The organism is Paenibacillus sp. J31R122, from assembly GCF_056269185.1.
In genome coordinates this window covers 115344-346029 of the sequence record NZ_JBWDNM010000005.1, presented here as the reverse complement: position 1 = coordinate 346029, position 230686 = coordinate 115344, and the positions used below count along the sequence as shown (strand labels likewise).

Annotated in this window: 195 protein-coding genes and 3 pseudogenes (2 of these 198 only partly in view); 86 read left to right on the top strand and 112 right to left on the bottom strand. The window is 43.6% G+C overall.

Going from position 1 to position 230686, the window contains the following annotated elements:
• The 4 genes from kdpB to AC0YN7_RS11250 form a co-directional block, all read left to right on the top strand.
• Nucleotides 1–856 carry the end of a potassium-transporting ATPase subunit KdpB gene (kdpB, locus tag AC0YN7_RS11265; protein WP_475810078.1) on the top strand. It extends 1175 nt beyond the left edge of the window, so only the last 856 of its 2031 coding nucleotides appear in the window; its start codon lies off the left edge, out of view; its stop codon occupies nt 854–856.
• Nucleotides 857–884: 28 nt separating this feature from the next.
• Nucleotides 885–1490, top strand: coding sequence for a potassium-transporting ATPase subunit KdpC (gene kdpC, locus AC0YN7_RS11260; protein ID WP_475810077.1), 606 nt, complete (start codon nt 885–887; stop codon nt 1488–1490).
• 74 nt (nt 1491–1564) lie between these two features.
• Nucleotides 1565–3907, top strand: a complete 2343-nt coding sequence (locus AC0YN7_RS11255; protein ID WP_475810076.1) for a histidine kinase — start codon at nt 1565–1567, stop codon at nt 3905–3907.
• A gap of 38 nt (nt 3908–3945) precedes the next feature.
• A complete protein-coding gene (locus tag AC0YN7_RS11250; protein ID WP_475810075.1) occupies nt 3946–4344 on the top strand; it encodes a ribosomal maturation YjgA family protein in 399 nt (132 codons plus the stop codon).
• A 95-nt stretch (nt 4345–4439) separates the two neighbouring features.
• Here the strand turns inward: AC0YN7_RS11250 and tnpB are convergent, their stop codons facing one another.
• From tnpB to AC0YN7_RS11225, 5 genes and pseudogenes are all read right to left on the bottom strand, one after another.
• On the bottom strand, nt 4440–5639 hold the full coding sequence (gene tnpB, locus AC0YN7_RS11245) for an IS200/IS605 family element RNA-guided endonuclease TnpB (protein ID WP_475810132.1): 1200 nt from the start codon (nt 5637–5639) through the stop codon (nt 4440–4442).
• Nucleotides 5640–5800: 161 nt separating this feature from the next.
• Nucleotides 5801–5917: pseudogene (locus AC0YN7_RS11240) on the bottom strand (GTP-binding protein); the annotation flags it as partial.
• A 96-nt stretch (nt 5918–6013) separates the two neighbouring features.
• Nucleotides 6014–6547: a YceI family protein gene (locus AC0YN7_RS11235; RefSeq protein ID WP_475810074.1), complete on the bottom strand. Its 534-nt coding sequence runs from the start codon at nt 6545–6547 to the stop codon at nt 6014–6016.
• 221 nt (nt 6548–6768) lie between these two features.
• Complete coding sequence (locus tag AC0YN7_RS11230; RefSeq protein WP_475810073.1) at nt 6769–8220, bottom strand: MATE family efflux transporter; 1452 nt, start codon at nt 8218–8220, stop codon at nt 6769–6771.
• Between the two features lie 151 nt (nt 8221–8371).
• Nucleotides 8372–8569, bottom strand: a complete 198-nt coding sequence (locus AC0YN7_RS11225; protein WP_475810072.1) for a hypothetical protein — start codon at nt 8567–8569, stop codon at nt 8372–8374.
• Nucleotides 8570–8837: 268 nt separating this feature from the next.
• On the opposite strand from AC0YN7_RS11225, the gene AC0YN7_RS11220 reads away from it, so the two are divergent.
• The 6 genes from AC0YN7_RS11220 (at nt 8838) to AC0YN7_RS11195 (ending at nt 15681) form a co-directional block, all read left to right on the top strand.
• A complete protein-coding gene (locus AC0YN7_RS11220) occupies nt 8838–9341 on the top strand; it encodes a hypothetical protein (RefSeq protein WP_475810071.1) in 504 nt (167 codons plus the stop codon).
• A gap of 191 nt (nt 9342–9532) precedes the next feature.
• A complete protein-coding gene (locus AC0YN7_RS11215) occupies nt 9533–10036 on the top strand; it encodes a hypothetical protein (protein ID WP_475810070.1) in 504 nt (167 codons plus the stop codon).
• A gap of 193 nt (nt 10037–10229) precedes the next feature.
• Nucleotides 10230–12509: an ATP-binding protein gene (locus AC0YN7_RS11210; RefSeq protein WP_475810069.1), complete on the top strand. Its 2280-nt coding sequence runs from the start codon at nt 10230–10232 to the stop codon at nt 12507–12509.
• A 215-nt stretch (nt 12510–12724) separates the two neighbouring features.
• Complete coding sequence (locus tag AC0YN7_RS11205; protein WP_475810068.1) at nt 12725–14092, top strand: TrkH family potassium uptake protein; 1368 nt, start codon at nt 12725–12727, stop codon at nt 14090–14092.
• Between the two features lie 45 nt (nt 14093–14137).
• Nucleotides 14138–14845 (top strand): futalosine hydrolase, encoded by a 708-nt coding sequence (locus AC0YN7_RS11200; RefSeq protein WP_475810067.1) that lies wholly within the window; start codon nt 14138–14140, stop codon nt 14843–14845.
• On the top strand, nt 14842–15681 hold the full coding sequence (locus AC0YN7_RS11195; protein ID WP_475810066.1) for a 1,4-dihydroxy-6-naphthoate synthase: 840 nt from the start codon (nt 14842–14844) through the stop codon (nt 15679–15681). The genes AC0YN7_RS11200 and AC0YN7_RS11195 overlap by 4 nt, the downstream gene beginning before the upstream one ends.
• A gap of 52 nt (nt 15682–15733) precedes the next feature.
• Here AC0YN7_RS11195 and hxlB read toward each other — a convergent pair whose 3' ends face one another.
• The 3 genes from hxlB to AC0YN7_RS11180 all read right to left on the bottom strand — a co-directional run bounded on the left by hxlB (nt 15734) and on the right by AC0YN7_RS11180 (nt 17400).
• Nucleotides 15734–16291, bottom strand: a complete 558-nt coding sequence (hxlB, locus tag AC0YN7_RS11190; RefSeq protein ID WP_475810065.1) for a 6-phospho-3-hexuloisomerase — start codon at nt 16289–16291, stop codon at nt 15734–15736.
• Nucleotides 16292–16299: 8 nt separating this feature from the next.
• The gene (gene hxlA, locus AC0YN7_RS11185) at nt 16300–16932 is read right to left on the bottom strand and encodes a 3-hexulose-6-phosphate synthase (RefSeq protein ID WP_475810064.1); all 633 of its coding nucleotides are present in this window, start codon (nt 16930–16932) and stop codon (nt 16300–16302) included.
• A gap of 135 nt (nt 16933–17067) precedes the next feature.
• Nucleotides 17068–17400, bottom strand: a complete 333-nt coding sequence (locus tag AC0YN7_RS11180) for a winged helix-turn-helix transcriptional regulator (protein WP_475810063.1) — start codon at nt 17398–17400, stop codon at nt 17068–17070.
• Nucleotides 17401–17581: 181 nt separating this feature from the next.
• On the opposite strand from AC0YN7_RS11180, the gene AC0YN7_RS11175 reads away from it, so the two are divergent.
• The 7 genes from AC0YN7_RS11175 (at nt 17582) to AC0YN7_RS11145 (ending at nt 24813) form a co-directional block, all read left to right on the top strand.
• A complete protein-coding gene (locus AC0YN7_RS11175; protein WP_475810062.1) occupies nt 17582–18301 on the top strand; it encodes a 3-ketoacyl-ACP reductase in 720 nt (239 codons plus the stop codon).
• 197 nt (nt 18302–18498) lie between these two features.
• Nucleotides 18499–19176, top strand: coding sequence for a response regulator transcription factor (locus AC0YN7_RS11170; RefSeq protein ID WP_475810061.1), 678 nt, complete (start codon nt 18499–18501; stop codon nt 19174–19176).
• Nucleotides 19173–20585 carry a HAMP domain-containing sensor histidine kinase gene (locus AC0YN7_RS11165; protein WP_475810060.1) on the top strand — a complete coding sequence of 471 codons (1413 nt, stop codon included), beginning with the start codon at nt 19173–19175 and terminating at the stop codon, nt 20583–20585. The genes AC0YN7_RS11170 and AC0YN7_RS11165 overlap by 4 nt, the downstream gene beginning before the upstream one ends.
• A gap of 119 nt (nt 20586–20704) precedes the next feature.
• Nucleotides 20705–21826 carry a Fe(3+) ABC transporter substrate-binding protein gene (locus AC0YN7_RS11160; protein ID WP_475810059.1) on the top strand — a complete coding sequence of 374 codons (1122 nt, stop codon included), beginning with the start codon at nt 20705–20707 and terminating at the stop codon, nt 21824–21826.
• A 2-nt stretch (nt 21827–21828) separates the two neighbouring features.
• Nucleotides 21829–23481, top strand: a complete 1653-nt coding sequence (locus AC0YN7_RS11155; RefSeq protein ID WP_475810058.1) for an ABC transporter permease — start codon at nt 21829–21831, stop codon at nt 23479–23481.
• The gene (locus AC0YN7_RS11150; RefSeq protein WP_475810057.1) at nt 23478–24128 is read left to right on the top strand and encodes an ABC transporter ATP-binding protein; all 651 of its coding nucleotides are present in this window, start codon (nt 23478–23480) and stop codon (nt 24126–24128) included. Before AC0YN7_RS11155 ends, AC0YN7_RS11150 begins: the two co-directional genes overlap by 4 nt.
• A 112-nt stretch (nt 24129–24240) precedes the next feature.
• Complete coding sequence (locus tag AC0YN7_RS11145) at nt 24241–24813, top strand: beta-class carbonic anhydrase (protein WP_475810056.1); 573 nt, start codon at nt 24241–24243, stop codon at nt 24811–24813.
• A 103-nt stretch (nt 24814–24916) separates the two neighbouring features.
• Here AC0YN7_RS11145 and AC0YN7_RS11140 read toward each other — a convergent pair whose 3' ends face one another.
• From AC0YN7_RS11140 to AC0YN7_RS11130, 3 genes are all read right to left on the bottom strand, one after another.
• Complete coding sequence (locus AC0YN7_RS11140) at nt 24917–25402, bottom strand: GyrI-like domain-containing protein (protein WP_475810055.1); 486 nt, start codon at nt 25400–25402, stop codon at nt 24917–24919.
• A gap of 167 nt (nt 25403–25569) precedes the next feature.
• Entirely contained in the window at nt 25570–26505 is a 936-nt protein-coding gene (locus AC0YN7_RS11135) for a helix-turn-helix transcriptional regulator (protein ID WP_475810054.1), read from the bottom strand.
• A gap of 7 nt (nt 26506–26512) precedes the next feature.
• Nucleotides 26513–27418 carry an NAD(P)/FAD-dependent oxidoreductase gene (locus AC0YN7_RS11130; RefSeq protein WP_475810053.1) on the bottom strand — a complete coding sequence of 302 codons (906 nt, stop codon included), beginning with the start codon at nt 27416–27418 and terminating at the stop codon, nt 26513–26515.
• Nucleotides 27419–27584: 166 nt separating this feature from the next.
• Between AC0YN7_RS11130 and AC0YN7_RS11125 the strand changes: the two genes are divergently transcribed.
• Complete coding sequence (locus AC0YN7_RS11125) at nt 27585–28544, top strand: MraY family glycosyltransferase (RefSeq protein ID WP_475810131.1); 960 nt, start codon at nt 27585–27587, stop codon at nt 28542–28544.
• 111 nt (nt 28545–28655) lie between these two features.
• Here the strand turns inward: AC0YN7_RS11125 and AC0YN7_RS11120 are convergent, their stop codons facing one another.
• The 5 genes from AC0YN7_RS11120 to AC0YN7_RS11100 form a co-directional block, all read right to left on the bottom strand.
• On the bottom strand, nt 28656–29267 hold the full coding sequence (locus tag AC0YN7_RS11120; RefSeq protein ID WP_475810052.1) for a flavin reductase family protein: 612 nt from the start codon (nt 29265–29267) through the stop codon (nt 28656–28658).
• A gap of 118 nt (nt 29268–29385) precedes the next feature.
• A complete protein-coding gene (locus AC0YN7_RS11115) occupies nt 29386–29991 on the bottom strand; it encodes an alpha/beta hydrolase (RefSeq protein WP_475810051.1) in 606 nt (201 codons plus the stop codon).
• Nucleotides 29991–30938 carry a VOC family protein gene (locus AC0YN7_RS11110; protein ID WP_475810050.1) on the bottom strand — a complete coding sequence of 316 codons (948 nt, stop codon included), beginning with the start codon at nt 30936–30938 and terminating at the stop codon, nt 29991–29993. Before AC0YN7_RS11110 ends, AC0YN7_RS11115 begins: the two co-directional genes overlap by 1 nt.
• Before the next feature lie 25 nt (nt 30939–30963).
• Nucleotides 30964–31365, bottom strand: a complete 402-nt coding sequence (locus AC0YN7_RS11105; RefSeq protein ID WP_475810049.1) for a DoxX family protein — start codon at nt 31363–31365, stop codon at nt 30964–30966.
• Nucleotides 31366–31498: 133 nt separating this feature from the next.
• Nucleotides 31499–31945 carry a MarR family winged helix-turn-helix transcriptional regulator gene (locus AC0YN7_RS11100; protein WP_475810048.1) on the bottom strand — a complete coding sequence of 149 codons (447 nt, stop codon included), beginning with the start codon at nt 31943–31945 and terminating at the stop codon, nt 31499–31501.
• A gap of 300 nt (nt 31946–32245) precedes the next feature.
• On the opposite strand from AC0YN7_RS11100, the gene AC0YN7_RS11095 reads away from it, so the two are divergent.
• Nucleotides 32246–33241: a DUF1835 domain-containing protein gene (locus tag AC0YN7_RS11095; protein ID WP_475810047.1), complete on the top strand. Its 996-nt coding sequence runs from the start codon at nt 32246–32248 to the stop codon at nt 33239–33241.
• A gap of 55 nt (nt 33242–33296) precedes the next feature.
• Here the strand turns inward: AC0YN7_RS11095 and AC0YN7_RS11090 are convergent, their stop codons facing one another.
• The 5 genes from AC0YN7_RS11090 to AC0YN7_RS11070 form a co-directional block, all read right to left on the bottom strand.
• Nucleotides 33297–34388 (bottom strand): MBL fold metallo-hydrolase, encoded by a 1092-nt coding sequence (locus AC0YN7_RS11090; protein ID WP_475810046.1) that lies wholly within the window; start codon nt 34386–34388, stop codon nt 33297–33299.
• A gap of 52 nt (nt 34389–34440) precedes the next feature.
• Nucleotides 34441–34692, bottom strand: a complete 252-nt coding sequence (locus AC0YN7_RS11085) for a GlsB/YeaQ/YmgE family stress response membrane protein (RefSeq protein ID WP_475810045.1) — start codon at nt 34690–34692, stop codon at nt 34441–34443.
• Between the two features lie 117 nt (nt 34693–34809).
• Nucleotides 34810–35634, bottom strand: coding sequence for a GNAT family N-acetyltransferase (locus AC0YN7_RS11080; protein WP_475810044.1), 825 nt, complete (start codon nt 35632–35634; stop codon nt 34810–34812).
• 39 nt (nt 35635–35673) lie between these two features.
• Nucleotides 35674–37122: a M56 family metallopeptidase gene (locus tag AC0YN7_RS11075; RefSeq protein ID WP_475810043.1), complete on the bottom strand. Its 1449-nt coding sequence runs from the start codon at nt 37120–37122 to the stop codon at nt 35674–35676.
• Nucleotides 37119–37478 (bottom strand): BlaI/MecI/CopY family transcriptional regulator, encoded by a 360-nt coding sequence (locus AC0YN7_RS11070; protein ID WP_475810042.1) that lies wholly within the window; start codon nt 37476–37478, stop codon nt 37119–37121. Before AC0YN7_RS11070 ends, AC0YN7_RS11075 begins: the two co-directional genes overlap by 4 nt.
• 220 nt (nt 37479–37698) lie before the next feature.
• Here AC0YN7_RS11070 and AC0YN7_RS11065 point away from each other — a divergent pair, with 220 nt between their 5' ends.
• From AC0YN7_RS11065 to AC0YN7_RS11045, 5 genes are all read left to right on the top strand, one after another.
• Nucleotides 37699–37938, top strand: a complete 240-nt coding sequence (locus AC0YN7_RS11065; protein ID WP_475810041.1) for a ribbon-helix-helix protein, CopG family — start codon at nt 37699–37701, stop codon at nt 37936–37938.
• 23 nt (nt 37939–37961) lie between these two features.
• Nucleotides 37962–39098: a DNA polymerase III subunit beta gene (gene dnaN, locus AC0YN7_RS11060; RefSeq protein ID WP_475810040.1), complete on the top strand. Its 1137-nt coding sequence runs from the start codon at nt 37962–37964 to the stop codon at nt 39096–39098.
• Between the two features lie 90 nt (nt 39099–39188).
• On the top strand, nt 39189–40142 hold the full coding sequence (locus AC0YN7_RS11055; RefSeq protein ID WP_475810039.1) for a TRM11 family SAM-dependent methyltransferase: 954 nt from the start codon (nt 39189–39191) through the stop codon (nt 40140–40142).
• A gap of 27 nt (nt 40143–40169) precedes the next feature.
• Nucleotides 40170–40856: a class I SAM-dependent methyltransferase gene (locus tag AC0YN7_RS11050; protein ID WP_475810038.1), complete on the top strand. Its 687-nt coding sequence runs from the start codon at nt 40170–40172 to the stop codon at nt 40854–40856.
• A 79-nt stretch (nt 40857–40935) separates the two neighbouring features.
• On the top strand, nt 40936–41097 hold the full coding sequence (locus AC0YN7_RS11045) for a hypothetical protein (RefSeq protein WP_475810037.1): 162 nt from the start codon (nt 40936–40938) through the stop codon (nt 41095–41097).
• Nucleotides 41098–41646: 549 nt separating this feature from the next.
• Here AC0YN7_RS11045 and AC0YN7_RS11040 read toward each other — a convergent pair.
• On the bottom strand, nt 41647–42207 hold the full coding sequence (locus AC0YN7_RS11040; protein WP_475810036.1) for a class I SAM-dependent methyltransferase: 561 nt from the start codon (nt 42205–42207) through the stop codon (nt 41647–41649).
• A 90-nt stretch (nt 42208–42297) separates the two neighbouring features.
• On the bottom strand, nt 42298–43743 hold the full coding sequence (locus AC0YN7_RS11035) for a DEAD/DEAH box helicase (RefSeq protein WP_475810035.1): 1446 nt from the start codon (nt 43741–43743) through the stop codon (nt 42298–42300).
• 253 nt (nt 43744–43996) lie between these two features.
• Between AC0YN7_RS11035 and AC0YN7_RS11030 the strand changes: the two genes are divergently transcribed.
• The 3 genes from AC0YN7_RS11030 to AC0YN7_RS11020 all read left to right on the top strand — a co-directional run bounded on the left by AC0YN7_RS11030 (nt 43997) and on the right by AC0YN7_RS11020 (nt 49366).
• On the top strand, nt 43997–46231 hold the full coding sequence (locus AC0YN7_RS11030) for a GDYXXLXY domain-containing protein (RefSeq protein WP_475810034.1): 2235 nt from the start codon (nt 43997–43999) through the stop codon (nt 46229–46231).
• Between the two features lie 337 nt (nt 46232–46568).
• Nucleotides 46569–47966 carry a YheC/YheD family endospore coat-associated protein gene (locus tag AC0YN7_RS11025; RefSeq protein WP_475810033.1) on the top strand — a complete coding sequence of 466 codons (1398 nt, stop codon included), beginning with the start codon at nt 46569–46571 and terminating at the stop codon, nt 47964–47966.
• A complete protein-coding gene (locus AC0YN7_RS11020) occupies nt 47963–49366 on the top strand; it encodes a YheC/YheD family endospore coat-associated protein (protein WP_475810032.1) in 1404 nt (467 codons plus the stop codon). The genes AC0YN7_RS11025 and AC0YN7_RS11020 overlap by 4 nt, the downstream gene beginning before the upstream one ends.
• Before the next feature lie 121 nt (nt 49367–49487).
• On the opposite strand, the gene AC0YN7_RS11015 is transcribed toward AC0YN7_RS11020, so the two are convergent.
• Together AC0YN7_RS11015 and AC0YN7_RS11010 are read right to left on the bottom strand one after the other, a co-directional pair.
• Nucleotides 49488–49949: a hypothetical protein gene (locus AC0YN7_RS11015; RefSeq protein ID WP_475810031.1), complete on the bottom strand. Its 462-nt coding sequence runs from the start codon at nt 49947–49949 to the stop codon at nt 49488–49490.
• A 78-nt stretch (nt 49950–50027) separates the two neighbouring features.
• Nucleotides 50028–50351 (bottom strand): MGMT family protein, encoded by a 324-nt coding sequence (locus tag AC0YN7_RS11010; RefSeq protein ID WP_475810030.1) that lies wholly within the window; start codon nt 50349–50351, stop codon nt 50028–50030.
• A 141-nt stretch (nt 50352–50492) separates the two neighbouring features.
• On the opposite strand from AC0YN7_RS11010, the gene AC0YN7_RS11005 reads away from it, so the two are divergent.
• Nucleotides 50493–51536 carry a glycosyltransferase family 2 protein gene (locus AC0YN7_RS11005; RefSeq protein WP_475810029.1) on the top strand — a complete coding sequence of 348 codons (1044 nt, stop codon included), beginning with the start codon at nt 50493–50495 and terminating at the stop codon, nt 51534–51536.
• 133 nt (nt 51537–51669) lie between these two features.
• Here AC0YN7_RS11005 and AC0YN7_RS11000 read toward each other — a convergent pair whose 3' ends face one another.
• The 3 genes from AC0YN7_RS11000 to AC0YN7_RS10990 form a co-directional block, all read right to left on the bottom strand.
• Entirely contained in the window at nt 51670–52329 is a 660-nt protein-coding gene (locus AC0YN7_RS11000) for a glycosyltransferase (RefSeq protein ID WP_475810028.1), read from the bottom strand.
• 366 nt (nt 52330–52695) lie between these two features.
• The gene (locus AC0YN7_RS10995) at nt 52696–53091 is read right to left on the bottom strand and encodes a hypothetical protein (protein ID WP_475810027.1); all 396 of its coding nucleotides are present in this window, start codon (nt 53089–53091) and stop codon (nt 52696–52698) included.
• Nucleotides 53092–53132: 41 nt separating this feature from the next.
• Entirely contained in the window at nt 53133–54329 is a 1197-nt protein-coding gene (locus AC0YN7_RS10990; RefSeq protein ID WP_475810026.1) for a ParM/StbA family protein, read from the bottom strand.
• 524 nt (nt 54330–54853) lie between these two features.
• Between AC0YN7_RS10990 and AC0YN7_RS10985 the strand changes: the two genes are divergently transcribed.
• Nucleotides 54854–55282 (top strand): helical membrane plugin domain-containing protein, encoded by a 429-nt coding sequence (locus AC0YN7_RS10985; RefSeq protein WP_475810025.1) that lies wholly within the window; start codon nt 54854–54856, stop codon nt 55280–55282.
• 28 nt (nt 55283–55310) lie between these two features.
• Nucleotides 55311–56492 carry an NAD(P)/FAD-dependent oxidoreductase gene (locus tag AC0YN7_RS10980; protein WP_475810024.1) on the top strand — a complete coding sequence of 394 codons (1182 nt, stop codon included), beginning with the start codon at nt 55311–55313 and terminating at the stop codon, nt 56490–56492.
• A gap of 103 nt (nt 56493–56595) precedes the next feature.
• Here the strand turns inward: AC0YN7_RS10980 and greA are convergent, their stop codons facing one another.
• The 3 genes from greA to AC0YN7_RS10965 all read right to left on the bottom strand — a co-directional run bounded on the left by greA (nt 56596) and on the right by AC0YN7_RS10965 (nt 59964).
• Nucleotides 56596–57075, bottom strand: a complete 480-nt coding sequence (gene greA, locus AC0YN7_RS10975) for a transcription elongation factor GreA (RefSeq protein ID WP_475810023.1) — start codon at nt 57073–57075, stop codon at nt 56596–56598.
• Nucleotides 57076–57280: 205 nt separating this feature from the next.
• Nucleotides 57281–58840: a glycine betaine ABC transporter substrate-binding protein gene (locus tag AC0YN7_RS10970; protein ID WP_475810022.1), complete on the bottom strand. Its 1560-nt coding sequence runs from the start codon at nt 58838–58840 to the stop codon at nt 57281–57283.
• 14 nt (nt 58841–58854) lie between these two features.
• The gene (locus tag AC0YN7_RS10965; protein WP_475810021.1) at nt 58855–59964 is read right to left on the bottom strand and encodes an ABC transporter ATP-binding protein; all 1110 of its coding nucleotides are present in this window, start codon (nt 59962–59964) and stop codon (nt 58855–58857) included.
• A 209-nt stretch (nt 59965–60173) separates the two neighbouring features.
• On the opposite strand from AC0YN7_RS10965, the gene AC0YN7_RS10960 reads away from it, so the two are divergent.
• Nucleotides 60174–61274 carry a PRK06851 family protein gene (locus AC0YN7_RS10960; RefSeq protein WP_475810020.1) on the top strand — a complete coding sequence of 367 codons (1101 nt, stop codon included), beginning with the start codon at nt 60174–60176 and terminating at the stop codon, nt 61272–61274.
• A 235-nt stretch (nt 61275–61509) separates the two neighbouring features.
• Here AC0YN7_RS10960 and rlmN read toward each other — a convergent pair whose 3' ends face one another.
• Nucleotides 61510–62577: a dual-specificity RNA methyltransferase RlmN gene (gene rlmN, locus AC0YN7_RS10955; RefSeq protein ID WP_475810019.1), complete on the bottom strand. Its 1068-nt coding sequence runs from the start codon at nt 62575–62577 to the stop codon at nt 61510–61512.
• Nucleotides 62578–62781: 204 nt separating this feature from the next.
• On the opposite strand from rlmN, the gene AC0YN7_RS10950 reads away from it, so the two are divergent.
• Nucleotides 62782–63144, top strand: a complete 363-nt coding sequence (locus AC0YN7_RS10950) for a winged helix-turn-helix transcriptional regulator (protein ID WP_475810018.1) — start codon at nt 62782–62784, stop codon at nt 63142–63144.
• A 15-nt stretch (nt 63145–63159) separates the two neighbouring features.
• Nucleotides 63160–64086 (top strand): DsbA family protein, encoded by a 927-nt coding sequence (locus tag AC0YN7_RS10945; protein WP_475810017.1) that lies wholly within the window; start codon nt 63160–63162, stop codon nt 64084–64086.
• 406 nt (nt 64087–64492) lie between these two features.
• Here the strand turns inward: AC0YN7_RS10945 and AC0YN7_RS10940 are convergent, their stop codons facing one another.
• Complete coding sequence (locus AC0YN7_RS10940) at nt 64493–64849, bottom strand: nucleotide excision repair endonuclease (protein ID WP_475810016.1); 357 nt, start codon at nt 64847–64849, stop codon at nt 64493–64495.
• 162 nt (nt 64850–65011) lie between these two features.
• Between AC0YN7_RS10940 and AC0YN7_RS10935 the strand changes: the two genes are divergently transcribed.
• Nucleotides 65012–65194 (top strand): DUF2524 domain-containing protein, encoded by a 183-nt coding sequence (locus AC0YN7_RS10935; protein ID WP_475810015.1) that lies wholly within the window; start codon nt 65012–65014, stop codon nt 65192–65194.
• A 125-nt stretch (nt 65195–65319) separates the two neighbouring features.
• Here the strand turns inward: AC0YN7_RS10935 and ade are convergent, their stop codons facing one another.
• Nucleotides 65320–67104 carry an adenine deaminase gene (ade, locus tag AC0YN7_RS10930; RefSeq protein WP_475810014.1) on the bottom strand — a complete coding sequence of 595 codons (1785 nt, stop codon included), beginning with the start codon at nt 67102–67104 and terminating at the stop codon, nt 65320–65322.
• 274 nt (nt 67105–67378) lie between these two features.
• Here ade and AC0YN7_RS10925 point away from each other — a divergent pair, with 274 nt between their 5' ends.
• Nucleotides 67379–68248 (top strand): ROK family protein, encoded by an 870-nt coding sequence (locus AC0YN7_RS10925; protein ID WP_475810013.1) that lies wholly within the window; start codon nt 67379–67381, stop codon nt 68246–68248.
• Between the two features lie 111 nt (nt 68249–68359).
• Here AC0YN7_RS10925 and AC0YN7_RS10920 read toward each other — a convergent pair whose 3' ends face one another.
• On the bottom strand, nt 68360–69223 hold the full coding sequence (locus AC0YN7_RS10920; RefSeq protein ID WP_475810012.1) for a LysR family transcriptional regulator: 864 nt from the start codon (nt 69221–69223) through the stop codon (nt 68360–68362).
• 134 nt (nt 69224–69357) lie between these two features.
• Here AC0YN7_RS10920 and AC0YN7_RS10915 point away from each other — a divergent pair, with 134 nt between their 5' ends.
• Nucleotides 69358–70344 carry a DMT family transporter gene (locus tag AC0YN7_RS10915; protein ID WP_475810011.1) on the top strand — a complete coding sequence of 329 codons (987 nt, stop codon included), beginning with the start codon at nt 69358–69360 and terminating at the stop codon, nt 70342–70344.
• An 89-nt stretch (nt 70345–70433) separates the two neighbouring features.
• Here AC0YN7_RS10915 and AC0YN7_RS10910 read toward each other — a convergent pair whose 3' ends face one another.
• Complete coding sequence (locus tag AC0YN7_RS10910) at nt 70434–71186, bottom strand: SDR family NAD(P)-dependent oxidoreductase (protein WP_475810010.1); 753 nt, start codon at nt 71184–71186, stop codon at nt 70434–70436.
• 231 nt (nt 71187–71417) lie between these two features.
• On the opposite strand from AC0YN7_RS10910, the gene AC0YN7_RS10905 reads away from it, so the two are divergent.
• Nucleotides 71418–72059 carry a TetR/AcrR family transcriptional regulator gene (locus AC0YN7_RS10905; protein WP_475810009.1) on the top strand — a complete coding sequence of 214 codons (642 nt, stop codon included), beginning with the start codon at nt 71418–71420 and terminating at the stop codon, nt 72057–72059.
• Between the two features lie 209 nt (nt 72060–72268).
• On the opposite strand, the gene AC0YN7_RS10900 is transcribed toward AC0YN7_RS10905, so the two are convergent.
• A complete protein-coding gene (locus AC0YN7_RS10900) occupies nt 72269–73324 on the bottom strand; it encodes a TlpA family protein disulfide reductase (RefSeq protein WP_475810008.1) in 1056 nt (351 codons plus the stop codon).
• A gap of 173 nt (nt 73325–73497) precedes the next feature.
• On the opposite strand from AC0YN7_RS10900, the gene AC0YN7_RS10895 reads away from it, so the two are divergent.
• The gene (locus AC0YN7_RS10895; protein WP_475810007.1) at nt 73498–73662 is read left to right on the top strand and encodes a hypothetical protein; all 165 of its coding nucleotides are present in this window, start codon (nt 73498–73500) and stop codon (nt 73660–73662) included.
• Between the two features lie 15 nt (nt 73663–73677).
• On the opposite strand, the gene AC0YN7_RS10890 is transcribed toward AC0YN7_RS10895, so the two are convergent.
• Entirely contained in the window at nt 73678–74571 is an 894-nt protein-coding gene (locus AC0YN7_RS10890; RefSeq protein WP_475810130.1) for a helix-turn-helix domain-containing protein, read from the bottom strand.
• A gap of 142 nt (nt 74572–74713) precedes the next feature.
• Between AC0YN7_RS10890 and AC0YN7_RS10885 the strand changes: the two genes are divergently transcribed.
• The 5 genes from AC0YN7_RS10885 to AC0YN7_RS10865 all read left to right on the top strand — a co-directional run bounded on the left by AC0YN7_RS10885 (nt 74714) and on the right by AC0YN7_RS10865 (nt 88294).
• The gene (locus tag AC0YN7_RS10885; protein WP_475810006.1) at nt 74714–77608 is read left to right on the top strand and encodes a family 78 glycoside hydrolase catalytic domain; all 2895 of its coding nucleotides are present in this window, start codon (nt 74714–74716) and stop codon (nt 77606–77608) included.
• Between the two features lie 237 nt (nt 77609–77845).
• Nucleotides 77846–81964 (top strand): choice-of-anchor I family protein, encoded by a 4119-nt coding sequence (locus AC0YN7_RS10880; RefSeq protein WP_475810005.1) that lies wholly within the window; start codon nt 77846–77848, stop codon nt 81962–81964.
• 280 nt (nt 81965–82244) lie between these two features.
• Nucleotides 82245–83444, top strand: a complete 1200-nt coding sequence (locus tag AC0YN7_RS10875; RefSeq protein ID WP_475810004.1) for an MFS transporter — start codon at nt 82245–82247, stop codon at nt 83442–83444.
• 680 nt (nt 83445–84124) lie between these two features.
• Entirely contained in the window at nt 84125–84961 is an 837-nt protein-coding gene (locus AC0YN7_RS10870; RefSeq protein ID WP_475810003.1) for a YitT family protein, read from the top strand.
• A gap of 744 nt (nt 84962–85705) precedes the next feature.
• The gene (locus AC0YN7_RS10865; protein WP_475810002.1) at nt 85706–88294 is read left to right on the top strand and encodes a DUF4855 domain-containing protein; all 2589 of its coding nucleotides are present in this window, start codon (nt 85706–85708) and stop codon (nt 88292–88294) included.
• Nucleotides 88295–88455: 161 nt separating this feature from the next.
• Here AC0YN7_RS10865 and AC0YN7_RS10860 read toward each other — a convergent pair whose 3' ends face one another.
• From AC0YN7_RS10860 to AC0YN7_RS10825, 8 genes are all read right to left on the bottom strand, one after another.
• A complete protein-coding gene (locus AC0YN7_RS10860; RefSeq protein ID WP_475810001.1) occupies nt 88456–89730 on the bottom strand; it encodes a Gfo/Idh/MocA family protein in 1275 nt (424 codons plus the stop codon).
• A gap of 92 nt (nt 89731–89822) precedes the next feature.
• The gene (locus AC0YN7_RS10855; RefSeq protein WP_475810000.1) at nt 89823–91505 is read right to left on the bottom strand and encodes a response regulator; all 1683 of its coding nucleotides are present in this window, start codon (nt 91503–91505) and stop codon (nt 89823–89825) included.
• Nucleotides 91506–91518: 13 nt separating this feature from the next.
• Nucleotides 91519–93252, bottom strand: a complete 1734-nt coding sequence (locus AC0YN7_RS10850) for a sensor histidine kinase (RefSeq protein WP_475809999.1) — start codon at nt 93250–93252, stop codon at nt 91519–91521.
• A 35-nt stretch (nt 93253–93287) separates the two neighbouring features.
• Nucleotides 93288–94172: a carbohydrate ABC transporter permease gene (locus AC0YN7_RS10845; protein WP_475809998.1), complete on the bottom strand. Its 885-nt coding sequence runs from the start codon at nt 94170–94172 to the stop codon at nt 93288–93290.
• A gap of 33 nt (nt 94173–94205) precedes the next feature.
• Nucleotides 94206–95111 (bottom strand): ABC transporter permease, encoded by a 906-nt coding sequence (locus AC0YN7_RS10840; protein ID WP_475809997.1) that lies wholly within the window; start codon nt 95109–95111, stop codon nt 94206–94208.
• Between the two features lie 96 nt (nt 95112–95207).
• On the bottom strand, nt 95208–96878 hold the full coding sequence (locus tag AC0YN7_RS10835) for an extracellular solute-binding protein (RefSeq protein ID WP_475809996.1): 1671 nt from the start codon (nt 96876–96878) through the stop codon (nt 95208–95210).
• Nucleotides 96879–97151: 273 nt separating this feature from the next.
• Complete coding sequence (locus tag AC0YN7_RS10830) at nt 97152–98291, bottom strand: glycerate kinase (protein ID WP_475809995.1); 1140 nt, start codon at nt 98289–98291, stop codon at nt 97152–97154.
• 45 nt (nt 98292–98336) lie between these two features.
• On the bottom strand, nt 98337–98723 hold the full coding sequence (locus AC0YN7_RS10825) for a winged helix-turn-helix transcriptional regulator (protein ID WP_475810129.1): 387 nt from the start codon (nt 98721–98723) through the stop codon (nt 98337–98339).
• A gap of 167 nt (nt 98724–98890) precedes the next feature.
• On the opposite strand from AC0YN7_RS10825, the gene AC0YN7_RS10820 reads away from it, so the two are divergent.
• The 3 genes from AC0YN7_RS10820 (at nt 98891) to AC0YN7_RS10810 (ending at nt 102284) form a co-directional block, all read left to right on the top strand.
• The gene (locus tag AC0YN7_RS10820) at nt 98891–100096 is read left to right on the top strand and encodes an MFS transporter (protein ID WP_475809994.1); all 1206 of its coding nucleotides are present in this window, start codon (nt 98891–98893) and stop codon (nt 100094–100096) included.
• A gap of 67 nt (nt 100097–100163) precedes the next feature.
• Nucleotides 100164–101009: an aldo/keto reductase gene (locus AC0YN7_RS10815; RefSeq protein ID WP_475809993.1), complete on the top strand. Its 846-nt coding sequence runs from the start codon at nt 100164–100166 to the stop codon at nt 101007–101009.
• A 213-nt stretch (nt 101010–101222) separates the two neighbouring features.
• Nucleotides 101223–102284, top strand: coding sequence for an endonuclease/exonuclease/phosphatase family protein (locus AC0YN7_RS10810; RefSeq protein WP_475809992.1), 1062 nt, complete (start codon nt 101223–101225; stop codon nt 102282–102284).
• Here AC0YN7_RS10810 and AC0YN7_RS10805 read toward each other — a convergent pair.
• Nucleotides 102276–103082, bottom strand: a complete 807-nt coding sequence (locus AC0YN7_RS10805) for a helix-turn-helix domain-containing protein (RefSeq protein ID WP_475809991.1) — start codon at nt 103080–103082, stop codon at nt 102276–102278. The two genes, AC0YN7_RS10810 and AC0YN7_RS10805, sit on opposite strands and share 9 nt — an antisense overlap.
• Before the next feature lie 165 nt (nt 103083–103247).
• On the opposite strand from AC0YN7_RS10805, the gene AC0YN7_RS10800 reads away from it, so the two are divergent.
• Entirely contained in the window at nt 103248–104405 is a 1158-nt protein-coding gene (locus AC0YN7_RS10800) for an MFS transporter (RefSeq protein ID WP_475810128.1), read from the top strand.
• 151 nt (nt 104406–104556) lie between these two features.
• Here the strand turns inward: AC0YN7_RS10800 and AC0YN7_RS10795 are convergent, their stop codons facing one another.
• Together AC0YN7_RS10795 and AC0YN7_RS10790 are read right to left on the bottom strand one after the other, a co-directional pair.
• Nucleotides 104557–105447: a LysR substrate-binding domain-containing protein gene (locus tag AC0YN7_RS10795; RefSeq protein ID WP_475809990.1), complete on the bottom strand. Its 891-nt coding sequence runs from the start codon at nt 105445–105447 to the stop codon at nt 104557–104559.
• 38 nt (nt 105448–105485) lie between these two features.
• Complete coding sequence (locus AC0YN7_RS10790) at nt 105486–106493, bottom strand: YeiH family protein (protein WP_475809989.1); 1008 nt, start codon at nt 106491–106493, stop codon at nt 105486–105488.
• A 317-nt stretch (nt 106494–106810) separates the two neighbouring features.
• Here AC0YN7_RS10790 and AC0YN7_RS10785 point away from each other — a divergent pair, with 317 nt between their 5' ends.
• On the top strand, nt 106811–108382 hold the full coding sequence (locus tag AC0YN7_RS10785; protein ID WP_475809988.1) for a glutamate synthase-related protein: 1572 nt from the start codon (nt 106811–106813) through the stop codon (nt 108380–108382).
• A gap of 276 nt (nt 108383–108658) precedes the next feature.
• On the opposite strand, the gene AC0YN7_RS10780 is transcribed toward AC0YN7_RS10785, so the two are convergent.
• Complete coding sequence (locus AC0YN7_RS10780; protein ID WP_475809987.1) at nt 108659–111676, bottom strand: alpha-mannosidase; 3018 nt, start codon at nt 111674–111676, stop codon at nt 108659–108661.
• A gap of 119 nt (nt 111677–111795) precedes the next feature.
• On the opposite strand from AC0YN7_RS10780, the gene AC0YN7_RS10775 reads away from it, so the two are divergent.
• A complete protein-coding gene (locus AC0YN7_RS10775; RefSeq protein WP_475809986.1) occupies nt 111796–112131 on the top strand; it encodes a hypothetical protein in 336 nt (111 codons plus the stop codon).
• 315 nt (nt 112132–112446) lie between these two features.
• Nucleotides 112447–113625, top strand: a complete 1179-nt coding sequence (locus AC0YN7_RS10770; RefSeq protein ID WP_475809985.1) for a GntR family transcriptional regulator — start codon at nt 112447–112449, stop codon at nt 113623–113625.
• Between the two features lie 177 nt (nt 113626–113802).
• On the opposite strand, the gene AC0YN7_RS10765 is transcribed toward AC0YN7_RS10770, so the two are convergent.
• Nucleotides 113803–115152, bottom strand: coding sequence for an aminotransferase-like domain-containing protein (locus tag AC0YN7_RS10765; RefSeq protein WP_475809984.1), 1350 nt, complete (start codon nt 115150–115152; stop codon nt 113803–113805).
• 109 nt (nt 115153–115261) lie between these two features.
• On the opposite strand from AC0YN7_RS10765, the gene AC0YN7_RS10760 reads away from it, so the two are divergent.
• Nucleotides 115262–116179, top strand: a complete 918-nt coding sequence (locus AC0YN7_RS10760; protein WP_475809983.1) for a DMT family transporter — start codon at nt 115262–115264, stop codon at nt 116177–116179.
• Between the two features lie 116 nt (nt 116180–116295).
• On the opposite strand, the gene AC0YN7_RS10755 is transcribed toward AC0YN7_RS10760, so the two are convergent.
• A complete protein-coding gene (locus AC0YN7_RS10755; RefSeq protein ID WP_475809982.1) occupies nt 116296–116883 on the bottom strand; it encodes an NAD(P)H-dependent oxidoreductase in 588 nt (195 codons plus the stop codon).
• 119 nt (nt 116884–117002) lie between these two features.
• Between AC0YN7_RS10755 and AC0YN7_RS10750 the strand changes: the two genes are divergently transcribed.
• Together AC0YN7_RS10750 and AC0YN7_RS10745 are read left to right on the top strand one after the other, a co-directional pair.
• Nucleotides 117003–117446: a MarR family winged helix-turn-helix transcriptional regulator gene (locus AC0YN7_RS10750; RefSeq protein WP_475809981.1), complete on the top strand. Its 444-nt coding sequence runs from the start codon at nt 117003–117005 to the stop codon at nt 117444–117446.
• 30 nt (nt 117447–117476) lie between these two features.
• Nucleotides 117477–118226, top strand: coding sequence for a class I SAM-dependent methyltransferase (locus tag AC0YN7_RS10745; protein WP_475809980.1), 750 nt, complete (start codon nt 117477–117479; stop codon nt 118224–118226).
• A 172-nt stretch (nt 118227–118398) separates the two neighbouring features.
• On the opposite strand, the gene AC0YN7_RS10740 is transcribed toward AC0YN7_RS10745, so the two are convergent.
• The 9 genes from AC0YN7_RS10740 to AC0YN7_RS10700 form a co-directional block, all read right to left on the bottom strand.
• Nucleotides 118399–119661 (bottom strand): ABC transporter substrate-binding protein, encoded by a 1263-nt coding sequence (locus AC0YN7_RS10740; RefSeq protein WP_475809979.1) that lies wholly within the window; start codon nt 119659–119661, stop codon nt 118399–118401.
• 109 nt (nt 119662–119770) lie between these two features.
• Nucleotides 119771–121417, bottom strand: a complete 1647-nt coding sequence (locus AC0YN7_RS10735; protein WP_475809978.1) for a response regulator — start codon at nt 121415–121417, stop codon at nt 119771–119773.
• 13 nt (nt 121418–121430) lie between these two features.
• Nucleotides 121431–123185 carry a sensor histidine kinase gene (locus tag AC0YN7_RS10730; RefSeq protein ID WP_475809977.1) on the bottom strand — a complete coding sequence of 585 codons (1755 nt, stop codon included), beginning with the start codon at nt 123183–123185 and terminating at the stop codon, nt 121431–121433.
• A gap of 95 nt (nt 123186–123280) precedes the next feature.
• Complete coding sequence (gene pgmB, locus AC0YN7_RS10725) at nt 123281–123958, bottom strand: beta-phosphoglucomutase (protein WP_475809976.1); 678 nt, start codon at nt 123956–123958, stop codon at nt 123281–123283.
• The gene (locus AC0YN7_RS10720) at nt 123942–126314 is read right to left on the bottom strand and encodes a glycoside hydrolase family 65 protein (protein WP_475809975.1); all 2373 of its coding nucleotides are present in this window, start codon (nt 126312–126314) and stop codon (nt 123942–123944) included. Before AC0YN7_RS10720 ends, pgmB begins: the two co-directional genes overlap by 17 nt.
• 32 nt (nt 126315–126346) lie before the next feature.
• Nucleotides 126347–127162 (bottom strand): carbohydrate ABC transporter permease, encoded by an 816-nt coding sequence (locus tag AC0YN7_RS10715; RefSeq protein WP_475809974.1) that lies wholly within the window; start codon nt 127160–127162, stop codon nt 126347–126349.
• Nucleotides 127163–128104: a carbohydrate ABC transporter permease gene (locus tag AC0YN7_RS10710; protein ID WP_475809973.1), complete on the bottom strand. Its 942-nt coding sequence runs from the start codon at nt 128102–128104 to the stop codon at nt 127163–127165.
• A 276-nt stretch (nt 128105–128380) separates the two neighbouring features.
• Nucleotides 128381–132691: an S-layer homology domain-containing protein gene (locus tag AC0YN7_RS10705; RefSeq protein ID WP_475809972.1), complete on the bottom strand. Its 4311-nt coding sequence runs from the start codon at nt 132689–132691 to the stop codon at nt 128381–128383.
• Between the two features lie 107 nt (nt 132692–132798).
• Nucleotides 132799–133392 (bottom strand): TetR/AcrR family transcriptional regulator, encoded by a 594-nt coding sequence (locus tag AC0YN7_RS10700; RefSeq protein WP_475809971.1) that lies wholly within the window; start codon nt 133390–133392, stop codon nt 132799–132801.
• A gap of 159 nt (nt 133393–133551) precedes the next feature.
• On the opposite strand from AC0YN7_RS10700, the gene AC0YN7_RS10695 reads away from it, so the two are divergent.
• Nucleotides 133552–134439 (top strand): ABC transporter ATP-binding protein, encoded by an 888-nt coding sequence (locus AC0YN7_RS10695; RefSeq protein ID WP_475809970.1) that lies wholly within the window; start codon nt 133552–133554, stop codon nt 134437–134439.
• Entirely contained in the window at nt 134436–135245 is an 810-nt protein-coding gene (locus AC0YN7_RS10690; protein ID WP_475809969.1) for an ABC transporter permease subunit, read from the top strand. The genes AC0YN7_RS10695 and AC0YN7_RS10690 overlap by 4 nt, the downstream gene beginning before the upstream one ends.
• Before the next feature lie 102 nt (nt 135246–135347).
• Here the strand turns inward: AC0YN7_RS10690 and AC0YN7_RS10685 are convergent, their stop codons facing one another.
• From AC0YN7_RS10685 to AC0YN7_RS10675, 3 genes are all read right to left on the bottom strand, one after another.
• Nucleotides 135348–136025: a YdeI/OmpD-associated family protein gene (locus AC0YN7_RS10685; RefSeq protein ID WP_475809968.1), complete on the bottom strand. Its 678-nt coding sequence runs from the start codon at nt 136023–136025 to the stop codon at nt 135348–135350.
• A 93-nt stretch (nt 136026–136118) separates the two neighbouring features.
• Nucleotides 136119–136460: a zinc ribbon domain-containing protein YjdM gene (locus AC0YN7_RS10680; RefSeq protein ID WP_475809967.1), complete on the bottom strand. Its 342-nt coding sequence runs from the start codon at nt 136458–136460 to the stop codon at nt 136119–136121.
• Between the two features lie 108 nt (nt 136461–136568).
• Nucleotides 136569–138413: an LTA synthase family protein gene (locus AC0YN7_RS10675; protein ID WP_475809966.1), complete on the bottom strand. Its 1845-nt coding sequence runs from the start codon at nt 138411–138413 to the stop codon at nt 136569–136571.
• Nucleotides 138414–138647: 234 nt separating this feature from the next.
• On the opposite strand from AC0YN7_RS10675, the gene AC0YN7_RS10670 reads away from it, so the two are divergent.
• The 7 genes from AC0YN7_RS10670 (at nt 138648) to pepT (ending at nt 144083) form a co-directional block, all read left to right on the top strand.
• A complete protein-coding gene (locus AC0YN7_RS10670; RefSeq protein WP_475809965.1) occupies nt 138648–139682 on the top strand; it encodes an ABC transporter permease in 1035 nt (344 codons plus the stop codon).
• A gap of 1 nt (nt 139683) precedes the next feature.
• Nucleotides 139684–140358 carry an ABC transporter ATP-binding protein gene (locus tag AC0YN7_RS10665; RefSeq protein WP_475809964.1) on the top strand — a complete coding sequence of 225 codons (675 nt, stop codon included), beginning with the start codon at nt 139684–139686 and terminating at the stop codon, nt 140356–140358.
• 435 nt (nt 140359–140793) lie between these two features.
• Nucleotides 140794–141348: an NADPH-dependent FMN reductase gene (locus tag AC0YN7_RS10660; RefSeq protein WP_475809963.1), complete on the top strand. Its 555-nt coding sequence runs from the start codon at nt 140794–140796 to the stop codon at nt 141346–141348.
• 113 nt (nt 141349–141461) lie between these two features.
• On the top strand, nt 141462–141806 hold the full coding sequence (locus tag AC0YN7_RS10655) for a DUF4234 domain-containing protein (RefSeq protein ID WP_475809962.1): 345 nt from the start codon (nt 141462–141464) through the stop codon (nt 141804–141806).
• On the top strand, nt 141763–142191 hold the full coding sequence (locus AC0YN7_RS10650; protein ID WP_475809961.1) for a DUF2752 domain-containing protein: 429 nt from the start codon (nt 141763–141765) through the stop codon (nt 142189–142191). The genes AC0YN7_RS10655 and AC0YN7_RS10650 overlap by 44 nt, the downstream gene beginning before the upstream one ends.
• Nucleotides 142192–142269: 78 nt before the next feature.
• On the top strand, nt 142270–142446 hold the full coding sequence (locus tag AC0YN7_RS10645; RefSeq protein ID WP_475810127.1) for a MepB family protein: 177 nt from the start codon (nt 142270–142272) through the stop codon (nt 142444–142446).
• Between the two features lie 404 nt (nt 142447–142850).
• Nucleotides 142851–144083: a peptidase T gene (gene pepT / locus AC0YN7_RS10640; protein ID WP_475809960.1), complete on the top strand. Its 1233-nt coding sequence runs from the start codon at nt 142851–142853 to the stop codon at nt 144081–144083.
• 64 nt (nt 144084–144147) lie between these two features.
• On the opposite strand, the gene AC0YN7_RS10635 is transcribed toward pepT, so the two are convergent.
• On the bottom strand, nt 144148–145197 hold the full coding sequence (locus tag AC0YN7_RS10635; protein WP_475809959.1) for an NAD(P)/FAD-dependent oxidoreductase: 1050 nt from the start codon (nt 145195–145197) through the stop codon (nt 144148–144150).
• Nucleotides 145198–145295: 98 nt separating this feature from the next.
• On the opposite strand from AC0YN7_RS10635, the pseudogene AC0YN7_RS10630 reads away from it, so the two are divergent.
• The 3 genes and pseudogenes from AC0YN7_RS10630 to AC0YN7_RS10620 form a co-directional block, all read left to right on the top strand.
• Nucleotides 145296–145526 (top strand): annotated as a pseudogene (locus tag AC0YN7_RS10630) (ATP-binding cassette domain-containing protein); the annotation flags it as partial.
• 52 nt (nt 145527–145578) lie between these two features.
• Nucleotides 145579–146088, top strand: coding sequence for an ABC transporter permease (locus AC0YN7_RS10625; RefSeq protein ID WP_475809958.1), 510 nt, complete (start codon nt 145579–145581; stop codon nt 146086–146088).
• A 287-nt stretch (nt 146089–146375) separates the two neighbouring features.
• Nucleotides 146376–150569 (top strand): family 10 glycosylhydrolase, encoded by a 4194-nt coding sequence (locus AC0YN7_RS10620; RefSeq protein ID WP_475809957.1) that lies wholly within the window; start codon nt 146376–146378, stop codon nt 150567–150569.
• Between the two features lie 98 nt (nt 150570–150667).
• On the opposite strand, the gene AC0YN7_RS10615 is transcribed toward AC0YN7_RS10620, so the two are convergent.
• Both AC0YN7_RS10615 and AC0YN7_RS10610 read right to left on the bottom strand, forming a co-directional pair.
• Nucleotides 150668–151096: an SRPBCC family protein gene (locus AC0YN7_RS10615; RefSeq protein ID WP_475810126.1), complete on the bottom strand. Its 429-nt coding sequence runs from the start codon at nt 151094–151096 to the stop codon at nt 150668–150670.
• 150 nt (nt 151097–151246) lie between these two features.
• The gene (locus AC0YN7_RS10610; RefSeq protein WP_475809956.1) at nt 151247–152104 is read right to left on the bottom strand and encodes a class II fructose-bisphosphate aldolase; all 858 of its coding nucleotides are present in this window, start codon (nt 152102–152104) and stop codon (nt 151247–151249) included.
• A gap of 366 nt (nt 152105–152470) precedes the next feature.
• Here AC0YN7_RS10610 and AC0YN7_RS10605 point away from each other — a divergent pair, with 366 nt between their 5' ends.
• Complete coding sequence (locus AC0YN7_RS10605; RefSeq protein WP_475809955.1) at nt 152471–153199, top strand: glycosyltransferase family 2 protein; 729 nt, start codon at nt 152471–152473, stop codon at nt 153197–153199.
• Between the two features lie 198 nt (nt 153200–153397).
• On the opposite strand, the gene AC0YN7_RS10600 is transcribed toward AC0YN7_RS10605, so the two are convergent.
• From AC0YN7_RS10600 to AC0YN7_RS10585, 4 genes are all read right to left on the bottom strand, one after another.
• A complete protein-coding gene (locus AC0YN7_RS10600; protein WP_475809954.1) occupies nt 153398–154003 on the bottom strand; it encodes a DUF2238 domain-containing protein in 606 nt (201 codons plus the stop codon).
• Nucleotides 154004–154217: 214 nt separating this feature from the next.
• Nucleotides 154218–156284: a serine hydrolase domain-containing protein gene (locus AC0YN7_RS10595; protein ID WP_475809953.1), complete on the bottom strand. Its 2067-nt coding sequence runs from the start codon at nt 156282–156284 to the stop codon at nt 154218–154220.
• A 122-nt stretch (nt 156285–156406) separates the two neighbouring features.
• Nucleotides 156407–157696, bottom strand: a complete 1290-nt coding sequence (locus AC0YN7_RS10590; RefSeq protein ID WP_475809952.1) for a GHKL domain-containing protein — start codon at nt 157694–157696, stop codon at nt 156407–156409.
• 1 nt (nt 157697) lies between these two features.
• Nucleotides 157698–158438, bottom strand: a complete 741-nt coding sequence (locus tag AC0YN7_RS10585) for a LytR/AlgR family response regulator transcription factor (protein ID WP_475809951.1) — start codon at nt 158436–158438, stop codon at nt 157698–157700.
• Between the two features lie 235 nt (nt 158439–158673).
• On the opposite strand from AC0YN7_RS10585, the gene AC0YN7_RS10580 reads away from it, so the two are divergent.
• The gene (locus AC0YN7_RS10580; protein WP_475809950.1) at nt 158674–159489 is read left to right on the top strand and encodes a DUF6597 domain-containing transcriptional factor; all 816 of its coding nucleotides are present in this window, start codon (nt 158674–158676) and stop codon (nt 159487–159489) included.
• 5 nt (nt 159490–159494) lie between these two features.
• Here AC0YN7_RS10580 and AC0YN7_RS10575 read toward each other — a convergent pair whose 3' ends face one another.
• A complete protein-coding gene (locus AC0YN7_RS10575; RefSeq protein WP_475809949.1) occupies nt 159495–159884 on the bottom strand; it encodes a VOC family protein in 390 nt (129 codons plus the stop codon).
• 318 nt (nt 159885–160202) lie between these two features.
• On the opposite strand from AC0YN7_RS10575, the gene AC0YN7_RS10570 reads away from it, so the two are divergent.
• Both AC0YN7_RS10570 and AC0YN7_RS10565 read left to right on the top strand, forming a co-directional pair.
• On the top strand, nt 160203–160979 hold the full coding sequence (locus tag AC0YN7_RS10570; RefSeq protein WP_475809948.1) for an AIM24 family protein: 777 nt from the start codon (nt 160203–160205) through the stop codon (nt 160977–160979).
• Nucleotides 160980–161047: 68 nt separating this feature from the next.
• A complete protein-coding gene (locus tag AC0YN7_RS10565) occupies nt 161048–162142 on the top strand; it encodes a winged helix DNA-binding domain-containing protein (RefSeq protein ID WP_475809947.1) in 1095 nt (364 codons plus the stop codon).
• Between the two features lie 90 nt (nt 162143–162232).
• On the opposite strand, the gene AC0YN7_RS10560 is transcribed toward AC0YN7_RS10565, so the two are convergent.
• The 11 genes from AC0YN7_RS10560 to AC0YN7_RS10510 all read right to left on the bottom strand — a co-directional run bounded on the left by AC0YN7_RS10560 (nt 162233) and on the right by AC0YN7_RS10510 (nt 181389).
• Nucleotides 162233–163675 (bottom strand): alanine/glycine:cation symporter family protein, encoded by a 1443-nt coding sequence (locus tag AC0YN7_RS10560; protein ID WP_475809946.1) that lies wholly within the window; start codon nt 163673–163675, stop codon nt 162233–162235.
• 120 nt (nt 163676–163795) lie between these two features.
• Nucleotides 163796–164836, bottom strand: a complete 1041-nt coding sequence (locus AC0YN7_RS10555; RefSeq protein WP_475809945.1) for a glycoside hydrolase family 18 protein — start codon at nt 164834–164836, stop codon at nt 163796–163798.
• A 16-nt stretch (nt 164837–164852) separates the two neighbouring features.
• A complete protein-coding gene (locus AC0YN7_RS10550) occupies nt 164853–166241 on the bottom strand; it encodes an alpha-L-fucosidase (protein WP_475809944.1) in 1389 nt (462 codons plus the stop codon).
• 143 nt (nt 166242–166384) lie between these two features.
• Nucleotides 166385–168817 (bottom strand): glycoside hydrolase family 38 N-terminal domain-containing protein, encoded by a 2433-nt coding sequence (locus AC0YN7_RS10545; RefSeq protein ID WP_475809943.1) that lies wholly within the window; start codon nt 168815–168817, stop codon nt 166385–166387.
• Nucleotides 168807–171149: a glycoside hydrolase family 3 N-terminal domain-containing protein gene (locus AC0YN7_RS10540; RefSeq protein ID WP_475809942.1), complete on the bottom strand. Its 2343-nt coding sequence runs from the start codon at nt 171147–171149 to the stop codon at nt 168807–168809. Before AC0YN7_RS10540 ends, AC0YN7_RS10545 begins: the two co-directional genes overlap by 11 nt.
• Before the next feature lie 71 nt (nt 171150–171220).
• On the bottom strand, nt 171221–172105 hold the full coding sequence (locus tag AC0YN7_RS10535) for a carbohydrate ABC transporter permease (RefSeq protein ID WP_475809941.1): 885 nt from the start codon (nt 172103–172105) through the stop codon (nt 171221–171223).
• 18 nt (nt 172106–172123) lie between these two features.
• A complete protein-coding gene (locus tag AC0YN7_RS10530) occupies nt 172124–173017 on the bottom strand; it encodes an ABC transporter permease (protein ID WP_475809940.1) in 894 nt (297 codons plus the stop codon).
• 82 nt (nt 173018–173099) lie between these two features.
• Entirely contained in the window at nt 173100–174782 is a 1683-nt protein-coding gene (locus AC0YN7_RS10525) for an extracellular solute-binding protein (RefSeq protein WP_475809939.1), read from the bottom strand.
• Nucleotides 174783–174889: 107 nt separating this feature from the next.
• Nucleotides 174890–176548: a response regulator transcription factor gene (locus AC0YN7_RS10520; RefSeq protein ID WP_475809938.1), complete on the bottom strand. Its 1659-nt coding sequence runs from the start codon at nt 176546–176548 to the stop codon at nt 174890–174892.
• Entirely contained in the window at nt 176541–178301 is a 1761-nt protein-coding gene (locus tag AC0YN7_RS10515) for a sensor histidine kinase (protein ID WP_475809937.1), read from the bottom strand. Before AC0YN7_RS10515 ends, AC0YN7_RS10520 begins: the two co-directional genes overlap by 8 nt.
• Nucleotides 178302–178602: 301 nt before the next feature.
• On the bottom strand, nt 178603–181389 hold the full coding sequence (locus AC0YN7_RS10510; RefSeq protein ID WP_475809936.1) for a glycoside hydrolase family 3 C-terminal domain-containing protein: 2787 nt from the start codon (nt 181387–181389) through the stop codon (nt 178603–178605).
• Nucleotides 181390–181664: 275 nt separating this feature from the next.
• On the opposite strand from AC0YN7_RS10510, the gene AC0YN7_RS10505 reads away from it, so the two are divergent.
• The 4 genes from AC0YN7_RS10505 to AC0YN7_RS10490 all read left to right on the top strand — a co-directional run bounded on the left by AC0YN7_RS10505 (nt 181665) and on the right by AC0YN7_RS10490 (nt 183952).
• Complete coding sequence (locus AC0YN7_RS10505; RefSeq protein WP_475809935.1) at nt 181665–182165, top strand: DUF1036 domain-containing protein; 501 nt, start codon at nt 181665–181667, stop codon at nt 182163–182165.
• 266 nt (nt 182166–182431) lie between these two features.
• Nucleotides 182432–183136 carry a hypothetical protein gene (locus AC0YN7_RS10500; RefSeq protein ID WP_475809934.1) on the top strand — a complete coding sequence of 235 codons (705 nt, stop codon included), beginning with the start codon at nt 182432–182434 and terminating at the stop codon, nt 183134–183136.
• Nucleotides 183129–183701 carry an RNA polymerase sigma factor gene (locus AC0YN7_RS10495; RefSeq protein WP_475809933.1) on the top strand — a complete coding sequence of 191 codons (573 nt, stop codon included), beginning with the start codon at nt 183129–183131 and terminating at the stop codon, nt 183699–183701. The genes AC0YN7_RS10500 and AC0YN7_RS10495 overlap by 8 nt, the downstream gene beginning before the upstream one ends.
• A complete protein-coding gene (locus AC0YN7_RS10490; RefSeq protein WP_475809932.1) occupies nt 183698–183952 on the top strand; it encodes a hypothetical protein in 255 nt (84 codons plus the stop codon). Before AC0YN7_RS10495 ends, AC0YN7_RS10490 begins: the two co-directional genes overlap by 4 nt.
• Nucleotides 183953–184040: 88 nt before the next feature.
• Here the strand turns inward: AC0YN7_RS10490 and murQ are convergent, their stop codons facing one another.
• The 5 genes from murQ to AC0YN7_RS10465 form a co-directional block, all read right to left on the bottom strand.
• Nucleotides 184041–185012, bottom strand: coding sequence for an N-acetylmuramic acid 6-phosphate etherase (gene murQ / locus AC0YN7_RS10485; protein WP_475809931.1), 972 nt, complete (start codon nt 185010–185012; stop codon nt 184041–184043).
• Between the two features lie 106 nt (nt 185013–185118).
• Nucleotides 185119–185991 carry a carbohydrate ABC transporter permease gene (locus AC0YN7_RS10480; RefSeq protein WP_475809930.1) on the bottom strand — a complete coding sequence of 291 codons (873 nt, stop codon included), beginning with the start codon at nt 185989–185991 and terminating at the stop codon, nt 185119–185121.
• A gap of 21 nt (nt 185992–186012) precedes the next feature.
• Nucleotides 186013–186972, bottom strand: coding sequence for an ABC transporter permease (locus AC0YN7_RS10475; protein ID WP_475809929.1), 960 nt, complete (start codon nt 186970–186972; stop codon nt 186013–186015).
• Nucleotides 186973–187126: 154 nt separating this feature from the next.
• Nucleotides 187127–188722: an extracellular solute-binding protein gene (locus AC0YN7_RS10470; protein ID WP_475809928.1), complete on the bottom strand. Its 1596-nt coding sequence runs from the start codon at nt 188720–188722 to the stop codon at nt 187127–187129.
• A 327-nt stretch (nt 188723–189049) separates the two neighbouring features.
• Entirely contained in the window at nt 189050–189928 is an 879-nt protein-coding gene (locus AC0YN7_RS10465; protein ID WP_475809927.1) for a helix-turn-helix transcriptional regulator, read from the bottom strand.
• A gap of 86 nt (nt 189929–190014) precedes the next feature.
• Between AC0YN7_RS10465 and AC0YN7_RS10460 the strand changes: the two genes are divergently transcribed.
• Entirely contained in the window at nt 190015–191580 is a 1566-nt protein-coding gene (locus AC0YN7_RS10460; protein ID WP_475809926.1) for a HEAT repeat domain-containing protein, read from the top strand.
• A 166-nt stretch (nt 191581–191746) separates the two neighbouring features.
• Here AC0YN7_RS10460 and AC0YN7_RS10455 read toward each other — a convergent pair whose 3' ends face one another.
• Nucleotides 191747–191893 carry a hypothetical protein gene (locus AC0YN7_RS10455; protein ID WP_475809925.1) on the bottom strand — a complete coding sequence of 49 codons (147 nt, stop codon included), beginning with the start codon at nt 191891–191893 and terminating at the stop codon, nt 191747–191749.
• A gap of 179 nt (nt 191894–192072) precedes the next feature.
• On the opposite strand from AC0YN7_RS10455, the gene AC0YN7_RS10450 reads away from it, so the two are divergent.
• Together AC0YN7_RS10450 and AC0YN7_RS10445 are read left to right on the top strand one after the other, a co-directional pair.
• Nucleotides 192073–192534 (top strand): hypothetical protein, encoded by a 462-nt coding sequence (locus AC0YN7_RS10450; RefSeq protein ID WP_475809924.1) that lies wholly within the window; start codon nt 192073–192075, stop codon nt 192532–192534.
• Nucleotides 192535–192616: 82 nt separating this feature from the next.
• On the top strand, nt 192617–194002 hold the full coding sequence (locus AC0YN7_RS10445; RefSeq protein WP_475809923.1) for an SMI1/KNR4 family protein: 1386 nt from the start codon (nt 192617–192619) through the stop codon (nt 194000–194002).
• 759 nt (nt 194003–194761) lie between these two features.
• On the opposite strand, the gene AC0YN7_RS10440 is transcribed toward AC0YN7_RS10445, so the two are convergent.
• Nucleotides 194762–196630, bottom strand: a complete 1869-nt coding sequence (locus tag AC0YN7_RS10440) for a leucine-rich repeat domain-containing protein (protein ID WP_475809922.1) — start codon at nt 196628–196630, stop codon at nt 194762–194764.
• A 432-nt stretch (nt 196631–197062) separates the two neighbouring features.
• Between AC0YN7_RS10440 and AC0YN7_RS10435 the strand changes: the two genes are divergently transcribed.
• The gene (locus tag AC0YN7_RS10435) at nt 197063–198625 is read left to right on the top strand and encodes an MFS transporter (protein ID WP_475809921.1); all 1563 of its coding nucleotides are present in this window, start codon (nt 197063–197065) and stop codon (nt 198623–198625) included.
• 78 nt (nt 198626–198703) lie between these two features.
• Here the strand turns inward: AC0YN7_RS10435 and AC0YN7_RS10430 are convergent, their stop codons facing one another.
• The 5 genes from AC0YN7_RS10430 to pnuC form a co-directional block, all read right to left on the bottom strand.
• A complete protein-coding gene (locus AC0YN7_RS10430; RefSeq protein WP_475809920.1) occupies nt 198704–199501 on the bottom strand; it encodes a TetR/AcrR family transcriptional regulator in 798 nt (265 codons plus the stop codon).
• 163 nt (nt 199502–199664) lie between these two features.
• Nucleotides 199665–200216 (bottom strand): NADAR family protein, encoded by a 552-nt coding sequence (locus tag AC0YN7_RS10425; protein ID WP_475809919.1) that lies wholly within the window; start codon nt 200214–200216, stop codon nt 199665–199667.
• A 2-nt stretch (nt 200217–200218) separates the two neighbouring features.
• Entirely contained in the window at nt 200219–201106 is an 888-nt protein-coding gene (locus AC0YN7_RS10420; RefSeq protein WP_475809918.1) for an NUDIX hydrolase, read from the bottom strand.
• A 27-nt stretch (nt 201107–201133) separates the two neighbouring features.
• Complete coding sequence (locus AC0YN7_RS10415; RefSeq protein ID WP_475809917.1) at nt 201134–202144, bottom strand: AAA family ATPase; 1011 nt, start codon at nt 202142–202144, stop codon at nt 201134–201136.
• Nucleotides 202141–202818 (bottom strand): nicotinamide riboside transporter PnuC, encoded by a 678-nt coding sequence (gene pnuC / locus AC0YN7_RS10410; RefSeq protein WP_475809916.1) that lies wholly within the window; start codon nt 202816–202818, stop codon nt 202141–202143. Before pnuC ends, AC0YN7_RS10415 begins: the two co-directional genes overlap by 4 nt.
• 373 nt (nt 202819–203191) lie before the next feature.
• Between pnuC and AC0YN7_RS10405 the strand changes: the two genes are divergently transcribed.
• The 4 genes from AC0YN7_RS10405 to AC0YN7_RS10390 are packed head-to-tail and all read left to right on the top strand — an operon-like array spanning nt 203192 to nt 207418.
• Entirely contained in the window at nt 203192–204058 is an 867-nt protein-coding gene (locus AC0YN7_RS10405; RefSeq protein WP_475809915.1) for a carbohydrate ABC transporter permease, read from the top strand.
• A gap of 14 nt (nt 204059–204072) precedes the next feature.
• On the top strand, nt 204073–204930 hold the full coding sequence (locus tag AC0YN7_RS10400) for a carbohydrate ABC transporter permease (protein ID WP_475809914.1): 858 nt from the start codon (nt 204073–204075) through the stop codon (nt 204928–204930).
• 10 nt (nt 204931–204940) lie between these two features.
• Entirely contained in the window at nt 204941–206059 is a 1119-nt protein-coding gene (locus tag AC0YN7_RS10395) for an efflux RND transporter periplasmic adaptor subunit (protein ID WP_475809913.1), read from the top strand.
• Between the two features lie 9 nt (nt 206060–206068).
• The gene (locus tag AC0YN7_RS10390; RefSeq protein ID WP_475809912.1) at nt 206069–207418 is read left to right on the top strand and encodes an ABC transporter substrate-binding protein; all 1350 of its coding nucleotides are present in this window, start codon (nt 206069–206071) and stop codon (nt 207416–207418) included.
• A gap of 421 nt (nt 207419–207839) precedes the next feature.
• Here the strand turns inward: AC0YN7_RS10390 and AC0YN7_RS10385 are convergent, their stop codons facing one another.
• From AC0YN7_RS10385 to AC0YN7_RS10355, 7 genes are all read right to left on the bottom strand, one after another.
• On the bottom strand, nt 207840–208418 hold the full coding sequence (locus AC0YN7_RS10385; RefSeq protein ID WP_475809911.1) for a TMEM175 family protein: 579 nt from the start codon (nt 208416–208418) through the stop codon (nt 207840–207842).
• Nucleotides 208419–208860: 442 nt separating this feature from the next.
• Nucleotides 208861–209301: an SRPBCC family protein gene (locus AC0YN7_RS10380; RefSeq protein ID WP_475809910.1), complete on the bottom strand. Its 441-nt coding sequence runs from the start codon at nt 209299–209301 to the stop codon at nt 208861–208863.
• Nucleotides 209298–209747, bottom strand: coding sequence for an SRPBCC family protein (locus AC0YN7_RS10375; RefSeq protein WP_475809909.1), 450 nt, complete (start codon nt 209745–209747; stop codon nt 209298–209300). The genes AC0YN7_RS10380 and AC0YN7_RS10375 overlap by 4 nt, the downstream gene beginning before the upstream one ends.
• Nucleotides 209744–210250 (bottom strand): MerR family transcriptional regulator, encoded by a 507-nt coding sequence (locus tag AC0YN7_RS10370; protein ID WP_475809908.1) that lies wholly within the window; start codon nt 210248–210250, stop codon nt 209744–209746. Before AC0YN7_RS10370 ends, AC0YN7_RS10375 begins: the two co-directional genes overlap by 4 nt.
• 239 nt (nt 210251–210489) lie before the next feature.
• Complete coding sequence (locus AC0YN7_RS10365; RefSeq protein ID WP_475809907.1) at nt 210490–210954, bottom strand: phage tail protein; 465 nt, start codon at nt 210952–210954, stop codon at nt 210490–210492.
• Between the two features lie 718 nt (nt 210955–211672).
• The gene (locus tag AC0YN7_RS10360; RefSeq protein ID WP_475809906.1) at nt 211673–212155 is read right to left on the bottom strand and encodes a hypothetical protein; all 483 of its coding nucleotides are present in this window, start codon (nt 212153–212155) and stop codon (nt 211673–211675) included.
• Nucleotides 212156–212439: 284 nt separating this feature from the next.
• Nucleotides 212440–212637: a hypothetical protein gene (locus AC0YN7_RS10355; RefSeq protein ID WP_475809905.1), complete on the bottom strand. Its 198-nt coding sequence runs from the start codon at nt 212635–212637 to the stop codon at nt 212440–212442.
• Nucleotides 212638–212878: 241 nt separating this feature from the next.
• On the opposite strand from AC0YN7_RS10355, the gene AC0YN7_RS10350 reads away from it, so the two are divergent.
• Nucleotides 212879–214573 (top strand): M3 family oligoendopeptidase, encoded by a 1695-nt coding sequence (locus AC0YN7_RS10350; RefSeq protein ID WP_475809904.1) that lies wholly within the window; start codon nt 212879–212881, stop codon nt 214571–214573.
• Between the two features lie 179 nt (nt 214574–214752).
• On the opposite strand, the gene AC0YN7_RS10345 is transcribed toward AC0YN7_RS10350, so the two are convergent.
• Complete coding sequence (locus AC0YN7_RS10345; protein WP_475809903.1) at nt 214753–215289, bottom strand: hypothetical protein; 537 nt, start codon at nt 215287–215289, stop codon at nt 214753–214755.
• Nucleotides 215290–216180: 891 nt separating this feature from the next.
• Here AC0YN7_RS10345 and AC0YN7_RS10340 point away from each other — a divergent pair.
• The 4 genes from AC0YN7_RS10340 to AC0YN7_RS10325 all read left to right on the top strand — a co-directional run bounded on the left by AC0YN7_RS10340 (nt 216181) and on the right by AC0YN7_RS10325 (nt 217747).
• The gene (locus tag AC0YN7_RS10340; protein ID WP_475809902.1) at nt 216181–216372 is read left to right on the top strand and encodes a hypothetical protein; all 192 of its coding nucleotides are present in this window, start codon (nt 216181–216183) and stop codon (nt 216370–216372) included.
• Nucleotides 216373–216723: 351 nt separating this feature from the next.
• Nucleotides 216724–216927, top strand: coding sequence for a hypothetical protein (locus AC0YN7_RS10335; protein WP_475809901.1), 204 nt, complete (start codon nt 216724–216726; stop codon nt 216925–216927).
• Between the two features lie 237 nt (nt 216928–217164).
• The gene (locus tag AC0YN7_RS10330; protein WP_475809900.1) at nt 217165–217449 is read left to right on the top strand and encodes a hypothetical protein; all 285 of its coding nucleotides are present in this window, start codon (nt 217165–217167) and stop codon (nt 217447–217449) included.
• Nucleotides 217430–217747, top strand: a complete 318-nt coding sequence (locus AC0YN7_RS10325) for a hypothetical protein (protein WP_475809899.1) — start codon at nt 217430–217432, stop codon at nt 217745–217747. Before AC0YN7_RS10330 ends, AC0YN7_RS10325 begins: the two co-directional genes overlap by 20 nt.
• A gap of 431 nt (nt 217748–218178) precedes the next feature.
• Here AC0YN7_RS10325 and AC0YN7_RS10320 read toward each other — a convergent pair whose 3' ends face one another.
• From AC0YN7_RS10320 to AC0YN7_RS10280, 9 genes and pseudogenes are all read right to left on the bottom strand, one after another.
• A complete protein-coding gene (locus tag AC0YN7_RS10320; RefSeq protein ID WP_475809898.1) occupies nt 218179–218406 on the bottom strand; it encodes a hypothetical protein in 228 nt (75 codons plus the stop codon).
• A 172-nt stretch (nt 218407–218578) separates the two neighbouring features.
• Nucleotides 218579–218932 carry a hypothetical protein gene (locus tag AC0YN7_RS10315; RefSeq protein WP_475809897.1) on the bottom strand — a complete coding sequence of 118 codons (354 nt, stop codon included), beginning with the start codon at nt 218930–218932 and terminating at the stop codon, nt 218579–218581.
• A 650-nt stretch (nt 218933–219582) separates the two neighbouring features.
• A complete protein-coding gene (locus AC0YN7_RS10310) occupies nt 219583–220059 on the bottom strand; it encodes a hypothetical protein (RefSeq protein WP_475809896.1) in 477 nt (158 codons plus the stop codon).
• 582 nt (nt 220060–220641) lie between these two features.
• Nucleotides 220642–221310, bottom strand: a pseudogene (locus AC0YN7_RS10305) (DUF2625 family protein).
• Nucleotides 221311–221937: 627 nt separating this feature from the next.
• A complete protein-coding gene (locus AC0YN7_RS10300; RefSeq protein ID WP_475809895.1) occupies nt 221938–223158 on the bottom strand; it encodes a hypothetical protein in 1221 nt (406 codons plus the stop codon).
• Between the two features lie 214 nt (nt 223159–223372).
• Nucleotides 223373–224755, bottom strand: a complete 1383-nt coding sequence (locus AC0YN7_RS10295; protein ID WP_475809894.1) for a glycosyltransferase family 2 protein — start codon at nt 224753–224755, stop codon at nt 223373–223375.
• An 86-nt stretch (nt 224756–224841) separates the two neighbouring features.
• A complete protein-coding gene (locus AC0YN7_RS10290) occupies nt 224842–225654 on the bottom strand; it encodes a HEAT repeat domain-containing protein (RefSeq protein WP_475809893.1) in 813 nt (270 codons plus the stop codon).
• A 264-nt stretch (nt 225655–225918) separates the two neighbouring features.
• On the bottom strand, nt 225919–229020 hold the full coding sequence (locus AC0YN7_RS10285) for a hypothetical protein (protein WP_475809892.1): 3102 nt from the start codon (nt 229018–229020) through the stop codon (nt 225919–225921).
• 16 nt (nt 229021–229036) lie between these two features.
• Nucleotides 229037–230686 carry the 3' portion of a family 2 glycosyl transferase gene (locus tag AC0YN7_RS10280; RefSeq protein WP_475809891.1) on the bottom strand. 546 nt of this gene lie beyond the right edge of the window, so 1650 of the gene's 2196 nt are visible here — the last part of the coding sequence; its start codon lies beyond the right edge, outside the window — the gene reads right to left on this strand; its stop codon occupies nt 229037–229039.

The window sequence follows — 230686 nt, the reverse complement described above, 5'->3', positions numbered from 1 at the left end:
CGCTGTCGATGCGGTGAAAAAATGGGTGGTATCGCAAGGCGGCACCGTTCCCGCGGATTTGAGCTCCAAAAGTGACGCCATCGCATCAGTAGGTGGTACGCCGCTTGCAGTTGCGGTAGATAATCAAATTTTCGGATTGATTTATTTAAAGGATACTGTGAAGCCAGGTATGAAAGAACGTTTCGAACAGCTCCGTAAAATGGGTATCAAGACGATCATGTGTACAGGAGATAATCCGCTGACGGCAGCGACGATCGCTCGTGAAGCAGGAGTCGACGAGTTCATCGCGGAGAGCACGCCAGAGGATAAAATTGCCGTCATTCGCAGGGAACAGGCCGAAGGAAAACTAGTCGCAATGACTGGCGATGGCACAAACGACGCTCCAGCACTTGCGCAAGCTGATGTAGGTATTGCGATGAACAGCGGTACTGTAGCGGCTAAGGAAGCCGCCAACATGATTGATTTGGACTCCGATCCTTCCAAAATAATTGAAGTAGTCGCGATCGGCAAGCAGCTGCTTATGACACGCGGCGCCCTGACAACCTTCAGTATCGCAAATGACGTGGCAAAGTATTTTGCTATCATACCGGCTATGTTTATGCTCGCAATTCCGCAGATGGAAGCCCTCAACCTCATGAAGCTCGGTTCACCGTATTCGGCTATTTTGTCTGCGCTGATTTTCAACGCAATTATTATCCCTCTTCTTATCCCGCTGGCGATGAGAGGCGTCAAATACAAACCGATGAGCTCCACAAAGCTCCTGCAGCGCAATCTGCTACTTTATGGACTTGGCGGTGTCGTTGTTCCGTTCATTGGGATCAAACTGATTGACCTTATCGTTCATATTTGGATTTAGCACGAAATAATGAAAGGGATGAAATAAAATGAGTAAAGCAGCAAATAACGGGTCGGAAACGGCCCACTTGTCCTTTGGCGTTGTAATTCGAATCAGCCTCGTATTTTTCGTCTTGTGTGGCATTATTTATCCGTTAGTTAGTACGGGTGTCGCCCAACTGGTGATGCCTGCTAACGCAAATGGCAGTATAATCAAAAATAGCGAAGGTGTAATTATAGGATCAGAGCTCATCGGACAGAAGTTTACTGATCCGAGTTATTTCCAAGGCAGGATTTCCAGCATCGATTATAAAGCGGAAGCTTCTGGCACGAACAACTATGGGCCTTCTAATCCAGATCTGTTGAAGCGGACGCAGGATTCCATCACTGAATGGAAGTCGAATAACCCAGATGTTCCGGTAAGTAAGCTACCAATCGCCCTCATCACCAACTCGGGCTCGGGGCTTGATCCCCATATCACTCCTGAATCGGCGTACGTGCAGGTGCCGCGCATTAGCAAGCTGCTCGGCATCTCCGAAGACGAGCTGAATAAGCTGGTGGATACACATACGGAAGGCCGCGATCTTGGAGTGTTCGGCGAGCCGCGTGTGAATGTACTACAGTTGAACTTAGCGTTGAAAGAATGGACAAAATAATGTAGGGCCATAAAGTCAGGAGAGGCACACCCTTTCCAGACTTTTTCTTTCGCTCAGGGTAGGAGGAGCTTCCAATGGAGAGCTTTAAACGCAAGTCGCCTGAAGAAATTTTATTGTCTATTTCGAAGCTGCACAGCGGTCGGTTGAAGGTCTATATCGGGGCGATTAGCGGCTCCGGGAAAACCTATCACATGCTTCGGGAAGGCTGCGCGCTTCATGCGCAGGGAATCGATGTCGTAATCTGCGCGGTGTCCACGATGCAGCGTCCCGAGACGGTGGAGCAGGTTGGAAGCCTCGAACGGGTTCCGAGCATTCATTGGTATAAGAACGGTAAGGAGAAAAAGGATTTAAATCTGGATGCCCTCATTGCGCGGAATCCTGAGGTTGTGCTGGTTGATGATCTAGCCCATCACAACCGTAACGGCGCCCAGTTCGCTACGCGGCTGGAGGATATTCGTCATCTGCTCAGCTATGGAATCAGTATCATTACTACCGTTAACGTATACGAGCTGGATGGCGCGAAAGATCTGGTGAAAAAGCTAGTAGGCATTGAGGCTGAAAATACCGTCCCTTCGGACACTCTTGAAGGAGCGGACGAAGTCGTGCTCATTGACGTCACGCCTGAAACGCTGTTGAATCGGGCGGCTGAAGGATATGTGCGTGACGGTAATTTCTTCAAACGGGGCAATCTCGCTGTGCTCCGAGAGCTTTCGCTGCGTTTGGTTGCGGAGGGCGTTAATGATTCCCTAGAAAAACACAGAGAGCAACTGGGCCTGGTCGGCCCCTCGGGCGCGTCTGAACGGATTTTAGTCTCTGCCCAATATCATTGGAACGGTTCAATCTACGTGCGCAGAGGACAGCAAATGGCGAAACGCCTGAACGGTGATTTGCTTGTGTCCACATTCATTAGTCCGAGAACGGAGTTAAGTAGGGAAGCAGCCACTCTTAAGCACTCGATTATGAAGCTGGTTGAAAAGGTTGGAGGAGAGTTTAAAGAGCTTCCCTTGCCGTCTCGCAGAACTCTGCCTGATGTCCTTGTTCAATTTGCTTTGGATAATAATGTGACGAGAATCGTGATTGGACATTCTAAACAAACCCGTTGGCAAGAGTTTTGGCAGGGTTCTATTGTACAAGACATTTTGAACAAAACGAGAAATATCGACATCTTCGTCGTTGCCGACCGTGCCGATCATGAAGGGGAACGGATTCTGCCAGCAAGGCTATCCAAGCCGGACGATAAAACCGAGCCATTCCGGCGTTTAAGTCCGCAACAATTAGAGCGGAAAATCCAACAAATTAAACGCGGTCAATTTAAAATATATGTCGGCGCAGCTCCCGGGGTTGGAAAAACTTACACCATGCTGCGTGATGGGAACGATTTGCAAAAGAAAGGAGTGAACGTAATGATCGGCCTGCTTGAGACGCATGGCCGATCAGAGACGTTGGCTCAGGTCGGAGCGCTGGACACGATTCCGCGAAAAGTGATCGACTACCGCGGCACACGATTGGAAGAAATGGATACCGAAGAAATAATAAGGCGTTGTCCCGATGTCGTGCTTGTCGATGAACTGGCGCACACCAACATTCCAGAGAGCAAGAACAAAAAGCGGTACGAGGTTGTTCTAGAAATTTTGGCCGCGGGCATATCCGTCATTTCCACTATGAACGTACAGCACGTGGAAAGCTTGAATGATGCGGTAGAGCAAATTACCGGTGTGCGGGTGCGGGAGACTGTGCCGGATTATATTTTACGGCTAGCTGACGAGGTTCAATTAATCGACGTTACCCCGCAATCGCTCCAGCAGCGGATGAAATCAGGGAAAATTTACGCTATGGACAAAATCGATCAATCGCTCGGAAACTTTTTTAAAACCGGTAATTTGATTGCGCTTCGGGAGCTGGCGTTGCGTGAAATCGCTGATGATGTAGACGAACGGCTGGAAGCGTGGGCGAACAAAAACTCGCTTCGTGGTCCATGGCGCAGAAAAGAAGTCATTTATGTTTGCGTGGACAGCTCGCAGCATGCGGAAAGATTGATTCGCAGAGGCTTCCGAACCGCGTACAGACTTAAGGCCCCTTGGTATGTTGTATTTGTACAGCTCAGTACGGCAGAGACAGCAGAAACATCACAGCGTCTAGATGTGATTCGCAAATTGACTGATCGTCTCGGCGGATCATTCGAAGTGCTGAACACCGACCGAAGGAAACAGATTCCTGAGGTTTTAATAAGGAAGGCCAATGAATATAAAGCGACCCAGATTATCATCGGGCAAACTAAGTATTCGTTCTGGAAAAATGTATGCAGGAGCTCCATTGTAAGAAAGCTTCTTCGATTGGCAAGGCATATGGATTTGCATGTTATTGCGGATTACGGCCTCACGAATCAGGCAACGCAGGAATACTCCGGAAAAGGTTGAACTATACAAAGCAGGAAGCTGCCTTGAGGAGGATGAATGTGAGAGCCAGACTTATTTATTTGATCGCAGCTGTAGCCGTTATTATTCTCGGCATGAGTACGAGAGTATTTGCTGAGGTGTTGCCCACGTTCGTTGCCGACAACTTCGGAGATGCATTATGGGCGAGTATGATATATTTTGGAGTTCGAGTGCTGCTCGCCCATAAGAAGTTATATTGGTCAGTTGGAATCAGTCTGCTATTTTGCTTTGCCATAGAATGCAGCCAGATCTATCAAGCAGACTGGATTAACGCTATTCGAAATACCGTATTAGGCGGTTTGGTGCTGGGCCATGGCTTTTTATTCGTCGATTTAATCCGATATAGCTTTGGCGTGTTGTGTTCTTATTTAATAGATAGGTTTATCAATCATCTCGCGAATCGAATATCCCAATCATAGCGCTACAAGCCTGTAAGTGCCTTGCGTACAGTTGAACTACTCGTCACTAAAGTAACGAGATTCCTAAGAACTTCACCCTAACGGGCAAATGTGGATTAGGCTATCCCCGTAGTCCCTACGGTTAGAAGCCTTATGGCTTCGTTTTTTAAATTCATACTTGCGTTTAGATCTCGATCATGACGGCTTCCGCAACTTGGGCAAGTCCATTCACGCAACGCGAGATTCTTTACGTCTTTGTTTTTTGCTCCACAGCAGGAGCAGAGCTGGCTGCTCGCAAAGTTTCGTTCGACAGCTACGACTTGTTTGCCATACCAGCTTGCTTTATATGCTAGCATCCTGCGGAACTCCGACCAGGATACTTCACTAATGGCTTTGGCAAGGTTTGCGTTTTTTAAAAGGTTTTTTACAGCTAAATCTTCAATTCCGATGATGTCGTGGTTTTTGACGATCTCGGTAGAGATTTTATGCAAATAATCGTTTCGTGCATGGGCAATTCGCTCATGGATTCGAGCAACCCGAATACGTTGCTTGTGCCAATTGGCTGATCCTTTTATTCTTTTGGAGAGAATGTGCTGGGCTTTTGCTAATTTGCTTTCCAATTGGCGGAACCATTTCGGATTATCATAGCTGGTTCTATCACTAACAACGGCAAAATCTTTCAAGCCTACATCTACACCGCAAGCGGAATTTGTTTTAGGAAACGCCTCTACCTCTGTTTCTGCGAGTAGCGAAATGAACGTTTTACCGCTCGGTTTACAGCGAATCGTTGCGTTTATTATTCGTCCTTCGACTTCACGGCTTTTAGCAAAGCGAACCCGTCCCAATTTGGGCAGTTTGATGTGATTGCCCGACACGGCAATGTTTCCATTGGTTTGCTTCGTCGTGTACGACTGTACTGGATTCTTTTTACTTTTAAACCGAGGTTCATCATTTTGCTTTTTGTAAAAACGTGTATACGAATCACTTAGCTTTTCAACCGACTTTTGCAGCGCAATACTGTCTACTTCCTTTAAGAAAGGGTAATGTCTTTTTAGTTCTCGCACGGCTTTAATAGCGTTATATTTATTAAAGAATTGACCTTTCCATTCATTTGAAGGCAGTTGACCACTTTGCCTCATGTCTTCTACGATATGCCAATAGGCATCTTGTTCTTGTTGTTTGGCCAGAAAGAAATTAAATACAAAACGTGTACAGCCCAACGTTTTATTAATGAGCGTAATTTGTTCTTGGTTTGGATAGATGCGAAATTTATAGGCTTTATGAATGAGGTTTCTTTTGGCAAGATCTGACGGAATCGTGTTTTCCTTAAGAATATCGCGACTAGGAATCAATCCCATCACCTCCTTTGGAAATAGATACCTTGATTATAGAACATATGTGCCCATTTGAAAACAAAAAACGGATTCATCTCATCACTGAAGTAACGAGTGTTCTCCGTTTAATTATAAAATGTATCCTACAGAAAATCGACATGCACAGGTGTATCCACGAGATTGACCGTAACCCCCTGCCATGTGAACCTAGTAGCTGCCGCCCGCACCAAAATACCGCGTGCCCGCTCTACTTCTAACCAATCCGTCTGCGCCGCTTACAAGAATCCAAGACAAACAAAAAAACGGTTCATCAGGCATCGGCCCAATAAACCGTTTCTTGAAAAAGCTAATGATCGTTAAGCTTGGTGCGACGCTTCGATTTCAATTGAAATTTTCACTTCATCGCCGATCAATACGCCGCCTGTTTCAAGCGCTGCATTATAAGTTAAGCCGTAATCACTGCGTTTGAGGCTTCCGAGTGCGCTGAATCCGACCTTACCATTGCCCCAAGGATCTTTTCCCGCGCCCTCAAACGTTGCGGCAAACTTCTCAGAGCGAGTTACGCCATGCAGAGTCACATCTCCGACAATGGAATATTCACCGTCATCTGTTTTATTTATTGAAGTAGCAGTGAACGTAAGAACGGGGAACTTCTCAATCTCAAAAAAGTCTGCGGAGCGCAGATGCGCGTCACGGTCATTATTGCGGGTGTCAACACTGCTTAGATCAATGCTGAAAGCAATTTCAGCCGAAGTCATATCATGAGCATCAGCAAAGATGTTTGCCTCAAATTTCTCGAATCTGCCTTTTACCTTTGCAATCATCATATGCTTTACCGTAAAGTCGATGCTGCTGTGCGCTGTATCAACCGTCCACTGTGATTTAGCCATTTTTAATTCCTCCAAATTAGTATTTGTTTTTAGTTTGCAACTTACTAACTTTTTATAATGTACTAACTTAAATAATGTATATGTGTATATTATTGTACGGTCCCAATTTTGTCAATCACATTTATTACAAATTTTAGATAGAAGATTACATTAGAAAAAAAGACCACCCAGAACCTTTACGTTATACGTATGGTTCAGGTGGTCTCTTTATTCGCTAGTGACTATATTGCAGCTGTCCCTTGCTTCTTATGGTCGTGCTTAACTAGAGCATGCCTCTCCCAAGCTCGACTCTTCCATCTAAAATACATGATTACCGCGCGCATCCATTCATCCGCCGCAATCGCGAGCCAAATGCCAGCCAGCCCTAAATCTAACGTAAAGATTAGGAAATAACCGAGCGGAAGGCTCATCGCAACCATCGAGCCCATCCCGATCCAGAGCGGAAATTTCGCATCTCCCGCCGCGCGCAACGAATTGATGATCACAATGTTGATCGTCCGACCGGTTTCCAGCACAATACTGAGCAGCAGCACATTGACTCCAAGACGAATGATTTCCTCGTCATCTGTGAACATTCGCATCAAAGGCTCACGGAACGCAATGACAAGCAGAACAGCAAACAAGGTTACCCCGCTGGCCCAGCGCACACTTTTCCATACACGATGATACGCCTCTGTTTGTTCATTAGCGCCAATCAGTCTTCCGACTATGATTGCTGTTCCCATACCAATCGCGAATGCAAACAAGTACGTAAACATGGATATATTATTTGCATAGTTTTTCGCCGCAAGTGAAGCTGCTCCAAGAAACGTCGCATAATATAAGAAGACGATTTGGCAAGCCTGATACATAACCTGCTCTAGCGCTGACGGAACGCCAATTTTCAATATTTTACCGATGTACTCCTTCGATAGCGAGATATAATAGCGAAGCTCCAACTTAACAGCCATGATACGGTAAAGTATCCAGAAAAATACGATCAATGCAAGCCCGCGGCTTATGACCGATGAGATCGCCGCCCCTTGCACACCCATCTCCGGAAATCCGAAATGACCGAATATTAACGCATAATTTCCAATAATATGAATGACGTTCATCCCTAGCGATACAAGCATCGCTTCCTTCGTGAAGCCATGAACACGAATGATGGCAGATACCGAGTTAATAATCGCCTGCAGGAAGATCATCCCGCCTACAATGGCCAAATAACTTTTGGCGTACTCTAAAATGTCGCCGTGCAGGTTAAGTGTCTGCAACAGCTGTCCGCCAAATAAAACAAAAGATAGACTTATCACTAGCCCTACCAATAAATTAAGCGTAATCGCTAACGCTGATATTTTCGCAGCTTCCACAAATCTTCGAGAGCCGATATATTGCGCTACGACAATGGAGGCACCATTGCCGATAACTTCTAATAGTAGAATAGCAATATGCAAATATTGGTTTGCCGCCCCGACGCCTGAAACCGCATTATCCGAAATGGCGCTTAACATAAGCGTGTCGGCAATCCCCATCAGCATAAATAGAAAGATTTCTAAAAATATAGGCCAGGTTAAGAAAAAGAGATTAATTCTCTTTTGTTCCCCCTCTCCTTGCCCTTGCCCTTGTTCTTTATGAGCCGCTACCAAGATGTCACCTTCTTCTTTAAAATAAAGCACAAGGTATCGTAGCATATCAGGGCTATTAATGCACGTAATAGAGAGCTATTTACAATAAACAAATAGTGGCAGGCTAGCATTTCATACCAAAAAGACTGTGCCTCTGTCGTCTGTACGACCTCGGAACAGCCTTTTTATCTTTTTTATAAAAAAATGATAGATATCATTATTCCGTTTCTTCTTCAGACGCTTCCTCAGCTTCTGCTTCTTCTTCTTCTTCCACAGATGCAGCTGCTTCTTCAACCTCTGCTTCTTCTTCCATTTCAGCCTCAACAGCCTCTACTGCTTCTTCAGCTGGAGCTTCTTCTGAAATCAGTTCTGCGGTTTCTTCCGCACCTTCTTGAACAACTTCTTCTTGGCTCATATGATTCACCTCCTACTTCTTAATACCTTAATTGTAGCGCTTTCATAGAAGTTAACAAGAGGTGTAAAATGTCGTATCATAGGAACTATTTCCGCTATTTGTAACGTTCGATCAGGTTCGACGAAAACTGCGTCCTGCTTGCTTTTTCAAGCTGTAAAACTGGACTTTAGTCTAGTTCGTTTCTTTACCTCCAGCAGGACGACAACTTTTTTTATTCTATGCTATGCTGAGAGCAACTACTAAAAGATGTAAGGAGTGTAAGCTACCAATGAACATTAGAACAATTAGCGGGGCCGTCCTGCTGCTGCTTGGAGCTTTTCTATTTTTGAACCAAGGAGGGACATTGGGTCCCGGAAAAATATTTGGCTACTTCTGGCCCTCCCTATTCGTCATCCCGCTCGGACTGTTCTTCCACTGGCTTTACTTTACTATGATAGGCCGTAAAGGAATTGGTCTCTTAATACCGGGAGGCATATTGTTCACCGCCGGTGTCGTCTGCCAGATTGCTATGCTGTTTAACAGCTGGAGCTATATGTGGCCGGGCTTCATACTAGCCGTCGCAATCGGATTGTTCGAGTTCTACTGGTTTGGCAATCGTAACAAATGGCTGCTTATACCGATTAACATCTTAACTGTTCTATCCCTGCTTTTCTTCGCCGTGTTCTCGATTGGCTCTTTCTACAACAAGTTCGTGCTCAGCCAGCCTATCATTGCCATCCTATTCGTTCTAGCAGGCGCCGCGATGCTGTTAATGAAGAAAAAGGATATGTAAATCTACAACAGGCAGCATAGTGCTTCTTACATACATGGTATGAGCCCCTCACTCTATGGTATAATCACAAGCACAAAACTTAAGCTTATGTGCTCATGCTTACGAGGATGGTTTTGCATTCGCAAAACCTAAGCTCATGCTTACGAAGATGGTTTTGCATTCGCAAAACCTTTAGGAGGAAACAACAAACAATGCTATCTTTTGAACAGAAGCTTGCTATAATCGAGTCCTTTCCTGATTTGCAACGGAAGGACGTTTCTCTGGGACGAATTAACTTTCATTACGAGGAAAGTGCTCATGAGAAAAAAACGGTCGTTTACCATTTGCATCCGAATGGGAACGGCTATGTATTCGCAGGACTCGTACACGGAGTTGAGACTGATGATAAAGGCCTAGTAAACATTCGTGATTTCGAAGCCGATGAGCTGCGCTCACTAATCGAGAAGTCACTGAGCTCCCTAGCAATCGCACCTCCTGAGAAACCGCTATCGGCTAAGCAGATCAAAGCTGCCAAGCGGAGCAAGCAGTCCCAAGAGCAGCACTGGATTGGGCCAGACAACGCGAAGCTTACACTGCTATTCGAAGAAGATCTGTGGTACTTATATGCAGATCTCAATCTTGAGTCAGCTTTCGAGACTTATGAAGAGGCTGAGCAATATTTGGAAGAAGAGCAATTCACACGTATTACCGAATAGAGGCTTTTACAGCTTACTGCTATAGGAAAATATGGAAGGAGAAACAGCCTGCTGTTTCTCCTTTTTTCTATGTAACAAGCAGCTTATTTTCGATTGTTAAATAATTATTAAGATGAAAACAGGAGTTCGAACACTAAGCGTCTAATTGTATCTAATCGTAGTAGAACATCTTAGAAACTTGGAGGAATTTTAATTGTCCATAAAAGCGAAGCTTTCCTTCTCTATATCCCTCATCGTCGCCATTATTTTGCTGCTAAGCCTGTCTATCCATTACTTTACATCAAAAGCCGCTTTGGAGGAGGGACTCAAGGAGCAGGTTGTCAATATTGCAAAGCAAATTAGCATGACGGTTGAATCATCCGAGAAAGCGAAACGATTTATGGAGAACACCATGGGTGAGAAGCTGCGGATAGCCGCTATTGCTGCTAAGGAAGAGCTCGGCCCTGATATTAATAAAATAGAAAATGAACAATTAGTTGCGCTAAGCCGCAAGCTTGGTGTTGATCATATATCGCTGTGGAAAAAATTAAGTAATGATATTGTAGTACTTCGATCCTCTCAGCTTAATGAAATCAATATGAGCTCGAAAACATGGGATTATCACTATACCGCATTTAACCAGCTGTTTAATGACCAGAAAGTAACGATTTCTAAAGGACAAAAGCTAGAAAATTTTTGGTCCGCTCCCTTTAACTTTTCAACCTCCAACCCCGATGATATAATTAAATGGGGTAACTATTATGATGGATCAACGAATTATATGATTAATCCTTATGTTAATGCACAGGTGCTTATAGATTTCGATGATACAATTGGAACGGACGCGAATATTAAAAAAATCATTTCTGACCAGCCCACTATTTTAGAAATTACCGGCTTTGATCCTGAGTTCTTTAATAAGCCGCAAATCATTAAACTTAAGAGGGGCGTTCCCGTTTATAACCTCGACGTTCGGGAGATAGTATTTGGTCAGTACCGCTACAAAAATAAAGCCGTTGACACGAAATATATCCAAAAAGCGCTTCATACCGGAGAAATATCAACGGCATGGAGCAGCTATAATGGCGAAAAGGTGTTCAAAAGCTTTATACCGATTACGAACGAAAAAACGTATGTTATCGGCATCACCTTTGACTATAACGCTATCCAAAAGCCGCTCAGCCGTCAGATACTGATACAAGGACTCGTCTCAATAGGCTTGGTGCTTATAACGATGATTGCCAGCTACTTTATCGCAGGCTTCATGATGCGTTCCTTCAACCAAATTGTGAATAAAGTAAATGCGATTGCAATAGGTAATTTTGATGAAAAGATTACGATACGGAGCAGCGACGAATTTGGATTGCTCGCTTCTCGAATAGATACGATGGGCAATAATCTGAACAGATACACCACTGAGCTGAAGGATGCTGCTGAGGAGCTACGAAGCACCAAGCAATATTTAGAGTCCTTCGTAAACCATACAACCGATGCGATCCATGTCGCGGACCTCACCGGAAAAGTTATTCAAGTGAATAAAGCCTTCGAAGTGATGTACGGCTGGCGCACTGAGGATATAATCGGCCAAGTTCTATACAATATTCCTGACAGCCAAAAAATAGCTCATGAGGAGCAGGAGGCTGCTGTTCTGCTAGGCGGTTCGGTTACTGATTTCGAGACACAGCGATATACGAAATCCTATGAGCTCATTGATTTAAGCATTACGATATCACCGATTCATGATGAGCTTGGCGCCATAGTAGCAATCGCCTCCATTTCTAGGAACATAACCTCAAGGAAGCAGACAGAAGAAATGATCCGGCGCTCAGAGAAGCTATCCGTTGTAGGTCAGATTGCGGCAGGCGTTGCGCATGAGGTTCGGAATCCGCTCACGACGCTGCGCGGCTTCGTTCAGCTGCAGAAGCAGGCCGGCACTCTGTCTCCCGCCCATCTCGATATTATGCTTCAGGAGCTCGATCAAATTAATCTGATCGTGAGTGAGTTTCTCGTATTTGCCAAGCCGCAAGCAAACCAGTTCCAGCTGGTAAACGTCCAGCAAATTTTACGTGACGTTATGCTGCTGCTGGATTCAGAGGCCAAAATGAGCAACGTCCAGCTTACCTTGAAGGCAGGGAACAGCATTCCTCAGGTGATAGGTGAAGCGAACCAATTAAAGCAGGTTTTCGTTAACGTTATGAAAAACGGCATGGAATCCATGTCTAGCGGCGGCGAACTTGCTATTGAACTGACCTGCAGCAAGGATCATTACATTGTAATGGAATTTAGTGATCAAGGCTGCGGCATTGCGGAGGAGGATCTGCAGCGTCTAGGAGAGCCCTTCTTCACGAAGAAGCTCAGCGGCAATGGGCTTGGAATTATGGTCAGCCAACAAATTATAGAAGCGCACAAAGGAAAGATCGCATTCCGCAGCAATCTCGGGGAAGGCACTTGTGTCAAAATTTCACTGCCGATGATTGAATCCGAGGCTGGATGATCTGATCGGTTTAGCTCACACTAGGGACGGATGTAAGCTGTAGGCTTCATTTTGAAGCTTACAGCTTATTTTTTTGTTGTTAATCAAATACGAAAAAATCCTTTCTATTTTTTTGATATGGCTTCTATGGTACGATGTCATAATAGCCTTCAGACTCGCTGATGGCCACTTCATAAATTCAATAACTACATGAATAGATTGGTGGAGCTAACACTATGTTTACCATTGCCTCAATCCGAAAAAAATTGCGTTACAGACCGAGTCCGCCACAGGTCATGACGTTTGGCTTCATTTTTCTTATATTTGTCGGGGCACAGCTATTATCACGTCCAATAGCATTCACGAGCGGTACCTCCATCTCTTACATCGATGCGCTGTTTATGTCGGCTTCGGCCATTTGCGTGACAGGTCTGACCGTGCTCGATACAGGCAGTCATTTCTCCACATTTGGACAGGTGGTCATCATTGTTCTTGCCCAAATTGGCGGATTAGGATTTATGACAATGGCGACTCTATTTGCTCTGCTATTCCGCAAACGCATCTCTTTCCGTGAGCGGCTTGTGCTTCAGGAATCGATGAACTATGGCTCTGGAGAAGGCATTGTACGAATGATTCGTAAAATTCTTCTCTATGCCCTGATCATTGAAATGAGCGGCGCTATTTTGCTCAGCGGCTATTTCATGTTAGAAATGTCAGTAGGACAGGCTGTATACTTTGGCATCTTTCACAGCATTTCGTTTTTTAACAATGCAGGCTTTGATTTATTTTCCCAATTCCCGGATCGCGCGGGCAGCCTCATTCATTATGTGGAGGACCCGTTCGTTAACATAGTATCCATGCTGTTGATCTTCTTCGGAGGAATTGGCTTTATTGTCATTTCCGAGCTGGTCACGTATCCGAAAAATAGAAAGTTCAGTCTGCATAGTAAGGTCGTTTTATCGGTTACAGGCATTTTGATCGTCATCGGGACATTGGTTATTCTAGTACTTGAATTTTCCAACCCCCATACGCTGCAGCCTTTATCCGCGTCCGGCAAGCTTCTGGGCGCTACATTTCAATCCGTCACGGCGCGTTCAGCAGGTCTAAGCACGGTCGATCCAACTATGCTTCGGGAGGTCACTCAGTTTTTCCTTATCCTTCTCATGTTTATCGGGGCAGGACCAGGCTCAACGGGTGGCGGTATTCGTGTCACAACCTTTGCGATCCTGATTGGTGCAATGATTGCCATGGTGCGAGGGAAGGAAGATGTCGTACTATTTCGGTTCCGTATTGCCAAAAAACAAATCCATCAAGCCATTATGTTTACGATGATAGCCTTTTCTATTATTTGTGCGGCGACCATGATTCTCTCCATCACAGAAACCGGCTCTTTCCTTGCCATCCTTTTCGAGGCGACATCCGCCTATTGTACGGTCGGAATGTCCGCAGGATTAACCGCGCATTTAACGACTGCGGGTAAAATCATTATTATTTTGCTCATGTTCGTTGGACGGTTGGGGCCTGTGACATTGGCGTTTGCGTTAAATACACGTTCAAAGAAAGAGCTCTACCGTTTCCCAGAGGGGAAAATCACGATTGGGTAACAGCAGCATGATTACTTTAGGCAAACCAAAGGAGATTAACGAGCGATGAAGTCACACTTCAATCATACCACCCCAGTCGACTCGAAAATTAGGGGACTAAGCTGTAAGCAGCGCGTGCTCATTGTTACCGCAGTCGCAGCTGAACGAGACGCCGTAATACGCGGATTACAGGGTGCCGAGCAAATTGATGTCATTGCAGCCGGTGTAGGTCCAGCTGCTGCTGCTGCAGGTACAGCAACTGCGTTAACAACTGCTGCATACCGATTAGTAATAAGTGCCGGCATTGGCGGCGGCTTTGCCGGTCGTGCGGATATCGGTTCGCTTGTCGTTTCAGATTCAATCGTGGCCGCTGATCTCGGAGCAGAAGCTCCAGATAAAGGCTTCATAAGTCTGGATGAGCTCGGCTTTGGCTCTGCTCAAGTTGCCGCAAGCTCTGATTGGTATAATTGTATTTATGATGCCATACATTCTGCCGGGCTAGCCGTACAAATTGCTCCCGTGCTGACTGTATCTACCGCCACTGGTACTGCAGAGACCGCCAAGGCGCTCGCCCTTCGCGTCCCCGGCGCTGCCGCGGAGGGAATGGAAGGTCACGGCGTTGCTGTCGCTGCGCAGCAGCGCGGGCTGCCCGTTGTAGAAATTCGCGCGATCTCCAATGCAGTCGGTCCGCGTGACCGAGCCGCTTGGCGAATCGGAGAAGCATTGCAAGCGTTAGAAGCAGCAAGTCAGGCAATACGGGAGGTACTACTATGAAAATTGCTTTTTCCCCTTGTCCCAATGATACCTTTGTCTTCCATGCTTGGACGCATGGACTTGTTCCGGGTGCACCGGAGCTCGAAGTTACCTACGCGGACATCGATATTACGAATAATTGGGCAGCTCAAGCAGAAGGCCCAGAAGTAATGAAAATTTCATACGCCGCGTTGCCTTGGGTGTTAAATGAATACAAGCTGCTGCCCTGCGGCGGCGCACTTGGCCGGGGATGCGGTCCCTTAGTTCTGACTAAAGGCGGCTCTCAGAACTTGAGTGATCCATCTATACTAACAGGCCAAAGAGTAGCTGTTCCTAGCGAGAGATCAACCGCTTATTTATTATTTCGTCTATGGGCTGCCAAGCATATTCCGGGAGGCGTAGGTGAAATTGTCATTATGCCTTTCCATGAAATTATGCCAGCTGTACGCGATGGAAAAATAGATGCGGGTTTAGTCATTCACGAGGCTCGTTTCACTTATCCGACATACGGCTTAAATATGCTCGTTGACCTCGGCAACTGGTGGGAGTCCGATACTGGCCTGCCGATTCCGCTCGGCGCCATTATCGCACGCCGATCGCTGGATACCGAAGCAATTGCCGGCTGGATCCGCGAGTCAGTCGAATACGCATGGGCACATCCTGAGCAATCGCAATCTTATGTGATGGACCATGCGCAGGAGCTTTCCCCGGATGTCGCCCAGTCGCACATCGACCTCTACGTCAATGAATTTACCGCCAATTTGGGAGATGACGGCTATGCGGCGGTAACTGCTCTGCTTGGGCGAGCGGCTGAGGAAGGCCTCGTGCCTAGCTTTGACCTATCCTTGCTGCGTTAAAAAACTAAGAAAGCAGACAACCCTTTGAGGAATTGTCTGCTTTTATTATTACTTACTCTAGATTTGCATGGTTGCCATACATGCTCGTTCCGGTTAAGTCCTGCTTCTCCATCAGCCGCAAAATAACAGCATCACACACAAGCAGCAGCGTTTGTTCGAAGAGTGATCCCATCGGTTGGATAGATCTCTCATCATGATCTGCCTTATCCTTTGGCGCACCAGGCAGTTGAACGATAATGTTCGCTAATTGTCCAATCGTCGATTCTGGAAAAATCGTTAAAGCGACAACGTCTGCCCCTATGCTTCTTGCTTTGTCTGCCATAGAAATAAGTGACTTGGTTTCTCCAGACCCTGTCCCAATGATAAGCAGATCACCTTGCTCTATCGTTCGAGTTACTGTCTCGCCTACCACATAAACATCCAGCCCAAGGTGCATCATCCGCATAGCAAAGGCTCGCATCATAAGGCCGGATCGCCCTGCTCCGGCAACGAAAATCCGTCGCGCGCCAGCAATACTATCGACAATCCTCTCCGTCTGCTCATCACTTAGATTACTTTTAATCTTATTTATCTCATTTATAATAGCCGTTATATAAAAGCTCGTTTTCATGCCGACCACTATCCTTGTAGAATTAATTGCTGCATTTCCGCCGCTGTCGCTTTTATATCCGTTTGTCCTGTAATGCCTCCACCCACAATAACAAGATCAGGGTTTGCTTTAATAACCTCCGGAAGTGTACTGAGCTTAATACCACCAGCTACTGCCGTCTTTGCGTTTTTCACAACGCCCTTGATTGTACGCAAATCCTCAAAGGAATTTTGTCCAACAGCTTGAAGATCATAGCCCGTATGGACACAAATATAATCAACGCCAAGCGCATCGAGCTGGGCAGCGCGTTCTGCTAAATTTTTGACAGCGATCATATCGACCAGCACTTGCTTACCTTGCTTTCTAGCTTCTTCGACTGCGCCCTGAATGGACATATCCTCTGCAACACCTAGTATTGTAATAATGTCCGCACCAGCTTCCGAGGCCTTCATCACTTCATAGGCGCCTGCATCCATAATTTTAAGATCGGCAAGCACGGTAAGGTTCGGGAATGCTTCTTTCATTGCTTTGACTGCATGCAGTCCTTCGTTAATTACGATGGGTGTACCGATCTCGACGACGTCGATATAAGACTCGATTTCCTTCACCAATTGTATGCCTGTAGGGATATCAACAAGATCTAACGCTAATTGCAATTTCATAATATTATGTTCACTCCTTATAGTTTGGGTTTAACTGACACGCCTAATATTAGACATTGACAGTCCAAAAAGAAAGTACGCACTTTCATGTAACGTAGTACCCATTTGGTAACTATGAAAAGTGAATGGTTAGCTTTATTGTATCTCCTGCTTACAACGCTCCTGGTGTTGTTCTCCCCACTCCGACATGACATTAAGGAGCCCTTTGACGGATAAACCGTATTCCGTTAAGGAATACTCTACCTTTGGAGGCACTTGCGTAAACACCTTGCGATCGATGATCGCATCTTGTTCTAATTCGCGAAGCTGCTGAGTGAGCATTTTATGTGTAATATCTGGCATTTCTCGTTTCAGCTCTCCGAATCGATGGGTTCCATCTGTCAAATGGCATAAAATAACCGGCTTCCATTTTCCACCTATTACCTTTAATGTTAACTCTACTGTCTCTTTGAAATGCTGATTTCCCACTGCAAACGACTCCTTACGTATACAATTGTTAGCTATATTGCTTTATTGCACGACTTGCTTTTCGTTTTATATAGACTAATAATAACTTATACCGCAGACATTTGCTTAACGCAGTCTAGGGCGATTCATGTTTGCTTATAATCACTCAGTAAAATCACACTTCTAAAGGAGAGAGAAACATATGGATTTAAAAAACAAATCAGCTATCATCACTGGCGCTGGTAAGGGAATCGGCAGGGCTGTTGCCACTGCGTTAGCTGCTGAAGGCGTAAACCTAGGATTGATCGCAAGAACCAGTTCCGATTTGGAGGCACTGCAAGGTGACCTAACGTCTATGTATGGAATCAATGTAAGTATCGCAACAGCTGATGTGTCCATTAAGGCCGAAGTCGATCAAGCTGTAGCTGCTCTTTCCAAGAGCCTTGGTACAGTGGATATTCTCATTAATAATGCGGGAATCGCAGCTTTCGGAACCGTTCTTGAAATGGACCCTGAGCAATGGGAGAGCATTATTCAAACCAATGTAATGGGTACATACTATGTTACACGCGCCATATTGCCAACCATGCTTGCACAAAGCGGCGGCAGCATCATCAACATCTCTTCAACTGCAGGAGAGAAAGGCTTTGCAACAGGATCGGCCTATTGCGCCTCTAAATTCGCTGTTCAAGGCTTAACTGAGGCACTTATGCAAGAGGTGCGCAAGTCAAACATTCGAGTCACAGCACTCATGCCAAGCACGGTAAATACGGAGCTTGCTCAAAACGCTGGATTGAAAATTGGAGACGAAGATCGAATGATGCAAGCGGAGGATGTTGCTGAACTTGTCCTAGCCACACTAAAACTGCCTAATCGCGTATTTCTGAAATCCGCAGGTATTTGGACGACTAATCCGCAATAATGATTGCATCGCCCCCTGCACTTACCTAGTGCTGGGGTTTTCTTTATTTCGTCTGCCCTGCTATACGCCTATCGATTCATTTTATAACACGCGGATTTTTTGTTCTATTTTGCATTTGACCTTGAGAACGATTATCAAATATGATAGTAATGATACTTACATATTATCGGATGTAATTTTATAGAGGCGGGCGACGGATGAAACGGATTTTGCTCATAGAGGATGAAAAAAATTTAGCGCGCTTTATTGAGCTGGAGCTTCGGCATGAATCTTTTGACGTAGTAACCGTATTGGATGGAAAGACGGGACTAGATCTCGCTCTTAAGGAAAGTTTTGATCTCGTTTTATTAGATCTCATGCTGCCCCAAATGGACGGAACTGAGGTTTGCCGACAAATACGCGAGGTCAAGCAAACGCCGATTATTATGATAACGGCAAGAGACAGCGTTACGGACCTAGTAGCGGGTCTAGACAGTGGAGCAGATGATTATATTCCGAAACCCTTTGCCATTGAGGAGCTGCTGGCTCGAATTCGCGTCGTGTTCCGCAGACAAGAAGGAACGGCAGAGCAACAACGAACATTACTTACGTTTCAAGAGCTAACCATTGATGGAGATGCAAGAATCGTCACTAAAGGGAAGCAAGTAATCGATCTAACGAAGCGGGAATACGCGTTGTTGGAGTCGTTTATGAGAAACACGAATCGAGTGCTGTCACGCGAGACTTTGCTCGATACGGTATGGGGATTTGATGCCGCTGTCGATACGAATGTGGTGGATGTCTATGTGCGATATTTGCGCAATAAAATCGATGTTCCGGGGGAAACCAGCTGCATCCAAACGGTACGCGGCATTGGTTATGTAATGCGCAAATGATAAAGAGACGATTCTCCTTAACCAATTCTAAAATGCCGATCAAATGGAAGCTGACTTTATGGTCAGCTTTATTGTTGTTTTTTCTGTTTGCTGCTTACAACACTGTTCAATATATATTCATTGAGAAATGGATGATCAAGCAAGAGGAAATGAGTACGCAACAGGATATGCGTGAAATATTGAACTACTTGCTGGAGAAGGAATTTACTTTCGAAGAAACGGAATACACTCAAATTCGTAATTACCTGGAAAAAGTGAATCAACAAAATCAGCTTATACGCATACGGGATGAAAATGGCCAACCGATTATCGTCGTTTCCGATGAACTGCCCAATAACTGGCTAGAATCTCATGAGGAGACCATGAAAGGGAAAGCTGATACACAATTTGTACACGATAACATGCTAATCTTGAGAAGTCCGCTTACGATTTTTCAATTTAACGGAACCGTTGAAATTGTGAAGAGCATGGAGGTTTTTGCGAAGCTGATATCTGCATTTTCTCAGATTATGATCCTATGCTGTCTCGGAGCTGTATTTCTAAGCGGTTTGGGAGGATGGCTGCTTGCAAGACAATTGCTCAAGCCGCTTCAATCGATGAATGAAACGATCAGAAATGTGAGTAAGAACGGGATGCAAGAGCGAATGCAGCTGAATGGTTCGCAGGACGAAATAGATATGCTCATGAAAATGTTTAATGAAATGATGGATCAAGTTGAACGATCCTTTAATCAGCAGCGTCAGTTTGTTGAAGATGCTTCGCACGAGCTTCGCACTCCTATTGCTATTTTAGAGGGGCATATGGTTATGCTGCAGCGCTGGGGAAAGCAGGACCCTACTGTCTTAAACGATTCATTGCAGGTGTCCGTACAGGAGCTGTCACGGTTAAAAGGACTTGTGCAGGAGCTGCTTTCCTTAACGAGAGCGGAACAGATAAGCCTAGATAATATTTCGCAAGAAGTGCATCCTCAAGAGGAAATACTGCGCATCATGAGAAATGTAGTCTTGCTGCATCCATCCTTCCAATTTGAGGTCGGAATAGACTCGCTATGGAATGTTAAAATCGCCGTTTCAAGTCAACACTTGGAGCAAATACTGCTCATTGTGCTGGACAATGCCGTGAAATATTCGGGAGAAAGCAAAACGATACGTTTGAGCGGGGAGCTTCGTAATGGACAGGCTCTCCTCCACATTATTGATTATGGCATTGGCATACCTGAGCAAAACCTGCCCTTCATATGGGATCGCTTTTATCGCGTGGACAAATCTAGAGGCGGCGAGCTAGGCGGTTATGGGCTTGGCTTATCAATCGCGAAGCGGCTCAGTGAAGGCTACAGAGGCTCTATCTCTATTCAAAGCAAAGAAAATGAAGGAACGGCGGTGACAATTGCGCTCCCGCTTGTTACGTAGCTTATTTGATGAGAAATGAATTTTTTTTATTTTCACAGCGTTTTCTCATTTTCATTCGCTACAATAAAGCTGGTAATGATATTCATTATCACAATTCAAGAAATGAGAGGACGTTTCAAATGAGACAAAAATACATAGTAGGTATGCTTGCCTTCACACTAATGATGGTGCTTGTTCTTTCGGGCTGTGGCGCTAACAATAACAGCAGCGGCAAGCAGACAAACACTCCAGCAACAGAAGCACCAACTAACACGAACTCCGAAAAAGAAAATTCAAACAGCGGCAAAGAGCAGGTTGTTAATGTGTATACTGCAAGACACTATGACATAGACAGCCAAATCTTCGATGAATTCGAGAAACAAACAGGCATTAAAGTGAATGAAATTAAAGGCACGGCTGAAGAACTGGTCGAGCGTCTGAAGCGTGAGGGCGAAAGCTCCGAAGCAGATTTGTTTATTACAGTTGACGGCGGCGTATTGCAATATGCGAAGGAAAACGGTGTACTTCAGCCGATTGTATCTGATGTTATTCATGCCAACGTTCCGGAAGCACTACGTGATAAAGATAGCAACTGGGTGGGAATGGCCACACGTGCGCGTGTTATCGTATATGCGAAGGACAGAGTCACTCCTGATCAACTTTCCACCTATGAGGACTTGGCAAGCGACAAATGGAAAGGCAAAGTACTCGTGCGTTCTTCTTCGAGCTTGTACAACCAATCCTTACTTGCTTCCTTCATTGAATTGAATGGGGAACAGCAAGCCGAGGAATGGGCTAAGGGAATTGTAGCTAACCTATCTCGCGACCCTGATGGTGGTGATCGTGACCAAGCCAAAGCAATCGCTGCTAAGGTCGGCGATGTCGCTATTATGAACACATACTATGTAGGACAGATGCTCGTTTCTAAAGATGCAGAAGAAGTGAAGGTTGCTAATAACATTGGCGTCTTCTTCCCGAATCAAAGTACAACCGGCACACATATAAATATTAGCGGTATTGGACTTACAGCACATGCGAAAAACAAGGACAACGCTATTAAGCTCATTGAATTTGTTACAGGCAAAGAGGGACAAACGATGCTGACGCAAGGCAGCTTCGAGTTTCCGGTTAATGCTGAGGCAGAGACACCCGATCTGTTGAAAGAGTGGGGCGAGTTCAAAACGCAGCAAATCGACTTTGCTGCGCTTGGCGAGCATAACAAAACAGCGACTGAGCTGATGAATAAGGCAGGCTGGAAATAAACATGTTTCGGTCTTCCTTACAACGAGATTTCAAACGGAAGCTTAATGGCTGGATCATATTGAGCGGAATAGGGACCTTTTTGGTCCTTCTTCCGTCTCTTTATATTTTGTTCGGGCTTATGCGTAAACCGAATGAAAATTGGGAGCACATCAAGACGTATATGCTTGCGGATTATGCGGTGCAATCACTTTGGCTCGTAATTGGAACGGTGACGTTTACGGTCATGATCGGCGTCACGCTTGCTTGGCTCGTTGCGGCGTATGATTTCCCGCTGAGACGTTTTTTCGCCTGGGCATTTGTGCTACCTCTCGCGATTCCACCCTATATCGGGGCGTATACGTATGGCTCGATGCTCAGCTATACAGGGAGCATACAATCCTTTATGCGAAATAAGCTTGGCTGGACGGTCGATCAAGCTTATTTTGATATTATGTCCATGAAGGGCGCTATTTTTATTTTTACGATGTTTTTGTTTCCATACGTGTATTTAATTACGAAATCGTTTTTGGAGAAGCAGAGTGCTTCATTCATCGACAATGCAAGGCTGCTCGGCAAAAATCCTTTTTATATTTTTGTAAGAGTCGTGCTTCCGCTGTCGCAGGCTGCAATAGTCGGGGGGGCAAGCCTTGTCGCCTTTGAGGTGTTGAATGACTATGGAGTAACGAAGCATTTTGGCATTCAATCGTTTACAGCCGCCATTTTCAAAACCTGGTTTGGCATGAGTGATGTGGATTCAGCCATTCGTCTGGCAGCATTGCTGATGAGCTTTATAACCTTGTTGTTCATTGTGGAGAGGCTGCTGCGCAGGCGCAGAAAATACAGTACACCGACGAGCAAAACGAATCCGCTGCAGCGAAGAAAACTGCGGGGTCTTGCCGCATTTGCAGTTTTTGTATTCAGTGCGCTCATCTTCTCGTTGTCGTTTTTTATTCCGGTGTGGCAAATGGCAGTTTGGGCCAAATGGACGTATAGCGACGTTTTGAACGCAACTTTTTTGAAGCTGATCGGGAATTCGCTGTTCATTTCGTTCGTGACGATTTCGATATTAATGGTGTTCGCAGTGATAGCAGCTAACGTGAGTAGATTGGAACGTTCCACCTTCACGCTTGTTATGACCAAAATAATATCTATGGGTTATGCGATTCCAGGAGCTGTTCTTTCCATAGGCGTGCTTGCTGTATTCATCTCTATCGATAAGCAGCTGGCAGGCGTTTATGAGAAGCTGGGATGGGGTGCCGGCAAGCTGGTGCTCACGATGTCAATTGTTATGCTCGTATTTGCTTACATCATCCGTTTTCTTTCCGTAGGCTTTAATGCGGTAGAGGCAGGATTCGAAAAAACAGGCAACCGCTATTCTGAAGCGTCTCGTATGCTTGGCAGAGGAATAACATTTACTTTTTTTAAAGTCGATTTTCCAATCATTAAAGGGGCTATATTTACTGGATTCATTCTCGTATTCATGGAAATAATGAAGGAATTGCCGCTCACTCTGTTGCTTCGGCCTTTCAATTTCGAAACATTGGCTACGAAGGCGTATCAGTATGCCAGTGATGAGCAAATTCATCAGGCTTCCATTCCGTCACTACTTATAATTGCGGTCGGAGTAATTTCGGTCTTATTCTATCATTGGTTAGGAGAGAAGCATTCAAAATGACTTTTGTTGAGTTGTCAGATGTTACGTATCAGTATTCCAATGCAAGCGGGAATGTCATAGAAAATTTCAGCTTGCACATGGATAAGGGAGAAACCGTTGGCGTACTGGGACAAAGCGGCTGCGGAAAAAGCACTTTGTTGCGGTTAATTGCTGGACTGGAGACACCCACGTCAGGAAGTATTGCCATCAACAGTATCGTGATGGTCGATTCCCGGCATTTCACACTTCCGGAACGGCGTGGCGTCGGCATGGTTTTTCAAGATTATGCCTTATTTCCACATTTGACCGTTGCACAAAATATTTTGTTCGGTTTGCATCGTTTATCTAGAAAAGAAAGAGTCGAGCGATTGGGTGAAATGCTGGAGCTGGTCCGTCTTCAAGATTATGGAAAACGATTTCCGCATGAGCTGAGCGGAGGGCAACAGCAGCGAGCAGCCTTTGCTCGCGCTTTGGCACCGAAACCGTATCTATTGCTAATGGATGAGCCTTTCAGCAATCTGGATGCCGACATGAAGAGCAGCATACGCGAGCAATTAAAAGAAATACTCGATCAGGCAAAAATTACGTCGATTCTCGTTACACATGATCGGGAGGATGCGGATGCGATATGCGATCGCATTCTCCAAATGCCAGTCCGATTACAATAAAATCGGCGATTTACAATAAAAATTGACATGTCCAATCTAATTGACTATCCCCCCAAATCTATGAATAATATAAATATATAGATAGAAAGCAATAAGCTGGGGAGGAATTCATATGTCCATCGTTCCGCGTATAATGGAGTTTAACAAACAATTTGTCGAAGAAAAGCAATATGAAGCCTACTTAACTGACAAATACCCTGATAAGAAAATAGCCATTCTTACATGCATGGATACTAGACTCTCTGAGATGCTGCCAAAAGCGTTAAACATCAAAAATGGCGACGCCAAGTTTATTAAAAATGCGGGTGCGATTTTAACCCAACCGTTTGGCAGCGCGATGCGTAGTATTTTAGTAGCGGTGTACGAGCTTAATGCACGTGAAGTGCTTGTCATCGGTCATCATGGCTGCGGTATGACCAATCTGGATGCGAAAGCAATGGTCGATAAATTCTCAGAACATGGTATTGATCCGCAAACCATTCAGACGCTTGAGAACTCAGGCATACGTATGGAGAAGTTTCTAAAAGGCTTCAGCAGCGCCGAAGAAGGCGTCATGCATAGCGTTAAAATGATCCGTAAGCATCCCCTTTTCCCGAAGGATATTCCGGTTCATGGCTTTGTCATCGACTCGGTAACGGGTGAGCTCGAAATTTTGGTCCAGGATTATAGAGAAGAAGAACAATAATTATCTTCTTATAGATGAAGGGCAGCCCCAGTTGTCGATTGACTCTGGGACTGCCCTTCTGTTGTTAAAGTGAGTTGTTTGAAGCCTTCATAATAGTCTTTCCTTATTTTATCGCAATATAAATATCGATCTCCGCGTCATTCGGATCAAACTCGCGAGCGTCATAAAGCTCAAAATCACCGGAGTACGCTCTCTCAACCTTGGAGTCTTCAAAAAAAGACCATATCTGCTTCCATTCGTTCGCGACCACTTCAAATACTGGGCCTCGCTTCGTTCTAAATATCATATATTTTGCTTCAGGAATGATGGTATGCTCTAGACCTTCCAGAGACTGCGGATTGTGCTGATCGCCCAGCTCATGCCCCAGAATAACCGTATACGCCCCGGAAGCGTCAGATTCATAGTTCGTATACAACGCATAGATCAGATGCGGATTACTCGCTTGTATCCGCTCTGCAATACCGCTTTGAAAATATGTATTCCAAAGCATCGACAGCTGTCCATCCGGGCCCATCTCCTGCTCATTTGTCGTCCGTACACTTACACCCATTATTTCGATTGCTGGCTTTATTATAAAGTTTCTATTCACATTATCGTCTCCTTCACCATCGTTTGATCTCATTGTACGATTGGAAAGTGGACATCTGTCTGTCTTAGTTCAAATATAGGAAAGTAAAAGATTCATTCTTATACGCTGTCTACTATTCACCACGAAACAAGCTTGTGCCGTTAGAGGACGGCGCCAGTGGATTACGCCTAGTTATATCGCTTAATAATATTTTTCGCACGCTCTATAATCTGTTCAGCTACTTCTGCCGGTTGCTCAACCTTTACATTATCCCCATAGCTGAGAAGCATACCATAGAACCAATCGTCCAGCGCAAAGGACCCCTCCACACGCATAGAGCCGTCCTCCAAAATGGTTACTTGGTCCGGATGAAACGAATCGCCAACTCGGTAACGCACCTGCGGCCGGAAAATCATAACAACATCGACTTCCGTTTTCCCGATCCATCCCGACTCCCATGAGTACCCATCTAATGAGGGCGTTTGGCGTCTCTCGAAAGTATCTATATGTAACACAAGCTGCTGCACACGCGATATACGAAAAACACGAAACTCTTCACGCAGCGTACAATACCCTTGTATGTACCAAACATTCCCTTTCAAAATCAACTGATACGGCTCGACTACGCGCTCCGTTTCCGTGCCGTTCATATTGATGTAGCTCATCGTCACTTTTTGCGTTTGCTCAATAGCTTGCTTAAAGAGATTCACTTTATTACGCGCAGCGGGCCCCTGTGCCCAAGGATTCAGATCAAACATGATCCCTTCCCCTTGCTGCGCAGTTTGTCGTTTGTCCGACTTATTTAATAATGCATTAACCTTATCATGCAGACTCGCAAACGTTTTATCGTCCAAAGCGGCACTCAGGCCTTTTACTGCGGCGATAATCGACGATATTTCCGCAAACGTCAAATACTGACGCGAAATGGTGTAATGCTCCATAATCTCGAAGCCGCCCGAGGTGCCTTGTTGAGCAAATATAGGAATACCGGACTGGCTTAATGTATCCATGTCACGGTAAATGGTTTTCGTTGAAACTTCAAACCGGTCCGCTAATTCCTTTGCACTGATTCGCCCGCGATTTAACAGCAGAATTGTCATTGCCAGTAAACGATCGATTTTCAAAGCTATCCTACCTTCCGAAATCTTGATTCGTTAGATCTGTATTGACGCCAATAGCAGCCTTGCTGCCCTCACCAGCGGCGATAACGAGCTGTGCAGGCGCTATAATAGAGGCATCGCCGGCTGCGTATATTCCTCTTATGCTGGTGCGTCCGAGGTCGTCGGTGACAATACCGCCAGCATCAGTCATCACACAGCCCAAAGCTTCGCCAAAAGGAGCCGCATGGTCCCATTGCGGGGATACAAAGCCACCTTCCCGCCGCACTTCACTGTTATTTTCAAACACAATGCTTCTGAGGAAGCCATTCTCGCCAACAAGCTTCTTTATTCGCTGATGATTCACCTGCACACCCTTCCGGCTCAAAAGACCGATTTGCTCGGCATTTAAGCTGTTCGCTCCATTGGTGCAAACGAGTATATCCTTGCTCCAATTATAGACGATTTTAGCCAGATGATCCGCATGCGCGTTTTCTGAAATAATGACCAGCGGCTTATCGCGAAGCTCCCAACCATCACAATACGGACAGCTGAACAAGCTTCTTCCGTAAAAATCATGAACTCTAGGTACCGTAGGCAATATTTCCTTTAGTCCTGTGGCTAAAATAATTGATCGTGCCTGAAACTGTACGCCATTGCTCGTCATAAGCTGAAAACCAGCAGCGTTCGGCTTGATTTCCGTCACCTTATCCGGCTTTATTGTAACGGAAGGGTATTTGGCGATATCCTGATGGGCCAAGCTGCGAAACTCCTTTGGATAGATTCCATCTCTTGTAATAAACCCATGAGACTCCTGTGTAACTGCATTTCTAGGCTTGTTATGATCAAACAAAATAACAACTCTCCTTGATCTCCCCAGCACTAGCGCAGCATTCAAGCCCGCCGGTCCTCCGCCAATAATCGCACAATCCAGCCACATACCTATCACTCCTTCAGCTTAATTTTATTGTCCCTATTCTGCTCATCAAAAAGCAATAGAAAATTAATATTCATTCACTTTTCATCCTTGAATCGACAAATTCCCGTTCAAAGATGTATAATTTTGTTGAACTCGTTTTATTATCATACAAACGGTGGTGACTATTATTTTATTCGCTTTATCCTTAATTCTGTCTTTTACAATCGTATATTTATTAATCCCTCCATTTGGCAAGCTGGCATTCCGACTTGATTTTGTGGACAAGCCTAGAAAAAATGTTGAACGGAAATTACATCGAGAACCTATTCCGCTTACTGCGAGCTACGTTATTTTTATTGGCTTTTTTGTTACCTATTTAGCGGTTACAAGAGATTTCTCTCTTCAGACAGGAGCTATATTTGCCGGTGGAGTACTTCTATTGATCATTGGAACGGTTGATGATTGGTATAAGACGAAGGGCAAGGACTTCCCTTCCCTGCCGAAATTTATCGTTCAAATATCCGCAGCCGTTATCGTTTACGCATCTGGCATTTCCTTTACTGGATTTTATAATCCGCTTTCTGATCAATATGTCGTTCTTCCTGTTGTTTTGCAATTTATTCTAACGATTTTATGGATATTCGGCGTTACGACTGTTATTAACTTTTCGGATGGCATGGATGGACTTGCAGGAGGGCTTTCCGCGATTTCCGCTGCTACTTTATGCGTTGTGGCGATAGCCAAAGGACAAACCAACTCTGCTATTATGGCCATCATTTTAGTTGGCGTTACACTCGCTTACTTGCGTTACAATAAGCCTCCAGCCAAAATATTTATGGGCGATGCGGGGGCAACGTTTCTCGGCTTTATTTTAGCGGTAATTGCCTTGGATGGTGCTTTCAAGCAAGCAACGGTCATCTCGTTGTTTATCCCGATATTGGCGCTCGGCGTGCCGATCTTCGACAATATATTTGTCGTTATCAAGCGTATGATGAAAGGCCAGGCGATCTATCAAGCGGACGCAAGCCAAGCTCATTACCGTTTACTGCGGGCTGGTCTTAATACGAAGCAAGTCGTTATGGTTCTTTGCTTAGTTAGTACATGCTTATGCTTATCTTCCATCATTTTGCTGCTCGTGCAAATATAAAAGTGGATGCCAGCTGATTTCCGGAGCCATTCGTAAAAGGCTCGTATAGATCCAATACGAAGGGAGGGCTTTCGCTTGAATATAAGCGAAAGCCCTCCCTTTATTCCACTATTATACAGGACGTTCTATCGTGAACATCTCGCCAAGCTTAGCATAATCATTGCCCGCAAGACGGCTAACCGGTGCCAGCGTCTTCGCATTAATGCGACCGTTCTCGTATAAGGATTCATTCAGATGAAAGCGCACGACCCTGCCAATTAGAAGATCACATGCAGGCGACCCCTCCGTCCCGCCGAGCTGCAGCGCTTGCTCCAATACACATTCCATTCGGATTCTTGCTTCGGCTATGCCTGGAACGCTTACGATATCACTGGGGATGGGCGTCAATTGGGCTAATTCAACCTCGCTCTCATCCGGAGGCAGCATCGCTGCAGTCTGATTGATTGCCTCAATATACGTATCATCCGATATATGGACGACAAACTCACCTCTCTCGATGGCATTCCTCGCTGTATCCTTCAAAGCCCCTTGCTTGCGCTGAACAGAAATGGAGACCATAGGCGGATTAGCCGTAACGATATTAAAAAAGCTGAAAGGAGCCGCATTCAGCACGCCACCCTTCGACAGAGTCGACACAAATGCGATTGGTCTAGGGATAATACTGCCGATCAGCAGCTTATAGTTTTCCTGTACAGTCTGGCTCGTAGGATCAATCGTTATCACTGGCTTCACCCCTCTCGGATTAATAACTCATAGGCTGTCGCCGTCTTTGGCGGCAAAGCTCGTTTCGCGGTGAAGTATAAGCATACTATAGGTATGAAACTTATAAATTCTTATAATTTTAAAAAGTTTCTGCGAACCAAGCTGATGCTTCTTCAACTTCTGAGCTAGTCAGCTGATGACCCGATTTTTCCCAATGTACCGTTACGGGCGCACCCGCTGCAGTTAACAATTTCTTTAAGTCCTCCGTCTCTTGAGGCGTACATAACGGATCGTTCGAGCCTGCGCCAATGAAGCAAGGCACGCCTGTCAAATCTGGTAGCTCCACCCCGCGGATAGGCACCATCGGATGATGGAGAATCGCTCCACGAAGTGTATCCTTGTAGTGGAACAAAAGGCTCGCCGCTATATTCGCACCATTGGAATAGCCGATTGCAACGATGTTGCTGCGGTCAAAGCCATATTCCTCTGCTGCATCGTCCAAGAAATCATGCAATTCTTTTGTACGTAATATTAAATCCTCGATATCAAAGACGCCCTCTGCCAGTCTGCGGAAATAACGTGGCATTCCGTTCTCAAGCACGTTTCCTCTTACACTGAGCACGGATGAAGCAGGTGAAACACGATCGGCTAGTGGCAGCAGATCCCGCTCCGTACCTCCAGTACCATGCAGAAGCAGTAGCACCGGCGCGTTAAGATCAGTTCCTTTATTGAATATATGTTTCATTATTTATCCTCCTCTAGCACTCTTACCTCAAAAGGCGCTAATAATTGCTCAATTTGTGTGCGATGCTTCTCATACCATTCAGGAAGCATGAGCTTTTCCCCTAACAGCTCTAACTCTTCATCACGCGCAAAACCCGGTGGATCCGTCGCAATTTCGAATAAAATACCGCCCGCTTCACGGAAATAAATCGCATTAAAATATTGGCGGTCAATAATCGGTGTAGGCTCAAATCCACTTTGCGCGACATGACTCCTCCAAAGCTCATGCTCCTCGAAATCTTTGGCGCGCCAAGCAATATGATGCACCGTACCTGAGCCGCCTTGCCCAGGCGCCATCTTCTCTACATTGACATCGATTAGGTTACCCAAATCTCCCGTTGCTTTATAGCGCGTATAAGCACCCTCTTGACCAACACGCTCAAGCCCCATTACATCAACTAGAACCTTTCCCGTTTCCTCAGGTGCGGTACTGTAAAGGATAGCTCCCCCAAACCCTTTAATCGCTTTGTCCGCTGTTACGCCGCCGAACGACCACTTGCTCTCCGGCCCTTCTTCCCTAGCTACGATTTCAACCTTTAAGCCATCAGGGTCTTCAAATTGTAAATATTGCTCGCCAAATCGTGAGGTCTGGTTCACATCGATTTTTAGCTTAGCCAGCCGTTCCTTCCAGAAATCAAATGCAACTGCGGGGACCACATAGGTTGTGAATCCAACCTGCCCGCCTCCGACACGGCCTTTACGCGAATTTTCCCAAGGGAAGAACGTAATAATTGTACCCGGGCTGCCCATTTCATTCCCGAAATAGAGATGATATACTTCAGGCGCATCAAAGTTAATCGTCTTCTTAATTAATCTAAGACCTAGCACACCCGAATAGAAATCAGCGGTTTGCTGCGGGTTTTTTACAAAAGCCGTAACATGGTGAATGCCTGCCGTTTGTATTGTCATATCTTCCACTCTCCTTATTTTTGACTTAGTTTATGATGGCGTCAAGCGAATACTCTCCAGCTCCAACTAATGCTACGCCTATCGCCACAGCAATTAATACCAAGTTGTATTCATAGCCGTTAGAGGTGACCCATAATCCGTTTTTACCATGTACGCTTGCAATGGCACCTGTCATCGTAATAACAATTAATACGGCTGCAAGTGGTGTTAATAATCCTACTGCAAACAATATTCCGCCGATGAACTCCATTAGTCCAGCAGCTACTGCCATAGCCACCCCCGGCTTAATGCCAACCGACTCCATCCATCCACCAGTTCCCTTTGGACCGTAGCCTCCGAATAAGCCAAACAGCTTCTGCGCGCCATGTCCTACGAACAATAAACCTACAACTAACCGAACGATCAATAATCCCCATGCAATACTCATTTCTAACATCCTCCAAATTTCGTTTTTTTATTTTGGTCAAGCGAGTCATTGCTATAAACTTTGAATAAAGAATCTTAATTTAAAGATATTATTCAAAAAAATAAGCAGCTGGTGTACTTCGCCTAAAGCCTAACTACTTATAATTCTCCTGCGCATACTTGCCAAGCTTCTTCAACAGCTGGCTTGCTACATGCTTCTCTTCGAATGTAAGACCATTCGTCGCAGTCTCGATCACATCTGCATGTGTTGGAAATATTTTATCGATAAAGGCTGAGCCGCTCTCCGTTATTTCTGCATAGATCAACCGTCTATCTTCTGTCGAAGCTCTGCGTTGTACGTAGCACTTCTTCTCTAACTTATCGACAACATAGGTGATGTTCCCGCTGCTCATAAGAACCTTCTCGCCAATTTGCTGCAACGGCTGAGGGCCCTTGTGATATAACAGCTCAAGAACGCCAAACTCCGTACGGTTCAAGCCCTGCTTCCTAATATCCCGATCCGCATGAGCACTTACCCACTGGCTGGCTCTTGATAGCGCAATGTAGAGATCTAATGCATCACTATGCGTATTTTTCGCCATATTAATCCCCCCTTCGTTTGCCGTTTCGCTGCAATTAAAATATCTTAAATTAAAGATAATGCATTTGCAACTAGTTGTCAACTACCCTTTCAATGATTTGATACTTGACTGCACTAGTAAATATAGGTAATCTAATGAGCAATAGAGTGCGGCACTTTGCCGAATCCGGGTGGAATCGCGGAGCTAACACTTCGTCCCTTTTGCGGACGAGGTGTTTTTTTGTCAAGCGTAAACGGCTGTAGCCGTCCTAAACGCGCTATGGGGTTAGTGACCTTTTAATTCAAGCAGGGAGGTAATTAAATGCTGCATATTGTAAACGGAGACACTGTTGGAAATAATCTAAGAGTAAGTGGCGTGGACAGAGATATTCTCGTCTGGAGAGAAATTTATTCGGAGGGGCCCGTGTTTGTTCAATCGGATCTGCCTTACCACCGATCGGTTAGAGGCAGCTATTTAGAGCAAGCAATGGGCATTCCTTATCTGGAATGGCTTCGCTCCTCGGAATTACAAGAACATCAACTAGCAGCCTTCCAGCAGCATGATGAGGTCGTATTGTGGTTTGAGCATGACCTATTCGACCAGACCATGCTCTGCTATTTGCTGCATTGGTTTGAAGGACAAGATTTAGGCAAAACTCAGCTTTATCTACTGAGCTTAGATCATTTCCCGGGAAAAGAGCCCTTTCACGGTTTAGGCCAATTATCCGTAGAGCAGCTGTCCTCTCTTGCGGGAACTTGGCGTAAAATAGAGCAAAACCAGCTCCAGCTAGGCAAAAAAGCTTGGGAAGCCTATACTTCATCTACACCTCAGGAAATTGTAGCGCTGCTGCAGGAGGATACATCGGCATTGCCCTTCCTGCATGATGCCTTCCTTCTTCACCTAAACCGATTCCCCTCTTTACAGAACGGGCTTGGAATTGTTGAGCAAACGACAATTGAACTTCTCCTTAGCGGCGTAGACAGGCCATTGTCCTTGTTTCAACAAGCTAGTGATAAGCTGATTCGGCTTGGCATGGGAGATATTCAGTACTGGTTTTGTTTAAAACATATGACACAAGGAAATTATCCCTTATTAGCGATAGAGGGTGATTCTCTATTCCCAGGCTTGAATGATTCAACCGAACACTTCCTGCGTACCCGAGTTCAACTCACCGAACATGGTGTTCAAGCTGTGAATAACCATCTAGACTGGGTTAGCCTAAATGGCATTCAACTATGGTATGGCGGGGTTCATCTGGAGGGCCATCGCCATATTTGGCGTTGGGATAAAAGCCGTGTAACAGTTGTAAGCAAATAACATGCGCAAACGACTGAAGTGTCCTCTAGCGGCATAAGCTCGTAAACCCATATGTTTATTTCCACCATACCGAAGAAGGAAATATGGGAGAGCCGATTAAAACGGTCTCTCCTATTTTCGGCGTCGATATTCGTGTCTCATGCTGCTTAGCAGCCATTACCGCGCGCTCAACCGGGTCGGTCCAATCATGCATCGCAAGTGTGAAAGCACCCCAATGTATAGGGATTAACACTTTACCCTTCACATCCAGATGTGCCTGCACCGTTTCTTCCGGCATCATATGGATTGCAGCCCATCGTTCGTCATACTGGCCGCATTCCATCATCGTTAGATCAAAGGGTCCGTATTTGGCGCCAATTTCTTTAAAGTGAGGACCATAACCGCTGTCACCGCTAAAAAAGACTTTCGTCTCCGCCCCGCTAATGACCCAGGAGCACCATAAAGTGACATCGCGGATTAAGCTTCTGCCCGAAAAATGTCTAGCCGGCGTGCATGCCAGCCTTAGTCCTTCATATTCGAACTCTTCCCACCAATCATGCTCTTCCACTATGCTCGGATCAACTCCCCAACTCACCAGATGGGCGCCAACACCAAGCGGGACGTGAAACTGCTTCACTTTATTTTTAAGCTTCACGATTGAGCCATAATCCAGATGATCATAATGATCATGCGAGATAAGCACCATATCAATCGACGGCATCTGCTCGATCTCCACAGGCAGCTTGCTGCTGAAGCGTTTTCCGCCGAATCCCGGGAATGGGGATGGAGCTCTGCCAAGCATCGGATCTAGCAATATCGTTTTCCCGTCAAGCTGCATGAGAACCGCGGAATGACCAAACCAAGTCAGCTTAGGCTGCTTAATTTCGTCGTAGTAATCCTCGCTAAGCGGCATAACCGTAACCGGCTTTGCTGGTTTCGCTTTCTGATTACCTTGTGCAAATTGAACGAGCAGCATTAGCTTCTCCTTCATCGACATGTCCATTGTTGTCGGAATGAGATTGATGAATTTGCCTTTATCGTAATGGGCAGAATGATTGTATTGCTGCCGACGTTTCTTCGGCAATGTTTTACCCAAGGGCGGATAATAGTTCAGTACGATATACGAGATCAGTACAATTGCCGTGACAGCCCCGATTAAAAACATCATGCGATTTAACCTCTTTCTTTTGCTCATATCCTGACTTGCGGTTTTCCAAAAATTAAGATCGTTTATTACCACGTATGATAGCACTTAAAATTAATACAACGGCAATGGATCCAAGGATAGACGGAATAAGTGAAAAGCCAGCGATGTCTGGACCAAAATCACCTAGAATAAGTGAACCTAGCCAAGCACCGACAAAACCTGCAACAATGTTTCCGATAATACCTCCAGGAATGTCCCGCTTAACAATGAGACCGCTTAGCCAACCAATAATACCGCCAATTAGCAACGACCATAACAAATCCATTAGAATCATCCTCTCTTGCAGCCATTTGCTACCTTTATTTAAGATATATAGGCAGCAACTAACGAAAGTATAACGATAATAGATAATAAAATAAAGCCATCAGCATATAGACCTTTATTAGTCAAATTTGATATCCCTAATTTTTCCGCTTGGAACGAATCCGATATTTTGATAAACCTTATTGGAATGTGGATTTTTCAAATCAGCGTAAAGCATGGCTGTCAGGCCTTCATTAGCAACCAGCTCACATAACGCAGCTACAGTTGCACTAGCATAGCCACGCTTACGCTCAGCAGTTGGCGTATATACGGCGTTAATGCGTGCATGCCTTGGGGAACGATGTGCAATATTAGCCATTGATACCGGCTGACCTTCTATTACCCATATATAAAGGTTGCCTGTGGCAATAAACCTCTCCGCAGTTGGCAGCTGGCTAGCTGGATCAACAATAACGCCTAAAGCATCTTCCTCAAAGCCGCTTAAATACTGAGCAATGATTGCAACATGATCTGGTTTCGCTTGCTGAAGCTCTCCTCTAACCACTGACGGTTTCTTCACCTCTGGACAAAAATAAGCTTCCATTCCCATATTGGTTTGATAAGCTAATCTATGCTTTGCCCCATACAGCTCTGCAAATAAGACAGCAGTATGAGGTGTTCCATTGATACCAGTCAGTTGATTGCTACTCAGGGTGCCGAGCTCTTCAATTAATTGCTGCAGCATCCCTTTCTTCTCGTCATGCGAAACGAGACTCGAAACCCACAGCCATGCATTATGACCGGTGTTTCCAGCATAGAGCAGTTGATTATTTGTCGAGTGAAGACAAGTGGCTTGATCCCCATCGCTTATGCGGAATATTAGATTGTAGGCTACCTCGTCTCTAGCGAACTCATCCAGGTCCGCGGATGATAGGTCAGAGTAAACAAATGGCTCTAATATCATTTAATTAAACCCTACACTCGCTGTTAATAACTGGAGTACTTATTTATATTCGAGCTGTTCCACCTGGTGTAAAAAGCTCGTGAAGCTCTCTTCATCCTTGGCAAACTGCCGGACATCCTTTCCGAAGGCTTTGTCAGCGTTCTCCCGATCGAAGGAAAATGAATTAATTTCACGGTCATTCCTTATGGTATAACCGTCAATAACGCAGCTAATTCGATCAACGTTGTCTATCAGGCTGAACTGAATAACCGCATTGCGATAAAAGGACTCGCCGCTCACAACACTCGGTTCTAGAACCTTAGCGTCGCTTAGCTTATAAGAAATTTTAATCTCATACGGTGCTGCTGAAGTTTGTAATTCTACTTTCTCACGTATAATACCAGATGGCAATGGCATCGCATCAATAAGCGCCACAACCTTGCTGTAGTCACCTACATATGGCGTCCGTTTGGCGAGTAATTCTCTTATCATAGACGGATTATCCTTTTGTGCACCTGCTTCAACAGGCGCTTGTACAGGGTTAGCCGTAAGCGCAGCAATAAACACAGCTGTTACAGCTAAAGCAAGTGTAATCACCCACACACGAGGTTTTTTGTACCGGACAATGTTTTTTATTCTAGATTTAATATGGCTCTCGCCAAATGCCAAAGGACTTCCCTTCAGTCCTCCGCTTTGGCCAACTGAAAGGGAGAGCAAGGAGCGTGAATAGTTATATTTGATGTCACTGCCCATCGACTTTATTACACTTTCATCACATGACATCTCCATATCCTTGCTCATGCTGGAGAAAGACAGCCACATAAGAGGATTAAACCAGTGAACAATTACGAGAGCATAAGCAAAAGGCTTGACTAAATAATCTCTTCTTCGAATATGAGTCTGTTCATGTACTAAAATATATTGAAGCTCATTCTCGCTTAATCCCACTGGTACAACTATTTTAGGCTTAATAAAGCCGCAAACAAACGGGGCAGCAATACGATCCGTTTCGTAAATATTATCCTTGATGCAAGTAGCGGTTCGTACTTTAACCATGATTCTCAAATAGGAAATGATGCTGTACAAGAGCAGTGCCGCAATACCAGCAGCCCATATAAAGCTTGCTATCGTCATCACGATTTGCATAGGATTGATACTATTCGTAATTTCGGCGCCTGGCAGTGACCACTTAAAGGAATTCCCACCGCCCAGGCTATTCATCCCTAAACCAACTTCCGGCTGCTGCATAAGTCCGATCTGATAAGGCACATAGACGAATTGACCAGCCTCAGACTGACCGCCAACATGCAATAAACCAAACAAGCTAAAGGCCGCTGTGAAGGTGACAGGAGTTATCAGTCTGACCAGAACAGCAGACCACAGTGCATAGGAATAGATTTTAGGAGCTTTTCTAAGGATCAGACGAATCACCATCACACCTACTGCCACAAATGAAGCCGTTATGCTCATATTAAGTACAGTTGTAAAGACAGCTTCCAGCTGATTCATTCGGCCGCCTCCTCAATAATACGCTGCAGCTCCTTCGCTTCTTTCGGAGAGAGCTTTTTCTCGCCTAGAAAAGCAGTGAGAAACTGCGGCAGCGAGCCTCCGAACGTTTTGGCGATTAAGGTTTCGCTTTCGAATTTCTGTACTTCCTCACGCTTTACTAACGATACGACAACTGCATTTTCATTCCGCAAAATATTCCGTTCGCATAATTTCCGCAGCACCGTATACGTAGTCGATTTCTTCCAGCCCAACTGCTCCTGGCATAACCGTACTAATTCCGTTGAATTGACAGGCTCATTTTCCCAAATGATGCTGACAAACTTATGCTCCGCATCATACAGCTTATATGTTTCCATACTCATTTCTCCCCTTTAAGTTTATCACAGTAAACCTCATACTACTGAGTTTATCGCAGTAAACCTATTTTAGCAAGTGGGCTTCTACCTATAGCACCGCCACACTTTGTGAAAAGGGCAGGTCTTCCCATTGATTGCCAAAGATAATGGAGTATGCTACAGTTAAGATAGCTTATTTTTGATTAAGGTAACCTATTTCAATTGGAAGGCAGGCATACATTTGGCTGACAAAAAAATAAAACTTAATATACCAACCGATGAAGGACAGCTTAGCTTAATGTTTACAAGAGGCGGTCCCCGCGATGGTGCCGGAAGGAAAGGCATCGGTGAAACGAAGAAGATCTCGCTAACGTTGCCTGGCGATACGTGGATCGAAATTGAGGCTCGCTGCAAAGCGACAGGTCGTTCGAGATCTGAAGTGCTGCGCGAGATTATAGATGCCGGTTTAGTGAAGGAATAGGCTGAAAGGATAGGTGAAGTGAAGTGTTCATTCAAGTATCTCAGAAATTAGTAAGCTATGCCCTTTCCCATGTTGCGGCCGCCGTTTCCTCCAAGAGCGTCACTCCCATTCTAACAGGCATTAAGCTGCAAGCGAGCGATAGCGGTATCACGTTTACTGCTTGCAACAGCGACATGATGCTGCAATATAATCTCCCGCCCGACGCAGCCGATGTCATTGTTCAGAAACCGGGATGCATCATCGTTCCAGCGCGCTATTTTATCGATATTGTTCGTGGCCTTTCGACTGGTCTGATTGAGATCGCCACTGAAGAAAATAAACGTATTCGTATCCAAGCCGGTAAGGCGAAGTATTATTTGAGCGGAATGGATCCCAATGAATATCCTCCAATGACTGCTATTAATCAGAAAGAGACCCTTTCTTTCCCCAACAAACTGTTAAAACGATGGATTAAGCAGGTTTCGTTCGCTATCTCCTCCTCTGAATCACGGCCCGTATTAACTGGGGTATCCTGTAGGTTTGCAGAGGATCAGCTCACGTTAATTGCAACTGATGGCATACGGCTGGCTTCTCGGACAGCGGTGATAGCTAATCCCCTGAACAAGTTCAGCAGCTCTCATGTAGTTATACCTGGCAAACACTTACTTGAATATTCGAAAATGCTTCATGACGAAGAAGCAACGACCTCCATCTCCTTCTTATCGAACAAGGTTCAATTGAAAACGAGCCGACTAGCGATGCAGCTTTCTCTCCTAAATGGCGTCTATCCACCCATGGATAAAATAACACCAAATCGTTATACAACGGATATAACGGTCGATTCCCAATCCTTTTTACATGCATTAGAACGGGTCTCCTTACTGTCGGATAAAAACCATGTTATTAAATTACAAACAAACGAAAGCAATAGCAGCAGTATGGCATTATCCTCGAAAACAGCCGAGATTGGCGAAGTCATGGAAGAAGTTCCGCTTGAGATGTTTCTCGGAGAGCACCTCACTTTATTTTTTAACGGAAAATATATGATTGATATTATGCGCTCTGTTGATTGCGAGCAAGTGGCACTCCGTTTTACAGGCAAATGGGCTCCTATCGTTGTTCAGCCTATGGACAGTCCTGCCTCGTTCTACATACTGACACCAATTCGATCCAATCCGTAGTCTCTAGCCGACCTAACTTTGCAATTGTTGCCGTTTAAGGATATGGTTTGAGAGGAACTTAAATATATAGCTATAAAGGATGGGACAAGCTTGAATACAACGAGCCTACAGCCAGCATTTATATATACGTATGCTTACCGCGCGGATGAACAATCATTGTGTTTCTTGGAGATGCGCTCTTTTTTTGGTACAGAGGCTCCCAGTAATATATTAAAAAGCAGCATAGCTATTGACCCTAGCCGGAGTCCCTTTATGAGAGAACGCGTGGAGGTGTTTTATGAGGGAGACACGCTGTCACATGTTCTGGATCAGGTAGAGGCTATGAACATGGGTGAAGAAACGTTCAAATGTCTATTTGTAAAAACGAATGATTTAGCTCCTGCCGACAAAATAGAGTATGATGACCAGCGCGTCATTGAACGTGAGCTTGGGATGCGTATTACCGGAGTAGCGGATGTGCGTAAGCCGGATCATGTTTTTGGTATTATTACGCTCGGAGGACGATGGTATTTCGGCAAATATATGAAAAGCAAAGCCATCTGGCTTGACCATGTGAAGAAGCCCCGCAGCTACTCCATTGCACTGAGCACGCGCGTAGCAAGGGCTGCCGTTAATATCGCGGTTCCTGATCCGAAGGGCATCAGAGCCATTGATCCTTGCTGCGGTATCGGGACAGTGCTCGTAGAAGCTCTCTCCATGGGTATTGATATCGTCGGCAGTGATATTAATCATTTTATAGCACGAGGGGCTCGCGAGAATATTGCACACTTTGACTTTGAAGGTGTAGTCACTTTAGGAGACATCGCTAACATAGAAGAAAAATATGATGTTGCTATTATTGATATGCCATACAACTTATTTTCCAACACAACACCTGAAGAGCAATTTTCTATTATGAAGCATGCTCGTCGTATTGCGGACAAAGTGATTGTCATTACAATAGAAACGATCGATGATATGATTGCAGATGCCGGCTTAACGATCGCGGACCGCTGCGTTGCTAAGAAGGGCCATTTTTCCAGACGAATAATCGTTTGTGTGTAAGCCATTTGATCTGAGGAGGAATTAATAATGCCAGACCATGATTCCATATATGCAAGTGAAGCAGACAAATATCATCAGTTAATAGACAAGCAGCCTGATTTGGATAAGATTATCGATGAAATACGGCCATACGGCGGATTAGACATCGTTGATCTTGGTGCAGGTACAGGAAGGCTGACTGCGGTGCTTGCCGCCAAGGCAAAAACGATTATTGCTCTTGATGCATTTCAGGACATGCTGCGTATGAACGAGGAAAGGCTGAGAGAAGCCGGACATACGAACTGGACAACAAAGGTGGCTGATCATCGAAGCCTGCCTTTGGAAGATAAAAGTGCCGATTTAATCGTATCTGGCTGGAGTATTTGTTACTCCACAAACACGGGTATACCGGAATGGGAACAAAACCTCAGGGAGATTATAGAAGAATTAAAGCGGGTGCTTAGGCCTAACGGAACGGTTATTATTTTCGAGACGATGGGCACAGGCTTTGAAGAGCCCTCACCTCCTGACTTTCTGAAGCCCTATTATGCTGCATTAGAGAAGGATTATGGCTTCTCTCATAAATGGATTCGAATGGACTATCAATTCGACAATGCCGAGCAGGCTGAAGAGTTGACACGCTTCTTCTTCGACGAAGAGTTAGCCAATAAAGTAGCTGCGCAAAAGCTAATTCAGCTGCCTGAATGCGCCGGCGTCTGGTGGCTTCAACTATAGCAATCGCAACATGAGGTGGCTTGGCATCGAGAGTGGACCGGACACAGAATCCGCTATTTAGAAATTATAGCGTAGGATTTTGATTAAGCTGACAGAGAATCCGTTATTCTCTGAAAATTACACGATTAAAGCGCATGAATGGAGAATAACGGAATGTGAGCCCGCCAAAGGTCATAATCGAAGTATATTCGCCAATATTGCGGATTTACAGTCCGCTCAAGTGAAGCCATTCGGAAAATAGCGTAGGATTAAACTGCACAAGTCATAAGTAATTAATTTGTTAGTAAATCAGCCACATAAGAGGAGCCCTAGTCGGGTATGGTTGGCTTGCTGCGTTTGGTGCGTTTGGTGCGTTTGATGCGTTTGGTGCGTTTGGTGCGTTTGATGCGTTTGGTGCGTTTGATGCGTTTGGTGCGTTTGATGCGTTTGGTGGAGGACTTTTGTAGATATACAATTTATTGGCGAACACGTTAGAATGGATTTTATACAATCAAAAGCCTACTTATTCCGTTTCCATAGCATTTGAATGGATTTCATACAATCTAATACGACTTTAAAAGCTATTTTAGCACGGAACCGACGATTAGCTTGTATGAAATACAGTCTAGCCCAAACACACCGCTATTTATGTAGTTTTGATTGGATGAAATACAGTCAAATCATGTGTAGTGAAATATTTATAGTATATCATCTGCCTTTATCCATCAAACGCTAATTTCTGTGCTGAGATCTTATAAATTAAATGAAACGAATGTGAAGATTAGACCCGCTTTCCGTGAACATAATGTGGTTAAGCCTTATAAAGGTACACCTTCGTACGGTATGCATCCGTGCAAGTAATGATCCGTTCAGGCTGCCAGTCCGGAAGCGCGAAGCAAATACTTATAATCTGTGCGTTCGGCGGCAACTGCTCGCGTAATAACACACTCAACCTTTTCATCGCGCCCGGATAGAGATAACATACAACCAAATCAGCGCTATCGTATGTATAGCTGTATAGATTACCCCGAATAAAAGTTACCCGATTAGAACGGTTCCCCCGCCTATCCAGCCTTGCCGCAAGTCTCGATATCCACAATGGGATAAAAGAGTTTTCTATACCGATGACTCTCCAGCCTGGGCACAATTTTGCTACCTGCAGAGCGACTGTCCCCCAGCCAGATCCGGCTTCTACCATGATGCCCTTGCTTGGCAGTCGCTTAATCTCCTGCATAACCACACGTCTGACCGGAGCTGATGAAGGCATAGGTGATATACCATTTTTCCAGCTTACGAATACAATGGATAGTAAAGCAAGCAGCACCAACATCATCAATATGCCAGACACCATCTGATAAAGTGTAGCTTCCATGTTCAGATTTATCCCCTATCTTTGAATCAGCAATAAGATGATCTCGGCGCGGTGCCGAAATCATCCTATTATTCGCGATCTATTTAGCTGCTACTTTTTCCCTTTACGTACCTTCAACAGCTTGCCTTTTACCGTCGTATTTTTCATAATTTCCAGCACTAGCGAGCCTTTGCCATTCAAAATCTCAACATCTGTTACATTGTCGAGAATTGTAATGATGCCAATATCGTCCGCCGTTACGCCTTCAAGCTTGGCAATCGTACCAACAAAGTCCACAGCTCTAAGCTTCTTTTTCTTCCCGCCATTGAAGTTAAGCTTCATAATCTGCTTGTTTAACTGCTCGCGCTTATCTTTTTTGAGGACAGGCCCCACATTCATTTTCTGCTCGAAGCCTTCTCTGCGGTTATCAACTGCCTCTTCTGAAGGGGCTTTCACCTTAGATATAGCAAAACCAATATAGCCTTCTATTTCAGCCAGTCGCCTTCCATCATTTGGAGTAACAAAGGTAATGGCTTTGCCGGTCTTGCCCGCGCGACCGGTGCGTCCCGTCCGATGAACATAGCTTTCCTTCTCAAGCGGAATATCGTAGTTAATGACATGAGTAATGTTCGTAATATCGATACCCCTTGCAGCTACATCTGTCGCAACTAAATAACGGAACTGCCCTCTTCTGAACGCATTCATTACTTCAAACCGTTCTTCCTGCTCCATGCCGCCGTGAATGCGATCACACGGATAATCGAGATCAGCCATTTCCCTAAATAATTTATCTACATTCTCCTGCGTACGACAGAAAATAATGCAGCTATCCGGGCTCTCAACAATGAGCAAATCTTGAAGCAGTGCTATTTTGTCCGCTTCCTTCACTTCAATAAGAGAGTGGTCAATCGTAGCCGTCGTTAAACCACTTGCTTTGATCTCAACTTCCACAGGATTGACCATATATCTGCGTGACAGCTTGGCCACATCCTCAGGGAACGTTGCAGAAAATAACATCGTCACTCTGTCATTAGGCAGCGCCTGAATGATCGACTGTACCTGTTCTATGAAGCCCATATTCAGCATTTCATCGGCTTCATCAATAACGAGATAGGCAATCCGCTCTAGAGCTAACGTGCCGCGTTCAATATGATCCAGCACACGACCTGGCGTGCCTACGACCATATGCGTTCTTTGCCTTAACTCCGCCTTCTGTATATGAAAAGGATGTTTTCCGTATAGAGCTGTCGATTTAATGCGCTTGAATCGTCCAATATTCGTAATGTCCTCGTTGACTTGAACCGCGAGCTCACGAGTTGGCGTTAATATTAACGCTTGCGGCTTATTCTCGTTCCAATCGACCAGCTCGCAAAGCGGAATACCGTATGCGGCTGTTTTACCGCTGCCAGTCTGTGATTTGACAACAAGATCCTTCTTTTCAAGCGCGACAGGAATTACTTCCGTCTGAACCTCTGTTGGTGTTTCATAGCCCAGACTGTCCAGCGCCCGAACGATTTCCTCGCTTAATTGATAATCTTTAAAATGCTTCTCGCTCATTGATTAACCTCTTCTACACTATATTCGTTTACCTATACATACAGGCTTTCACCATACATCTATCGTATACTTTATCCATTATACTCTAAGTTTATATTTTTATATGAAAAGAGTTTTCGAGTAAACCTCATATTACAAGTTACGGAGAGATTATAGCGGCTCTGTCAGGGGTACTATAAAAAGTGAGTACTAGTTCTACCAAATGCAGGTTATTATAATAAAAACATACCACTACGAAAGGCATGTGAACGCAATGCTCCGACTAAACGTTATACGCATCGGTTTTCTAATGGGTGTTTCATTGCTGCTGGGGGCCATCGTCTATTTCTTCGCTTCTAATTGGGCCGGAATGGACCGTACAGAGAAAATCATAACATCTGCCGGACTCGTCGTCTTGTTCTACGGTGTGTCCTATACATTCTCTAGATTCAAGCTGCTGTCTGGCCATCATCATTTCCTTTCCAACCTGTTCCTAGTGGCCGGGTGTATATCCTTTGGCGCAGCGGTTGCTTTATTGTATCAAATCTATAATGCGCATGCGGATAGCTTCGAATTGTTTGCTGTCTGGTCCATACCCGCCTTGCTGCTGGCTTGGATCACTCGATATAATCCGTTCTATGTACTGGCTTATGTGCTGGTCCATCTTTCATTATGGTTTTACTTTTTCCCTTCCTCTCTATATGTTGTTCACAGTGATGAGCAGTTGATGATGATTGGCGGCTTATTCGCACTCATCAACCTTGGATTGTTCATCTTAACGGTAACAAATAAACTTCTATCCATACCATTGAAGATAATTAGCTTTATTATTTTCCATGCATCGTTGCTAACTCTAACTAATTCGTATGCGTTCGCTCGTTATAGTGTTTGGATGAATATCTTGTGCATAGTTGCGATTGGTATCGGGTTTTATTATTTCTCGCGTGTCAAGCTTGATAAAATGATGCTTACGCTCAATGCGCTTGCAACATCCGCTTTTGCCGTATTTAAATTTATCGAGCTTGCATCCCGGCACGGATCAATCGTGTTTTTCATATTGGGCATTATATTTGTTGTAATATTATTAACTGGAAACGTGTACTTCTTCCGTTATTTAAACAAGCTGGGCAAAGAAGCATCAAATCCAGATAAAGTTGATAGCCCTAGACCGGTTCAGTCCAGCACACAAAATGATTCTATCGCAACTAAAATCGTATCCATTATCGTTACGGTACTTGGAGTCATTATCGGCAGCATCTCATTAATTGGCCTTGTATTTCTCGCCACTGGAGATATCGAGCCTCAGAATACGTTATACGCAGTCTCCTTGGCTCTCGTCATTCCTATTATTTTGCTGCCGCGAGTAAATGCTGTCATTCGTTATACGGTGCTGACGATCGGGTATGCGGCTGGTATAGTTGCAATCATATGGATTGATATGACACTTCTATCCGCTCTCTTCTTAATATTGACAGCTGCCGGCTGGTTTCGATTACAAGGAAGGAAGCAGCATTTATTTACCTATGCGCTTATTAATTTGAATCTTGCGATTGTATTTTTCCAGCTCTTCGAGTCCTATGAAATGGTATGGTCACTTACCATTCTCCTGCTTGTCATATGGAATGTCGTCGTATATTTCAGCCACCTTCTGTTGCCTGAAGGGGATCTGCAGCAGCATGTTCGGGAGAGTGGATTATTTTTCGGCCTGCTATTCTTATTTTGGTTGACCTTTCTGCATAAATTATTTCCTTATTCCTACGAATTGTTTAACCTGCTCAACTTTGCCGTTGTAACCACCTTGGTATTTGTGTTCTTTCGCCGCAATCAGGCATGGGAAACAACGATCAGTCTTTTTTTCTGGTTCGTATTCTTGGCATTCAAATATTATGATTTATTGTGGACGCTGCTTCACAAATCTATAACGCTGGCTCTGCTCGGGATCATCTTCTTGTTCGTCACCGCTCTTGTAGCGCGCCGCACAGCAGTACCAAATGTCGATAGTGAGCAAGTCAGTTATATGAGCAATAAAACATGGTTAATCATGGCTGTCATTGTATTGCAGCTGGGCTTCCTAGGCTATCAAACCGCAACTAGCGAGTATTTACTGAAAAATGGCACAATTGTTAAGCTTGAAATAGAACCGTTAGATCCAAGATCTTTATTGCAAGGCGATTACGTCACTTTAAATTATAGTATTACTACTCCGCCGGAAGAGATTGCGACCGAGCTTGAATCTGAAAGCAGTCAACGCAAAATAAAGATTGTGCTTACTAAAGATGATAGCGGGGTACATGTCTTTGATCGTGTATACAAAAACGGAGATACACTGGCTGATGGGGAAGTTATCATAACGGGAAAAAGCAGCGGGTGGCGTTCTATCTATTATGGCATTGAAACCTACTTTGTTCCTGAAGGCACTGGTATAGAAACAGAGAAAAATGCTCGCTTCGCCTACATCCGTGTCAGTGCTAGCGGCAATGCGCTATTGGAGAGCTTAAGCGACAAATAAGTGCTAACCCAACCATTAGGTTATTCAATAGAAATAATAGGTTAGTGGATTTCTGGAGGCTGTAAGCTCGATTTTGACGCTTACAGACTCTTTCATTGGTTAGTTTGGGGACTTTAAGCTCGATTTTCAGCCTTACAGCTCGTTGGCGGCTCAGTTTCTTACGGATTCGCTGGCTGTAAGCTCGTTGGTGGGCAAGCTTCTAACCGCATCTTGATGCGGTTTTTTCTGTTTTATACAAGTAAAGATAATTCTCACCAAGGATCTTTAACCCTCATACAATGGTTTGGAACGGTTCTATCAGGAGCTATGTATGTCGTTGCCCGGAAGGAAGCATACCATGAAAGTATCGAAAGTTAAGATCCACATTCAGAAGAATGTTCATTCTGATAATGAGCATGTCATCATGTTGAACGAAAAATGGCTGAAAAAGAATGACATTGCAGCCCATCAAAATATAAAACTGGAATTTGGATCTTTTAAACAGGATGTGACGGTTGCCAGCATTGCTCAATCCGATGTTCTTCTAATAAACAGCAGTCTTGCAGACTTGATGGGTATTCGTTCAGGAGAGCATTTGTGCATGCAATATAAAGCAAGCAGCAACACCCTGCAGATCGGGCCGCTCATTGGTGTAATGGTTGGCAAAATCAGCTCAAGCACTCACGACCGACCTTTTGGAACGACAACCCCTTTTTTTTTGGACTTAAGTGAAGCTTCTCGTATGATTGGGGCCTTTATATTTTTCTTTAGCACATCCGAAATCAATGGCTCATCCGATACGATAAAAGGCTGGCATTATAATGGCCGCTGGTCAAAGAGAACTTACCCCCTCCCGAACGTCGTCTATAATCAAGTCCGCTCACGTTCTATGGAGAAGCAAGCCAATGTTCAGCAATTTATACAGCATGCCAAGCAACAGGTTCCAACCTCCTTCTTCAATGAAAAGTATCTCAATAAAAATGAAGTGTTCAAAGCGCTCCTCTTAGAACAGGGAATTCAGCATTACTTGCCTGAAACATTGCTTCTTCGTAATTTTCAAACACTCAAATCAATGACAACCAAATATCCGACTGTTTTTTTGAAACCAATAAACGGAAGTTTGGGCAAAGGCATCATTAGAGTTCAACGAGACTCGAATCACAACTACTCCAGTCATCTTACTCACGCAAGCGGATCCCGCAAGCAAACTCACAGAAGTCTTGATGCATTATTCTCCTTCCTCTCCAGTAGAATGAAAACGAGTACTTATCAAATACAGCAAGGGCTTTCCTTAATAACTATAGATGATCGGCCAGTCGACTTTCGTGTACTAGTGCAACGAGGTCAGCAGGGTCAGTGGGCGGTCACTTCCATCGTTGCCCGTATCGCCAATAACCGGCATTTTGTGTCCAATTTGGCGAGAGGGGGCAGCCTTACCACCGTGAAAGACGCGCTTCAACAATCCAAATCCGTCACAGACAAGGGGAGCCGCTCGCGATTAAAGCAAGCCGCGATAGCTATTGCCAAAGGAATTGAAGCGCATATCCCTGGGCATTTTGCCGAGCTTGGTGTCGATTTGGCACTGGATAGAAATAATCGCGTGTGGCTAATCGAGGTCAACTCTAAACCATCCAAAAGTGAGAATACCCCTCTCACGACGACACCAGCTATACGATCGTCCGTCAAGCAAATTGTGCGATATTGTCAGTTTGCAGCCGGATTCTCTATCGTGAAGAGGTTAGGAGGAAAATCATGAGCTTGATAACAGCCACTATATATGAAACGCGAAAGCCAGGTAAAATCATTTATTTAACGCGCGACTTAGCCAAATCTCTGCAGCTTGAGTATACGAGTAAACTCACTCTATGCTTGGGAAGCAGAAAAGTAATGACTCAAGTAAAGTGGCTTTCAAAATCTGGTCCCTACCTATATATCACGTCCAATCTTCTATCTCAGCTGAGTTTTCCTCAGCTTGGCAGCAGTCTCACGTTATACCTCAGCGGAAATGAGCTTCACATTGGCCCGTTAATCGGAATTTTAACGGAGATAAGACCAACAGCCTCAGCTATCATAGGTACACATCATGAGCTGGTTCATTCCTTTCTCAAAACAGGTGCCGGCGCTTCGTTATGCTTTGCCTTTTCACCTCACGATGTCAACTGGAGTCAAGAAACCGTAACAGGCTCCTTTCTTATAGAGGATGGGAACTGGGTACGCCGAACAGTTCCTCTTCCTGATGTTGTCTACAATCGGCTTCCGAGCAGAAGAACAGAGAAGCTGGCAGCGATAAAGGCTCTTAAACAAAATTTTATACGTAAGGACATTCCATTGTTTAACTGGGCTTACTTTGATAAATGGGAAATATATAAGCTGCTCGAGGGTACAGACGTTGCCCATTACGTGCCGGAGTCCTATATTGACCCTTCCTCCGTACAGATTAAGAGTATGTTGAAAAAATACTCCTTCCTGTATCTTAAGCCGACCGGCGGCAGTCTAGGTATTGGCATATATCGGATCACTTATAATCCAAACCGCGGGTACTACGCGCGTTTCCGTCAAGGTGGACAGAACGTTCTGCTCCATTTTAAAGACTTCGAATCACTGATGGTGTACCTACGTTCGAAAAACGGCGGCCTAGTCCGTTACGTCGCTCAACAAGGCATTTCACTCATTGAGATGGACGGCAGTCCTCTTGATTTCCGTATTCACTTGAACAAAAACAAGGAAGATAAGTGGATTGTATCCGGTATCGGCGCTAAGAAGGCTGGTAAAGGAAGCGTCACGACCCATGTGAGAACGGGCGGAAGATTACTTACGCCAGACCGCGTATTCCGCGAGCTATACGGGTCCCGTGCAGATAGCATGTTAGAACAAATGAAGGAAGCGGCCATACTATTAGCTGACTCGATTCAAAGTAAATCCGGTTATTTATTAGGAGAACTTGGACTCGACATCGGAATTGATAAAGACTCTAAAATATGGATGTTCGAGGCGAATTCCAAGCCTGGCCGCTCCATCTATAAGCACCCGATGTTAGCTTCTCAAGGAAAAGCGACCTTGCAATATTTGCACGACTATTGCTTATATCTCAGTGATTTCCGTCCGAAAACCGAGTTGCTTGAGGGTATTGTCCCAGAGCAATTTCAGGCTCGATAGTCAAGCACAAATGGTCTGCGCCGTTCTCATCGACATAAGCTCATATCGCTGTGAAATGAGAAAAAGAACCGTTCGAAGACTAATTCGAACCGTTCTTTTTTACGCGAAAAGATGTATTTTATTATTCGTTCACTATCTTGCTAAGTTCAGGAAAAGGCTCTAAATAGCCGTTTCTGTCCAGTTCCCTTAATGCCTTACGAATGGTTTCTTCACCTTCTCCGGACTGATCAGAGAGCAGTAGCAAATCAGTTAAACCAATTTCCGGATTTTCCTTGCAATATGTAAGCAGCCCTTTCGCAGCCCATGACAACCGATCATCTTGGAATTCACCTATCAGTTGGCGGAACAATTTATGCGGAATCAATTGCTCATCAATTAGCAGCTGCATTGCTTTAATGGTTTGTTTCTCAGTCATCCGGCCTTTCTTCGCCACATCTGACAGTGTTAACGAAGAGGAATCGGTTGTGCTCGCGCTTAATACGATGTAAATCATTTGCGAATATATATCCAGGCTTGGCTTATAAAAAATTTCAGTGGACACTGTAAAATTGCGGAGATTGCTCTGTGTAGGTTCAATATTCATTTTGTCTCTCCCTTTCATATGAGGTATTCCTTATTAAGGATACGAGATCCTAGTCAACTTTGTAGCTTTATTAAAAATTTATAACAATTCTTCGTCACAATGACGGAGTTGGAACCTCATCAAATCAATTCGTCCATCGTCACTTACTTCTACACCTTCATCGCTTAAATAGAGCTTTTGCATAAACCGCGCCTCATCCTCCTGCAGCGCAATTTCTCCGTTCGCATTGACGACACGATGCCATGGCAGCTTATGAATATGACTTAATGAATGCAAAATACGTACAACCTGTCTTGCCCCTCTTGGGCTTCCGGCTTGGCCAGCAATCTGTCCATAGGTCATCACTTTTCCCTCGGGTATGCCTTTAATAATTTCGATTACCCGAACCGTAAATGGCTGCATAGCTATCCTCCACTCTTCAATAACATCTATTTTTAACTCTTTTAAATAAATGGGTTGTTCTTTATAACGAATGTGATATTATTTTATATGAAACGCTTTCTTGTTGACCAACTGCACCATACTATTCGGGAGGTATACGATATGACCTATGCAATTAGTATAATTGTTCCCATATATAAGGTAGAGAAATGGTTGCATAGATGTCTGGAAAGCATTTTGAATCAACCCTTTGGAGCGTTCGAGCTCATTCTTGTCAATGACGGATCCCCAGACAACTGTGGTCAAATATGTGATGAATTTGCTCGTAAGGATGCTCGTATCAAGGTCATTCACAAAGAGAATTTCGGTACGAGCAGTGCTCGAAATGCCGGCATTGCAGCAGCTACTGGTCAATATATCTCATTCATTGATCCTGATGATACGGTTAAAGCAAACTTTTTCACTACCCTGTATCAAACCGCTTCCAAAAACAATTGTGATGTCGTCATAGGAGGGTTCCAAAAGTATCCCACTAATGAAGAGGTCTCTCCTCGTTTCAAATTACATACGCTTATGAAGGGCAAGGAACTAATTCTAAGCTCTAGCGAAGTCAACACCAAGCTTGATTTATGCTTTGTTTGGAGAAATCTATTTCGTTCAAGCTTTATTAAAGAGCATGCTATTTCTTTTCATGAGAACATCTATTTTGGAGAAGACACCCTATTTAATTTAGAAGCGATACTTGCGTCAGAGCGGGTATATGCCATACCAGATCCCTTATATGAATATACGACTAATAATCCAAATAGCGCGATGAACGCCCTCTATAAACCACAGCTCGAACAAAGCCTGCGCCTGCAATATGCTTTAAGAAAACGAATCTCTGAGAAATCGGGTTTGCTTCTAAATAAAAGATATCGACAGGATTTGGCCTACTACTATCTGAAATCCATCTTTGGCCTGTTTCTTAGAAACCTTCACAGCAGTCCCGCTCCTATTCAAAAATCGGCTCTGGCTAGTCTATTAAAGGAAGCTATGTTTACAGATAGCATGAGAGAAATTGGATGGTTCTATCATTGTGATACGATAAAAGAATACCTCTACTACCTGGCGCTCAAATTTAAATGGACCAGCTTTATTTTTCAAAGAGAGTTTGGTCCTCCCAGCCTCATCAAAGAATTGTTCGCTATTAGGCACAAGGGATAAGCTAAGTTTTGAAAATAGGGCATTCTTGAATGCCTATACTATCATTTTTGCAGCGATGATTCAAACGCCAAGAGAGCCCTTATAACAGGGCTCTCTTGGTTTTCAGATCATCTATTTTAATAATCTCTCGAGGTCATTTGAACTTCCCTGGAAACTGTTTAATGATTCCCACCGATAACGCGTCCGCCAGCACTATAATATGCGCCAAACCTTTATCAAAGGCGTTAATATCCCCTTCCCAGTCTTTCGCAACCCTTGCCATCACATCTTCTGTTAGTAGCTGCAGATGCATATACAGCAATTGCTTTAAGTCCTTCTCCGCCCAATTGGGATTCAAGCTGCTAAGATATTTAGCTAAATCATCCGCGTTGCTGTACCACTTTTTATTATATTTTTCCACATCCGCTTGCTTGCCGTTTTTTACTGCATCAACTACTTGTCCTGCAATAAGGATATGCTCCTTTAGCAGCTCAGCCAGCTTGTTGCCTGCTGCTTCGCCATAATACGGCTTTATGGCGTTGCCAATATCCTGTTGATTTCTCAAAAGCCTAGCCAGCACTTCTTTTTGATCCTCCAGCCCTGCAATGGCGCTTACCAGATAACTCCGTGTCCATATAGCGTGATCGATCCACAGCTTCCTCAAATCATTCTCCAACCGAACTTGAGATTGGGTTACACAGGAATGATGCTCACTGTGATCATATCCAGAAGCCTCTGCTCTAATTGGTGTCATAATTAATACAAGAGACATACAAAGTAATGTTAATTTGATAAACCTGCTAGTCAACGACATCTTCTCCTTTTTTGACGCATAAATGGAATAGCTCGTTATATTTTGGACAATTCCACTTTTTTCATACATAGTAAAAAGGATGCGAACTCCTTTCCTATTCCGAGCTATTTTCTGAATAATTGAACAATAAAACGCCAGCTCACTGAAATCAGCGAGCTGGCGTTTTTATTCATACTTGTTAAGACGTAAGTAGTACAGATTTGTATGGATCCTACGAGACCATCACACAGCAAGAAACACTTCGCAACACTAGGTATTACTTGATATTACCGATTAGTGTTACTGAGTATTACTTTTAAGTATTACTTAGTAATGTATAGTAATACCTGCATACTCTTATTTACGATAAACCCTCTACATGCCTCATTAAATCCATGCTTCGACATCTTCATCATCTACTTCTTCTTCTACTGCCGGCACAGTTTTCGGCTCGATTATTTGCTTACTTTGCTCATTCCGATGAACCTCGACAACTTCCGCGGCTGCTGCTGATTCGTCATGGTTCGTCAAATATGGAGTAGGATCAATCGTCTGCGGTAGTACCAAAGGCGATGGTACCAAAGGCCGAGTCAGGTTGTTTCGTTCAACAGGCACAAACGTCTGCAAATTTCGTACGCCGTTATGAATAATCTCATTTTCCATTAAATAGCGCAAAGAATCCATTAGATTGGTTTGCGCGTTAAGCCACTCCATGACCAATGGGTCTTCCGTTTTTTTCGTCTTCAAACTGATGTTATCGCCAGGCTGTTTTATCTTTTTCACTCGGATCACCTACCGGAATTTCTTAAATTGCACAAACTGTTCTATACAAGCTGGATCGCTTTATTTTTAAGCGCCTCATAAATCTTTCCGCGTACAAAAGCATCTAGACCCATCGCATTCATTTGAACCGCATATTCGGTGGGAATGTACAACAGCTGTATCTCACGCTCCGTACAAAGCTCCTTCATTTGCGGATATAGCACCGAACGCATAAGTATACTACCACCGCCATATACACAGATCAGGTCGATTTCATTCCGAGCCTTTGTAAGCTGCCTCTTCACGTTTTGTACGATTTGCCGTACTTGGCTTTCAAGCGGTCTCTTCAAAGTCTTTAGCGCACGGGCATGATATTTGTGGTTCGGATTTTTAATAACATCGCTAAAAAATTGTCTTGGACTATCCGGTAAATGAATCAATCGATTGAATTCATCCCGCGCTTCCTCAATTGCATAACCGGCACCATGGTGACTGCCATTTACGAATTGACGCAGAAATTTATTGCCTTCCGTAATGGGGTACTCCGTAGAGCCATCGCCAATATCGACATGCAAAATTCGTTTATCCTTGAAATAGCTCCCGCTAAATTTTTTCTCTATGCCGTACTCCTCAAGGAATTGCTTGAAAATATCCCCTTCTCTCCAATTCCCGTCCGCATCCTTCTGAAGCGTGAAAATAACTGGCGTAGCCTCTGGCACTACTTTCGCAAAAGGAAATACGATCTTCACTCGAACTCGCATCATCCCTAAATGAACGGTCACATGATGAGCGCCTGTAGTAAACCGCTTCTCGAACTTCGCCGACGTTTCATCCGTATGCTGCGTGACCGGCAAGGCAGTCGCCATATCCGCCTCTACGTCAATATGCTCTGGAATCGTCTTCTCTTCCTCATACGCCTTCTGAACGGCCACCGCCGCGATTTGAGCCAACGTATTAACAATCGGCAAGTCCATATCGCTTTTAACATCAATGCCGATCTGCAGATTATCCAATATCTCTCCGCTCTCGAGCGCAAACTTGCCTACATAATACATGCCAGCTCTTGCAGCCGGTGAATCAATGGTCACAACCAATTGATCCTGCAAATTTTTAATAAAACTCTCCGGCGATTGCTCCTCGCTCCAAGGCAGCTCGTCCACTGTACAATTGACATTTGGCTGCTGAATCAACCTTCCATCAATAATTAAATCATGCTCGCTATTTCCATTATCGTTACCTACAAAAAAATGATAATTCATAAATGTGCCCTCCTTAAGTTTTGTGAAGCAAAACTAGCTTCGTAAGCATAATCCTAGTTTTTAGAATAAAACCTGACTTCGTAAGCATACGCTTTAAGTTTTGTGAAGCAAAACTAGCTTCGACTACCGTAGTATTACTTTGCCATACGAAGTATTAGCATGCATCCCGCTATAGACCCAGTACAAGTTAATGTTTTCTCATAAATATTTGTCGGAATTGCTCTCCAAGCAACGTCATAATGATAAAATTTCTCCTGTGGGGGATAATTATATTACCCTCTTGCACCAGATTCGACATTTTCTTTAAATATGAATAAATTTCTTTTTAACTTTCTCGTTAAAAGATGTAGAATAGAGACAAAGGGTTCGGAACTGGTTAAGTCATGCTCGCTTATTAAAAGACACTATTGTTTTTTACTATGTGAAAAATGTAACAATCAAATTATAAGCGAGCTCCCCTTGAGTAATGACATAATCCGGACTGAAGCTTACTTTAATTCCAATGTAAAGGAGGACGTTTACAAATGTCACAAACATCTGCTGGAGCAACCCTCACTGAAGAAACAAAATCATTAGATGTGCTTGATCAACTAATGAAGCCGGAGGTTCAACAATCTCTAACCGTGCTCGTGGACAACCTACCGAAATTGGCCGAGATGGTAACACTTATGACAAAGGCTTATGATTTCGCGCAAGGTATCGCTACGGACAAAGTTTTGATTGATGAGTTCGCGCATGGTATTGGCGAGTTTGTTAAGCCTGTTCAAGAGAAAGCAAAAGGTATTGCAGCTGCAGCTATCGAGGCTGGAGAACGCGCGCAAGCTGACGCAGGAACCTCTGTTGGTCTATTTGCTATGCTGAAAATGCTTAAAGATCCAGAAGTGCAAAAAACACTTCGCTTCGCTCAAGCCTTCCTTACTGTGCTTTCTGAGAAGAAAACCGAAAACCACTAATTAATTTATGAAAGAATGGAGGATGGACATGTCGAAACAAATTTTAATTCTTGGCGGCGGGTACGGCGGCGTTCTTTCGGCTCTTACAGCTCGAAAATATTTGTCCGCAGCTGATGCGAACATTACAATCGTCAACCGTTTCCCAACGCATCAAATTATTACTGAACTTCACCGTCTTGCTGGGGGCACTATTGCAGAGAAAGCTGTATCGCTTCCTCTTACTAAGCTGCTCGGCGACAAAAAAGTAAACGTTGTCGTTGATTCAGTAAAAGAAATTAAACCGAACGAAAAGCAAGTTGTTTTGGAAAGCGGCACTGTATACAAATATGATGCCCTTGTCGTAGCATTAGGCAGCGAAACAAACTACTTCGGTATCCCAGGTCTAGAAGAGAACAGCCTTGTGCTTAAATCAGTCGCAGATGCTAACCGCATTCGCGAGCATGTTGAAGCACGTCTGGACGCATACAAAAAAACGGGCAACAAAGCAGACGCGACAATCGTTGTCGGCGGCGGCGGCCTGACAGGCGTAGAGCTTGTTGGCGAATTCGCTGATAAGCTTCCTGAAGTATGTCGCAGCAAAGGAATCGACTTCAACGATATTTCACTATATTGCGTAGAAGCTGGTCCTGCTGTTCTGCCTATATTCCCTAAAGTTCTAATCGATCGCGCTGTATCAAGCCTTGAGAAGCGCGGCGTTAACTTCATCACTAGCGTTGCCATTACAGAAGCTACAAAGAGCTCTGTATCACTTAAAGATGGACGTACGCTCGAGTCCAGCACCATTATTTGGACTGGCGGCGTAAAAGGCAACCCTGTTGTCGGCAGCAGCGGCCTTGCTGAGGACCGCGGTCGTTCAACGGTTACACAAACACTGCAATCCACTTCGCATGCGGATGTATTCCTTGCTGGTGACTGCGCAGTTGTATTCCCAGAGGGCGGCGAACGTCCATATCCACCAACTGCTCAACTTGCTTGGCAAATGGGCGAAACAGTTGGCTATAACCTATCGGTTATGATCAACGGCGGCGTTATGGATAAATTCGTTCCTGTGTTCTCCGGAACATTGGGAAGCCTAGGCCGTAAAGACGGTGTCGGCACAATCGGCGGCAACGGCACACAGCTGAAAGGCTTGCCTGCTACACTTATGAAGGAAGCAAGTAACATTCGCTACCTTTCACACATCAACGGATTGTCTGCACTCGCTTACTAATCCATGTCTACGTGTAATCGGCTTACGACTTCTTTGACGGTATAAGCTAGATTCGCAGCAACATAAAACAGGCGCCTAGTATCTGCTAGGCGCCTGTTTATTATTACATTGCTTTTATCTCAAGCAATTCATACTTTATAACACCCATAGGCGCGTCCACGCTGATGATGCTGCCTACCTTTTTGCCTAGAAGCTCCTTGCCCAAAGGGCTCTCATACGAAATTTTATCCTCAAGCACGTCCGCCTCGGCAGGACCTACAATTCGGTACTCAATTTGTTCATTAAACTCTATGTCATTTAAAATAACAATGGAACCGACGTTAACGGTTGTGAGGCTTAGACTGTCCGCGTCCACAACCTTTGCTTTATTCAACATCTTCTCCAAAATAATAACTCTAGTTTCCAAAAAAGATTGATCATTTTTGGCGGAATGATACTCACTGTTTTCCTTTAAATCGCCATAGCTGATCGCCAATTTAATACGAGCGGCTAATTCCTTACGCTTCACATATTTGAGATCATCCAGTTCAGCTTGCAGCTGTGCCAATCCCTCTTTGGTTAATATCACTTCATCATTAGCCATTATTTCAACCCCCATTTGCTTTCTTTAGTTAATTCTAACCTATATTCGGCAGTTGTGCCAAAAGCCGCAGGTTTTTTTCGTGTCGATCAAGCGTAAACGGCAGCACAGTCACCCAAGGAAAATTTTTATAGATAGAAAAGGCCGAAGGCATATTGCCTTCGGCTTTCAGCAGTCAGTGGCCTACTTATCGTGATAGAAGTTCTAATTATTTCATCAATCCTGCGTCCTTCAACCATTCCTCGGCTACAGCACGCGCTTGCTTCCCTTCCAAATCCACTTTCCCGTTGAGGATAGACATCGTCTTGTCATCAATTTTCCCCGCAAGTAAATTCAGAACCTCCGCTAGCTCGGGATGTGCTTCTAACGTATCCATCCGAATGACAGGAGCCGCGTAATACGGCGGGAAGTAATGCTTATCATCCACAATGACCTTCAAATCAAAGGCTTGAATACGTCCATCCGTGGAAAATGCATCATTAGCGTCCGTTGTCCCTTCTTTGACCGCGCTATATGTTAATCCGGCGTCAAGCCCCTTAACTTCCTTGAACTTCATCCCGTATGCCTTCTCGAGCCCTAAGTATCCGTCCGGACGCTCTAGAAACTCATGTGTAGCTCCAAGAACAAATGCCGGAGATTTTTGGGCTAAATCCGAAAAGGTTTCAATTCCTAATCGATCCGCATGATCCCTTCTCATTGCCAATGTGTAGGTATTATTAAACCCTATCGGTTCAAGCCATGTGACCTGGAATTTTTGCTCATATGCCGCCTTAACCTGTTTGTAGGTTAATTCAGGCTCACCTGTGATGGGCTTTTCCTTGAGCACAGAGGTCCATCCGGTTCCTGTATATTCGGGATACAAATCAATATCGCCGCTAACCAAGGCGTTATGGGTTACTTGCGAGCCTCCCAGAAAAGGCTTTCGGATCACTTTTAAGTCCGTTTTTTCCTCGATTAGAGAGGCCAGCAAATGAACCAGAACATCCTGTTCCGTGTAATTTTTTCCACCAACTACGATGGAGCCCGCACCAGTTGACCCTGCCCTCATTGATATGCCTGCAATAATCGCAATAATGAGCAGCAAAGCCACTGTAAGCTCTAGCCCTTTGATAAACTTCGATCTGCCTTTACCCTTCTTCTTAACTCCCTTTGGAGTTACCGCCTTCTCCAGTCGCTCTAGAACGAAATCGAATATAACAGCAAGCAATGCGGCTGGTATAGTGCCCGCTAAAATCAATTCCGTATTGACCGTCGAAATTCCTCTGAAAATCAAATCGCCAAGCCCGCCCGCTCCGACTAACGAAGCAAGGGTGGCTACGCCTATAATCATTACGGTAGCTGTACGTATGCCCGCCATAATGACATTTAAAGCTAGCGGCAGTTCAATTTTGACCATGACCTGCATACTCGTCATGCCCATACCGACTCCGGCTTCCTTGATCGACTTCTCCACATTCATAATTCCCGTATAGGTGTTCCTCATAATCGGCAGCAATGCGTATACCGTTAATGCTATAATGGCAGGCACCATGCCAATCCCGACCAAGGGAATCATAAAGCCTAACAACGCCAAGCTTGGTATCGTCTGAAACAAGGAAGCGACACCTATAATAGGGGCTGCCAGCTTAGGCATACGTGTCAGCAATAACCCTGTCGGGATGGAGATAACCATAGCAATGATTAGAGCAATGAACGATATTTGAATATGCTCTATAGTTGCGCTAATAATATCTTCTTTTCTATTCAATATGACATCCCAGAAATTCATAGCTAACCTCCGAACTACATCTGTTTAAGCAGTGCGTCAATTAAACTTGAATTGGTTATAAGCCCAGCTAATTGTCCCTGTTCATGCACGACAGCAAGGTTACTCAATCCATGTTTTTTCATCGTATCTACAGCATCTCCCACGCTCGTGCCGACCTGAACAGTTGCAATATCGGTTTTCATAATATCTTGAAGTGTCAGATCCTCTTCGTGATAATGGTTTTCCAGCATCTCTTTCGTTACAATTCCCTTTAAAATGCGGTTCTTATCCGTTACCAGCAAACCATTTACACGATATTGCTTCATCAGCTTTGCTCCATGAGCTAATCCTCGCGTCAGGAAGACCGTTACCGGATTATTCACCATAACATCCTCAACCATCAAATTTTCTGACTCGTTCAAGCGGCTTTCTCCTATAAAGCTGCGAACGAAGTCATTTTTCGGTCTCCTTAATATGCGGTCTGGTGTGTCGAACTGAACAATTTCTCCAGCCTTCATAATGACGATGCGATCAGCGATTTTGAGCGCCTCATCCATGTCATGAGATACAAATACGATCGTCTTCTTCACTTCTACCTGCAAACGAACCAATTCATCCTGAAGCTGATCACGGCTGATGGGGTCAAGCGCGCTAAAAGGCTCGTCCATTAAAATAATCGACGGCTCCGCAGCAAGAGCGCGTATCACTCCAATTCTCTGCTGTTGTCCGCCGCTCAGCTCAGATGGGTAACGCTCTTTATATTGACCGGGATTTAACCCGACCATCTCCATTAATTCATCGATTCGCTTTTCGTATACTGATTTATTCATTTTTTTCAGCTTCGGCACAATTGCAATATTATCCCTAATATTCATGTGCGGAAACAGACCGATATGCTGAATGACATAACCTATATTTCTTCTCAGCTCCACCGGGTCTATATTAGAAATATCCTTCCCATCAATGAGAATTTGACCAGAAGAAGGCTCGACCAGACGATTGATCATTTTCATCGTAGTTGTTTTTCCGCAGCCGCTTGGTCCGATAAGGGTAATTAATTCGCCTTCCTTAATATCTAAGTCGATTCCTTTTAATACGAGGTTGCCGTTCTTATATTTTTTCGTAACATTTTTAAATTGTATCATTTCAGCACCTCATTCTATCCCCGTTGTCGCGGCTTTCTGTTGGCTGGTACTATTTTACCCACTAATCCTTTTTCTATAATATTTGGAATAAAAAAAAGAAGGGCACAATAGCCCTACTCTTCAAATGCGCAAAGACTCTGCACCTTTTCCAATACGATGTAATACGATGAAGTATGCACCAAGACATTAGCCTAGAAAGGTGTGGGAAAATGACTGCAACAATTAAAAACTTTTATGCTGGAGGGAACACAGCTCGAGGTTTTACCAGCTTGTTTCATTCATCCTTGCAAGGACTTGAGCATCTGTTTATTTTAAAAGGAGGCCCCGATACAGGAAAGTCTGCATTAATTCAAGCTATTGGAAACAAAATGACAGACAATGGCCGTGATGTTTGGTACATTCACTGCGCATCTGATAATGACGCGCTTGACGGATTAGTCATTCCCGCTTTGAAAATCGGGATTGTTGGAGGGGTGGCTCCTCATGCTATAGAACCACAGCTCGAAGGGACAACCACGCATGTTATAGAGTGGTCTGAGATCTGTGATACAGCTCAGCTTAGACTTCGGGGAGCAGCCATTGAGACGTTGAACAACGAAATCAATCAAGCGTATGAACGAGCCTATTCCGGTTTTGCTGAAGCTCTTCATATACATGATGAATGGGAAGCCTTATATATTTCTAATATGAATTTCAAAGATGCCAATCTACTTACACAGGAATATACAAACATTTTGTATGGTGATCGTAAGCTGATGAAAACAAGCCGTGTTGACCGCCGCTTTCTGGGAGCTGCTACGCCTAACGGCGCAGTCGATTTTGTCCCAAATCTGACAGACGGATTAAAGAGGTATCTCATTAAAGGAAGAGCTGGATCTGGTAAATCCACTATGCTGAAAAAGCTTGCGGCAGCAGCAAGTGAACGAGGCTTCGACGTTGAAATCTACCATTGCGGCTTCGACCCAAACAGCCTGGATATGATTATTGTACGCGAGCTCGGAATCGCTATGTTCGATAGCACAGCGCCTCATGAATATTTTCCCGATCGTGACACGGACGAAATCGTCGATACGTATGTGCGCTGCATCAAGCCGGGAACGGACGAGGAGCATGCAGAGGCTATACACGCTTTTAAAGAACGTTATTCCGCAAAAATGAAGCAATCGATTCAGCAGCTAGCACAAGCTAAAGCTCTTCAGGATGAACGGGAGCAAATAATTGCTCCGTTCACGGATATTCAAATTATTAATCGGATCAGAGATGACATTCAGCAGCAGATATATCGCATTGCAGCTGAATCTGAAAACTGAAAACTAAGAACGGCTGAAAGTATCCAATCCTATGCCCACACCCAGGCTCATGATTAGTTGGGTAAGCTGATCACTCACATAAAGAAAAAGCGTATCCACTTAAAGGGATACGCTTTTGTGCTTATATATCTTCGCGAAACGATTACATATGCCGTATAGGACGGTGACCGCCGCTTACGCTTGTGTTATCTGATTTGTTGCCAATATACGAATATTAACCAACTACCACGCTTTCCTAGTTGGCCTTCTTAATTTGTTTGCTTCTCAGTTGACCGCATGCGGCATCGATATCCGAACCATGCTCAAGTCGAACACTGCAGCTAATTCCTTGTTTCTTCAACGTATCATAGAACGCACGTACGGCCTCCAGCTCGCTCCTCTGATACTGACCATGCTCATCTACTGGATTATACGGAATGAGGTTTACGTTGGCTAGACGGCGCCTATTCCCTTCTCCGATTAGCTCCGCAAGCTCAAGGGCATGCTCCCGCTGATCATTGACATCTTTCATCAGAATATACTCCAGCGTAATTCTGCGATTCGTTTTCTCTAAATAGTAATCGATGGCCTCCATTAGCTTTTCTATAGGGAGAGCACGATTTATTTTCATAATCCGAGTCCGAAGCTCATTGTTTGGCGCATGTAAAGAAACCGCTAGGTTTACATTAAGATCGGAATCCGTGAACTCATAGATTTTGTCAACAAGACCGCTAGTCGATACCGTAATATGTCTCGATCCGATAGCCAAGCCTTTATGATCTGTTATTGCATGAATGAAGTTGGTCAGGTTTGTATAATTATCAAATGGCTCGCCAATCCCCATGACCACAACATGGCTTACTCGCTCACCCTGCTTCTCTTTATCCAAATGAAGCTGAGCCTTCATAATCTGCTCCACAATTTCGCCGCTGGATAAATCTCTGCTTTTAGCGAGCAGTCCACTGGCGCAGAAGCTGCATCCAATATTACAGCCGACCTGCGTCGTTACACAGACCGACAAACCGAATTTATGCCGCATTAATACCGTTTCTATAAGATTGCCATCCTGCAGCTTGAATAAAAATTTAATCGTTCCATCCACAGATTCTTGCTTTAAGTGCTCGTGCTGTGTTTGGATGACAAAATGGTCCGTTAATAATTGGATACATGCGGGATTCACATCCACCATTTCCTCAAAATCGGTGACCCGTTTTCTATAAAGCCAATCCCATACCTGCAATGCCCGGAACTTCTTATGCCCATACTCCATGAGCCATGCTGTCAACTGTTCTAATGTTAATCCATAAATGGATTCTTTACTCATTATTTACCCTCTTTTCAAAGCTTTAATTCCCGCCTACTCTACATCTATAGCCGAATCTAACCATCTGTCTAGTATTGTCCCAAATATTATTTATTAAAGCAAGCAGAACGTACGTGTTACATATGGAAATAGTCGATTGATAAAATATATACTTGATATATTTTTTATACTCGCTATAATAAATTCATAAGGAAGGTGATCGAAATGAATGTATGCCCCTATTTTGAATACTCGCTCCAAATTCTAGGAAGGAAATGGAATGGGCTCATTCTCCATTATTTATCCCTTTGCGAGGGCGGCTCCTCTCATTTTTCAGAAATGAAACGAGATCTCCCGAATATTACGCCGAAAGCACTCTCGTCGAAGCTATCTGAGCTGATCGAGCATGAATTAATCTTGAAAAAGGTAATGGCAAGCACACCCGTCTCCATCTCCTATGAATTAACACATAAAGGGCAAACCCTTATCTCTTCACTTCAGCCCATTCAAGCATGGGCGCAGCAGCATATGAGATATGATCCCGATACACAACAATTAATGAAAACAATGAATGATAACAATTTATGAAAAGAGGAAGCAATCATGAATAATAAAATGGCCTGTGATTTAGAAACTGGAGTATGCGGAGTTGGCGGTGAGGAAGAAATGACACTCATCGACTTTAATGAGCCGCAAGAAAAGATAACTCTCTATTATGTTACAGATCCCATATGCTCGCACTGCTGGGCACTTGAACCGGTACTGCTGCGGTTTATCGAGCAATATGGACATTATATTCGCTTCCAGACTGTTATGGGAGGGCTGCTAAAGGGCTGGGAAGGCTTCGCGGACGTAAGTAACGGCATTGGTAAGCCATCCGATGTTGCTGGTCACTGGCGGGAGGTTGGTGAGCATTCTCGCATGCCAATTGACGGCTCTGTATGGATCGATAATCCGATCCAATCCTCGTATCCGCCATCTCGCGTCTTTAAAGTCATTCAGAAAATGGACGAGAATTTAGCTAATGTATTTTTACGACGGGCCAGAGAAGCTGTATTTGCTTTTAATCAGAACATTGGGGAAGATTCGGTGTTGATTGCGATTGTTAATCAAATGGGGCTGGATGGGGCAGAAATCGTGAACACTGCTGGGCTGCCAGCGACTCAGGAGCTGCTAGATCAAGACTTTGCGCTTGCCGGTAAACTAGGTGCACGTGGATTCCCAACTATTATTATGGTGAATGATCAAAATAAAGGCGTTAAAATCGTCGGCGCGCGATCATTTGCAAACTATGTTGACGGGCTTAAACAAGTTCTTTCTACGACCGATGAGCTTCAAGCAAAGCCACAGCCCGCTCTGTCAAGGCTTCTTGAGAAAGAGGTTCGGTTGTTCGCGAAGGAAATAGAAGTCATGTATGATCTGGAACCAATCCAGCTTAACTCATTTATTGAGAAGGAGCTTTTACCTGGGACGTATGAACAGAAAGAAATTTTGGGCGAAGGATATGTAGAGAAAGTTACGCAATCGTAACTAACAGGTTGCTACGGGGAGCTAGCTGTGTCATCTCAAACGCAATAGCAGCTGTAAGCACAAAAATCGAGTTTACAGCTCTTCAAACTAACCAAAAAGGAGACTTTAAGCGCCGAAAGCGTGCTTACAGTCTCCTTTTTCGTCAAAAACCTGGCGATATTCAAGCTGTAAGCTCGAAAATCAAGCTTACAGCTCTCAAACTAACCCAAAAAGAGGCTGTAAGCACCAAAATTGTGCTTACAGCCTCCCTTTTCGTCAAAAACCTAGCCATATTCAAGCTATAAGCTCGAAAATCGAGCTTACAGCCCTAAAACTAACCAATATTACAGCTGTAAGCCCAAAAACCAGGCTTACAGAAATCTGGCTAATGACTGTCTCGTCAAAGTCGTCCATTTCCCGTTCAATCTTACTTATACAGCACTTTTTCTACATTGTATTTAGCTCTTTTCGCGTTAACAATGTAGGTTTCATAAATTTCTCTATCAACCGCATCTTCGACGATACAAACCTCGATTTTAGTTACTTCGTCTCTATGCATTTTCATTGGGGATACTGTATCCTCAAAATGTTTTTTGATTCGAGGTCTTAGCTTCCTTGCTTTACCGACAAACAATAGCTCGTCTTTTTTATTATAAAACATAAAGATTCCACCCACTTCTCTTGAAATCAGGTGGAAATCGGTAAATCCATAAATATTGCTTAACACAGGAGAGTCCTGCTTATAAATAGTAACGTCCGGTGTTGGAATGGTTATACTTATCACTATAGCTCACATCCTCATTCTATATAGATGTAAATATTATCACAAATCGCATAGTAAAACCATTTATAACTTGTATCGATAAGTGAAGCAGGCTGAATAAGTTAAAGGAAATCCTACATAATAGTGGAGTGAAGTACACCTTACCGAATGGAGGATTTCAATATGCTTGAAAATCTCGAGAGCAATTACAACTGTGCCCAAGCAGGAGATGATCTTCATCAGCTTAAACAGGAGCTCGCGGCGCTGCAGAATCAACCGATAGAAAGTCAGCAACAGCAGGAAACGATCAATCGGCTTGAGAATCAGATCTCCTTTATTATGAACAAATGCGACATTAACCACTAATCATTAACCATTAAAATTAACCATCAGACACCAGCCAACAATATTGGAACGTAAGCGAAAGCACCCTCTTCATGCCATTAGCTGGTGAAGAGGGTGCTTATTATCTTCACTATAAACCCAATGAGTTAAACGATCTCTACATCAATCAACTTAAACTGTGTGACATCAACAATACCGCGGTTTGAAATCCGGATTTCAGGAATAACAGGCAAGGCAATGAGCGAGAAAGTCATAAACGGAGCATTTAACGAGCAGCCCAGCTGCTTCCAAGCCTGCTCCAGCTCAGTTACCTCTTTTACAACTTCAAGCAACGATTTATCCGACATCAGTCCCGCGATCGTCATCGGTACTTGCGCAAGCACCTTGCCATTCTCAACAACGATCATTCCGCCCCCAAGCTTGACCAGCTCATTAGCCGCGAATGCCATGTCTTCCTCATTGATACCCATTACAAGTAGATTGTGGCTGTCATGTGCTACTGTGGACGCTACCGCACCTGATTTCAATTGAAAGCCATGTGTAAAAGCAAGTGAAATCTGGCCTGTGCCACGATGACGCTCAATACATGCCAGACGGATAATATCCTGCGCTGCGTCAGGTTGAATAATCCCCTGCTCAACAGCGAGTGATGCTGTCATTTTCTCTGTCCTTGCACTATTTTCAATAATTTTAATAACGTTGATTTGCGTCTTATCCTGATCACTCCGGCTTTCCAGTCTAAAATCCTCAGCAGTGAGCTCACGTTTAATGTTCACCGAATTGCGGATATGCTCCGGATAGATGAAGCTAGGAAATTCTACAACAAGGCTGCCTTGATCGTAAATCACTTCACCATCTGTAATGACTGTTGTAGGCTCGATCCTTTGAAGATCGTCCAACAAAAGAATATCAGCCATCTTACCTGGAGTAATGCTGCCCAAATCCTTCTCCAGCTTAAAATAGCGCGCCACATTAATCGTTGCCATTTGAATGGCTGTAACTGGATTAACACCCTCTTCAATCGCACGGCGCACCACATGATTGAGATGCCCTTTCTCTACCAAGGTTTGTGGATTTACATCATCCGTAACTAGGGAAATATTGTCCGTGTTCACCTTGTCCTCGGTTACCACCTTAATAACCTCTTTGACATCATGCCAAGCCGAGCCTTCACGAATCATAAGATGCATACCGAGGCGCACCTTATGAAGACCTTGTTCACGGGTTATCGTCTCATGATCCGATGTTACGCCGGATGCAATATACGCCTGCAGCATGCGATCATCATCGCTTGGAAAATGTCCCGTTACCGTTTTACCGCTCTTGATCGTTTCCTCGATCTCACCGCACATCTTCGGATCGCCGTATACGACACCCGGGAAATTCATGACCTCGCCCAGTCCGACTACATTGTCCCATTGCAAGCCCTCTTTAATATCGTTCACTTCTAGTGTTGCGCCCGCGTCCTCCAGATCATCAGTCGCCGGAATGCAGGATGGGAAGGTCGTAAATACTTTAAGCGGCAGCTGTTGTCCCTCTTCGTGCATCAGCCTTACACCTTCCGTACCAAACACATTCGCAATTTCATGCGGGTCCATAAAGATACCTGTTGTCCCTTTGGCTAAAGCGGCTTTCGCAAATTCGGTAACGGATAGCATTGTACTCTCAACATGCATATGGCCGTCTAATAATCCCGGTGATATATATTTTCCTGACGCATCGATAACGACTGTCTGCTGACCAATCGTGTGGTCGGCGTTCCCTACATACGCAATTCTTCCAGCGGCAATCGCAACATCCATATGCTCAAGCAATTCGCCAGAATATACATTAACTAAAGTACCATTCTTAATAACTAAATCAGCAAAAGCTTCCCCTATAGCAACCTTGGCTAACGTTCTGTTAACCTCAATTAGTTTTTTTCGTGTCATAAGTCTCATACCCCTTTATGAACTTAATACGCAAAAAGGTTCCAAATAAGCGGATTTCTTCTTGGCTTGCTTATCAATATACATCAAATTTAAGCGTAGAGCCACTACATATGCTAACCTCATCACTCCGCATTCAGCTTGTACCAGTTGAGAATAATTAAGGGAGAAATACAGGCTTTTCTCCCCATCGATTCTAATTTATAAAATAAACTTATGTTAAAATAGATGGAGAGAGTCCCTATTAGATTACATATATATTAAGGAAGGTGAACCTATGCGCATTGGAGCCATTGAAGCAGGCGGAACGAAGTTCATTTGCGGAATCGGGAATGAACACGGCGAAATTATGGATAAGATCAGTTTTCCAACAGATGCTCCTGAAATTACTTTAAAGCAAGTGATAGACTATTTTAAAGACAAACAGGTTGAAGCAATAGGGATCGGCTCCTTCGGCCCGATCAATATTGACCAAGAGAGCCCGCAATATGGTTATGTGACAACGACACCTAAGCCTGGCTGGTCTAACTTCAACTTTTTGGGAGCGATGAGAGAAGCCTATGACGTTCCTTATGGATGGGACACGGATGTAAATGCAGCTGCCTTAGGCGAAGCTGCATGGGGAGCGGCGAAGGGCTTAACGAGCTGTGCCTATTTTACGATCGGAACCGGAATTGGATTAGGAGCTTATGTGGAAGGGAAATTAATTCACGGTCTTGTGCATCCAGAAGGCGGTCATGTATTCGTAAGACGTCATCCGGAAGACAGCTTTGAAGGGACTTGTCCTTACCATGGCGATTGTCTGGAGGGGCTCGCTTCAGGACCTGCTATTGAGAAAAGGTGGAGTACAAAGGGCCATAATCTACCTGTTGACCATTCTGCATGGACTCTCGAGGCTTACTATATCAGTCAAGCAATTGTTAATACCATTCTTATGCTATCACCGAAAAAGATCATTTTGGGCGGCGGCGTTCTAAAACAGTCTCAATTGTTTCCGATGATCCATCAGGAAGTAAAAAAGGGCCTGAACCATTATATTAACTCGGAAGCGATACTTTCGAACATAGAAAGCTACATTGTACCTCCAGGACTAGGGGATAATGCTGGTTTATGCGGTGCATTGGCACTCGGTTTGGCTGCTAAATAGCTTCAGCTTCATTCAAAACGAACGATAAATACCCTCCGGCTTACCTTAACTGGCAAGCTGGAGGGTCTATTTGCTGTAGCGGAAGAGCTTCCTTTCCCACCACAGCTGCGGTTAATTCGTCGCGCTTGTTCGAGCTACAATTTCATCGATAAAGGATTGTAATGTGCTTGTTAAGAAAGAATCTTTGCGGCGTATAAAAACAGTCGTAATTTCACGATAGGGTTCAGGTATGCTGTGACAGCATACCGCTCCATTTGCCACCAAATCTGCAACCGAGGACTCCGGTATAACGGTTATTCCTATTCCAGCAGCTACACTGCCAATAATCGTACCAAATGTTCCAAATTCCATAATCTGCTTAGGAATGATCCCCTCAACCTTCATCCAGCTCTCAAGCCTTCCGCGATAACCACAGCCTTTGTTGTAAAGCAGCAGAGGTGTTTTCGTTATATCCTCCAGGTCAAAGGCATCGCTCTTCGATACAAGCACAAGCTTCTCTTGAATCACCTCTACCTGTTCAATTAATGGATGCCTGATCGGTCCTGTAACAAACGCGCCATCCAGCCTCATAGCTATGACCTCTTGAAGCAGAAGCTCCGTCACGCCTGCTTTCAAAGATAATTCAACATTAGGATACTTGCTATAGTAAGAGGATAAGATTTCAGGAAGAGCAACTACCGTCTCCACAATACCAATTTCAAGAACACCGGAAGGCTTGGATTTGTCCTGAAAATTACTTTTCATTTCATCGAATTTAGTCAAAATCTCCCTCGAATATTCCAACAACCGCTTTCCTTCTGTATTTAAAATCATCCCGCGCTTATGCCGATAAAATAAGGGTGTCTGCAGCTCCTTCTCCAGCAGCTTAATTCTTGCCGTCACATTAGACTGTACATAGTTTAGCTCTAAAGCCGCTTTACTGACACTTCCATGAACAGCTACCATCTGAAAAATTTTTAAATCATTAAACTCCAATCCGTCCGCCCCTCTATCCTTCGAAATATATCAGCACTTTTACTATCATTATAAATGATGGATAGCATCACTTTGAATCATTTTACTAAACTATTTTAAACTCCTATCATTGGATAAGTATTGTAATCAGACAGATGCTTGTTAGGGAGAGAATAGTTTTGACAAAGAAACCGATCATTATAGGCTCCATCCTGTGTCTCATCGCAAGTATGTCCTGGGGAGCTATGTTCCCTGTTGCACATACTGCCCTACAGAAAATCGACCCGTTTTATTTCTCCTTTATCCGTTATTTAATTGTCGGTGTAATCCTAAGCATTATGCTTTGGATGAAAGAGGGAAAATCAGCTTTTCGCTTAGAGGGTAGAGGTAAAGCTTTATTGTTTTATGGAGTGATGGCATTTACGGTCTACAACATGTGTGTCTTCCTAGGCCAGCACCTCATGGGTGAAACCGGTACAGTCGCCGCCTCCATTATGGAAGTACTCATGCCGATGATATCCATTATGGTCATTTGGATCACGAAGAAAACAACGCCAAAAAAAGATACGCTTGTCAGTATAGCAATCGCTCTTGTCGGCGCCTTGCTTGTAATAACTAACGGAAAATTCGCCTTTTTCATGATGGCCGGTCAGCATCTCTTACCTTTGCTGCTCATTTTCGCAGGTGTAGTAGGTTGGGTGTTGTATTCAATGGGTGGAAGCACGTTTAAAGATTGGTCAGTTCTTCGCTATTCGACTTTGACCTGCTTGCTTGGCTCCGCTGTATCGTTTGTCATCGTTGCTTTGGCTTCAGCCTTTCAACTCGTTCCCGTTCCTTCTTGGGATACGATACTATCGATCAAATATGAAATGTCCTTCATGGTCCTGCTGCCAGGGCTGGCCGCGTTACTTAGTTGGAATTCGGGCATTAAATTATTGTCACCGCTGAACGGAATATTATTTATCAACTTCGTGCCAGTTACTACTTTCATTATTATGGCTGTACAGGGCTACCAAATTAGCTCGTATGAAATTTACGGGACATTGCTTATTATCTTTGCACTCGTCAGAAATAATATAAACCAGAGGAAGTCATTAAGCGAAAGCAAGAAAAGAGCACTTACTACTGCACCTAATCATTGATTCGCAAATGAATCTCAACGTACAAAAAGAAGGGCAGCCCCTTAGTCATATAATGACTATCGGAGCTGCCCTTTGCTATCCTGTTATTATTATTTCGCTGTAACGCCGCCGTCAACTGGAAGCTCAACACCTGTAAGGTAAGCAGACTCATCAGAGGCAAGGAACAGAACCGCGTCAGCCACTTCGGACGCGCGTCCTACTCTCGGCAACGCTGTTTGTGACAAGAACCATTGCAGCATTTGTTTGTTTTCTACGAATTCCGCACTCATCGGTGTTTCAATGAAGCCTGGGTGAACGGAATTAACACGTATGTTATCTTTGCCAAAATCGACAGCAGCCGCTTTGCTAAGCATACGAACCGCGCCTTTGGAAGCCGTATAAGCACCTGCTCCACTGCTTCCAGTTAAACCAGCGATGGATGAAATATTAACGATCGAGCCACCGTTGTTCGCTTGCATATGCGGAATAACATGCTTCATTCCTAGGAAAGTACTAGTCAAGTTAATGCTCATTACTTTATTCCATTGCTCAACTGTTGTATCAAGCAAATTAGCTGCATGAGATATACCCGCATTGTTGACCAGGATGTCCACTTTTCCATAAGCCTTGATTGTGTCCTCTACAACTCTGATCCACTCTTCTTCTGAAGCAACATTGTGCGGATAAGCCGATGCTTCGCCGCCGAGAGCTTCAATTTCATTCACTACAGCTTCTACTGCTGCTAAGTTGATATCCGTCGCAACAACCTTTGCTCCCTCTTTCGCGAACAATAGCGCTTCTTCACGCCCCATACCGCTTCCTGCTCCAGTAATAATGGCAACTTTATTTGTAAGACGACTCATATCCCATTCTCCTTTGTATTCGTATTATATTTCTTAATGAAAGTATGAAACCAACACATAACTGTTAAGCAAAATCAATACCAATCACATAAATGATAGTGTTACTATCATCATGATAAACATTATATCATCGATATAAACCAAACTCAATTCATTCTTGCTTAAGGGATAACTGGTCGATATACTTATAATTCAAATACCTAATTGAAGAAATGAAAGGATCGACCTCTCATGGATCCAAAAACTAGATACGAGAAAGAACGATCGGACGGTAAACAGCATCGTCTGCTTATGATTCTTGAAGCGGCAGAACACATATTTACTCTCAAGGGAATCGAGAAAACAACGATGCAGGATATAGCTAGTGAAGCCAATATTGGTATCGCTACTCTATTTCGGTATTTTCCAAAAAAAGAAAAGCTGGTCGTCGCTGTTGCTACTAAGCTGCTCGAGCCGATGCTCCATCAATTTCAATATATCGCTGATATGCCCTTAACTTGCCTTGAAAAGATCGAAAAACTATTTGATTTCTTTATTGAGGATCAGAACAATTTAAGTATAAAATTTATGGTCGATTTCGAAAGCTACGCCTCCCACTCTACTGAGCCATTGGAGGATATCCAAAACTTCAATGCATTGACGCGTATTATTTTGCATGAGTACACAAAAATTATTCAAGATGGCATGGTAGACGGTTCAATTCGTTCAGATCTTCCTGTTGAAGAAACTTTAATCACTGTCATAAATGTTTTCGGCATTTTCTCTAAGAAGCTGTCGCTGCAAAAAAATATTCTTCTGCTCGAATCAGATATTGAATCTGACCGTCAGCTCATGATTCTCAAAAAAATTCTGTTGGATTACTTGAAAGCCTAAGGAAAAAGGCGGACAACCATTGAAAACCATTGGCTCCTATATAAATCGAGATCAAAAATTATCTTCTTCATCAAAATCAAAAACTCTCTATCCCACCGAAAAAGGAGGATAGAGAGTTTTTGATTATTAGATAAGTGCGGTGCTTACTTTAACGACTCGATCATTTTCCTGGAAACTGTGATCAAGCCCCTGGATGGCCACTTTCACAGCTAGTTCATATCCCTTATTGCATTCCTCATGCTTTCATAACTTATTGCCCCTACATGCTGCTTTCGAATTACGCCCGTCGCATCAATAAAAAACGTTGTTGGATAGGCCGTTACCCTATACCGCTGGCTGACAGCGCCTGCCTCATCCAATACAATCGGAAAGCTCAGCTGTCGATGATCCACATAATGGTCCACGTCCTGCCTATTCCCCTCTTGGCTTGTTACATTAACCGATAAGATGACTACATCTTGATCTCCATAGTTCTTATACAGCTTCTCCACATGAGGCATCTCTGTTTTGCAAACGCTGCACCAGGTCGTCCAAAAATTAATCATGACCTTCTGTCCTCGGTAATCCGATAAGCTCACCGTATTCCCCTTCAGATCGGCAAGCTGGAAGCTCGGGGCGCTCTGTCCCGTACGAATACCAATTTTCGTTTGATTCCCTTCATCAACGACCTCATCGGAGGTCTTATCGGAGAATAGACCGGTCCTGATCTGATCATGAACCGTATAGCCTATCAATCCTATAACAAGTGCTAGCCCAAGCATCTGTACAGTAGACCGCATCGTCACTTTTCGAGCTGGATTTTGCAGTAAAAGCAGCAAGCCCATAGCAAAGAAAAGGACCACATATTGAATGGCATCAACAGAGTCCGACCATACAATCCTCGCCAAAAAATAGACCGCCAGCCAGCCCGACACCATCGCCGCTGTTAATGCTCCCGCTTGTTTAATACCTAAGCTAGCCTTAAATCGGAAGGCGATAAATCCAACCGCAACCACAGATGCAAGCCAGAAGCCCTTCGTGCCTCCGTCAAAAAAAAGCAGCGACTGCGGTTGATTAATGACACTCTTAGGATCAAATAAAAAGAAACTTCCCTTCCAGACGATAACCCATAAGAAGACGGCACTCCAAGCAATTGATGTTACTTTTTCTTTATCTGAACGCCCTCTGCAACGAAGATGTATCACTAGCACCCCAGCTATGCCCGCAATCAAATAAACGAGCAGCTCCGTATTCAGTACGAAAGATCCGATCTGAAGATTTGACACCTGACTCCCCCCTTTAACTTCGGCGTATCATCGAACAACGCATACATGATTCCAACGTGCTTTATTAATATTGTCGCAATATTCCTTCATGAAGACAAGAGCATACTCTGGATTGAAAACGGCATGATGTGGAAGCCTATAGTTGATGTTATTTTCTGAAGGGAGGTATTCGTATGCCAAACAATCAAGAACAGCCATCCAAAGCAGAAGTTCAGACGACTAAACTTAACAAATTGCCTGTTCCAGGCAAGTTTGAACCGGAATTTTCCGCAGAGGAAGCAGCAGAAGTGTTAGAAAAAGTGCAATCCGCTAATCGTACTTCTGATAATCAAGAGTAAGACTCGTCTTGTTCACTATTTAATAGGCAGCGTTTGTATCGCCTTTTCCTGACGATAGCGTGCGGGAGTATGGCTCGTCGATTGCTTAAACAGACGGTGAAAGATTTTGAGGTCATGAATCCCTACTCGCGACGCAACATCCGCCACAGTAAGGGAAGCAAGTAGAGGATCGGATAGCAGCTTACAGCTGCTTTCGATCCTTTCTTGTTGTATGAGGGTCGTTAGAGAGCTTCCTGTATGCTTGCTCACAATACGCTGCAGCTGCCTCTCACTCAATCCAATATATTTAGCAATTTCTGAAATCGTCAGCTTTTCGTGCAGATGCTCTCGTATATACTGATATACCCGCTCCACCATCTTGGCGGAAGGATGCTCTTTCGGCGGCTCCCCATTCAAAGCACGCTCCATTCCGATTAGAAGCTGTAAAAGCAGACCGCACAGCATCGTTCCGTATCCCGTACGTTTCTGCTCGAACTCCCTATACAAGGAATCGAACAATTGACCAAACTCGCCTGATTGTTCACGTATCTGGATCCAGCGGTTCGTCTTTTCATTGATGTGCTGGAAGAGGTATAGACTATACTCCATAGGCAAGATGGATGTCAGAAAACGAAATATTTTCTCATCGAAAATACAATTCCCTATAATTAGCGGATTTTTGGCGTTATGGGCAGAGGGCCTGAAAATATGGGATACACCAACGGGCAGAAAAAATAGATCACCCTTCGTTACTCGAATCGTCTGATCCTCGATATAATGGAAGCCGCTTCCTTCCCATACATAACAAATTTCAATAAAGTCATGCTTATGCTCAGGCAGCTCAAAACTTTCTGGTACCCGATTAATGAACAATGAAAGACCGTTGGAGAAAAACTCATCTCCTCTTTCTATCATAGGACTTGGTTTCATCACTTAGCTTCATCCCTCTTTAGTAACGAAATGACTACGATGTCATCTTATACCTATATAGAGTCGTAATCAACCCATAAAATCTACTGATGAGTATTTTATAATACAGAAAAATTCTATTAGACAGGCAGGCGAGCAGATCATGATGAACAGAGATTGGCTAGCGCAGTGGATATGGGGAGACGGAGAAGCTAGTCCTCGCAATGAGTGGAGATGCTTCCGTAAAACATTCGATGTACCAAATGAGGGAACCCGTTCTGGAACTCTCCGAATTACCGCGGATTCTCGTTACGTATTATTTGTGAACGGTACCCAATTAGGTCGTGGACCTGTTCGCTCGTGGCCTTCCGAGCTATCTTACGACACCTACGAAGTCGGACATTTACTGAAAGCAGGCCAAAAAAATACGATATCCGTGCTGGTGCTGCATTTTGGCGTATCTACTTTTTACTATTTAAGAGGTAGAGGCGGGCTGCTGCTTGAGCTGGAATATGAGGATGGCACCACCCCTGTTTATTCAGACGCAACATGGAAGACCTCTCTTCACCTTGGACATCAACCGCGAGCGTCCCGCATGACATGTCAGCAAGCTTTTACTGAATATGTTAAGGCATCAGCATGGGATGAAGCTTGGAGGCTTAGGAGCTATGATGACTCCAATTGGGACGCTGCCATTGTTCTTGGACCGGTCGGCATGGAGCCTTGGACGACAGTAAAGCCGCGCGACATCCCTATGCTTACGGACGAGAAGGTTAGCCCTGTTCGTGTAGAGTCGCTTGCAAGGGTGCGATCCTTCAGCATTTCTACGGCTATCGATGTCCGAAATGCACTTGTAATAGGAAGTGAGGAGCACGCGAATCATTTACAATTTACCGGATTTGTTGTGACAGCAATCAGAGCCAGTCAAGCAGTCAAGGCTACTCTCGGATTTCTTGCACCAGGAGAATGCTTGCGTGCATGCTCCATAAATGGAGTAGAAATCGCTGACAGTCAATTTTATGGCACAACACCTGAACGATATATTGATATTGATCTGCAACAAGGAGACAATTTGATGCTAATTGACGTTTCGGGAGGCGTGCACACCGGCAAGCTTCAAATAGGTGTTTATGCGGATGAGCCTATTCAATTGGAATTTAATTGTCCGATCCTGGATTTGGAAGAGAAATCTGTGTTTTATTCTATCGGTCCGTTCGATCATGTCATGCCTTTAGACCATCAAGCAAACCGTCAACTCGATTGGAATCACCCTGTATACAAGGAGCTGTTAAAGCAAGTTAATAATGCTAAGGATTTGACGTCTTATGAAGAGTGGTTGCGTCCTATTGCTCAGAAATATGTATCTGAAGTGGATGTATTCAGTTTGTGCGTATGGCGGAAGGAAAACGTTAAGCTCGCCGTGCCGCTTCAGCTGCAAAACGCGGTCATTCCGAATATTCATGCGGGTGTCGTTCCCATGTATGAAGGCTTTGATACCGAGCTTATCATAGACTTCGGGAAAGAGTATTCGGGATATATATCGTTTGAAGTAGAAGCTGCTGAGGGGACCATTCTCGATTGGTATGGCTTCGAGTATATGGCGGATGATTATCGTCAGGACACATTTGGTCTTGATAATTCGCTGCGGTATGTATGTAATTCCGGCAGACAATCTTATGAGAGTCCTATTCGAAGAGGATTCCGCTATTTAGCGCTTAATGTTCGTAATGCGGCAGTCCCTGTAAAAATATACAATGTCAGCATGTCCCAAAGCAATTACCCTGTAGCGGAAGTAGGGCGGTTTGAATGCTCCGACTCGCTCTTGAATGATATTTGGGAAATTAGCCGCCATACAACGAAGCTGTGTATGGAAGATACCTTCGTAGACTGTCCAGCTTATGAGCAAGTGTTTTGGGTTGGCGATAGTCGGAATGAAGCATTGGTCAGCAACTATATCTATGGTGTGCAGGATATGCTGAAGCGCTGCCTTCGGCTTGTGCCAGGCTCGAAGCATCAGACGCCGCTGTTCGCGGACCAAGTTCCTAGCGGCTGGAGCAGCGTTATTCCGAACTGGACCTTCTTCTGGGCGATCGCATGCTATGAATACTATGAGCAGACCGGAGACAAGGATTTTGCTGCAGAGATGTATGAGCATATCAGCTTTACTCTAGACCATTATTTACAGAAGATAGACAGCAGCGGACTGTTCAACATCAAAGGCTGGAATCTGCTTGACTGGTCGCCGATTGATCAGCCAAACGATGGTATTGTTACTCATCAGAACATGTTCCTTGTGCGGACTCTTCGTGTTGCGGCAGAAATGGGACGATTGACAGGCGACCAAGAAGGCAGCGCCCGGTTATCGCTTGCGGCCGAACAACTCAATACGGCGATCAACGAGCAGCTGTGGGATGAAGAAAAACAAGTCTATATCGACTGTATCCATGCAGATTACAGACGATCCGATACAATCAGCATGCAGACACAAGTTGTAGCATCTCTGACTGGTGTAGCGCAAGGCAACCGCAAGAAGGTTATTGATCAGTATTTGACTGCTCCGCCAGCACATTTCGTACAAATTGGCAGCCCTTTTATGTCATTCTTTTATTACGAAGCATTGGGTAATTTGGGTGAAGTCGGCTTAATATTGGATGATATTCGAAAAAATTATGGCAATATGATCGTTCACGGAGCGACCACTTGCTGGGAGCAGTACCCTAATTTCACTGAAAATCGCGCGAATCCGGATATGCTCTCTCGCAGCCACTGTCATGCATGGTCCTCCGCACCGGCTTATTTCTTAGGAAAAGAAGTACTTGGAATAAGAAGCACTTCGCCAGGATGGAGCGAGGTAGAAGTGGCACCTTCCCTTAACGGGCTTGCATGGGCTCGCGGCAGTGTACCGCATCCGGCCGGTGGACGTATCGACGTCTCATGGAGGGTGGACGAGATTAACAAGACGTTAAAGCTTAGCGTTTCTTACCCGGGTGGCGTGCAGTTGAATATCAAAATCCCAGAAGGCTATACCGCAGAAGTTAAACAGACTGTGTTGCAGTAAGTACAAGCGTAAACGGCCCTCGCCGCCCTTAGCGGCGTAAGTTCTTTAATAGTGAAATATAAGCCCGCCCCTCAAATGAAGGGCGGGCTTTTTTCTGCATGTATATACACTCTTATTCTTACAAATTTTACATTAGCAGAAACAATAAAGGCAGTCCCGTTAACAAATGACTTTTACAATAAAGGAAGATTATATAAATAGGAGAGTGAACTTATCTTGAATACAAGAGGGAAAAAGATGGTGGCGTTACTATTGGCTGCCCAAATGCTTACTAGTTCTTTGTATGCAGGAAGCGCAGCGATGGCGGCTCCCGCACCAATTACAGGAACACCCTACAAAGTAGATGGAAGCTACGATGTTAAAGTGCCGCACGTCATTATTAATCAGGTGTATGGCGGCGGAACCGATCCGAACGATCAAGGCACTTATGCTTCTAATGGATTCATCGAGCTGCACAATCCGACTGACAGCGATGTAAGTCTTGAAGGCTGGTCACTTCACTATGCTTATGCACAAGATAGCACGGGTGTATCAAACGACTGGACGAAATTGAATCTGAAAAATACAATAAAAGCGCACTCTTCCTATCTGATTATCGGCGCAGCAACTAAGGCACCTACTCCATTACTGGATGTATCTACTAAGTATGATCAAAAGCTGGTTGATGAGAATGCGAATGATATTTACATTCATAACAAAGGATTAAAGGTAGTATTACTCAGTAACACCAATACTCTGACTGAAGCTAACCCATTTAGCCCTACGATTGTTGAAGGTTATGTGGACATGCTAGGAACGGCAGGTAATACAGCTGGAAATAAGATTGATGGCTACGAACAAGACTATTCTACAGGAAAAGATGCAAGCAACTCTAAGAAAATCGGTCTACGCCGTCTCAATTTCTCCGATGCGGATAACAATAAGACCGATTTCGAACTAATTGATTATTCCGCTCCTTCGCTAAACGGCAAAGGGCCTCGCTACAGCGGCGATCTTGCTTGGGGCCAGTCCGCTCCAGAACTCGGCATTGCGACAAAAGAACTTGCAAATGCTAATGTGGGCTCACCTTATTCGGTAACAACATCCGTATATGGCGGTACTCTTCCCTATACATACGCTGCGACTGGGCTGCCAACCGGCCTTGCCATCAATCAGGATGGCAGTATTACAGGAACACCAACTTCAGAGGGCATAGCTTCGGTAAGTTTGACTGTAACCGATAGCGCCAACCCTCCAGTTGTTGTTAATAAGGTGTTTACGCTAACTGTCCAGAAGCCACAAATCGCTGACAAGTTGAACGTTGAGAAAATTAGTCAATATACGGTCGGCACTTCAAGCAAAGATGGTGGCGTCGCGGAAATTGTTAAATATAATAAAGACAATGGAAAAATGTATATTGTGAATGGCGCAAGTAATCCGCCAAGCATGGATATCGTAGCCCTGACTACCAACGCCACTCTAACGAAAGAAAAATCGATTCTCGTTAAACAGTTATCGGAAACTGATGGTTTCGTCTATGGCGACTTGACCAGTATCGATATTAATACGGCAACTAAACGTGTAGTCGTAGCTATACAAGAGGCTGATTCTATGAAGAACGGCAAAATTCTCGTGCTCGATTATGATGGAAATCTATTGAAGACGCATGAAGCTGGCGTTCAGCCCGATATGGTTAAATTCACCTCCGACGGCAAGTACATACTAACAGCAGACGAAGCTGAGCCGCGTACGTCAGCAGGGGACCCTGAAGGCAGCGTGACGATTATTGACACACTAACAAATGTATCTACTCTCGTGGAATTCAATAATCCCGCAGTTATAGATGATCTGGTTCATATTCGCGGCGCATCTGACCCAATCTCCGGGAAGATTACCGGAAGCGGCTCCAAGACGGATGCGATTTTCGACCTAGAACCGGAATATATTGCTCTAAATGAAAACGAGACAAAAGCATACATCGCGCTGCAAGAGAATAACTCAATTGCGATTATTGATATTGCTTCCAAGTCGGTTGATGCCGTAAAGGGACTTGGGTATAAAGACTTTAATCAATCTAAAAACGCCTTAGACTTAGTGAAGGACGGACTTATTCATTTGGAGAACGTGCCATTCTTCGGTATGTATATGCCAGACGGCATCGCAAGCTATAACCTCAATGGAAAACAATATTTGTTCACAGCCAATGAGGGGGATGCAACAGAGTGGCCTGCTGACTCAGATACACCTACCCGTATAAACGCAACAACAATAGGTAAAATCAATGGTGGATTAAACCCAGCATCTGCTGCGGCTATTTTCTTAAATGGGAAAACGGCATACGATAAAGTAGAAGTAGTCAGTGATATGGGTAATGACGGTGTTTATATGTACGGCGGGCGCTCCTTCTCCATCTGGGACGCAGACACAATGGCTCAAGTGTACGACAGCGGCAGTGATTTCGAGACCATTACTTCGCAGCGGCTGCCCGATTATTTCAATGCAAGCAACAGCAAGACCGATAAGGATGACAGAAGCACCAAAAAAGGACCAGAGCCGGAATATGTTGCTGTTGGTCAAGTTGGCAGCAAAGCTTTCGCTTTCGTAGGACTGGAGCGTATTGGCGGCGTTATGACCTACGATGTAACGAATCCAGAAAATCCGATATTCGCCAACTACATCAACACACGCGATTTCACCAAAGGATTAAATACGGATACGGGACCAGAAGGTCTGGAATTCATTCCGGCAACGAGCAGCCCAACAGGATTGCCACTCTTACTGGTTGCCAATGAAGTGGGCGGCACAATCGCCGTTCTACAAATGAACATCACCAAGGTTACACTAGACAAATCCGCGCTTTCCTTAGTTCCAAATGGAACTGGCGCACAGCTTACGGCTGATGTAACACCGGTAGGCAGCACAGATCGTTCCGTAACATGGACAACATCCAACTCAAGTGTAGCCCGGGTAAATGCAAACGGATTTGTTACACCAGGATCGGTAGAAGGCACAGCTGTAATCACAGCACTTAGTGCTGATGGCTATGGTATTGCCGAAGCTATCGTAACGGTGAAGGCATCAGGCTGGACTGGCGATGGATACGTCCCTCCTACACCTCCTGTTAAACCTGATCAGCCGGGCACAGGAAAGGTTGTGCTTTCTGAAAAAGCACTAACTGTAACCAAAGGAACAAATGCTGATGGTCAAGTCGTTAATCAAGTGACGGTTAAAGCCGAAGAGCTGCAAGCCGCACTTAAAGAAGCTGTAGCTTCAGCAGGCGCAGGAAAGCAAGCGGAAGTAAACATTACTATGCCAAGCTTGCACGGAGCAACAACGGTTACACTACCTGCCGCGGCTTTGATGCGTGAGAATGGTAAAGATACTCCCGTTAGCATTAGCATGGAAACGGGAGATGCGGTCTATAAATTGCCGCTGAACAGCCTCAACCTGCCTAATGATGGATCAGTTAGCATTCGTGTATCAATCACTCCAGTGACGGATATAACGCTAGCAGCACTGAAAAGCAAAGTGAAATCCATCGGCGCAGAGCTGACAGGAAATATGGCATTGGAGTTTAAAGTATTCCTTGTAACAGGCAACCAAGAGAAGGAATCGACTGATTTTGGTTCTACCTATGTCTCGCGCGTCATTTATGTGCCAGCAGCTTCAAATGGAACGAACGTATCAGCAGTAATGGTTGATCCGACTACCGGCGAGCTTATTTTCGTACCGCATATTCATACAACATTGAATGGCAAAGCGGCGGTTGAAATAAAGCGACCTGGCAATAGTATCTATGCCATGATCCAATACAATAAGAGCTTCACTGATCTGAATGGACACTGGGCGAAAAAAGAAGTTGAAGCCATGGCGTCTAAGCTTATCGTCAAAGGCGTTAACGACAATGATTTCGCACCAGACAAAGCGATCACAAGAGCTGAATTCACATCCATGCTCGTTCGCAGTTTAGGGCTTACAGCAGGTAAAGGCTCCACTGCATTCCATGATGTTGCACCGAGTGCATGGTATGCAGGCTCAATCGAAACAGCCGTTCAATTCGGACTGGTTAACGGAATTGCATCAGCAGAGTTTGCGCCTAATGACAATATTACTCGAGCGCAGATGGCGGTTATGATTGCCCGTGCTATGGAAATTGTGGATGCAGCAAATCTATCCAGCAACACAGACTCACTGAACAAGTTCTCAGACTCTGACACCATTCCGCAATGGGCATCGTCGCAAGCGGCACTGCTGGCGGACAAGGGTATCATGCAGGGTAACACGAAGGGCGCTTTCGCCCCTTCAAATCACGCAACTCGTGCTCAAGCCGCTGTTATTTTGCAACGGACGTTGAAGCAGCTGAAGTTCTCTAATTAATATGCTGTGAGTGTAAAGGGTTATCGCCGACTTCTGTGGATAAAGCGTCCACTTGGCGGTGAAATAAAAAGCCGAGTATACGGTGATTGTTACATTTTATAGAAAAGGACAGTCGAGCAAGGGTTGATCCCTAATCGACTGTCCTTTTTAATTCAGAAAATATTTCTCTTGATATTAATTTTATAAAATTAAATAATATTAAACAGGTCTTATATGTCGGGTCTGTATAATATTAAGATGACGCTTCACTCCAGACAGAAGAAAGGTTGACATCTACAGCATGAATTTGACACAAAGCATTAACAGGAAACTAGTAAAAAAAGAACCGTTCCCCATCGCCATACTATCCCTAACAGTAGGCTCATTCGCAATTGGCATGACTGAGTTTGTCATCATGGGTATTCTGCCTAATGTAGCTGATGATTTGCATGTTAGCATTTCAACCGCAGGACAACTCATAACGATGTATGCGCTTGGGGTAGCCATCGGAGCACCTATACTAACGATCCTCACCCAACGAATTCCGCAGAAGAAGCTGCTATGCTTGCTCATGGTTCTCTTTATTCTTGGTAATGGAATTTCCGTCTTCGCTCCTAACTATGCTGTCCTAATGGGAGCGCGTATGGTTACCGCATTAACTCACGGCACTTTCTTTGGGGTAGGAGCGGTCATCGCCGCCAATCTAGTACCTCCGAACAAACGTGCAGGGGCAGTGTCCATTATGATGGCTGGCTTAACCATTTCAAATATTATCGGTGTTCCGCTGGGCACCTTTATCGGACAGCATATGGGCTGGCGCGCGTCGTTTGGTGCAATTGCAATAATGGGAGTCATAGCACTGATTGGCATTATGATGTTCATTCCACGCATTAAGCAAGAAAAACCGATTAGTTTAGTTCAGCAGATTGGCGCGTTGATTCAGCCCAGGCTGCTTCTTTACTTGCTGATCGGAGCGCTAGGAAATGCCGGCTTGTTTACCGTATTTACTTATATAGCTCCACTGCTGCAGCAAGTGAGCGGTTTTGCCGATCATCATGTAACCTGGATTCTCGTTCTATTCGGCTGCGGCGTGACGATCGGTAATATCGTCGGTGGGAAGCTTGCCGATTGGAAGCTAATGCCCTCCATACTCGGGCTTTATTTTGCGATAAGTGTCATCCTTACTATCTTTACTTTTACAGTCCATAGTCCAATCGCTGCCGTTCTAACTATATTTCTATGGGGTGTTGCTTCCTTTGCGGTAATGCCTGGGCTGCAGGTGCGGGTTATGAGCCTCGCGCAGTCCGCGCCGGCGCTTGCCTCTACTGCCACTCATTCTGCCGGCAATTTGGGAAACGCGACTGGAGCCTTCATTGGCGGATGGGTCATTACTCATCTAGCTATAACCTCGCTGCCTTGGGTAGGCGCCCTGCTTGTAGGTCTCGGTCTTATTTTGGGAATAACCAGCTATATAATGGAGCGCAAGAAAAGTATCGTATAAGCTTGTTAGAGGATGAATCTAGAGACAGCCCCGGCTTCGCTATAGAAGCTGGGGTTTATATTCTTCTGGCTTCCTCCATGTATGAATATTCCATATTTCGAAAGAATAAAGGTGATGTCGCAGCTATCTCATAACGTGGTTTACTATTGCGGTTAGACCGATTATGATCACTATACTATCCTTTTAAATAACGACTGTTGATTAACCAGCATACGGTAGCGGTTGCTGAGACTGAAAGGTTTGGTGGCGAGGTTAAATTAGTTGAAGATTATGAAACTAATGAGAGCCATTAGGGAGTTAGAGACGATTTAGTTTCAGAATTTAAAGCTAATTGACCGAAAAGAGGACACAAATCAGCTAACCCTGCCTACTAAGTTCATTCCCTGACACTAAATCGCAGCTCTCCCTATTACTGTCTCATTTAATTACAAATATTGAAACTACGTGGGCATCGTGGGCAAAGTAAATATCGTGGATATCGCAAATTAGGCAATTGTGAGAAGAGGAATAGCGGAACTATGTCCGTTAAACTATTTTACGTTTGTTTTGCCCTAGCCGCTAGCTAGGTGGACAGTCTGTACGATCTATTTTTTCGAGTATCAGAATAATTAACCGACAAGCTCTACACGCTTTATACCATCCTTACAAATTTAATTTCAGCTTAGAAAGCAGGCATTTCAATGAAAAAAAGATTACTAGACATGGTCTCCATCATCTTCGGCGCTCTTCTATTTGCATTGGCCGTCAATTTATTCGTGATCCCGAATCATTTCGGTGAAGGCGGTGTAATTGGCTTAACGATCATTGCTTATTACCTATTCGAATGGTCACCCGGACTTATCGCGCTCATTATTAATTTCTTTTTGCTCATCGTAGGTTATAAGCTGTTGGATAAGACAACGGTGATTTATACGATTATCGCTGTTTCATTCAACTCCTTGTTTCTACATCTGACTGAAGATTGGCATATTCAATCGACTGAATTAACGGTCAACGCGATTTTCGGAGGCATATTTGCCGGAGTCGGCCTTGGTTTGATTATAAGGGCCGGCGGTACAACGGCGGGCTCGACGATTCTAGCTAGACTCGCAAATAAGTATTTGGATTGGAACATCAGCTATTCACTCTTACTGTTCGACGCGATCGTTGCCATCTCTTCTGTATACATTATCGGCGCACAGGGTCTAATGTTGACCATTCTAATGCTTTATATCGGCACTAAAGTGATGGATTTCATCATTGAAGGGTTAAATCCGAAGAAAGCCGTTACGATTATATCCGATGAGCAGGACAAAATTGCTGCGCAAGTCAATCAACTGATGGATAGAGGGGTGACTGTTCTATATGGTCGTGGATATTATTCCAAGCAGCCTCGAGAGATTCTGTACATTGTTATAAGTAAACAGGAAGTAAGCTTCCTTAAAAAAATTGTTAAAGCGCACGATAAAGACGCATTTATTACCATTCATGACGTACGCGATGTGTTCGGCGAAGGCTTTATCGATATTGCAAAGTAATGCTTATGAACAAATACTATGACTTTGCTCACAGCAATTATATTGTGTTCGTACTACGATTGATCGTATACAGGTGTTGAGCTTCCTGTTGATGGTGGTGTCACAGCTGAGTAAGGCTAATCCTTACGATTAGTATGCTATCAATGACCGTTAGAGGACTAAGACCACCGGCTAAGATCCTCGCACCGGTTTTTTTTGCCTGATTATGATTAGGAAAAAACTCCATCTCATCTCATCTCTTCTCATCTCATCTCATCCTCACCTCTCTTCTTAAGGCAGCATCCCCCCCTAGCGCGTTGAACTCCAAATCCATAGGATTTATTTTTGTACCATTTTATACGATATCTTCCTCCGTCCTTACTTCTATGTTCATGGACCATCTATCACCTTGAATTCTCGAAACCAGCTTAATGTGAGCTTACCCGACTTAAAGACACTAGCTCGTTTGTTCCATCCATCTTAAAGGTAGCCTGTATGTTTTGATTTGATTATTAACCCCTATCACACCACGCGTGACTTTTTCTGAAGCAAGTAAACAAATGTATATAAAAGTAAGAAGTTATCTCTTTGAAAGAAGTGTCAATTTTCATAATGTAACAGTAAGGACATTGCTATAAGCTTCTACATCGATCGTGATGGAAGCACGGAAAGGGGGAACGAGTATCGCAAGAAGCTTGAAAAGAAAAGAATCGCATTTAATGGCTGAAGTTTCACTACTCTAGAATAGAAAGGGAGCTAACATTAATGAGAGCGAATAAAAGATGGATTGCTATCACAATTATTGCAGTTATGTTGTTGACACTGGTTCCGGTATCACAAGCGGAAGAAGGACAGCCGGGGTTCCGTAATCTTGCTCTTGGGCTCGGTTATGAATGGTCGGAAGAACCGGAAGCAAAATATCCTGATAATAGTAAGAAGCTTACGGATGGAATACATGGCAATTTGGATATGTCAGATCCAGCGTGGGTAGGACATGTGAAAAAGATGACACGCGAAGTCGTGTTTGATTTAGGCGAGAAAAAGTCTATTTCGAATATTAAAGCGCGGTTTATGCAGGATTGGCCAACCAACTCCATGCTTGTGCCTTTGACGGTCTCCATGTACGTCTCTGACGACAAGGAAAATTGGGGAACGCTTTCACACAATTCTACCCAGCTTCTTTGGGGAGATGGACCGCCAAGAGAAGAAATCTATGAATGGGATGGCAGCAGAGATGGGATCAAAAGCGGAAATTCTGACGCGGAGATGGCGTATGCTCGTTATGTGAAAGTAACCTTCTCGATGCATAGCAGAGCTTGGACCTTTATTGATGAGGTTGAAATTTTGGGAGCAGATGGACAACTGGAAGGAGCGGAGTCAGTTCCCGCTGAACAGCCCGCCTTTTTAAAGCCGGGAGAAGCAACGGCCGGCATTAGCAATCTTGGATTGCTCTATAATGGTCAATATGCGAATGATAAAGGGACTTGGACGAAGGAACGGATTATTCCTAATATCAGTTATGTAGACGGGACAGGTAAGCCAGTAGATTGGCTCTTTGACGGCGTTCTTTATCTCGGTCTTACATCACCTGCCGGTCGAGACTACGGTGGTGGAGCAAATCTGGATGACTGGAAATGGTATTTGGATAAGACTTTTGCTGAAACTGGCGATATGCAGCAGTTAAATGAAGCAACAAAGGAAGTCGGAGTCGGGCTAAATCAGTCTGATCATAAGGTAAAGGTTGTTTTGATGATTCCAGATCCAGGTGAGAGCTTGAACAACTTCGGGGATATTGATAACGATGGTGTGACTGAAAGCTTCAATGCTTCTGAAGTCGGAAATGAACAAGCGTTAGCAAATAGAGAGAAAGTGGTTCAATGGTGGTTAAATGAGGTGGAACAGAGATGGGGAGCTAAAAATTATTCCAATCTTGAGCTAGTCGGCATGTACTGGCTGGAAGAACAAATCAGTACCAGCGCTACGGGTCCCGATTTGATTCGTTCGACGAGCAATAAAGTTCATGACATGAACCTTAAGCTGTTCTGGATACCCCACTTCTTGGCATACAAAAGCCATATGTGGAAGGATGTCGGGTTTGATGCAGTAGCCTTCCAACCTAACTACTTTTTCGAAGAGCTGGGCGAAGATCGTCTTGAAGACGCTTCCAACATAGCTAAAGGCTACGGGATGAGCCTTGAACTTGAGTTCGATGATCGCATGCTGACAGACAGCGTATTCCGCGAGCGGTATGTTGATTATTTGAACAGCGGTGTTACGACTGGTCTGATGCAAAATGGTTTTAAAGCCTACTACCAAGGTAATAATGCCGTGTTTGATACTGCGATAAGCACTGATCCTGCAACACGTATTTTGTACGATTGGCTATATCAATTTGTGAGTGGAACGTATCAAATTAACAATGCTGCTCCTCCAGAGGTAGATGTACAAATTAACGGCCAAATGCTTCAAAGTGAAGCAACCGTGTCTGATTTGGATCCCGTTCAGTTTACATGGTCAATAAAAAATGATGATGGCAGCGGATTGGTTAAAGCAACCGCTACCTTTAATGGCAGGCCTTATACACCGGGCACAGTCATTGATCTCACCGGTAAACCCGGAAAGCATGAGTTGATTATAACCGTAGCAGCGGGAAAATCTCAGAAAACATCCTACGTAATTGAAGCAATCACTAACGCCTCCAACCAGAAAAAGTTAGTTGAACGCTTCGATGAAACCAAACAATTCACCAATAATAAAGCAGCTCGTTCCCTGATCAAAGACTTGGAAATGATAAAGCGGTTCAAAGGCACCGATGAGGTAAAGGCTACAAAGTATTTAAAAAGCTATAATGCTAAGCTAGACCTTCTGCAGAAAGACCATATCATTTCAGAAGCAGCGTACATTACGCTGAAGGAAGGCGTCTATTACCTAATTGGAAACTTGGCTTTGAATAAAGACGCAAAAGCATCTACGGTTGAAGCCTCCAGTCCTAATTATGCGCCCGAGAAAGCTGTTGACGAATTCCCGGCTTCAAGATGGGCAAGTGAGCTAATTAACAATACCTGGTTCCAGGTTGATCTTGGTAAAACGACGGAGTTTGATACGATTAGAATCGATTGGGAATATGCCCGCGCTAAAACATACAAGCTGCTCGTTTCTGATGATAATCAAAACTGGACTAGTATTATTAAAGGAAATAATGGAGTCATTAACGCAAAAGATGGAAAAGAGACGGTTCATTTTGATCCGATCAAGGCAAGATACATTAAATTTGAAGGGATTGAAAGAGCTACATTTTACGGATATTCCTTCTATGATTTTGGTGTCTACAACCTTTCGGCGCCGAGGAAGTAAAGTCAAATGAAGCAAGCCGATCGAAAAGAAGACCATTGGTCTTACATTCGATCGGCTTTTTTTGTAATGTAATAGCTTATAACAGTGCTCTAAGCTGCATCGCGCACAACAAAAAAATGTCCCCAAAGCAGCTTCAATCTGCTTCAGGGACAACCCGTCATCTATACCGTCATTTCTTCCTTCTTCTGCATATCCGAAATCTTGACAGCCATCCCCTCATACAATCTTGAATGCTCGGCTGCAAATGCCATCAAGTGGCTTTGCAGTGACGCCGTTGCAGATGTTAAGCCATGGGATGGATTGCTGTCAAACTGGCGAACATCACGCAGGAACGAGCTCACCATGCGTTCATCTCCGCCTCCGTGGCCGTCTCCTTCGACATTGCAGCGAATCTCGAGCTGTTCTCCAGTAACATAGCGGTATAACGTAAAGGACCCTTTATCCATATCTCCAATGATTTCGCCCTGCGTTCCCATAATTTGAACCCGGCGTGTACCGCTTTGTGTCAGCCCTGACATGATGAACGACGCGTTCGCTCCATTTTCGAATGCCATATTAACGACCTGATGATCAACGACATTGTTATCACAGCGATATACACAGCGCCCAAAAGGTCCTTCTTTAAGAGCCTTTAATATCCCTTCTTGCGATAAATCATTCGTCATATAACGCGCCCAAGGGTGATGCGGTGGCTGCATATACATTTTCATTGCCGAGAAAGCACATTCCTTTTCAACCGCACAGCCATCAATACAGCGTTCCGCCGAGCCTTCCGGGGCATTCTCCGATCTAAAATGAAGCAATGAGCCATACGAGCTTACGCTTGTACACGGCTGCTTCATCAGCCAGGATATAATGTCCAGATCATGACAGGATTTGGCCAAAATCATCGGACTCGTCTCCTCTGAATTTCTCCAATTGCCGCGCACATAGCTATGCGTCATATGGTGATAGCCGACGTTCTCCGTTAATTGAATCGTGCCCACGGTTCCGAGCTCGCCATCCTCAATACATTTTTTGATTCCCGACCAGAAAGGTGAATAACGAAGAACATGCGTGACAACAAGTAGCCGCTTAAATCGATGTGAAGCCTGCTCCAGCTGGATACATTCCTCCAAGGACGGAGACATCGGCTTCTCTAGCATGACGTGATAGCCCAGCTCCATCGCTTTCATCGCCGGTAAATAATGCATAGGGTCCAGTGTACAGATGATCATCACATCCGCAATACGACCTTGATCAAATGCTTTTTCCCAAGAATCATAGACATGCTCCGGGTCGATTTGATGAGTCTCCGCAAACCGATTTCTACGCTCATCGTCCGGCTCGGCTACCGCGATAATTTTTAACTCATTCGGAAATTTCTCAGCATAGGGTCCATAAATGTATCTCCCTCTACTGCCTGCGCCTAGTAATACAGCTGTTAAAGTACTCAAAACTTTTCCTCCTCTTGTACACCTTCTGTACTTCCATTTTAAAGGGATAGGCCGGGAGGAAAAAGAGATCGTTATTTACAATCCATATACAATTATTGACCTTGGATTTGCGATTGGCATCGTGCCATACGGAAGTCCTGTGGCGTCATTTCGTTCTGCTTCTTAAAAAAGCGAATAAAAGCGAGTGCTGAGTTATATCCTAGTGCGGCAGCAATTTCATTTACTTTCATCGAAGTGTTCAAAAGCATGTCTTTTGCAATCAAATTTTTGTAGTCGTTCACATATTTCGATAAACCGATGCCAGTAATTTGCTTATAGTGCCTAGACAAATAGGATGGATTGAGGCCCACATAATCTGCCAGTGCTGTTAAAGAAATATCAGTAGATACATGCTCCTCGATATAGCGATGCACCTTGTTAACAACCTCTGTCGGCAATTGCGTACCCCGCAGCGTATTCCATTCGAAGAAGCAGTCGGCCATTTGCCTATAATACTGAATCAGCTCCGGCCATGAATTTGAATCCCCGTACCGATACAACTTATCCAAATCCAACTGCGTATTCATATAATCCCGGATGTCTCTGTTTTTATGGATATAGAACAGGAACACCGCCGAGAGGGAATGATATAATTCAATCTTACGCTCACTAGGAGCTCCCCAATCATTCCATATAGCCGTGAGCTCGACATACAGCTTATTAAATTGCTCCCGATGGTTATTCTCGAGAAAGCTCATGAGCAATTGAACCCGAGCATGATAAAAGCTGTCATGATGGCTGCTCACCTTATCTTTGATCTCTTCCTTCTGAATATCCTTATCCGTCATAATGACCTCATTAAATAATCCATGCCCTTGCACCAAACCGTATTTGATCGAATGAAACCGCTCCGATAGGTTATTCCATGTGATCACTTCGCTTCCGAGAAGGAAAGAAACCGAAAGTCCCAGCAGCTTCTTGCATGCTCCTTGAACATTTTCCAGAATACCGCTCGTATAACGATGAGCTCTCATCCAGTCCAAGCTACTGGGATCAGCGGACAATTCATCTGAGGCTTTCGGTTGAATGATCCAAACGATCTTTGTCAGCTCGAATACAACAGGGTAGCTTATTACCTGCACCCTCAAGTATTCGTCGCAAATATTTTGCATCGCGTAGGTCAACAACGCTTTATCCCGCGTGGTGAACAGCTCTTTCCAAGCATCTATCCTTCCAACAAGCAAATATACCGGCAATGCGGCATCAAGCGGAATATCTATTTCTTTGAAGGACTGATCTAACTGACTCTCCGTTACTTGCTTGCCTTGAAAGAGTCCCCACATATACTCCTTTTGCATCGATGGCAACGCCAATCTCATTTTCGATTCCGTTCTCGCGATCAGCTGTACCTGATCCTGTTCTTCTTCAATTTTCTCGATGGCTCGTTCCACAGACTGAACAATTTTCTCGTCGCTTTCTACCTTTAGAATATAATCAAACCCGCCGTAAGTAATGGCGTTCCTTGCATATTGGAAGTCATTATAGCCGGTTAGAAAAATAACTTTGCAGGCAGGCCACTGTGACCTGATTTCCTGCAACAGCTCGATCCCTTCAATTCCAGGCATCTTAATGTCGGAAACGACAATATCGATGCGATGATGAGTCATAACCTCCAAAGCTTCTTCACCTGAATAAGCTTTCATCAACTCGATCTGCAAATGTTCTGTCTGTTCAAATAGCTCAAGAAGACCATCAACGATGATCGGAAGGTCATCGACAATAAGCAGTCTGTACATGCTGATTCCCCCTCTAACTTACACTCAGCTTGATTCCTACCTGCAATCCGCCTAATTCAGATCGTGACACCATAATGCCATATTCCTCTCCGTAGCGCAGTTGAATTCTGCGATGAACATTCATAATTCCTGTCGTTTCCTCAATCCGATTCGTTGAATGGCGCAGCTTCTTCCGAAGAAGCTCAATATCTTCATCCGTAATGCTTTGACCGTTATCTTCAACGTACATCAAAAATACATTTTCTTGCTGCTTACTATGCACCCATAACTCGCCAGGTTTAAGCATATTGCCTAACGCGTGCTTATAAGCATTCTCGATGATCGGCTGCAAAATCAGCCTTGGAACTTGAATAGCAGGAACTTCTCCTTCAAACAAAACCTCTATCCGTTCCCCGTAACAGATCGATTGCATCTCTACATAAGTGCGAGAATGCTCCACCTCAAGCTCGAACGGAATGTCATCCTCATCGTTGCGGGTAATGAATTGAAAGTATTGTCCAATATATAAACAAAATTGATAAGCCTTCTCCTTCTGACTATCTGATTTGATCAAACGACATAGTACAAAAAAACAATTATATAAAAAATGAGGATTAATCTGCGATTGCAGTCGTTTCAGCTCCGAGCGTTGACTCCGAATTTGCTGCTCATAATTTTCCTCAATTAATGTTTTCAAGGATCGCACAGTATTATTAAACGCTTGGTACAAATAACCGAACTCATCCGCTCCACGGTCGATGACCATCGGCTCAAGCCTGTTCTGCTGAACTCGACGGAAGGAGTGTACCAGCTTCATCAAAGGTCGATAAATAAATCGCAATAAAAAATAGGTAAAAAACAATACGATACACACGGCAAGTATGCAAGCCCACCAGAATAAGGTTCGATACATCTGTAATGAGCCTAAGACCGACTCTTCAGGTATACAGGTAATTGAATAGGAATTCCAAAAGTTAGAATATTTATACACAGTAAGAAATCGCTTACCATTATAAATAATGGTTTCGTAGCCTTCGTCGGAATTCGATTCCCGCTTCTCCAATGCAAAGGCTTTCATTTTCTCCAACAAAGCCGACTCCACACCACTTTCGATGCTCCAGCCGCGTTCCAAATTAAGCAGCACACTCTGTCCGCCTCGTGTCCCGCCAATTTGCGATAGTGTTTCTTTAATCTTAATAGTCGATAATTCAACCCCAACAATATATAACGGATTTTTGACTGTATTAATCGGATATTGCATCGTAATAAACAATCGATCTTTCCAGTAAATGAACGGTTCATCATACAGTTTCTCACTATGCCGCATCGATCTATATTCAAGCTCACTCAAGTGAGTTTCAAAATTATTGCTCAGAATAGTACGTTTGATTAATGGAATATAGGCCTTTGCTTCTCTAATAAATGGACTTGAGTTTTTCATAAGCTCCAGTCGTCGCTGGATATCCAATATTTTGCGGGCCCGATCATAGGAGCTCATGTCTGTACCCGTTGCTGCAATTTCCATCAAATCTTTGTCCATCACATAGTTTGGCAAATAACGGCTAATCCGATCCGCTTCCTTATCCAGCGAGTCCATATAAAACCGTGTCGTATTCAGAACCGATTCTGAGATTTCACTGCGAACATTGTCCGAGCCCTTCTCATTAATCATCCAAGTAATCGCCATCAGCGGCAACAAGGCCGCCAGAAAGGCAGCCATAATTTTCTTGAATATGGAGGAGTCATGCAAAAAGAATGAGCTTTTCATCGTTTGTTCTCCCGTATTAGTAGAGCACTCCGATACTATCCTTTCACACTTCCCATTACTATCCCTTTTATGAAAAACCTCTGTAAAAACGGATAGACAATAAGAATCGGAAATGCCGCTACGAAAATTTGTGCCGCTCGGCTTGTGCGATCAGACAGCTTGAGCATTAATTCGACATTCTCCGCTTTAATAAAGCGGAAATCCATCTTGATAATGACAGTCTGTAGAAACGTCTGCAGCGGATAATTCTCAGTATGATTCATATACAGCATACCGTCAAACCAACTATTCCAATGTCCCACCATCGTGAGGAGTCCCGTCGTTGCGAGTGCAGGCAAAGATAGCGGTACATATATTTTCCACAATGTAGTGAAATGGCCTGCGCCATCTATACGCGAGGATTCCTCTAGTTCCTTAGGCAAATTACGATAAAAGTTAAGCAGTAGGATGACATTGAACACAGGAATAGCTGTTGGCAATACTAAAGCCCACATTGTGTCTATCAGGCCGAGTGATTTGACAGTCAGATAAGAAGGGATAAGACCGCCGCTAAACAAAATCGTAAATACGAATAGCCAGGCATAAAAGGTTCTAAGCCGAAATTGACTAGGATCTTTGGACAACGGATATGCCGTTAATATCATCAAGAACATACTAATCGATGTTCCCAGAACAACACGCTGGACCGAAACCCAGAACGCACGCAAATATTCCGGTTTTCCAAATACATTATCATAAGCAGCAGTTGTGAAATCAACCGGCCACAGAGAAACCTGGCCGGCTGCCGCCGCAGCTCCAGAGCTGAATGAGATCGCCAATATATGAATGATAGGCATTAGACATAAGAAGGATATTAGCGCTAGAAAAATAAAGTTGCTCACTACAAATATTTTTCTGCCCACTGATCGGTTTGTAACCACGGTATGTCTCCCTTCTGAATTACGAACGCATCATTAAAAAATGCGGTAATTCGCTACACGATAGGCTAAAATATAAGAAAGAGAAATGAATATAAAAGATACAATGGATTTCAATAGACCTACTGCTGTGGCAAAACCGAATTGCGCCTGTTGCACACCCATACGATAGACAAAGGTATCGATAATATCTGCGCTTTCATAGACGGGGGGGCTATACAGGTTAAAGATTTGTTCAAATCCAGCATTGAGGACATTCCCGATATTAAGCGTAAACATAAGCACGATGATCGGCATCATTCCAGGCAGTGTTACATGAAAGGTCTGTTTGATCCGTCCTGCGCCGTCAATCTCCGCCGCTTCGTAAAGCGATGGGTTGATGCCTGTTAGCGCTGCCAGATAGACAATCGTACCGAATCCAAATTCCTTCCACACATCCGATGCGACCATCACATACGGAAACCAATCATTACTACCCAAGAAAAAGATAGGCTTTATACCGAATAAACCAAGCAGTTGATTGAAAATACCTGAGGATGGAGACAACACATCAACCAAAATCCCGCTTAACAAAACCCAAGATAGAAAGTGCGGCAAGTAAACAAGCGTCTGGAACGTACGTTTTATCCATTCTTTCCGAAGCTCATTAAGCAATATCGCAACCGTAATAGGTACAATTAGTCCAGCTATGATTTTCATAACGGCAATATAAACCGTATTGATGAAAATACGCCCGATATCCGGATAATCAATTAATAATTGAAAGTTTTTCATACCGATAAATGGTGAGCCGAACAAGCCTTTGTTCGGTATATATTTCTGGAAAGCCATAATGATGCCTGCCATCGGGACATAGCTGAAAATCAAAAGCAAAGCGATTCCTGGAAGCAGCATCATATGAAGAGGCCATTCCCTCTTCCAAATCCGTGTTAGTACATTCATGTCATTCACCTCGCTGTTTGACTAAAGAGTTGATTCAAAATGGTTAATAAAAAGAGGGATTGATTCATCCAATCCCTCAATTTATCCGCTTTGCGATTATTTCTTATTCGCGAACAACTCATTTACTTCTTTAGTAATTTCATCGCCGCCAAGCTTTTTCCAGTCTTCTACGAATTTATCGAATTCATCAACGGAAACTTGATTCATAATAATTTTGAAGAATACCTCATCCCGCTTTTTGAGCAAAATTTCCTGTCTATCTACCATAGTCGGTGTTGGTGCACCATAAAATTTATTTTGCAAATATTGTTTGTTCTTCTGAATTGGCGGAACTAGTGAAAACACGCCCTTCGGACCTGAAATCAAATATTCCCACCACATGCTTGTATCTCCGTCAACGTATTTCATCGCACGCTCATACCGCGTTTTATGATCCTTCGTCACCAAAATACTTGTATCCTTGTTTTCAATAGCTACTGGCAGCACTTCACCGTTGTTGTCCAGTTGTTTACCTACACGAAGAGGACTAATCAGCCAGTAATTGTTGCCTTTCTCTACAAGATCTTTACCGAATTCATATACTTTTTGCTCAGCTGTTGGATGATTGTCAACTGCAATCCAATGGTTAAGCAATCTAATAACGCCTTCTGGATGCTTCGCTTTCTTGGAGATGACATAATATTCGTCAACACCCAGTCCGATTTGCGATAATGCAGGGTTGCTATCCACTGATGGAATCGGGAATGCGCCCCACTCCTGTACAACTTTGCCGTCCTTTACAGCGCCTTTAATGAGCTGAGCTGGAGTCCATGATGCGCCAAATACCATACCGATGCTATTGTCATAGATCAGTTCAGCAGCTTTCTCCACATCTTTAACAGCGAATTCAGGATCAAGCAATCCTTTCTTGAACATATCCTGAAGCGCGGCAAGCGCTTCCTTCATTTGCGGCTGAATATCACTATTAACCAATCCGCCCTTGCCATCCTCCATCCAAATATTTTCATATGCATGATAGCTATTGAGGAATGCTCGTAATCCGGTTACACCTGTATCAATAATAAATGGGTTTTTGCTCACTGCAAGCCCATAAGATGTACCTGTACCGCCAGGAGCTTTGGCTTTAAAAGCCTCTGCAATAGCCATGAAATCCGCCATCGTCTTCGGTTCAGGCAAATTCAGCTCTTTCAGCCAATCCGTACGTACATAGAGATATTGATAGTTGTACGGATTGTATGAGCTAGGAATACCCATTAGCTTATTATCGAACATAGCGGTCTTCATCTGCATACCGCCATCCATCGTTAGAAACTTCTTCGTTTCCTCCGTGGCATTTTTGTCATACACTTCCGTCAAATCCATGATCATATCCGCTTCGGTCAGCTCTTTCAGTTGTGTAGCATCAACCTTGAGGAAATCTGGAAGGTCGTCAGAAGCGATTGTGATTTTTACCTTTTCCTTGAACTGACTAACATCGGCTATCCACTTGTTCGTAATCTTAACGCCAATGTCTTTCTCGTAAGCGTCATAGACGGCATTTTTTTCGAAGCTCTCGCCTTCATCGAACTTCAAATATTGATCACTTGGAGAAACCGTCGAAACTTCAATCACTTCATTTGTTTGCTCAGCTGTCGGGCTTGGAGACTTTTCCGGCTCCTTCGTGTTATTACCCGTGTTATTACCCGCATTATTACCGCATGCGGTAATAGCCAAGCAAAGAATCAATGCGACGACCATGAGCACCTTACTATTCTTCTTCTTCTTCATACTACCCCTCCATATTGTCTCAATATAGGCAGCTGCTGCTTTCATGCAGCTTCCCTTCATAGTTCTAGTATAGGAATGACAGCGACCTTCATCCATATACTAGTCTTTACTTTCGTATACACCTCTTGACTCCGCAAGTGCCAGCTTGTACAAGCAAGAGTAGAGAGCCGATGCTGTCCTCAAAAAAAAGAACCCTAACTTTTCGCCAAAATAGTCGGGATTCTTCACTGCAGCAAATTCTATTATAATTTATCTCAGGTTGATTCATTTCTATCACTCCGAGTCCGTAAGTTTGATGATGCGCAAAATTTGTTCCGCTGCTTCTTCTAATAAAGACGCAGTCTGTTTCATTGCTTCTTCAAGTGTCATAGGCCGGTTAACAATACTTAAGACCGCTGTTACTCCATGCTGGTACAAGCTATCGATCCCTTTGCCGATAGACCCTGCCAGTACAATGACGGGCACTCCATGTGCCTGGGCAACTTTTGCAACACCGAATGGCGTTTTGCCATGCGCTGTTTGGAAATCCACCTGTCCTTCTCCAGTAATAACTAGGTCTGCTTCACGAACAGCCGCTTCAAGCTCTGTAACCCGAGTAACGATCGACACCCCTGATTCCAATACGCCGTTCAAGAAAGCAAGAATACCGCCCGACAAGCCGCCCGCCGCTCCTGTACCTGGAAGATCATGAATGGCAATACCTCGTTCACGCTCAATGACATCTGCGAAATGCTTCAAATTATTATCCAGCTGTTTAACCATCTCTGCTGATGCGCCCTTCTGGGGGCCGAAAACCGCTGAGGCTCCTTTCGTGCCGACAAATGGGTTGTCCACATCACACGCGACAGTAAATCGACTTTCCGCAATACGCGGATCCATCTCATTTGTTCTAATCATGGCTAGTTTATCTAAGCTTCCGCCGCCATATCCAATCTGATTGCCTTCCACATCCAGCAAATCCACACCTAAAGCCTGCAGCATGCCGGCTCCTCCGTCATTTGTCGCGCTTCCTCCCACAGCTATAATAAAATTACGGCAGCCTTGGTTCAGCGCAGCTCTTATCAATTGCCCTACCCCATAGGTCGTCGTAATTAATGGGTTTCTTTCCTGGCTTTCAATTAGATATAAACCTGATGACATCGCCATTTCTATGACACAGGTCATCCCATCCCCCAATATTCCAAAACCAGACTCAATAATACGTCCCAACGGGTCCTGAACAGAAGTTTTTACGAACCGCCCTTTTGTTGCATCGATTAGACAGTCCATCGTTCCTTCGCCGCCATCTGCCATCGGAATAACTTTGGTTACGCTTTCAGGAAGGGCTTTATTGATGCCTCTCTCAATCGCTAACCCTACTTCCTGAGCAGATAAACTGCCTTTGAATGAATCCGGTGCTATGATAATGTTCATCCTTCGTTTGTCTCCCCCGCTTGTGACGTTGTTTGTAACTACTTCTTAATTATCGACTAGCACGTCCTCTGGCTTATTATTTAAAATATTATCTTCTAGTACAGCAAACTTATCTCCGTATTCTTTAATAATATGCTGTTCTCCCCAATTGCATAAGGAATCCAATATGGATTTCAAACTCCATCCATATTCACTGAGCTCATACTCCACTTTAGGAGGAACCTGATTGTAGCTGATCCTATTTACGATACCGTCCTGTTCTAATTCTTTTAATTGCTGAGTTAGCATCTTTTGAGTAATAACGGGCATTACACGTTTCAACTCACTTGGTCGTTTTTTGCCATGTGTTAGATGACAAAGGATTACACATTTCCATTTCCCTCCAATTACTTCCAGAGTCGCTTCCACTGAAATGTTATATTTCTTCTTAATCACGGTCTTAACCTCCAACTTTTTATAGGCACTTTTTAGTGCGTATATAACTATTTAGTATCTATATCACAACAAAGTACGTACTGTTTATTTTTATACAGTTAATTCATAATAGCATTTACCGGCCGGCTGCACCAACACTATACGATAGGATAGGAGTCGAACAAATGTCACAGAATAAGAAGAGAAGCACGTTAGCACTCCTAGCGCTAGCAATAAGTGCTTTTGCAATCGGGACAACAGAGTTCATCAGTGTAGGGTTGCTTCCCCTTATTTCTGAGGACTTAAATATATCTGTTACAACATCGGCATTAACCGTTACTTTATATGCTTTAGGAGTAACCTTTGGAGCGCCCATATTAACGTCCGTAACTTCTACTGTTCCGCGTAAAACATTATTATTTTTGATTATGATTGTATTTATTGTGGGCAACAGCCTTGCCGCAACGGCAAACGGGGTAGTCATTCTGCTGGCGGCTCGCGTTATCTCGGCACTGGCACACGGTGTATTTATGTCGATTGGCTCGACCATCGCGGCTGATCTTGTACCCGAAAATCGTAGAGCCAGCGCTATCGCTATTATGTTCTCTGGACTTACAGTGGCCACCGTTACAGGAGTACCGCTGGGTACTATGATAGGCCAACAATGGGGCTGGCGTGCAGCTTTTATCGGAATCGTTGTAATCGGTATTGTAGCCTTCATAGCCAACATGATACTAATTCCTTCTAATTTGCGCCAAGGAACCAAAACGCCGATTCGCGATCAAATAAAACTTGTTACTAATGGACGTTTGCTGCTTGCATTCACTATTACGGCTATAGGTTACGGAGGCACCTTTGTCGTCTTTACTTATTTATCCCCGTTGCTTCACGATATAACCGGGTTTAAGGAAAAGACGGTTGCACTTATTCTCCTTGTATACGGAATTGCCATAGCCATCGGCAATGTAATTGGAGGTAAAGCGGCTAACCGCAAGCCTATATCTGCTCTTTTCTATATGTTTATATTACAAGCCATTGTACTCCTTATCTTAACATTTACCATCCCGTTCAAAACGGCAGGTTTAATAACGATTTTCTTTATGGGGTTGTTAGCCTTTATGAACGTGCCCGGCTTGCAAGTGTATGTAGTTATGCTCGCAGAGCGTTATGCGCCGAAAGCGGTAGATGTAGCCTCTGCTGTAAATATTGCCGCATTTAACGCAGGCATTGCGATTGGGGCATACCTCGGTGGTGTAGTTACCGATTCGATGGGGCTCATTCATACAGCGTGGGTGGGATCATTGATGGTGCTCGGGGCTGTATTCTTAACCGGGTGGGCACGTGCCTTGGAAAGAAAAGACGAAGCAAGGCTCAAGAGCAATCCTTCGTAATAATGAGCTTTAAACGGCATGATACTTTCAAAAAACGATTCTCAATAAAATTTCAGGAGGCTTTTTTATGACAGCAAAAAACTTACAAGATACAACAACATTACACAATGGTATTCAAATGCCTTGGTTTGGACTCGGCGTATTTAAAGTAGAAGAAGGAGCTGAGTTAGTCAGTGCTGTAAAATCAGCTATTAAGCATGGTTATCGCAGCATTGATACTGCAGCAATTTATGACAATGAAACGGGTGTTGGACAAGGAATTCATGAGGCGCTTCTTGAGAACAATATCCCAAGGGAGCAGCTATTTGTTACTTCAAAGGTATGGAATGCCGATCTGGGATACGATGCTGCACTGGCAGCCTACGAGACAAGCTTGAATAAATTAGGCCTGGATTATCTTGATTTGTATCTTATTCATTGGCCAGTAGAAGGTAAGTTCAAAGAGGCGTGGAGAGCTTTGGAAACTCTATATAAAGAAGGCCGAGTAAAGGCAATTGGGGTAAGTAACTTCCACGTTCATCATATGGAAGAACTACTGAAGGAAGCTGTCATTAAACCAATGGTGAACCAAGTGGAGCTCCATCCACAATTAACTCAAAATGAATTGATCGAATACTGCAAGAAACAGGGCATTCAGATCGAGGCATGGTCTCCATTAATGCAAGGCCAACTGTTAGATCATCCTGTCTTAAAAGAAATTGCAGATCAGCATCGTAAATCTATTGCCCAAGTTATTTTGCGTTGGGACTTGCAGCGTGGGATTGTTACAATACCGAAGTCTACTAAAGAACATCGCATCATAGAAAATGCGGCCATATTTGATTTTGAGCTATCCAATGAAGATGTGGCTCGGATCGATGGTTTGAATCAAAATCTTCGAGTGGGTCCAGACCCGGACAACTTCGACTTCTAATAACCTAACAAAAACGGGCGCCATTTCTTTCAACTATGAAAGGGATGGTGCCTCTTTTTTGCCGTACCACATCGTCCTCGCTCAATCGATGTAATAGGATAGTCCCCTCTAAACATATGCTTCAATATATTGCTTTTCTATGTTTAACTTATAATACCGCGCCAATAGACTGCTTTACACCGGTACGATCACCAATTGAAAAGGAGTTCTCGAATGATGATAACAATAGGAAAAATAATAGGCTTTATTTTACTTGTCGCTGTACTGGTTGTCGGCGGATTTTTACTGTATATTTCAGCAACCGATTATAAGCCGGCAGAAGTTACCCCGCTTACTGTTGAAGAAAACAAGGAGCTCGTTTTGAAACAAGCAGAGCCTTTCTCCGTTACGACATTTAATATTGGCTACGCTGGGCTGGATAAACAGCAGGATTTCTTCATGGATGGGGGAACGATGTCGCGTTCAAGCAGTGAAAATCAGACGAAGGCTAACCTAGATGCCATCACGTCTTTTATGACTGATACGAACTCGGACATCTATATTTTGCAGGAAGTAGATTTAAAATCGTCACGAAGCTTTAAAATTAACCAGGTCGATTATATTTCTGAGCGATTATCCAATTACAGTCATACCTTTGCCATCAATTACAAAGTACCTTGGGTTCCGGTTCCGGTTTTTGATCCCATGGGCTCCGTTCGCAGCGGATTGCTAACCTTAACTACATTTCAGAGTATTCAGGCGCAAAGATTCGACCTGCCAGGCAAAGAAAGCTGGCCGCGGCAGCAGCTTGATCTGGACAGGGCTTTCCTTGAAACCCGAATACCCGTTGATAACGGCAAAGAGCTTGTTCTCGTTAATCTTCACTTGTCTGCCTTCGATAAGGGCGGCAGCATCCGCAAGCAGCAGTTGCAGTATTTGTCCGACTATATTCAGAAAGAGAATAATAAGAGCAACTACATCATTATAGGCGGCGACTGGAACCATTCCTTACCTGGCACTGATCCGGGCGTTTTTCCAACTACACAAGCTTATCCAGAATGGCTGCAGCCATTTCCTGATCAATTTACGCCTGAAGGCTTCCAATGGGCCGTAGACAAGGATGCCGCTTCTGTTCGCACAGTCGATGTCGCGTTTACACAAGGAGTCAACTTTCAAGCTGTCATTGACGGCTTCTTAATTTCTCCTAACATTAAATTGAACGCCGTACAAGGCAATAAGCTGGCCTATGAGCACAGTGACCATAACCCGGTTACAGCTCAGTTCGTACTAGAGTAAGGAGTTTCGGAACTGCTCAGGTGTGGTGCCGACTGCTTTCACAAACGCTCTGTAAAATTGACTAACGCTTGAAAAACCGAGACTAAAGCTGATGTCTGTAACGGACATCCCTGTTCTTTGCAGCTTCAGCTTAGCCTCTTCCATCCGCAGCCGAAGCACGTATTGATACGGAGTCACACCGATTGCTGCTTTAAAGGAGCGGATAAAGTGGTATCGGCTTTGCAGCGCAATAGAAGCAAGCGTCTCGATTTCTATTCCATTTGTATAATGAGCATGGATATAATCCAGTACCTTGCCCATAAAGAGGTCTGTGCCGAGCACGCTGGTTCGAGTATCAGAATTACTATTGTTTTTGTGATTTCCGGACAATGCCCCATATAAATAATGAAGCACCTGCGACTCCAGCTCTTCTTGCGCTAAACGGTCCGCAGGGTCATATGTCAACAGAACACTCATCCATTTGCGGAACTTTTCATTAAGAAAAGTGGGATCGAATTGCTGACGCAGAGCAAATTCAATCTCTTCGTGTTTAGTGAGCTCCTTCAGGCTGTTCTGGCTTACCTTAAAAACAAGTACGCTGGACTCCGCCCCGATCTCGAAAAAATGATGGTCCTGAGGGTGCTGTACTACCGCATTCCCATCCACCAAACTATAATTTTTATTCTCCTGCGTTAGTTGGCATGAGCCATGCATCGGAATGGTAATTTGAAAATCATGCTCATGGAAATGCGGGAGATTAATAAACTCCCCGTCTATTCGCCAGACTTCTAGCTTTGGCGTTGAGATTTGAACGATCATATGCTTTCACCCGTTTTCATTATAGCAAAACTTGCGCTTAATCAAAGCAATAATCACGAAGACAATTCATAGCAGCTTCTATTAGTATTGGAAGAAAAAGAAAAGGTGATATTTTTGTCTCAGTCCGTTACAGCAGCCGGAACACCCAAACAAGCCGCTAACGTGATGCTGCTTGGGGTCAGTGTTGCGCATTTACTAAATGACGCGATGCAGACCGTTGTTCCTGCCGTGTTCCCGATCTTCCAGAAATCGTTGCAGCTCAGCTTCGCCCAAATCGGTTGGATTGCATTTACGCTCAATATAACTGCATCGGTACTCCAGCCGCTCATCGGAATCTATACAGATCGCAGACCAATGCCGATTTTATTGCCACTCGGCATGCTATTCAGTCTGCTAGGCATGGTTGGTCTTGCCTTCGCCCCTAACTTAATGATGCTGATCCTATCTGCTGCCTTTGTCGGTGTCGGCTCCTCCGTCCTGCATCCCGAGTCTTCTCGCGTAGCGCATCTTGCAGCCGGTAAAGGCAAAGGGTTGGCACAATCCATCTTTCAAGTCGGTGGGAATACCGGTCAAGCACTCGCACCGCTAATGGTCGCGTTTATTCTTACACCACTTGGACAGCTTGGGTTCCTATGGTTCACACTGCTAGCTGTCGCTGGCTTCATCATTCAATGGTATGTAAGCAGATGGTATGCCGATCAGAACCGTTTGTTGAAAAAGCAGGAGCGTCGCAATGTTACAGTCGAACGTACATTGTCCAAAGGTTTTGTCTTCTTCGTAATAAGCACCTTACTTGTTTTGCTATTTTCCAAATTTGTTTATTTGGCAAGTATGACCGGGTATTACTCATTTTATTTCATGGAGCGTTATGGGCTGCCGCTGGAGAAAGCTCAAATATCACTATTTGCTCTACAATTCGCGGGAATGGTCGGCACTATGCTCGGAGGCCCGTTAGCTGACCGTTTTGGCAGAAAGAAGATCATTTGGTTCTCGATTCTCGGAACCGCACCGTTCTCCATTTTGCTGCCTTATGCTAGTCCAGTTGGATCCATCTTGTTATGCTTAGCGGTCGGAGTCATTCTGATGTCGGGCTTCTCCGTCATTCTTGTGTATGCACAGGAGATGCTTCCGGGCAAAGTAGGAACGATTGCAGGTTTGTTTTTCGGATTTTCCTTCGGTATGGCAGGACTTGGATCAGTTGTGATTGGTTGGTTGATAGACCAGACCGGCGTTGCCTCTGTGATTCAAATTTGTGCCTATCTGCCTCTGCTCGGTTTATTCGCATTTCTGCTTCCTAAAGATGCCAAGTTAATGGGTCATTAAAAATGAATGGTCATCCATTCTGTCTGACTCCTATCAAAAAAAGAGGTTATTACATGACCATGAGCCATGTAATAACCTCTTTTTCGTTCCATTCATCACAATACATCCCGTCTTGATGGGTTCATAGAAAATCAAACACTTCCTACTGGAATTACATCTTGAATTGCCGCAGTCTTTGAATGAACATTCTCACCGCCATCGTGTCAGAAGAAGACTTAGGGTCCAGCAAAATGGAAAAATAGCGGGCAAAACGCTGCCCTTTAACGGAAATGCTGCATAGTTCACCGGACTCTAGCTCCGTTCGTATAACCCACCGGGAGAGCAGGGCCAGACCTAATCCGGCAACCACCGCTTCTTTCACTCCCTGATTGCTGTTAAAGATGAAGGAGCGTTTGATGCAGAGGCCTAGTTCCCCGATAAATTGATCACTAAATGCCCGTGTACCGGAGCCATTTTCTCTGAATACCCAAACCTGGTCTTGCAGTACACCTGGTTCAATCATCTTTTGCAAGCTTAACGGATGATTGCGAGGAGCGACCAAAACCATTTCATCCTCCATAAACGGGGGAGTAATCAAAATATCCCGATATTCGACATTGCCTTCCACTAGACCGATATCGAGCTCGTTGGCACGAACGGCCTGAGCAATTTCATCTGTATTGGCTATCTTTGCCTGAATGTCAACATGCGGGTATTGAAGGACAAATTCAGCTAGCAGATGAGGCAGTATATATTCGCCAATCGTAAAGCTCGCCCCGATTTTTAACGACCCTGTAACCTCATCCCGTAAAAGGTGAATTTCCTCCTTGGCTGCTTCGTACGTGGATAGAATCTGCTTTGCCCGTTTGTACAGGATATCGCCCGCCTCAGTCGTCTTCACGTGATGGGGAGAACGGTGCATAAGTTTGACCCCAAATTCATTTTCCAAATTTCGGATATGCTGGCTGACACTCGGCTGCGAGAGGTTAAGAAGTTCTGCGGCTCGTGAAAAATTGCTCTGTTCCACAACAGTTACATAAACCTTTAGTGTTTCTACGATCATTTCTTGTTCCTTTCTTGTTCTTCGCGTCTGCTGCTATCTCATATCCTTCCAGTAACCCATAGTATGATTAGGCTAACCGCAGTTACAACAAACCAAACGATAAGTCCCAAAATAATAGGCTTGATGCCGGCCTTCATCATTTTGCGGAAATCTGCACTCAGGCCAATTGCAGACAACGCCATGACGATCATAAACTTGGCCAGGATGTCCAGAACATGCAGCGCTTGTTCACCAAACAACCCTAATGTATTTAATAAGGAAGCGGCAAGAAACCATACAATAAACCAAGGAAATATTTTTGTAAAGCTATAATGGACGGTTTGCTCCGCCGTTGTCGCCCGTTTTTTACGCACTCCCATTAAGGCAGCCAGCAGAAGCGAAATCGGAATGATCATCGTAGTCCGGGTCAGCTTTACAATGGTAGCGTAGTCTCCGGCTTCATTACTATATAAGTAACCAGCGGCCACTACTGATGAGGTATCATTGATTGCAGTTCCGGCTAACAAACCAAAGGCGTTGTCTGACATGCCAAGCCAATGGCCAAGCGGGGGGAACAGAAGAACCGCAACAATGTTGAACAAAAATATGGTCGAAATAGCGTAGGCAATCTCGATTTCTTCGGCCTCGATAATCGGCGAAACCGCCGCAATTGCGGAACCGCCGCAGATGCCTGTTCCAGCCCCGATCAATATTTTTAGTCTTTCCGGAATGTTCATCATCCGTCCGAACCCGTAAGCCGCGAGGAAAGAGGCAGCTAAACTGACCATCATCAGTGAAAAAGATTCCGAGCCCGTCTGCCATACCTGCGTCAGGCTTAACCCGCAGCCAAGGGCAATAATGGACCACTGCAGCACTTTTTTGGAACAAAACTGGATGCCCGCTTGCGTACTTTTCGGCTTGCCTACCGTATTGTTGATCATAACGCCCAGTACGATACCAAATACAGGACCGCCGATTATGGGCATTAACGAACCGAGCCAGGTGGAAAATAGGGCGAGTACAAAAACGAATAATAATCCTGGTCCGGATCTTTGAAACCATTTCATAAATAATCTCCTATCGCGTAATAATTCACCGGTGTTCCTTCATAGTAAGGAGAATAACTGGAAAAGGCCAATACGGATCCTCTATGGTGAAGATAGGTAAAAGTAATGATAGACAGTGGGAAAACAAAAGGAAAAGATCGATGATCTATTGAGCAATATCGGCAATAATTCCGATAGGGTTTCAGATGATACTAATTGGTTGGTCCGAGTACGTGAGAGCTATTTGACGCTGTATTTCTATCGACTAACTGAATTAAAATTGTTAATTGGTAGTATAATAATCTTTGTATGATTTTCATTACGGGAGGTTCAATACAGTGGTACAAATTGTCCTGCTCGTTATACTGCTTGTTATCGTTATACTGCCGCCCATCATTTTTTTCGTTTATATGTATGCCTTATCCAAAAAACCAAAGCATTCCATCATTCGCTCACACCCGTTTCTTGGCTGGGTACGTTATTTACTTGAAAAGTTGGGGCCTGAGTTCCGTCAATATTGGTTTGACAGTGATACGGAAGGGAAGCCATTCTCGCGGGCCGACTTTGTCGGTCTCGTGTATGCGGCGAAATACCGGACGGATCTTATCTCCTTCGGTGGCAAGCGCGATTATGAAAAGCCCGGCTACTATTTATCCAATGCCATGTTCACGAAATTGACAAGCGAGCTAAGGGTGGATAACAAAGTCCTCGTACAAGGAAAGAAATATGTCATTACCAACGAAGGGCTGTTTACAAGGAAGGAAAAATTCGTGGAAGAACAGGTCAAACCTTGGCTTCTGCATGACGATGATATTATTATGGTCGGCGAAAACCGCGAACACCCGTGGCGACTCAAAGGCATGTTCGGCGCCTCAGCTACTTCCTACGGAGCAGTAGGTGAGCATTATATTCAGTCCACGGGAAGCGGCGCATTCATGGCGGGCGGTTCTTGGATCAATACAGGTGAAGGCGGAGTTGCAGATGTGCATCTTGCCACAGGCGTCGATATCGTCTCGCAAATCGGACCAGGCTTGTTCGGCTTCCGTGATGACACTGGCCGCTTCTCCATTGAAGTATTCAAGCAAAAAGCTACCATCCCGAACATTAAGGCGTTCGAATTGAAGTTTCATCAGGGTGCCAAAATACGTGGCGGGCACCTCGAAGGATCCAAGGTCACCGAAAAAGTCGCAGCAGCTCGTTTAGTGCCTATCGGGAAAACGGTGAATTCGCCAAACCGGTTCGAATTTCTAACCAATCCGGAGGAAGCGCTTCGATTCATAAGCACCTTGCAAGAAGAAGGCGGCAAACCCGTGGGCATCAAAATCGTTGTCGGCGATCCGCAGCGGCTCGAGCCGTTTTTTCAGACGATGCTTGAGCTAGAAATCTTCCCGGATTTTATTACCGTAGACGGTTCCGAGGGAGGTTCTGGAGCTACGTTCAAAGCAATGGCAGATGGCATGGGATTGCCGCTCTTTAACGCTTTGCTCATCCTTGACGACATCGCAAGAAAATTCGGCGTGCGCGAGCGTTTCAAAATATTCGCTTCCGGCAAACTCATTACGCCTGACAAAGTGGCAATCGCCCTGGCGCTTGGCGCGGACTGCGTCAACTCTGCACGCGGCTTTATGATGGCCAACGGCTGCATCATGGCTCTGCAATGTCATACGGGCAAGTGCCCAACAGGGATTACGACTACGGATTCTAAGTATCAAGAGGCACTGGCACCCGAAGAGAAACAGTGGCGCGTGATGAACTATATTCTTCAGATGAGGGAAGGCTTGTTTTCGCTGGCTGCCGCCTGCGGCTTAGAGAGTCCCCGTGAATTAAGGCGAGAGGATGTGGTGTTTACGAACGAAAGCGGACAAAGCTTCCGAATCGTGGATTTGTTTCCTTATCCGGTATCGATGTAAGTATACGGTTCTTGGCAATATCAATTACCAGGAAAAGCTGTCGATCCTTATATGGTAAACTCGCTCGAATTCGGATCAGAATGGCAACATCTGAAAATGAAGTCGTTCGCCGCCGGTCTAATCGGTTCGGTCCTGCTCTCGGGTTTAATGAATGGAGCTCCTACCACTTCATGAGAAATAAAACAGCGGCCAGGGAGAGCCCCTGACCGCTACGTTTTTAGGTATTAAGGTTAAGTTGTTAATCTTCCTTGGTGCAGCTTCCGTTTATTAAAAGGACTAACAGATAACTTTCACCGTTTTGATCTCAAACGCCGTAAACGTGAGTGGGATTGGCTCACCCTGTTCCACCGTAATATCTTGAATGGATTCCTCCATTAAATTAGTCTCTTCGATCCGTTTATACGGAATTCCAAGCTGTAGTCCTGCTCTGGTTTTCCCGCCTAACGCTTCATACAAGCGGATAATCCAGCCACTGCCATCTTCCGCCTGCTTAACCGCTTCAATCATAATACCCGGATGATCTATTTCCATGAATGAACGATAATCCTCCGTAGATTCCGTGGATGCAGATTTCTCCACAGCATAAGCCTGCAACGGAACGTTATATTCGTAACCCGCTTTATACACTTGTGCCTTCAAGAAGTCATTTTCATGCGGCATAATTGCATAGGAGAATTCATGAGTGCCGCGATCTGCTTCAGGATCAGGATACTTGGGACTGCGCAGCAGGTTAATATCAAGCTCACTGCCACAAGCGCGGAAACCATATTTGGAGTCATTCAACAGCGCTACCCCATATTGTGACTCCGATAAATCAATCCAGTGATGCGCGCAAATTTCATCACGCACATGATCCCAGGACGTATTTCGATGTGTCGGACGTTTTAAGTAACCGAACTGAATTTCACAATTTACCTCATCGGTCACCAAATCAAGTGGGAATGCGGCTCTCAGCATTGTTTCTTCCTCATACCAATCTACCTTTGTTCGGAACTCCACTCGGCGGCTGCCTTCAGCAAGTACAACTTGTTGTACTAGCTTCGATGCACCGAACACATAAGTTTGTTCCACAATGGATTCCGGCCCATTTACATAGGCACGAGCTTCCTGAAGCACCAACTGTACGGACGGTCTCTCACGATAATCAACAGGGAAATCCCAAGCATCCCCGCCCTTATCATCAAAAAGCACCAGCTTATTCGCTGCAGCGCCAGCTGAAATAAGCTCACGTTCAGCCACCTTATCATATATCGAAGAAATGGTTCCATCAGCTTGAAATTGAACACGCAGCACTTCGTTTTCCAGAGCTTGCTCCGTTGCAGCAGCATAAGCAGCTGTCTCCACTTTCTCTAGCTGTTCATTGATTACAGCATAGCCCATCGATGGAACGGTAACATTGCGCCATTTCCCTTCAACTAAAACCCATTCCTTACGCTCCCAAGGCAGCGAGTTAAATACAACTGCGTCAGCACCGTCTTGGCTTGTACCCAATTGATTTGCAAGCTTAGCATAACGCTCACGCGTCAACTCTTTGGTGCGGTCAATCAATACTTCATAACGTGCTACAGATTCATCATATACACGTTTAATAGAGGAGCCCGGTAAAATATCATGGAATTGATATAACAGAACTTCCTTCCAAATCTCATCCAGCTCCGTTCTAGGGTAAGAAACACCACAATGGATTTCAGCGAGCACAGCTGCGAATTCCAGCTCGCGAAGCGCTTTTTCCATTAGGCGATTGTACTTTTTGTTTTTCCCTTGTGTCGTTAACGTCCCTTGATGCTTCTCGAGATAAAGCTCTCCGCGCCAAGTTTTGTACATTTCGTTCCGCTCGTTCAATTTATCAAGGAAATCAATCGACGGCTCTTGAACGACTGGAGGTAAACCAAGCAGATTTTTCTCACGAGCGATACGCTCCAAATGCTCTTCCCCTGGACCGCCTCCGCCGTCACCAATTCCAAACAACATAAGCGCTCGATCCGATACGGATGAATCATAATATTCTTGCTCAATTTTAACGAGAGAACGTGGAGCACCTGCTGAATTATACGTATCCTCCGGAGGCAAGTGCGTTAACACTTGGCTGCCATCAATCCCTTCCCACATAAACGTATGATGCGGGTAATCATTGACCGTATTCCATGACAGCTTCTGTGTCACCATATAATCGATTCCTGATTTTTTCAAGATTTGTGGCAAGGCTGCTGTATATCCAAAAATATCAGGTACCCACAGCATGCGAACACGTTTGCCAAACTCCTGCTCATAAAACTGTTGTCCATATAACACTTGGCGCACAAGCGCTTCGCCGCCTGATACATTGGAGTCAGGCTCTACCCACATCGCACCTTGCAGCTCCCAGCGTCCTTCAGCAATCCGCAGTTTAATTTTGTCATATAGCTTCGGATAATGCTCTTTCATCCATAGATAGAGCTGGGGCTGGCTAGCTCCGAATATGTAATCCGGATACAGCTCCATATTTTTCAATACGGTTGAAAAAGTACGAGCACCTTTACGAATCGTTTCCCGAATCGGCCACAACCAAGCCAAATCCATATGAGCGTGTCCGATCGCACTAATGGTCAAGGTTGGGTCGCCACCGCGTTTTGCCAATTCTGGCGCTAATCGCTCACGCGCTTGAATCGCATTCTTTTCATCTAAGACATTCATCTGTAAGGACACATCATACAAAGCTTGCATGATTTGAGCTCTCCGTGAAGAATTGGCTGGCAAATGCAAGGCAAGCTCTAGCAAAACCTCATAGTCGTAGTACAACTGACGCATTTCTTCATTACAAATCGCAATATCTGCTTCTTTTAACGTACCGCTGCGGTACATTCCGAATAAATCGTTACAGCCTGCATCTGCCCACAGATCAATGCTCTCGTTGCCGATTGCAGCTGCTGCTATGTTCACAACACGCTTTCCTGGCAAACCATGCACTCTGTCAAATTCGGAATTAATATTCGTAAGCCCTTGCTCCGGCGTTCCTTCCGAATCCACTAAGCATAGCTCTCCATTTATATCTATAAGCAAGACTACTTTTGAGCCTACTGCTTCAGCGGGTACTTTCCCTTCAAAATGAAACCAAGCACAACCCCATAGATCTCCCCATTTATCACCTGGCTTAATCTCTTTCAGATGAGCACCCGATAATCGCTCTTCATATCTAACAGGCTCTTCCGTCACATAAGCTTCAACAGCTAAAGACGCCACCTTCGTGTAAATCTTAGATTCAATCTTCCGTTTGAAATCCGCTAAGCGGTCTGGTTGAATTGCTGTATAGGGCATTATTAATCCTCCTCAGAGTATTATACATATTAAGTATATATCAAATATATCATTTATTCATTTTTATTGTAAATAAGAAATTGTAAATCGGCTCAATCTCAAAATCATTGCTTCAACACATGAATTGCTATGCAGATAGTGTCGCTGACAGTGACGCTGATGTTGATGTTGTTGGTGTTGGTGTTGGTGTTGGTGTTGGTGTTGGTGTTGGTGTTGGTGTTGGTGTTGGTGTTGGTGTTGGTGTTGGTGTTGGTGTTGGTGTTGGTGTCGGTGACAGTGTTGGTGTTGGTGTTGGTGTCGCTGACAGTGTCGATGTCAGTGTTGGTGTTGGTGTCGCTGACAGTGTCGATGTCAGTGTCGGTGTTGGTGTCGGTGACAGTGTTGGTGCAGCGTCTCCATTTCCACCCTTTTACTCCATCGCACGTAAGCGGATAGATGGGCTGATGGACTATTAGATTGGATATTGTACATTCAAACCGCTTATTTTCTATGTTTCAATGTGTTTGAATGGAAAACATACAATCAAACGGGTAGCTAGAGGCTCTTTATCTGCATAACAGGTTATTAGCCTGTATGAAATACAGCCTGGAACAAATACAACGTTTTTGGAGTGAAGTTGATTGTATAAAATACAGTCAAATACGACAACAGAAGAGAAGAGTTTGTTATATTTATCCTCAAATCCACTTCGAGCGATCAAAGATTGATGAATATGCTATATTTGATATATAATACATATAAGTATTTTCATACGAACGGAGGGCAGACTGATGCAGAACGATCGACAACCACTATATATGCAAATCAAAGATCACTTCAAACAACTAATTTCCTCGGGCACCTTATCGGTTGATGATAGGCTTCCTGCCGAGAAGGATTTAATAACGCAGTTTAACGTCAGTCGTATAACGGTAGCTAATGCACTTGCCCAGCTGGCCAAAGAAGGCTGGATCTATCGCATTCCCGGACGAGGCAGCTTCGTCAATAAAGAAGCTCTTCAGCTCATTCAAAAACAAAATAAAGTGTCAGCATACGACGACAATAGTAAAGCTCATTTGGCTGTCTCCAAATCTCGTCGTAAAATGATTGGCTTCCTCATCCCAAATATTACGGACTTCTTCGCGATTCGCTTACTGCAAGGGATACAACAAGTATTAAATGGTACAGATTACTATCTTGCCATCCAATTCACACATAATAACAAGCAACTGGAAAAAGAGGCTTTATTAGATTTCATTCAAAAAGGGGCCGTAGGACTTATTATCTTCCCCGTTGACGCTGAGAATTATAATGAAGAAATTTTAGCTTTAAAATTAAAGCACTTCCCATTCGTACTGGTTGATCGTTACTTTCCCGGGGTAGAAACAGATTATGTTTCCTCCGACGGTGCTTTAGGTGTAAAGCTAGCCGTCGATCATTTGTGGGGTCTAGGACATCGCAAGATTGCTATCTGTTCAGACTCTCCGATGCCAACCTTGACTGTTGAAGATCGGCTCTCCGGTTATATGGAATCGATGAAACAAAAAGGTGTACTTATCGATCCTGCACTCATGCTAACCGAGTTCGATGTAAACTATAGCAGCATTGAAGAGGAACAACCTTTATACCGCTACATCAAGAATGGAATGGCTACTGCATTTATCACACTCAACACTAGACTAGGGCTGCATATTGCTTCCATTGCCAAAAAATTGAAACTTCGAGTTCCAGAGGATCTATCTATAATTACCTTCGATGATCCCTCTCCGGGTTATGATGAATTAGGCACCTTCACTTTCGTCTCACAGGGTGAAGAAGATATGGGCAAGAAAGCGGCGAAAATTCTATTAGATTCACTCCATAATCCAACGGCTTCACAGCACTCCTATCAGAAAATCATTCTTAAACCGGAACTTGTCATCAGACACTCAACAGGCCCTATCCTAAGTGAAGTAAACACTCCTAATTAATTAATGGGCACCTTACTAGCAGTATTCCGCAATATCATATCGCCTCTTATCTTGGGGTTACACCAGTCGCTTTAAGCCGAATTCGTAGAAAATTAAACTAGGTCAATGAAAATCTCCCCTTCCTGCTCTGCATTGAGTAAAGGAAAGGGGAGATTTTTTTGGAGCTTTAAGGGCATATCACGATATGCTGGCTTTAATAGCTTCAGCCAGCTTTTCCATTCCTGCCGCGATCTGTTCTACAGAGATATGGGATACGTTCAGCTTAATTATTTTTTTTCGGGGAAATGCTGTTAGATAATGTTGATCGGCCGTTTCAATTACCACGTTTCTTTTCTTAGCTTGTAATATGAGCTGGTTCATATTTACCAGTTTGTCCAGCACAATATGGGTATGCATACACTTTGTCGGTTGGGTGAGAGAGACAACACCTGACAGCACTCCCCCCATATACTGTTGCAATGCATCATTCAAAGCTTGAGAGCGCTTGATATAAGGCGTTTGGATTTTATAGGAGTGATGATCGAACATACCGCTTTTTATATATATTTCTAGTGCAGCCTGTGAAATCATGGAGCTATCAATATCAATATATTTCTTAAATTGATGGAACGCTTGTGAAAGCGCCAGTGGAACAACCGCAATGCCTATTCGCAGACCAGGGAACATAATTTTAGAATAGCTTTTCAAATAGATGACCCGTTCATGCCTGTCATAGGCATAGAGCGGGTCTGTTTTGGTATTCTGGTCAAAATCCGCCAAGTAATCATCCTCAACGATATAAACATCATATTTCTCCGCAAGCTTCAGTATCTCTATCTTGTCCTCTTTCGAATAAGACGTTCCGAGTGGATTGTGAAAGCGAGGCATCGTATAGAAAAACTTAATGTCCTCCTGCTGAAAAATTTGCTCCAGCCTGTTCAAGTCGATGCCTTGTGCCGTTCGCTCAATACCAATTGCCGGGCGATCATATTGATTGATGTATTCGATAAGGAGATGATAACCGGGCTGCTCAACCAGGATTTTCTCTTTCCCATTGGGAAAAGGAATCGACTGTAATATAAACAGCGCCTGTTGTACACCGGAGGTAACGATAATATGTTCTTCCTTCGCAAATACTTGATCATTCTCCAGCTGTCGTTGAACGACTTTAACCAGAGAGGGCAAGCCTTTTGACGTACCATAAATAAACAGATCTTGCTGATAGGCATCAATGGCTTTACGAATACAGTGTTGAAAGTCCGCATACGGGAATTCATTCCAATCAGGAGCGGCATTCGCAAAATCATACACGCCCTCCAGTTCAGATATTGGCTTGAATGATTTCTTAAGCACATAGTGGCCGCTGCGTGAGACAGAGTAAATCAGTTGCCTTTTCTCGAGCTCTTGAAGTGCTTGAATCACTGTACTCTTATTGCATTGATACTGCACAGATAAAGCTCGTATAGATGGAAGTTTCTCACCTTCCTTGTATGCTCCGGTTTTGATCGCTTGCTCCAAATCATGCGATATTCCAATGAATTTATACATGTCACTCACCCTCTTGTACCGGTACAGTTGTTGTTTATTCAGATTGTATCATTTTGCATCGACGTTTACGATAACGATACAGTCAAACGACAACACTGGAGGTTTTACGATGTCAACATTACAAAAAGGGTATACCGCGGCGCTGCTATATTCCATCATCATTGGGTTTTCATTCCTATTTGTTAAAATAGCTCTAACCGCTGCCAGTCCAATCGACACTTTAGCTCATCGGTTCACGCTTTCTTTACTCGTTGCCTCAATCCCGCTTGTGATGAAAAAAATCAAATTTTCAATAAAGTGGAAGGACTTAGTTGCCATCCTGCCGCTTGCGCTCCTTTATCCGACAAGCTTTTTTGCCTTTCAAGCTTTCGGACTCACTTTTTCTTCTTCGTCGGAGGCAGGGATCATTCAATCCAGTATTCCCGTGTTCACGATAGTATTAGCTTCGTTTCTGTTAGGCGAGACTTCAACGCTGCAACAAAAGCTGGCTACCTTATTATCAACAGCCGGAGTTGTTTATATTTTTGCAATGAAAGGCTTTAATCTGTCCAGTTCAAGCTTTCAAGGCTCCATTCTGATACTTCTCTCGGCTCTCGCGGCCGCCAGCTATAATGTGCTTGCCAGAAAACTGACTACGAAGTATTCCTTGTATGACCTCACCTATGTCATGCTTCTAATTGGATTTATTGCGTTTAATTCAACTGCGCTCATCCAGCATCAAGCGGCAAATACTTTAACCGATTATTTTCAACCCTTTACCAGCTCTAGCTTTTTGCTATCGATTATTTATTTAGGGGTTCTCTCGTCACTTGGTACAGCCTTGCTGTCCAATTATGCTTTATCCGTCATGAAGGCCTCGCAAATGAGCGTATTCAGCAACTTAGCCACTTTAATGACTATAGCTGCCGGGGTGTTATTTTTGAATGAACAGCTTCGTTATTATCATATCATTGGTGCCATTATGATTATCGGAGGCGTTATTGGCACCCATATTCATTTCAAGAAGCCACTCGAAGGCGACAACTAGTAGTATAGTGGCTCCGCTGCATAGAATGCCTTAGTTTTGTTGTACCGCATAGAAACAGGCAATCATTTGATTGCCTGTTTCTGTTTAGGTTTTATATTTACATTTTATACTGCTCTTTAATGAGCTAACATTTTGAAATAACGATATATTTTATTTAGTTTCTCTTCATGTTTTCCCTTTGGGCTTTCCATATTTCCAAATTCAAAAAACTTCACTTTTTTCATACCCACATATTGAAATAGCGCCTTCCTCATTAATACCTTATGTGCATTATTCAACCACAGCAGAGGATAATGAGTAGGCCCCTTCATCGTTGAAATACAGACAACCGACCTCCCCTTCAGAAGCCCCTCTGGCAGCAACCCGCCCTTATTTTTGTAGGCAAAGTCTGAAGAAAACATTTGGTCTATATACCCCATGAGCATAGCCGGAGGCCGTCCCCACCAGATCGGATACACGAGAACTATTTTATTTGCCCATAAAATTTGCTCCCGGTACTTTTCAAGCTGCGGATCGGAGTGCATATCCCTTCTGCGTTTATTCTCATTGAAAACAAGGACCGGATTAAAGCCCTCCTCATACAAATCCAGCACCTTTATTTCTGTGATATTAGGGTTTTCATTACTGCCTTCGATGACTTTTTGCAAAAAAGCATAGCTTAAACTCTTATGATTAGGATGTGTATAAATAACTAGTGTTTTCATCGCGACACCTCTTTACTTATCATTTGATAAGTAAATCGTAGCACATTACCATTTTAGTTGTCAAATGATAATTGTTTTATGATAATTATTTTGCTATCGTGTTAGTAGAGGTGATTCCCATGGACAAAAAAGCTTTTTTCCAGAAATTTGTGACCTTTACTACAGCTGTTCATGAAATGACGCATGAAATGACGAAGGATGTTAAACCCGATAACATTACTCCCGTTCAATATAGTATTGTTGAATATTTAGCCGTCAGTCCGCCTGTTACCCTCAGCCAAATTAGTGATTGTCAGCATATGTCCATGCCTAACACAAGTCGCGAACTAAAAAAGCTGATCGAAAAAAATCTATGTGAAAAATATACCGATTCCGAGGACCGACGAAAGCAATATTTCCGGTTAACCAGTGAAGGGGAAGCCATGATGAACAAAGCCTTCACCCTCATAGAGTCCCGCTTCCTGCAGCATTTAAAGGATACCTCTGAAGAGGATCTGGAAGAGATCCACCGTGCGCTGGATGTGCTTCACTCCAAAGTATTTTATTCCAAGAAACCATTGTAGAACGTTTCAGGTAAAGGAGATATATAGCTGATGAAACAAAACAAATATGATGATTCAACTTTCTTTTCTGCATATAAACAAATGACACGTTCAATCAAAGGACTGGAAGGCGCGGGAGAATGGCATGTATTCCAATCATTGCTGCCAAAGCTGCGAAATAAAAATGTGCTTGATTTGGGGTGCGGTTTCGGATGGCATTGCCGTTTTTCTCGTGAGCAGCAAGCAAGTTCAGTGGTAGGTGTAGATATTTCTGAAAATATGCTTCAAAAGGCTCGTGAACTAACAGATGACCCTGCCATTTCATATATTCAAATGCCGATTGAGGACATCGAATTTCCAAATTCACAATTTGATGTGGTTATCAGCTCCCTGGCTTTCCACTATCTCGAATCAGTTGAAGTCATCTTCAAAAAGATACATGATTGTCTAAAGCCCGGAGGTTCTCTCATCTTTTCAGTTGAACATCCTATATTCACTTCACGAAATGAACAAGATTGGTATCTTGATGATCAAGGAAACCGCCTGCATTGGCCAGTAGATCATTATCAATCAGAGGGATTACGAAAAACATCATTTTTAGCAGATAACGTAATCAAATACCATCGTACAATCTCAACCTACATGAATGACTTAATTGATGCTGGGTTTGCAATTAAAGCCGTGAAGGAACCGATTCCTTCAGATGAAATGCTGAAGAGTGATTCCATGATGCAAGATGAGAATAGAAGACCTATGTTCTTAATTATTTCAGCGGAAAGAACAGATATGGAGACCTGCTAGGCGCTCATGGCAATCTTCATCAAAAATGGTGCTGTGCCTAGGCGGAGGTGGGCCATCAAAGCGTGGATTTCTCATTTTTTGAATAAAAAGACGACCATTATTCCAACAATTGAAATAATGATCGTCTTTTTATTCAGCCTTTTTTGTTGCCTTAGTGAAATCATAAAATCTTTTACTTTTGTCCATACTTTTCTTGTAGTTCATCAAGCAATTCTTTGACAGGCAGCTTGCCGCCTTTGAAGATAATTTCTTCAACGCCTTTTAATAGATCCGCATGAAATGCTTTTGTCTGTTCTGGATATGCAAAAGGCATACCCGATTTTTCCATATTCGTGAATACCGGCTTCAATTCAGGGTATTTCTCCAAATATTTCGGAAGCAGTGCAGATACAGCAGGTGAATATCCTACCGTTTCAATAGCATCTAATTGCGCTTCATCGCGCAATGCGTAAGCAATTACTTTCATTGCCGCTTCTTTATTTTTACTTCCTTGAAGAATTGATAACCCATGTGAGTATGCGCTTTGTGCGTCTACAGTACCTTTAGGCATAGGCAATGCAACTAATTCCAACTCTGGATTTGCTTCTTTCAAATAACCTACATACCAAGGACCCGCTGTTGACATAGCTCCTTTTTCTTTCGAGAATACTTCGCCGTCCCAAGGTGCGCCGATTTCGATTGGTGCAATGGCAGCCTTAGATTGCAAGAACATATCTACAAAGAACTGAAGTCCTTGAATGTTCTCTGCGGAATTAATCGTCTTGCCAAAATTCCAGCCTCCGCCAAAAGCGTGAACATATTGCGTGATATGGAATGGATCGATGCTGCCTACAATACCTTTAACGCCATCTTTTGTCATCGCTTTCGCTAAAGCTAGCAATTCATCCATTGTCTCAGGATATTTCGTAATACCGGATTTATCGAACATAGCTTTATTGATAGCAAGCATAGAAGTAGAGGAGTCATAAGGAATACCATATAATTTATCGTTATCTGTCCAGCCTTTGTATAACGAAGCTGTAATTCTGCTTTTATCGAATCCAACTGTGGTAATAAGCTCATCTAAAGGCTCAAGAACACCCTTTGCAATATACTCATAGTTGCCTTCATCAGACATTGCGATAATGTCAGGACCTACACCCGCAGCAATTGCTGCCGGTACAGCTTTCCAAAATTCATCACTTGTTGGATATTGCTGCAGCTTAACCTTAACCTCTGGGTATTTCTCTTCAATACCCTTAACCATAAATTCAAAATTTTTCTGCTCAGCAGCGTTAGCCCAATAGGCCATAGTCACTTCAACAGAACCAGCTGGTTTCTCAGTTGTTTTGTTCGTTCCTTCATTTGCAGAATTGTCTGTAGTTTTAGACCCGCAAGCTGCTAACAGACCCACGAGCATGATACTGCATAGTATAAGTGTCATTGCTTTTTTCATCTGTTTATCCCCTTTTGATTCTATTCGCCAACGTTGTTCGACGTACTTTCATCATAAAGAGTTAAGCATCTTCACAAAACAGAAGATCTTTACATGAACCTGAATATTTTTACATGATCTGTAGTCCGTTGATTAAATCCGGGTTTTTGCGAACTTCATTCGGCGGATAGCCAATCCGTTTTTTAAATGCGATATAAAAGTTATCCGTACTTTTAAAACCAACCTTCTCCGCAATTTCATAGGTTTTCAATGTGCTGTTCAACAACATATCCAATGATTTATTCACACGATATTGATTAATATACTGAACCAGTACCATTCCCGTCTGTTCTTTAAACAACCGGCTCAAATAGGAGCTGTTCAACCCCACATAATTAGATAATTCCTCCAAATTTAAGTCCTGATCATAGTGCTTATGAATGTATTCAATGACCCGTCTAATTTTATGATTCATTTTCTGAGAAGCGACATTCAGATTTTTCTTATGCTGAACAAGCTCTGCTTCCTGTACCAAAAGCTCATAAATTTGCTGATGAGTTTCCGCCTCGACCAGCTCTTCAATTGTAGGAAATTCAGACAAAGAATGACCATCTTCATCTTCATATGAACTACTGAACGCATAATGGAGATAGGTTGCGATTCTGAGCATATCATGTCTCGACATTTGCCGATTCTGGCGGAGTTCCTTAAACAACCTTTCGAGTGATGTAGTCATGCCATCCCACTGTTCATTCTCGATTTCCTGCTTGATGTGCTGAAGCTTCTCCATATCCTGCTTCTTCATAACATCTTCCTGTTTGGGTTCAGCATTTTGCTGTTGAAAGAAACTTACACCCGATTCGTGTTCATAGAAATTATTTTCAAGCACCTTCTCGGCCTCTTTCAATGCGATCGGTACATCCTGTAAGTTGATATGAAGAGCACTCACTCCAAAGCTGACATTAATATTCATGAATTTACGCAGTGCATTTTGTACAGCCTTGATCAAATTCCATTGTTCACTGTATATCTCCTGTGCGCTTCGAAGTCTGGAATAGGTTTTAAGGATGACAAACCCGTTTTTATGATGCTGAAAAAACTCCACTTCATCGAACTTCCTCAAAATTTCATTTAAAATGTTCTGAATAGAAAAGTAGAGTAAATACTCCATATCCTCTTTGTATCTCTTCTTCACTTTAGAGAACTGGTCAATCTGCATAGCAAAACAAACGAGATTGGGCTGCATTAGACGAATGTCATACTCTTTTATCTTGTCCTCAATTTCCCACGTATGCCTTATAGCGCCTTCCGCCCACTCCTTAAAAAATAACGCTTTCATATTAGGCTTTACGCGTTCTACGTTTTGTCGCAGACTCTCCATCTCATGGGATTGCTTCCTTTCCCGCATAATGGTCACGCGCGCCCGCTGTAATGTTTCGAACATGATGGTCTCGTTTAAGCTAGGCTTGTGAATATAGTCTAATGCGCCTAAGCGCATTCCTTCCCGCACATATTCAAATTCCTTATAGCTGCTCAGCATGATGACTTTCGGCGGGTGATTCCAATCCTGCAATTTTTCCAATGCTTGCAGACCATCCATAATAGGCATCTTGATATCAAGCAATACAATATCTGGTTTGAGCTCCGCTATTTTGAATAGTGCATCCTCACCGTGATTAGCTTCCCCGATTACTTGAAAACCATAGGACTCCCAATCAAGAGATGTCTTCAAACTCATTCTCATGAAAGACTCGTCATCTACAATAAGGATTTTCATCAAAGCATGCCTCCTAGGATGTCTCTTTTGTACTGATTAATACAGGAATATCAATGAATATCGTTGTACCCTCCCCTGATAACGTATTAATTTGTACACCATATTGAGAGCCAAAGTGAAGCTGAATACGTTCCGCTACATTCCGCACGCCGATAGAATTCATGCCCTCCTGCCCTTTTGTCGTATACAACAGGTGTTCGATCTGTTCTTGACTCATGCCAATACCGTTGTCCTGAATCGTAAATCGAACCCCCTTCTCATAACGCTGGGCGACGACACTTAACCGATAGGTATTTCTTTCATCCGTAAAGCCATGAAATATAGCATTCTCAACAAACGGCTGGATAATAAACTTTAGCGTCTGGTAATGTAGAACCCCTTCTTCCACTTCATACGTTACTTCAAACGTGTTGTAGTATCGAAGCTCTAGCAGTGCCACATAATGCTGAATAAAGGCCATTTCTTCTTCAATGGATACGAATTCCTTCGTATTTCGAGCTGAGAAAGTTAACAAATGAATCAGTGAATCTAATGTTTCTGTGATATTATCAGCCATTTGAGCCTGAGACATCCACCTCACTACAGCTAATGTATTATAGAGGAAATGTGGATTGATTTGAGCTTGTAATGCGTTCAATTCCGCACTGCGCTTCTGATGCTCCTCTTCCTTAATCCTTGCAATCAATTGTTGAATTTCTTTGGTCATCGTATTAAAGGAATAGCTCAGTATTCCAATTTCATCCTGGCTGTTCACATCGATAGGGACATTAAAATCACCCTTTTCGACTCGTCGCATCATTCGACTTAATTGCTTAATCGGGTTTGTAATACCCCGAGATATAAAATACGCAACACAAAAAGCTGCAATAATAATAATTCCCACAATTATCGCGATAAAATTTCGGATCAGGTAGACATCATGAAACATCGCTTGCTTGTGAATGATGGAATAGAATTTCCAACCACTGATTGCGGATGTGTTATGAACGACATAGTAATCCGCATTTTCTGGTCTTACCTTATCTTGAATATTCACACCAATATCACTGCTAACGGTACTGAACAAAATAGTATTATTCTCATCCACAATTATTTGTTCCGCTTCGGGTCCGGAGTTCAATCCCTGATACAATTTCTGAAGCGCAGTATCCCTGAAATTAACGATAAATGTGCCAAGCTTCTCATTGGTTGTTGGATCAACGATAACTTGACCGACCGACATCACAGAGCTATTGCTGCTAAATTGCTTCTCTGGATGAAGCCCAACGACAATCGGCTGACCCTGTTTACTCACAATCTGTTGAAACCAAGGCTCATTAAAGGGCTTATAGTCGTAGTTATAAATAACTTGATAACCTTTACGATATGCCGATTCGTTGTTATTGGCATAAATAACAAGAGAATCAATGTCACTATTAAATAGAAATATTTTACGAAAGAATTCGTCATTTATATATTTGAGATCAACAGATTTCTCATAGATGGGGTAATCAAAGGTTTGATAATCTTTGGACAAAATATCCAAGAGCTCATGATCATAGAACGTGCTTTCCGAGACACGAAGCATGCTCTTCAAGAACGTGTCTGTACTTGTGGCCATCTGGTAATTCAGTTCCTTGAAGGATTTCACAATTCTATCTTCCAGAAAAGAGATAGAATAATAGTAAGAGATGGAACCGATCAAACTAAGAGGAATAATGATTAATAATACGTAAGTAAGGAATAGCTTCTGATTAATGCTTCGATCCTTAAACCTCATTAGCCTCATGCATCCACGCCACCGTTCGATGTACATTATTAAAAAGATTGAAACAGGATATTATCCCGCTTCAATCATAGCATAAACACCTTATATTAAAAGACTTATATCGACAAATTATGATAATAATCGACAATAGCAGAATAACTCATCTCTTCGCCAATCTGGATAATCATATCTGCTGCCTGCATAGAAACAGGGTCCCCAACTCCTACAGCGAACATCCCTGCACTTTTGATCGCCTGAACTCCTGCTTCGGCATCCTCAATTCCAATACAACTCTCCGGCACAACCCCAAGCAAAGAAGCCGCTGTTAAGAAAATTTCCGGATCCGGCTTTCCTTTTCTTAAAGTACCTGGGTCAACAATAACGTCAATATAGTTTTCAATTTGAAGCCGCTCCACAATAAACGGCGCATTGTGGCTTGCGGAAGCTAGCCCAATACGTATATCCGCCTCTTGTAAATCTTGCAATAGCTGCCCGACGCCAGGAAGCAAATCACTCGGTGAAATCTGCTTAATAAGCTGTTTATAGTTCTCATTCTTACGATCAGCAAGCATCATTTTCTCCGATGGTGTATACGCATGAGGGTCCTTGGAGTTCTCCAGAATCAGCTCCAAGGAATCCATACGGCTAACCCCTTTCAGACGTTCATTGTGTGTTCGATCAAAGGGGATTCCGAGTTCCATGGCAAGCTGTCCCCAAGCTTGATAATGATATTCTGCTGAATCAACAATCACACCGTCAAGATCAAAAATAAAAGCTTTAATTGAGCTGCTCATCGGAATTCACCTTCTTAGTTAACGGAATGGTAATAGCGTTCGTATTTCCCAATGTATATTTGTTTCCCTGGATCAATAGGTTGAGAGATGATTGAACATCCGTTATTTTCACAACCTCAATAGCTTCATGCGTGATACGAACCTTCAACAGGTCTCCGTGCCAATATAGAGGATAAGTAAGAGATTCCCATCCCTCCGGAAGCCGCGGATTGATTCGAAGCTGGCCATTGATTGCACGCACGCCTCCAAATCCAAATACAATGCATTTCCATATCCCGCCGATGGAAGCCGTGTGAATACCGTGATCTGATGACTTCATATTTTGCCCAAGATCAATTCGTGCCGCCTGCTCAAATAACTGGTACGCGAGGTCCAATTCTTCTAAATCCGCAGCCAGAATGCTGTGAGTGGTCATACTGAGTGAAGAATCGTGGAGCATCTTCGGCTCGTAATACTTCCAATTGGCCTGCTTCACATCATAGGAGAAGCAATGCTCAAGCAAGTAGAAGAGCACCATCACATCCGCCTGTTTAGATACTTGAATTTCATTTACTTGATCCATATTATAATCTTCTAAGATCAAGCCTACCTCTTGTTGATTGCGATACTTCGTTAAGTCGATGATCTTCTTTTCTAGATAGGTATCATCCTGTGGAATAACTAAATCTATTTCTCGCGGCTGGGGCAAATAGATTTGCTCTACCTTCTGCTTCCACTCTTCATAAGCCTCGTCTAGATGCAATCGAACATTCAATTGTACCCATTTATCCGACCGATCACGTTGTAGTTCCTCATAGCAAGCGATGGCTGTCTGCAAATTCCAATGCGCCATATAGTTCGTAAAGGCATTATTATCGATATGCTCTTTATATTCATCTGGTCCAATGACACCCCGAATTTCGTAACGTTCATGCGACTCATCCCAGGTTAGACGGCTTGCCCAGAAGGTAGCGGTCTCCATAATGATTTCGTAACCTTTCATATCCATGAAGTGCTGATCCCCTGTTGCCAGGTAATACTGCCACACTCCATAAGCCACGTCGCTTGTAATATGCTGCTCAATCAAGCCCGTCCAGATTTTAGTCGGTGTCCCGGTTACAACATCAACTGGTCCCCATTCCGGCGTCACTTCGTCTCCAGTAAGGGCAGATTCCCAAGGATACATCGCACCGCGATATCCGTTTTCCTTCGCTTTACGTCGAGCACCATCCAAGGTGTGATACCGATATTCAACCAGCTTGCGAGCCGTGTCAGGCTCTGAGAATAAGAAGTATGGCTGAATGAAAATCTCTGTATCCCAGAAGGAATGCCCTTTATACCCTTCGCCCGTCAAGCCTTTCGCGGCGATGCCAAATCGGTTATCATGTGCCGGCGCCATCATAACAAGATGATAATGTGCGAATCGGATAGCTAATTGATCAAACTTCTGCTTACTCTCGATTTGTATATCAATGGCTTCCCATTTCTTTGACCACGCCTCTGCGCTATCCTGAAGAAGTCTCTCATAACCTTTCATAGCCTCATGACGCAATTCATCTAAAGAGATCTCGCATAACTTTTCTTCATCCTGTTGTTCATGTTCAAGATCCAATGATGTATGCATATTCGCGATTTTCTCAATGATCAATGTCTGTCCGGCTTCAACTCGGAAGCTGTGCTCTACAGATACCTTTCTCCGCTCAATGGATAGACGTGGCTCTGTGACCACTTCTATATCATCGAGTAAGAATCGATGCTGACAATGGGTTACGACATGAATATTGGACTCCGTTGTTGTCGCTGCGTACTGAATAATTTTTTTATCATGGATGCGCTTATCTCCTTCAGCAAAATGCTGCGCTCCGGAGTTGGTAACTTGTCCGTTAATTCCAGAACGTATAGAAATTTCAGCAGCCTCCGTAAGAGGAGTCAGTTCAACCCTCATGCCAAGCAAATGCTTATTGTGCAAAGATACGAACCTGCGAAAAACCATTTCAAAAGCATTCCCAGCAGCGTTGCACCAAGTTACACGACGGGTTAGCTCGCCGATTCGGAGATTCAATTGACGCGAATACTGCTTCAAACTCCCTTTTTCTAAATGAAACACTTCCCCATTAATCCAAATGCCCAGTTCTGTAACATCTGCAACATTAGGCAATTCTGTAACTTCCGAAGCATCCGATTTATTGAATGTCCCCGCGATAAAACAATTGCGAGTTTCCTTCGGATAAGACTCCTCTGTACAGGACCTGACTCCCATATATCCGTTACCCAAGCTCATAATAGTTTCATACTTAGCCAAATGCTTAACATTGAATGATGTCTCTGCGATAACCCAATTGCTGAGCTCTGCTTCGCCCATATCATATTTCAACACCAAATTAACCTCCTTAACAGTGATTTTATTAATTAGCCCTTCAAGCCTGTCGTAGCAATCCCTTGAACAAGATGTCGCTGGAAAATTAAGAACACAACAATGATTGGCAGCGTGAGCAGTACAACCCCTGTCATCGTCAAATTAGGCCATTCGAAATAACGATTTTTAAGTGTGTTAAGTCCGACCGTCAATACATACCATCGGCTGTCATTTACCAACGTAACGGGCCATACGAACGAGTTCCACGTTCCTGTAAAGCTAAATATAATTTGTGTACCTATTGCACCTTTGGAGAGCGGGAGAATTATTCGGAAGAAGGTGCCAATCTTAGTCAATCCGTCTACTTCGGCAGCCTCTTCCAATTCCTTAGGAATACTCATCATAAATTGACGCATTAGAAAAACAAGAAACCCTTGGAACATAAACGGAATAATTAAGCCCTCATAGCTGTTCAGCCATCCTATCTTCACAATCATGGAGTAGATTGGAATGATGGTAACTTGATAAGGAATCATCATCATGCCGATAATCATAAAAAAGAAAAGTCCGCGACCCGGATATTTTACTCTGGACAGAGAATAAGCTGCCATAGTGTTAATAATGAGATTTCCCATGAGAATACCCAATGTCACAACAACGGAATTAAAATACCAAATCGTCATATCGGAATTCAAAAATATTTCCTTATAGCTCTCAAATGTCAATTCGGACACGCCGACCCAGTGACCGATATCACTCTTACTGAGCAATGATGTGTATACGGCATAACCAAAAGGAATGATGAAAAACAAGGAGCATAGAGACAAAAGCAAATAGCGGATAAATGTTTTTCCTGGATGATTCATCATTTACACCTCCTCTTTTAAAAAGCGTTTTTGGATGACAGTTAGAAGGATAATGATGGCAAAGATGATGAATGCCGCCGCACTGCCATATCCAGCACGATTGAAATTAAACGCTTGGCTATAAAAATATATAACAATGGTACTGGTTGCTCCGGCAGGACTTCCAAGCGAACCATTGCGAGCAAGCGCGTATGGCTGATCGAATAGCTGCATCGCATAAATCAACCCCGAGGTCAATACAAGGAATGTTGTCGGCTTCAACATCGGAATCGTGATATACCTGAGACGCTGCCATGCATTGGCTCCATCTACCATCCCGGATTCATAAATATCATAAGGAATGTTCTGTAATCCACCCAAATATATCACCACATAGAAGCCTACATACGTCCATATGGTAATCAATATCAAGAATGGCAACGCATATTTTGTACTGGCATACCAGGATACGTCCTCCATTCCGAATAAGGTAAAGAATTTCGTTGCAATACCATCCTGCTGCATAAACAAATACATAAATACAGTCGTAACTGCAACGGTCGATGTAATGTATGGAAGGTAGAATAACGTGCGGAACACCGTCTTCATACGGGTAATCTTATTCAGGCCAACTGCAATGAGTAATGCAATAATCGATTGCAGCGGTACAGCAATGGCCGTTAGAATAGCGGAATTTTTCAGTGCTCCCCAGAAATCGTCATCCTTCAACATCTCTGTATAATTTTGCAATCCAATAAAAGTCGCAGCATCCGGATTCAAGAAGCTAATATCCTGAAAGCTATATACGAAAGACCGTATTAAAGGATAGTAAAACCAAATTCCCATAAGAATTAAAATGGGTGCCACGAATAAATATCCTACAAATTTAGATGAAGAAGCTAACCTCATCAAGGTCTGTGATAGCGAACGACTCGCTTTCAAATTTGCTTCTCTGCCATGCTTCATATCTATATCCTCCTTCAAGTTTCACTGCCACATATATTCGTCATTTATATCCGAACAGGTATATACATCATACGAGGCAACAGAACGGACGAAAACAGAAGAAATTTACAAGAGACCGAGGATTTTTACTTGTCTATTTTCAATTGGAAATTAAATGGAATTAAAAGGCGAGGATTGACCAAAATAAAAAGCGGCGGTGCAGGAGTAACCCCTTGCACCACCACTTTTCCGTAATCATGATATTTTTTTGACAAAATGAGCTTTCGTGTAAGTAAACTAAGATTCCATATGCTGTTTCATGGTTAATAGTAAGGTTACAGCTTCAGCTCTTGTTGCCGTTTCATTTGGAGCAAAGCGATTGTTGCCTTTCCCCTTCATTAGACCTGCTTTGGTCGCAGCAGCGACATACGGCTGTGCCCATACCGGTATTCCATTGGCATCCGCAAAGGTTAACGAAGCTTTAGGGTCTACTGGAAGGTTTAAAGCCTTTACTGCTATTACAGCCATTTCTACACGACTCATCTCATGAGAAGGGCGGAAAGTATTATCTGCATAACCGTTAATCATGCCAGCGTTTGCAGCGGCCGATACGGCTGACATCGCCCACTCGGGAATTTTCCCAGCATCCTTAAATGGTATCGGTGCTGTGCTGTCAGCCAATTTCAAAGCTTTGCTCAGCATCACGGCAAATTCTCCACGTTTCACCGATTTGTCAGGGTAGAAATGACCATCCCCATAACCACGAACGATTCCCAGATGAGCCGCCTCTTCAATCACTGATGCTGCCCAATGGTTTTTGATATCCTTCAACTCGGTCGTTGTAGACCCGCCATTGTTTTCTCCGGTGTTTTCTCCTGTATTTCCACCGGTATTACCGTTAGAGCCAGTGCTGCTATCGGACAAGGTTTGTACGGAAACACTAGGGCCGTCCTCACTCCAATTTCCGCCAGCATCGCCTGCTTCTACACGGAAGTTGTAGCTGGTACCCGCACTCAACCCTGTCACATTCATCGTCGTTTCATTACCTGGAATAATTCGGCTTTGATTGCCCCAAGTAACTTTATATTGCAGCACCTCGACATCGTCCGCAGCCGGCGTCCAGTTCAACGACAGGCTGTTTTTCGTAACGTTAGTTGCCGAAGCAATGCCATTGGGCCAGGTCGGCTTTGCGGTATCGTTTTTATCCTTCAACGTAACCGTCACAGACTTCGTCGATGGAGACAGTCTAACTTCTCCTTTTTCTTGGTCCACCACACCAGTAGATGCGGCAGCAATATTATTTTTAAATAATGGAAGGTTAAATAGAATTTCGTTATCTGGTTGATCACCGCTTAAGGTAAGCGTAATTTTGTTGCCTTTGGACTCTGTGCGGAATCCAAATCTTTTGTTATTCGCAATCGGATAGTCACTTACATCGATGACTTGTCCAGCATCAGCCCATTCGCTCGGCACTCCGCGACCGATTATCAATGTTCCGTCAATTTTCTCAGAAATCAAAGAATCAAACAGCACTTTAGAAGCAACGGATTGTCCCCACATATGCGGGCTCGATCCGCCGCCGCCTAACGGACGAGTCCCTTCCCATGGAATCGTATCAGATGGAGCATGAATGCCCTCCCACCAACCGAATGGAGCACTCATCGTTTGATCGATCATGAACTGGTATGCACGAATACCTACATCGCGATGCTTCTCGCCTCTCAGTGCCGCGCTTCCGTAGCCGGCATTATAGGAAGAACTGAACCATCCGTGTGGATACCCGCCAAAGTTGTATTTCGGATAGATATCCTTCAATCGATCAAAGCCGTAATCGTATGTTTCATCGATTTGATCCAGAATGACGCCGTTTTGCTCGCCATTAAATAGATAACCATCCCACTGCCAGCGACCGAACAGGAACATAGAAGCCCAGTTTGCATCACGCGGATCTTGACAGCGGTTCATTGTGTTAGGCTCCACCATTGAGCAAGGAATGTAATTAATGTTGTTGTCCTTCATCGTTTTTTCCAACTGGGTATTCACAGCATTCAACAAGCTGGCATATTGCGTCTCAGCCCATGCCACTTCACTCGTATCACCCAATTGCTCAGCTAGGTATTTGTAAGAGAGCAAACCCATTAGAGCCGACATATCATCAACAACCCAATTTCCCCACGAATCGATCGCGTAAGTCACTTTTATAATGCCATCTGGCCCCATGCGATCAGACTCAATTTTATGCGTATTTATTTTTATCTCTTCAAAATTTTGTCGAATGAAATCTACGTCCCCGGTTTTTGATAAATAAATAGCAAAGGGCCAGCTATACTTCCACTTCGCATCATCGAATTGCAGCTGTGCAGGCAGAATACTTAAGAAATTTTTTGCATTCTCATAGTCGCCCATCGTGAATAGCGCAGCTACAATCCCGATTGTATCGTGGTCATAAACTTTGTCATAACCATTTTCACCGACATTTAATTTATATCCATCTTTAATAATATGTGTGTAAATGTAACCCGCCTTATACGCGTTGATTAATCGCTCATCCGGCAATTGATTAATCTTCACAATCTTGTTCAGCTTACTCTCCCAATAGTCCTTCATATGACTGAAATGCTCATCATAACTGCCTAATTGAAGCAGTTCATCTTCAAGAGGCCAATGATAGCTTTGGCCAAAACGATCAACAGCTGTAACGTAATCATGGTGAACCGTAGTACCTGGCTCCACGACATTGCTATTGTTCGTTAACGGAATTAGACCGGCAGTCGGCGCAGGGTCTAATTGAATCGGCTGCGTTCCTGGATTATGGATAGACACCCGACTATATACAGCTACATACTCCGCTTGCGCATTTCCGTCACGGCTTGCAGCTACCTCGGCGCGTTGAATAGCCAACTTAAACGCATCGATCGAAGCTTGCGGATACTGACCTGGCTGGTCACCTGCGACCGCGCTTCTCAATTGAACCTTCGCTTCAGCAATTCTATCTAGCAGTTCACTTCTTTTACCTTCAGAAAGCGTCACTGCATTCAAATATACATTGCCATTCTTATGGGTTGTTTTATCAATATTCATCTTCACTGTCAGCTTCTGATTATCTGATGCAGCTTGGAATTTGATGGATAGAACCTTACCATTTACGCTTCCTGCTGCCTCCAGCTTCTCGGTGACCAACGGTACGCTATTGTCGGATAAATACACTTCTAATGTACTGCTTGCATTCCATGCACCTGTGTATATACGAAGCTCCTTTGTTTGTTTGCCTGCTGGAGCCGTAATCTCCCAGCCATTTCCTGCGTTCACGTAAACTGCGCCGTTCAGCGAGTCGGACGTGTTTTCCAGTGGTTTGCCATCCGTCCAGCCTACCTCCACTTTATTATCTTTTTGCAGTTTGATCATAGCTGGATCTTTTGGCTCATAGCCAATTTGTTCTTGGACATCCTTCTTGCGATTAACCTCTGTCGCTACTCCTACACCGCTTGCTCCACCTAAGTGCATCCAATCCAATGTGCCCTCCTGGGTCAGATCCAGAACTCGCGGTGGATTTTGAAGTTCTAAATCCATATATGCATCAGCCTTAGGAGGCTGCTCACCCTTCTCGTATAACGAGAGCGTGGCTGCATTCAAAGAAATAGTCCCCCCTGGCTGCGAGGTTGGTTGAATACCCATTTTAACAATAAGCTCTTGGTTATCAGAAGCTGCTTGAAATGTAATCGTATACGCTTTACTTTGGCTTGTTCCAACCGAAGGGATCGATTGCTGTACCAAAGGTGCGCTCTGATCTGATAAATACGCTTCCAAAATACTGTCTGCATTCAGCGATTCCGTATAAATAGTAAGCTCTTTAGCCTGCTTGCCCGCAGGAACCTTCATTTCCCATCCATTCCCTGCTTCAACGAAGGTAGCTCCGTAGGTGGAATCTGTTACGCTTTGAACAGGCTTGCCGTCTATCCAGCTTACTTTGATTTGATTATCTTTCTGTTGAGACATATTAACTGGATTTACAGGTGTAAATTGAATAGAATTGGCAACATCTCTCTTATAGCTCCAATCCGATTCCAAAACACCGCCGATATGAAGCCAGTCCAAGTCGCCCTCAGTTGTAAGATTCAATACGGTTGGTGCAGCTTGTCCATCCACAGTGATGAATGCGCCAGTCTCAGCAGGTGCCGGCACCTTCGCGTCATTAAAATATTGAATGGCTTGACTGACATTAGTCAAGGCAGCAGCTGGATCATTCGCGATAGTGACCTTATCACCAAAATTGGTAATGCTTACTTGTGCTCCTTCACGTTCAAATTCCGTAACAAGAGCCGGAAGATAACCTGAATGGTTTTCCCACTTCAATGTACTCGGATTATTATAAATACCAAAGCCATACTTCTTATCTTTACCGTCTCGCACATAATATGAGCCGTCCATAAACGCGGTTACACCATCGGTATCCCCGTCCCAGCCGATTACACCAGCTTCCCCATATTTCCCCTTTGTAATTACAGCCGCACTTGCGGTTTCTGGTATTACAACAAACGAGAACAATTGAAGTCCTAGTGAAGCAATTAAAAGAAAAGATAGCATTTTTTTACCTTGTTTCTTAAACATGAAGATGTCCCCCTCTTTCTAGAGTCATCGCTTTCGATGCCAGTCCCCATTATAAAAAATGAAATATGTTTCGAACACAGAGGATCTTGATATAAAGACTAGGATTTTTACCTTTTCCCGCAAACACCATAAAAGAACATATGAACGATTCCTTCGAGGAATTTATCCATATCTCCGCTTTTCTGGGCCATTTCCAGTATCGTTTCATACTGATTCATATACAATTGTATAAAGGCCAAGACATTTTCGATGGAAACGTCCTCCGATATCTCGCCGCTGTCTTTCCCTTCTTTAATAATTTGAATGGTCAAAGGGATTGTTTTTTCCTTATATTGCTCCTCTATATAACGGGATAGCTCATGATCCTCAATTAGTAGTTCCTTAATAAGCCCAGGCGGGAATTCATGATAGGATTCTTTCTCCAAAAAGATGATATGCTCGATCTTTTCCTTTAACGAATGCCCTTCATTCATATATTCCTCGAAATCACGGATGGCTTTGTCTACGTAGTTCTTGAACACCTCACGGAACAGCGCCTCCTTGCTTCCGAAATAATTATAAATCGTGACCTGTGAAACTTTAGCTGTCTTGGAAATATCGGCGATTCGAATACTCTTGAGGTCCGAGGTCCGCAGCATATCCAAGGTGCTTTTCATAATTTTCTCTTTAATCCGGTTGGCCCTTTTCTCAAAGCCATTCATGACTAATCACCCTAACTCCGTAGACTATTATATAAATTATGAAATTATAACATAAATATATTTCATAAAATGATTGACGATACCGAAGGTCAGGTATAGTATAACATATGAAATATGTTAGCAATAATATTTCATTTCTTTATTCCTGGAGGTGCCAGTATGTTAACGGTTCAACATTTGACGAAGACATTTTCAAATGGAAGAGGAATTTTCGATGTGTCATTTTCGGTGAAGAAAGGTGAAGTTTTCGGCTTTCTAGGACCGAACGGTGCGGGCAAATCTACGACGATCCGGCATATTATGGGGTTTATGAAGCCGGATAAAGGATATGCTCAGGTGAATGGACTGGATACGTGGAAGGAACAGGGGAATTTTCAAACCTATGTCGGGTACCTGCCAGGAGAAATATCTTTTTTCGAAGGAATGACGGGTAAGACGTTTTTGGATTTCATTGCTCATATGCAAGGGATAAAAGACTTTTCCAAGCGCGCGCGCTTAATCGACCGTCTGCAGTTCGACGTTCATACCCCCATCCGGAAAATGTCCAAAGGCATGAAGCAAAAGGTTGGAATCGTAGCCGCATTTATGCATGATCCCGATGTAATCATACTGGATGAACCGACATCTGGTCTCGACCCTCTTATGCAAAAGGTGTTTATTGATATTGTATTGGAGGAGAAGGCGCAGGGAAAAACGTTTCTGATGTCGTCACACAGCTTTTCAGAAATTGAAAGAACCTGTGACCGTGCAGCGATTATCAAGGAAGGCGTCATCGTTGCCGTTAAGGACATCCATGAGCTGCAGTCCATGCAGCGGAAGCTGTTCGAAGTCACCTTCGCGAACCAAGCTGATGCACAATCATTCCTGAATTCCGGTTTACTAATTGAATCGCATGAGGGTAATCGGGTCAAAGTTGCCGTCCAAGGCAATTACGATAAATTTACGGAGGAAACAGCAAAGTACACGGTGCGCAATATCGATATATTCACCCAAAACCTAGAGGATGTTTTCATGAATTACTATGATCGGAAGGAGACGATGAAATGAATGTCACCTTATTTAAACAAATGATGAAAGTGAACATAAAAAGCTTCATGAACTATGCCTTCGGATCTGCATTTTATATCATTCTCATGTTTTGGTTATATCCCAGTCTCGCCAAAAACACAAAGGCTATCGATGAGCTGGTTCAATCGATGCCGGAAGGTGTTGGGAAAGCTTTCGGTCTTAACGGATTCGGCAGTGTCGAAGCATTTATCTCGGGAGAATACTACGGATTAATCTTAGTCCTTATCCTTTCAATCTTATGCGTTCAGGTATCGACTCAACTAATGGCCAAATTGGTTGATCAAGGGTCCATGGCCTATTTATTGTCCACCCCAACGACAAGAGGGAAAGTCGCTTTCACGCAAGCTGCCGTTTTAACGACCGGACTACTCCTTATTATGGCCATCACGACCATCGCCGGGCTTGTCGGAAATGCATGGTTTCTAGGAAATGAATTTGAATTTGATACCCTTACATTCATACAGTTGAATGCTGCGGCATTTTTGCTCTTCTTTGCTGTCAGCGGCATCTCCTTCTTGGTTTCCACTCTTTCCAATGACGAGAAGAAGGCACTTAGCATTTCCGGATTGATTACGTTTGGGTTCTTCAGTTTAGACCTGTTGGGTAAATTCAGCGAAAAGATCGATTGGATGCGAAATATCTCCATCTTCTCCTTGTATACGCCCGCTGAAATTGTAAACGGAACCGCGAATATGGCTGTAACCTCCCTCATTCTATCCGTTATAGGATTGGTTACATTCGGTCTAGCCATTGTTTTATTCCGCAAACGAGACCTGCCATTATAGCATCCGTGCATTCCGTGAAAAAGCACAAACTCCAAGTCAATGAGCGGCTTGGAGTTAATTCTCTACCGTCATTCTACCCATGAACGGTGCTGTTTTTCCTATCTATTCAGATGGTTGATCTTTGCGGTATAGATCACGACTCTTATAACCCGCCTGAAGAATCATCTTCATTTCCTCTCGCCGTTTCACTTTTGTTTCCTCTTGTTTAGCGCTATAGACATAACGTGCCCAATCTTTGCGATAACCGGGAGTAAGCGCTTGGTATAAGGCAAGGAGCTCTGGAGTATCCTCCAAATCCTGTTCTACACTTGGGATCAAGGAAATATAATCGTCTACCTGTTGGCTTGGTTTTGAAGAAGTCTGACCTTTGCTCCCTGCATCCTCTTTAAACCCGACAACTGTAAACACATCATCCAGTCCTACCATACGCGCAAACTTAACCGTGCTTGTCCCGATATACCCCTCCTCATCACTGCCTAGACCTGCAAACAGGTCATCACGATGAATAAATGTCGGATAGACTTTGTTCCCCTTTTTAGGATACGCTGCAAAGAGATAACCATTTTTATGAAGATGCTGATGCTCAATCACACGATCAACCAATTCCTTTAATGACTCCATATCTAACACAAATGCAAATATAAGATCATACGCACCAGCCTTGAGCGTAGTATCATAACCTGTCAACTCTGCAAAATATTCCGTTCCCTCTGGCTCATTCAATATTGCTGCTTGATTGTATTTATGTAAATTCAGCTTTTCCACAATCGATTTAGCCACTATGCATCATCCCTTAAATGTATTTAGATACGAAAAAACCCTCCATTTCAGAGGGCTTTCGATATATACTCAACTTACTTTATTAAACCGTATTTATATCTTTTTAACAAATTCGGACTTTAATTTCATAGCTCCGAAACCATCAATTTTGCAATCAATATCATGGTCTCCATCAATTAAACGTATGTTTTTTACTTTTGTACCTATTTTTATAACGGATGAAGTTCCTTTTACTTTAAGATCCTTGATTACCGTTATAGAATCACCATCGTTTAAAACATTTCCGTTTGAATCTTTAATAATCCGTATATCTTCACTATTTTCGGTTTCTGAATCTAAAGTCCACTCATGACCACATTCTGGGCAAACTAAAAGACTCCCGTTTTCGTACGTGTATTGTGAATTACATGTCGGGCAATTTGGCAAATTAGACATCGTTTCATGTTCTCCATTCGTATATACTCATATTCCTCGAAGCTCCTCTACAAGTATATTGGAAACGGAGCAACGATACCACTAAATATGACAATTAGAGTTCCCATCTTATTTATCCGGCAGTTGTTCGACATAGTTGTCTGATAAATTTAACAGCTTCAATGCATGGTTGTATTCCTTCTCAGTCGATCCATCCGTATTCGTGCTATTATCAGTCAACTTATAATTCGTTCCATCCTCATAAGCGATGCCTGGCAAATACATGTTGGTGTCATTTATAAAAGAACCGGTAGGAAGAAAATGCCGCATCGGTAAAACATTCGTATTCTGGTTAAGCAAATCTTCACCAAAATGGATTTGATCTTTAAGCGATATGCCCATCAAATTCGCCACTGTTGGCAGGATGTCGACTTGACCGCCAACCTTATCTATCACTGTAGGATAAGACACTCCTGGTGCAGACATAATAAAAGGAATGTTGAACATATCGGTATACCCATACTCTCTGCCTAGAAGCTCCTGCATCAAGACTTTCTCATCCGCACTAAGCGAATAAAGAGGCAATCCCTGATGGTCGCCGTAGAACAGGATGACGCTATCGTCCCATATTCCCCGCTTCTTCAGATCATCAATAAAGAGCCCTACAGCATAATCTGTATAATTTTGTGCAAGTATATAGTCACCAACCAAAGTATTGTCATATCGCTCAGGCAGCTTCATATGGTACTTGGATTCTGGCATTTTATAAGGGTGATGAGAGCTCATGGAAAGAACTTGAGCATAAAACGGCTTGCTATCCTGATTCATCTGTTCCAGCTTATCCGCTGTCTTCGCATAAAGCACTTCATCAGAAGCACCAAAAGCGATATGATCATCGTCCCCAAAGAAGCTTTGATCGTAATAATGATCAAACCCGATTGCTTTGTACAGCTCCTTACGATTCCAGAACTCTACGGAATTCGTATGAAAAGTAGCTGTCGTATAGCCATTCGCCGCAAGCAGCTTAGGCAAACTTGGGAGAGCTTTATTCACATAATTTTTGATGGCAGGTTCATGCTGCGGTACGTAAAGCGACGTATTTACAACAAACTCAGCATCAGAAGTCGTCCCTTGACCAACCATTGTGTAAAAATTGTTGAAATAGAAATTTTCCTTCACCAGCTTATTAAGGTTCGGAGTAACCTCCTGCCCCTCAATATTTAGTCCCAACAAGAAGTTCTGAAACGATTCAAGCTGAATGATAATCACATTTTTGCCTTTTTCCGCATCCCAATAAGCCGACACAGGAGGATTTTCGATTCCTTTAAGCTGGTTTATAGCTTCTTGAGTGATTTCGCTGCGATCAACGAATTCCTTCTTCTGAGTCGTATCATTGAAGATCGTATAGATCTCGTAGCTTAGAATACCCATCCCTTCAGCTTTCTTATTTTCGTTCATGCTGGCATGGTTAGGCCATATATTGAAAGCACATAGAGCAATTGAAAGAGCAAACGAAGCAACGAGAACTCTTCTATCTATTTTTTTCATGCCTAGCTTCTTGAACTTAATGACCGATTTGGGCCTGAACATAAACACCCCGAAGACGATAATATCAATAAAAATTAACAAATAATAGGGATCGAGCAGCGAATACGTACTCTCCCCAACCTTAGTTACTTTATCAGCCTGACTCAGCGCATGATAGGTTGCGATAATTCCGTAGTATTTGTAATACATTAGAACTGCAAAATAGATGACCGTCACTAGCAAATTGACGAACATATAGTAGAGAACTTTGCGTTTGGACGCAAACCATTCGATGAAGCAGAATACAATCCATAAAATAGGAATTTCCGTTAACCATGTTGTTAGGGATGGACCATCATCGAAGATAACAAACCAGGCTAGTGAACCTTTCAGAATGAGGATGAGTGTAAATATAACAAATGGTCTGTTGCGGAGCCATACAAGCATTTTATAAACCTTCTTTCTTAAATACATAAGTGCCTAAGACTAGGACATACTCTATTTGTTTCCAATCATCTTAGTAGTAAAGCAATATTGGAACTAGAAGAATTATGAGTGATTTGCAGGCTGTTGTCAAAACCATCTTTTGCATATACCCCGGAACTTGTAACTATCTATTCACGCTCCGTTCATAGTTCGAGAATATACTCAAGTCTGTAACAAAGAAACGGAGGCGCAGTTATGAATATGGCATGGAAAGAAATCAAGAAGAGTAAAGCGAAATTTATCATATTAGGCTCGATTATTTTTCTGGTTAGTTTTTTAACCTTTATCATTTCGGGTTTGGCGAATGGGCTATCTCAAGATAATGCTGCTCTAATAAAGGATCTACCTGACGGTCAGTTCTATATGAATGCCGATGCGGATGAAAAGTACAATCTTTCAAAAATAGATCCAGCTGTACAAGATAAAATCTTACAAGAACACAAGGATGCAGCGGCACTTTCCATTCAGATGGGGTTTGTTAATGATGCGGAAGACAAACAATTTAGTGTAGCTTTTGTTACTTCAACCGACTCCGAGTTATTTGAGAAGGTTAAACCAGGTGAAATTATATTAGATCGTTCCCTAGAAGAGGATGGCATTCAAGTAGGGGATGTATTAACGAACAATCAGTTTAACGGTGAATTCAAAGTAGCCGGGTTTGTGGATCAAAAGAAATATAGCCATGCGCCTGTCGCATATATTCATATGGATAACTATAAAGAAATTTACCGTGTGAATAACTTGCAATTGGTTTTCGTACCCGGACAAGATCAAGCACAGTCTATCACTGGGCTACAAGCATTTTCAAATAATCAATTTCTCAACACCATCTCGAGTTATAGCGCGGAACAAATGTCCCTTAATATGATTATTTGGTTCTTAGTCGCCATCAGCGGCATGTTGTTCGCGATCTTCTTCTATATGATGAATGTTCAAAAAATCGGACTATACGGCATCTTGAAGGCTATCGGTGTAAAAACAAGTACGTTATTCCGGATGATGTGGTCTCAAATGTTCTTCATTACCATCATTGCACTTGTATTATCCATTTTATTAAGTCAGGGCTTTAATATGATTGCACCGGAAGGCATGCCTTTCAGTCTAACGCTTATGACAACCATTCAATTATCGATTCTATTCTTAGTCATTGGATTTGTCGGCGCAACCCTTTCTGGTCTTCAAATTAAAAAAGTTGAGCCGCTGCAAGCCATTCAACAAGGAGATAACTAATATGACAACCTTTACGATAAATGATGTCAAAAAGACATTTACTAATGGCGAAGTCGATGAGCAAGTATTAAACGGAATCAACCTTACACTGCAAAAAGGAGAAATAACAGCTCTCGTAGGCCCTTCAGGATCTGGTAAAAGTACACTCTTAACTATTGCGGCAGGTCTTCAACGTGCATCGGATGGAAAATTGCTATTCGAAGGGAAAGACATGTCCGCAATGACACAGGAGGAGATTCGAAAAATACGAGCCAATAAATTTGGATTTATTTTTCAATCGTCTCATCTTGTACCTTTCCTTACTGTGGAAGATCAGCTCATGCTGATGCTGGATGTGTCAGAGACAAAATTGACTAAGCGTGAACAAAAAGCGGAAGTTCATAAAATTCTCAAATCAGTGGAGATGTTTCATCGCAAAGATGCTTACCCCGCTTCATTATCGGGTGGGGAAAAACAGCGGGTTGCCATTGCCCGCGCAATCATCCACAAGCCTAAAATACTATTCGCGGATGAGCCTACTGCAAGTCTAGACTCGAAAAAGTCCAAAGATGTGATGACGCTCATCAGAGATTTGACAAAAACATTAAACATTACAACCTTACTCGTAACCCATGATGAAGAAATGCTCTCCTATGCAGATCACATCATTACGATGAAAGATGGATTGATTATTTAAAAAGGGGCTTTCCTAAAGTCATTATTTTCATGACTTTTGGGAAAGCCTCTATTTGTTTTTCTTCGACACAGCAAATTAATTTTCAATACCCAAAGACAGAAAGTTGCGCGCAAATAATCAGTATACAAAAATTAAATTCGGCTCTAAACTGAAATCATCGGTTGACAAATAGTGAGAAAAGCATAAGCTTCATTTGTTGGTATTATTTGACTGTATTTCATACAATCTAATCTACATCAAAACGACGTATTTGAACCTAGACTGTATTTCATCCAAGCAAATCGTCCGTTCCGCAGACAAAGAGCTTTTAGCATCCTATTAGATTGGATCTTTTACATTCAAAAGTATAAAAAAAGGAAGTATCAGGTGTTTGAATGGACAATATCCATTCTAATCGCCCATCATTAATCCACGGAAGAAGCGAGATGATATTAAATGAGTAAAGAAATTAAACTTTTGGCTATTTCGGGGAGCCTTCGTCAACAATCCTCAAATACAGCATTAATGCATGCTATCATCGGCTTAGCCCCCGATAACATGAAATTTACCATTTATGGCGGGTTGGGAGATCTTCCGCATTTTAATCCTGACATCGATGTTGATGATGGGCCCGCTTCCGTGAGAGAGCTAAGAGCGCAGCTTAAGGAGGCAGATGGTGTGCTTATATGTACGCCGGAATATGGGAATGGTGTGCCTGGCGTTTTGAAAAACGCTTTGGATTGGCTCGTGTCTACAACTGAATTTATGAATAAACCTACCGCGGTAATTAGTGCCTCGCCCACTCCAATGGGTGGCGATAAAGCACATGCTTCACTTCTGTTGACACTTAATATGATCAATGCTGAAATTGTAGAAAAAGGCACCTTGATCATTCCTCACATCACTCTGAAACTGAATAAAGAAGGCATTATTACGAGTACTGAGCTAGAGCAAGATTTATTATCCGTTCTTCAGGCGCTCGAACAAGCTTGTTACTTTCAATCACTTTGATTTCGAACTCGATCCCGAAATCAGTCCTACAAAAAAATATTATCTTGTATAAATACACCAAATTTATTATGATTATATAGTAAAATTTTTCATTATTAATAGGAGAGTGTGTCATGGTTCAACAGAGAAATATCGCGTTAGCAATTATTTATTCATTGCTCACATGCGGCATCTATGCGATTTATTGGTTTATTGTTTTAACTAATGAAGTCGGCGAGGTTAGCGGAGATAGCGAATTTACGGGAGGAAAGCATTTCCTTCTAACATTAGTCACATGCGGTATATGGAGTTTCATTTGGGCCTATCAGGTAGGTAAGCATATGGAAGTAGCGCAAAGACAACGCGGCCATCAGGCATCGGATAATTCGGTTCTTTACATTATCCTTACTCTCTTTGGTCTAGGTATCGTAACGTATGCTTTGGTTCAATCGGATGTCAATAAACTCGCTAAAGTTTAAGTTTAATCCAAAGAGCCGCCCCAAACTATTATGGGGTGGCTCATTTGTCATAGGTGGTTTATTTTACCTGAAAATATGGCTGCCCGTGACAAATATCGGTATTCCTTGTGTTTTTCATGAGTTAACTGGGTTTTATTGTCCTGGATGTGGAATAACAAGGGCTGTTCTTTCACTGTTGAAATTAGATTTTGTCCAGGCATTTAGATATAACCCTTTGCTGTTTATTTTAGTTCCTTTGTATGCGATGTACTTCATTACACAAAAGAAGCAAATGCGGCTTATAAGCAATGGGATTATGGTTGCAATGTTGATTATGACCCTTACGTTTGGGATACTTAGAAATATTCCGATTTTTGATTTTTTAGCTCCATCCGAAATTCGTTAGTAACCTAAGATGAAAATCGAGACTTATTAGAAGAGTGCTCTTGCGATGAAAATTGTTGGTCTTCCAAAGACATAATTCATTAGATTCCGTGTCGCAAAAATCACCCCTACGAAGGCCGGGCAATTTGTGACTTTATGGGAGAGATTGGGGGTTGGGCCGATACAACCTTATGATGTATCAGACCCAGTCGATTTTTTCGTTATTAGTACGCGCAAGGGTCCTAGATATTCCTATAGGTATGCCAATAGATATTGATCGTGCTCAAATGCTTTACAATCCACAGCCGAAAGCAACTTCCGAATCATCTTAGGACGTTTTTAAATATTCCATTTAATCCTTTCTTCACCCACGGCTCATCCTTCCCTAGTTAATTCCATCTCCGGGCACCTAATCCATACATGTTTAGAGGAGAGGTTTTACAAGCTCCCGGATTTTCGGTTCAAGCTTCTGCGCCATTCTAAAAAAACCAAGATCAGTCGGATGAACGCCGTCAACAGTGTACGTTTACAGCCTTCCAACATGTACACTGCTCAACCGAATCGACGTTCGCTTCGTAGTCCAGTACGATTTGCTTTACAAAACGGCACCATTTGGGATGCCGTCTCTTTTGTATTATACTTTGTTATATAACTAATTGTATTGGAGCTGAGAATATAGCTATGAAGACCGAGATCATGAATAGATTCATCTCATACGCACAAGTGGATACACAATCCGATGAAAGCAGCGATTCTTGCCCTTCAACACCAGGACAGCTGGTACTAGCACGCATGCTCATAGATGAGCTTAAAGCCATTGGTATGCAGGACATTACAATGGATGCGAACGGTTATGTAATGGCAACCCTTCCGGCTAATACAGACAAAGAGATCCCAACAATCGGCTTCCTTGCCCATGTGGATACGGCTACCGATTTTACAGGCACTAACGTAAAGCCTCAAATTATCGATAACTATGACGGACAAGACATTGTCTTGAATGAAGCACTCAACATTGTCCTTTCGCCTAAAGATTTTCCAGAGCTAGTAGGCTACAAAGGACACACGCTAATTACAACAGACGGCACCACCTTACTTGGCGCAGACGACAAAGCCGGTATTGCCGAGATCATGACTGCCATGGCTTATCTGATTAATCATCCAGAGCTGAAGCACGGCAAAGTAAGAGTAGCCTTTACACCTGATGAGGAAATTGGCAGAGGCCCGCATAAATTCGATGTAGTAGCCTTTGATGCGGTATATGCTTATACGATGGACGGAGGTCCTCTTGGCGAGCTTCAGTATGAGAGCTTTAACGCAGCATCCGCCGTTATAACTTGCATAGGGAAGAACGTTCACCCCGGCACTGCCAAAGGTAAAATGGTCAACGCGGCCAAAATCGCCATGGAGCTGCATGGCAGACTGCCAGCTGATGAGTCACCTGAGAACACGGAAGGCCATGAAGGCTTCTATCACCTGTCCTCCATTCAAGGAGATGTCGAGCAAACACAGCTTCGTTATTTGATCCGTGACCACGATAGTAATCGGTTTAATGAGAGAAAGCTTGAACTAGCAAGCATCGTAGAGGAATTGCGGGAAAAATACGGAGATAAACGAATTACACTCGAAATCAAAGACCAATATTTCAACATGAAGGAAAAGATTGAGCCGGTCATGGAAGTAGTGGATATCGCTAGACAAGCGCTAAAAAACCTCGGGATCGTTCCAATTATTCAACCTATTCGCGGCGGTACGGATGGATCGCAGCTATCCTACATGGGACTGCCAACGCCGAATATATTTACAGGCGGAGAAAATTATCATGGACGCTTCGAGTATGTTTCAGCTGACAATATGGTGCAGGCTGTAAACACCATTGTCGAAATCGTTAAGCTCTATGAGCAAAGAAACTAAAAAAGCCGCCTATAAAGTGCTTGTATGAACAAATAGGCTGCCGCATTAAGCGGCAGCCTAACAGCTATTTCATCATCTGCTTTACAATTTCCTTGTTACGCTCTTTAAACACTTCATTATGCGAAGAAACCATGGCATTTTTCCTGGCGTCCGGTTGAACGAATTGTTTGGCCATGTTCACCGCGTTCGCCGCATCTTGAAAAGCACCAGCGATTAATTGCAGCTTCCCATCATGCATTAAAATATCTCCGACGGCATATAAGCCAGGAACCGAGGACTCACTATTCGTATTCCCTGCCACATAATAATCGTCCACCATAGCAATATCGAGATCACTATTGGCAAGCAGCGCTGAATCTCGCTCATAACCATGATTGATGATGACCTCATCAATCGATAGATATGTCACCTCATTGGTCTCCAGATTCATCAATTCGACATGTTCGATCCGTTCGTGATCTTCCCCAGCTATTAGCTTCGTAATCTTCGTGTTGAAGTAACAAGAAACCGAGCTGCTCATCAGTTGAGCCGCCTGTGCCTCATGGCCGGTTAAAGCGTCTTTACGGTAGGTAATATACACTTTCTTAGCAATTGGCTCCAGCTCATTTGCCCAATCGATAGCAGAATTTCCGCCTCCCGAGATGATAACGGTTTTATCCTTGAATTGCTTTAAAGAGTTAACCGTATAGTTTAAATTACTGACCTCAAACCTTTCCGCCCCTTCAATCTCCAGCTTATGCGGCTTTAACACTCCACTTCCAACAGCTATAATTACCGTCTTGGACCAATGCTTAGCTCCCGAAGCGGCGTGAAGCTCAAAGTATCCATCCTCATTACGCGTGATGGATTCGACTTTCTCATTAAGCACGACTTCCGGATTGAATGTTAAGCCTTGCTCTACCAGCTGCTCAATGAGCTTTGCACCCGGAGTAGGCGTAAGTCCACCAACATCCCATATCATTTTCTCCGGATAGACATGAATCTTCCCTCCAAGCCGCGGCTGATATTCAATCAGCTTCGTTTTCATTTCCCGAAGACCGCTATAAAATGTTGCGTACAGCCCAGCGGGACCTCCGCCAATCACCGTCACATCAAACAGTTCATCTATATTCATTTCGCTCTCTCCTTGTATCCAATAACACTGATTATCATTATCAATAAAATATACACCTTTCTCATTTCTTTTACAATCACTTGTTGACAACAAGAATGAAACGAATTGGAATCCTGACTGACAATAGCGGTTTATATGACCGGCTTACTGTTTATGATAATTTGGAGCTCTTTTGCAAGCTATATGATGTAAATGTAAGACGTATTGATGAAGTGCTTGAAGAGGTTAACCTTATTCAAGATAAACACACAATTGTAAAAAAGCTGTCCAAAGGGATGAAGCAGAGGGTCACATTAGTACGGGCCATTCTTCATAGTCGATTCGTTCTAATGAACCAACCTTAGGAGATATATTCGTTCAACTTACCGGGAGGGCTCTACAATGACATTTTCAATCAAAAGAGTACGTGGAATCATCATGAAGGATTGGAAGGATTTGCTTAAGAACTTTTATATTCTAATCACTATTTTTTTACCTATAGGCTTGGCAATCATGTTATCTCGTACAAACCCTGATGACCCCAGTTTGCTAAGTCTGCTGGTCAATATTGCATTAGTTATGACTGGTGCATTTGTACAAGCAGCAATGATGGCTGAAGAGAAGGAGAAGAGCACCCTGCGCGTCCTCTTGCTATCTCCAGCTACAACGATGGAAATTATGCTCGGTAAGAGCTTCTTATCCACAATGAATACCGTGTTTGTTGTCATTGGGTCGATCTTTATTAGCAAAATCCAAGTGCCAGACCTTTTGTACTTCTCCATTATGATTGTGCTGTCATTGATCATATTCATCTCATTCGGCACCATCATTGGACTACTTTCTCGTACGGTTATGGAACCTCTATTGTTGGATTGCCTATTCTCGTCATCTTTACTTATGGATCAATTATAAGCTCTATGTTTGGTAGTTCTGTAGTCAGCACAATCATCTCTTATCTGCCAACCGAAAACTTCGCAGCAGCACTCGTAAGTTTAGGACAAAATGGCCAGAGCAGGGTAGGGAGGCTGCTTTTCTACGACTTATCGATTAGTGGATCAGAGCCTTTAACAAAAATGAATTGAAAACAATGATTTTTTATATTATAGTTGTGCTCAGGAGGTGAAATAAAATTTCAATGTTTCATGCAGTTAACTATTTATTCGGACTGCAAGCATGTAAAACTAAGGAGTGATTAGGCTTTGATACAATGGTTACATAAAAGAAAAAGTATGATTTCCCTTTGCTTGGCAATAGCACTCTTACTTTCTATTTTTGTAAGCGGTATCAATCATGTCTCAGCTAATCCGGCTTCAACGGGTAGTGAATTTGAAATGGACACGGCTGCACAAGCAGCGTCTCAACCCGCTGCACGAGTAATTGAGGATTTTCAAGGAGGCAACGTCACGGCAAGTTTTGCTAAAGCATCGGGTAAACTAGAATTTTCAAGCAGACCAGAACCGGTCCTTTATGGAACTCAATCAGCTAAATTAAGTTATAATCTTGTTAGTCAAGAGACAGGAACAGCAGCTGCTTATATAAACTTTTATGATCCAGGCACCTCTAATTATCGAACACTTGAAGGCAAGCCGACGAAGCTGGGGCTATGGGTATACGGGGATGGGAATAATAAACATTGGCTGCGTGCAGAGTTTAATTCGGCACCCGATAATGTTGTTGTCGACTTTACAAATGGTTCAGGTTTTAATTGGACCGGATGGAAATATGTAATAATTAATATCCCTTCACAGTTAACAGCCCCCAGCTTTACTAGTCCAATTACACTGCGACGTATTTATTTTGTGCAAACCAGTGAGTTGAATAAAACAGCAGGGACCGCATATTTTGATCGTGTAAGCGTTTTCTACGGAGATACGGGAGGGTTATACGGGTTGGATCTACATGGCTTAACCCCTATGAAAGTGAACGATGTACAGACTGCGCAAGTATTCGAAACACGTGAAGGATATACCGCGCCAAAGAAAGTAACAGGAGATGTAATCTACACAAGCAGCAATAGCAGCGTAGCCATTGTGAATGAGCAAGGAACTGTAACTGCTTTAAGTGCAGGAGAAACGACGATTACTGCTTCCTACGGTGCCCTTGATGCGACTTATGAACTGGCCGTGAGCGAAGAGGCGCCAACCGTGGAGCAGCTTTTCTTTACTGGCGCTAACGAAATAAAAGTAAATGAGAAGGCTCAAACCGACTTGTTCGCTACCTTCAAGGATGGCTCTGAACCGATTCGTATATTAGATGGCGCTGTTTACACGAGCGATAATGAACAAGTCGCAACTATCAACGAGAAAGGATTAGTAGAGGCGCTGGCATTCGGAAAAACGAATCTGAGAGTGACTTATGGAGGTCAAACCGCTTCTTTCGAGTTAGGAGTTGAAGTGCCAATCCCAATCCTTCAAGGCATTGAGCTGACGGGATTAACGCCAATCGAGATTGGAGAGTCGAAGCTAGCTAAGGTAATGGCTACTTATAACACCGGACCTGAAAAGATTGAATTGCAAGAGGGAGTTGTCTTTACATCAAGCAATAAAAATGTCGCGACTGTAGATGAGAACGGGGTGATTCAAGGGTTATCCTTGGGAATTTCGCTCATTACTGCGAAATACGAAGGCAAAAACGCAAATTACACGATTATCGTGAACAAGCCAGGCCTTCAGCCTCCAAAAAGAGAGCTGCGAGCAGCTTGGATTTCAACGGTCGAAAAAATCGATTGGCCTAAAACAACAGACCCGCTGCAGCAGCAACAGGATTTCATTGAACTGCTGGAGCTGCATAAATCGATTGGGATGAATGCCTTGGTCGTGCAAGTGAAACCGACAGCGGATGCTTTTTATAAGTCGGAACTTGCTCCTTGGTCTCATTGGATTACAGGTGTTCAAGGGAAAGATCCTGGGTACGATCCTTTAGCCTTCATGATCGAGGAATCCCATAAGCGAAATCTTGAATTCCATGCTTGGTTCAACCCGTACCGGATCAGTATGGATACCGATATTAACAAATTGGTGGAAAATCATCCGGCACGCCTGCATCCCGAATGGGTCATCGAATTTGGCGGAAAATTGTATTATAACCCGGGCATCCCAGAAGTAATACAGTACATCACGGACAGTGTTATGGAAGTTGTTAAAAATTATGATGTAGACGGTATTCACTTTGATGACTATTTCTACCCGAACAGATTTGACGGACCGGGGTTCCCCGATCAAGCAGCTTATGAGAAGTATGGTTCTGAATTCCCGGGTGATATCAATGCCTGGCGTAGACACAACGTAGACACTTTAATTAAAAACTTGAGTGCCGCAATTAAAGCGGAGAAAATCTATGTAAAATTTGGGATTAGTCCTTTTGGTGTATGGCGCAACAAGAGTGTAGATAACGATGGATCTGATACCGCTGCAGGGCAGCCTAGCTATGACAATCTCCATGCGGATATCCGTAAGTGGGTTTTGGAGGGATGGATTGACTACGTTGTTCCACAAATTTATTGGAATTTCGGGTTTACGCCCGCGGCCTATGAAATACTAGTAGACTGGTGGAGTAATCTCATTGAAAAGAATGACGCGAATTCCCATCTGTATATTGGTCATGCCGATTATAAGGTAGGCGAAAATGCAAATTTCGTAGACCCTTATGAAATCCCGAACCAAATGATATTTAATTTAAATTATGAGCAAGTGAAAGGCAGTATTCATTTTACAACGAGAGATTTAATAAACAAGCCTGCATTAAGACAAATGATTAAGGATGTGTATCAATATCCAGCGCTCGTTCCAGTAATGCCTTGGTTGGATACGAAAGCACCTGAGAAACCAAGCAATATGAATGCGGCCTCTCATCCAGATGGCATTGAAGTGCAATGGAAAGATTCTGACGAAAACACAACGTATTATGTCGTTTATCGATCAGTTGGCGATCAGGTTTTAGATACTGCAAATCCTGCCCATATTGCATCTATCCTACGTAAGAGCAGTGAGCAGGTCTCTTTTATTGACCAAAAGGTGGCACTAGGCGAGACTTATACCTATGTGGTTACTTCAGTAGACCGATTGCATAATGAAAGTGAATTAAGCGATCGCATAACCGTTACGGCTGGAGTTGTGGATGAACCGCTTCTCGTGGAGGAAATAAGATCGTTGCCCGAAATTTCGGTAGCCAACGGAACTAAGCTGTTAGACCTGAAGCTTCCGCAAAATGTTCAAGTCACGGTGAGCGACGGAACTAAACCAAACGTAAAAGTGACGTGGGATGACGGAACACCGGATTATAATAGCAGCATAGCAGGTACGTATATGTTCGCGGGTGAGTTAGAATTACCAGAAGGAGTCATCAATCCAAGTGGGATTAAAGCTGCGGTAAAAGTTACCGTGCAAGCCAGTTCCAGCAATGGCGGTGGCATAATAATTGTACCGTCAACAAGCACATTGGTGCTTAAAGCCGGCAGTTCCGGAACGGCAAAACTAGGAGAGGATATATCGGTATACATCCCAGAGGGGGCTACCGATGAAGAGCTTCGATTAACGATCGAGAAATTGACAAACACATCAACCTTGCATCTATCTGAAAATAAGCTTATAAGTTCCGTATTTGAAATACTGAAAAACTTTACAGGGAAATTCAATAAGCCCGTAACGATCACGATGACATTTGATTCAAGTAAAGTTGCCGAGAATCAGAAGCCATCACTCTTCTATTTCGATGAAACAAAACGGGTATGGGTAGAAATCGGCGGAGCGGTGAAGGATGGAAAACTAACAGCTGAAGTTGATCACTTTACGAAATTTGCAGTATTTGTCGTTGAGAAAACGTCGACTGAGGCACCATCTTGCGTGAACGTCCTATTAACTGATATACAAGGACATTGGGCAGAGAAACAAATCACAGAAACCGTTCTAAAATGTCTAGTCAGCGGCTATCCAGACCATACTTTCCAACCGGATCGGACAGTGAGCCGGGAGGAATTTGCAGTCATGCTGGTTCACGCGCTTCAGTTGAAAGGCGAAGAAGTGATGCTGCCATTTACCGATGAGGATCAGATTGGCCCATGGGCTCAATCAGCAGTGTCTCTTGCGTTAAAGGCAGGTATTATCAACGGCTATACGGATGGCAGTTTCCGTCCTAAAGCGCAGATCAGTCGTGCAGAAATAACATCCATGATTGTGCGTACCTTGCAATTGCAAGAGCAAATAATCCATGAAACGTCCTTTGCAGATGACTCCGATATTCCTGCCTGGGCAAAAGGATACGTATCGGTAGCCGTACAGCAAGGTATCGTCCTTGGACGCGCTGGCAATCAGTTTGCTCCGAATGTTCAAGCTACGAGAGCAGAAGCGGTGGTCATGCTGCTGCGGATGCTCGATACCCAAAACAAAATGCTATAAGTGAAAATATCTAGCACTGTGACCACCTAGATTGATCCCGCATAAACCTGTCAGAAGCGCCAGAATGGCGCTTCTGATAGGTTTTATTATTTCATCAGCTAAGCCTCTGATTCAGCAACCCTTTTTACTTTCTCCAAAAACTCAACTACGACCTTCTCAGTTGCAAAAATCATAAAAATCTTCACAAACCACTTCAATGCTTTATTGGTTGCTGTGTATCTAAGCTTTGTTTTCTGATCATTTACTCGATGCAATTCATATAAAGCTGTGATCTCAAAAGAGTTTGCCAAAGTGAATCCAATCTTCAATTTCTTATCATTCCGATTATTTGAGTATTCTAGCGTATGGACATCATATTCCTCGATGCGTTTGCCTTCTTTATACTTTTGACGGTATATACTGCCGACAACTTCTTTAGTAATGCTGACTGGTTTATTCTCCACCACTTGAGGCATAATCTTTTGCATCTGTTCTAACGAACCATCTAGATATGACCAAACCTGTTCAATTGAAGTGTTTATCTCAATTTCTCTCGACCATTGCTTCAGTATAATTACCCCCTTTTAAAAGTCCTGTTCATCTATTCTACATGAATGATGAAAAATTAGAAAATCACAAAAAAATGGTTGGACTGAATGCATTTTGCATTCGATCCAACCATTTTTGCTTTATGTTTCTTACGCTTTATTTGAAGAACCAAACTCACGCATTTTACCCGCAACTGTTTGCTTGATAGCTTCGCGGCCTGGTGCCAAAAATTTACGTGGATCGAATACTTCTGTGTCAGAAGTAAGGATTTCACGAGCAACTTTTGTAAATACGATTTGATTTTCTGTATTTACGTTAATTTTCGCTGTTCCTAGCGAGATTGATTTTTTAATTTGTTCAGTAGGGATTCCTGTACCGCCATGCAATACCAATGGCAATTTAATTGTTTGGCAAATTTCTTCCATTTCTTTGAAGCCTAGGTTTGGTTCGCCTTTGTAAGGACCATGAACGGAGCCCAAAGCTGGAGCAAGACAGTCAATTCCTGTACGGTCAACTAGCTCTTTGCACTCTTTAGGATCTGCATAGATAACGCCATCAGCGATAACATCATCCTCTTGTCCACCAACAGTTCCCAATTCAGCTTCAACGGAAACGCCGCGCTCATGTGCGTATGCAACTACTTGTTGAGTTGTTTTCACGTTTTCTTCAAACGGTGAATGAGAAGCATCAATCATAACAGAACTGAATCCTGCATCAATCGCTTCCTTACATTTCTCGAAACTTGAACCGTGGTCCAAATGGATAGCAACTGGAACAGTAATTTTCATTTCTTCAATAAGAGCATTTACCATTGCAGTAACAACTTTAAAGCCGCCCATATAACGAGCTGCGCCTTCAGAAACGCCAAGAATTACAGGTGATTTTTCTTCTTGAGCTGCGGCTAGGATAGCTTGTGTCCACTCTAGGTTATTGATGTTGTATTGTCCAACAGCGTAACCTTCTTTTAACCCTTTGTTCAACATTTCTTTCATTGAAACTAATGTCATGTCAAAGTCTCCTTCAAGATAATTAAAATTTAATTACTTTGCTTGATCTTTCAATCATACCCAATTCGTCTGCAGTTTAAAAATTGCGTTCAAAAACTACAGTTATATTGGTACGAACGGAATGGGCTTTCCACGTTCACGTTCTTCTTTCTTATAAGTCTATATGTTATCACAATTTTTAGTAGAAGACTACCTATGTAAAGGCTCAATACTTTTACTAAAGATTCTACTCACTGTTTCAATCCCTGCTTTACTACTGCTTGTGATACGTATCATGAGGATTTTTGAAATGATGGGTTATCTGCCAGAACCTCTTATTGTCGATTCTCATACCTTAATGAGAAGGCAAGAGAGGGGGTGTGACCTTTGACTGAAACCATCAGTAAGAGTCATGGGGTTTCTATTATTACGAGCACGAACCGCCCCAAATTTTTTAAGAACATTTTAGAAAATTATCGTAATCAATTCTATCCGTATAAAGAATTAATTATTATTATAAATAAGGATAGTATGGATTTGAATAAATATCGCAAAAAAGCACTGACCTATTCGAATGTATCCGTATATAAGGTGCCTGAGAAAAAATCTTTAGGCCAAAGCTTAAACTATGGAATCTCCAAAACTAAACTCCCTCTCATCGCCAAATTTGATGATGATGATTATTACTCCCCCTTCTATTTATTGGAGCAAGTAAGAGCACTCGTCCGAACACAAAGCGATGTTGTCGGCAAACACTCGTGTCTTGTCTACTTGGCTGCAAGTAAGAGGCTTATCATCCGGTCCCCGGAGGAGAAAGATAAATTCATAGGTTTTGTGCAGGGCGGAACGATATTATTTCGTAGACATATTCTAAAAAAAGTGCGCTTTGCCGATCGTTCCGTTGGAGAAGATGTGAGATTTTTGAAGGACTGCAGTAAGAAAGGCTTTACTGCGTACGCCACTTCTCCGTTTAACTACGTTTATATCCGAAGAAAAAATAAAAAAAGCCATACCTGGAGGGCGAATGATAACTTCTACTTGAAGGGAAGCCGGCCCATAGCGGTAACGAAACATTACCGTTCCATCGCTATGCAAAAAAACGTAATCATGATGTAGCATTGTGCCACTGCAGCACGCCTGGAACTTGCTTAATTACCTAACATCAAAAGGCTCGTAACAGTCCCTAACCACACTGTTCGAGCCTTATTTGACGTCCTGTTGGCGAATATGAAGGAGCGATTAAAGCGCACCATTGCCCGGATTAGCTGCGACAACAGTTGATCGGAGTCGAGCGTTTATAGGCTTTATTTAGTGTCAACTTATCTCTTCTACCGAATTAGGTGCTCTACGCGCTTTATAGAATAGATATAAGACTGCACCGACTGCGCCCACTGTTCCGCAGATGATATCAAGCATCGTGTCCGTTAAACTGCCATTTTGCGAAACAAGTCCGAATAGATGGTCGACCGTAAACTCATAAATTTCCCATACTCCAGCCATTGCAACAGAGAAGTAGAAGGAGAACCAGATGATGATATTGGAAGGCAGACTGCTCAGTCCTTTAGACTTAGCCAACTTGTTCAAAATGAATTGTCCTACGAAGAATAAAATAAATCCAGACATCAGATGTTCAATCTTATCTAACTTAGGGATGACAGCATACATATTAAATAAGTTGGCGAGCATCATCGTGATCACGATAAAGATCAGCACCGAGAATCGCAGTGCGGGAGGCAGTTCACTCTTGGTCCAAGTGATTAAACCCCTGAAGAGCAGCAGGACGGTAATGATGAGACCAGCTTGAAAACATTTGCCGTAAGCTCCGGTCACGCCAAAATAAATAATCGATAATCCGCATATGACGTACAGAACAATTTCAAAAACATGATTAAACCTATGGTTTCTAACAGTGTCTTGCATAGCAGTTCCTTTCTTCTGACTGAACTTGTGTTATTAAATCTTATCCTAGGCTTATGAGATCGGTCAAACCTAACGACTATACATCTTGTATATTGTTAGAAAGCTGATCAATATCTATCCATTTTGACATAAACCAGTTCAGAACCTTCCGTTACTACGATGAAATAAAAAAGCAGGCGAAAAGAATTCGCCTGCTACACTCCTTCTTCACTCTTCACTGATGCGCAGGGTAATTTGTTAACTTAATTTTGAAAACATCCCCCTCATTGCCACCAAATACGATCATCCCACCTTCAGGCAGAACTACCGAATGATTGTTGCTTGCCTTTGAAAAGTTCACAACCGTTCCCTTCGCGTCATAAACGGCAAATCCCCCACTTGCCGGAGCCCCAACGGTCATGACTCGATTGGCTGATTTTTCATTAATCTTATACCATACAGCCTGACCATTGGATGGTATGGTGCTAATCGAGGTGTTCCCTTCATAAATGGGTCTAATAGCGTCTTCACTGATATACGTTCGTCCATCGGCCATTAAATACTCTGTATGGTTCTCTTTGTAGAAATTCAAATCAAAAACATCTCTACCGTTCATAATAGGCATATCAATGACATTTACTGCTTTATTCTTATCAACAATTTTAGTGCCGGATGCGTATCCATGGTTGATATCAACGGATATATTTTTAGCCAAAAGCGCTTTCGCCAAATACATGGCTGAAGTTATCTTTTCATCCAAGACGTAATAATTTTTTCCATTCCTATGTTCCCATATCGTTTTAGTTGACTGATGTAGAGAATTGGAATCTAACTTTTGATATTCATAAACCACCATAGCCATTTGACCTAATCCCGGTAAATTCAAATAAGAGTTAAGCTTTAAGTAGGTTTTTCCATTCTTCGGTTGGTCAAAGCTTAAGCACACATTCCCATCTTTATTTTTGAATTGTCCATTGCCCGTATATATATATTTTTGTGACGGTATAAAACCCCCAAATAGAGCCGGTAATTCAAACTCTCCGTTCTTTATGTCCAGATTCACCGTTTTACCTACGGTACCGTATAATCCAGAATAAGCAAGCAAATCTGATGGCATGTTCACTTTCAATGGAGGTTCAAATGTTTTTTTAGGTAGCAGCTCTTTAATGATGCCTTTGGCTTTTGCATATTCCAATAAAACATTAGACGCTAAAATACTATTGAAGGTAGAAGCTCCTCCCGATGAAAGCACAGCAATAGAAATATCATGTTCGGGTAGGGTAGTCAAAGCAGCGTGATACATATACGTATCTCCACCTTTGGATAATGCCGTTATTCCGTAATCACTAAACGGTGCTAAACGTACGGCATCCCAGCCAAGACCATAATTAATAGTGTTTGTCTCTTCGGAAACCCACACTCCCTTTTTATACTCATGACTTTGCATAGCTTTTGCTGACTTCTCAGATAAAATATCCGTTCGATTGCCGATCAATACTTCAGCGAACTGAACGACTTCTTCTGCAGTTGAGTAGATGCCTCCTGTCCCAATGAGATTGACATTCTCAACGGGTAATGCTTGATCTATCCCAGGAAAATAAGTTTTTGCGAGCTTATCTCTATCAAATGAATCAAGTGGTGTTTTAGTAGAGCTTAAATGAAGAGGCTTACTAATAAAGGTTTCAAGGAATTCACTGTAACTTAACCCGCTTACTCGTTCGATTAAGATTTCAAGCAGCTGAAAACCATCGTTACAATATACCGAAGATTCGCCTGGGTTTGACTTTAAGCCTTGTGATTGTAATTTGACCAATAATTCATCATGATTTCTCGTATCGCTGTCGTCGAACATCATGCCATTCCCATAGTGCGAACCGTAAAGTCCTGAAGAATGATTCATTAACATTCGTGGCGTAATTTCTTTATATCGTTCATCTGCCATTTTAAAATCCTTGATATACGTCATTAGTGGTTCATCAATATCAATTTTATTAGAATCAGCTAGGATCATCGTTGCAGCAGATACATACACTTTACTTACCGAGCCTATTCCTAACATCGTGTCTTTGGTTATCGGTTCCTTGGTAACTTTATCGTATACACCAGTGCTACCCGATAAAACAATGAATCCATGATCCATAATCGCATACTGCAATCCACTTACACCATAATCGGACACGATCTTCGAAGCCAGCCCCTGTGCCTTTTCATTTACCGAATCATTATTCGTTTGAGCAAAAGCAGGGGTGATCGGTATTGCAATAAGCATTGCGATCATTAATACAACAATCATCTTCTTCATTATTGATTCCTCCTCGTATTTCTTATTAGATATTAATTGCTGAATTCAGCATACAAGGAAGATTGCTGTACTATTAAAAAGCACCCTGAAACGCAAAAAACAATCCCTAAACAACATGTTGTCTAAGGATTGTTCGTTTCAAATGGCAGCAGGACCATATTATGAAATACTTTGTTTTTTGTTTCAATGGTCATATGACCACCGTACTTGTCGCAGATTCTAGCTATATTCGTTAATCCAATACCATGAAATTCCGGGTTTGGTTTTTGGCTGCGTAAGTAGGCAACTTCATTTCCAATATGATTCAAGATGTGAATAAGAAGGGTAGACTCGGTAGAATGTATTTTTACAAGAATGTACCTATCTTCTGCTATTTTTATATTTTTAGAAGCTTCTATTGCGTTATCTAGCATATTTCCAATGACGACACACAAATCATAACGGTCAATATGGACTGCTTGTGAATATAAACTAAGCTTCGTATCTATTCTTATGCCATTGGCTTGTCCAATGTTAAGCGTATTTGTGACAAGGGCATCTATAACCAGATTTCCCGTATTAACCCGTTGATAGGCTCCTTCGACTTTATTTAATGTCGTCTTAATATGTTCCAGTGCTGCTGCTAACTCATTTCGCTTAATACACTCTTCAATATACAAAAACTGTTGATTCGTATCGTGAATGATTCTTTTAATGGATTTGAAGCTGTGAACGACTTTTTCATAATTCGCATCCTGATAGTCCATCTGATGCTGCAGTTGAGCATTCTCATGCATGAATTGAAATTTATCAATAATATTATCAAAAATATAGATAATACTAACGTTTAAAAAAAGAAACCCAATGACGGAAACGAAAGAATAGACGTCCTTGAAAGTTAGTATATTCAGTTGGTATATACTTATGATAGGAATAATCAAAAATAATACGTAGTAACGATTATGCAAAGAGAAACTTCTACGTTTTGCAAATAGTCGTATGATCTGAATGATAACAAACATGATCATGCAACCGAGTAAAATAGCTTTCGTGTAGTCTATTTGATCTTGTTCATTTACAGGGTCAAAGCTATTAAAGTCAACTATATCTAGGGTATAAAAAATATAAAGGGATATAAAATTAGAGATAGACATTAAAACAGCGTAAAGTATGGAAAAAATGATCTTGGTTTTAATTTCTACTTTATACGATTGCGCAAAACAAAATACCATAAGCAAGGAGAAAATCGAAGATAAAATAGGAGAGAACGGAATAACCAGATATAGGTAATCAGTCAACCCAAAGATAATGAAATAAATGACACGGTTATGCTTTTTAGTTGATTTATCAAAAACCGAGTTGAAGAAAAAATTAATTTGAACGCCCATCACAAGTACAATGCTAACGACAATAAGTACATTATTTTCAATCATATCAATTGACCTTCATAATCATATATTTGGTGTAAACATCTTTAACCTCTTTCATTTTAGAACGGCCTATGGGCAATTCTATACCATTGGACATTAGAACAGTTCCGCTAGTAAACTTTCTCACATGAAGCAGATTAATAATAATGGAACGATGGATCTGCAAGAAGTTACAGTCTTTTAAGGCCAAAGCATAATCCGAAATGATGCCTTTGCTCTCATAGGTTTCATTAGAGGTAATAAAATGTAGTTTGCTTTTTATGGTTAAGCTTTTGGCAGCTTCAATACTAATGAGGTCATCATATTTAATAACGACTTCTTCATAGGCTGACTTGATGACCATAAACTTTTTATCTAGTGCCTGAAAGTATTGGCATAGCTTGATGATTTTCTCCTCCAAGATCGAGGGGGCAATGGGTTTTATCAAATACTGGAATGTCATGACGTCAAAACTTTCCACCATATATTCAGGGTAGCTTGTCAGAAAAATAATTTGTTCATCCAGGTTATTTAACCCTCTTATTTTTCGGGCTGTTTGAATCCCGTTCATCCCACCCATTTCAATATCCAAAATTAAAATATGAAATGGCGTTTCATGGCGCTCATAGTAGGATACCAACTGCTCTCCCGAGCCGAATAATTCGATTTCAAATTCTATATTTGTCTTTATCGACAAAGTAATCAAGATGCTTTTAACAAGCTCTCTTTGTTTTTCCTCATCATCGCAAATAGCCGCTCTATACATAAATGATACACTCCTGATCCCCATTACATTTATGCTAGTACTCTATATAAGCATGATACAACCATAGATAACTTTTGGATGAAATGCAAATTCCCTCTGACAAGACAATGACTCCCCCAACAATTAAATGTGGAGGAGTTTCTCTTCAGAATTTTCATAATCAAAACGCCCAGCTGCTACTATGTTATAATATCCGTAAACATGTAATCACACTTAATGTTGATCATATACAGGAGTGATTCCAATACATACAAAACCCATCGGTCTGTTAAATGTAAAAAAGAACGCCCCTAAATTTTCAGTTTCCCTTTACTCACCCTCCGCCGGTTTCACTCATTTTGTCGAGCATTATTGGATTGTCAAATGGGATCTTCGTGGACAGGAACCTCACCTTCAGGAAAACTTGTCCCATCCGTCCGTCCATCTTGTTATTGAAAAAAACAACTCCCGAATTGTGGGAGTCGTAAAAGGGAGATTTACCGTTCTTCTAAGGGAACAAGGAGCAGTCTTCGGGGTCAAATTCCGGCCGGGAGCTTATTATCCTTTTTTCAAAAAAAACGTTTCAACAATCACGGACCGTATCGTGCCATTCCAGGAAGCATTTGGAATGAAAAGTCAAAGGCTGGAACAACAGCTTTTTTCACAGGAAAACGACGAGCAGATGATTGCTCTTGCAGAATCTTTTATTCGAGAAAGGCTTCCCGCACCGGACACCAACGTCGATTTCATCAATACGATTACCCAATGCATCATTTCCGAGAGAAATATCTTCAAAGTCGATGATATAGTGAGCCGTTTTCCCATTCACAAGAGACAGCTTCAAATGTTATTTCGTCAGTACGTGGGTGTCAGTCCCAAATGGATCATCCAACGCTATCGACTTCTCGAAGCAGTAGAAAAAATGAACGACGGGCATTTTCCTGAATGGTCAAGACTTGCTGTAGATCTCGGGTATTACGATCAAGCCCATTTCATTAAAGATTTCAAATCAATCATTGGAAAATCCCCAGAAGAATACACCCGGTTGTTAAGTGAATCAATGAATAGTTAGAGCTATTAAAGCGGATGTTTGTAAATTTCGATTACATTCCCATCTGGATCGCACAAATGAGCGACTCTAGCATTCCACTCTTTTCGATCATGTGGCTCGTTAAGCAATACGATACCTTTTTCCTTCAAACGAGCGCAAACCTCATCGACTTGATCTACTGCAAACGTGAGTAAAAATTTTGAAGGTGATTCTGCGCCGATTAGTTTGTCCTCACCGATCACTTCAGCCATTTTTTGACGAGAAAAAATTTCGATTTTGGTTTCACCGGTATTAAACGATGCGAACTGCATCTCCTCTGCGGAAAATCCCAATGGAAACTCCATCACTTCTTTGTAAAAAGCTACGCTCTGATAAAAATCTTTGACAATCAATCTGATTTGCGACAGTTTCATCATTCCACTACCTTTCTGCGTAAATGTGGGTTGAACAGATGCTGCACAGTTTTCTTATTGAACTTAACAGAATCACAAAAGCGGGTATTGTAAAAACACGAAAAACTTACCGTTATGTTCAGACTAGATACTTAAATAAAGTTCTAGACTGCCATTATTTTATTGAACCATTAATCCCGCAGCGTATTTTTTTTGTAAATAAATCACTTTGTAATTATTCACAACAAATGCAAGGATATTAACCTTTTTTGTCGAATTGCTTGTCTTGAAGAAATATTTTACATCTTTACGATAATAGTTGCCACAAAGGAGTGTATCAATATGGCTTTCACGATAAGCAATCTGAAAGATAACGACAATGTAGTCATTAAGGAACAACTTGGCGGATTTACGGTAATTGAGTATAAAGAGGATTTAAGCAGTACTTCATTGTCAGAGGCAGAATCCAACTTTTTCATGAGCAAGAGCAACATGCGCATTAAGCAGCTTATGGTCGAACTAAACAACAATGAGGTTATGCTGAGCGCAGGGGCTATGCAGTATATGATTGGCAATATTGAAATGACCTCAGGTGTTAAAGGTGTTGGCGGTTTAATGAGAAATCTGGTATCCAGCGCGGTAACCGGGACCAGTGCAATCAAACCACACTACAAAGGTACCGGTACGATATTGCTGGAAACCACCTATAAATATCTGTGGTTAATTGATGTCGACAACGACCATATTGTAATTGACGATGGCATGTTCTTAGCTTGCGAGACGACGCTGGACATTGCAGTCGCTGCGCGTAAGAGCCTCTCCTCTGCCGCGCTTGGAGGAGAAGGCCTTTTTAATTTAAGTGCCAAAGGAAAGGGCATTCTAGCGCTGGAAGCCCCAATTCCTGTCGAAGAAGCTGTCGTAGTCGACTTGCAGAATGATGTGTTGAAGGTCGATGGAAACTTTGCGTTAATGTGGTCGAATTCACTGGACTTCACCGTCGAGAAATCCGGGAAAACCCGAATGGGCTCCGCCGCTTCAGGGGAGGGGCTGGTCAATGTTTATCGAGGAACAGGCATGGTATGGCTAGCACCACTCATGAAGCACAAAGGTGGTCAATAGAAGAGAACCCCTCATGTAGCTAGATCCTATGAACCGTAAAGATCATTATCTTGATTAGGAGTCGATCCATGATGGAACAAAGTATTCCTTTTCAACGTACATTCAATCTTCACATAGCTGGCGGGAAGTTCGATAATCCTGAACAGGTTGTCCAGCATCTCGGTGCTTTGCAGGCACAGGATTATCACCAAGCTCTGTGGGCAATCGGAGTGCGCATGCAATCCGCTACAGTAGCAGATATTGAGCAAAGCATCGCAGACCGTAAGATAATGCTGACTTGGCCGATGCGCGGTACGATTCATTTCGTACTGCCGGAAAATGCAAGATGGTTGCTGAAGCTTCTGGCTCCGCGCGTTCTGGCACAAGGTAATCGAAGACTTGAACAATTGGAACTTGACCATACGATCATCGAACGCAGCAGGCAGATCATCTATGACGCTTTGCAGGGGAACAAGCGGATAACCCGGCCCAATCTCATGCAATTGCTGGAGGAAGATGGGATCAGCACAAAAAATCAAAGAGGATATCATCTTCTTTGGTATCTGGCACAGACCGGTTTTATCTGTCTAGGACCGAGGGAAGGCAAGCAGCAAACCGTTGTTTTATTGGATGAGTGGGCGCCTTCCACCAAGGAAATATCCAGAATTGAAGCGCTCGGTTTGCTCACAGAACGCTATTTTACCGGCCATGGGCCTGCAACCGTTCAAGATTTTTCCTGGTGGGCTGGGATCACTCTTTCCGATGCAAGACAGGGAGTTGATGCTGTTCAATCTAGGCTAGTAGTGGAAAAGATACACGGGCAGGAATACTGGAGGACCGAGCATCTCCATGTTGGGGCAATGAAAGAAGAAACGAATGTCTATCTACTTCCGGGATACGATGAATATCTGCTTGGCTATAAAGATCGAAGCGCAGTATTAAGTGCGGAATATGCCCACCATATTGTCCCCGGTAATAACGGCGTATTTCTACCGACCATCGTCATCGACAGTCAAATCGCCGGGACATGGAAACGATCAATTAAGAATAAAGGGATCGACATCGAATTTAACCTATTTGCACCTCTGAAAGAAAGGAAAGAGTGTATCATCGAAGCTGCAGAGAGATATTGCGGATTTATGGGGCTGCCTTTAGCTAAGACAGCCTTTCAAGTCGTGGAATAGTACATAACCAAGAAGGAACTTTCTACGTAACTAGCCTTCGAGGGAGGGTGACTAAGACGTTGATCTTTAGTCACCCCACTTCATTACCTATTAATAATTATCATCTCCGCGTACGCCGATTGGAGGATGTCTGGGCGCTGCGTTCTCCCAGCATTCAACCTGATCCAGACCTTTAATGCTATCTTTATAAAAGACTGGGTCTTTCCCTGCCCTTTTCTGCCGCTTGTAATCCGACAAGGCCGCAAAGGCTACTTTGGATAATAGAAGGATGGCAATCAAGTTGACTATCACCATTAAACCCATAAATAAGTCAGCCATATCCCATACCAATTGAACCTTTGCTACGGAACCAAACACAATCATAGCCAGAACACTGAATCTGTAAAACATTAATACTGATTTCTTCGTGTTTAAAAATTCGATATTGGTTTCACCGTAATAATAATTTCCAATTAACGTGCTGAATGCAAACAAGAAAACCATGACAGCCAATGAACCCGATGCCCATGAACCGATATGCTCGCTTAATGCAGCTTGCGTTAGCTCGATTCCATCCAGCCCTGACCGCTTATACGCATCTGACAGCAATATAATAAAAGCGGTACTCGAACAAATAACTAACGTATCAACAAGTACGCCAAGCGCTTGCATAAGCCCTTGTTTAACGGGATGACTTGTCGTTGCGGTTGCCGCAGCATTCGGCGAGCTTCCCATACCCGCTTCGTTCGAGAACAAACCACGTTTCACACCTTGTAGAACCATCGCACCAAAAGTTCCACCCGCCACTTGTTCAAATCCGAGCGCACTCTTCACAATAAGCGCCACAACTTCCGGCATTTTGTTGATATTGATTAGCACAATGCATAGAGCAGCCCCGATATAAATCACAGCCATAATAACGACGATATATTCGGACATTCTGGCGATACGCTTGATACCGCCGAAGATAATACTCGCAAATGCAGCAGCCATCACAAGGCCAAGGATGATACGATTGGTTCCGAATGAATTTTCAAAAGCAACTGTAATCGTATTGGACTGAACCGAGTTAAATACAAGGCCGAAAGACAACGTAATCAGCACGGCAAATAACGACCCCATCCAACGCTTATTCAGACCTTGTTCCATATAATAGGCAGGACCGCCGCGGAATCCAGTCTTATCCCTCACTTTATACACCTGTGCTAAAGTACTCTCAATAAAGCTCGATGCTGAACCAACAATCGCAATAACCCACATCCAGAAGACAGCTCCTGGTCCGCCTAATGCAATAGCAATCGCGATACCCGTTATATTTCCTGTCCCGACCCTTGCTGCCATACTGATACAGAAGGCCTGGAACGATGAGATGCTGTCTTTTGACTTTTCATTGGATCCTTTAAGAACAACGAACATTTCCTTAAACATACCAAATTGTACAAATTTCGATCCTATTGTGAAATAAAGACCACAAGCAATAAGCAGGACAATCAAAATCTTCGACCACAGAAACTCATTGATTACGCTAATCATACTTCCTAATAATTGTTGCAAGTAAATCCACCTCTCCTGCTGTTCTGCCCCGATACACCGATGCAAAACATTCTCTGACATAATATCTTCAAATACTGCTGACATTATTTCAAAAGGCAGGATTTCATTTCATGAAATGATCTATTCAGCCTGTATTCCCTTATGGATTGCACCCAACAATCGATGGGTCTTATCGCAGCTATATTCCCAGAACATCACACCCGCCAGCTCATGCTGTTTCACATAATCACATTTATGCTGAAGCGATTCTTCGTCATCGTAAGAAATAAATTGACTGCCATTGTAAAGGTATGGCGCTTTGGCCTCGTCATCCCAATATCGAGTATAGCCGTTTTTCTCAATATAATCAGTCGCTAGAGCAGTGAAATCCGGTCCATAGCCTCCGCTGCTTCCAGCCATTTGATGCAGCCCGTTATTACGGACAGGAACCTGTTGCCAGAGTCTAGAATAAAACGCCATACCGATTACAATTTTCTCCTTCGGTACTCCTGCATCCATAAATAAGTGTACGGAAGCGTCGGTACTGATTCGGAATAAATCCCCTGTCGGGGTATAAAGATTGGTATGATGTCCTGTTAGTACTTGGAATCCGCCGCGCATATCATAGGTCATTAATTGAACATAATCCAAATACTGCTGCACTTGATCCATCTCTGTACCATCAACGTAATACTGATCCGCACCTGTAGCAATGGTCAGCAAATAATGCCGTCCATCCTGTTCGCCTTTACGGTCAAGTGCCTCGCGCATCGTTTTAAGAAGCAGCGTAAAGTTTGTCTTATCGTGCGGGCTAGATCCGATATCCGCCTCTCCATAGCAAGGATACTCCCAATCCAAATCAATCCCGTCAAACGGATAGTCAGCCAAGATGCGGAGCGCCGAATCCGCCATGCTTTTTCTTCCCTCTTCAGTAAATGCCGCTTCAGAGAAGCCTCCCGCTCCCCATCCGCCGACAGATAGAAGCACCTTCAATACCGGATGCTCACGTTTTATCTCCTTCAGCGTATCGAGCTGCTGCAAATGCTCGATAGAAATTTGATCGTTTAGCACATGACCGAAGGCTACATTGATATGTGTTAATTTCTCCAAATCCTGTCGTGTCATATCAGGCAGACTAGAATCACCGACATAGCCTACCACTATATGTTTCTGTTTTGTCATCTCATGTCACTCCTATTTATTTGATTCGAAATACATGTGCAATCGGTGCTTGTTCTGACTGTTCCTGCTCTGGAAGACGGACAATAATTCCCTTCTCTGTCCGACGATATTCCAAGTTTTCTTGCCCGCCTACTAGATCAATCTGATTGAAGGCTTGCTGCATAGGAAGATGTATCTCTTGCTCTACCTTTTGCTGTTCATCTCTATACAAATAGAAAGCATAAATGGTATCTTCTTTTTTAGTAAAATGACAGCTGCCTACGGAATACGGCTCGCAAACTCGTGTCCCATAAATGCCTTCACCATAAATCTTCAACCATGCGCCTATCCCCTTTATCCGAGAAATAACCGCTTGGGACAACCTTCCATCAGGCTGAGGAGCAACATTAAGTGACAGATTGCCGCCTTTCGCTACAATTTCAATGAACAAATGAAGCATTTGACGAACCGACTTGAATTGATCATCATAACGGTACGAAAACGCATAACCCATTGTAATACTGCTCTCCCATGGCACATGCAGCGGTCGCTCAGGCAATGTCTGCTCGGGTGTAATCACATTCTCGTAAGGTCCGCCAACTGTCCGGTCAGCAGATAACAGCCATGGCTGAATTTTCCGTGCTTTCTCCACCGCTTCACCCAATCGAACATTTTGTACGCGGTAATCATTCACCCATCCCGCATCAAGCCACAACATATCGATTCGACCATAGCTGGTCATCAGCTCCATAATCTGCTCATGAGTAAATTGGACGAATTGTTCCCACAGCAATGGGTATTCCTTCGGGTCATAAGAAGGACCCCTCGTTGTAAAATTGCTGCGTTCCATGCCTGGTGCCCAGTAATAGGGCGTATGCCAATCCGCCTTTGAGAAATAAGCGGATATAGCCAGTCCTTTTGCACGAAAAGCATCAAACAGCTGCTTGCAAATATCAGCATACTTATGTTTATGGAATGGGCAATCTGGTCCAGTAATCCGATAATCTGTCGTTTTTGTGTCCCACATACAAAAGCCGTCATGATGCTTCGTCGTAAAATTCAAATACTTAAAGCCATTCTCGGCAGCCAAATCAGCCCATAGCTCCGGTTGAAACCTAAGCGGATTAAAGGTCTTGTTCAATTCAAAGTACTGCCGCTTCAATTCCTCGGCATCGACATCCCAATCGATCTCATTGCGAGACCATTCTTCGTCCTCATCGATCAGCGCCCATGATTCTACGACGCCTAGCTGAGAATACGGTCCCCAGTGCATCATCAGGCCAAGCTTCTGATCCTTGAACCATTCGAGACGCTCCAGTAATAATGGATCCTCGGGCTTAACCCACTTCTCCTCACTGCTATAGTTGTGTACGCCCCGCTCGACAATTTGCTCCTGTTCATCTGTTGCCTTCATCTCACCACTCATAGTACGCCTCCTGTACAATCGTTTATAAAAAAAGAATTTCCCCAGTGACTATCGAAGAAAGCAACGCCAGCCTGAAAGCTGCCTGCTGTATCTTACCCAACACAAATGGTTGAAGTCATACGGGGAAATTCTTCATCGTTTCCTTACTTCACGCGCCATGCCAATATTCCGGAATTTTGACTGCGACATGCTTCAAGAGCCGCAGCTGGTTGCTTACATCCCTCTCCCCAGGTCACAAAATAACGGAATTCATAAAATCCGCCCAGCGTTGCCCGGAAATTGGTCTCCCAATAATTATTCATCGGCCACGAGTACAAGTGAGCCGGGTCTTCTTGCATACGCTCATCGCCCTGCAAGAGACGAAACTCATGACGGAGCGAGCCCAATTGCATAAGCGGTGTATCTGGCATCGCAATTGCTACGCCCATATCCTCCGTAATGTAAGCCGCACCTTCATCTACACAGTAATAATCAATTAAGCTGCCAGGCAACTGGTCGATGCGCGCTCGGACTGGTGTTTGCAGCTTATCGATCCACAACTCCTGCTTGCCCGCCTCGATTGGCGCTCCGAACGGAAGCGAAATATAAATATTTTCCGGATCCCAAATACTATCCTTATGCATGCGCACTGCCACATCTATTCGCGGCTTATCCGCGTAACCTGTAACGAGTAATGAATAGTGTGAACAGCCGCCAACCGCATAAGTGAGTCGGACCGTCGTATAGACCTCTCCTTTGTCCACAACCTCGGCTTTAGTCAATACGCCAACCGATACCTGTGCATCTGGCCCTTTACGATTGCGTCCCATTTTGCGACGAATATTATTCATCTCTTCGACCTTGGCTGCTTTTGTCACGTCATAGACGGGACTGAAAGCATGATGATTCCGATCCAAGCGAAGTAGTTCCTTCCCGGTTTGCTTATCCTTCCAGGACGTAATGCCGTCCCCTATCTCCCATTCAATTCTCGCAAACGGAGTGTCCATAGAAGTATAGGTCACATGTAAAGCAGATGATTGAATAGGCTCCTCAATATCAATAATGCCATCTGAGCCTAATAAATCCGTTCCAAAAGCAGTTACATTTTTCGGTTTATTCACTGGACGAATGAGTAATGTCCGCTCTTCTCCAGGCAAAAGTGTAACCGGAACGGTAACGATCACTCCTCTAGGCGCCACTCTTAACTGAGCAGAATAAACCTGTCCGCTCTCTACATCAACGACTTCGAAACCACCCTTGATTTCGTCATGATGCCAAAACTCCATAATGAAATGGGCATAATCCTCTTGCACATAAGAATACGGGTTGTGAATTCGGAACTGCAGCGGGCGATCTGGAGCCAGTAAAGCATCACCCTTTGCTTCCAAAATGTCATATAGCGCTGTATGGGCAAGCGTGCTTGCATTCGCAGCAAAGGCATCCTTGCGGACACCAAGCTCTTGGACGAACGGGTTCCACGGCTCTGACACAGAGGAGTGATATCCCCATGTGTGTTCAGCGAACAACACCAGCTCGTCCTCCATCCGCTTGAATGTATCAGCATCAATAATCTCGCAATTCGGGTCCAAGCGTTTCACTTTCTCATATACCCGCTGCGCCTCTCGAAACACTTGTACATGCATCGGTGTCGATCCTGTTCCATCGGTCCACCAATCCGGCCAATCTCCGCGGTACACCGGGATCTCCTCTTCAGAACCGCGTACTTCTGCGAAGAAATCATCCAAGGTAGCAGATTGAATGCGAATCTCCTCACCATGCTTCTCATTCCACTTCTGAATGAAATCCATCATCTGCGCATTTGGGGATCCGTTATCCGTTGGCAAACCGGACAGCATGACCGGCACGAATGGATAAGGATGTCCATCCTGCTCCAGTCGATCAAGGTAGCGACGTATTCGAACTTCTGCTTGCTCGAAGGAGACGCCGTTAGAGATGACCATTTCATCGCGAATCGTATACGAACCGCCCAAACCTGGCATAATGCCCAAATCATTGCCGAACACATAGTGCTCACCGCTCCAGATAAGAATACGCTCACCGCCGGGCGTCTCCCACCAGAATGGCGTTTGCTTCTTCCGCAGCGGGAACATGGAATGATGCGTATGAATGCAGGTGATCATATTTTTGATCCCCATGTCTGCCAGCACTTGTCCGTATCCCCAGCCGAAGCCTGTTATATCCGCTGTCATCGCAGATTCGACCTTCACGTTAATAGATTGTGCGTACTCCCGAATCCGCTTAAGCGTCGCTTCAAGCAGTTCTTTGCCCACCAGCTCACTCATATTCAAATACGTGCCGGATAACCCGATATCTCCGGTGCGAATGGCTTCAGCAAGCTCTGCTTGCTCCTGGGCTGTCGCTTTTTTTAGAAAGGCTTCTATCGGCCAAAACGTTTCACAAACCCACTTATACCCTTTCCACTCTGGTCGGTTTCCCGAGCGGATTTCTCGATTAATATGCAAGGCTTGTCGAATAAAATCAACATGATACTGCTTGATCTTCTCTTGACGTTCGGTATAACCGACATCCGTATGGGAATGCTGGATAGCAAAGATCGTCCACTGTTTATGCTTCATTATGAATAGACTCCTTCTTTATCGCAGTTTTTGTGTATGATACATCTTCGACATGTAACGCAGCCTCCAACAAAATAGAGAGATCGCCACCTGCCAAAATAGTAAATACACCGGGTTCAACTACACGCTTTAAGGATTGGTTCACAAATCCAAGCTGCTCTGCACCTAGAGCAAAGCTGACAACCGCTGTTTCTCCAGGCTCCAGCTCGATTTTACGAAACGCTTTTAATTCCATGATGGGACGAGTTATCGAGCTAATTTCATCCCGCACATACAACTGAACGATTTCCTGCCCTACCCTTGAACCTGTGTTCGTAACTTCAACTGACACGATTGTTTCCTCATCGGCAGCAATTCGTTCAGAGGCAATGGACAAATTCGTGTAGGAAAATGTTGTATAGCTCAATCCGTATCCGAACCGGTATAGCGGCTCATTATCCATCTCTAGATAACGTGTTCCATTTGTTCTCCTGCGCTGATAATAAACCGGCAGCTGACCTACGCTCTTCGGCACCGAAATGGGCATTTTGCCCGATGGATTGCAGTCGCCAAACAAAATATCAGCAACAGCATGACCACCCTCTTGCCCTGGATACCAAGCTTCCAGTACGCCCTCAATATGCTCAGCGATCCAAGGCTCGCTGACAGGCCTTCCATTCACATAAACGACAATTACCCGCACGCCCGTAGCATGAATAGCTTTAACCAACTCAAGCTGTACACCTGACAAGCACAAATCCGCTCGATCAATGCCTTCTCCAGAGTCCATATCGGATTGATCATCAGTTACTAGATTCGCTCCTGTCACCGGGTCGATCGTATTATCCCCAAACTGCCTCGCGCTGGAACCGCCCACTACAACAACGGCGACATCCGAAGACTGCGCAGCTTCCACAGCATCCGCAAAGCCCGAGCGATTCTCCCCCAAAATGCGGCATCCTTCCGCATAGACAACCTCAACACCAGCACCTACTTTATCGCGAATACCTTGCAGAATTGTAACGATAGCTTCCGGCGGCTGGGGCGACGTATAATCACCGAGTTGGTTGTATCGATTCGCCGCATTCGGACCGATGACAGCGATTTTACGTAGCGTCTTCGGCAACGGTAATGCCTCGTTGCGATTGTGCAGCAGTACAATGCCCTCCTCGGCCACTTTCCGCGCAAGCTGACGATGTGCGACTGACCCAACAATCTGCTGTGCGCGATCTGGATCGGCATATGGATATTCGAACAAGCCCAGCTTGAATTTGATCGCCAATACACGCGCTACTGCTTGATCCAGCACATCTATAGACACCTTCTCTGACTGAATAGCTGCACTCAAATGATCCTTGAAGATTTCACCTGACATCTCCATATCGACGCCTGCTTCAAGCGCCATTACCGCTGCTTCCTCTTTGTCCTTGGCGACACGATGACCGCCAGCGAGCATGCCGAGAGCACCGCAATCCGTAATGACAAATCCTTCAAAGCCCCATTCTTCACGCAAAATTTGAGTTAACAGCTCCCGATTAGATGTACAAGGAATACCATCTATTTCGTTGTATGCCGTCATAACAGACATAGCGCCAGCGGCTATAGCTTTCTCAAACGGATACAAATCCTTCTCACGCAGTTCAATTGGCCCAATATGAGCAGGGGCACCATTTCGTCCGCCTACAGATGCGCCATATCCAGCAAAATGCTTGATCGTTGCTGCTACCCCGCGCTCAGGAAGCATCCTTTGCATACCGCGAACCGCAGCTGTTCCCATTTCCGCGCAGAGCATCGGATCTTCTCCGAAGGTTTCCTCCGTACGTCCCCATCTGGGATCACGTACAATATCCAAAATAGGTGAATACGTAGCCGCACCGCCTCTTGCTCTCGTCTCATCTGCCACAGCCGCATTGGCCTGTTCGAACAATGCCGGATTCCATGTGCTGGCAGCAGCAATAGGCACCGGAAAGACTGTCCCGCCGATTGACATATGCCCATGGGCACACTCTTCACCGAACAGGATCGGAATACCGAGACGTGTCTGTTCGATCGCAAGGCGCTGAACGAAATTGACTGCTTCTGCGCTTTCTTTCGGCTGCAAACCAGTTTCAAGCGTTACGCCCGTCCAAGGATCGGCACGAAGGAAACCGTAAAATGACCCAACATCGCCAGCTATAATTTTTTGCTCAAATGCTTCGTCTATTTTCACCTGTCCATCATACTGCGTGTATACTTGCCAGCCAAATAGCTGAACGAGCTGTCCTATTTTCTCATCCATCGTCATCCGGCTAAGCAAATCCTTTACTCGAACATCTACAGACAAAGAAGCATCATAGTATGGATCGTTTCTCATCAAGTATCCCTCCAGTAATCCTACTTCTATTTGTTATTTCCAAGCCTATTGACTCTCTCTTTAAAGGACAGCTACTCTTTCACGCTTCCCATGACAAGGCCTTTAACAAAGTACTTTTGTAGAAATGGATAAACAACTAGAATCGGGAGCGAGCCTACAATTATTTGTGCAGCCTTCGTCGTCCGATCCGAAATCTCACTTAAATTTTTTGCTTGCAGCATACTAATCTTGGACATATCAGGCTGAATAATAATCGTCTGCAAGTAGGTGGTTAACGGATAATTGGCAGGCGAATTCATTAGCATCAGACCATCGAACCAGGAATTCCATTGACTTACAAATGTAAATAACGTAATCGTTGCGAGTGCAGGCAAAGAAATCGGTAAGTAGACTCGCCACAGGGTAACCCAGTGCGATGCACCATCCATAAACGCCGATTCCTCCAGCTCCTTCGGCAATCCCCGAAAGAAATTCAATAATAATATAACGTTAAACACCTGCACAGCACCAGGCAGCACTAATGCCCAGATCGTATCAATCAACCCCGTCATGCGAACTGTCAAATACCACGGGATCAAACCGCCACTAAACAACATTGTAAATACAAAAAACCAAGCATAAAAGGTACGAAGGCGAAAATCCTTCACTTCTTTCGAAAGCGGATAAGCAAGCGTGATCGCGAGGAGCATACCAATCGATACACCGAGCACTATTCTCTGAATAGAAATCCAAAACGATGATACAAACTGTTTGCTTTCCAAAATGAACTTATATGAGCCTAATGTGAAATCGATGGGCCACAGCTTAACCAGTCCTGCTGTCGCCGCACTGCTAGTACTAAGCGATATAGCCAGCACGTGCACCATTGGGGCCAAGCATAATAATGACAATAGAATTAAAAAAGTATGATTCAACCAACTAAATACGCGATAACTTCCGGACGGTCGATGAAACATAGGATTCGTCCTCCCTTCTTAAAAAATCCGATATCCAGCCAAACGATAAGCTAATAAATATGAGACTGATATAAACACGAGCGACACAACTGATTTGAACAAGCCTACAGCCGTAGCCACACTGTATTGAGCATCTATAACACCAATCCGATACACGAGTGTATCCAGAATATCTCCAGTGTCATAGACAGTTGAATTATAAAGAGTAAAGACTTGCTCGAAGCCCGCATTCAGCACATTGCCCAAACTGAGCGTCGTCATTAAGATTACGATTGGCAATATGCCAGGAAGCGTAATATAGATGGTCTGTTTCCAGCGTGTTGCGCCATCAATAACGGCTGCTTCATATAGAATCGGACTAACATTGGTTAAGGCGGCTAAATAGACTATGGTACTAAAACCAAACTCTTTCCACACATCAGATGCGACTAGTACATAACGGAACCAACGATTATCTCCCAGGAAGAAGATGGGATCTATTCCAACGGCAGTAAGCAATTGATTAATAATCCCCGTACTAGGGGACAAAATATCAATTAATATACCTCCCAATATGATCCATGATAAAAAATGCGGTAAATAAATGAGCGTCTGAATGCCGCGTTTGACAAACGAAACGCGTATTTCATTAAGCAATAAAGCAATCGACACCGGTACAATAAGACCAGCTACAATTTTCATACATGCGATAATAACCGTATTCCAAATGACTTGCATCGTACCCGGAAGCTCGAATACATATTTGAAATTGTCGAGCCCTACCCAGGGAGAACCAAAAAAACCTTTAGCTGGTGAAAACTTTTGAAAGGCAATCACAATGCCGGACATAGGGATATAGCTAAAAACAATAACGAGTACAAGACTCGGAAGTACCAATAAATGCAGAGGCAATTCTCTTATACTCTTTTTCATACGCAGACACCTTCTCTCGTCGGTCTAACTAATAAAGGAAGCGAATAAAGTTGCATCCACTTCCTTTGCTAGAGTTATCTATCTATTGAGCGGCATACCATTCATTCACTTCTTTAGTCATCTCGTCTCCGCCCAGCTTATACCAATCCTTTACAAACTTATCAAACTCATCTACCGATGCTGAGCCCATAATAATTTTTGTAAATGTTTCTCGTTCGATCTTATCCAGCGTGCTCTTTTTCGTAACCATCGTAGGTGTACTTGCTCCTAAATATTCAGTAGTAAGGGCAAAGTCTTTATAGCGAGCCAGAGCTTCAAATGCAGACCCTTTAGGACCGGACTGTCTATCAACTGCCCAATGCGAGTCATCACCATTTAAGTAAGCTTCGATTTTATCGTAGTTATCCTTTTGCTCCTGATTCAGCTTAGAGGCATCCTTGGATTCAAAGGCTTCTTTAATCGCTAGAAAATTATCTGGAATATCCTTGTTAGGAGGGAATACTTGGAATAATGGATATTGGAAAATTTCTGTTCCTTCTTTGTCAGTCGAATACTTAATCCAATCCGCTGTTTTTCCATAGAACCGCTCATGCTGAAGATTCAGCATTTTTATAATAACCTCTGGATTATCAAATCCTTTAGTCGCTACGAAATATTCATAAACAGCGAAACCTAAGCCTGGTTTTGCAGGCTTATCATCAATGGAAACGATCGGATATGGCTTCCAATCCATGCCCGGATTTTGCTTTCTCGCATCATTTAATGGATAGTATGAGTTCCAGTTGGCTCCATATTGAATACCGACCTTATTCTGTGAGATAGACTCCGTAACTTTGCCGCCATCCTTGACTGCAAATTCACGATCCAACTGCCCTGATTTGTACAGCTCCTGAAGCTTTGCCAAAGCAGCCTTCATTTCAGGCTGAACATTGCCGTAAACAACCTTTCCCTCTGCATTTTTAACCCAAATGTTTGGATAAGCATGGAACCCGTTAAAGAAGCCCGTCAGATTAGCAATACCTCCATACAAATCCTTTGTCAGTGCTAGACCAAATGTATCGTCTTTACCATTACCGTCTGGATCTTGCTTTACGAAAGCCTCTGCTATTTTCATCAAATCATCCATCGTTTTCGGCTCTGGAAGCTTCAACTTCTCCAACCAGTCCGTGCGGACCCACACGACATCTGCCCCTGTAATATTGCCGCCAAATTTCGGAATAGCCATCAGCTTTCCATTAAACGTCGCGGCCTTCAAAGCAAGTCCGCCATCCTGATTGGCCAAATCCTTCAGCTCGGGAGAAGCATACTTCTCGAAAGCCTCCGTCAAATCTTGAATTTGATCCGCTTCAACAAGCTGACTAAGCTGCTTCACGCTCACACCGAATACATCAGGCAGATCGTCAGAAGCGATTGCCACATTCAACTTTTTATTGAATGCGCTTTCATCTCCGCCATTCCCATCTGCTACCCAGTCATACTTAAGCTTAATTCCTAATGCACTCTCATACTCTCTAGTCCAGACGTTATTATCCATTGTTTCCCCGTTTTTAAAACGGTCTTCCGGCAAGCTTCCTCTGATCGCATGAACTTCAATCGGTGGATCGTATTTAATAAATGGACCGTCTTCCTTTACGGTCGTGCCCGAATTATCTGTTGTTGGCTTTGATGTCGGCTCCACCTTTTCGGTGTTTCCACAAGCACTCAGAACAATTGCAAAACTCAGAATACATAATGACATTCCTTTAACCAAACTCTTCTTTGTCATGATTGATTCCCCCCTTGATTTCTTCAAGACTGTTCTTGCACCTTAACTATAGTCGCTAATTACTCCCCTCTTCTATTCACCATTATTGACATACGACTAACATCTTTTTACTTATTTACTTGATCTCGATATTCTTGTGGCGTTACATTAGTCACTTTGCGGAAAAAGCGATAAAATGATTGTTCAGACAAAAAACCGACCGCTTTGGATATTTCATTAATTTTCAAACGATTTTCCTGGAGCAGCTCCTTTGTCTTGGTCATTCTGACCTCCGCAATATATTCGGACAGCCCTTCCCCTGTAATACGCTTATATAATCTAGACAAGTAAGACGGATTATGGCCGACAACTTCCGCAATTCGGTTTAAGCTAAGATCCCCTGCAACATGATGCCGAATATAGCTTTTAACCTGACTGACCACGCTTTCCTCCTGATGACCTTGTCCCGACATCTTCCGCTCAAAAATAATCTCCGTTAATTGATAAAAATATTCCGTTAAATCTTGCCAATAATTAGCGCAGTCAAGCAGCGTCATTTTGCCAAGAGGAAAAGCCTCTCCAATTTCTTCGCGCATCTTCCAGCGATTTATATAGGATAGAAAAATAGATACCAATGTAAAATATATTTCAGATCGAAGGCTGTCTGTTTGCTTGGATACAGAGGCAGCAAGCTTCATAAGTGTCATATATTCCTCCAAAAACTGCTCCTGCTGTCCGTTCTCTAATAGAGTCTGCAGCAATGGAAGCTTCTTCATCTGCTTACGCAGCTCTTGATCATCTGAATCTCTGTCAATTCGGTGGACTGGCTGTTCCAGCAACAGCAATTCTTGTCCTAAACCTAATCCCCTGCTCAACAATATGCGTAAATGATCAAATTGATCGGGCAGCTCTTTCCATTGTCGAAATGTCGTGCCTACAGCGAAGGACAGCTTAATATTTAACAGCTGCTTACAAGCATTTTGAATCATCTCTACAGCACCTTTAATAAACGCCAACGTGCGCTGCTTGATTTCCTCATCCCCATATAAATGCGATCCACCGCTTTTCGGCTGCATCAACCAAGCGACCTTTGACTTCTCTTCGAATTCAAAGGAAACCTGACGGATCGATGAAGCCAAATATTCATTCGCAATATTTTGTATGGCAAATAAAAAGAGGGACTTATCGAAGGATGTTGTCCCCTCACGCCATTCATCTATTCGCCCGATCACAATAATGGCAGGTTCTTCGGCACTTAGCGAAATATTCAAATCTTGAAAATGCTCCCGAATCGAACGGTGCGCATAACCGTCGGATTGAACAAGGCTCCATAACAATTCCTTTTGTAAAAAAGGCTGAATCGTCAAAGCTTGCTTTCTTGATTTCTCGATTAGCTGTTCAACCTCAATAGCATCGGTCAGGGCTTGTATGGCCTTCTGCACCGCACGAAATATCGCTTCGTTTCCTTCCGTTTTCAATAAGTAATCTACGCCGCCGTTACGAATAGCTTCTTGAATAAATTCGAAATTGTTATAGCCTGTTAGAAAAATAACTTTACACCATGGCCAACGATCAATAATTTCACGGTGCAGCTCAATCCCGCTTAATCCGGGCATTCGAATATCGGTAAGCACAATGTCGATTTTTGTTTTCCCAAGCATGTCCAGTGCATCTGCCGAAGTGTATACTCCGAATACTTCCAATACCATTTCGGACCGTCTTTCAAACAAATCCAATAAGCTTTCAACAATAATGGGTTCATCATCCACAATCAATAGTCTATACATCCGAACCACCCTCTCTAGTTGTCATTCTAAGCTCCACTCTCATGCCTCCCAATGATCCACGACTCACTGAAACACCGAAAGACTCGCCATATTTGATTTGTAAACGCCGATGTACATTGAAGAGGCCTGTGGATTCTTGTTTCTTTTCCCCTTTGCGAAGCAGCTCACCTGTTTTCCATAATCGTTCTTCATCCAACTTATCCCCATTATCTTCTACAACGATACACAGAACCTGTTCCTTTTCCTGCACAATCGATACAATAAGCTTGCCGCCGCCAATCTTTTCCTCTAATCCATGCTCGTATGCGTTTTCAATAATCGGCTGAAGTATTAAGCGCGGTACCTGAATGTAGCGGAAATATTCTGGAATATCTGCCCACTCTACCTCAATCCGGTTAAAAAACCGCATATTTTGAATGTCAGTGTACGCTTTCGAATGAGCAAACTCCTGCTCCAAAGAAACTTCCCCAGTCCCCGTTTTCGTAATAAACATAAAATATTGACCAAGATGCTCGATCATTGTCTCAGCCGAACGATTGTCATTCATCTGAACTAAACCTTTTAAAATATATAAGCTGTTATATAAAAAGTGTGGATTGATTTGTGATTGAAGCTGCTTCAGCTCTGACTGCTGCGCATGAATCCGTTCTTCATACACCTCCTGGATCAACAGATGAAGCTTGCGTGCCATCGCATTGAACTGCCCATACAAATAGTTGAACTCATCTTTGTTTTGATGATGGATTTCAATATTCAGATCACCCTTCTCAACTTTTCGAAAAGATATCACAAGCCGTTTAAGCGGCTGATGGATAAGACGATAGATCCAGAAAGAAAATAACAAAATAACTATAAAAGAAATAATAGATAAATACCATAAAAACGTTCGATGCTTGCTCAGCGGTCCTAGCAGTTCACTTTCCGGAACATAGACCGTTAAGTAGGTATCCAGCACTTTAGAATATTCGAACGTTAGCAAATACCGACTGCCCTGAACTTCCATAATATCTTGTCCAGTAACACTACCCAGAAAGCGAGGCTGTGACAGCACTTTTTTGAGCTCAGGCGGTATACTATCATTTTTATTGTCTGAAAAAAGCCAGTCTTGCTGAAGATTAACGAGCGCTGCACCCGCTCCTTTCATATTGCTCAGCTGCTCCAACGAATACTGAAGCTGTTGCCGTGAAAGCTCCACTCCTAAAGCAATTGACAATTCATCCATCTGGATCGGTTCAGGGTACACCTTGCTTAACAGTAACTTGTCATTCCAGTAAGTAAACGGTGTTCCGTATTTGCTTGGCCCCTGCATTAGAGCTTCTAGCTCATCAGGAGGGATATGGTTATCGAAGCTATTAGCAAAGATGCCTCTGCCCAAGGATGGAATAAATACCATTACATCTTCCACATAAGGACTTGATGTTTTGAGTAGACTCAGCTTGCTTTTCACACTAAGAATCGTCTGGGACCGAGTAAAATCATCCATCGCATGCGCAATTGTTCTAATTTTCTGAAATTCATCATCAAAAATGAGCTCTTGATTCAATCTCATCAGCCGCTGCATTTCTGTTTCAAGCGAACTTACATAGAAATGAAGCCTTGATGCGACTGACTGTGATAACTCACTGCGTAATCTCTCTTCAGCCGTTTGATTCATATACAGGCTTACTCCATAGATCGGTGTCACAACCAATAGTAAAGACACAATAAGCTTCGATAAAATGTTGAACTGAAAAACATCCCGTATTTTCCCCATATCTGACCCAACCCTTCAATTCCATTACAAATATTCCCTATTATAATTTCTACTAACATGAATCTAAAAAACTGTATCAACATATATATCACGTTCTCTTTTAGATAACAATAAATACAACGAAAGAGTAACAGTAAACCTAATGAGGGAACAACAGTGTCATTTGTCATTCCGATTAAGCACAATTGATATAAGGAGAGACAAACCGTTTATTAAACAGAGAATTCAGTGTATCTATTAAAAAAAACAACAAGATCACCCATTTGGGTGCCCTTGTTGTTTTGGACAGGAGTTCTTATATTTATACTTGTTTAAACTCGATCCAGTCAATCTGTAAGCCTGGTTTGATAAATTCTAATTTCAATTCATAAAGGCCTGCTTCCAGTTCGATTTTCACAAGCTTTTGTCTGATCCATTTGCCTTCCGTGCCATTCGTTTGAATGGTCGTCATCAATTGATCGTTCAGTGTCACATTACAAGCGCTTTGAGCCAATTCAGGCTCCGGAGACATGATGTTGACAATGATCCGATATTGGCCTGCCTGATCCACTTTCATAAAGGTCGATTCAGCCGCCGCAGGTTTAACCTGTGCATTTGAGGATAGTGCTTGCGCCTGCTCCGATGAAAGAGATGGATTCGCCTTGAATGTATCGACTGTTTCTACAATCTCGTGTTTTCTCGAGAATACCGGTGCTTGCATGATGAACTCGCAAATGTTCATAGCGGAGCGCTGAAGCTCTCCTCGAGTTAGCGAACCATTTTCTAATGAGTCCAGCGTATTGTCATCCCAACCATTGATTTCCGCTCCATAGTTAGGTACAACCATATACAGATCATTTTGTGCCCGAACCATCCAGTTCGTATATTTCCGATCAGCGGATCCTCCATGGACAACATCGTTCATAATGGCCCACCAATCCGTCATCACGATACCTTTAAAGTTCCATTCCCCGCGAAGAATCGTCGTATTCAAATCATAATTAGAAGCCGCCCAATGCCCGTTGATAGGATTATAGGAGGTCATAATCGAATTTGCTCCACCCTGCTTCACCGCGATTTCAAAGCCTTTCAGATAAATCTCCCGCAGAGCGCGCTCAGAAACAACCGCATCTACCTTACTGCGATGCTTTTCTTGATTATTGCAGGCGAAATGCTTCAGCGTGGCATTAGAGCCGCCCTTCATTATTCCTCGCGTGCATGCTGCGGCGAATACTCCGGAAATCAGCGGATCTTCCGAAAAATACTCAAAGTTGCGTCCATTGAGCGGACTGCGGCGGATATTCAAGCCTGGTCCAAGCAAGGTGTCCACATTGTTGCTTAATAATTCCTGACCTTCCATGACGTAAAGTTGTTCAACCAGTTCCGCATTCCAGGTCGCTGCAAGCAAGGTTCCGATTGCAACCTGGGTCGCCTTCTGCCCGCTATCCATACGAATACCAGACGGACCGTCTGCCGTACAAGCAACCGGGATTCCGAATTTGAATAAACTATCGCTTACCCCTCCGAAAGCCGAGGCCGTACCCGGTGTAACGAGTGGACTGCTCATGCCCTCGCCTCTGACAATCGCAGCCAGGTCCTGATCGTTGAGCTGGGCGATAAAAGCTTCCATGCCGACTTTTCGGTCAAAAACATCTCTTAATTTATGTCCTTGATTACCGGTTTGCTCCAAAGTTTCGGGAAGATTTTTCTCGATCCGTTCCGCCATAGAAATCTTTCGCTTCGGCACTTCTACATAGATGAGCTCATACGAGCCGTCTTCCTTCCGAGCGCCCGGCTTCATTCTCGTAAAGTCTTCTGTCGGGGCCATCACCTCTTGCAGCTGCTCCACGACTTGAAGAGCTTCCACAACATAGCCGTTTTGTCCTTGGAAGCCTATTTCCGCCAGCCTTTTGACACTGGTTCCTACATAAAAGCGGTACGACCCTGCTTCCATCACATAAGCGGAAGGATGCCCCGTCACACCGGAATCATCATAGGAGGCCATAGAATGAACAGGGAAGCTCACAGTAAGACGCTGCGATTCGCCCGCCTGAAGAACTTTTGTCTTTCCGAATGCCGCTAGAACTTTAGCTGGCTGTCCTAACTTTCCTTGCGGCGCTTCAAAGTAGACCTGCACAACCTCTTTTCCCGCATAGGTAGATCCCGTATTGGTTACAGTGACGTCAATTTCGACGTATTGCTCTCCTTCTTTGGAGGTCAGTTTGGCTTCCTCAGACTCGATTTTAAATGAGGTATAAGATAAACCGTAACCAAATTCAAACTGAACGTTATCCGGGCAAAACGTCTCGAAATAACGATAGCCCACATAGATATCTTCCTGATAAAGGTTTTTAAATTCATTGCCGTAATTGCTTGTAGATGGATAATCCTTGATAGAGTAAGCGATCGTATCCGTTAGTTTACCGCTCGGTGTCACCTCTCCGGCCAGCACATCGGCAATCGCATTGCCACCCTCCATGCCGCCCTGCCAAGAGTAGATAGCGCATGGAATCGGGTGTACAAAGCTTTCATCGTTCATCCAGCTCATATCAATAATATTTGATACATTCAGTACAACAATAGTTTGTTCAAAATAGGCAGATACCTGCTTCAGCATTGCTTTTTCGTCCGCTGTTAGCTGGTAGCTTCCCGGCTCGTCGGCATTATCCTGGTCTTCTCCCGCCGTACGTCCGATCACAATGATCGCCTTGCTCGATTTGCTTCTTGCCTCCGACATCAGTTCATCGGTTAAAGGCATTTCCTTCTGGTGCCACGGCTCTGCAGCCCAGCCTCCACCGCCATTATCAAATGGATTTTGCTCAATCCACTTTTCATAGACAGCCGCTAGTTCTTCATTGACTGTAAGGCTCTTTTTACTGCGAAGACCATCCAATAAATTGGTCGTATAAGAAACATGGACGCTCCCGCCCGAACCTGTACCGCTGCGATAGTAATTAACTTGGGTTCTTCCAAAAACCGAAACATTTTCACCGTCTCGAAGCGGAAGCACCTGTCTTTCATTCTTTAACAGCACCGCTCCTTCCGCGGCTACCGTTCGGCTAAATTCTGCAAAACCTTCTAATGGAATTCCCAGACTCTGTGTACTCATTTTGTTTCCTCCCTGTTGTCGTTTCCACACATATAGCCGGCTCTATAGAAAGGTAACTTGTCCCTTTCCAAATATCTAGTCTTTCGCGAGCCTATGTATGTCTCCTATAAAGTCCTTTTAAGAATAAAAGATATAAAATTAATACACAAGCATTGCTTCAATATATTTCCTCTCTTAAGGTATGCGGTCATATAAATTAAACCGGTTTATCCCTATCAAACTTCTAAAAGTTTCATATTATACATTGTGAGACTACTATATTTAGAAAGGAATGAATGCTATTGGGAGTCTTTTTCCGTAATAGGACCAGCGCATCCGTGTATGTTGTCTTCGCCTACCCAAATTTCAGTTGTAGTCCTGACCGCTATGCTAAGGCTGGCTGGTATCGTGTTGATCCTGGACAAACCGTGCAGGTTTGGAGCGGATACGCAGGTGGAAGAACGTTTTATTACTATGCCCATGATTCGTTTGGGCGCAGGTGGCAGGGTCCGTACTTTACTGGTGTTCCTGATCAGGCTTTCCATTGGTGCTGGGACACAGACTGCAATACCTGCAGAAGTGTTGGGCTGCGGGGTTTCTTTGTCGGAGTGTTGAATTTAAACTACACAATTGAACTCCTATCGAGCAGCGGCCAAAGACGAGGTAAAGCAGACAATATCCGCATGGCATTACCTTCAGGAAAATCTGTAGCGTGTAAAACCCCTAGGACACCTAAAAAACTGAAAAAGGGAAAACCGCTATTGCTGAACCGCACAGCATTGCCAATAAAAAAGTAATGATCGACAAGCGGCATCAACGGCAGTACTGTTAAAGTCGATGATGGATACGCATCATTCAAATAAAATAACGGACTGGATTACTTCATAGCTGTCGATATTTCTTCGACAGCTTTTTCTAATTTTATATTGGAGCTACCTGTTACCTTTTTTACTTGCTGTGTATTTATAACGGAAATAATGTAATTTTTTTTATATCCCTCAACACTTTTAAAGGAGAAACGTTATATCAAGTGTAATTAGAAAATGATGGGAGTGGGGAACGTATGGAAAACGTACAGCAAGCAAATGTTCAAGGAAGAGTTATTGAAAATAATGGGCTTCTTGATTGGCTTGGTGTGAAACCCGAAGATTTGGCCGATGTTACATCCATCGAAAATAATGGTCTTATTATTGCTTCAGAATCGTTAAGTAGTACTTTGAATCGAATTCCTCAACAGAATAACGGATGCATATGTTTAGTTCCTCACACGACAGGTAAAGTGGTATTCTTGTCCGGGAATGTTTCCTTGGGAGGAGAGTATTTTGCCAACAGTAAAGGTACTCCTGAGGACATATTGGTTATTGCCGGGCAGGCCATCGTTACTTCGGCGGTGGAAAAGATCGGCTTCCAAGATATCGTCGTAGCTGGAGAGCTGATCTTGCCAAAAGGTAGCGAAGCCGTTCTAGGAAGTGCCCTATCGCGAATACTTGGTGAAGTCATTTATTATTCGAATACGTCCAACGTGAGATTATTTATAGGAAATGATACGTTCTCCAATAGCTTCTTCGACTTTATCGAAGACAAGATAACCATGGTGCTAATCGGAAATTTTGAAATTGACGATGATGTTCAAATTGAGTCGATTAGGAGTAAGGTTTCCGAAATAATTTTGAAAGGCAATTTAACAGCTTCCAAATCAATAGTGCCTCTGCTCCAGTATCTTGCTATTACTAAAAAAGGAAATATTAACATCAGAAAAGATGTCTGAGAAACAACAGCATAAGATGGTGAAGCCTGAGGAATTGTTTCAGCAATTATATCGTTCACATTCGCGAAAGCTGTATTCCTATTTACTGGGGAGAACGGGGAGTCAGGAAACAGCAGCGGATTTGGTGCAGGACGTCTTTATGAAAATATGGAATCGGATAGATATGGTTGAGCGTATTCCAGAAGATCAACAATTGTATTGGATATTTACTGTTGCTTCCAATCAGGTAAAGGATTATTATCGGAAGTCGCAGAGCTTTAAGCAAGCTGTAACAAAAATGCAGTTGTACGCCTTCCCGAACTCAAATGGCGACTTATCACAAGTACTAGCTGGACGTGAGCAGTTTCACGAGCTAGAGACAGCCGTTCGCGAACTCCCTGAGGAGCTTCGTTCCATCTTGCTAATGAAGGCGGTTGGTGGTATGAAAAGTGGCGAAATCGGTGCAGCACTCGGGTTGCCTGCAGGAACAGTACGCTATAAAATATTAGTAGCACGCCGCCAGCTAGCCGAGACTCTCGGTATGCTAAACAACAAGAAGTCTGCGGAAAGGCAGGAGAAGGTATGAACGATCATGAGTCAGATTTGCTGCTGCCAGCGGATGTCGAACAACAGCTTGATAAACTACTGGATACCTGGGCTCTTCATGTCCAGCATTCTTCGCAGCTAGAGGAAGAAATCACTCCTCATATGTTTACCATTTCCAACGACCTTGGCAACGAGTGGTGGCATTCTTTATTCAATCAATTCCCGTTTAAAGATACTGGTTCGTTCACGTCTTCCGCATTTTCATCGTATTATGTTAAACGTATAGGATAAATCCTATAATCAAGTGAAAGGGGTTGTCCCAAAAGGTCTAAAGAGACCAATGGGATAACCCCCTCATTCGTATTGCAAATCATTACAGTCAATCCTGTATTGTATCATCGATCGACTCTCCGTCATCCATGTTTTCCTTACCGACAGTTAAATTGCTTCGCTCGTTACGAATGGCCTCCTTAAGTCTACCCTCGTGCCGCTCCAACAGCTCCGTCGCTACCCCAGCACTGATACCGGTTTCTAATATCAGAATGGCTGTCTTCACGTGCATCCCAGCCTCCTTCAACGCTTCCGCCGCTTGCTGCTCAGGAACTCCGGTCACCTCGCATACGATACGTATAGCGCGATCATACAGCTTGCTGTTGCTAGCCTTCAGGTCCACCATCAGATTATTATATACCTTGCCAAGCTTAATCATGACGCCGGTAGTCAGCATGTTCAGCACCAGCTTTTGGGCTGTGCCGCTTTTCAGACGGGTGGAGCCAGTAATAACCTCAGGACCGACCACAGGGGCGATACAGATATCGCATAGATCAGAAAGCCTAGAATTTTTGTTAGTGACAACACCCACAGTTCCCGCTCCGTTCTCACGGGCCTGACGAATCGCTCCCAGTACATAAGGAGTCGAGCCGCTAGCTGTAATCCCAATGACCACATCGTTTGAGTTAATGCCTTTCTCACGGATCAAAAGCGCTCCGCTCTCAGCGTCATCCTCGCTTCCTTCGATCGCTGTACGAAGCGCGGTATCGCCGCCGGCGATGTAAGCCTGAACCAGCTCAGGACTTGTTCCATACGTAGGCGGACATTCGCTAGCATCCAGCACACCCAGCCGTCCCGAGGAACCGGCTCCCACATAGAACATTCGCCCCCCACTTCTCAATGATGCATATAGCATATCCACCGCAGCAGCGATCGCATCGATCTCCTGACGGACTGATATAGGAACAAGCTGATCTTCCTCGTTCATCAGAAGCAGCATTTCACGAGTACCGCTTTCATCAATTAATGCAGTTGCAGGGTTATTCATTTCTGTTGTCAATTTGGCAAAGTATGAAATCATAATTCATCCATCCTTTTTTGACTCGATAGAGGTTAGATTCTGTTGAACTCTCTTCTAATAATAAGTCTGAAAGGGAGCCTTAAGGCCCCTCTTTCCTTATTTGGCATTAGCCTTTGACCGAGCCAACCGTTAATCCAGCTACGAAAAAGCGCTGCAGAAAAGGGTAGAGAATAATAATAGGCAGCGTTGAGGTGATAATGACGGCCGATTTGATGGACATGGCAATTGTGCTCTTATCCGCCGAACCCGCTCCGTCTCCTACCATAGTCGTCCCGTTGACAATGTTACGCAAGAAAAGCATAACCGGATACTGGTTGGTATTTAGATAGATTAAGCCGTTGAACCAGTCATTCCAGAAGAAAACAGCTGTAAATAAGCCGATCGTAGCTAATGCCGGAGTAGACAAAGGCAGAATGACACGCCTTAAAATTCCGAAATAGTCCAGTCCATCAATGATGGCGGCCTCTTCTATTTCCGCAGGAATCGCCCGAAAAAAATTAATCAAAATAATTAAGTTAAACTGATTGATCGCGAAGGGCAGCAGCATTACCCACACCGTACCAGTAAGTTGGAGATTGGAAACTAACAAATAAGTCGGAATTAGTCCTCCTGAGAAAAACATCGAGAATACAATGAGCTTCATGACCAGCTTATGCCCCTTGAGAAACCGCTTGGACATCGCATAAGCGAATAGGGAGCTCATAAACAAGGAAATTAAGGTACCACCCACAGTATAGAAAAAGGTATTGCCGTAAGCTCTAAAAAAGTGGGGATACATGAAAATTTGCTTATAGGCTTCAAAATTCAACCCAATCGGAACTAGCGAGACTTTGTTATTAATAATTGCCTCTGGGCTGGACAGGGAGAGCGCCAGCATGTAGAGGAATGGGACAAAACAGAGCAAAACAACAAGTATCATGAAAGCATAGATAAGCACATCGGCGATCGTCAGAGGACGAAATTTTCGCGGTTTGAACATGGACTGCCGCTCCTTTCCAAGCTAATATATGCTTTCTCCTGACATTTTTTTGCTTGCCCAATTGGTGCTGGAGACAAGGATCACACCAACTATGCCGCTGAACAATCCGATGGCAGTCGCATAAGAATAATTCTGATTAGCTAACCCCGTGCGGTAGACAAGCGTGTCGATGATGTCGCTCACCATGGCATTTGATGGCGTATAGAGCAATAATATCTTTTCAAATCCAAGACTTAGGAGTGAACCGACATTCAGGATCAGCATAACCATTATAGTAGACATAATAGATGGAATAGTTACAAAGATAACCTTCTGGAAACGGCTAGCGCCATCGATGTCCGCCGCTTCGAATAGCTCTCGGTTAACACCGGTGATGGCAGCCAAATAAATGATTGCGGTCCAGCCCGTATATTGCCAGGTTTCACTGAGAATATAGATCGGACGGAAATATTGAGGCTCATTGACGAAATAAATCGGATCCATACCAAACAGTTCCACCAGCACTCGGTTCAGCATGCCGGAGCTGGGGGATAAAAGCTCACCCAGAATCGCGATGACCACCACCGTGGAAATGAAGCGAGGCATATAGGAAACGGTTTGTACAAACTTTTTGAAACGCTGTGAACGCACTTCATTCAGCAGCAGGGCGAAGATGATGGGAATCGGAAAATTGATCAGGATGTTCCCAAAGGACAGCACTAATGTGTTATTAAAAGCTCGCCAAAAGGCCGGGTCTTGAAGAAAACGTTCAAAGTAGGCCCATCCCACCCACTCCGTTCCATATGGTCCCATGCCAGGACGGTAACGCCGGAAAGCTAGGATGTTGCCAATTAGAGGCGCGTATTTGAAGAGCAAAAAATGGCTCAAAGGCAATAGCATCATAATGTATAGCTGCCAGTAACGGCGAAAGTGATGCCTCGAAGACGTGCGAGAGGTAATGCTTTTATGTGATGCTTTTGAGGGCATTGTCGAATCCGTCATATCTATCACCTTCTTCGCATGGTTGAAAGCCGTTAGAGTGTTCGTTCCCTAAAGAGCAAAGACCTGCTGTGAAAATGCTGGTCAACCGGTGACCCATTTTTCCTAGCAGGCCTTTATTCGAATCATTTGCATCGGAAATCACGGAATTCTTTAATTATTTCATATTGTCGTTATAAAGTTGGGTGAAGCGTTCAATCTGCATCGTTTTCATTTCCTTAACATATTGATCCCAATCCTTCTCCAAGCTCTTCTTGCCAGTCAAGAAACCATCGGCCCACACTTCAAATGTATCGAGGAGTGGCGACTGCAGAGAGCTAGCCTCCTCGGCTACCATATCGTCAAACATCGGCGTTGGAGGAATACCCTGTATTGCATTGTCCATAGCGGCTACTGTGGCATTGATCTGTGCGTAATTTTCATCGTATTTCGTCATTTCCCGGGCGTTGACCCATACCATCTGGGTGACGTCGGAACCAGCACCGTATTTCAGCTGCATCGTTTTATAGATACCGTTAGGGGAGCCAGCGATATCATCCGCGTACTTGATAGTGTCGCCGTCCATCGTGTAGGTTTGGCCTTCTACGCCCAGTGTCCATATTTTAGCGCCTTCTTCAGAGAAGAAGATTTCATCAACAGTCTTCACCAAACGTTCAAAGTCTGCTCGATCTGCCGTCTTCTTAGGGAAAATAATGCCTGAGCCGGTCTTGCTCTTCGGCTGATGATGCGCTCCTGCAGAACCTGCTAACGGAGGGTACATCTGCAGGTCGAAGCCAGCTTCTGTCGCCGCGCCTTCCACGCCGCCGATTTGATCGTAATAAGCATAAGTAGCAAAGGATTTGCCGGTGGCCAGCTTCTGGGACCACTTGTCTCCGTCGATAGGATCAGCCATCTCCGGATCCAGCAAGCCTTCCGCGTACAGCTTGGAGAAGAACGTCATATATTCCTTGTACTGGTCGCTGATGGCGCCTGGGAAGTAGGTTTGATTGGCGTAATCCCAGCTTAATGTATTGGTGCCGGAAGCGCCGTTCTTGCCGACGCTGACGCCGAACGAAGGCATCGTCATGCGATACAGCACCCGAGGGCCGGCGAGTATCGTCAGCGGGTAGGATTTCGGGTCTTCTTCTTTGAATTTTTTCAGTACGTTGTACAGATCGTCGAACGTCTTAGGTGCTTCCAACTTGTATTTATCCAGCAGGTCCTGTCTCAGGATGAGGCCGCCGTCATAAAAAGGTTTGTCGTATAACGAAGGCAAATAGTAGCGTTTGCCATCCTTCAAATTGAGGCTCTCCACATCTTTCTCCAGGCCAAATTCCTTGACCCGTGCATTGAAATTAGGCGTCCAGTTGGCATAATCACTGATTGGAACGAGAGCGCCGTTAAGAGCAAGGGAGGCATTCTCCCCTTTAGTAGATTGATAAAGAATCACATCCGGGGCATTGGTGCCGGTGTTGAGAGCGAGAGAAACCTTCGTCTGATAATCAGCGATTGGAATTACTTCAAACTTAATATCTACGTTAAAGCGTTTCTTTACTTCCTGGACGGCTAGCCAATTCTCCTGAAAGGGCAGCGTTGCATTGTCAGAATAGTAAACAGTGAATTTAAGCGGCTCTTCCGCCTTGTCAGGCGTTTCTTCTGCTTTCGGGCTGTTAGTTGGGCTTGCTGTCGGCGATGGGGATCCATTGTTGGTGTCCTTAGAGCTGCACGCGGAGATTGTAAGCGTTGCCAACATAATAAAAACGAGGGATAACAAAGCACTTTTTTTCTTCAACATACTTGAAACGACCTCCCAGATTCTGAATGAAAAGCAAATTACAACATTCAGCGGGTTACTCAAAGTTGACTAGAAACAATCAATTATGAACAGTCATATTCTGATGTACTTGGGTGAATATTACCATTTTTTATTTCAGAGGTCAACGTAGTTTTTGAAATATTATTTCAATTCAGTTGGCATAATTTACTTTTCCTAAAGGAGCCAAATATTCTGACGATAATTGTGTAAATGGCCAGTTTCTATTACGGCAGGAGGAAAGGGTTGGATGCGGTGAGTGTCCCGAACCCGACCCTCAAGCGTCAATCATTCCTGGCCACTTCGATATTGCAGGGGAGTTGTACCGGTGATTTGCCGGAACAGTCTGGAGAAATAGTGGATGGACGAAAAATCATGCTTCTCCGCTATTTCCGTGACGGTAAGCTGAGAATAGCGCAAGTCATATTTTGCTCTGTTGATTCGGAAGTGATTTATGTATTGAATGGGCGACATCCCTGTCGCGTGCTTGAACAGCTCGAAGAAATAGCCCCGCGAGATCCGCAGTTCTTCATAATAATGCTCCAGCGGCTCCGGTCGGCCCCGCATCATATCCTGATCCAAACACTCCAGCAGCTTATCCATACGCGGGTCCGGAAATTGCGCCTCATTTAGTGCGAAGCTTAAAAAATGCTCGATAAATGCTTGAAACCGACTTTGCACCTTCAAGTTCCTTAGCATCGTGCGTTCGGTTGGATATACATTGTCCGTATAAAAGCCTTCGAATAGTTCAGTCCAGATGCGTATTCGTTCAACGGTCAAATGCTCCGGAATGGAATAGAGAAAAGCCGGGCCGATCATGTCGGTCTGTACCTGCGAGAAATCGTAGTGAATCGTTGACGGTGACTCGAATCGCGCTTGCCGGTCGACGAAGTGCCAGTCGAAGTAACAGCAAATATGTACCATCGGATCATAATCATCCGCAATCCATTCATGGATCTGCCCTGGAGGAATATAGACCAGCGAACCGGGCCGGGCTATATGCGTCCGTCCGCATGTATGTATGACACCATGGCCCTCGCTGATGAGATAGAGGGAGCTACCATAACATATACGCTGCAAGCTGGTCTGTCCTTTGGAGAACGGGTATCGGGTCGCATAATAAACATATGGGTGCAAGGATGTAATATTCATATGATTATCGTACAAAAAAATGATCTCTCTGTAAATACAAAATCGTTCGGCTGAGGTTATATTTACTTATAGATTATACGGAAAAAGGAGAGAATATTCACATGGTAGATTCCCGTTTCTTGTTGACAGATGAACAAATGATTCAGTTCGTCACGAAAGGTTATGTCGTGTTACAGAATGAATTGCCACAGCAGCTTCACCAGCATGTTATGGACTCAATTAATTATGTTCTGCACAACGAGGGCAATCCGGGCAATAATATTTTGCCGCGCGTTCCGGATATTCAGCAATTCTTCGACACGCCAGTTGTGAAGGGCGCTTTGACGAGCGTTCTGGGGCCGGACTATTACATGCATCCGCATCGACACTGCCACTACAATCAGCCAGGCAATCAGACTCCTGGCGGGGGCGCTTGGCATAAGGACGGGTATTGGTCAGCGATGCGCAGCCACCGGCCGTGGTGGGCGATGATCTTATATTATTCGCAAGATGTTACCGAAGACTTGGGACCAACCGCAATCATGCCGGGAACCCAATATTATGAGAAGTTTATCGGCGACCAGGGGGAGACGCTGCTTCCGACTGGAAAAGCGGGTACCATGGTACTGGTTCATTTCGATATTTGGCATAAAGCTTCAATAAATACGACGAATCTGGACCGCTATATGCTAAAGTTTCAATTTGTTCGGCTGCGGGCCCCGGAGCAGCCAAGCTGGAATCATACGAATGACGAACTGGTTGTTCCGGAAGGAACGCCGGCATTCCATCATCATCTGTGGAACGACATCTGGAACTGGTTGCGCGGTGAACGGGTGGTATCAGCGAACGGCTCAACATACGCGGATACTTCCAAGCTGAAGCAGTTGGAGAACGATTTGACTTCAGAGTCATATGAAATCCGGGGACAGGCAGCTGACGAGATTGGACGATACGGCTCCTCCGCCGCTGCCTTGGCGCCGCAGCTCGGTAGTTTGCTGGGTGATTCGGTAGAAACCGTCGCGCTCAATGCTTCTTATGCGCTCGGACATATTGGGCCAGAAGGCGTGAAAGAGTTGCTTGCGCAACTGGCGACGGGAACCAACCAGATCGCAGAGCGCGCTGCATACGGTCTTCAAGGGGCGGGTGCCGGCGCAGCACCGGGGCTGATCGATGCTCTTAACGATCCGAAAGAAAAACGGAGAGCGCTCGCAGCGTTTGTTCTCGGTATGCTCGGTACGGATGCCGTCTCTGCCGTTCCGGCGTTGCTCACATCGTTAAGCGATGAGAGCGAATGGGTCCGCCGCAACGTTATCGAGTCACTGGGGATGATCGTACAGCCCGCGGAGCAAATCGTTCCGGCGTTGGCGGGCGCATTGGAGGAATCGCTCACGAAAGAAATATCCGACAAACCGAATACGTCGGATGGTTACGTAGGAAATCAAACTTATATCACGAACAAAATCGGGTATACCGCTGCGTTGTCCTTGCTGCGCATCGGAAAGGCAGGCGACCCGGCCATCATGCTTCAGGCACTTGAGAAAGGTTTGGAAAGCCATGACCGTTATGTGAGATCCTATGCTGCTGAAGCACTGACATGCCTACGTACGCCTGAGGCTATCGATACATTAATTCGATTCTACCGATCCTCAAGATGGTGCCCCGATACCCATAAAGCGAGCACGTTCTAAACGAAAATATACGACAATCTAGTTCTTCACGGAACGCTGTCCGGTCTCCCCGCCAGGAGACCAGATGGCGTTCTGTGCGTTTACGCCAAGATATCTTATTCCTATGTTTCACTAACTATTTTTCGGTTCATAGTTTTTTTGGTTTTTTCTGCGATTCAAGGTTTTCCTATACGATGCAAATACCGGCACCGCCATCGATTTGAATTGTCTGACCGGTAAGAAACTTTGGAATATCCCAGAGCTGAGTGAGACGGTTGTCTTCCGATGTATTAATCCAGTATGATTCATTACTCGAGATCATTCTCTTATTCATGTACACAGCCATTTATCGATGTTACAATTTGTAAAGGTAGAAGATACCAAGCGTTATATACTGCAGTTCCAGGGTCAAGACCTGCTCGAATTTGCTGGCGATGCACCGATTTAGTTACCCGCAGTGAGCTCTAATCGGGAGATGTTGAAACCCTATTATCCAAACTACGGGAGGAGCGTATGATGTTTATTCTTTTGATGGCGGGAGCCATCGTGAATGGCGCTTTATGTGCCTTTGTAGGTTGCGCGGTTTTTGTAGGTTTTGTATTCTTCCTAATTGGATTACCTACATCCAAGTCCTCGAAAAAATGGTTTTTACCAGACCTGATCAAATTTACTCTCACGGTTTTTTTGACTTTGCTAACTTTGATTATGTATATGATATTGACATATTGGAACGCACGAACCGGAGGAACATTGGCCTTCTCCCGTCCAGTTTCAACCGATGCCTACATGGATCAAGCCAAGAATCTGGTACTTTGGGGAACCGTACAAGGTGCCTTCTCGCTCCTTGCTTTTAAATGGCTGCTACCTATTTTATTTGGGGAAATTAGATTAGATAAAAAGCATAGATGGGGAATTTCGGCCGGAGCAATATTGACGATCGCAGGCGGCAGCACCGCGTGGCTGGCGTCCATGTAGCCCTTAGCTACCGGTCAGGCACGAATTTTTGAGGACAAACGCTGCTAAATTTTTTAGAAAAATAATAGTTTTGGAGGCTGCAATGGACCAAGCGCTTATCGAACAATTGAACCGATGGCATGAAGAAGACGAACAGCAGCGAATTGTGGACTTGCTGTTAGCCGCTCCTGAGGAGGAACGGGACTACGAGGCGATCAACCGACTGGCCAGAGCCTATAACAACTTGGGGCTTTATGAAGAAGCACTCAACCAATTGGCAACAATTGCTGAAGCGGGTCAACACGATCCAGTATGGCACTTTCGGGTAGGTTTTGCTTTTTATCATTTAAATAGATATGAGGATGCGGCTCAAGCATTCAGTACCTCTGACAAATTAGAAGCCAGTGATCAGCGTACCGAATTATGGTTAAGGTGGAGCTTGCAAAAAGCGGAGAAGCAGCAAAGACAAGAGCGTAGGATGGCTACCAAAATGGAAGCAGCCATGAAGTCTCGCGGATCGGCAGCGGAGGAAGTTCCTTTTTTGAACATGTCGCTTGTTGATTTTTGGGACGACAGCGAGTACGCGAGGAATTCCTATCTTTCCGAGCCACCCACGGATGAACTGATCACCTTGATCGAGGAAGAGCTGGGATACAAGCTCCCCTCCTCTTATATTGCACTGATGAAGCAGCAGAATGGCGGAATTTCGAAGAACACCTGCTTTCCAACAGAGGACCCCACTTCCTGGGCTGAGGATCATATTGCCATTACGGGCATCCTGGGCATTGGCCGTGAGAAAAGCTATTCGCTCTGCGGGGATCTCGGCAGTCGGTTTATGATTGAGGAATGGGGATATCCTGACATTGGCGTAGTGATCTGCGATTGTCCTTCAGCAGGTCATGACGTCGTGATGTTAGATTACCGGGCATGCGGGAGAGATGGTGAACCAGAAGTGATTCACGTTGATCAGGAGGACGATTATGAAATTACTTTCCTGGCCGATAATTTCGAAGCGTTTATTAGTGGCCTAGTGAGTGAAGAAGAATTTGATACCTCCGAGGAGGACAAGGAAGCGGATCTTTACAAAGTATCCCACGGGAAATTTTCTCCCTTGCTGGAGGAGCTTTGCTCTCGAGTAATGGAAGTGGAACAGATTGAACAGAAAATCCGCAGCATCTGTATACGGATTGTCGAAGAAAAAGGCCATTTTTCTTTTCATGCGGATGAATTATCGTATCTGATGTATGATGTGCAGTTTTGGTTATACACAAAGTCATACCCGGATACCAGTCGCGAACAATACTTGGCTATCTATGAGAAAATGATCGCCTTCGGCGGAGAATTCGGTCAAGGCGGCTATGCCCCAGGATGGATTACCGAATGGCTGGACCGCCGCATGCATGAAGGACGTATCGTACAGGAAAATAGACGCCTTCGGTTTACGGATCAGTTCGCTGTGGAAGTGGTTAAGCAGCTGAGAGAAGCCTAAAAGGCCGACCCGGATCATGCAAGCAACGACAAGAGCCCACGTTCGACGTAGTCCATTGAAAAACCTGTATATTAATCTTGTGAAACGAATTTATATTAAAATAGGCTGCTTTCCATTCTATTCTGAATGGAAAGCAGCCTATTTTGATTTGATGCTTATCGAATATGATTTTGTCTTTGATCCTTCTTTATAACACCCTGCTTTGGTGATTTCTGATTGAATCGTGCTTTCGTGTGAGTATTTCAACGCATGTAAGTGGGATAGATGGGCGTGTAGAATGGATATCGTACATTCAAACAGCTTATATTCCCATGTTTTGATGTGTTTGAATGGAAAAGATACAATCAAATAGGTTGTTTGAAGCTCTTTATCTACGTAACAGGCGATTAGCTTGTATGAAATACAGTCTGGGACAAATACAACGTTTTTGAAGTGGTGTTGGTTGTATAAAATACAGTCAAATACGACAACGGAAGAGAAAAGTAGAGTAGAGTAGAGTAGGCTGATCTCACTTTCTGTCAAACGCTGATTTTTAGGTCGATCCATATTTAAACATACAAATGGGAGGCATTGCATTTCGCCCGTTATCAAGGCAATATTTATTCTGTAAAAACAGAGTACTCTTCCTCAAAAAATCGAGGAAGGGTACTCTGATTTAATGCTATGAACTTTTTCAGTAGCCTCCGTTCGACGTGGGCTCTTCTTCTTCTTAAATTTATAGAGACCACATGAAATACTGGCTTTTCAGAAGCCGTTACCTCAATAAATCAAAACTCCCTTATCCAGAACGGACTTGTTTTGCACTTGATTCCCCAAAATATACAGCTTCTTCAAATTTGGCAGCTTCACTAAAGGCTCTACATTGGAGATCGCGTTATTTTCTAAGTAAAGCTCCTCAATTTGTTGCCAATTTTTCATGAAATCCAACGATTGAATGTTGCTTTCTTGCACCGTAAATGAACGCAACGCTGTAAAATCAGCAAAGAAAGGCATCACCTTATCCATTTCATGCAACCAGTCATTATTGCCTATTCGAAAAGATATTTGATTCAAAGTCAAATGCTCCAGCGTGTTATTCGCAATTGGATTCTGACTATTTAATTGGAACTTGCATTCATAGCAATTTATCGTTTTTACATGCTGCAAATTGAATAATGCACTCGTTTCTTCGTAGAAGTTCGTCTCATTTAAATTTAATGTTTGTAGACTTGGCAGACGATTCAAAGAACTAATATTTGTAAAGCTTCCAGAATCCATCACTGAAACTTGTTCTAACTGTGGGTGTTTCACTAAATCTGCTCCATCCAAATCTACGCTGTCTATGTCAACAGTTAAAGATTTTAAAGCAGGTGCCTCTAACTTTGGTATGAAAGAACTCGATAATTCAGCTTTCTTTAAATTTGGTAATGCTAATGATGATACAGATCCATAATAACCAGTTATCGATAATTCAGTCAGTGAAGTCAAGCTATTCACAACCTCAACAGATCCCAATTGACTTAGGGAAGATAAGTTCATCTTCGTCAATGATGACTTATTTCTAAGACGTTCTAAATTCGCAATGTCAGCATGTTCAATATCAAGCGACTGCAAGTTAGGCATGTTTTGTATAAAATCAAGTGTTTTTAAGTTTCTTACCGATGTAAGCTTCAACTCTTGTAAATGACTCAGCGAATAAAATGCGCTGAAATCTGTCACTTCACTATTATCTATCGCTAATGACTCTAAACCGGTTAATGAAGACAGCCACTTAAAATCATTGATCATTTTTAAAGACAGTGATTTAAGCGGAAGTTGACTCAGTATGTGAAAATCGGTAACAGAATCAGTAATATACGAAATTTCAAGTGACTCCAGATTCGGAAACTCGGATAATAATGCCAGTTCATTATTACTGCGAATTTGAGTAGAGAGCTGTACTATTTTACTTTTATCGCCAAGAAAATCGGCAATTTTACCAAATGATTCGTTAAAGCCTCCTTCATAGCTTTTTAACCCTTCCAGATGTCGGAAGCTTACATTCTCACTTTGTGAAATTTCATATTCGCCCATCAGATTCAATACAGTCAGTCCGGTAAAGGCTTCAAAGTCTTTTTGTTCGATTCTTTGTGTATTTAACAGCTTATCCAAAATAATATAGTTGGAAATTTCGGATTGCTTATTCGAAAATGGATCATCAAAGCTGTAAGCAAAGTGCCATTGATTTTCATAAAAACGTGTAGACAAATAACGAATACTTGCGATTTCTTCCTCTGTAGGCAGTGCTTCTCCTTTATCAAAAATATCTTTCAAAAAGAACAGGAGAACTTCGCTTTCAGGCATTGTTCGAACAGTTATTTCTGCTTGGCTGCCATATTCTATTTGATTGCTGTTCGAGAGAAAATATCCATAGAATAAACAAACGAGTACGATCGGCACAATTAATAGCATCTTTAAATTCATATTTGGGCGTGTTGTTGTATTGGCAGGAGTTGTTCCATAATAATTATTAATCGTCTGGTCAACATAATAAACGTTATTTTCCTTCAACATTAATTCAGTTTCACAATAAGGACATTTAAATGTTTGCCCTTCTTTATATTCAATTTTCCCATTACAATTTGGACAATTTAATTTAATTAATTCCACTGGCCAACACTCCTAATCTTCTTATCTATGAAGACAAATTCTATCATTCATTATGTATTGCCAAAAAAACAGAACAAGTTTTCCCCACATTTATCATATTATTTCCAATTAAGCTTAGTTGCCTAAAATACAAATGTCAACACATGACGATTGGATAGGAATCGAGGCTTATCCGGCTATATTTCTGATTCCACACTCTCACCGACACTCCCCCGCCATACCAACAACGAATTTTTCGCCCTCACTTGTGGTACGGTTCAGCTCGCTGTCGATAACGACAAGTTTTAGGGCCATCCTTTGCGGGATGGCCTTTCTTTAATCTGAAGCCGTGGTGTGGAATTTATTTTAATTGTGTTGACCTTATACTGTTTATATCATATACTGTTTATAAATATTACAGTTTATATTGCAAACAGTAAGGAGGGGATCATAATGAAGACTACAAAAATGGCCGACACTATTCATGCAGGTGACAAACAGGCCGGCCGCAAGGAATGGATCGCACTTATCGTCTTATGTCTTCCGCTGATGGTCGTATCGATGGACGTCTCCGTCTTGTTCTTCGCCGCACCCGCGATTGCTGTGGAGCTGCATCCCACTGCGACCCAACAATTATGGATTTTCGACGTATACGGATTCATTCTCGGCGGTTTGCTGCTGACCATGGGTGCGGTCGGCGATCGGATCGGACGTCGGCGATTGCTCATGATGGGCTCGGTGGGATTCGCTCTGAGTTCAGTGTTCGCGGCGTACGCCCAGACAGCCGATGCTTTGATTCTAGCCCGCGGTATTTTGGGGGTTGCCGGCTCGACCCTCATGCCCTCGACGCTGGCCCTAGTTCGTACGATGTTCCATGACCCTACGCAGCGGGCTAAAGCGTTGTCTGTTTGGAGCGCCGTCATGGCTAGCGGTGTCACCATCGGGCCGATTATCGGAGGCCTACTCCTCGATTCCTTCTCCTGGGGTGCGGTGTTCCTCATTAATATCCCGGCGATGGCGCTGCTGCTGATCATCGCGCCATTCCTGCTACCAGAGTCCCGAAGCACCGTACGTACACAAGTCGACGTGTTCAGTTCGATCCTTGCACTCACCGCTATCCTGCCCGTTACTTACGGTGTCAAGACACTCGCCGAACATGGCTGGGCCATGATGCCTGCCGTTATGCTAGTAGCAGGCTTGCTCTTCGGAACCGTATTCGTTCGGCGCCAGTTGAAGATCCCAAACTCTCTGATCGATATCCGTGCATTGATGGAGCGGCGAATCGGCGGTTCGATCTTCGTTAACCTGATTGCTACGTTCACCCTCATGGCGAGCGCATTGGTCACTACCCAATTCCTCCAGTCGGTTCTCGGTTACTCCCCGTTCGTCGCATCCCTTTGGAGCGTGCTACCATCAGTTGCCGTTGGGGCAGCGGCACCGATTGCCGCCAAGTTGTCGTTAACGTACGGGAGGCCGCGCGTCATGGCCGGAGGCATACTACTGTCGGCGATTGGATTCGGCGTACTGACTCAAGTGCAACTCGAAGGCTTCCTGCCACTTACCGTCGTCCTTGTTGGAGCCGGATTGGTCGCGGCGGGAATCGTTTCCGCCATGACCCTCGTCACCGATTATGTCGTGGGTGTTACTTCGGCCGACCGCGCGGGAGCCGTCGGAGGCCTCATCGAGACTTCCAGCGAGCTCGGGGGCGCATTCGGCATCGCACTTCTCGGCTGTGTACTCGCGGCCGTCTACCGCAATGCCATATCGCCTCTTCTGCCCTCGAACCTCGCGCCTGAAGTAGCCCAATCGGCCGGGCAGACCATTGCCGGAGCGTCCACCGCCGCGCAGCATTTGCCGGCCGATGCAGCATCCCAAGTGATAAATGCCTCTCAGGAAGCTTTCATGATCGCCATGCATGTCACCTGTCTCGTCGCAGGCGTCATCCTGTTGCTTACCGCTGCAGCTACTTTGGTTCTGCTCCGTGAGAAGAAGGCGGCCACTAGTATCGCCGCGTAACATCAAGCCACGAACAAAAAAGGCTATTTCAGGTGATTCAACCTTGAAATAGCCTTTTTGTTATTTCTCTAAGCGGCTTTATTTGTACATTGTGCCGCTCTTTTTTCGATTCAAATATTGTTCGATCCCGTCCAGAATCCGCTCCAATCCGAATTCCATGTCGTTGCCGACGGTGTTCTCACTTTCGTTCTCACCGGTATAGGCGCCGGACATGACTAGCGGATGCAGGTTCGGGTATTGTTCCGGCTTGACTAGAGCTTGTAACGCCGCCGAATAATTGAGCCCGCTGAACTCTTCCTCGCTGGAACCGGCCTGAATCGCACGTTCGATGTCCCTCTGGAGCATCCCGCAAGAACGGGCGTAGCCGCTCAGTAACAGAACGATGGACATTTTCTCGTAATCGTTCAGCTGCATGTCCCGCAGTGGCCGGAGCGCCCAATCCACGAAACGCAGATTGTTTGGCGCAATCGGAATGCCGAAGATCGGGATGTCTGCATACCACGGATGATCGCGGAAAACTCCGATCGAGCCCATCACGTACTCACGTATGCTCTCCCGCCATTCATTTGGAGGTCTCTCCGGCGGCAATGGAATATCGCATGCAGCATCCTGCATAAGGAGCAACAGATCGTCCTTGCTCGGAAGGTAGCGGTAGAGGGACATCGCAGAGAAGCCGAGCTCCGCCGCGACCCGGTTCATCGAGACGGCGGCGAGGCCGTCCTTGTCCGCGATTTCGATCGCCTTCTTCACGATTTGATCGATGCTCATCTCCCGTTTAGGCCCACGCTGCGGTGGCTTCACCAATCCCCAGCCAATCGCTGCGCCTGGCGGAAGCAATTTTGCCGCATCCTCCGGCGTTATGTCGTTTTTATGCATCCGATCAAACTCTCCTTAGTCGTTCATAGCCGGCCTTAGAATCGCCTGCCTATGCGAAGCCGTCTTACACAAAAGTGTTTACCGCATAAACAGTATATCATGAAGAAGTAAGATCGGAAAGGAACGGGACGCGATGGATCGGAGTCGCTGTCCGGCATAAAAGTTAATCCCGCAGCAATTCGTCCCTCGCTTCGGTCAGCACGAATCCGAGTAGGTTCCTACCCCGCCATTTTACGGGATTCTCCGCGTCCGGATTGGACTGGTCCATGCCGATCCCCCAAATGCGATCCTGTGGGCTGGCTTCGACGAGAATACGGTTTTTCGTTGACTTGAGATATTCGCCAAGCTTTGGATTCTGCGAAAATTTGGCCAAATTGCCTCTTTTGACGATGCCATAACATTCGTTGTCCCAAGTGTCCTTGTCGAAGTTTCTGACTGCACGCCCGTAGGCCTTCATCTCCTTGGGATGCTTAGCTTTACGAATCGCGTCCAACATTTCGTCATCTCCAAACAGTCTTGCTTTCTCGGACATCATAAACTGCTCGACACAGGAATACTCGATCCCCTCTACCACGAAAGGGCTCATCCACCATTGGCTGAAACAGCTTTTGTCGACGCCGCCGTCCTTTGGAGGTGTATGGCCCCAGAAGAACACAAACTTAAACGTTTTACCCGCGTTATATGCTTTTATTAACTGCTCAATATTGTATATCATCGTTATTCCTCCAAATTTCTCCGAAACAAGCGGGAAGGACGGTGTCCCGCATTTTCAGTATAATAATCGGTCTCCGCCACGAGATCTGCCACTTTACGCCGGAAGGCTGCTTTCAGGAGCTCTTTGTCCAAAATCACCTCGTAAACCTGCTGCAGCTCCGTCAAAGTAAAGAGGTGCGGCATCAAATGTAGCGCTATATCGGTATAATTCACTTTTCCCCGCAGTCGCTCAATAGCGCAAGCGATAATCTTCGCATGATCGAAAGCCAATCCGTCATTCGATACGATGGCGTATGCGGTTGACGTCGAGGTCGGCTTTGACGTCATCGTCCGATTCACAACTGCCGTAAGCTCTTCCTCTTCGCTGCTTAGCTTGAGCTCGTATTCCATCGTTTTCACATACCCATCCTCAATAAGCTCCTTCCGCTCGCGCAGAAGCCGATAGGTTACCTTGAACCAGGTAGCGCCGACAGCGTCATCCCCTGCTTTCAGCTGCACCTGATCACTGTTGATTAAGGCCATGTAGCTGCAGCTCATCACCCAGGTACGAGGGTCCCTTCCAACATCGCTGAAGGTGTACAACTGCTCCAAATATACGTCATCCACGCCAGCTTCCTCGCGCAGCTCCCTCACCGCCGCCTGCTCCGTCGTCTCGTCCGGTCGGACGAAGCCGCCCGGAAGCGCCCAATTGCCCAGGAACGGGTGACCTCCCCGGCGAATGAGCAGAATTCGCAGCTCTTTTTCCGGAAGCTTGCGGTAGCTGTCCGCCTCCGTGTTCGTGACGGTGAAAATGACCATGTCCGCCGCCACCGAAGGCCGCTCGTAATCCCCTGCACGGTACTGCTCGAAAAATTCACGTTCTGTAAGTCCATCACGATCCAACAAATTCAAGTGTCCCTTCCTCCTTTGTTCTTTATTCTAGCCGTACAGCTCTCCGAAATAGTTCCGGTATGGCTCAAACTTCGCCAAAACCTCGTTTACTTTGTGCATTCGTTCCTCCAGGCTTCCACGCAGCGTGATAAAGGGAATCCGCCGCTCTTTCAAATCCGCAATAATCTGCTTATGAAAAATATGCCGCTTCTGATCCCCGCTACGGTCCCATGTATCGTCGTAAGGAATATCATCGTCGCATAGGAAAAATAGATCGTAGCGCTGCGCGTTTTCTAAGGTGATCCGGGCTAAGAACTCAGGAGCCCGGCCGTGGTAATCCAAGGCAAACATATACGTGGTAATTGCATTGGTATCGACAAAGAGATACCGGTTTGCTTCCAGCAGCGCCTGCTCTTCCCGTTCGATATGGCCCAAAGCAATCTCATCGAACGCTTCTAGGCCGATTCTTCGATCTACTTGATGCTCGGTCCAATAATCGCGTCCATATTCACTCGCAAAGGTTGTGCAATACCGCCGCGCAAGCGCTTCGGTGATTGTAGATTTGCCAGTCGACATCGCTCCCACAAAAACCACTTTCGTGATTAAATCCCTATACACTACATCACTTACAAATTCGCGATACTTATAAGGGTCGGCACGGACCATCGTGGCCGAAATCGGCACCCGCTCACGGGCTTCATCCACCCGCCGGTCCACCGCGCCTAAAGCGACACTCATATGCTCGCCGTAAAACTCGCTGGAGTAAAAATGCGTCACTTGCTCGCCCTTCAGCAGCCCCAGAATATATTGCTCCTCCCGAATCTCATGCTCCCGGTCGTTCGAATACCCATCCGGACCATCCCAAGCTTCGATCACCCGGACCGTCGGGTAGAGCTTGCGGATCCAGTTCGCTCGGATATGAAGCGGAATCGGGGTCACCATCGTCTCGTAAATTACCACAATTAACTCGTCGACCTCTTGCAGCGCCGTCTCGATCATGAATTGATGTCCTTTATGCAACGGGGCAAACTTCCCCAGCGTTAATCCAAGCGTCTTCATGCCGACACCTCCTTGGCCCCTTTGTTCCAATTGTAGTAGCCGTATACCGCGTTAACCAGATACGCACTCCACATGACGATCATCAGCAACCCCTCGCCACTGCCTTCCAGCATCCGAATCACCCACAACAGCACCGTGAACATATTCAGAACAATATAGACCAGCCATTGTTCCTTGAATCTTCTGACCATTAAAAAGGTAGCCACGATGGATAATACCGTCGTAATAGCATCGATATAAGGCGAGTTCTGCCCTGGGATGAACGATAGCCCGATCCCTAGTAGCAGGCAGCCTATTACGCAGACCGCTCCCACGAGGAACAGCCCCTTAGGATCCATCTGGCGCATGGATAGTTTGCCGTCTTGGCGGTTATTTTTCCACATATAGAAGCCAACGACATTCATAGGAACAAAGAATAACAGATTCAGCATGACCTCTCCGAACAAGCCGTTGATGTAAGCCAAGTACGCGTAACCGACCGTATTGTACATTCCGAAAACATAACTCATCAGGTTTCCTTTCGCCGCGAGCACCACACACAACACCCCGGTGATAAAGACCGTAAAACCGACTAAGGAATCTTTAGAAATAATCGTAAACCCGACAGCAATCGAGGTAAACAAAACTAGCCAGACGATTTCAAACAGATTCCAGCCGCCCCATGTTTTATCCACTTTCAACCCCTCACTTTCAATTTCTGAACCTTCACCATTCGGTTTCTAGTTAGTAACATTTTGATAATAACACTTTATTAATATCAAATATAGCAAAAAAGCAAGGGAGATGCAAGTAAAAACGTGAAGATGCTTCCCCCTAAATCCGGCCCCGACCCATTGGCCCAAGATGGTGCTCACCATAACAAAAAGCACCTTATCGTCTTCATCGGCCTAAGCATCAGGGTTGTCCAATGTCTACTATATGGGGTGCAATTCAAAACAAAGAAAATCGCTTAACAGGGATTTAACATCGTTTGTTATACGATGGTTGCATTAAGTTTAGGAGGAACAAAAATGTATATTCTAAAACAAGCAATTGGAGGGTGAGGCTGTGAGAATATCAAATTTGGCTCGCAAGGAGATTCTCGTGGCCTTCTGCTTTCTTGCTCCGAGCTTGATTGGTTTTGCTCTATTTTATTTAATTCCGTTTGGTCAAAGTATTGTATTTTCTTTTGAGAATCCAAGCGGAGAGGCAGGGTTGTCACTTGCCAATTATCAGAGCCTATTAGCCAGTTCATCCTTTCAAAAGGCAATGGGGAATACGTTCTGGTTTACTATTATTGGCGTTCCCATTCTAATTATATTGTCACTTGCTCTTGCTATGCTGCTTAACAAACGAGTTTTCTTTCGAAACTGGCTGCGTACCTCTTATGTGCTGCCGCTGGTTGTTCCAGTAGCTTCGATTGTACTTGTATGGCAGATTCTATTTGATTGGAATGGTTTTTTTAATCATGTATTGGAGTGGCTTCAAATCGATCGGATCGATTGGATGAAATCAGAGTGGTCGCAAGGAGTCATTATAGTTATCTATGTATGGAAAAACATTGGCTATAACGTGATTCTGTTCTTGGCCGGTTTGCAAAATATCCCTGATCAATATTATGAGATAGCAAACCTGGAAGGAGCAAGCTGGGCTCGTAAGCTCCAGATCACCTTGATTTATTTAGTACCGACAGGATTTTTAGTTATACTGATGTCGATTTTGAACTCATTCAAGGTATTTCGGGAAATCTATTTAGTTGCGGGTGACTATCCACATGACAGCATCTATATGCTTCAGCACTATATGAACAATATGTTCCTATCACTCGATATTCAGAAGCTGTCGGCTGCAGCATGCTTGATGGTGCTCTGCATTCTAATCATTGTGCTGTTGCTCTTCCGAGTTGAAAGAAAGTTCCGTTCATTTATGGAGTAAAGGGAGGTGTGTGGATGAACAAGAAACAGATTAGAACACTTCTACTCACTATCTTCTTAGCCGTAATCGCGCTTATCATGCTGTTTCCTGTTGTACTGACAGTTGTAAGCTCCTTGATGACGGAGAAGGAAATTATGCTGAATTACGGCATGTTGGGTAGTACGCAGACGAATGATATTGTGAATTTGAAGTTAATTCCAGATTGGGTTTCGTTCGAGCAATTTTTCAAGGTGCTTATTTCAACCTCACAATTTCTACGTATGTTTTGGAATTCTGTATTTATGGTTGTTCCAATCATTATAGGTCAGGTCGTGGTGGCAACATTAGCGGCATTTGCATTCGCCAAGCTGCGATTTCCTGGCAGAGAGCCATTATTTATTGTGTATCTGATAACCATGCTCATGCCGTTCCAGGTTACACTTGTACCGAATTACATCATGTCTGATCGATTGGGGCTTATTAATAGTCCAAGCTCCATTATTTTACCAGGAATATTTGCAGCATTTGGTGTGTTCCTGCTCAGACAATTTATGCTCCAGATTCCAACTGCTTATATGGAAGCTGTCAAAATGGATGGAGCAGGCTATTTCCGTTCCTTTGTCGCGATCGTCCTACCTATGGTGAAACCTGGTATGGCGGCGCTTGTTGTTCTACTGTTTGCAGATTACTGGAATATGGTGGAGCAGCCACTGATCTTCCTGCAGGATGCCGCTTTGCAGCCCTTGTCCATTTTTCTATCTCGCTTGCAGGAAGATGCGTTTGGGGTATCCTTTGCTGCTTCGGTCTTGTATATGATGCCTATGATTCTCTTGTTTCTTTTTGCAGAACGGTATTTTATTGAGGGCATAGAGCTTTCTGGAATTAAAGGATAGGTGGAATGAGATGACAAGCATATCTAAGCGACAACGTATAACGGCTGCTTTTTTTATATTGTTCTTTGCGATATTGGCAGGCTTAACTTTCTTTAGCAGCACACTCGAAACGATGATGCTGCCCAAAGTGATTACGGAGAAGCTTGTTTCTAAATCATTAGTTCATGATGTTAACGGGAGTGGAGTCTTAACGCCTCGAAAGCAGGTGGATCTGGTGAATGAGAGTGGCTCTAAAATTTTGAAGCTTCATGTAAAAAAGAATGAAAAGGTTAAGAAGGGTCAAAAACTCGTGACATTCGACAGTTCTGATTTGGATGAGCAGCTATACCAAGAGGAAATGGCGCTTAAGAAGCAAGAGATGAATCGGGAGGTGTTGAAGGAGAACTTCGTGAATGCGATGCAAGACGGTGATGAGCAAGTAATTGTCAAAGCTAAGCGAGATCTTGAACTGGATAATATGGATCTTGAATTGGCACAAAGAAAATTGAATAAGCTGCGTAAAGAAAAGGCGGACAAACAAACGCTGACTGCCCCCTTTGATGGAAAAATTACAAAGCTTATAGAAGAGGACAGCTTGAATGTCTCACAAGGTGGGGCAATACTGACACTTATGGATAGTGGCAAGGGCTTCGAATTTTTATTTGCTGTCGATTCGGGGAATACGGCATTATTCGAGATTGGGTCTCAGGTTTCTGTTCGATTGGTAAAAGATAATAAATTGGTTAACGGTACAATTCAAGAGATAAAAACTTCATCGAAAGAAAACAGTGAAGATTCCAGCGAAGATTCACCCAATGAATCCAGTTATCAGGTTGTCGTTTCTGTCTCCGATGATGGTCTTAAAGGCGGTGAACAAGTAAGTCTAGATATAAAGAAGGAGTCAAATGAAAAAGGTTTTGTGTTACCAAAGAAATGGGTCCATAAAGATGCAACAGGAAGTTATGTCTATGTAGTTGAGGAGAAGAAAAGCTCACTCGGCAATACGTTCAATGCACGCAAGGCTTATATTTTAACAGGTGATTCAACCGAGGATGAAGTCGTAGCAGTGAGTGGGTTAAGTCCACTTGATGAGATCATTATTGAATCAAGTGAACCACTGCAGGAAGGTAATCGAATCCGAATTTATTGAAGGGAATGAATGAATTTGAAGAGAAGATTGGTATTGGCCTTATTAGCAATGATAGTCGTGTTATCGGGATGCTCTAGCAGTAACGTGGGATCAGGTGGAGGAGGATCATCTGAGGAACAAACAGGAACAGATGGCAAAACGATTGAAATTGCAATGATGTCAGCAACTCCTTATTTGGATGAAGCAATTAAGCAATATAAAAAAAAGCGTCCAGATGTCCACATTGAAATCAAAGAGTATAAAGCTACACCTCAAATCGAGGAAAATACATCGAGTGCACCATTAACAAAGGGCGATATCGAGAAATATGTACAAACGATCAGCACGCAACTGATGTCTGGCAAAGGAGCAGACATCATCGTAATGAATGAACTGCCCAAGGATAAATATGTCGCCAAGAACATGCTAGTTAATTTCAATGATCTGATGGACAAAGATTCTGACTTTGATCGAAATCAGTACTATCAGAATATCTTTAAAAACTCCCAGAATGGAGATGGTTTGTATGCAATGCCATTCTCATTTGCCCTTGAAGCGTTTACGGGCAATAGAGACTTGCTAGAGCAAGCTAACATTAAAATCGATGATCAGACCTGGACATGGGATGAGTTTAAAACGATTTCAAAGAAGCTTAAGGAACAAGTTGGTAATGATTATGTGGCATTTGGTAATCTATTCCCAGTCCAACTGTTATCGGAGTATATAGAGGCTAATTATGATAAGCTCATTGATCAAGGTCAAGCAAATTTCGATTCCGATCTGTTTCGAAATATGATGAAGCAAATCAAATCGATGTATGATGAAGGTGTGCTTAGTGCCGAACCTAATTACGAATATCCCGAATCCTTGTTCAACAATGCTAACCTTCTCGATCCAACAACAGGCCTAGCTCAAGTGCTTGATCCAAAGTTTAATATCTATCAAAAGCCAACAGTAAATGGACAAAATAACGGAACGCCATTTAAGTCATATTTCACTTTAGGCATGAACAGCAAATCTAAGGTTCAAGATGAAGCTTGGAATTTTATTAAGTTCATGCTTTCCGAAGAAATGCAATCTTCACCAATGGTAGGAGGATTTGCATTGCATAAGGGAGTTGTGGAGAAACAGCTCAAGGATGCCAAGCAGCAGGCAGTAGCGGGTACACTTCTTGGACAGAAGGTTGATGCTAATACAGTAGAAAGCAAGATTAAAGAATTGCATAAGCTCATAGAGGGAGCAAGTAAAAATTTATCTAGTGATTTCAAGGTCGTTTCCATTGCGGTTGAAGAATTTGATACCTATATGAGCGGCCAGAAATCAGTTGAAGATGTCAGTAAGCTGATTCAAAACCGAGTCAACACTTACATTAACGAGTAAATAGAGCGTCCAGCGAAATTTTTTTGGCGGATGTGCTGCTGTAGTGCATGGACTCTATTATTATTGTAGACGTTTCTTTCGATATCATGAGGAGTCGCTGAAGTGAAAACATTCTGAACAGTTCATACAACTGTATCAAAATGTTTTTTCATGTGCTTATGATTTCAACTGCAGGCTCTCAGTAGCCGATTTAAACAGTCCATGGTATATTTCACTGCTGACGGACGGTTGATGTTCCTTCTCGTTAACCATGTCGACTCCTCCTAATGAACTGGATATGGGGTAATCCAATAAAAAAAAATTTCACCTCCAAGACCTTATGTCTTGGGGACGAAATTTTCGTGGTGCCACCCCAGCTTCATTAATATGTCACCGTTTTTCATCATCACGTTTGATTATTGTCTTAAATGCAGAGCATTTCTTAGTGGCCTCTCAGAGCATGCTCGATTCGCTTATCTGGCACGAACCAGATTACGGCAACGAGTACGAAAAAGAAGCCAGATATCCAAGGACTCACATATGCGGTCAAGACCGCGATCAAGTAAAGCAAAGGAGATAATTTCCCCTTCCAGTCTTTGCCTACCGCTACTACGAAGGAGGAATCGCCGGAATGCTGGTTAGTAATCGCACGCTGAAGCAGCCAGTACGAGAGTGCTGCGAGTAGAAGAATAATACCGTACAGCGCCGTTGGAGTGGCGGCAAAATGGCTTTCCCCCATCCAAGCTGTCGTGAACGGAACAAGGGATAACCAAAAGAGAAGCAGCAAGTTAAGCCACATCAACCGCCCGTTCATCGTTCGAACCATGTGCAGCAGATGATGATGATTGTTCCAGTAGATGCCGATATATACGAAACTGAAGATGTAGCTAAGAATCTTTGGACCGAGCCCGATCAGTGCATACCAGTCATGGCCTTCCGGCACTTTAAATTCCAACACCATGATCGTAATGATAATCGCCAGTACGCCATCGCTGAACGCTTCCATTCGATTGGCTTTCATCGTGTTTCACCTTTTCTCGCTTCTCGCGCTCTTTTAACCTTCTCTACACCAGTAACTTTGCATAAAATCCTTCATCTCGTCAAGCAAAACTTTCACGTATTCGATTATAAAATGAAGGACACCGTGGATAAAATTAACTATAACCTTGTCACCCGAACAGTACCGCTCCAAGCGGAGCTATCGCACATTAAAAGCCAAATAGAGCAGGCTGAAACAAATAGCGCCGTCATTTATGGTACGGTACGGTACGGTTCATCTTAACGGGGCGATCAGCGAAAAATCCGCCTTGATATGCTGTCAGATCGCCACCACCGTCCGTCCTCCCTTTACTAAAATAAAAATCGCCGTCCGATTCCCTACAGGGAACGTGAACGGCGGCAATTTTTGAGTCATCACGTAAGTGGCAGTTTTTCTGGGTAAAAACCGATATCACTTTGCAAAGCTAGGAGGCCAATTCCGCCAGCACCTTGTCAAGTCGGTCAAGCTGCTGTTTATTAGCTTCTATGCAGATCGGTTTAGCTTGTTCAAACTCCTCTTTTTTCTTGAAAAGTTGACGGAAGGTGACCCTGGTGCGGCCTTCGGAGCCCTCGAAGGTGGCCGTTACCCGAAATTCGTGAACGTTTAAATGATCAATCACGACCCGCTCCGGCGACACGATCTCAACAAAGACGTTATGGTTAGGATAATCCACGCCATCCGGTCCGTGCATGGTGAACCGCCACGTGCCTCCCGGCCTCATATCGCACTCGTGAAACGTATTCGTAAAGCCTTGTGGCCCCCACCACCTTGCTAACAAATCGGGGGTTGTCCAGGCCCGAAACACGAGCTCCCGCGGGACATCGTACTCGCGCGTAGCAATAAGTTCATTTTCACCTATAGTCATGTTCCTACCTCCCCTTCTACTACCTTGCCAAGGGCATCCAACATGACGTTTGTACCGTGTTCCCGTACTTCTGGCGTATCGTGTCCGTCAAAGAACGCACCTTGCTCCGTGAAAATCAACTTCGTACCACCCTCCACCTTAATAAGTTCGACCGTTGTGATCGAGACGGAGATGCGTACGTCTCCCGAATCCAGTGTGTACGTATAGACAATGCGCTGCTCTGGAACAAGCTCTTGGTAGTTGGCGTCGAAGGTAAAGATCGGCCCATCCGGTGGTCCGCCGCTGCTGTACTCGCGCCCGCCAACCTGGAAATCGAAGATGTCTGGCTTCGAAAACCACTTGGCTTTGGCAATCGGGTCGGCCCATGCGTGATAAACCCGCTCGGGTGAAGCGGCATAAGTCCGCTCGACGACGAAGGTTCCATGCTTGACAAATCGTTCGTTCATTGATCTTCCTCCTTATGTTTCGGAATTCCGCTCTCCTCGGCAAGAAAGTCTCCTAACAGGTCCAAATGTCGCTCCCAACTCGTTTGCCTCTCAATGACCGGTTTCTCAAATTCCATCTTCATCGCTTGCAGAAGACTCGTGAAATCTTCAACCGTTAATTCCGCCTTGCCCTGCATAAGCTTGGATACATGTCTGAGCTGCTCCAATAGTTTCTGCTGCAGTTTGATCTGTTCTTTGATTTGATTTATCTGCAGGCCCACGATCTCAAGCGGGCTGATCTGCCCGCCACTTAAGGCCAATTTAATCTCCTCGAGAGATAACCCCAGCTCCTTAAGCGATAATATCTGGTGCAAGCGTGACAAGTTCGATTCACTATATAGCCTGTGGCCCGATTCCGTCTGGCCGGATGGAGATAACAAACCGATTTGATCATAAAAGCGTAGGGTTCGTACGGTAAGCCCCGTCAGCTTGGCGAGGTCCCCGACCTTCCAATGTCTCTTCATTAACCATCTCCACTCTTTGGCGCTAGCTATGTACCGGTAGCTTTATTGTAAAACATTACGTTACGTAAGGTGCAAGTGAAATTCGCCAAACTTATCCATCTTTGTCCATACTTATGAGAACAGGGCACCCTATCAGGTGCCCTGTGTTAAAATTCTCAGCCCGAAGATTGTTCGAGAGCCCCAGCGTAGATGACACAGACCACAATGGCCGGATTCCTCCACTTGTGCTTTTGTTTACTTTAATATTGTCCTTTAATTACAAAATACGAGCCCCGAATTGTTCCAGCTAGTTTAGACTTCTGCCTAGCAAACTTAAACTTCCCTTCTAACTCCTTTGGTACCTCCATCCCCTCAGAAAGCTTAAAACCAACAGCCCGTTTCTTAGGGTCATCCATCGTATACATGACATTGAGCGCAAGACCATCCTCATAGAAGACGTAGGTAAATTGAATATTTTCCACTTGAAAACGCGACGTTTCTAGAGGTTTGGCCGCAAACGCAATATCACGTTCTTCTTTCAAAATTCGGTTCACATAATCAAGGCTCTCCTGACTTTCGCTAGCTGGTACAACCGTAAATTCATGCTCGTATTTGTTCATAAAGTAACGGGCTTCATTAGCACGCAAACCAGCAAGCGCATCTACTACAGCTGAAGACTCTAAACCAACCGTAGACACATTTTTAAAATCAACGATATACGACATTTTCATCCCTCGTTTTCATTCTTTTTTCCCAACATCATGAATCCATTTTTCACCAAAAACTAGTTTGGTCAAATGTAGAAACACGCATATAGCCAAACTTCAAATTAATCTTCTTATCTACCAAATATTATACCAAAAATGATTCATGATAACCGTTCACGTTTTGGATATGATAAACCCCTTTGATAACATGACCGGTTTTGGATGTATTAATTCGAAATCAGATCGGGCCCCAAGTCCGCATCGAACCCTTGAATAAGCAAAACAATACGGTATGATCGAAGAGACAATAAAAATTAGTCGTTTAAACATGGCTCTAGAAGCAGCTATAAACGAACCTCAACCCCAAAATCGTATGTTTGGTCCCCAAAACTGGATTAAAGAAAAACCTGCCTAGCAGGTATTAAATTTGCAATAAGGAACTACTAACATGCTGCCTATGATTCCTCGAGGTCAGGAAAATTAGGTCCCTTTATTTTAAAAGGGTTCTTCACTATTTCCCGCCAATAAAACTTGCATCATTTATGATAAGGTTCAGCTTAACGGGGCTATCAGCGAAATATTCGGTGACCTGTTTGCAGGTGGTGATTCAACTATCGTGTCCCGTTAGCTTAACCAACTGTAGTGTGGTTTCTACTGTTACATTGTCTTGATAAAGATTTATTGGTCTTTCCGCATCAGTTGAATACTCATCCATATGCATTTAATCTTTCGAGTTTTATGATTCCGCTATGAGCCCCTTTACCTTTGATTCAAAAATATCCCATCTAGTATTATATCCTACATTATAGTTCCACCCGCTTGAACGGAGCTTCTCGCCTAAATAAATGTAATCGGTTCGTTGCTTAGCGGTTAGGCTAACCGCTAAGGTTTCGTCACCAACCTTGAACTCTTTCAAGTAATCATATAGCTTCCAAAGAATATCTTCCTTATCATCATCTCTTTCCATTCCAGTGTGTAAGATAACTGAATCAATAGCATCATCTAATTTTTGAGTAACAAGAGGTTCGTTATCCCAATTATTATCTATTTGATACTGTATTGTTGCTTCTAGTTGGGTTAGATCTCGGTAAATGTACGCATTTAATAACTCATATTTCAATTCTTGATTTTTATTGACACGGTTATGATTCATAAATAAAGCCACATTCCCGAATAGTGATACTACTAAGATTACTTTAATCCAGTCTTCTTTCCTCATACTTTCCTTCCTCCAATCCCTACCTTCTTATTAAGTTAACCTTACTTTGGCATTCAGTTCATACTGTTGCCGTTAGCGCAATGACTGCAACCAAACCGCATGCCATCATGATACCACATATTGGAATTATTCTGCCCGTTAGCTTAACAAAGAAGGGGAGTAGCTGCCATAGTATACTGCTCCTTATTTGTTCAACTAACGTTCCCCGTTAGTTCAATCAACTTTCTCTTTTTGAGCCCTTTGGGGTTCTCTAAATGAACCGAAAATTCCTGTAATAAGCCCAATTAACCCAAAGGTAAATTCATAACAGAAGAACCTTCAACTGCCAACAAAACAATTACTCCGAACATTATAATTTGTACACCTAATAGTTGAACTTGAAGAGCACTTGGATTGATAAAGTCCAATAATAAACCTACATAAAAGATTGCAATAACTATTAGTGTTAGAACGATTAAACACACTAATCCAAAACTAACCATCTTGACCTCCTCTAAATTCAAACATATGCTTTCAACTACACATGTCGAATGCGAATCTGGAGAACAAACATGCCACTGAGTTTGTTCGCTAACCAGGCCCACGGGAAATGGGGTATACTGGAATCATGACTGCGCGCTTGTCGGCCTGGTGCCAGGCATGCTGGATTAGACAAGCGGGACGAACAGCATGGCCAGGGCGTAGGCGCTTCAGTCTTAAAAACCGGAGGGCGGTGCATGGTGCATGAGATTTAGCCAATATACATACGAGAGGCCGGACGTGAAGGCGTTCGAGGTGAAGTTCAAGGAGCTGCTTGGCGTGTTCGCCGCGACGGGCAGCTACGAGGAGCAGGACGCGGCGATGACAGGCATGAACAAGCTCCGCAGCGAGTTCGACACGATGCAAACGATCGCGAGCATTCGCCACTCCATCGATACGAACGACGAATTCTACAAAGCTGAGCAGGACTTCTACGACGAGAACAGCCCGGTCGTGCAGGAATTCGTGACGGACTATTACCGGGCGCTGGTCGGCTCGAAGTTCCGTCCCGAGTTGAAGGCCAAGTGGGGGCAGCAACTGTTTCGGCTCGCCGAGCTGTCGCTGAATACATTCAGCCCGGAGGTTATTGAGGATCTCCAGCAGGAGAACAAATTAACGACGGAATACACGAAGCTGATCGCTTCCGCGAAAATTCCGTTCGAAGGCGAAGAGCGCACGCTCGCGCAGCTCGGCCCGTTCCAACAATCGACCGACCGAGATATGCGCAGACGCGCCGCCGAAGCGTCCTCCGGCTTCATGGCGGAGAACGAAGCGACCCTCGACCGCATTTATGATGATCTGGTCAAAGTTCGCACGCGCATCGCGAATAAGCTTGGCTTCGACAACTTCGTCGAGCTTGGCTACGCCCGCATGAGTCGGACCGACTACGACGCGGGCATGGTCGCGAACTTCCGCAAGCAGGTACAGGACTATATCGTGCCGGCAGCGACGAAACTCAAGGAACGTCAGCGGAGCCGCATCGAGGTTGACAAGCTACTCTATTACGACGAGAACCTCGCCTTCCTTTCCGGCAACGCGATGCCGAAGGGTGACCCGGACTGGATCGTGGCCGGGGGCGTGAAGATGTACGCGGAACTGTCGCCGGAGACGGACGCGTTCTTCCGGTTCATGCAGGACAACGAGCTGACGGACCTCGTCGCCAAGAAAGGCAAGCAAGGCGGCGGTTACTGTACGTATATTAGCGAACACAAGGCGCCGTACATTTTCTCCAACTTCAACGGCACCTCCGGAGATATCGACGTGCTGACGCACGAAGCCGGGCATGCGTTTCAGGTGTACGAGAGCCGTGGCTACGCGGTGCCGGAGTATGCCTTCCCGACCTACGAAGCCTGCGAGATCCATTCCATGAGCATGGAGTTTCTAACTTGGCCGTGGATGGAGCTGTTCTTCAAGGAGGACGCTGACAAATACCGGTTTGACCACCTCGCCAGCTCGCTTATCTTCATTCCGTACGGCGTGACCGTGGACGAATTTCAGCATTACGTGTATGCGAATCCGGATGCGACGCCGACCGAGCGGAAGCATGCGTGGCGCGAGATCGAGAAGAAATACCTCCCTCATCGCGATTACGCGGACAATTCGTACTTGGCGGCAGGCGGCTTCTGGCACAAGCAGGGGCATATTTTCAACTCGCCGTTCTACTACATCGACTACACACTGGCGCAGCTCTGCGCATTTCAATTCTGGAAGAAGTCCCGCGAAGACCGCGAAGCTTCGTGGAACGATTACCTCGGCCTATGCCGTCTCGGGGGCAGCCTCTCCTTCACGGAGCTCACAAGCGCGGCCGGTCTGATCTCGCCATTCGAAGACGGCTGCGTCGCCTCCGTCATCGGCACCATCGAGGCGTGGCTGGACAGCGTGGACGATAAATCTCTGTAAGGCGGTTCGTGGACTTTTTTTTTCATTTCTCCCGAGCGTTTAGATCAACTAATATAAGCAGACTCTAATAATAAAACCAGCGGCAGTCTTGGACCGATAAGTCCTGAACTTCCGCTGGTTTTTTGTACTGTTATCCGTGTCTTAATTAAACTATCGTTCCCCGTTAGTTGAACAATTACCTAATTATTTCTCCATTTCTTTAAGGGCTTGTCATCCCAAATTTGTACTTCTATATATCGTTCTGGCCCCTTAATGCCATCTGAGTTCCATTCTTGTGGTAATCCATATTCCTTTATAACTTCATTTATTTCATTCAAAGTATAGACTTGGTTACGATATGGCTTTCCATCCTGATATCGCATAGTAGGAAATAAGTCTCCATAAGTAAAACTTAAGGTATGCGTTTCGAATTCATTAATTGGAATTTCAATTTCTCTACCTATTGGATACCAATCCAAAAGCCAAGGACATTTCCCGAAAGTCATGTAATGCGGTAGCCTTCGAATAGGTTTACCGCCTTTAGACATAAATATATTTCTTGCCTTTAATTCGAGATCTCGTCGAATTTGAAGATACTCTAAAGACCGTTTACTTGCAAATCCCTTATTTTTAAACCGAATATCGCTGAGGACTTGTTCTGCCTCATGGATTTCAAGATCAGATAAATTAACAAATGGACCTATTGATTCATCAAAATAATGAAAAAGTAATTCCATAACCATGCATCCCACCAATTCATGGATAACCTGCGAAATATAATAATATTTTAACAAATCTGCCTGTTAGCTTAACGTAATGAGCATGCCACCATAGCGCCTGCTCATCAATGTGTATTATTCAACTAAAGTTTCTTGTTAGTTCAACGATATGCCAAGGTCGGATTAAGGGCGGAGGGCACGATTCGCTAATTTCACTCTTCTGCTTTACCATTCAATGTCTTGCCATAGTTCCTTTAAAAATTGATCTTCGATTTTTGCATTTTCAAATAGTTCATCTGAGTTTTTAAAATCTTGTGTGTAGCCATCATCATTTTTGTGAAATATACACCTTTTGAATTACGACTGATCCAATATCCTATGTCTTTATAATAAATAAGAAATTCTTCTCCCCACCCAACTCGCTGTTTTATCTCTATGAATTCTTGATACTTCATGAGAATTATTCCTTTCAGCTTTTGTTATCAATAAATGCTCTCATTCGATTAAGTACTTCACCTGTATCTGAAATATTCGTGAACTAATCAAATATTCCCTTCAATGCTATTCAACTATCCTTCCCGTTAGCGTAACGAAGGCTGCATGACTGGCAGCCCTCATGATAATGAATTATCCTATCCGATAGTTGATGTCACTAGAACGAGAAGTACGTCTGGATGAATCTGTTCCTACGTACTCGGATTGCTGATTAACCAACGGGAAATACTTTTTATAGTAGCTATTGGCTGCGAAGGTTTGGAATATACAAAAGGGAGCACACAACATGTCTCGCCAAACAAAAAATAACAAGGGCAAAAAAAATCCCGGAAACAATCACGATTCTGCAGTCCCGGGTTCGACCAACAAAAATTAAGTTGGGAATTTCCAAAAATGTTAACGGAGGTGATAATTATGCCTACAAGCCGGAATCATCAAGGGGCGCATGGGATAGGACAAGTTGAAGAGCAATTGAAGCAGCAGGCGAATGCAACGGATACCATCCAAGGTGGAAGTGAAACGGATCGTGAAATTGCTAAAGTAGCAAACAGTGATGCACATACCTCGTTAGATAAGATTATCGATAGTAAAGAACGAGGGGTTTAGTGAACTGCAGGCTGCTGATCTATCGGCAGCCTGGTTATAACAATCTGCTGACGAATACACACTTCCCCACCTGGATGCCAATAGCCTTCTGCTTTTTAATTGGACTATCGTTCCCCGTTAGTATAAGCATAATAGATGTAGGTAGTTAAAAATGGCAGGAGATCGTTCTGACGGTTATACGGCTATTTTTTTCTCACAGTTGAATGAATAATAATTTAAATGCAGCAGATCCCAAATCAAATATTCGATGCCTGCTTGCGAAGAATCATTATGATTGTATAAATCTTTCCTTGATCATGCAAATTAAACAAATGGATAAAGGGGCATGAGACTTTAGGAGGCTAAATCAACATGGATACATTTAATGATACCGAAGACCGGAAAGACGGGGTTAATAAGGATGTTTATGGGGTTCTTAGGGAGGAGACGGAAGTTGATTTACCGAATAAATGTACAATGAATGTGAAAAAGGATGATGATTTTTGTGTTATGGGACCAAGTTCTTGTGATATGGAACTTGATCCTAAATTTCACTTATGCTTATTTATTATTTAGATTTCTTAAAACCATCGGCATCTTTTTTCTTTCTTCGTTAACTTCTTCTCTGACTTGTAATTAGGATTCGCTGATTTAAACCTCGCCGCATCCATTCCATCTATTATGTTCATCTTTATACCTCCTTGGTTACTGTTATTGTCTCCTTATTTAATTGCAAAATGGGTTCCAAATACTGTTGCGACAGCAATAAATGTTCTACTTTTGGGTATCATAAGCCCAAGGTGGTGTATTAGAATGTGGATTATAAAGACCGAACATAAAAGAGATGCAGACGGTGGAATTGCAGCGCTAGAACTCGAAACAGAAGATAAGCGTTTTGATGTAAATATTAGATGGGATGGCTGCGCTGAGATCCATGTATATTCAATTACGGAGGAAAATCGTGAAATCATTGACACCTTCCATACATGTGATTTAAATGGAATTATCGATGTGTTGCAGTCACTCAACAGCGTATGTAAAGATTACTTTGGTGAAGGAAGCTATTGGGAGGACACTCATGATGTTGAATTTGTCTGAACTCGGAAATCTTCACGCCGATATCCAAGCCGTTCACGAGATTGTCCGAACATTAAAGGTTATAATCGATGGTAAAGAAATTGAAATTGAAATCCTCAGAAATAAGAACGACCATTATTTTTATGAGCTAAGCCATTACTATAAAGACGCGGATAAAATCGATCCTCACGATCCATCGGAAAATAGTTATTCATCTGTTGAAGAAGCGGCACGAGGAGCACTCCGCTGTGCTACGATGTTTTACCGGAGTACGGATGAAGGTGGAGCTTGGGTGAGAAATGAGTCTTTCACTCCATAGAAAAATACGGCTGCCGAATATAACGAGACACCATAATAGGTGTCTTATTTACGCGTCAGGGACGCAAACAGGCCATTTAGATTTCGTTCATACTCACTCCTATTTTTCTGTTATACGTCTCATGTAAGAATAACTAGCCACCCTCACTTTACTTCGGTAAAAGGGTCAAGTTCTTATCGTTCGTCCGCGACAAGAATTTGTCCGATTGAAAATAAAAACCCGCAAGTTATGCGGGTTTGAATCGAGCTATGTTCTTTTCGTCCGACAATCCATCGGACGAAGAACTTGACTCTTTAAGTAAGGGCGCAGCAGCGCCCCGACTCCTGTTCACCATTTCGCCAGTACAGCCCCCAAATCTGCTATCACCAAATCTGTCCGGTATAGCGTCTTTTTCTTCTTCAGCTTCTCGTCTAAAATTGTGGTGATCTCCATCAGATCCCGTTTAAACATCTCTTTCTGTGTCTCAAGCGGAAGTTCTCCCTCGTGCCGGGTAAAATGCCGAGTGATTTCCAGCTTGAGCTGTCCGCCGCGTTTTGCCAGCTTGCCGACCTACAAACGGGGACGAATATAGTAACCAGCAGCGAATCCAGCAACGGCTCTTCCTGAATACGTGCTATCAATTGCTCTAGTGTTTCCAATTGGTACAGATCGTTCAGCATCAGGATTCTCCTTTATCTTCGTTGTACGAGAAATGATTACTCCTATTGTTAACAGCGGCTTCGCAAGAAACGTTGGTTGAAAATAGAGAGGCGAGTAATTGATGTGTTATCGATTTGCCTCACACATGCAGTTACATAAGATCCCTCCATTACTTTGTTGGGAATACGAATACTAATCTTCTGGCATTTGCCAACCCGTTTCCTCATCCCAAATGGCATCCGTATCATCTAGATGCACATGCCAATCCCCATTAGAAATACTTCTTCTAATATCCGTCAAACAGGTCAACCAATAAAACAGCGCATGCAATGTATCTTCAAAATCATCTGAAAAGGGCAGCTTTGTTGAACCTGCAAAGATCACTGTTGGTTCATCCTGCTCATAGTCATAAACACAAAATGTTTCTCCAATATCCTTCATTTCAAAACCCACATTGTATTTATCAATGATGGCTGTTATCTCTTCCTCCTCACTGTTGGTAAGGTTATGGTTTCTCATACAAGTGTAATAAACAGAAATTCCCATGCTACATTTCTCCTTTTTTATCAATATATCAAAACTAATGTTCCCGTGTACAATTAATCGACGATGTTCACTTTTTTTGATCCCGTACTATTGTGCTTACATTTCATTGCTAATTAAAGTATCGTTATTACTAAATCTCAGTCAAATCGTACCCTTCTTTACGCTTAATTCTCAGGATATACAACGGCTGCGCCGTCCTTCGCTTTCAGAGGAAACAGAGCCGTTTGTCTAGAAATATATAAAGATTGTGAAACTTTCTTATATTTTTAAAAAAAAGGCACTCCATCTACATGATGAAATGCCTCTTCAACTTCTTTTTCCAGCGGAAAGCGCAGTTACTTCCCTCTTTGAATAACTTACAAAACCTTGTCTTCCTATAGTTTTAACAATGATCACTCAAGAACCTACGTTCTCATTATTATGCCATATTAATCCATTCTAAGTAAATACTCATTGCATTAAATTGCCCGTTATCTTAACACCCCACTTTGCCCAAGACAAAGCGGCTTTAAATGAGATAATGTTCGTGTCATCCGACATTTGTTGTTGGATGACACGGTGCGGTGATTAAAGTTTACAACTCAGTTACCAACTTTATTGTACAGTTACTGACTATAATGTCTGCCAACAAAAAGGGTTGCGGCAGTGCATCATGGGCAGAGGCCATATTTTCGCTTTCCATTTGTTGGAACAGCCAACTTCAGAAATTGAAACCTTTCGCCTTCAAAGGCTGCCGTCCACACGAGGCCATCCAAATAGTAGTTATCCAACTCCTCGGCTCTCCTCGTGGGTGTGCCCAGCTTGGCTTCGATCTGGGCTCTTGAATCACTTTGTAACAATCCATAGGGCAGCGGACCGATATATTTTCCATGTTTCTTATCTTCTTCCATTATCGTCATTGTTAATTCGTCAAATATATAATCACCCTCGCTTTTCTTGGTGATACCGTTGTTTTCAGCGCCAATATCGAAATGGAGAACGACACCCTCTCCACTCACAAAATAGGTCGTATCAAGATTCCTCCGCACAGTCGGCCGCCAAGTTATCTTGTCCCTTGAAAGCTGATCGACCAAAAGAGGGTAAACGCTGCTGTGTCCCAAATATTCAATGTAATCCAGAGGGTTCATTACTACCTCTTCCTTCCTGCTTTTTAGTTAAAATTATCCCGGTTTTTCGTTCAAGGGTCAATGTCATCTGCCCATTTAGCGGAACATGCTGCCGATTATGCCGGTGATAAATGCCATATACCCAATATTCTTCAAGACCTTGGACTTTAGCGTAACGAGGCTGTCGATCGTTTCACTCGGTGGATCTTCCGCAACCAACTAAAATAATAGTTAAAAAGATCAATATCATTGCAGTACGATTAATCGATCATAGACTGATGGACTATTCTGGTTAATCTCTGTAAATGTTAAAATTGAGAGACTGTAGCACTGCTTGCTCCATAGTCAAATGGAGCGAATTGATGTGCTTATAATTGAGGAAGCAGCAGTGCTTGAGGCATTCAGCTCCTAAAGCTATACATTTGCATTTCTAATAAAGTTTTATTTCAAAAGCCACTCCATTGTTAGGAGTGGCTTTACTTTTATATACCGATGTATATTTGGTGGTTAAACAATACTTTATGTTAATAATGGCTGCTTCGTGGCAGCCATTTCAAGTATCGTTCTTCGTTAGCTTTATGAATCTTTAACAAAAAAGGTTATTTATTCTGTGCCTAATTGCTCTCTAAAATGTAAAGTGAGCCCCCAAAGTTCTTCTAATGGTACTGCTTTTTTTGAACATTTTTCAATTCCACATTCCTTTGCTTCATTAGACCAAAGATAGGGGTAAATAGAAATGCCCTGATTCCCATCCAATGTAGGTACAATGGTTTCCCATCTATTCCATCTAAATGGTTCGTAGAATCCCGACAAATCCCCCGTTCAAGACCAATTCAGAAAATCAGTATACCCCATCTCTAAACATTCCCACGCTAACGTATCAGGAGCAAGATAAAAAATTTCTCCTTTACCTTCATCAAAGAACCCGCCATTTAAAGCAAAAAAACCGCCAACTACATCATCGGCAACCAATAAGGCATTGTCCAACTTGCATTTTTCAGTCCATGATGTAATTGTTCTTGATAAATTATCATGACCTGAACCTAAAACACGAAGCCATCCATTTTGAAGTAAAATACCACCAGTTGAATATGCGACCGCGCCAAGCGTTGACTTTGTTGTTACTTGAAGGCGAAACAATTCTTTCTCGCCATGTTCTTTGAAAGAGGGGAGGATAATTGCTCCATTACAATTGTTAGATTCATCAATCCATTGTTTTATCATGGAAAGTGCTGATTCATCCTCAAATACAAGCTCATTTAGCGGCTTCATGCGGTAACTCCTCTAAAATAAATTCAACAACTTATTTACTCAACTTTCGCAGCCTAAAATAGGCAGGTAACCCTTGATGTGGCTGGGCAAACATGCGATCCATTGCTGGGATTGTGTTTGAATGAGTGTTAATTAAAAATGGATAACCTTGTATGAGGGATAGAGGTAGATGATTATCTCAGTTTGACTGTATCTTATCCAATCAAAATTTTATTCTAAGCGCCGGGTTGGAGTTTAACTGTATTTCATCCAGTCAAATCGACTGTTTGGTCCTGAAAAGGTTGCTAGCATCGTATTAGAGTGGATAAATTCCATTCAAACACAAAGGAAATGGATTAAAAGACGATTAGACTGTACAAATTCCATTCAAACCGTCCGTTTTTTAATAATAAGAATTTATAAGTTTCACTCTAATAATAGGCTTAACATTTAGCGCGAAACATTGCTTTGCCGCCAAGGAAGACGACAGACGTTTACGCTTTGTCAAGCCCCATGAATATGAGTTCAAAATCGCATGGATATAAACATTTCCAGATCGTTTTTGATCTGCGAAAGTTGAGTTATTTATTGTACCTCAATGCTTCGTAAATAAAGCTTAGCCCGTGCCCGTTCATTTTCTCATTTCATTCAGTAATCGCGCGCTCCATCGAACCAGCGTTGAGCCATCTCCTCTGTTATAGGCTGGCCAATCAGGTGGTCTGACTGGCTGAGTTGCCATACCGCTTCACCAAGGTCTTCTCGTTCGGTGGTTTCGATGCCTTTGATGGTATTGAAGCGCACGGTGAAAGCGGTAATGGCTGCCTCGGCATCAGCAAAGCTGCGGGCCTGGGCCAAGGTTGCCTGTGCAACGTTGTAAGCTTCGTTAGCCAGCTTGGCCCGACGTTTAGGCCAGGACGAAAACGGGCGGCCGAACTCGGTTGTCCACCACTCAGGCTTTCGCAATTGGCTCACTGAAGCATGGCCGGTCCACGGGCGGGTGTTAGCGCGTGTTTTCATTTGCTGCTTTAGGCGCTTGCCCGTAATCTCTTCCACGTTGTAGGCGATAAATCTGTCAAGCAACGGCCACGCATTCAAGGGAGGCAAGTCCCCCAGATCAGGCATGAAGCGCAGCTCCAGATTCGTTAACTGGGCATGACAAGCCAACAGGTCCACGTCGCAGAAGTTCCCCCACAAACTCAGTGAGTTAAGGTTTGGGAACCGGTTCAGACACTCCAGCGAGATGGGCTGTCCCAGCGGCGCGTTTCGGAGCGTCAGGTCCTTCACTTGGTGCAACTCACCCAGGTCGGGCAGCAAGAAAGGAACATCATTCTTGCGTCGGCTGGTGCGTGGCGCTAGTGTCAGAGAATATGGCATATCGCCAGTGGCCGAGAAGCGTGATAGATCGCCGGCCACACTCAGGCGGAAATATTCAAAGACCTGCCGCTTCGGAAGCTTCAGGTGCAAACGCCCCCCGGACTGGTCCAGCTCGATATGCAAGCCATGCAAATTGGATTGGCTGGCGTCCGCCACCGTGTCTGCAAACAGGATCGGAACCCACGTCATCTCTTCAATGGGACGTTTCTGTGACCAGTCGAAGAAGCCTGCGTCACAGCCTGTATAGTACAGAAATCGCGGCCAGGGCGAGCCCGCCGGCGTGGAAAAGGCATCGAATACGGTCCAATCGATGTGCGCATCAGGTGCGACATGAAGGTCTATCTTCTTCCCCAATTGCGACGGTCCAATGGATAGACTGCCCACACCGGGCTGTATGACAAGAGTGTGACTACGAGAACCTGTCAGGTCGATGGGATAACGACCAGCTTCTGTAACAGAACCAGCAGGAGGACGAGCTTGGGTATCATTTGGCATTTCTATCATCCTTTCTTCTAAACCAAATCAAGTCATTTCAGCAAGTGCAGAAAATTGGTCCATGCCATGCGTAGCCTCCTTGACGACAGGACTCACATCTCAGAGCATACATCTTGCAATCCTTCTAAATAAAAAAATACCGCTTCGTTTGGTAACGCGAGGGTCTAGTATACAATCGAATCTCATTTCGGAGATCGCTGATTAACCTGGCGTTTTATGCAGAATGTCTTTCACTTAAGCTTGCGTCAAACTCTTTTCTTTTAATCGTTCCCCAAGAGTGCTTCCCGCTTCTAATCTTCAATATACCTTCAATGCGGAATAAAACAGTCAGTTGACGGTAGCCAAGATTCTCAATGAAGGAAATTAATACAATTCTCATTAATTGTTTGAAGCTTTTGTTATTGGGGAATGAGACTTGCTCCAACAATATACTTCCCATTGATAACGTAGTACCTAACAAAAATGCAATTAAAAAATAGATTAAGAAGCTATTTAATTCTAACAATCCGAATAAATAGGCCAATGGAATAAATACATAACCTAAAAACTCAACAACAGGGCCGATTAACTCAAATAACCAATAATAAGGTAAGACGACCATTCCTACACTGCCATATTTCGGTCTAAAAATCATAGATTTATAATTCAATAAACTGTCGAATAACCCAATCTGCCATCTTCTACGCTGAGTTCTCAAATCATTGAGTGATTCCGGGACTTGAGTCCAACAAATAGGATCTGCAAGAAATTTAATTTTATATTTCTTTTTCTCATCTTTCATTTTCTTATGAAGTTTCATAATGATATCCATATCTTCACCGATAGTGTTGGTTTTGTACCCACCACACTCGATAACGACTGCTTTATTAAAAGCTCCAAAAGCCCCTGAAATAATGAGGACAGAATTCAGTTTACTTAAACTAGTGCGACCAGTTAAAAATGCCCTAAAATACTCCACAACTTGAAATCTAGCCACTATGCTTTTGGGAAGATTGGATTTTATTAAATTTCCATCCTTTATAACCGAACCATTCGCAACCCTTACAATACCGCCAACTGCAATCGTTTCAGGGTGTTCTACAAACATCATAGTTAGCTTGATCAAGGCGTCGTTTTCTAATATAGAGTCTGCATCTATGCTCGCAAAGATAGGATAGGTTGACAGATTAATTCCGGCATTTAGTGCATCCGCTTTGCCTCCATTTAATTTATCAACAACAATTAAGCGTTCATATTTAGCATTTCTATAAATACCTACAATCTCTTTAGTCTGTATACTGACTTTAACTGGCTGATTCACTTTCACTAATTCGAACTCTTCAATAATTTTTTCTACCGTAGAATCATTCGAGCCATCATTCACAACAATAATTTCATACTCGTAATAATTGATTGCAAGCAAAGACTTAATATTATTCACAATCGTCTTCTCTTCATTATACGCGGGTACAATAATAGAAATTGGAATCATATTTTTAGATTCAACATATCTCTTATAATCGGATGACTTCATCTTCTTAAAGTAACCAAAAAGATCAACTACAGAAATCAACATCTGACCATTGTAGAATAGATTGATCGCGATTGTGTAAATCATGCAAAATCCACTAAAGTACAATATAAAATTCATAAAATAATACATACCATATACCCACTCTCTCAGGGTTCCGATTCTATTCCAGCTTAAACAGCCGTTTTCATTGCATCAGCAACAGCATCACGAGCATATTGATCGTCGCCCTTAAAAATTTGTTGCGCATATTCCTTACCTCCAGGAATCGATACCAACGTTCTTGCAGCATTGTGCCTGACCCACCATTCCTGATCACTAGTCGTCTTCAATAGTGGTTCGAAGCTAACACTCGTTCCAACCTTCTCAAGCCCTTTAGCAGCAGCTGCTCTGACTTCCCAATCCTCAGCATATAGCATTTCGATTACATTTTGCTCATACACGGGATTCTTAAGTTCACTTAAAGCTCGAACACATGCAATTTTCAAGTTCAAATTATCACTAATTAAATACTTTACATAATAGTTGCTTAAGCCTTCATATTGACCATCCGCTGCAGCTTTAACTAGTATTCCTCTTAAATAGTCATCACTTGAATCAATGGTTTTTTCAAATAATTGTTCCTTTGATCCCTCGAACGCCTCCAAAACCTCGATAAGAGCTCTAAATGAAATATTAATATCTCTTGAATTAGAAACTAAAATACGAGAGAGGTGCTCCAAATCCCCCATTTTGGCTAGAGCAAGCAGCCCATTGTAAATAACGTTATTATTCTTACTGGTCATATTATTAAAAATATAAGTTTCCGTAGAATGCAATCTTAAATCACCCAATTGCCTGCACGCTAAAGCTTTAATATAGTCTTTTTTCGAGGTGAGTCGCTTGATCAAGTATGCCTTAAGTTCTACCTCTACGCATAATTGGATCACCTTGTCATGCTGATTAACAATATAATCTTCACAGTACTGAATGATGTAATTAATCATCCGCTCTTTCTTTAATTTACTATGTTTTGTATATTGATTTAGATTAATAATGGATGCTTGCTGTTCCTTTACATTTGCATGAAAGTAAGAAGAGATCAGCGTTGCTAGTTCTTTATCGATCTTCTGAAAATATAATTTGCTGACATAACTATATAAACTGGTACAAACAATGGCTATAAATAGACTTCCAATAAGAATGATTGAAATCCAAAGTAATATAATCTCTAAATTGATTATTGTATTTCCTCCTCACCATCTAAAATATTACTCACCAAAAACTTCCCTTATTTTCTCATAACTAGTTTTGTGACGAGATACGACCTGCGGTATATCCCACGTATTCCATGAAAACGTTCTGTAGCCAGATGAGGTTACACTCTCAGGGAATTGATAATCCACTTGATTAGTGTCCTTATTCATAATCACCAAGGAGGTTACAATGCCATCCGTCATTTTCACAGAAAGTGGATCTTTCACATTTTGAAGCAAACCCTTGCTCTTCTCATCATTTAGTACAAGTAAGCTTGATGGATCAGAAAAGTTTAGTCTTGCCCATGGAATTCTTACATTTAACGTATTTCCATCAAAATTAAATTGACTGTCGCTATTCTTGAAATCGCCCGCCATAAGTGTTGATCCGTCCTCATATGTGGCGTTAATCTGCATACCCGATTTCGTAACATATCCAGGCGATAGCAATCTCGTCATTCTTTCAAAAACCCCATCAGTAGAAATAGAAGTATAATAGGAGCCCTTGCTCACATTGTAATTAGGGATGACCAATAACTCTGCCTTATCTTTATCTTCAATATTAATATTGAACTCCACACCGGACCAATTTTCATTCACATCTGGGGCTAACATATATTCCCCATTTTTTCTGTCTATCGTATCCAGATAAATCATAATTTTCTGTTCATTAAAATCGGGTATGGTATTCATTTCAGCCTTAATATAGAAGTACGATTCATCGGAATTAAGAGATAGTGAATCTAACGGGCCTGAGCCACGAAGATTCATAGAATAGTCAGTAGGTACTGAAGACTCCAAAGATACTATGCCATAATTTTGTGCTGGATCCGTTATATTGTGCCATAAAACTCCACGGTTATAAGGAATCATAGCAGGAGACGTCAATGCGCTGCTTTGACCCCATTCATCAGCCCATTCATATACAAGTCCGCCCATTGCACCGCTATCTTTAATGGCCTTTATCAAAGATACAATTTCTTCACCTTGCTTAGCTTCGGTGATATTCCCACTTGTCGGAACGCCGAACTCGCTAACTAAAAGCGGATATTTGCTCTGAGCTATTATCAAGTGGTTCAAGTATTTTTTATACTCAGATAAATCCTGTTGAGCTCTACTCTCTTTATTAATCATTAAACCAGGTTGATCAGGAAAGATATTGTACGCTCCAAAAAAACCACTCGTCACCTTATCACTGATAACTATCTGATTCAGATTCACTGATAGGTTCTCATTTTGTCCAGCAGGACCGTACATGTCTTGATATCCCGCATCAAGATCGGGAATACTTACAATTCCAACTGGATGCTGCATTTTGTAGTTTATTTGTTCATATTGATAAGCTTTATTGCTAATCGAAGCTAACCATGCTTCCGTTGGAGTTGCTTTAGCCTCAGCAGATACATATTCGCCTTCAAATTGATAAGCTAAATTACTTGCATCAGTAACGGCCACATTTTCCAAGCTCAAGTCAGGGTCAATTAAATAACCTAGCAAATAACGAGATACATCATTAACGTAAGAATCAGAATCGCTTGCATTCACTGTCTGTATATCCGCATTGCCATGTATGGCATTAATCGTATTCTCTACTGCTTGCTCGAATGCAGCATGATCATTAGCAGCCAGATAATTTCCCGATGCTTGATCAACTGATATATTTTGTAACAAGTAAAGCATCTTGTCCGTATGAACATAGTTATAATTATCTAGCGCCCGATAAAACTCAGAAGGCATCAGAGTATATACTCTAATTGTATTGGCATTCATCTCTACAATTTGCTTAAACCAAGCGGTATAAAATGCTGGGTCACTCGGTAGAGATCCGTCTGAATTACCCGGCACGGTTGAACCTATATCTACACCGTTGATGTACATAGAGACCCATTTTCCGCCTTGGAAAACCTCAAGCTGCTTGTCCACAATCCTAGAAATAAGCTTAGATTCGCCGTTAGATTCCCCCGTTGCAGCTTTAAAAGCCTCCTGATCTAATGGTTCAATATCCTTGAGAATGTTAGATATAAACGGTACATAGAATCTCCAGTAGAAATGAGATAAATCCCCCTCACTCTTAACACTGAAAAATTTATATAAAGTTGGAGCTCCTATAAATTGATTAATCTTCTCTGGTACTCTATAATCCGTGAAATCTCCTGCTAAGTAATAAGATTTTTGATGATCAGAATGATTCATAATAATTGCAGGAAATTGATTACTAAGACCGAACGGCTCTAACATTTGCTTTCCTTGATCTGTAAGGTTTAAATCGTACCACGCAATCACCGATGCATCTTCAGATGGCTCAACAATTTCAAACCAATTGTAATAATCGGTTGCTTCTGTACCATAATCATCTTTATTATCTTCAGAAATAGCTATCTTGATGGAACTACCTATAAATCCAATTTCACGTTGCAGTACCACTATTCTGTTGTTTCCAGCAATTACGATTCCGGCGCCAGTAACATCCCATTTTTTCCCGTATTGATGCTCGTAAATATCTCGAATCCAGTTAGGAACATCTTCATTTGAAGACAGATCGGAAAAAAACTTACCTGCTATACCCGTGAAACTAACTCCGAAAATTCCTTCTAGCTCTTTGGATACACTAGCATCGGTCGGATCTCCCGCAATATTATATTCACCTATAACAGTCGTACCTTTGGCATAATACGTAGAAACAAGACCTACTTCTTCTTTCGTCATACCGGAAACACCATTGGCTTCCTCACCATTAATTCTCGAATCACCGGTTCCATACATATCTGATAAAAAGATCATATCGGGCACGACGTCTTGCTTTTGAAAGGGCTTATTAACTAGCTTCCCTTCTTCAAGAAAGTTTCCATAATAGTCTACGGTCGTTTTATAAGCTTTTTTTGTCTCAGGATTTTTGATTCCAAGGTAATTCATAAGCCAATACAAGCCACGTTGCTTGCTGTAATCCAATTTAACTATCTCTCCAGAAGCACTAGTCTCTGCTGGAAAAGTTTTATTGATAACAACGATATTTAAATATTTGCTTGGCACGCTGATCCATATAATAAAGGGCGCTGCAATAGCAATAACTATGAATAATAACGCAAGATAACGAAACTTAATTTTCTTCTTAACCATCTATCATAGCCTCTGTTCATTTCAGATTTTCAGCTGTCAGCTTTTTGAACCCCTCTTGTACAATATAGTAAGATTTCTTCAATCTCTCATGGTACGTAGGTTGACCCCACTTATCCCAAGTATATTCCTTCATCATAAGAGCTTGAGTACCCGTAGGAGAATCAGCTTTAATTAATTCCATTCCAATATTAAAACCATTCACTTCTATTTGTGATATTTTTCCGCGACTATGCATATCATCGATGACGATTCTATTAGAGGGGTCCATCACATTTAATAACTGCCAGGCAACTCTAATCTCTAGATGTCCATCCTCATAGTAAAAATCACTTAACGAATTGTAATCTACATGATTAGGATCAGATATTCCATATAGAAGCAAACCTGTCTCATAGCCGGTGAGTGGAATAACCGTTTTGTCTTCTGGGAGTACTAATTCTTTATTTATAGCAAGACGGATTGGATTAAATAGGCCTGAGTTTTTCGTATGAAACTTGTTATTCTTCTTAATAAGATCAGTGAGAACACCATAGCGAAAATAGTAATTATCGTAATAAGCATCCACCAGCAGCCTAGAATCATCTTTTCCATGAATTTTCAAGACGAAATCTGCATCCTTGCTAAACGTTGTGTCATATTCCGAGAAAAATTGATTTCCTTGTCCATTTATAGAGTCAATTGGAATTAATAAAGTGTCCTTGTTAAAATCGTAATGATCAGAGTCGACCCTGAAATATACGTATGCCTCGTCGCTCTTGACATAGAGCTTGGTGTCATCGTCCTCATAGAATGGAGAAATGTCAGACCAATCATTGACTTTGCCATCCGTATAAATAATACTCTCTTTACTGCCAGGGTCGAATGCTAATAAGCCAAAATGCTGCTCGTTGGTCTGTGTGTTCGACCAATAAGGCCTGGAGTCTACTACGTCAAGATCATTGTTATTCCACGTTCTCTTAAACCATTCATCTTGCCATGAAAAGGCAATACCGCCAGCAAGATTGGCAATATGCATGTCGTTGATCATGTCCACTAACATCTCGCCCTGCGTCTCTTCATCAATAAAGCCTTGATTAAATCCTGTCACCCTATTCTCATGAGCTTTACCTCTTGAAGCTGGTATACCGAATTCAGATATTACAATAGGCATTGAATGTACTTTTTTGATATCCTCTAGATAGGCCAAATATGGATCCGGCTTTCCATCTGCGCCTAAGTAATTAATGTAGTCCTTCTGAAAACTAAACGAATCAGGATAGTAGGGATAGACGTGATAGGATACAAACATTCCGGGTTTATACTTATCATGCCACTTCACATGCTCCACGTTCACTTCTACAATGTCTTCGTTAACATATGGTTCATTAGGATGCTCAAGTGGATCGGTCGTTACCCAGTTAGAGAAAGCTACCGGACTTTGCATATTGTAGTTGGTCATCTCATAAGAAATGATCTTATCGCCAACTTCCGCTAAAAAAGCCTCGAATGGCGAGGCATCAACGGTATATAGAAACTCTCCGTCATAACTTGTATGATCTTCATTATTTTCATTCGTACCTATAACAAACGATGGTTCCCACTCTATACCTAATATCCATCCAATCACATACTGTGATATGTCTGTTGTATATGTGCCATCCGCATGACCTTTACTCAAAGGCAGATA

Excerpts from the sequence above, each read along its gene's own strand:
- kdpC (WP_475810077.1), top strand. The coding sequence starts at position 885 with ATGAGTAAAGCAGCAAATAACGGGTCGGAAACGGCCCACTTGTCCTTT.
- AC0YN7_RS11255 (WP_475810076.1), top strand. The coding sequence starts at position 1,565 with ATGGAGAGCTTTAAACGCAAGTCGCCTGAAGAAATTTTATTGTCTATT.
- AC0YN7_RS11235 (WP_475810074.1), bottom strand. The coding sequence starts at position 6,547 with ATGGCTAAATCACAGTGGACGGTTGATACAGCGCACAGCAGCATCGAC.
- AC0YN7_RS11230 (WP_475810073.1), bottom strand. The coding sequence starts at position 8,220 with ATGCTACGATACCTTGTGCTTTATTTTAAAGAAGAAGGTGACATCTTG.
- AC0YN7_RS11225 (WP_475810072.1), bottom strand. The coding sequence starts at position 8,569 with ATGAGCCAAGAAGAAGTTGTTCAAGAAGGTGCGGAAGAAACCGCAGAA.
- AC0YN7_RS11220 (WP_475810071.1), top strand. The coding sequence starts at position 8,838 with ATGAACATTAGAACAATTAGCGGGGCCGTCCTGCTGCTGCTTGGAGCT.
- AC0YN7_RS11215 (WP_475810070.1), top strand. The coding sequence starts at position 9,533 with ATGCTATCTTTTGAACAGAAGCTTGCTATAATCGAGTCCTTTCCTGAT.
- AC0YN7_RS11205 (WP_475810068.1), top strand. The coding sequence starts at position 12,725 with ATGTTTACCATTGCCTCAATCCGAAAAAAATTGCGTTACAGACCGAGT.
- AC0YN7_RS11200 (WP_475810067.1), top strand. The coding sequence starts at position 14,138 with ATGAAGTCACACTTCAATCATACCACCCCAGTCGACTCGAAAATTAGG.
- AC0YN7_RS11195 (WP_475810066.1), top strand. The coding sequence starts at position 14,842 with ATGAAAATTGCTTTTTCCCCTTGTCCCAATGATACCTTTGTCTTCCAT.
- hxlB (WP_475810065.1), bottom strand. The coding sequence starts at position 16,291 with ATGAAAACGAGCTTTTATATAACGGCTATTATAAATGAGATAAATAAG.
- hxlA (WP_475810064.1), bottom strand. The coding sequence starts at position 16,932 with ATGAAATTGCAATTAGCGTTAGATCTTGTTGATATCCCTACAGGCATA.
- AC0YN7_RS11175 (WP_475810062.1), top strand. The coding sequence starts at position 17,582 with ATGGATTTAAAAAACAAATCAGCTATCATCACTGGCGCTGGTAAGGGA.
- AC0YN7_RS11170 (WP_475810061.1), top strand. The coding sequence starts at position 18,499 with ATGAAACGGATTTTGCTCATAGAGGATGAAAAAAATTTAGCGCGCTTT.
- AC0YN7_RS11165 (WP_475810060.1), top strand. The coding sequence starts at position 19,173 with ATGATAAAGAGACGATTCTCCTTAACCAATTCTAAAATGCCGATCAAA.
- AC0YN7_RS11160 (WP_475810059.1), top strand. The coding sequence starts at position 20,705 with ATGAGACAAAAATACATAGTAGGTATGCTTGCCTTCACACTAATGATG.
- AC0YN7_RS11155 (WP_475810058.1), top strand. The coding sequence starts at position 21,829 with ATGTTTCGGTCTTCCTTACAACGAGATTTCAAACGGAAGCTTAATGGC.
- AC0YN7_RS11150 (WP_475810057.1), top strand. The coding sequence starts at position 23,478 with ATGACTTTTGTTGAGTTGTCAGATGTTACGTATCAGTATTCCAATGCA.
- AC0YN7_RS11145 (WP_475810056.1), top strand. The coding sequence starts at position 24,241 with ATGTCCATCGTTCCGCGTATAATGGAGTTTAACAAACAATTTGTCGAA.
- AC0YN7_RS11130 (WP_475810053.1), bottom strand. The coding sequence starts at position 27,418 with ATGTGGCTGGATTGTGCGATTATTGGCGGAGGACCGGCGGGCTTGAAT.
- AC0YN7_RS11115 (WP_475810051.1), bottom strand. The coding sequence starts at position 29,991 with ATGAAACATATATTCAATAAAGGAACTGATCTTAACGCGCCGGTGCTA.
- AC0YN7_RS11110 (WP_475810050.1), bottom strand. The coding sequence starts at position 30,938 with ATGACAATACAAACGGCAGGCATTCACCATGTTACGGCTTTTGTAAAA.
- AC0YN7_RS11105 (WP_475810049.1), bottom strand. The coding sequence starts at position 31,365 with ATGAGTATTGCATGGGGATTATTGATCGTTCGGTTAGTTGTAGGTTTA.
- AC0YN7_RS11100 (WP_475810048.1), bottom strand. The coding sequence starts at position 31,945 with ATGGCGAAAAATACGCATAGTGATGCATTAGATCTCTACATTGCGCTA.
- AC0YN7_RS11095 (WP_475810047.1), top strand. The coding sequence starts at position 32,246 with ATGCTGCATATTGTAAACGGAGACACTGTTGGAAATAATCTAAGAGTA.
- AC0YN7_RS11090 (WP_475810046.1), bottom strand. The coding sequence starts at position 34,388 with ATGATGTTTTTAATCGGGGCTGTCACGGCAATTGTACTGATCTCGTAT.
- AC0YN7_RS11085 (WP_475810045.1), bottom strand. The coding sequence starts at position 34,692 with ATGGATTTGTTATGGTCGTTGCTAATTGGCGGTATTATTGGTTGGCTA.
- AC0YN7_RS11080 (WP_475810044.1), bottom strand. The coding sequence starts at position 35,634 with ATGATATTAGAGCCATTTGTTTACTCTGACCTATCATCCGCGGACCTG.
- AC0YN7_RS11075 (WP_475810043.1), bottom strand. The coding sequence starts at position 37,122 with ATGAATCAGCTGGAAGCTGTCTTTACAACTGTACTTAATATGAGCATA.
- AC0YN7_RS11070 (WP_475810042.1), bottom strand. The coding sequence starts at position 37,478 with ATGGAAACATATAAGCTGTATGATGCGGAGCATAAGTTTGTCAGCATC.
- AC0YN7_RS11050 (WP_475810038.1), top strand. The coding sequence starts at position 40,170 with ATGCCAGACCATGATTCCATATATGCAAGTGAAGCAGACAAATATCAT.
- AC0YN7_RS11040 (WP_475810036.1), bottom strand. The coding sequence starts at position 42,207 with ATGGAAGCTACACTTTATCAGATGGTGTCTGGCATATTGATGATGTTG.
- AC0YN7_RS11035 (WP_475810035.1), bottom strand. The coding sequence starts at position 43,743 with ATGAGCGAGAAGCATTTTAAAGATTATCAATTAAGCGAGGAAATCGTT.
- AC0YN7_RS11030 (WP_475810034.1), top strand. The coding sequence starts at position 43,997 with ATGCTCCGACTAAACGTTATACGCATCGGTTTTCTAATGGGTGTTTCA.
- AC0YN7_RS11025 (WP_475810033.1), top strand. The coding sequence starts at position 46,569 with ATGAAAGTATCGAAAGTTAAGATCCACATTCAGAAGAATGTTCATTCT.
- AC0YN7_RS11020 (WP_475810032.1), top strand. The coding sequence starts at position 47,963 with ATGAGCTTGATAACAGCCACTATATATGAAACGCGAAAGCCAGGTAAA.
- AC0YN7_RS11015 (WP_475810031.1), bottom strand. The coding sequence starts at position 49,949 with ATGAATATTGAACCTACACAGAGCAATCTCCGCAATTTTACAGTGTCC.
- AC0YN7_RS11010 (WP_475810030.1), bottom strand. The coding sequence starts at position 50,351 with ATGCAGCCATTTACGGTTCGGGTAATCGAAATTATTAAAGGCATACCC.
- AC0YN7_RS11005 (WP_475810029.1), top strand. The coding sequence starts at position 50,493 with ATGACCTATGCAATTAGTATAATTGTTCCCATATATAAGGTAGAGAAA.
- AC0YN7_RS11000 (WP_475810028.1), bottom strand. The coding sequence starts at position 52,329 with ATGTCGTTGACTAGCAGGTTTATCAAATTAACATTACTTTGTATGTCT.
- AC0YN7_RS10990 (WP_475810026.1), bottom strand. The coding sequence starts at position 54,329 with ATGAATTATCATTTTTTTGTAGGTAACGATAATGGAAATAGCGAGCAT.
- AC0YN7_RS10985 (WP_475810025.1), top strand. The coding sequence starts at position 54,854 with ATGTCACAAACATCTGCTGGAGCAACCCTCACTGAAGAAACAAAATCA.
- AC0YN7_RS10980 (WP_475810024.1), top strand. The coding sequence starts at position 55,311 with ATGTCGAAACAAATTTTAATTCTTGGCGGCGGGTACGGCGGCGTTCTT.
- greA (WP_475810023.1), bottom strand. The coding sequence starts at position 57,075 with ATGGCTAATGATGAAGTGATATTAACCAAAGAGGGATTGGCACAGCTG.
- AC0YN7_RS10970 (WP_475810022.1), bottom strand. The coding sequence starts at position 58,840 with ATGAATTTCTGGGATGTCATATTGAATAGAAAAGAAGATATTATTAGC.
- AC0YN7_RS10965 (WP_475810021.1), bottom strand. The coding sequence starts at position 59,964 with ATGATACAATTTAAAAATGTTACGAAAAAATATAAGAACGGCAACCTC.
- AC0YN7_RS10960 (WP_475810020.1), top strand. The coding sequence starts at position 60,174 with ATGACTGCAACAATTAAAAACTTTTATGCTGGAGGGAACACAGCTCGA.
- rlmN (WP_475810019.1), bottom strand. The coding sequence starts at position 62,577 with ATGAGTAAAGAATCCATTTATGGATTAACATTAGAACAGTTGACAGCA.
- AC0YN7_RS10950 (WP_475810018.1), top strand. The coding sequence starts at position 62,782 with ATGAATGTATGCCCCTATTTTGAATACTCGCTCCAAATTCTAGGAAGG.
- AC0YN7_RS10945 (WP_475810017.1), top strand. The coding sequence starts at position 63,160 with ATGAATAATAAAATGGCCTGTGATTTAGAAACTGGAGTATGCGGAGTT.
- AC0YN7_RS10935 (WP_475810015.1), top strand. The coding sequence starts at position 65,012 with ATGCTTGAAAATCTCGAGAGCAATTACAACTGTGCCCAAGCAGGAGAT.
- ade (WP_475810014.1), bottom strand. The coding sequence starts at position 67,104 with ATGACACGAAAAAAACTAATTGAGGTTAACAGAACGTTAGCCAAGGTT.
- AC0YN7_RS10925 (WP_475810013.1), top strand. The coding sequence starts at position 67,379 with ATGCGCATTGGAGCCATTGAAGCAGGCGGAACGAAGTTCATTTGCGGA.
- AC0YN7_RS10915 (WP_475810011.1), top strand. The coding sequence starts at position 69,358 with ATGCTTGTTAGGGAGAGAATAGTTTTGACAAAGAAACCGATCATTATA.
- AC0YN7_RS10910 (WP_475810010.1), bottom strand. The coding sequence starts at position 71,186 with ATGAGTCGTCTTACAAATAAAGTTGCCATTATTACTGGAGCAGGAAGC.
- AC0YN7_RS10905 (WP_475810009.1), top strand. The coding sequence starts at position 71,418 with ATGGATCCAAAAACTAGATACGAGAAAGAACGATCGGACGGTAAACAG.
- AC0YN7_RS10895 (WP_475810007.1), top strand. The coding sequence starts at position 73,498 with ATGCCAAACAATCAAGAACAGCCATCCAAAGCAGAAGTTCAGACGACT.
- AC0YN7_RS10890 (WP_475810130.1), bottom strand. The coding sequence starts at position 74,571 with ATGAAACCAAGTCCTATGATAGAAAGAGGAGATGAGTTTTTCTCCAAC.
- AC0YN7_RS10885 (WP_475810006.1), top strand. The coding sequence starts at position 74,714 with ATGATGAACAGAGATTGGCTAGCGCAGTGGATATGGGGAGACGGAGAA.
- AC0YN7_RS10880 (WP_475810005.1), top strand. The coding sequence starts at position 77,846 with ATGGTGGCGTTACTATTGGCTGCCCAAATGCTTACTAGTTCTTTGTAT.
- AC0YN7_RS10875 (WP_475810004.1), top strand. The coding sequence starts at position 82,245 with ATGAATTTGACACAAAGCATTAACAGGAAACTAGTAAAAAAAGAACCG.
- AC0YN7_RS10870 (WP_475810003.1), top strand. The coding sequence starts at position 84,125 with ATGAAAAAAAGATTACTAGACATGGTCTCCATCATCTTCGGCGCTCTT.
- AC0YN7_RS10865 (WP_475810002.1), top strand. The coding sequence starts at position 85,706 with ATGAGAGCGAATAAAAGATGGATTGCTATCACAATTATTGCAGTTATG.
- AC0YN7_RS10855 (WP_475810000.1), bottom strand. The coding sequence starts at position 91,505 with ATGTACAGACTGCTTATTGTCGATGACCTTCCGATCATCGTTGATGGT.
- AC0YN7_RS10850 (WP_475809999.1), bottom strand. The coding sequence starts at position 93,252 with ATGAAAAGCTCATTCTTTTTGCATGACTCCTCCATATTCAAGAAAATT.
- AC0YN7_RS10840 (WP_475809997.1), bottom strand. The coding sequence starts at position 95,111 with ATGAATGTACTAACACGGATTTGGAAGAGGGAATGGCCTCTTCATATG.
- AC0YN7_RS10835 (WP_475809996.1), bottom strand. The coding sequence starts at position 96,878 with ATGAAGAAGAAGAAGAATAGTAAGGTGCTCATGGTCGTCGCATTGATT.
- AC0YN7_RS10830 (WP_475809995.1), bottom strand. The coding sequence starts at position 98,291 with ATGAACATTATCATAGCACCGGATTCATTCAAAGGCAGTTTATCTGCT.
- AC0YN7_RS10820 (WP_475809994.1), top strand. The coding sequence starts at position 98,891 with ATGTCACAGAATAAGAAGAGAAGCACGTTAGCACTCCTAGCGCTAGCA.
- AC0YN7_RS10815 (WP_475809993.1), top strand. The coding sequence starts at position 100,164 with ATGACAGCAAAAAACTTACAAGATACAACAACATTACACAATGGTATT.
- AC0YN7_RS10810 (WP_475809992.1), top strand. The coding sequence starts at position 101,223 with ATGATGATAACAATAGGAAAAATAATAGGCTTTATTTTACTTGTCGCT.
- AC0YN7_RS10805 (WP_475809991.1), bottom strand. The coding sequence starts at position 103,082 with ATGATCGTTCAAATCTCAACGCCAAAGCTAGAAGTCTGGCGAATAGAC.
- AC0YN7_RS10800 (WP_475810128.1), top strand. The coding sequence starts at position 103,248 with ATGCTGCTTGGGGTCAGTGTTGCGCATTTACTAAATGACGCGATGCAG.
- AC0YN7_RS10795 (WP_475809990.1), bottom strand. The coding sequence starts at position 105,447 with ATGATCGTAGAAACACTAAAGGTTTATGTAACTGTTGTGGAACAGAGC.
- AC0YN7_RS10790 (WP_475809989.1), bottom strand. The coding sequence starts at position 106,493 with ATGAAATGGTTTCAAAGATCCGGACCAGGATTATTATTCGTTTTTGTA.
- AC0YN7_RS10780 (WP_475809987.1), bottom strand. The coding sequence starts at position 111,676 with ATGCCCTATACAGCAATTCAACCAGACCGCTTAGCGGATTTCAAACGG.
- AC0YN7_RS10775 (WP_475809986.1), top strand. The coding sequence starts at position 111,796 with ATGAATTGCTATGCAGATAGTGTCGCTGACAGTGACGCTGATGTTGAT.
- AC0YN7_RS10770 (WP_475809985.1), top strand. The coding sequence starts at position 112,447 with ATGCAGAACGATCGACAACCACTATATATGCAAATCAAAGATCACTTC.
- AC0YN7_RS10765 (WP_475809984.1), bottom strand. The coding sequence starts at position 115,152 with ATGTATAAATTCATTGGAATATCGCATGATTTGGAGCAAGCGATCAAA.
- AC0YN7_RS10760 (WP_475809983.1), top strand. The coding sequence starts at position 115,262 with ATGTCAACATTACAAAAAGGGTATACCGCGGCGCTGCTATATTCCATC.
- AC0YN7_RS10755 (WP_475809982.1), bottom strand. The coding sequence starts at position 116,883 with ATGAAAACACTAGTTATTTATACACATCCTAATCATAAGAGTTTAAGC.
- AC0YN7_RS10750 (WP_475809981.1), top strand. The coding sequence starts at position 117,003 with ATGGACAAAAAAGCTTTTTTCCAGAAATTTGTGACCTTTACTACAGCT.
- AC0YN7_RS10745 (WP_475809980.1), top strand. The coding sequence starts at position 117,477 with ATGAAACAAAACAAATATGATGATTCAACTTTCTTTTCTGCATATAAA.
- AC0YN7_RS10740 (WP_475809979.1), bottom strand. The coding sequence starts at position 119,661 with ATGAAAAAAGCAATGACACTTATACTATGCAGTATCATGCTCGTGGGT.
- AC0YN7_RS10735 (WP_475809978.1), bottom strand. The coding sequence starts at position 121,417 with ATGAAAATCCTTATTGTAGATGACGAGTCTTTCATGAGAATGAGTTTG.
- AC0YN7_RS10730 (WP_475809977.1), bottom strand. The coding sequence starts at position 123,185 with ATGAGGCTAATGAGGTTTAAGGATCGAAGCATTAATCAGAAGCTATTC.
- pgmB (WP_475809976.1), bottom strand. The coding sequence starts at position 123,958 with ATGAGCAGCTCAATTAAAGCTTTTATTTTTGATCTTGACGGTGTGATT.
- AC0YN7_RS10715 (WP_475809974.1), bottom strand. The coding sequence starts at position 127,162 with ATGATGAATCATCCAGGAAAAACATTTATCCGCTATTTGCTTTTGTCT.
- AC0YN7_RS10710 (WP_475809973.1), bottom strand. The coding sequence starts at position 128,104 with ATGAAGCATGGCAGAGAAGCAAATTTGAAAGCGAGTCGTTCGCTATCA.
- AC0YN7_RS10705 (WP_475809972.1), bottom strand. The coding sequence starts at position 132,691 with ATGTTTAAGAAACAAGGTAAAAAAATGCTATCTTTTCTTTTAATTGCT.
- AC0YN7_RS10700 (WP_475809971.1), bottom strand. The coding sequence starts at position 133,392 with ATGAATGGCTTTGAGAAAAGGGCCAACCGGATTAAAGAGAAAATTATG.
- AC0YN7_RS10695 (WP_475809970.1), top strand. The coding sequence starts at position 133,552 with ATGTTAACGGTTCAACATTTGACGAAGACATTTTCAAATGGAAGAGGA.
- AC0YN7_RS10690 (WP_475809969.1), top strand. The coding sequence starts at position 134,436 with ATGAATGTCACCTTATTTAAACAAATGATGAAAGTGAACATAAAAAGC.
- AC0YN7_RS10680 (WP_475809967.1), bottom strand. The coding sequence starts at position 136,460 with ATGTCTAATTTGCCAAATTGCCCGACATGTAATTCACAATACACGTAC.
- AC0YN7_RS10675 (WP_475809966.1), bottom strand. The coding sequence starts at position 138,413 with ATGCTTGTATGGCTCCGCAACAGACCATTTGTTATATTTACACTCATC.
- AC0YN7_RS10670 (WP_475809965.1), top strand. The coding sequence starts at position 138,648 with ATGAATATGGCATGGAAAGAAATCAAGAAGAGTAAAGCGAAATTTATC.
- AC0YN7_RS10665 (WP_475809964.1), top strand. The coding sequence starts at position 139,684 with ATGACAACCTTTACGATAAATGATGTCAAAAAGACATTTACTAATGGC.
- AC0YN7_RS10660 (WP_475809963.1), top strand. The coding sequence starts at position 140,794 with ATGAGTAAAGAAATTAAACTTTTGGCTATTTCGGGGAGCCTTCGTCAA.
- AC0YN7_RS10655 (WP_475809962.1), top strand. The coding sequence starts at position 141,462 with ATGGTTCAACAGAGAAATATCGCGTTAGCAATTATTTATTCATTGCTC.
- AC0YN7_RS10650 (WP_475809961.1), top strand. The coding sequence starts at position 141,763 with ATGCTTTGGTTCAATCGGATGTCAATAAACTCGCTAAAGTTTAAGTTT.
- pepT (WP_475809960.1), top strand. The coding sequence starts at position 142,851 with ATGAAGACCGAGATCATGAATAGATTCATCTCATACGCACAAGTGGAT.
- AC0YN7_RS10635 (WP_475809959.1), bottom strand. The coding sequence starts at position 145,197 with ATGAATATAGATGAACTGTTTGATGTGACGGTGATTGGCGGAGGTCCC.
- AC0YN7_RS10625 (WP_475809958.1), top strand. The coding sequence starts at position 145,579 with ATGACATTTTCAATCAAAAGAGTACGTGGAATCATCATGAAGGATTGG.
- AC0YN7_RS10610 (WP_475809956.1), bottom strand. The coding sequence starts at position 152,104 with ATGACATTAGTTTCAATGAAAGAAATGTTGAACAAAGGGTTAAAAGAA.
- AC0YN7_RS10600 (WP_475809954.1), bottom strand. The coding sequence starts at position 154,003 with ATGCAAGACACTGTTAGAAACCATAGGTTTAATCATGTTTTTGAAATT.
- AC0YN7_RS10595 (WP_475809953.1), bottom strand. The coding sequence starts at position 156,284 with ATGAAGAAGATGATTGTTGTATTAATGATCGCAATGCTTATTGCAATA.
- AC0YN7_RS10590 (WP_475809952.1), bottom strand. The coding sequence starts at position 157,696 with ATGATTGAAAATAATGTACTTATTGTCGTTAGCATTGTACTTGTGATG.
- AC0YN7_RS10585 (WP_475809951.1), bottom strand. The coding sequence starts at position 158,438 with ATGTATAGAGCGGCTATTTGCGATGATGAGGAAAAACAAAGAGAGCTT.
- AC0YN7_RS10575 (WP_475809949.1), bottom strand. The coding sequence starts at position 159,884 with ATGATGAAACTGTCGCAAATCAGATTGATTGTCAAAGATTTTTATCAG.
- AC0YN7_RS10570 (WP_475809948.1), top strand. The coding sequence starts at position 160,203 with ATGGCTTTCACGATAAGCAATCTGAAAGATAACGACAATGTAGTCATT.
- AC0YN7_RS10565 (WP_475809947.1), top strand. The coding sequence starts at position 161,048 with ATGATGGAACAAAGTATTCCTTTTCAACGTACATTCAATCTTCACATA.
- AC0YN7_RS10555 (WP_475809945.1), bottom strand. The coding sequence starts at position 164,836 with ATGACAAAACAGAAACATATAGTGGTAGGCTATGTCGGTGATTCTAGT.
- AC0YN7_RS10550 (WP_475809944.1), bottom strand. The coding sequence starts at position 166,241 with ATGAGTGGTGAGATGAAGGCAACAGATGAACAGGAGCAAATTGTCGAG.
- AC0YN7_RS10545 (WP_475809943.1), bottom strand. The coding sequence starts at position 168,817 with ATGAAGCATAAACAGTGGACGATCTTTGCTATCCAGCATTCCCATACG.
- AC0YN7_RS10540 (WP_475809942.1), bottom strand. The coding sequence starts at position 171,149 with ATGAGAAACGATCCATACTATGATGCTTCTTTGTCTGTAGATGTTCGA.
- AC0YN7_RS10535 (WP_475809941.1), bottom strand. The coding sequence starts at position 172,105 with ATGTTTCATCGACCGTCCGGAAGTTATCGCGTATTTAGTTGGTTGAAT.
- AC0YN7_RS10530 (WP_475809940.1), bottom strand. The coding sequence starts at position 173,017 with ATGAAAAAGAGTATAAGAGAATTGCCTCTGCATTTATTGGTACTTCCG.
- AC0YN7_RS10525 (WP_475809939.1), bottom strand. The coding sequence starts at position 174,782 with ATGACAAAGAAGAGTTTGGTTAAAGGAATGTCATTATGTATTCTGAGT.
- AC0YN7_RS10520 (WP_475809938.1), bottom strand. The coding sequence starts at position 176,548 with ATGTATAGACTATTGATTGTGGATGATGAACCCATTATTGTTGAAAGC.
- AC0YN7_RS10515 (WP_475809937.1), bottom strand. The coding sequence starts at position 178,301 with ATGGGGAAAATACGGGATGTTTTTCAGTTCAACATTTTATCGAAGCTT.
- AC0YN7_RS10510 (WP_475809936.1), bottom strand. The coding sequence starts at position 181,389 with ATGAGTACACAGAGTCTGGGAATTCCATTAGAAGGTTTTGCAGAATTT.
- AC0YN7_RS10505 (WP_475809935.1), top strand. The coding sequence starts at position 181,665 with ATGCTATTGGGAGTCTTTTTCCGTAATAGGACCAGCGCATCCGTGTAT.
- AC0YN7_RS10500 (WP_475809934.1), top strand. The coding sequence starts at position 182,432 with ATGGAAAACGTACAGCAAGCAAATGTTCAAGGAAGAGTTATTGAAAAT.
- AC0YN7_RS10495 (WP_475809933.1), top strand. The coding sequence starts at position 183,129 with ATGTCTGAGAAACAACAGCATAAGATGGTGAAGCCTGAGGAATTGTTT.
- AC0YN7_RS10490 (WP_475809932.1), top strand. The coding sequence starts at position 183,698 with ATGAACGATCATGAGTCAGATTTGCTGCTGCCAGCGGATGTCGAACAA.
- murQ (WP_475809931.1), bottom strand. The coding sequence starts at position 185,012 with ATGATTTCATACTTTGCCAAATTGACAACAGAAATGAATAACCCTGCA.
- AC0YN7_RS10480 (WP_475809930.1), bottom strand. The coding sequence starts at position 185,991 with ATGTTCAAACCGCGAAAATTTCGTCCTCTGACGATCGCCGATGTGCTT.
- AC0YN7_RS10475 (WP_475809929.1), bottom strand. The coding sequence starts at position 186,972 with ATGACGGATTCGACAATGCCCTCAAAAGCATCACATAAAAGCATTACC.
- AC0YN7_RS10460 (WP_475809926.1), top strand. The coding sequence starts at position 190,015 with ATGGTAGATTCCCGTTTCTTGTTGACAGATGAACAAATGATTCAGTTC.
- AC0YN7_RS10455 (WP_475809925.1), bottom strand. The coding sequence starts at position 191,893 with ATGAATAAGAGAATGATCTCGAGTAATGAATCATACTGGATTAATACA.
- AC0YN7_RS10450 (WP_475809924.1), top strand. The coding sequence starts at position 192,073 with ATGATGTTTATTCTTTTGATGGCGGGAGCCATCGTGAATGGCGCTTTA.
- AC0YN7_RS10445 (WP_475809923.1), top strand. The coding sequence starts at position 192,617 with ATGGACCAAGCGCTTATCGAACAATTGAACCGATGGCATGAAGAAGAC.
- AC0YN7_RS10435 (WP_475809921.1), top strand. The coding sequence starts at position 197,063 with ATGAAGACTACAAAAATGGCCGACACTATTCATGCAGGTGACAAACAG.
- AC0YN7_RS10430 (WP_475809920.1), bottom strand. The coding sequence starts at position 199,501 with ATGCATAAAAACGACATAACGCCGGAGGATGCGGCAAAATTGCTTCCG.
- AC0YN7_RS10425 (WP_475809919.1), bottom strand. The coding sequence starts at position 200,216 with ATGATATACAATATTGAGCAGTTAATAAAAGCATATAACGCGGGTAAA.
- AC0YN7_RS10415 (WP_475809917.1), bottom strand. The coding sequence starts at position 202,144 with ATGAAGACGCTTGGATTAACGCTGGGGAAGTTTGCCCCGTTGCATAAA.
- AC0YN7_RS10400 (WP_475809914.1), top strand. The coding sequence starts at position 204,073 with ATGAACAAGAAACAGATTAGAACACTTCTACTCACTATCTTCTTAGCC.
- AC0YN7_RS10395 (WP_475809913.1), top strand. The coding sequence starts at position 204,941 with ATGACAAGCATATCTAAGCGACAACGTATAACGGCTGCTTTTTTTATA.
- AC0YN7_RS10390 (WP_475809912.1), top strand. The coding sequence starts at position 206,069 with ATGAATTTGAAGAGAAGATTGGTATTGGCCTTATTAGCAATGATAGTC.
- AC0YN7_RS10385 (WP_475809911.1), bottom strand. The coding sequence starts at position 208,418 with ATGAAAGCCAATCGAATGGAAGCGTTCAGCGATGGCGTACTGGCGATT.
- AC0YN7_RS10380 (WP_475809910.1), bottom strand. The coding sequence starts at position 209,301 with ATGACTATAGGTGAAAATGAACTTATTGCTACGCGCGAGTACGATGTC.
- AC0YN7_RS10375 (WP_475809909.1), bottom strand. The coding sequence starts at position 209,747 with ATGAACGAACGATTTGTCAAGCATGGAACCTTCGTCGTCGAGCGGACT.
- AC0YN7_RS10370 (WP_475809908.1), bottom strand. The coding sequence starts at position 210,250 with ATGAAGAGACATTGGAAGGTCGGGGACCTCGCCAAGCTGACGGGGCTT.
- AC0YN7_RS10365 (WP_475809907.1), bottom strand. The coding sequence starts at position 210,954 with ATGTCGTATATCGTTGATTTTAAAAATGTGTCTACGGTTGGTTTAGAG.
- AC0YN7_RS10360 (WP_475809906.1), bottom strand. The coding sequence starts at position 212,155 with ATGAGGAAAGAAGACTGGATTAAAGTAATCTTAGTAGTATCACTATTC.
- AC0YN7_RS10355 (WP_475809905.1), bottom strand. The coding sequence starts at position 212,637 with ATGGTTAGTTTTGGATTAGTGTGTTTAATCGTTCTAACACTAATAGTT.
- AC0YN7_RS10350 (WP_475809904.1), top strand. The coding sequence starts at position 212,879 with ATGAGATTTAGCCAATATACATACGAGAGGCCGGACGTGAAGGCGTTC.
- AC0YN7_RS10345 (WP_475809903.1), bottom strand. The coding sequence starts at position 215,289 with ATGGAATTACTTTTTCATTATTTTGATGAATCAATAGGTCCATTTGTT.
- AC0YN7_RS10340 (WP_475809902.1), top strand. The coding sequence starts at position 216,181 with ATGCCTACAAGCCGGAATCATCAAGGGGCGCATGGGATAGGACAAGTT.
- AC0YN7_RS10335 (WP_475809901.1), top strand. The coding sequence starts at position 216,724 with ATGGATACATTTAATGATACCGAAGACCGGAAAGACGGGGTTAATAAG.
- AC0YN7_RS10330 (WP_475809900.1), top strand. The coding sequence starts at position 217,165 with ATGTGGATTATAAAGACCGAACATAAAAGAGATGCAGACGGTGGAATT.
- AC0YN7_RS10325 (WP_475809899.1), top strand. The coding sequence starts at position 217,430 with ATGATGTTGAATTTGTCTGAACTCGGAAATCTTCACGCCGATATCCAA.
- AC0YN7_RS10320 (WP_475809898.1), bottom strand. The coding sequence starts at position 218,406 with ATGCTGAACGATCTGTACCAATTGGAAACACTAGAGCAATTGATAGCA.
- AC0YN7_RS10315 (WP_475809897.1), bottom strand. The coding sequence starts at position 218,932 with ATGGGAATTTCTGTTTATTACACTTGTATGAGAAACCATAACCTTACC.
- AC0YN7_RS10310 (WP_475809896.1), bottom strand. The coding sequence starts at position 220,059 with ATGAACCCTCTGGATTACATTGAATATTTGGGACACAGCAGCGTTTAC.
- AC0YN7_RS10300 (WP_475809895.1), bottom strand. The coding sequence starts at position 223,158 with ATGCCAAATGATACCCAAGCTCGTCCTCCTGCTGGTTCTGTTACAGAA.
- AC0YN7_RS10295 (WP_475809894.1), bottom strand. The coding sequence starts at position 224,755 with ATGATTTACACAATCGCGATCAATCTATTCTACAATGGTCAGATGTTG.
- AC0YN7_RS10290 (WP_475809893.1), bottom strand. The coding sequence starts at position 225,654 with ATGATTAATTACATCATTCAGTACTGTGAAGATTATATTGTTAATCAG.
- AC0YN7_RS10285 (WP_475809892.1), bottom strand. The coding sequence starts at position 229,020 with ATGGTTAAGAAGAAAATTAAGTTTCGTTATCTTGCGTTATTATTCATA.